Genomic DNA, 230,686 nt, shown 5'->3' with positions numbered 1-230,686 from the left:
CGAACCACGTACTCTTTCTCGTGGTTGTTACCCGCACGAAGAATCTTGTTTACGATGTCGCCATCATTGGTCAGGAAGATAAGTCCATCAGAAGGCTTATCTAGACGACCAATTGGGAAAATTCGCTTGTGGTGGCCGATAAAGTCGACGATGTTGCCAGGAATATCACGCTCAGTCGTACAGGTGATACCTGTTGGTTTATTAAGAGCAATGTAAATAGGCTTCTCTTTTGAGCGAACAGGCTTATTGTCGATCTCAACATCATCACCTGGCAAGACTTTAGTACCCATTTCAGGGATCTTACCGTTAATAGTAACTCGGCCTGCATCAATGAGTTTATCGGCTTCGCGACGTGAGCAAAAACCAGTTTCACTGATATATTTATTAAGGCGTTTAGCTTGGGATTCTTGTGACATGATATTCTCTTAGCGTTTCACAACGGAAATATAGATAAACAAAAAGCAACTTTTGGGTAGTTGCTTTGAGTTGGAATTCGTTAACTGAGGCAATTTTAGCACTTGGTGTGAGTCTAGGCACGAAATATCGGTGTTGATGCAAAATCGTTATTCGCCTATTTATCTATCTCAACCTATCAACTGGTACGCTTTTGATGGCGCTCTCTGTTCTCTAGTTTTTTCTCATTACTCTTTCTGAGCATGACATAGACTGCGCCAGTACCACCATGAAATTGCTGAGCAGAATGAACACATTGAACATCGTTGATTTGCGTTAGCCAATTTGCAACGTAGCTTTTCATCATTGCTGGTGGATTCGAACGTTCGCCCTTACCATGAACAATGATGACGGTACGAACATCCATTCTTAAACACTGACGCAAAAATGAAAGCACTTCGTTACGTGCGTCTTTCAGTGTTTTCCTATGAAGGTCTAGCTTGGCTTGAATCGGGTATTTGCCTAGGCGCAGCTTTTTGTATACGCCTTCTTGTACACCGTCTTTTTTATAAGCAATAACATCGTCTGGCCTTATCATTGGTGAGTAGTCTAATGATAAGTAGTCTTTCTCGTTATCAGATAGCCACATAGCGGCTTCACGCTTGGCAAGGTGAGATTCTGTGACTCGGTGTACTTTCTGGTGTTCGGCGGTGTCATGGTCGATACGTTTAACGTCGCCCATCATTTCTTGGAATAGATCTAAGTCGTCATCATGAGACATAGTGTGTATCTCAAGTTGGGGAAGGATTGGGTAAGTATACCTAAGTTGGGACGGGGTTTAAAAATGAAAAAACCGGAGGTGACAAGAGAAATCAGCTCCGGTGCAAAGCGTTTTAATATTTACCCGTAAGTAATGATGCTTGAGGTAAATGATTTAGGCTGAGCGATTCTAGTGAGGAGATTTTTCAGTCATAACTTTGTAGATGAAGAAGCCTCCATAAAACATCATGAGACCCAGAGCCCCGAAGATTACTATCATTGAAGATAGTCCCACCGCATTACCAAATAGGAGATCTAGCCAAAAGTCCATGTGTATACCTCAAAGTTATATGACATGGCTTAGTGTATTAAGTAGCATTATCAATTTACTGATCTGGATCAATCCTGTTGCATAAGTTAAATACTTGTTGGCAACTGTGTGTTTTTCGTCACATTGAGCGAGTTGTTGTATGTCTTTTGTTCGAACGATTCGAATTCACAATAAATATGAGAAAAAGCGCTTGCGGATAAATTCAGAATCCGTATTATACGCTCCATCGACAGGCAATCAGCCAGTTAGATATCTCGGTGAATAGCGCAGCTTGGTAGCGCATCTGGTTTGGGACCAGAGGGTCGGGGGTTCGAATCCCTCTTCACCGACCACATTAAAGAAAGCCGTAGCAGAAATGCTACGGCTTTTTTGCATTTTAATCTGGTTTAGAACATGGGGATGGGGGCTGGAATGCCAGTCCAATCGAATTCCTCTTCACCGACCACATTAAGAAAGCCTGCTCATTGAGCAGGCTTTCGTCGTTTCAGGGCATGAGAAATGGGATTTGAACCTAGGTGGGGTTCGCCTGATGTTCAAAATAAGCTCTTCACAGCCACATTGAAGAAAGCCGTAGCATTCTGAACTGACCCCCAATAGTTGGACACCAATTATTGGGGGTCTTTTTATGTCCAAATATAGCCGAGAGCTAAAATGTATCATTGCTAAGCAATACTTAGATGGCACGTCATCTCTCTACTTAGCAAAACAATATTCAATTTCTTCAAGACAGATACGGTATTGGGCTCAAGTCTTTGCCATCCATGGTACTGATTCATTTTTACCAACTAACCATGCGGCTACTGCTCAGACAAAACGAAAAGCATTGAATTTAATGTGGACGAATGAATGGTCTCTCACGCACACTAGCGCAGTATTAAACCTCTCATCCCCTGGGATACTCTCAGTCTGGCTCAAACGATTTAATGAGCTCGGTATCAAAGGGCTCAAAATGCGCCAGAAAGGAAGACCCTCAATGAAACAGCAACCTCAACGTACCACTAAGCCTGATAATGAAATGACGCTTGAGGAGCTAAAAGAGGAGTTGGTTTACTTACGAACCGAGAATGCCGTTCTAAAAAAGTTGGAAGAGTTGGAGCAGGAAAAAAACCGTCGAACAAAGAAAAAGCGGTCATAGCTCTAACTCTTAAAGGCAAGTACCCGTTGAAGCACCTACTGCACACTCTACAGCTGGCAAAAAGTGTCTTTTATTATCAGGCTCAAACGAGCAAGCGCCCAAATAGCTACGAACGTGAGCTGCGGTTGATAAAGTCAATTTATCATGAGCATAAGGGCCGATACGGCTACCGCCGTATTCACTTGGAATTAAAAAATCAGGGGTTCGTGCTTAACCACAAAACGGTTCAAAGGCTTATGGCTCAGCTCAACCTTAAATCGACGGTCAGGATTAAAAAGTATCGTTCATACCGAGGAGAGTCTGGAACAGCTGCTCCCAACGTGCTTGAAAGAGATTTTAGTGCGACTCAACCCGACGAAAAGTGGGTAACTGATGTCACGGAGTTCAAAGTCAAAGAGCAGAAAGTATACTTGTCTCCCGTTGTCGACTTGTTTACTCAGGAAGTGGTTGCTTATAGAGTGGCCAAAAGTGCCTGCTTGCCGCTAGTCACGGATATGCTGACGGAAGCCATATCAAAGCTTAAACTCAACTCAAAGCCAATTATACATAGCGATCAAGGTTGGCAATATCGCCATCGACAGTATCAAAAAAAGGTAGCGGAGAGTGGGTTAACACAAAGCATGTCGAGAAAAGGTAACTGCTTGGATAATGCGGTTGCTGAAAACTTTTTTGCTTTACTCAAAACAGAGATGTATCACAACCAAAGCTTTGAAGATGCAGATGCTCTGATAGAGCAAATTAAAGAATACATCGAGTACTACAATACCAAACGTATAAAAGTGAAACTAAAAGGCCTGACTCCGATAGAATATCGAACTCAGGCCTTGAAAGCCGCTTAACAGAAATGTCCAACTTTACGGGGTCACTTCATTCTCTGTAATAGAAGGGTCTACGGCTTTTTGTATTTTGGTATATGTGTAATTCCCTAGAGCGACGAAGGAGCGAGTCGGGAATCTCTTGTTGTTCTAAGCGTCCTGCATAGAGACAAGGATTGATCCAGTAGTCCCAAATCTATTTACTTAACATCACAGGTAATGTTCTTGATTGGCGTCTCTGAGGTAACAAAACAAACATAAGCGTCAACAGGGTGATTTGGACCAATTCGAATGTAACCCGCCTGTACTTCATCTTCGTTAAAAGTCACCGAGTGAGAATTACCCGTCTGACCATCGTAGAAGCTTGCTTCAAAATTACCATTCATTTGGCTTGCGATACGGTTGCGTGTCGTTGATGTCGTGAACGTAATATTCGCGCATCGCATTGGTGGCTTTTCAGTAATCAAGAACTGTCCGCTTTCTTTATCTAACACACCGCCTTTGGTGTCTGGCTGAATGTCTATCGGCTGGAATTGTTCGATCGTACAAGTTTCTTTGGCAGACGCTACCGTGGGCATCAGAATCGCTAGGGCTAAAGGGAAAGCAAAAAGTACTGGTTTCATGAGAACAACACCGTATGTAAAAAGAGCGAAAGATAATAGCACCGCTATGGGGCGATTAAATGTAATGATTCTGTTATTAGGTAATGGTTATATTAGGAGAAGGTCATGGCTTCGAATTGAGCTAGCTGCCGTCACTAAGCTCAAATTGACACTGAGCCTGTTGGCTTTGTGATTGTTGAGTGACATTTAAACCTTTCTCTTCTAATAACTGCAAAAGGTTACCTTCGCCAATCAGGTGTAAAGTACCGACGACCAGCACGTAGTGTCCCTTTGAATCGAGTTTCCAATCATTGGCGGAGAGCTTGTTTGCCCAATCGACGTTGCGATCGGTTAAAAATGCTTTCTCTAGTTCAGATGGCATTTCAGACAGCTTCGCAAACTCCTCAAGCTTCGCTACATCACCGGCTTTCCAACTTTCAATTAAGCAGTGAACCACCCCATCAGTTTGGTCAAATTCTTCAAGGCTACTGACTAACCATTCTTTACCGGAATCTTTTTGTCCTGCAATGAGATCTATCTGAAATTGTAGAGGCTCTAAACTGATCACCGGAACGTCTTGTATCGTCGCTTTATAGGCGAGTGTTGCGTCTACACCGCCCGCTGAGCCATAGCCAAGGTTCTTTAATTGCTGCATCTGTATTGAGAGAGATGTCGCCCAAGGTGGAGAGCTCAGTAGTTGTTGAGTCGGCATACCCAAAGACTTTGAAATACTGGCTAATAACTGTTTTTGTTCTTTGTTTAATACATCACTCGTGGTCACTGTGGTCGTGGGATACACAATGCCTTCTGACTTCCTGATGTCTGTCTCGACAATTAATCCGTCGCTCTCTTTTAGCGTGTCAGTGATCTGTACTGGAAGTGGGTACATGCTCTCGTCTCCTACGTGGACGGAACCCAAGATGGTGAGTGTCAGTTCATCCTTTTTGGCTTGCCAATAAAGAGGTTCGGCCGAAGCTTGTTTGGCTGAAAATGCGAGAACGAATAAAGTTACGTACCAAAATGTGCGCAAGGAAAGCTCCTATTAAAAGAGATGAACTCGTTAAAATTGATTTTGACGGCGTTTTTTAACGGTTTTTTTGAGAACGATGTCACGTTGTTTGTACGAAAAGTATAACAACACGAACAAACTCTTAAACCTTTCTCTCTATCAACAACACGATTTTATGAAATCCGTTAAAAAGATTGTGATTCATTTCTCAATTTTTACGTCAAAATAAAACTGACGGAAGTGCCGTCGATTCTAACTTTATGATTTTTATGTAATTAATTTTATCGCAAATTTTGAGATTTGAAGCTGATCACTTTATTAACTTGATTTAATTCACGGTAAAAAATAAGCCCATATAGTTTATCTAACTTTCGAAGCGCTCCACTTTGCTTCTGACTCAATTTTTTAATTTATGGGTGAATACGATGTTGAAGAGAAACTTACTATCTGTAGCGGTACTGGCTGGTTTGACGGGTTGTGCTATTACACAAGCACCAGAACAAAAGGTGGTTAATGCACTGGCTGATAACCTTGATGTGCAATATGAAATCTTGACTAACCACGGTGCAAACGAAGGCATGGCTTGTCAGGACTTAGGTGCTGAGTGGGCGTCATGTAATAAAGTGAACATGACCCTGACCAATGACGGTGAAGCGATTGATTCGAAAGATTGGACTATCTACTTCCATAGTATTCGCCTTATTTTAGATGTTGATAACGAACAATTTAAAATCACTCGTGTAACGGGTGACCTACACAAACTAGAACCTACAGATAAGTTCGATGGTTTTGCCGCTGGTGAAGAAGTGATTCTTCCGTTAACGAGTGAGTACTGGCAACTGTTTGAAACTGACTTTATGCCGGGTGCATTCGTAACTGCGCCAAACGCAGAACCTAAGATGATTGCTTCATTGAATACTGAAGATGTTGCATCGTTCGTAACCGGCCTTGAGGGTAATAACCTTAAGCGTACGCCTGATGATAATAACGTAATGGCGACAGCGGTGACGCGTTTTGAAAAGAATGCAGATCTAGCAACGCAAGATGTATCAACCACGCTATTGCCAACGCCAATGTCGGTAGAGGCGGGTGAAGGTTCAGTGAGTATTGCTGGTGGTATTGCCCTACCTAAAGACGCATTTGATGCTGAGCAATTCGCAGCAATTGAAGAACGTGCAGATGTGGTAAACGTAGATGTGAGTGGCGACCTACCTGTTAGCGTCGCTGTTGTTCCTACTCAGTTTACGGGTGATTTAGCGAAATCTGGTGCTTATGAACTAAGTATCTCGGAAGAGGGGATCGCGATTAAAGCGTTTGATAAAACAGGTGCTTTCTACGCAGTTCAGTCTATTTTTGGCCTAATAGACAGTCAGAACGCTGAATCATTACCACAACTGTCGATCAAAGATGCACCGCGCTTTGATTACCGCGGTGTGATGGTGGATGTTGCTCGAAACTTCCACTCAAAAGATGCCATCCTAGCAACGCTAGATCAAATGGCTGCATACAAGATGAATAAACTTCACCTTCACTTAACAGATGATGAAGGCTGGCGTTTAGAAATCCCAGGTTTACCAGAGCTAACGGATGTAGGGTCTAATCGTTGTTTTGATTTGGATGAGCAAAGCTGTTTATTGCCTCAGCTAGGTTCAGGTCCAACAACAGACAACTTTGGCTCTGGTTTCTTTAGTAAAGCGGATTACATCGAGATCTTAAGCTACGCAAAAGCGCGCAGCATCGAAGTAATTCCAGAAATTGATATGCCAGCACACGCTCGTTCTGCTGTGGTCTCAATGGAAGCACGTTACACTCGTCTAATGGCGGAAGGTAAAGAAGCAGAAGCGAATGAATACCGCTTGATGGATCCACAAGATACATCGAACGTAACGACGGTTCAGTTCTACGATAAGCAAAGCTTCATTAATCCATGTATGGAATCTTCTACTCACTTTGTAGATAAAGTTATCTCTGAAGTGGCGGCAATGCACAAAGAAGCAGGCGTTCCACTAACGACTTGGCACTTTGGCGGCGATGAAGCGAAAAACATCAAGTTAGGCGCTGGCTTACAAGATATTAATGCAGAAGATAAAGTGGCTTGGAAAGGCAACATCGACTTGTCTAAGCAAGATAAGCCATTCCAACAGTCTCCACAGTGTCAGTCTTTGATCGCTGATGGAACTGTAAGCGACTACGCTCATTTGCCAAGTCACTTTGCCGAGCAGGTATCTAAGATTGTTGCTGACAAAGGCATTCCTCATTTCCAAGCGTGGCAAGATGGCCTGAAATACAGCGAAGGTGAGAAAGCATTTGCAACAGAAAGCACTCGCGTGAACTTCTGGGACGTTCTTTACTGGGGCGGTACTTCATCAGTTTACGACTGGTCAGCGAAAGGTTATGACGTAATTGTTTCTAACCCAGACTACGTATACATGGATATGCCATACGAAGTTGATGCAGCAGAACGCGGTTACTACTGGGCAACGCGTGCAACCGATACTCGTAAGATGTTTGGCTTTGCTCCAGAGAACATGCCACAAAACGCAGAAACATCATTAGACCGTGACGGCAATGGTTTCTCTGGTAAAGGCGAGATTGAAGCAAAACCTTTTTACGGTTTATCAGCGCAACTTTGGTCTGAAACAGTACGTACTGACGAGCAATATGAATACATGGTGTTCCCACGCGTTCTTGCAGCAGCTGAGCGTGCATGGCATCGAGCAGATTGGGAAAACGACTACAAAGTGGGCGTTGAATACTCTCAAGAAACTAACCTAGTGAATAAGCAAGCTCTAAACAGCGACTTTAATCGCTTCGCGAATATTGTTGGTCAACGTGAACTGGCTAAGCTTGAGAAAGCAGGCATTGATTATCGACTACCAGTTCCAGGTGCAAAAGTGGTTGATGGCAAGCTGGCGATGAACGTTCAATTCCCAGGCGTCGAGCTGCAATACTCTGCTGATGGCGAAAACTGGCTAACGTATGATGAGCAACAACGTCCATCGGTTTCTGGTGAAACTTACATCCGTTCTATTTCAGAAAGTGGTGAGAAAGTAAGTCGAGTAACGTCAGTTAAATAATCGATAAGCACTGTTATTAGTAGAAGAGCTCCCGAATTTTATCTTATCCAAGATAAAACGGGAGCTCTTTTTGTTTGCTGCGAATTAGGCTCTCATCCAAAACGGGAACATATAGAAACCGTCTTGGTCTATAACGTCAACAATGCACATAAGGTGAGGTTCATCGTAAAAGTGACGCACTTCTCATTATTCTCTTCAAAAAATAAGTCCTTCATAAAAAACTCTAAATCAAATGTGATTCAACCTACTGAATCTAATTTCGCACCGTAAAATAATGTGATCCCGATCTGTACGTTTTTCCATCTTGAGTTTTTTATCAATTTTTATATTTTTAAATGCTTGATTTTAATGAGTTAAATAACTTGTTCTTTTTTGATGGTGAGAGAGATCACTCTGTCTGTTCTTTTATTTTGAAACGCAAATTAATTCGAGCAACATAGATTTCATGCCAGGGAGGCGACCAACTACTCAAGCGGTGAAGGTGAATGATGTACCGAAGATATGCCGCTGAAAAAATCAAACTAAGGCAGTTTACTATGAAAAAAATTATCGCTCTAAGTGCTCTTTCTCTTGCTTTCGCTTCTAGTGCTTTTGCTGGTTCTTCTTACGTTACAGGTAACGTTCAATTTCACTCTGATTTCCAACCAAACGCGACGTCAACTCTAGAAGCGGGCCACACGTTTGATTCAGGCACAACACTACTAACAGAGTTCGATGGTATCTCTCTTGGTAAGTACGACAATGACGCAATCCAAGACAGCGGTCTAGGTAACTCTCCATACATCACTCTAGGTGTTGAGCAGATGTACAACATCAATGACAACCTATGGGTTGCTGCGGGTTACCACCACCTACTAAACAACGGTGAAACGGTTCAGTACCGTCCATTGGTTAAGATCGGTTACAACTTCGATAACGGTATCTCTATTAGCAACCGTACTCGTTACCACGCTATGGAAGATAGCAAAGCTGACGATCAAACTCGTTTTGACAACCGTATCGGTTACGCAGTAAACGCTGAGCTAGCTCTAAGCTACAACAACGTATACGTAATCAGCGATGCTGATAACACAATGGACCACGAGCTTCGTGCGACATGGACTCGTCAAGGCGTTCAACCTTACTTTGAGTACCGTAACCAAGCTGACAACGCTAACAACGCATTCGTATTCGGTGCTTCTTACGGTTTCTAAGCTGATTCACTTGGCTGTTTAGTCGATTAGATTATTGGCTAAGTGAGCTTCTTTGCTAATTGGCTTTTTTGTTAACTAGCGACGAAAACATAGCGGTACCAACAGCCCGGTTGGTGCCGCGACAAGATTTGCTTTACTGTCCAAAAGCAAAGAGCCTAGCAAGTAAACCACAGTCTTGGGTTTACTTAATGCTAGGCTCTATTTTTATAACTTCTTAAATATTGCTTTGTGCCGGTTTCTTTACGCTCTAATTACCATCGTAATGACGGTATTCAAACACCTGACCTTTCTCATTAAACGCATACACAGAATACTCGTCTTTCTTATCGCCATACTCCATGCCCGGTGAGCCCATTGGCATACCTGGAACTGCTAAGCCAATTGCATTGCGTGGCGGGTTTTCTAAAAAGGCTTTAACATCATCAGCCGGAATGTGTCCTTCAAATACGTAACCATCGATCTCTGCAGTGTGGCAAGAGGCTAGTTTTTGCGTTACCCCTAACTTCTGCTTTATTGGATTCATATCATCGTGGAGCTTCTCTGTAACATCGAACCCAGCATCTCGCATATGTTCTGTCCATTCTGTGCAGCAGCCACAGTATGGAGACTTATGGTTTAGAACATCAGTCGCGAGAGCTTGTCCTGAAATTGCAGCGAGTGCAGTAAGAGTCATAATTTTACGAATCATGGTTAACCTCATGAATATGGTTTTTGTTGATATTAGAATGAGTGGGTTTGAATAATCTCAGCCTGTTGGCATTGCTTACTACTGTGATTGATGACATAGCCATCGCAGCGCCTGCAACGACAGGGCTAAGCAGAAATCCGAAAAATGGGTAGAGCACACCCGCGGCGATAGGAATGCCAAGCGAGTTATAGATGAAGGCGCCAAATAGGTTCTGCTTCATATTTTTCACTGTTGCTTGAGACAGCTCTATTGCATTACTCACGGATAGTGGTGACGAGTTGAGGAGGGTCATTTGCGCACTCTCGATGGCGACATCACTGCCACTGCCCATCGCGATACCGATATCGGCTTGAGCGAGTGCTGGAGCATCGTTAATGCCATCTCCAACCATGGCAACACTCTTATATTGCTGTTGAAGCTGAACAATATGCTGAGCTTTCTGCTCTGGAAGCACTTCCGAGATAACCTCGTCGATACCGACTCTTTTACCTATTGCTTGAGCCACAGAGTCGTTGTCACCAGTGAGTAGCACAGTGTGAATTCCGGCGGATTTTAGTTGAGCTATCGCCTGTTTGCTATCTATTTTTAACGCGTCTGAAATGCCCAATATGCCTTCTAGTTTTTGGTCAATCACGATGAAAATAGGCGTCCAGGCTTGCGAGCGGCAAAGCTCGATGAAATCTTCGCCAATCTCTGTATTGATGCCTAATTGGGTGAGGAACTTAAGCGAGCCGACTTGCACGTTCTTGCCGTTAATTGTTGCTTGAACCCCAAGCCCTCGTTGGTTTTCAAATTCGCTGTGTGGGAGAGCTGACACTTCCAAGCTCTCTGCATATTGGCAAACGGCTTTGGCGAGTGGGTGCTCAGATCCTACTTCTACTGAATAAGCGTAAGCCAGTAATTCTTGTTCTGATAGGTTGTGATGAAACGCTTGTTGCACGCTTGGTTTCCCTTGGGTTAGGGTGCCCGTTTTATCAAACACGACTGCATCGATTTTGCTGGCTGATTGCAACACATCGGCGTCTTTGATCAGAACGCCAAACTCAGCGGCTTTACCTACGCCGACAGTAATAGAGAGTGGAGTCGCTAGGCCTAAGGCACACGGACAAGCGATGATCAGCACAGTGGTCGATACAACAAGCATGTAACTGGCACTTGGTTGTGGGCCAACAAAAAACCAAACTAGGGCGGCAACAGCTGCGATTGCGACCACAACGGGCACGAACACGGCAGAAATAGAGTCGGCAAGTTTCGCTATCGCAGGTTTGCTGCTTTGTGCCTGGCGAACCATCTGAATGATTCGAGCTAACATGGTGCTTGAGCCAATCCCAGTCGCTTCAATAATTAAGCTACCATCGCCATTAATGGTGCCCGCAGAAACGCCATCACTCACCGATTTAACGTTGGGAAGTGGTTCACCGGTCAGCATCGATTCATCGATGTAAGACTCACCAGATACCACAACACCATCAACTGGCACTTTTTCTCCCGGTTTGACGCGTACTTGCATGCCGACTTGGATAGCTTCTACAGCAATGGTTTGTTCTTTGCCATCGACGATGACCACCGCTTTTTGAGGTTGTAAGTTAATCAGTGCCTGTAGCGATTTCGTGGTGCGAGCTTTGGCTTTGGCTTCAATGTAGTGACCCAAAGAAATAAGGCCAACGATCATCGCACTCGCCTCAAAGTAAACATGGCGAGAGGCTTCTGGGAACCATGATGGAATCAGCACAACCAACATTGAATAGAACCATGCTGCGCCTGTACCTAGAGCGACGAGTGTGTCCATGGTAGCGCGTTTGTGCATCAGTGATTGCCACGCGTTAGTGAAGAAGCTCCGCCCAGAGGTGGCTAGTAGCACTAGGCAGATCACACCAATGAAGCCCCAAGCCAGTTGGTCACTAAGTGTAGCAATGGTCATGCTGCCACCGAATATGCCCCATACCATCAGCGGAGCCCCAAGCAGTAGTGCGCTCACTGAGTTTTTCAGGAAGGCCTTTTGAGTGCGAAGTTGCTGTTCTTGCTGTTTTTGCTGTTGAGTCGCTGCATCGTCGACAAACTCGGCGCCATAACCTGCTGCTTTCACCGATTTGATTAGAGCGTTTTCAATGATGTCTCTTGTTTGAGAGGTGAAAACCAAGGCAGTCTGCTCTGCAAGGTTAATCTGTGCTTGGTCGACGAACTCATTCTTTTTCAATGCTTTTTCGACCGAAGAAACGCAACTCGCACACGTCATTCCCTCAAGAACAAGGTGATAGGTATATTGGCTGGCAACGGGTTCAGTTAAAGTTGCTTCTGTAGGCGCCAGTTTTTTATCTTCTTCTAAATCTGAACTCGATGAAAGGTCATTCGTTTCAGAGTAGGGAGCTGCGTGATAACCCAGGCTTTCGACCAGCTCAATAACCTCGGATTCAGAAAGCAGAGTAACCAGTGATAGCTCCTGTTTGCTGACTTCTAGGTTTGAGGTTTGCTCGGTTTGTTCAAGCGCTTGAGTCAGTTTGCTCACACACTTTCCGCAGCTGAGGCCGGATAGCGAAAGGTGCAGCTGATTACCCATAGAATAGCCAAGCGTTGCTAACTGTTCGTTGAGCTGAATGTAACTAGAAGGAGTCGAAATATCGATGTAGGTTGGCGATATGTCATTGATCGTCGTGTTGTTGAGATCGCCAAACAGTGTGCGGACTTTCTTTGCACAACCCATGCAATTTAGGCCGTTGAGCGCGGTTGCGTAGTGATTCATATCGATACTCCAATTCTCATCTACGCCTAACATAAACCTTCCCGTAAGGGTAAGGTCAAACATAAATTCAAGAATTTGATCTTAGTAGAATATGAATGAGTGAGTTACGTTTGTGGATACGCGGGGAACTAAAGTAAAGCGTGGTTTTTATTTATTGGTTACAGGCTGTAGATTTTCGACTTCGAAGCTGGATTTAGCCTTTCTACAATCGCTTTCGCACAAGATCAGCACATTAATCATTCACTACTGATTGTAGATTTAAGCGGTGGTGATAAAATAGCGCCCAAAATTTAGTGATATTTGTCTGCTGCAGGCTTTGTAATAGCGATCACTAAAAGAATCACCTACATAATCAAGGTATTTAAATGACGGTTAAAACTCGTTTTGCTCCTAGCCCAACTGGCTATCTTCACGTTGGTGGTGCACGTACTGCACTTTACTCTTGGCTATTCGCTAAGAATCAAGGTGGTGAATTCGTTCTACGTATCGAAGACACGGACCTTGAGCGTAACTCTCAAGAAGCGGTTGATGCAATTCTAGAAGGCATGCAATGGATGGGTATGGAATGGGACGAAGGTCCTTACTACCAATCTAAGCGTTTTGACCGTTACAACGAAATGGTTGATAAGCTACTTGCTGAAGACAAAGCATTCAAATGCTACGCGTCTAAAGAACTGCTTGATGAAATTCGTGCAGAGCAAGAAGAAAACAAAGAAATGGCTCGTTACGATGCGAACCACCCTAAAATTGTTGCAGCAAACGAAGCAGCAAAAGAAGGTGATGCATGTGTTATCCGTTTCCGTAACCCAAAAGAAGGCAGCGTAGTATTTGATGACCAAATCCGTGGTCGCATTGAAATCGCGAACAGCCAACTTGATGACCTAATCATTCGTCGTACAGACGGTGCACCAACATACAACTTCGTAGTGGTTGTGGATGACTGGGATATGGGGATTACACACGTTGTTCGTGGTGAAGATCACATCAACAACACACCTCGTCAAATCAACATCTATGAAGCACTAGGCGCGCCAGTTCCAACTTTCGCTCACTGTGCAATGATTCTTGGTGATGACGGTGCAAAACTTTCTAAGCGTCACGGTGCTGTTTCTGTAATGCAATACCGCGACGAAGGTTACCTACCAAATGCACTAAACAACTACCTAGTTCGTTTAGGTTGGTCTCACGGTGACCAAGAGATCTTCTCTCAAGAAGAGATGATTGAATTCTTCAGCCTGAACGCTATCAGCAAGTCTGCTTCTGCATTCAACACTGATAAGCTACTTTGGTTGAACAACCACTACATCAAGACTTCTGAGCCTGAGTACGTTGCTAAATACCTGCAATGGCACCTAGACGCACAGAAGATCGATACAACAAACGGCCCAGCTATCACTGAAGTGATCAAGCTAGTTGGCGAGCGTTGTAACACGCTTATCGAACTTGCTGAGCAATCTCGTTACTTCTATGAAGATTTCTCTGAGTTTGAAGCTGGCGCAGCGAAGAAGCACCTACGTGGTGTTGCTAAAGGCCCACTAGAGCTTGCTCTTGCTAAGGTTGAAGCACTTGAAGATTTCACTACTGCAAACATCAAAGATGGTGTGATTGCAGCAGTATGTGAAGAACTAGAGATTGGTATGGGTAAAATCGGCATGCCACTTCGCGTAGCAGTAACAGGCGGTGGTCAGTCTCCTTCTGTTGATGCAGTGATGGAGCTTGTTGGTAAAGATCGCGTAATCGCTCGTATCAAGATGGCTCTTGAGTTCATCGCTGAGCGTGAAGCTAACGCTTAATTGAGCGATTGCTAGAATCAAAAAAGGGTCAGTAACTTGGTTACTGACCCTTTTTATTTGTCTTGAGTTTTGTCTAATAAATAAACTTAAATCTTTTTGAAGATAATAGATGTGTTAATGCCACCAAAGGCAAAGTTGTTGCTCATCAGATATTCAATATCCAATGCGCGACCAGAACCTGTAATGTAATCGAGTTTGCCGCAGCGTTCGTCGATGTTCTCAAGGTTTAAGGTTGGGCTGAACCAGCCGGAATGCATCATCTCCAAGCTTAACCAAGCTTCAATTGCACCACATGCGCCAAGCGTATGGCCGAAGTAGCTTTTCAATGAACTGATTGGCACTTCTCCGAAAATATTCGCCGTCGCATTACTCTCTGCAATATCACCTTTTTCAGTCGCCGTTCCGTGCGCAGAAACATAGCCAATTTTCTCAGCAGGAAGCTGTGCATCTCTTAGTGCTTTCTCCATACATATTTGCATGGTTTCCATCTGAGGTTGGGTCACATGGGCTGCATCGCAGTTGCTGGCAAAACCGATGATCTCAGCGTAGATTTTTGCACCACGAGCGACTGCATGTTCATATTCTTCAAGAATAAGCGTGCCAGCACCTTCACCGATAACCAAGCCATCGCGCTCACTGTCGTAAGGGCTAGGGGATTTTTCTGGTGTGTCGTTTTTTAAACTGGTAGCAAAAAGGGTATCGAAAACGGCAGACTCAGTTGGACATAGTTCTTCACCACCACCGGCAACCATCACGGTTTGGTAGCCGTGCTTAATTGCTTCATAGGCGTAACCAATAGCTTGGCTTCCTGAAGTGCATGCACTGCTGGTGGGAATCACGCGGCCGCGCAGTCCAAAGAACAGACCTACGTTTACCGCAGCAGTGTGTGGCATCATTTGTACGTAGGTTGTCGCCGTGATCGCTCGTGTCGATTTCTCGTTCAGCATCACGCCAAACGCACCAACGGCGTCGGTACTGCCGGTTGAAGAACCGTAAGCGATTCCGGTTTCGCCATTGGTTAATACATCGTGACCAATTAAGCCAGCTTGTCCTAAAGCATTTTCTGTCGCAACGGTGGCTAGGCGCGATACACGACCCATGCCACGCACTTGCTTACGCTTATAGTGTTTTGGCAGTTGAAAGTCATCAATTGGTGCGGCAAGCTTAGTATTGAGTCCATCATATTGCTCAAAACTTGGCATATATTGAGTCGCATTTTCACACGCTTTCAGCTTTGGCTCGATTTGTTGCCAGTCGTTACCAAAGGCAGTAACACCTGACATACCAGTTACAACAACGCGGCGGGTCATACTAAGCCTCCATTGACTGAAATCACTTGGCGAGTAACGTAGCCTGCAATATCAGACATTAGGTAACTCACTAGTCCTGCTACTTCTTCTGGCTCACCCATTCGGCGCAGTGGTACTTGAGGAAGTGCATGATCTTTCACGTGCTCGTCAACCATACCGGTATCGATTAAGCCTGGAGCGACACAGTTTACTGTGATTTTGCGTTTTGCTAGCTCTAGAGCAAGGGACTTAGTTGCGCCAATCACACCAGCTTTCGCTGCAGCATAGTTAGTTTGTCCGCGGTTACCCATGATGCCTGATACAGACGCTAGAGTGACGATGCGACCGCCTTTGCGCTTTTGGACCATAGGCATTACACAAGGGTGAAGTACGTTGTAGAAGCTGTCTAGGTTGGTATGGATCACGCCATCCCACTCTTCTTCTGTCATGGCAGGGAATGCAGTGTCGCGAGTAATGCCTGCGTTGTTTACCACACCATAGTAAGCGCCATGTTCAGCAATATCAGACTCAAGCGTTTTGCGACATTCGCTGCGGTTGCTGATATCAAATTGGATAAGACGCCCAGCACCACCCAGTTCGGTGATCGACTGCAATGTCTCTTCAGCGCCTTGCTTGTCACCCATGTAATGAACGGCGATTTCAAATCCGTCTTTCGCGAGTTGAATAGCGATCGCTTTACCAATGCCTTTGCTGGCACCGGTGACTAAAACCTGACGGGTCATGATGGGCTCCTAGTTTTCATTTCTTGTAATTTTTGTTCGGTCGGCACGTAGACGTTGAGCTGGCATTGAGCCACCAACTCGCCTTGGTCTTCCACTCTGGCAGTAAACACGGCCATGCCACTGTCTTCCATAAGCTGTTCGGCATAGACGTCAAGGGTCTGACCTTGAGTAAACTCATCACACAGTGATTTGTAGCGACGAGAACCGAGCAGGAAGCCGATAGGGGGAGTGGTGCCGTTTTTGATTGCATGGTATCCAGACCACGCCGCTACAGACTGCGCCATAAACTCGATGCCAACATAAGCTGGGACCGTTTGAGATTCGGCATTAAAGAACAGATTATGGTCACCAATATCGACCTGACAGTGGATCGACAACGCCTCTACGCTGATAGCACGATCGATTAATATCATCGGATCATCGTGAGGAAGAAGTTGGTCTACAGAAGGGATATCAGTCATTTACTACACCAAAAATCAGGCTAATGTTGTTACCACCAAAAGCAAACGAGTTGCTTAAGATATTCTTTACTTTAAGTTTCTGGGAACAGTTTACCAAATCAATCTCAATATCTTCAGCTTTATCCTGACATTTTTGTAAGGGAAGCGGTAAGTCATATTTCAAAATATGCCAAGCAATTGCAGCCTCAATCGCACTTGCTGCGCCTAGAGTATGCCCGGTCAATGGCTTGGTAGAACTTACGGGAACCTTGTTTGCAAAAATACGATGGATGGCTTTACTTTCCATCGAGTCATTGAGTGGCGTTGCTGTACCATGCGCATTGATGTAACCGATGTCTTCTGCGGTTAACTGTGCAGAATATAAAGCTTTTTTCATTGCTTGTTCAGCGCCATTTCCTTCAGGGTGAGGCGCTGAAATGTGGTGTGCATCAGAGCTATCACCACAGCCTAATAAGGCAATTTGAGGTGTGTTTTGAGTAGAATGAACACGCTTGATCTTGGTTTTACTGAGCAACATAAATGCGGCTGCTTCACCAATATTGATGCCATCTCGAGATTCGCTAAATGGCTTACAATGTTTGGTTGAAAGGGCTTCAAGACCATGGAAACCATTGAGTGTCAGCTTACACAAGGTATCCACGCCACCGACTAACACGGCATCTGCCATTCCAGAATCTAACAAGCGCTGGGCGGTCAGAAACACGCGGCCGCTGGATGAGCAAGCCGTAGAGATGACGTAGTTTGGTCCTGTTAACGCGCAGTATTGGCTAATGAACTCAGAAGTGTCACCAAGCTCTTGTTTTGAGTAATGGTAATCTTCTGGAAACTCACCGTTTGTCAGTTTTTGTTTGAAGGCCGCTTCACCATCGGAGATACCAGAGGTGCTGGTGCCTATAACAACAGCAATACGGTCTGCGCCAAACTGTGCCTTGGCAAGTTCAATAGAATCTTTGATTTGGTTGAGAGCTGATAACGCCAGCTGATTGTTGCGAGTGGCATACTTCACGAGGGTGGATGGAACCTCTGGTAGCTCACCTGCGATTTTTCCAACGACAGTGTGTTTGCCGTCGTTCAGCATATCGCTCACTTCAACCATGTTTGGTTCACGTTCGTCTTTTAGGCAGGCATGAATGTCAGTAATACTTGAGCCTAGCGCTGAGTGGAAACCACAGTCTTGGATATAAATAGGCATAGTGTTTAGCTCTTACTTGGGTTATCGACAATCGTTGAATTCAACGTTTGTATAGTAATGGTGTAGCCTTGGATCAGATGCTTGAAAACAATCTCTCTAGAGATCTTTGGTTCGCCGACTTTTACTTGATATTCAATACGAATGATGGCTTGTTGGTTGTCGTCAAAAACGGTTCTTGTTTTGTCGGTATCGACTAGGTGCCAATCTATGCTTTGTAAAGGCTGAGCCCAGGCTTCAGCTGGCCATAGGGTCAACATTAAATTGAATAGCACCTGTTCGGGCTGTGGCAAAGTTGCGCCAAGCCCAGACAAAACCTGCGTATCAATCACTTGATTTTGGTATTGCAGTGATAAGATGCGAGTACCCCAAGAAGAAAAACCCGCCAAAACCACTTTATCCGCTGTCACTTCGACTTGAACAGGAAGTTGCTGCGTATCGTTTTGCCATGTTGCGCTGATTAGCTGACTGGCCGTGAGGGAGTATCCCAGTTCAGCTGGTAATGGTAGTGCTAGCTCGGTGTCATTGTTGATAGACACACTCGTGCCTGTAGGTTGCTGAGAAACCATCGAGCAGGCACTGAGCAGAATACCGACTAGCGTGACGAAGGTTACCTTTAATGTCTTGATCATCTAAAAGCCTCTCGAGAGGTTGGTCGTTCTACGCTTTTGCCACTGTTGATCGCGAGTGGAGAAAGTAGCCAAGCGACAAAAATCCCTGTCAGAACCGTCACCCCGAAGCTATGAATGGCGTGAGTCTGACTCAGCGACAGTAAGCCAAACGAAAGCAGCGTCGTGAGGCCGGATAAGCTAATAGCGAGCAAGGTACTGAGCGATTTTTTCTGTTCGGCAAAGAATAAGGTGTAGTCGATGCCAATCCCTAAAATCAGAATCAAGCCTAGTAGATTAAACAGGTTCAACGTTGAACCTAAAATGCCAGTGACCGCTAAACCTGCTACGCCTGCAATTAATGAAGGCAACAGCATTACTAGGCTTTGCTTCACACCATAACGCCAGCCTAAAACCATCCCAATAGCCGCCAACGCTATCAATAATAACTCTGTGATCTTGACTCTGTATTCCGTAAATAGAGCAGATATTTCATCGGCTTTATTGAGGTATTTAACACCTTGTTGCTGAGCAAAGCTTGAATCGAGCCATTGAGAGAACAGCTCTGAGTTTGTGACGTCTTTGATCAAAATGACCGATGCCGCTTGGCCGTCGATTGGGTTTAACCAAAGTGGTCGAACAGGCTCTGAGACTGGAGACCCCAAAAATCCAGATACCGTAATTGCTTCGAACTTCGGTAATTCTGGAAAGCTAGGCCAACCTAAAGTGTTTTGTAAGATATGGCTTTGTTGGTTATAGAGTTGTTCAACCAATTGGTAGTTATCATGTTGTTCTTGCTTGCTTAACAAGTGCTGATTGATGCTACGATATCCGGAGATACCTTGTCGATCGACTAGGGAATCTAAGCTCGTGGTAACTTCTGCCAGTTTTTTGAGTAGCTTTTGATCACTCTTTGCGGTCACCAGGAGCATATTTTGACCATTGCCTAGCCCTGATATCTCAGTGATGGCTTGCTCTTGCTGTTTTAGTTGCTCTGGCATCGCCTGAAGTTGGCGGATATCGTCGTCGTAACGAACTTGACTGAGTGATATCAAGCTAACGACAGTTACCGTTAATGGTAAGCCAATTCTAAATTTTTGGTTGTTCCAGATACTTAACCAAGCATGCCAAAGCTTCGACAGGGGAAGTGGGCGCTCTTGGCTTGGTTTTGCCGCTAAAACCGGATACCAACACACCACACTGGCGTAAGCTGCGATAAGTCCAATCGACGAAAAAAGAGCAAGTTGCTGTAAGCCTGGGAAAGGCGCCACCAACAGACCTAGGTAGCCAATCAAGCTGGTGATCAGACCCAAGGTGATCGCAACGAGAATATGTTTCAACCCTTTGTCGCTTTGCCATTGATTACCAGCCGCCAAACGATCGGTTAGGTAATGGAAAGAGTAGTCGATGGATACGCCAATCAAGCTGGCACCGAACACCAAACTAAATAGGTGAACTTTGCCGAAGATAGCGACGGTGCTTGCCAGCGCGACCAATAAGCCGGTACTGATTGAAAGTAAGGATAAGGCAAGTGGTAGGGCACTACGAAACGTCAACCACACCAATAAAATAACACCGGCTAATGAGCCCAAACCAATAGTACTGATTTCTGATTTCGCGCTTTCGGTACCGTAATTGGCGTAGAACACCACACCGGTATGCTGCACTTTGATGTCAAATTGTTTTTCGACTTCGCGCTCAATTGAATCAAGATCGGGAAGTTGCTCTTGAATCGCCAAGCTATAAGGCGAGCCAGCCAGTGTAGCCGTCACCAAAATATGAGTTTGCTCATTAGATTGAGCGGTGAGGTATCCCTCTTTCAGAACAAAGTTACTTGATTGAACGCCAACAGCACTGATGTAGTCGCGAAATAGTAGAAATGGATCCATCGACAGTTCGGCTGCAGTCACGCCTGAGAACGGATTGTACAGAGACTGAATGACGTATTGAGCTCGCGAATCCGGCGAGTGTGTCAGCGTCTCTTTTTGTTGCTGGGTCAGAAGTTGAGCTCGGTGACGAAAATAGAAATCGCTCCACTGGCTTTGAGTGCTGGCGTTGATTTTCCCTTGAACTTGCTTAAACAGAGTTGGCTGGCTTGAGAAGGTTCTTTGATTGAGTTTTTTTCAAAAGCGTCAGTCGCTGTCATGGCTTTTTCGATGTCGGGGGCGCTGATGATAAACACTACTTGCTCGCTCATCGAGCTGGATATCTGCTGAAAGGCTTGCTCTACCATTGGGTCTTGCTGGTTTTCTGGTAGTAACTTTAGAATGTTGCTTTCAATCGGTACCGACGAAGAAAAAGCGAATTGTTTTATTAACAATCCGCTAAATAGCACTACGATAACAAGCCAAACAAAGGCCAGACTAGAGTTGGAATTGTTGCGCTTCAGCATCTGATAATACTTCCGGTAGATGGCTTAATTGGCTAAATTCGATCACCGTGCTGTCTCCACGAATCTCTCTCAACTCAATACGTTCAATATCATTTTTACCTTGCAGCGTAATGGCTTCAAACACCGCGTTCATCGGAGCACTTTTCGGCTTTAGAGTGAGTGTCCATCGTGTGTCTTGTGAACTTGCGTTTGCACTTTCATCAGTGTTTGTAGTGGTTTCGGGCTCAAAATCGAGTGCGAACTGTTCTTGAAGTTTTTGCGTGTCTCCATGAAACACTGACAAGAAGATATGGCTGAAATAAAATGCCATTGGGTTTTCTTTATCGGTGATGATTTTCGCGGGTTGATCGGCAAATCTTTGGCTCAACTTATTATCAGTGAGCACTAAGCTCACAGGAAACGGCGTTGTTTGTGTCCAGAGTAGGCCACTTGATTTGTCTAACAGGAATGTACCTTGCGATGTCAAAGGTTGGGCGAACATTTCCATGTTGCGCGTTTGGGTGAACTCACCACGCACTATGTTGTTTGCGCTTAACACGGTTTGTAGCTCTGAAATAGAACAAACCGTAGATGTACTTTCATTAGCAATAACAAAACTACTCGCCATCATTGAGGCAAGCCCTAGTAGTGCGATGCTGATGTGTTTGCGACTGCGTTTAAACAGACTCATGTTTCACCTGCTGCTGTGTGTTAGATACTTGAGGTTGGTCTGATTGTTGGTCGCTTGGTTGTTGCTCAGTTGATTGGGGTAAGCAACCAAACTGGTGCCAGTGCTCGACTTTATCTGTAAACACTTTCGGTGAAGCGAAGCACATCTCTTGTTCTTCAATGGTCACCGCAACCTGCATTGTGTGGGCGCGTGTCATGCGAGCACCTGTGTTGGCATCGTGAATTTCGTAGTCAACACGTAGGCGGTTTTCCCATTCAGTCAACTTAGCCGATACCTTGATCTGATGATTGAACGGTATCGCCTTAATGTACTTTACACGCGTGTCGATGATCGGCCACATGTAGCCTGAGTCCTTCATCTCATGGTAGTTGTACTCAATCTTATCCATCATGATGCGCCTTACTTCTTCAAAAAATCGGAAGTAATTACCGTGATAGATCACGCCCATCGGGTCGGCATCTTGGAATGAGGTAATCAGAGTCACCTCAGATTGTAATGGATGAAGGATTTCAGACATAAATCGCTCTCAACATATTGCGTAAAGGGTTAGCTACTCTATGAGTAAAGTGACCAGTGCTGACTTTGAATACGAGCAATGAAGTGGCGTAGATCGCCTTCAAGTGGTCGGTCTTCAACGATAAATTCAAACTCTTTAAGCACTTCGTCGCGAATATGCTTTAGGTTCTCACTCATGTGGTGCTCATCAAGCTCATTGTGGCGTTTACGAAGCTCAAGCGCTTGTGTACCCGCTAGAAGTGACGCTGCCGCCACTTGTTCGGTTAGCTCTAGAACGCGTAAACAGTCACGAGCTGCGATGGTGCCCATGCTGACTTTGTCTTGGTTGTGACACTCTGTTGAACGAGAGAACACGCTTGCTGGCATGGTGTGTTTCAATGCCTCTGCTGTCCAAGCTGAAACGCCAATCTGTACCGCCTTGAAGCCGTGGTTGATTGGCTTACGTTCGCCTTCAGCCCCCGTTAGGTTGAATGGCAAACCGTTGTTGAACTTGTAGTCCATCAGCTGAGCCATTTGACGGTCAAGCAGGTCAGCAAGGTTTGCTACGGCAGTTTTTAACGTATCCATCGCCATAGCGATATGACCACCGTAGAAGTGTCCACCGTGCAGCACGCGCTCGTTGTCACCGTCGATAATCGGGTTGTCGTTAGCACTGTTTAGTTCGTTCTCGATCATTTGGCGTAGCCAAGGTAGAGAGTCTTGAACCACACCAATCACATGCGGAGCACAACGCAGAGAGTAACGATCTTGTAGGCGGTCACTGTTACGTGGTGGACGGTCGGCTTGCAGGTCATCACGTAGCCATGCCGCAACTTGCTGCTGGCCTGGATGTGGTTTAACAGCAAATAGCGCTTCATCGAAGTGGAAGTCGTTGCCATGCATGCCGACAGATACCATTGCGGTGATCTTAGTTGATAGCTGAGCTAGGTATTCTGCGCGTTTGTAGGCGATACAAGCCAGTGCCGTCATCACTGATGTACCATTCATCAATGCTAAGCCTTCTTTTGGCTTGAGTTTGATAGGGTTAATGCCTAGCTCTTTGTAGACATCACTGGTTGGGCGAACTTCACCCTTGTAGATAACATCGCGCTCGCCGATCAGGGCTGCAGCTAAGTAAGAGAGCGGCGTCAAGTCGCCACTAGCACCAACAGAACCTTCTTGCGGAATACGCGGTGAAATATCTTGGTTGATCAGGGTAACGATTTGATTGAGCAGATCGTGAGTCACACCTGATACACCTTGCGACAACGAACAAAGACGCGTTGCTAATACTGCACGAGCTTGCTCATGAGACAGTATTTCACCTAAGCCACAACCGTGGAAGCGCGTTAGATGCAATGGCAATTCATCAACAAGGTTTGGTGGAATTGCTACGGTACATGAATCTCCGTAACCCGTTGTCACGCCATAAATCACGCCTTCTTCTTTCAACAGGCGTTCTAAGAAAGCGACACCTCGGTCAATCTTAGATGTGAACTCGTTACTTGAGTTCATCGAGGCTTTTGCGCCCTGTGAAATAGCGACAACATCCTCAATCGTGAGGCATTCGGCACCAAAAGTGATGCTATTTGGATTCTTTTTCGTCATGGTGCTTGCTCAGTGTCCAAAAATTAAAAAAGTTGTACCACTGAAGCGGTGCTTGCAGTGTGTAGTGCTGAAGTCGGTTTGCGTATTTCTGCACGACTTGCTGTAAAGATTGTTCGCGAGTCTTTCTAGGTAATTCTATTTTGTCGCTAAAATGCTCGAAATAGACATTAAAGTGCGGCTTAGTTCGTGAGTCATCACGTAGGCCAAACAGTAAAAATACGGGTGCTTTTAGCACAGAGGCTAACATAAATGGACCTTGAGGGAAGGGTGCTTCCTTACCTAAGAACTCTGCCCATACCGAGCGGCTCTCTTTGCTGGTGGAGGTTCGATCGCCAACAATTACGATCCATTCTCCTTGCTCCAACTTCTGTTGTAATAAGATAGCCGTATCTGGTCCCATCGATGTCACTTGAATCAGGTTTAAATCAGACTGCGGGTTAACTGCTTTCATTACTGAATTAAAACGTTCAGCGTGCTCAGTGAAAACCAGAGCGTTGATTTTAATGTTCGAGTGTCGGCGGCCTAAAGCGCGACACAATTCGATGTTGCCTAGGTGAGAACCTAAAATCAGCACACCTTGCTTATTTTCCACCATGCTCTCAAATTGCTCTTGACCATGAATGGTCAGGTTATCGACCGAAAAGTCTCCTTTCCATGCCGCCAGCTTGTCTAACATAGTATGACCAAACGAGAGCAGATGGTTATAACTGTTCAATTCAGCGGGTAACTCTATATTTTGCTGTTCCGCATAGGCTTTCAATTGAAACAAGTATTGTTCAGAAGCGTTTCGCGCGCGCTTGCCTGTTAAGTGGTAGTAACGCATCACACCACGCAAAATCAGGTTAAATACACCACGACCTAATAGGGTATAAACCGCCAATAGCAGTTTGATGCCGATTACGGTGCCGCGTTCTTGAGTGCGAGACCAATGGGGTTGTTCTGACTCGTTGTTGTTTGATCCAGTCGATGAATCTTGTTTTTGACCATCTTCAGCAGACGTTGATTTGAAATGGCGAGCAATCAGCTTGGGTGCTCTTGGCAGCATGCCGAAGAACAGTCGCGTGTGCATCCAACTGATTTTGACGTTATCCCACAACGCATCGAAATGAGAGATGCCGTTTTCAGGATAGATGACTCGCGTTTCAACGAAGTCGATGTCACAACCTTCCCAATACAGGCGAACCAAAATCTCGATATCGAAGTCCATTCTCGAACCAACATCGTACTTATTCAACACTGTTTGAGTTTGGTGGATGGGATACGCTCTAAAGCCACACATGCTGTCTTTAATTGATAAAGAAAGGGTTTCTATCCATACCCAAATGTGTGTCGCGTAGCGCCCATAGAGCCTTGCCTTGGGCACGCTGTCATCGTAGATAGGCTGACCTGATATCAAGCGCTGAGGTTTGTCTTGCGAAGTTTGGATTAATGCGGGTAGTGCTTCTAGGTCGTGTTGCCCATCAGCATCAATCTGGATGGCATGACTAAAGCCGAGCTCTTGCGCTCGCTTGATGCCAGCCTTTACTGCGCCGCCTTTGCCTTGATTCTGTTCAAGCGTCACCAAAGTCACGCGTGAGTTTTCCGCTAGAGGAGTCAGAAACTGTTTGGTCGCGAGCTCACTGCCATCGTCAACGATGATGATCGGCAACTCAAAATGATGGAGTGACGACACCACTTCAGGCATGGTTACGCCATGGTTAAAGCACGGGATAAGGAAGCAAGCATTATAGCTGCTTTCTTTTGTTTGGTGCTGAGAAGTAGCCTCGACGGGAGTACTATTCACTTTTCTCTCCCAGCTTCATTTTGCCTGAAGAGTGGGTCTGTTCACCGCTGTTTGAGGTGTAACTAAAGCTCAGTTTGTCTTTGTCAGCGTCCCACTTTAATGACAACTGAATAGTCGAGTCTGGCAGGATCGGTTCTTGGAATTTGATGACTTCCATGCCTTTAAAGAAACCAGGGACACTCAGTTCTTGGACTGCGTAGTGAAGTGCCCAATCAATCTGTGTAACACCAGGAAGAATAGGAAAGCTCTTGAAGTGCCCCTTAAAATCGGTGATGTCTCCAGTAATATGGAGTGTCAGGGTCGATTCTTTCTCTGCAGTGTCAACAGCAATGACGTTTGGTTTTCTCTTATCCATGGCGTGTGCTTAGAATCCTTGGGCTGAAAATGGGTGTTCTGACAAAAATATAAAAAGATAATCTCAGTGTAAAATACGATCAGCGGTTTCTATGATTTTATTAGCTGTTCGATATGAGAGGTTAGTCGTTTGCCTTGGCTGTTGAGTGGAATCTCACCAACAATGCGATATTTTCTTGGGATAGCGATCGGTTCTAACCATTTTCTAAGTTCTGAACGCAGCATCAACCAGAATTTACCTTTACTCATGGTGGAGATAGTCGCTTGGCCTTCCTCTGATAATACCAAAACCGACGCCAAGATTAAGCGCTCCGGCTCTTCAAATGGAATCACCACGCATTCACTTATCCAAGGTAGTTGTTCAAGTCGCTTTTCGACTTCAACCAGTGATACTCGTTTTTCTTCTATCTTGATCACTCGGTCGGTTCGGCCTTTCAATATAAATTGATTCTCCGAGACCATTTCGCACTCATCGGCGGTTTGATACCAGTTATTGTTATCGATGTAGGGCGACAATAACTTAATGCAATTCTCACTGTTGAGATTAGCCTCAATACAGTCAAAAAGCTGCCAAGGTGTTTGAGCGCTTTCTTGCTGGCGAAATGCGATGCCACCAGTTTCTGTGCTGCCAAAAACCTCGATAGGTAAATGACCCAGCAGATTTTGTGATTGATGAGCCGATTCAGTGGGTAACGGTCCACCTGAAGAGAACACACCAGCAAGCTGCGCGGTATTGGTCTCATGCTTTAATCGTTTGAGTAGAGCAGGGCTGCTGATCAGCACACAGTTTTTATTGGCGTGAGATAGAATCTGTTCAGGGTACTCAAGATTGTTTTTCGCAAATGGAACGCCAGAACAGAGCGGCCAAAAGATTCGAAACAGCAAACCATAGATATGTTGATGTGAAACCGTGCTGTGAACTCGATTACCCTTGAGTAATTCGCCCCAGTTCTTATCTAGCTGAGCAGTTTCTATATCTAGATGTTCTAGTGTTTTATTGATTGCCTTCGGCGTGCCGCTTGAACCTGAAGTAAACAGGGTCAATTGGATTGCTGCCAAATCAATGTCTGGAAGATTATCAGTTAGAGGTTTTTGCGCTTCGGTGTCTGAATCCAATAAGGTTTGGAGATTGCGAACGTCACTCACTTCAACTTCGCCAATTGAGTCATCAACTAACAGACAGTCAAAATGTTCACTCAGCTCGGCAAGCGCACAAGGTTGATAGTTACCTGGCAAGATGATGTGTTTGTGACTGACTGCGCACGCTAAAAAGGCCACCGAAAATAGGTAGCTGTCTTGGGTACAAATCGCGACTCGTTGAAAAGGGGATAAAGACAAAAGTTGTACGAGTTGAGATAAGTTGTCGTTAAATGTTTGCCACGTAATCTCGCTGTTGTCGTCAAAGCAAACAATAGATTCAGGGGCTCTGTCCTGGCTGAGAAGCTCAGACAACGAGGTGTAAGATACGGTTTGGGTCATAACAATTTAACTCTGACGAATGCGCTGTCTTACTACCCACTCTCCTGCAAAGAGTAACCCTGCGAATAAATAGCTGAGTAAGCCATTGTATAGGGTCCATACTTCTAGCGGTTGGAAGCAGGTGTAAAGAGCAATAGAGCCATTGATAACAAAGAACAAACACCAAGCTTTGGTGACTTTTCGTGTGTAATCAACGCCACTTTGTGGAAGTTCAGGCTCTTGAAGGCGAGCAAGACGCTCGATAATCGTTTGTGGTTGCCAAAGGCTCGAAGCGAATACCACCAGCATACAAACGTTAACGATCACGGGGTAATAGGTTAGCCAGCCATGCTGCTTGAAGGTTAATCCTAATGCCAGCAGAACAATACCGGCACTTCCACTGATCCAAGCTAAGTGTTTTAGCTCTTTGATTTTAGCCTGACCGCCGGTGAAAATGCGGACAGCAAAGATAGCGGCCAAGGCAATTCCAACGGTTTGTAAGCCAAACTTGTTGAGCCCAAAGTAAACCGCTATTGGATAAGTAAAAAGTATGATTGCCGACAGTAAAGTCAGCAGAGGGCGCATTAGGCGTCCTTCAATAGTTCAACCACAGATTCGACAACGTCATTCACGGTGCGTACTGCTTTGAACTCTTCAGGTTTGATCTTCTTACCTGTTACGTTCTGTAGGTGAACGACCAAATCAACCGCATCAATGCTGTCTAGGTCTAGATCGAGATAAAGGTGTGCTTCAGGAGTAATATCTTCCGCATCAAGCTCGAACAGCTCAATAAGCGCATCTTTAACTTGGTTGTATACTTCTTGTTGGTTCGCTTGTGTCATAAAGATTTGTCTAGTTGTTCGTTTGAGAAGAGATGTAGTTCGCTAGATTTTCAACTGACGCAAAGTGCTGTCGAGTGTTTGAATCGTCGGCATCAATAACAATATTGTACTTTTTCTTGATAGCAAGGCCAAGCTCAAGGGCATCGATAGAATCTAGTCCAAGTCCATCACCAAATAGTGGAGCTTCCGTTTCAATCTCATCAATACTCATATCTTCAAGGTTCAATGCGTCGATGATTAGTTGTTTCAGTTCGTTGTGTAATGTTTCCACTTTGGCCTACTTAATGCTTTATTTGAATGCTGCTTTAAGGGGGCGATTCTACATTATATGAGGTATTTTCGAAATGCCGATATCGCCTGTTATGTTATTGATACGCTAAATGTTTTCTTCGGAAGGGAAAATTGTTTGTGCAAGATGATGATTAAGGCGCCTTGCTGCCGAAGTTAAATTATTTGAGCCTTCAATAAATGGTTCGACTTCTATTTTACCTTTCACCGCGACATGAAAAAAGGGCTTCGTCGCAGGAACTTGATACCATTTTTTCTCTTTCGTTAAGAATGTCGGAGAAACAGTAATATGGATCACGCGTAAATCGGTTTGTGTTCGAGTCGCGATTTGTGCCGCCCCACGCTGTAAGGATGGTTCAATTCCTGGCGTTGTGCGAGTTCCTTCGGGAAAAACAAGCAAGACATTACCGCGTGAGAAGCGCTCTTCACAGCGATCTAAAAGATCGTCAGGGGCTTGGTTGGGTATATAACCTGCTGCTTTGACAATCCTTTTCATAAAAGGGTTTTCCCAAATAGCGGCCTTAACGAGGCAATCACATTGAGGAAGTTGAGAGGCGATCAATACATAGTCAATCAAGCTAGGGTGATTGGCGACGATGATGCAGTTACGATCTTCACGTAATAGATCCGCACCATCAATTCGGTAATCAATTGCCCCGGTAAATTTCATGATCTGGCAAAAGGCGTTGAATGAGAAACGGATTAATCGCTGTGCTTTAAGCTCTCTTTTAATAGTATTGGGAGTCGTTAAAGCGATAGTCGGTAAGATTAAGAAGCTTAATATTAAGCCTCCGAGACCAAAGATGGTAAAGCAGAGCCCTGTCGCAAATACTCGCCAATATTGGTCGACTTTACTCATTATAGTGCCTCAGATCTTACGTTGTTTACCCACGACCATTGTTGCTGCTTGCCCGCAATAGTCCAGTTTGGTGTCTTCTGAAGAATATTATGCAGTGCTTTCAGAGCTTGTGGTAAGTCAGCAAGTGAGTCCTCAGCGTTCAACATTTTGGCATCTGTTACTCTAGATATAGAGTACTCACAACCAGCAGTAAGCACTATGCCCAGCGCATAATCAGCAAAGTTCTGTGTTTCGTACTCTTGGTAGAGTTCAGGCAGAGGTTGGTCGAAATCAACCACCAATACACGGTGTGACGGGTACTGGTGAAGGTAAAGATAGGCTTCAATCAGTGCGTTATGGAAAGTGTCTTGTCCTGCGGCAATTGAGGTCAGTGGAATAGGTGCTTTTGCGGCAATTGTTGTTAACCCCGCAGCTGTATTGTGTACTGACTGAGAAAAAGCCATTGGAGAGGCGTCGTCACCTTCTAATATTGATTGAATTAAAGTCGCGGTTCGGTGTAGCTCACCATGTCGGCTGGCAAACACTAGATAATCAATAGAGGTGTCTTTCAAAAGGGTTAATGCGGTTTGGACGGCCAATTTGCTTTGCATACTCATTCGGCGGCGCATCATTGGAGGGATGGCTTTAAATTCAGTTGAGCCATCTTGAGGCCAGTCTAAATTAGTGCTCCACGCTTGCCATTCTGCAACGGAATTGAGACCGGTCGAATTTGCAGACCATTTCTCAATATTAAACGACATTAATTGGGATTGATTTGACATAGAGTATTGATTTGCTTTGGCTCTAACTAAATACTATGCGTGCTTATAAACAAACACAGATAAGGAATTTAAATGAAATTACTAAAAATAGCCGTTTCAATGTTATTCATATTCGTTCTTGCTGGATGTGGACGTGTCCAACCTGTAATGAATGTTGAGGATACTCCAGTTGCACTGAATCTTCAAAGTAAACAGGTGAAATCAGCTATTTATGAGTCTGCTGAGAACCGAGGCTGGTTGGTTTCAGAAATAAAGCCTGGTTTGATCCGCGCTGAATTGTATGTTCGCTCGCACCATGCTGTGGTTGAAATTCCTTATAGTGATAAGTTTTACTCTATTCTTTACGTTGAGTCAGAGAATTTGAAGTACGACGATGGTGAAATACACCGTAATTACAATCGTTGGGTTAATAACTTAAACGTTGATATTAAACGTAAGCTTGCACAAATGGCAGCTGAGTAACCCTCTATTATTTAAAAGTTAGGTTTTTCGTGTCGGAATATAAATTAGATCCATTCAATGCATTAGAAGCAAAAACAGAAGCTCAAAAATTGTCTTTCGCTCCTATTGTTTTTCATACTGCTCGTACACTTCGTGATTTAGGTATTTTAAAAGCCTTAGATGATGCGGGCAACGAGGGTTTGCCAGCAGAGACGCTCTCTGAAATAACCGGTGTATCCGAGTACGGCGTGAAAGTTCTGCTCGATATGGCGTTAAGTGCCCATATTGTTACTTGGGACAAACCTAACTATAAAATGGCCAACCTTGGCTTTTACCTTCTGCACGATGGCATGACCAACGCGAACATGGATTTCACTGCTGATGTTTGCTACGCCGCGATGATGCATTTAACGGAAGCGATTGAAGAAGGTACACCTGCCGGCTTGAAAGAGTTGGGTGACTGGGAAACCATTTACCAAGGTTTGTCTCAATTGCCAGAAAAAGCAAAAGAGAGCTGGTTCAAGTTTGATCACTTCTATTCCGATCGTTCGTTCCCTGTTTTGCTTGAGAAAGTCTTTAGCAAGAAACCTAAATCACTAGTGGATATTGGCGGTAACACGGGTAAGTGGGCAATGCAGTGCTGCAACCACGACTCAGATGTTGAGATAACGATTGTCGACTTGCCACAGCAACTAGAAATGGCAATGACAAACGCGACACAACATGGCCATCAAGACCGAGTGACGCCATTCCCAGCCAACATGCTCGACAAACAACAAGCGTTGCCGACGGGTGCAGATGTGTGGTGGATGAGCCAGTTCCTTGATTGCTTCTCGCCAATGGAGATTCTGAGCATATTAAAGCGTGTTCGCTCTCATATGTCAGAAGAGGCAACAGTCTATATCCTTGAACTGTTTTGGGATGCACAGAAATACGATGCGGCTTCTTATAGCTTAAACGCGACTTCTCTTTACTTCACTTGTTTGGCCAACGGCAACAGTCGTTTTTACCGCAGTGAAGATTTCTTAGAGATCGTTGAAGAAGCTGGCTTTGAAGTGGTGGCCCGTACCGACGATATCGGTCTTGGTCATACACTGCTTGAATTGAAAGCTGGCGCGCAATAAAAAATAACAAACATGGCTTAAATTAATGAAAAAACTGTCAACTCAAGTAGTGATCATCGGAGCTGGGCCATCTGGGTCTATTGCCGCGTCTTTGCTTCATAAAAAAGGCATCGATGTTCGAGTGATTGAAAAGAGCCTTTTCCCGCGCTTTTCTATTGGTGAAAGTCTATTACCTGCTTGTATGGAAGTGATTGAACAAGCTGGCATGAGCGAAGCGGTGGCTGACGCTAACTTCCAATTTAAAGATGGTGCCGCTTTTCGTAAAAATGGCGTGTACACCGCGTTTAATTTTGAAGATAAGTTCTCTGCTGGGCCGGGAACCACGTTTCAGGTTCAACGAGGCGCCTTTGATAAGGTGTTAGCAGACACTGCCGAGGCGCAAGGTGTTGCCATTGATTATCAACATGAGTTGACGGGCATTAACTTCACTGAAGACAGCACCATTTTAGACGTACAAGTGCTTGATGGAGAACGCTATCAGCTAGAGGCTCAATATGTGCTGGATGGCAGTGGCTTTGGTCGCGTGTTACCGAAGATGCTTGATTTGGAAGAGCCATCATCGCTTCCCCCACGCAAAGCTATTTTTACGCACATCAACGATCATATTTCAGCGACGGAGACAGACCTTGAATATGATCGAAATAAAATCCTGATCTCGGTGCACCCAACCAACCCTGACGTTTGGTATTGGTTGATCCCGTTTAGCAATGGTGTCTCTTCGTTTGGTGTCGTAGGAGAGCCGAAGTTCTTTGAATCATACCCACAAGACAAGATTGCTGCTCTTAAACAACTGGCAATGGAAGAGCCGGGTTTAGCTGAGACTCTGGTTAATGCAGAATACCCTAACCCTGCGGGTGAAATCGGTGGTTATTCAGCTAACGTGAAGCACCTTGCGACAGACAAATACGCATTGCTTGGTAATGCGGGTGAGTTCCTTGATCCTGTATTCTCATCGGGCGTGACGATTGCGATGAAGTCGGCTCAGTTTGCGGTTGAGTGTGTGGAAAAACAGCTTAACGGCGAAGAGGTCGATTGGGAGCGCGATTATGCCGATCCGTTGATGGTTGGCGTAAACACCTTTAGAACATATGTTGAGGGGTGGTACTCTGGTACGCTGCAGGATGTGATTTTTTATCAAAATCCAAACCCGAAGATTAAGCAGATGGTGTGCTCAATTTTGGCTGGCTACGCATGGGATCAAACCAACCCTTATGTGAAAGAGTCAAAGCGTCGATTGGCGACACTGGCTGAGATATGCCGAAACTAGGTAATCGACTTTGTATGTAGCAATACTCTAAATTGTCACGATGGTTCGTCATAAACTAAAAACAGCCGCAATGTGCGGCTGTTTTTGTATCTGAAAAATATGGGTGGTCAACTTAATCGGATTTAAGCCTACTTCAGGTCGATGCTGTTCAATCGTCCCATAAATATAAGTAGTTCAATTACGTCTTTGTGAGCATCAAGCAGTGCACGTTTGGTTTGGCTATAAGCGGCAAGTCGGCCGTGCTTTCTGATTGAACATACCTTGGTTTTGTACTTGTAGTCACCATTCTCAGAGAAGACGCGCCACTTAGCTATGTAGCACTCGTCGCGGTGCTCAGGATCACTCTGAGTTGGGTTAGGCTTAAATACAATCTTAGGCTCTAAACTGTGAGGCAGACGCGTCATAAGATAGGGCTCTCTGAGAACCTTAGGCCAAAATTTGCCCCAAAGCTGTCTACCCAGTTCGTCTCTTAATTTGATGGTTTTCTTTAGTGCCTTGTCTTCACCCATACGAACAAAGCCGACCGAACGGTGTAGCACCTTATCTTCGGGAGTATGAATGTGGATTTTAAAAGCGGTTTTGCCTTTCGAGATAAAGCGGTAACCGGTAGCACCAATTAGATTATTCTGACTCATAGCTTGCTAAGTGATGATTATATTATTAATAAGATTACGACAAATACCGCGAAACCGAAACAAATCCCCATGAAAAAAATAAAGCCTTAGTACTTTTGCTAAGGCTTTATTAGAAACTATGAGACGAGAGTGTCGCTAACTACATGATTTTTTGCATTACATCACCAATTTGAATGCTTCCTGCAAGGCTTGGTTGGTCGATCGTAAGTTCTGCTTCGTTCTCGTAAACACGAGAAACCGTCAGCGTGATGTCGCTTTGCGACACTTTATTGCGCGGCAAGCCTCGTTGGTCGATAAACGAACCTGTGTGCCATAGCTGCAGTTTGTCACCCTGTTGTACACCGTGCATTCGACCTAAATCAATGGTCACCGTGTTACCAAATACCGCTGCAACCTCTGGAAGCGTGATCTTACATGACACTTCCGATTCCAAGTCCAACATAATATTGCGGCTAACACGCAGCATCATACTGCCGTAGGTTGATGCCCAGAAACGGGCACTGCGGGTGTCGACTTCACTAGTCTTAGCAAATGGCCACTTTGCCACTTCACGATAGCTACGGTTGTAAACCTGATGTCCTGTTTTGCCATCGAAGACTTGCATCTCTAAAGCAAACTGACGATTGATGATGTCGTCTTTCAAAAGTTTGGACTCGATGGTCGCGGTTAAATCGGTAATATCGCCACCAATGATGTACTGCGCGCCAGTGTCTTGGGCGATCATTTTGATCACCTCAGGTCGACGTTTGTCGATGTCGTAATTGGTCGTGCCAACGGAAACAAAGCTGCGAGACTCTTGTGCTAGCTGTCGATCCACGACATGGCCAAAATCATCGCCAATATTATAAATTCTGCCCATTACCGCTTGTTGTGGGGAGGTCACATCAATGTTGCCGACCAAAAATGTCTTTTTATATTGGCTCTCATGGCAAGCATTTGCCGAAGGATAGATATCGATCCTTGCAGTGATCATTATATTGCCACTACGCTTTTTCTCTTTTTCTACCAAGATGTAGCGCACTTCGTGGTTGGTAAATTGATATTCCTTTTTCTTCCCATCTAGATACGGCGTGAGGTTGGCAATGCTTCCGATGTCGGCTCCTGAGAACTGAATAGCCTTGTATACTGCGTCTTCTAGTGCATGGATTCTTGCCGTCTCTTCTGACGACACGATGGTTGCAGTACCGGTAACTTCATACCAGGAGGCATGAGCACTGAAGCTTATTGTTATCAGTGAACTTATTGAAAATAAGTAAGAAATTATTTTTTTCATCTATTCGTTACCAGTTGGGTATAAATATTGCTTAACAAATAACTATAAGCTTGAAGCTGACTTAAGTGCGATTTTCTTAATCTGAACCATTAATGAAAAGCAAAGACTGTTCCAACATTGTAATCCATTGAAAAGAATAATGGTGAGAACATATTGGAACAGGTAGCACTAAATATATCTGGAGATTAGAGAATGAAAAAATGGCTCGTAGTAATGAGTGTCATGTTACTGACATCATGCGCTTATTCGCCGATCTATAACGGCAAGTCTGAATATTCAGGCAGTCAGTTTATGTTGATGGACAGCCCTCGTCATACTATGGATTTTTTCGTGGAAAGTATGACTGAAGATTTGATCATTTCGAATACAAGTATTTCAGCTAGAACGCCGATAGCGATCACTTCGTTTGTTGATTTGCAACATATGGATACAACGAATTGGCTAGGAAACTCGGTATCAGAAGGCTTCATTCATCAGTTTCAGCGTCGTGGCTTCAAGGTTGTTGACTTCAAAACAACCGGTTCTATTCAAGTGACTCACCAAGGTGACTTTGCGTTAAGCCGCGATTGGAAAGACTTAGCTCAAGAGCAAGACGTTCAATACGTACTAACAGGCACCATGCTTCGACAAGAAGGCGGTGTGTTAGTAAATGCCCGTGTTGTTGGCATGCAAACTCGTATTGTTGTGGCGTCTGCACAGGGCTTCTTACCTGCGGATCGTATTGGCCGTGACCTAGATACTCTGAATAGTATTCGAACTCAAGATGGTGTAATTATTCGCTCTGATCCAACGATGACCCAGCCTTATACTGTCATTCTTCGCCCTTAGGAGTTCGAGATGAAGAAGTTAATATTTGTTGTTGCCGCTTTACTGCTTGTTGGCTGTCAACCACTGCAAAACATGAGGCCAGACGATTTCTTGGTTGCCGTTGGTTATGCCAGTATCAGTGAACAAAAAGGGCGCAACGACGAAGAGAAGCGCATCCGCGCAATGAGAGCTTCAAAAATTGATGCTTACCGTGAACTTGCTGAGCAAGTCTATGGTATGCGAGTGAGTGGTCGAGCAGAGCTTGAAGATCAACGCCTTGGTACAGAACGTACTTCTGGTGCGGTTGATGGTGTAATTCGTGGCGCAGAAGTAGTACGCAGTTACCCTGTAGGTGATAGTTATGTCACTGAGCTTCAGCTCGATATTCGTAAGATGGAACAACTACGTAATTACGGCGAAGTTCAGCCAGTACCTGAAAAGAGACAACAAACGCTGTTCTAGTTTCGGTGTTTGAATCGAATATTCAAAGATATTGGCTGTTACTCGCTTTCCAGATGGCGTATCGGCAACTAATAACGGTTATGAATAAGAAAGCGGCAAGTATGAAAATACTTGCCGCTTTTTTTGTTTATCGATTTTGTAAGAGCGTTCAAAGGCTGATTAGGTGTTTTGATAAAAGATAATGATGGGAATAGTCTGAGATACAGATACAGATACAGATACAGATACAGATACAGATACAGGCAGAAGGTTAATAATGGGTATTACTGAAGAGGGAGGCTTAACTAGGCTTTTACATTGGTTCCCAGCGTAGAAATGGTATGTGTTTGGCCACCTGCATTGTAGGTCATGCCAATTTTACCGTGGCTTTGTTGCATCATATTGCTGAGCTTTTTGAAGCTAAGGTGCGCTCGATTCAAGGCTTCGCCATTAACAAGGTTCGCTTGCTGGCAGTCGTGCACTATGGACTGGATCTTTGTGACTAACTGAGCAAGTTCAGGATTCTCGGTCAGTTCTGAGACGTTGGTATGGGCAGCGATTCGTTGATCGGTTGATCTTAGCTGTTCAACAAGAACCACTTTTTCTTTGGCGATTCGCTCAATATCATTGGATTGTCGGCTCGTGATCGCGGTTTTCTCTGAACTTAATAATTCAGATAAGGCTTTGGCATTTTGAAGTTGGAAATTAACTAAATCTGCTAGTGCCGCCATAACGTAAACCTATTCATAACCTCTTGTACTTTAAGACAATAACTTCAATGAAAAGTTAGTGTTTACTTAAAGGCCTTTTAATTCGTTTTCGAACTTGATCATGTTGTCAGCCAGTTTTTCTGGATCAACCGTGTATGAACCGTTCGCAATTGCTTCTTTGATCGCTGCCACTTTCACAGAATCAAAGCTTGGCTGTGCTGCCATGTCTTGATGGAGTTGACCAATCGCTTTGCCTTGTTGGCTTAGAGAAACCGCATCTTTGCTTGCTGGTGATTTAGTTGATACATCAGAGCGTGATGCCTCAGAACTAGAATCAGAGCGTACTGCTGATCGGTTAGTGGTCGTTAGGGATTGCCCTGAACGAATATTATCAATGCCTGCCATAGTTAAGCCTTTTTCTTCAAAAATGGGAACCTGTACAGTCAATATCGACCAAGGGTTCGAATACTTTAGCAATTTTTAGCTCAATAGTCGAAAAGGGACAAAACACCGCCGCCGTTATATTTGGCGTTAGAGTTGAGAGCAAAATAGCTAACGATACCGTCAATTTAGAAGTAGATAGTTAAAAGTAAACTGTGACTTCAGACATGCTGGTAACAATCCCCTCAATTATACGCTGTGATTTATCATTTTTCACTCTTACTTGATCGCCCATAGAGCCATCGGTAAGTGCTGTGCCTTTGGTGGTAATGGTCATGCCACCTTTTACTGCCTGTATGATAACCTTCTCGTTTCGGCATACGACACAGATATCGCCTCTTTCAACTACATCACCGGGTCTCAGGTTCTTTTTTACCTTAGCGCCGATGACTTGTTGTGGAGCGGTGAAACCTTGGCGACGAAATTTGTTAAGAGAAATCATAGCGGTGGTGACATCGTATTGACCGACGATTTCGCCTCTCGCGAGTGAGCGAGTGGTGGTAACAAGGGGCACTGACATCGAAAGACGCACGGGTACATAAACGCGCCATTCATCAGGAATACATTGCACTAAAACCGTAATGCTGCTGCGGGTATTGGTGGTGGTTGAGGCGCTGGTCTCTAAAGGTGCTGGACAGTCTGTCGCTTTGATTCTTGAGTCAACATTTGCTGAATTTACAAAGAGTTCACCGCCTTGTGGCTGCTCAACCGTATCAAGGATGTGTTGCTCTGCTGCTGACTGAATCATCTCAATTTGTTCTGGGGTCGCAGCTTGTACAAAAAAACTAAACAATATTGATAAAATGCCGATAAACTTAGCGACAGTTTTAAAAGTAGCTCTACACATTGCTATGGAAAGAGGTGGCAAATTTGTTTTATAATACGTCATTCCGTTTCTCTGGTGGTTCGTAGCCTGCAGTAGACTAACACTTTTTATACAAAAAAGTTTGATATGGAGATGAGCTCATGACGGGTATTCTTGATTCGGTGAATCAGCGTACGCAACTCGTCGGTCAAAACCGATTAGAATTACTAACCTTTCGCCTAATGGGGCGTCAGCGTTACGGCATTAATGTCTTTAAAGTAAAAGAAGTGCTTCAATGCCCTAAGCTGACAAAGATGCCAAACTTGAACCCACTGGTTAAAGGTGTAGCACATATTCGTGGCCAAACGATCTCTGTGATTGACTTGAGCTTAGCGATTGGTGGCCGTCCTACAACGGATGTTGAAAAGTGTTTTGTGGTTATCTCTGAATTTAACCGAACCATTCAAGGTTTCTTGGTAAGTTCAGTAGAGCGCATTATTAACATGCACTGGGAATCGATTCTTCCGCCGCCAGATGGCGCAGGTAGAGCGAACTACCTGACAGCGGTAACCAACATTGATAATGAATTGGTAGAAATTCTAGATGTTGAGAAGATTCTTGCAGAAATTTCTCCTGTTGATGAAACAATGGACAGTAAGATTGCTGAAGATATTGCGAAAGTCGAACAAGAGAAAGAACTGGTTCGCCGCATCTTGATTGCTGATGACTCGACTGTTGCTCGTAAGCAGGTTCAACGTGCTATTGAGTCGATTGGTTTTGAAGTTATTTCTGTGAAAGATGGTAAAGAGGCCTATGAGAAGCTGGTGCAGATGTCATCAGAAGGCAGTATTTACGATCAGATTTCATTAGTGATTTCAGATATCGAAATGCCAGAAATGGATGGATATACGTTAACTGCTGAGATTCGTCGTCACGCCGAACTTAAAGATCTATACGTAATTTTACACTCATCGTTGAGTGGTGTATTTAACCAAGCCATGGTTGAACGCGTAGGAGCTAACTCCTTCATCGCGAAGTTCAACCCTGATGAGCTTGGTGCAGCGGTAAAAGCTGCGTTAACTAACTAAAAGAGACATTAATGACTGCTATAACAATAAGTGATCAAGAGTATCGCGATTTCAGCCGTTTCTTAGAATCTCAATGTGGCATTGTATTAGGTGACAGCAAACAGTACTTGGTGCGCAGTCGTCTAAGCCCATTAGTAGCGAAGTTTAATTTAGCTTCTCTATCTGATCTATTGAGAGACGTAGTAACAGGTCGAAACCGTGAGCTGCGTGTGGCTGCTGTCGATGCCATGACGACGAACGAGACACTTTGGTTCCGAGATACTTACCCGTTTGCTGTGCTTGCGGATAAACTTCTACCGGAAATAGCGGCAAATAAGCGTCCTATTAAGATTTGGTCTGCGGCAAGCTCCTCAGGCCAAGAAGCATACTCAATGGCAATGACGATTCTTGAAACTCAAGCTCGTAAGCCGGGTATGTTGCCAAATGTATCGATTACTGCAACCGACATCTCAGCAAGTATGTTGGATATGTGCCGTACAGGCGCGTACGACAACCTTGCATTGGGACGTGGACTTTCTCCTGAGCGTCGTCGTACCTTCTTTGAAGATGCGGGCGATGGTCGTATGAAAGTGAAAGATAACGTTAAGCGCATGGTGAACTTCCGCCCTCAGAACCTGATGGACAGCTATGCCTTGTTAGGCAAGTTCGACATTATTTTCTGTCGTAATGTGCTGATTTACTTCTCACCTGATATGAAGTCAAAAGTACTTAACCAGATGGCAAACAGCCTGAACCCTGGTGGTTACCTATTATTGGGTGCGTCTGAATCATTAACAGGCTTAACGGATCGTTTTGAAATGGTTCGCTGTAATCCAGGCATCATCTACAAATTAAAGTAATGAGTAGCACCAGTATAAGGTGCGACGTTACTGTTTAAATTCAAAACCCAGCCAAGTGCTGGGTTTTCTTTTGCCCGCTTAAGCTATATCTTTAAGTCAGAGTGACATTCCAATTTACTCTATTTTTTGGCTTGTATATTGCAAGTTTACCCACGAGTAACCTGTAAAAGTATAGATAGACCGCTTTGTTTTAAAAGTTGGTATATATATTGCTTTGGTTATTTCATAACAGTCAGTTCTTGAGTTGAGGTTTACATGGCTATTTCTTTTGACAATGCTTTGGGTATTCACCAGCACACAGTTGGTGTACGTGAGCGTAACGCTGAGGTGCTTTCCACCAATATCGCGCAAGCAAACACGCCTGGGTATAAAGCAAAGGGATTAGACTTTAAGAAATCACTGCAAGCGGCAAGTTCTGGGGCAAGCATTGGTCTTAGCCGTACAGATGGTCGGCACATTTCTGCCTCAACAACGGTGAACGGGGAAACGAAGTATCGAATTCCTACACAACCTGATACAGGAGATGGCAACACGGTTGATTTGGATTTGGAAAGAAACCTTTTCATGCAAAACCAAATTAGGCATCAAGCCTCTCTCGACTTCCTAGGAAGTAAGTTCAAGAATTTAACTAAAGCGATTAAAGGGGAATAATTAGATGAGCTTATTTAATGTATTCAATGTGACTGGTTCTGCGATGAGTGCTGAATCTGTTCGTCTAAATACGACCTCGAGTAACCTTGCGAACGCGGACAGTGTAAGTAGTTCTGCTGAAGAAACTTACAAGGCTCGTCACGCAGTGTTCGGCGCTGAGTTAAATAAAGCACGCAACAGTGGTCACACTGTGCCTGTGAAAGTCTTAGGTATTGTAGAAAGCGATAAGCCGCTAAGCGCGGAGTACAACCCGGATCACCCATTAGCAAACAACGAAGGCTACATCTACAAGCCTAACGTGAACGTTATGGAAGAGATGGCAAACATGATTTCGGCATCACGTGCGTACCAAACGAACGTACAGGTTGCTGACTCGAGTAAACAAATGCTGCTGCGTACGCTGCAGATGGGTCAATAAGGATAAGGAGGTAGCACATGGCTGGAATCAACAACAATGTTGGTCAAAGCGGCTTGTCCTATGTTGACCAGCTGAAGAGTCTTCAAGATGGCGCTAAGAAGCCCGACGAAACAACAGGTAAGCAGGATCTTAAACAAGAAGACTTCTTATCTTTGTTGACTAAGCAACTAGCACAACAAGACCCTTTCAAGCCGGTTAGCAATGACCAGATGATTGCGCAAATGGCTTCATTTGCGACCGTAGATGGCATTGGCAAAATGAATACACAGTTTGAAAGCTTGAATTCATCAATGACCTCTAACCAAGCACTTCAGGCATCCTCTTTGGTTGGTCGTGACGTATTGGTTCCTGGTGCGGCAGGTGTAAAACCTGGTGATGGCGGTATGGCGGCAATGGTTAAGCTTCCTCAGGCAATGGACAATGTAATGGTCCGTGTTGAGAACGAAGTTGGCCAATTGGTTCGCACATTTGATATCGGCTCTAAACCATCTGGTGATACACGTGTTGAATGGGACGGAAAAGACGAAGACGGTAACCCATTGCCGGCCGGTAAATATAACGTGAAAGCGTCGGGTTTACTGGATGGCGAGAACACAGAGTTTCAAGTTTCCAGTTATGCGAACGTGAACAGTGTGCTTCTTGGTAAGGGTGATGGCAACGTACTACTCAATCTGGCTGGTTTCACATCGCCAGTACGACTTGCTGAAGTACTAGAAGTTGGTAAAGCGTAGCTCTTTATTGAGTGACTATGCTAGCTAGATAGATTAGGAGAATATTGGAATGTCATATGTAGCTTTAAGCGGCCTATCCGCTGCACAATTAGACCTGAATACAACCAGTAACAATATTGCGAACGCAAACACGTTTGGCTTTAAAGAGTCTCGTGCAGAGTTCGGTGATGTTTACTCAAACTCGTTGTTTACTAACGCAAAAACGACGTCAGGTGGTGGTGCGCAAGCTAGCCAAGTGGCGCAACAGTTCCACGAAGGTTCAAGTATTTATACGAACAACCCAATGGATTTGCGTGTAAGTGGTACAGGTTTCTTTGCAGTATCGAAAGATCGCATGGTGCCAGAGATTAACGAACTAACGCGTAATGGTGCATTTCACCTAAACAAAGACAACTATATGGTTACGGCTAATGATGAGTTTCTTTTAGGTTACGATGTTGATCCAAACTCGGGTGAAGTTCTTTCTTACGCGCCAAAGCCTCTCGACATTCCTGCTGAGTTTGGTAAGCCAAAACAGACAGAAAACATTGAAGTAGGGGTCAACCTTCCTGCAAATGGTGATCTTAAAGACCCGGCTGCATTTAACTACCAAGATGCTGATACTTATAACCGTGCAACGTCTTCGACGGTATACGATTCTATGGGTCAGTCTTACAAGTTAACGACTTACTACCTCAAAGATCAGACTCAACCAAACACTTGGCAAACGTACTACACTATGTCAGATGAGAATGGTGAGAAGCCATTGAACATTACTGGCGGTGATGCGACGAATGCAACTGGTCATGTTGGTCACACAATGAAGTTCAACAATGACGGTACGTTAGCAAGCCTAAACAGTGGTCAGCCAATTAACTCTGATCCTCTAGGTGCAGGTGCGAACCCAATTGACTTGAACGGTGCCGATCCAACACAGGTGCTTAAGTTTGGTCTGGATTCTTCAACTCAGTTTGCTGCTCCGTTTGAATTGACTAAGTTTGATGAAGATGGTGCGACAACAGGTTTCTTAACCAAAATCGATTTCGATGAGTACGGCAGTGTTCTGGGTACTTACTCAAATGGTGAAAACGTGATGCTTGGCCGTGTAGGCTTAGTTCGTGTACCAAACGAGCAAGGCCTGGATAAGAAAGGCGGTACTCAGTGGGATTCTACTAACGACTCTGGTGATAAAATCTGGGGTGAATCGAACAAAGGTTCATTTGGTAGCATCAACAACGGCTCACTAGAGCAATCGAACATCGATATGACTCAAGAATTGGTTGATTTGATTTCTGCTCAACGTAACTTCCAAGCGAACTCGCGTTCTCTAGAAGTACACAACCAACTGCAACAGAATATTCTTCAGATTCGTTAATCGTTTCGAGCGTTTGAATCATCTGCGAATACCCAATTCAATGTTATTGAATTGGGTATTGTTGTTTGTCTTCTTATTTGCCGCCCCTATTGCCGCACGGTAATGCCACTGGCAACAATTCTTCCTGAATGATCCTTTAATGATCACCCCTCCTTGTTCATTTTCTATTTAAATTATTGATAAATAACAGTTAAAAATATTGGCACAGTGTTTGCTTTATTAGCTCCAGAAGATGATTTTTTGGAGCAAAATTATGGATCGCGCACTGTTTCTTGCCATGAGTGGCGCTAAGCAAAATATGCAAGCTTTGCAGCTACGTGCAAACAACCTTGCCAACGTGAGTACAACGGGTTTCCGTGCTGATTTGGCACAAGCGCGTTCAATGCAAGCGTATGGTGAAGGCATGCCTACTCGTGTTTTCAGTATGACAGAGCGTCCGGGCCATAATTTCTCGCAAGGTAGTGTGGTTACCACTGGCCGAGATCTCGATGTTACCGTTCAAGGTGATGGTTGGATTTCAGTTATGGATAACACCGGCCGCGAAGGTTTAACACGTAACGGCAACCTTAAGGTTGACCAAAACGGTTTGCTAACTAATGCAAGTGGCCATTTGGTGCTAGGTGAAAACGATGCGCCAATCACACTGCCCATCCCAATCAGTAAAGTAGAAATTGGTACTGACGGTACGATTTCGGTGATTCCTCAAGGCGCTCCAGCTGAAGAATTGGCCGTAGTTGATCGTATTAAGCTTGTACGTCCAGACAATCAAACTTTGTTTAAAGATACGAATGGTCTGTTCCGTTCGAAAAACCCAGATCAGGCATACGAAGCAGATGCAGCAGTAACGTTGCTAAAAGGTGCTATCGAAGGCAGTAACGTAAATGCCGTAGGTGAAATGACCAGCTTAATTGACTTACAACGTCAGTTTGAAATGCAGGTCAAGATGATGAGCACAGCAGAGGAAATGGACAAGTCGTCTGATTCACTGCTTCGTATGAGCTAATAGAATTTAAAGGAAATTGCTATGCATCCAGCATTATGGGTAAGTAAAACAGGTTTAGACGCCCAACAAACCAATATCTCAACGATTTCGAACAACCTTGCCAACGCCTCGACCATTGGTTTTAAAAAGAGCCGCGCGGTATTTGAAGATCTGTTCTACCAGAACATCAACCAACCGGGTGGTCAATCGTCTCAGAACACTGAGCTGCCAAGTGGTTTGATGTTGGGTGCTGGTTCTAAGGTGGTCGCAACTCAAAAAGTGCACACCCACGGTAACGCACAAACGACATCTAACAGCTTAGACATGATGATTGAAGGCGACGGTTTCTTCCAAGTTGAGATGCCAGACGGCGAAACAGGTTACAGCCGCAATGGTCAGTTCACGTTGAACGGTGACGGCGCGATCGTAACGTCGGGTCAAGGTTACCCTCTACAACCAGAAATCGTGATTCCTGAAGACGCGATCTCGGTAACAGTAGGTAACGATGGTGAAGTGTCGGTTCGTCTACGTGGTGAGCAAAACAACGTCGTGGTTGGCCAAATCACTATTACTGACTTTGTAAACCCAGGTGGTTTAGAGCCAGTAGGTCAAAACCTTTACTTGCCAACTGGCGCGAGTGGTGACCCACAAGAGGGTGTTCCGGGCTTTGATGGCTTAGGTAATATCCGTCAGTCGATGCTAGAAACATCGAACGTGAACGTAACCGAAGAGCTGGTAAACATGATTGAAGCTCAGCGTGTATACGAAATGAATTCGAAAGTTATCTCGTCGGTAGACAAGATGATGAGCTTTGTTAACCAACAGCTGTAATTGGTTTTTTAGCCGTTTACTTTTTTAATTAATAGATCTATTTCTGCTGATTAATCCATTGACCACTGCCTGCTGAGAGTATATCGCCATGAAACGTATTTTTTGTTTAGCTCTATTTATGTCTATGACGGGTTGTGCTGTACTGGACCCGATTGAGACTCCGGCAGAAGAAAATGCAACCACAGTGGTTGATGCTGTGGAAGGTGATAAGTCGGCGCAAGAGAGCTCAGGCATTATCGACACGCTTCGTGGTCGCACCGATCCAATTGCTGGTGACCCTGCATGGGCGCCAATCAATCCCAAGCAGAAACCAGAGCATTACGCAGCGGCAACGGGCTCACTGTTCAATGTGAACCACATTGGCAGCATGTATGACGATTCAAAACCTCGCGGCATTGGTGACATCATTACTGTAGCGCTAGATGAGAATACTCGTGCGACCAAAAAAGCCAACGCGGACATGTCTAAGTCGAATGATGCATCGATGGAGCCATTGGCCGTTGGTGGTCAAGAGCTGACTATCGATAAGTACAACTTTTCTTACGATCTGAGCAACACTAATACCTTTGCTGGTGACGCATCAGCCAACCAAAGTAACAGTATCAGCGGCTACATTACCGTTGAAGTTATTGAAGTTTTAGCCAACGGCAACCTAGTGGTTCGTGGTGAAAAATGGATGACATTGAACACAGGCGATGAGTATATCCGCCTAAGTGGCACTATCCGTCCAGACGACATTGATTTCGAAAATACCATCGCTTCAAACCGTGTTTCTAACGCACGAATTCAGTACTCGGGCACGGGCGTGCAGAAAGATATGCAAGAGCCTGGATTCTTGGCACGATTCTTTAATGTATCTCTGTAGAGCTTGAGAGGGCGACGACATACTGACAGCCTCTATCACTTAGCCATATTTAGCTAAGCTATTATAAATTAAAGCAATACAGACAGGTTACTCAATGAAAAAACTAACACTCGTACTATTCGGCATGCTATTTCTTGCCACAAGTGCCCATGCTGCGCGTATCAAAGACGTGGCAAAAGTGGCGGGTGTTCGTAGTAACCAACTTGTTGGCTACGGTTTGGTGACTGGCTTGCCGGGTACTGGTGAGACAACTCCCTTTACCGATCAAACGTTTAACGCGATGCTGCAAAATTTTGGCATTCAATTGCCGCCCGGCACGAAGCCAAAAACGAAAAACGTAGCGGCGGTAATTGTTACCGCTGAACTTCCAGCCTTCTCTAAGCAAGGTCAGGAAGTTGACGTAACCGTTTCTTCTATCGGTTCAGCAAAAAGCCTTCGTGGTGGTACCTTGCTACAGACCTTTCTGAAAGGTCTAGACGGTCAGGTGTATGCTGTGGCGCAAGGTAACTTGGTAGTAAGTGGCTTTAGTGCTCAAGGTAATGACGGTTCGAAGATCGTTGGCAACAACCCAAACGTAGGTATCATCTCTAGCGGCGCGACGGTTGAACAAGAGATCCCAACCCCATTTGGTCGTGGTGACTACATCACCTTTAACCTAATCCAATCCGATTTCACAACGGCTCAGCGTTTGGCTGACGCAGTTAATAATTTCCTAGGCCCACAAATGGCGTCTGCGGTAGACGCGACGTCAGTAAAAGTTCGTGCTCCTCGAGAAATCAGCCAACGTGTCGCGTTCTTATCGGCTATCGAAAATATTGAATTTGACCCTGCAGAAGGTTCTGCAAAAATCATTGTTAATTCTCGTACCGGCACCATTGTGGTTGGTAAGCACGTACGCTTAAAAGCGGCGGCAGTAACACATGGTGGTATGACGGTTGCAATCAAAGAAAATCTAAATGTAAGCCAACCGAATGCATTCTCGGGTGGCCAAACGGTAGTGGTTCCTGATTCTGATATCGAAATCACGGAAGGTGATGGCAAGATGTTCAAGTTTGAACCTGGCCTAACGCTGGACGATTTGGTCCGCGCAGTTAACGAAGTGGGCGCGGCGCCTTCAGATTTAATGGCAATCCTTCAAGCACTGAAACAAGCGGGTGCGATTGAAGGCCAATTGATCATTATCTAGGGAATAAAGCATGATTAAGAATAATAATGATATTGGTTTTATCCACGACATCGGTAGCTTGGATCGTCTTCGTCAACAAGCAGTAAACGGTGAAGAAGGTAGCGAGAAAGAAGCATTAACCGCTGCTGCGAAACAGTTTGAATCGATTTTCACCTCGATGTTGTTTAAGTCGATGCGTGATGCGAATTCGAGCTTTAAGTCGGATATGCTGAATAGCCAGAACGAGCAGTTCTACCGTCAGATGCAAGATGACCAAATGGCGAGTGAGTTAAGTGCTTCAGGTTCGTTAGGTCTTGCGGATATGATTGTGGCTCAGCTAAGCGCTGGTCAAGCAAGCGATGCGTCTGAAGAGAAGGTTCGCAGTGAAGGCTTTGATGCTTCATTGCAAAGGCCGCAATACTCAGGCCGTTCGGAAGAGCGTGCGTCAGACGTTCAATCTGCGCAAGCAGCAAAACAGCCAGTATCCTTTGATTCTCCAGAATCGTTTGTGACCTCAATGAAGCCTTACGCTGAAAAAGCGGCAAGTGCGCTTGGTGTTGATTCATCACTCCTATTGGCACAAGCTGCGCTTGAAACAGGTTGGGGTTCTAAAATGATTAAGAACTCATTAGGTAACAGTAATAACCTATTCAACATCAAAGCCGATAGAAGTTGGAAGGGCGATAAGGTTGCAACTCAAACTCTCGAGTTTCACGGTAAAACTGCCGTTAAAGAGTCGGCTTCATTCCGTTCTTACTCAAACTTCGAAGACAGCTTTAACGACTATGTGAAGTTTTTGAATGAAAACCCAAGATACGAAACGGCATTGCAGCATCAAGGTAACTCAGAGAATTTCATCAAAGGTATTCACCAAGCTGGTTACGCAACTGACCCTAACTATGCAGACAAGGTTTTGCGAGTGAAAGCTAAGATTGACGAGATGAACTAGCGTTATTGAATGTACACGGGAGCTTGCCATTGGCAGGCTCTTTTCTTATCTATCACCTCAAATTTTGCTGCGAAGTCTGTAGTTATCTCCTTACACTTCAATAAATTATTGTCTTTTAGTTCTTCGCTGTGTCTATTGGCACATATATTGCTTTTTAAACTGGTAGTTAATCAGTTTATCCTGATTTTGTTAAGTTTTTTGGGGGCATTATGGCGTCGGATCTTCTGAATGTAGGGGCACAAAGTGTTCTTACTGCTCAGAGACAGCTAAACACCACAGGTCATAACATTTCTAACGCCAACACAGAGGGCTATAGCCGCCAATCTGTGATTCAAGGTGTGAATGACCCGCGTCAGTACGGTGGCCAAAGCTACGGTATGGGCGTGCATGTGGAAAATGTTCGCCGCTCTTGGGACCAATTTGCCGTCAACGAACTTAACTTATCGACAACCAATGCCGCCAATAAAGGCGACACCGAAGCTAACCTCGATATGCTGTCGAGTATGCTGTCATCTGTTGCTTCGAAGAAGATTCCAGAAAACCTTAATGAATGGTTTGATTCGGTTAAAACATTAGCCGATACACCGAATGATGTCGGCGCTCGAAAAGTTGTATTAGAAAAGGCTGGGCTACTTAGTAAAACGTTAAATGAATTCCATGAAACGGTTCGCCAACAGTCTGACTCTACCAATAAAAAATTAGATATGGGTATCGAGCGAGTTAATCAGCTTGCGTACGAGATCCGTGATGTTCAACGTTTAATGATGCGGACTCCTGGGCCTCATAATGACCTACGAGATCAGCACGAAAAGTTGATTAATGAACTTTCTGGTTACACCAAAGTAACGGTGACACCACGCTCAAATGCCGAAGGGTTTAATGTCCATATTGGCAATGGCCATACCTTAGTCTCTGGTAGTGAAGCAAGCCAATTAAAAATGGTTGATGGCTTACCCGATGCACATCAGCGTCGCCTAGCGATTGTTGAAGGTAAGTCTTTAAAACCGATCACCAGCAGTGATATCGACGGAAAAATCGGCGCCATGCTAGATATGCGTGACGAACACATCCCGGCAATCATGGATGAACTTGGTCGTTTAGCGACCGCGTTTTCATACGAGGTAAATGGTCTTCAAGAACAAGGTTTGGATCTCAACGGCAACGTAGGTAAGAACCTGTTTACTGATGTTAACTCTGAGCTGGTGGCTAAATCTCGTGTCACGGCTAGCGGGCAATCGAAAGCAGATGTTGCGGTATATATTGATGATACCTCTGCCTTAAAAGGCGGTGAGTATGGTCTGAAATACGATGGCAGCGATTACGTGGTGACTAAGCCGAACGGTGAGACCGTGAAGATGGCGACCGACTCTAGCGGCAACGCTTTTTATCTTGATGGCATGCGAGTGGAAATTCGTAACCCTCCTGAGCTAGGAGAGAAACTGTTACTGCGTCCAACGCGTAATTTTGCTGCTCAAATGCAGATGGAAACCAAAGATCCGAAAGACATTGCCGCGCAAAGCTATGAGGCATCGACCACTTTTGCCAAGGGCACTGCTGGGTTCAAAATTTTAGCGGCCGGTCAATTGCGTGAGTTTGAAGTGGTTGTATCACCAAAGGGTGAGCAGTTTGCGGTTACCGATCCTAAGGGCAACATCTTGATGCAGCCTCAACCGTATCCACCTGAAGGCCCTGTAACCATCAATGGAACAACGTTTGAACTAACACCAGGCGCTGTGGCAAATGATAAATTTACGGCAAACCTTGTCCCATCAGAAGGTGACAACGGTAATCTGCGTAAGCTGCAAGATCTTCAAACAGGAAAGCTTTTGAATGATGGTGAGTCTACGATTTTAGACCTTTACCACAACTTGAATACCAATACGGGCTTGAAATCTTCAACGGCAAATCGTTTGAGTGATATTGCGACGTTAGAAAAACAGTCGGCTCAAGAGCGTATTGCTTCTATCTCGGGAGTAAACCTCGATGAAGAAGCGGCAAATATGATGAAGTTTCAGCAAGCGTATATGGCTTCTTCACGCATCATGCAAGCAGCCAACGATACGTTTAACACTATTTTGGCTCTGAGATAGGAAGGTATAAATGTTGAATCGTATCTCTAGCTTCCATAATTATCAGTCAGTACAAAATGACTTGCGCCGCCAAGAGAACAAGGTGCATCACAACCAAGCGCAACTTGCTTCAGGTAAGAAGTTACAGTCGCCAAGTGATGATCCATTAGCGACGCACTATTTGCAGAACATAGGTCAGCAGTCAGAACAACTTAAACAGTATGTAGATGCGATTACTCTAGTAAGAAATCGTCTTGAACATCATGAAGTATTAGTTTCTAACACTGAAGGCTTTGCTGATGAAGCAAAACGAACCGTGATGGAAATGATCAACGGTGCGCTTTCTCCAGAAGACCGTTTAGCCAAGAAGCGTGAAATTCAAGAACTGGCGAATAACTTCCTTCATTTAGCCAACTCTCAAGATGAGTCGGGTAACTACACATTTGCGGGTACTAAACCAAAGAATCAGCCTTTCTTTCGAGACAATCAAGGAAACGTGACTTATCAAGGTGATGACTACCAACGCAAGATGCGTGTGGCAAGTAGCTTTGAAATGGCAATGAATGATCCAGGCAGCAAGATGTTTATGGAAATAGACAACCCATTTGGTGATTTTGAGCCTCAGTATGACCTTGAGCCCGCTTCAGAGCTATTGTTAGAGCGCGCAACGAACACAACTAAAGATTCATCAACGTACAAGGTGACGTTCGTTGATATGCAGACCGGAAACTATGCCTACCAACTTGAAAAAGATGGGACCGTCGTCGCCGCGGAAGATTTTGATCCTTCGACAGGTATTGTCTACGAAGGGCTGAATATCCAACTTAAAGGCCAGATCACGAAAGGTGATTCGATCACCTTAGAGCCGAGAAAGACATTCTCTATCTTTGATACGTTTAAAGAAGCCGCTGAACAGGCTGAAAACCCAGTATCGGATGCATCAGCTACGGCGAAATTGCACCAAGTAACCGAAGAGTTTCATGCCGCGTTTATTCATTTAACCAAGGCAAGAACCGATGTTGGTGCACGTTTAAGTACGCTGGATATTCAAGAGCAGCAACATGAAGATTTTAAGTTGTCTTTAGCGAAAGCAAAAAGCAACTTTGAAGACTTGGATTACTCGAAAGCGATCATTGAGTTCAATGAAAACTCTCGAGCACTACAAGCTTCTCAACAAGCGTTTGGCAAAACCAAAGACCTGACCTTGTTTAACTATATTTAATGATCAATCGGCATTTAATGGTGACTTGTCGATCACCATGGCGTTGATTCCTTGCCGTATGTGCTATGCCATACGTGCGAATGACGCCATAGTTTGCCGCTTTTTTGTACGAAGCATGATGTTTCTAGAATAGCGGCAAAAAACGGCAATAAGGAAGGTGAATGTTTTTACCTTCTAATCGTAGAAAATCATAATTGCGCAGAGTTGTTTGTAAGTTTTTGATTTTTAGATAATTAAAAAATTATTTATATGAGATTAAACTTGGCATACAACTTGTATCTGTGTTGGTTATAAATGATTAATACAGATCTTAAACCTTGTATAGGGTTTATCGAGTAATACACGGTCAGTGCTTATCCATATGAGAGTAAAGCTGGCCGCTTCGCAGAAAGCTTGCGAACTCATAAGGAGAGCAAAATGGCTATTAATGTAAGTACTAACGTATCTGCTATGACAGCACAGCGTTACCTGAATAAAGCGTCGAATGACTTAGCGACTTCAATGGAGCGTTTGTCATCGGGTCACAAGATCAACAGCGCAAAAGATGATGCTGCAGGTTTGCAAATTTCGAACCGCTTAACAGCTCAATCTCGTGGTCTTGATGTAGCAATGCGTAATGCCAATGACGGTATCTCAATTGCTCAAACCGCTGAAGGCGCGATGAACGAATCAACCAACGTATTACAACGTATGCGTGATCTAGCGATTCAATCATCAAACGGTACTAACTCTCCAGCAGAGCGTACGGCACTGAATGAAGAGTCTATGGCACTTCAAGATGAGCTTAACCGTATCGCAGAGACAACGTCTTTTGGTGGCCGTCGTCTATTGAATGGTTCATTTGGTGAAGCATCGTTCCAGATCGGTTCTAACTCTGGTGAAGCGATGATCATGGCTCTGACGAGCATTCGTGCCGATGATTTCCGCATGGGTGGTACAACGTTTGATTCTGAAAACGGCAAAGATAAGAGCTGGGAAGTGCCTGCACAAGCTCGTGATCTTAAGTTCGAATTCAAAACCAAAGCGGGTGAAGATATCGTTTTAGATATCAATACCAAAGCGGGTGACGATATCGAAGAGCTTGCTACTTACATCAATGGTCAATCTGATCTTGTGAACGCATCGGTTACTGATGATGGTCGCATCCAGCTATTCGTTGCTGAACCAGACCTTGACGGTGCAATGTCTATCTCTGGTGGCCTAGCGTCTGAGCTAGGTATTAAGAGTGAAGGCCGTGCTACCTCTGTTCAAGACGTTAGCTTAACCAGCGTTGCGGGTTCACAGAACGCAATTAGCGTGATTGATTCTGCAATGAAGTACGTGGATTCACAACGTGCTGATTTGGGTGCAAAACAGAACCGTCTAAGCCACAGTATTAATAACTTGGCAAACGTACAAGAGAACGTAGACGCTTCAAACAGCCGAATCAAAGATACGGACTTTGCGAAAGAGACGACGCAAATGACCAAATCACAAATTCTGCAACAAGCAGGTACTTCAATACTTGCTCAAGCAAAACAGTTGCCTAACTCTGCGATGTCATTATTGCAATAGTTATTGGTTGAACTTGCTGCTCGTGTTCAGACGTGAGCCATGCAGCAAGGGAAACTGGCAAGCATACTTACTATTGAGTGTTTAGCTCTCTCATCTCTCACCTGCTATCCATTTTTACAGTAAGAATGCAACGGCAAGTCGGAAATGTGTTCATTTCTCGATGATCTCCACACAGGCTCTGACGCGCCAACTAGCCCCGGTTCTCTCAAAGGAAAAGGGGCTTTTTCCTTTCTGACGTTTACCTTTCTGTTTCTTCGTTATCTACTTAGTTTTGCCTAGCCGCTTCTCAACTTCAGCTCTCAACCTTGAATTAACTTCACCTGCTACCGCGGGAAATAGCCCACCTCAATGTACTAAATCTGTCCGCATAGAGGATCTTTGATGATCGATCATTTCTATACGTTGACCAATTTCTACGGCGATCAGTCTGTTTTTTGAACAGTTCGAGATCTTATACTAATTGAAGCCTGCTGTTGTTATAGAAAATCATAAACCTTAAGTGTTTGAAAAATATTAAATTAATAAATTTTTTGTGGTTTTTTGAAAGTTTTTCTAAAGCTTCTGATTTTCGCGCCGTTATTAAAAGTAACTTTGAGAGAACTACTTGGTTTTCCGAGACGTCGGAAACCGCTATACCGGAAAATCAATTGGAGAAATCACCATGGCAGTGAATGTAAATACAAACGTTTCAGCGATGACAGCGCAACGTTACCTAAACAACGCAAACAGCGCACAACAAACATCAATGGAGCGTCTAGCTTCAGGCTCAAAAATCAACAGCGCAAAAGATGACGCTGCGGGCCTACAAATCTCTAACCGTTTGAACGTTCAGAGCCGCGGCCTTGATGTTGCAGTACGTAACGCGAACGACGGTATCTCGATTGCACAAACTGCTGAAGGTGCAATGAACGAGACGACTAACATCCTGCAACGTATGCGTGATTTGTCTCTACAATCTTCAAACGGCTCAAACTCAAAATCTGAGCGTGTAGCGATTCAAGAAGAAGTAACAGCACTGAACGACGAACTAAACCGTATCGCGGAAACCACGTCTTTTGGTGGTAACAAGCTGCTTAACGGTACTCACGGCACTAAATCATTCCAAATCGGTGCGGATAACGGTGAAGCGGTAATGCTTCAACTGAAAGACATGCGCTCTGATAATGCTCAGATGGGTGGTAAGAGCTACCAAACTGAGAACGCGAAAGACAAAGATTGGAACGTTCAAGCTGGCTCTAACGACCTAAAACTGTCGTTCACTGATAACTTCGGTCAAGCACAAGAAATCGACATCAACGCAAAAGCGGGTGACGATATCGAAGAGCTAGCAACGTACATCAACGGTCAACAAGACTCTGTGAAAGCGTCTGTAACTGAAGATGGTAAGCTACAAATGTTTACTGGTAACAACAAAGTTGAAGGCGAAGTGGCATTCTCTGGCAGCCTTGCTGGTGAACTAGGCATGCAACCTGGCAAAGACGTAACGGTTGATACTATCGACGTAACATCAGTTGGTGGCGCACAAGAGTCTGTAGCCGTTATCGATGCGGCACTTAAGTATGTAGACAGCCACCGTGCTGAGCTAGGTGCTTTCCAAAACCGTTTCGACCACGCTATCAGCAACTTAGACAACATTAACGAGAACGTTAACGCATCTAAGAGCCGTATTAAAGATACCGATTTCGCGAAAGAAACGACTCAGATGACTAAGTCTCAGATCCTTTCTCAAGCTTCAAGCTCGATTCTTGCTCAAGCGAAGCAAGCTCCGAACTCGGCACTTAGCCTACTAGGTTAATCGATTGAAAGGCCACGTTGACTATAAGCATGGTTGATCATAAGCGTTAACGTTAGGCTTCCACAAATTAGCTCGTGGTGAGAGATGAGCGCTAAACAGACCCAGCTTCGGCTGGGTTTTTTATTGCCTGCGATTTGGCGAAGGTGTATTTGGAAAAGTGCAATGTTGGAAAACAGAAGCAAAAACTAGATATCAGGGATCTGCTTTGGTTTTTATGTGCAAGGCGACACTTATAAATGAGCGAGGATACGAAACTTTAGCGAATGCTGACCTATTAATTGAAGGCCGATCACATTTTTCCTTGTTGTTGAAAAGAATACGAAAAAAATCGCATTTTTTATTAAAGCTTCTAATTAAGGGGCCGTTAAAGGGATTGAGAGAAATGATATGTACCAATGTAAGGTGAGAGAGACACTGGTACATAAACAAATTGACATGTATTTGTGTGAGGTGAGAGTCACATAAGTGCATTAAAAAATGCCTAAAGGAGATCAACTATGGCGATTAATGTAAGCACTAATGTGTCTGCAATGACGGCTCAGCGCTACCTGAATAGCGCGGCTGAAGGTACTCAAAAATCGATGGAGCGTTTGTCTTCTGGCTATAAAATTAATAGCGCAAAAGATGATGCTGCAGGCCTACAAATCTCTAACCGCTTAACGTCGCAAAGCCGTGGCCTAGATATGGCTGTGAAAAACGCGAATGACGGTATCTCTATTGCACAGACTGCTGAAGGTGCGATGAATGAGTCAACCAACATTCTGCAACGTATGCGTGACCTTTCTCTTCAATCTTCAAATGGTTCAAACAGCAAATCTGAACGTGTTGCGATCCAAGAAGAAGTCTCTGCTCTAAACACAGAACTTAACCGTATTGCTGAAACGACCTCTTTTGGTGGTAACAAGCTTCTTAACGGTACTTACGGTAGCCAATCTTTCCAAATCGGTGCAGATTCTGGTGAAGCAGTAATGCTGACTATGAATAACATGCGTACCGACACTCAAGACATGGGTGGTAAGAGCTACGGCGTAGAAGAAGGCAAAGATGCTTCTTGGCGCGTAGGTGCTGGCGCTGACTTAACGATCAAATACAACGATAAGTTTGGCGAAGCACAAGAGTTGTCTATTTCTGCGAAAGAAGGCAACGATATGGAAGAGCTAGCAACTTACATCAACGGTCAAAGCCAAGACGTTAAAGCGTCTGTTGGTGAAGGCGGCAAACTGCAACTTTTCGCTTCTAGCCAAAAAGTTGATGGTGATGTTGAGTTCGGCGGCAGCCTTGCGGGTGAACTTGGTATCGGTGCAGGCAAAGATGTTACTGTTAACGACATCGACGTGACCTCGGTTGCTGGTGCAAACGAAGCGGTATCTATCATTGATGGCGCACTAAAATCTGTTGATAGTAACCGTGCATCTCTTGGTGCTTTCCAAAACCGTTTTGACCATGCAATCAGCAACTTAGATAACATCAACGAAAACGTTAATGCGTCTAAGAGCCGTATCAAAGATACCGATTACGCGAAAGAAACAACGGCTATGACTAAGTCTCAAATCCTACAACAGGCGAGTACTTCTATCCTAGCTCAAGCAAAACAGTCACCATCAGCAGCTCTAAGCTTATTGGGCTAAACTTACCTCGGTAAGTAGCGGTAAACTCTACTTTGGGTAGAGTTTTACTGTTTGGCTCATAAAGGAGGGAGGGAGAGTGTTATGGAAATATCATCCAACGCATCGAACATCCAGCCTTATGGCTCACCTAATGGCATTAAAATTGCAAGCGATGAAGGTAGTAGTGCGTCGAGTATTTCGCGACTAAAAGAAGCAACATCTTATGGCAAGGTAGAGAAATCGAAAGAGGAAGCTACCGAAGCAGCGATTCAATTAGCTCAACATAGACAAGAGTTAAATGATGAAGAGCGAGTCAAAATGGTGGAGAAGGTAAATGAGTTTATCTCTTCTCTCAATAAAGGTGTGGCTTTTAAGGTCGATGAAGAATCGGGGAGGGATGTAGTGACCATCTATGAGACCACAACCGGTGATATTATTCGCCAGATCCCTGACGAAGAAATGCTTGAAATTCTAAGACGCCTAGCAGCCCAAAACTCGAATAGTCGAATATTTGAGGTGAAGGTTTAAGTCGTATTATTGAGGTGATTTAATGAGTTTTGGCCCAATGGGGATTTCGTCTGGCATGGATATTAATTCCATGGTCAGCAAAATTGTTGATTCGGAGCGTGTACCCAAACAGCAACGAATCGACAATGAACGAACGCGAATCGATACCAGCATTAGTGCCTATGGAAGACTCAGAGAATCCCTTGATTCGATGAAAAACCTGATGACAAACTTTCGTCAGGAAAAAGCTTTTGCTGTGCGAACAGTCGAAAGTACCGATGAAGGTCTTGTTTCTGCAACCGCGACTACCGAAGCGATCGCTGGCAAATATGCCATCGATGTGTTGCAGCTTGCCCAAAGCCATAAAGTGGCTTCTGATGTATTGTCAGAGGACATGAAATTTGGCCCAGGTAAGCTGCAGGTTTCGCTTGGTGATAACAGCTTTGATGTACAAGTTGGCGACAGATCGAAACTTATCGATGTTGTTCGCAGTATAAACGGTGCTGATAGCAACCCAGGCGTTCGTGCATCTATTATCAACGATGTCGAAGGTCCAAGACTTATTGTTGCTTCGAACCAGTCTGGTTTCGATCAGCAGATCAGCATCAACGTTGAGTCAGATGCTGCTAATCCCCTAAAAAAACTCGAATACAAAACTCTTGAAGAGCGTGTTAAAGCGTTAGAGAAAGCACGCGTTGCTGCTCAAGATATTTTAGCTCTAACCCCTGCTGGAAAAGCCGTCGAACTCATCGATGAAGCGATCGCTAACGATGACCCAAATGTGAGTGGAACACTCGACGAAGATGGCAATATCATTCCAGAAGCCCAAACCAATTCTATTTCAGATGTTGACGAAGACTCTCAAAGTCTTAGCTATGGTGAGCAAGCCGCAGCCGACGGCCAAGCTGCCCTAGACGCAGCTCAGGCGGCAAAGTCGGTGATGCCTGAAGACAATATCCCTGGTTGGACAGAAACAGCCTCAGGTACTCTTTTAGACTCTTACTACACACCCGAGCTTGAGCTTGATGAAAAAGCGATAGAGAAGGCACCCGATGTGCCAGGGTGGTCAAATTCTGCCTCAGGTACTCTGACTGATTCATACGTGACACCTAAAGAAGCCCAACAGAAGCTTGAGGCTGAGCAAGCGCGTATCGAAGAGAAAATCTCACAAGAAAAAGCCGATCTGGCTGAGAAAGTTCAAAAAGGCGAATTGACCGCTGAACAAGCCAAAAAGATTGAGCGTGCGAAATTAGAACCTGAAGAGCGAGAGCTTTTAGAAAAGGTCGATAAAGCGCAAGCTGACCTCGCGCAGGCACAACAATCTTTTGATACCTATAGCGGTATGACTGAAGTTCAGGCTGGCCAAGATTCTATGGTCGTCCTAGATGGTGTTGCTCAACTCTCTAGTAATAACAATGTGATTGAAGATGCCGTTGAAGGTATTGATATTACGGTGAAGGGAAAAACGCCAAAAGATAAGCCACCGGCAGAAATTGGTGTAGAGTACGACCGCAATAGTGTGCGTCAAGACATTGAAGCCTTCGTTAACTCTTACAATCAGTTTTACCAGGTGTCTAAGAGCTTGGCCGGTGTTGATCCAACGACCGGTCAAAAAGGGCCGCTTTCTGGAGACAGTACGGTTCGTAACGCCGATTCTCGATTGAAAGGGGTATTTTCATCAAGTATCGAAGGTGCGCCAGACAACCTCAAGTCCTTGACTGAATTTGGTATCACGACCACAAGGCAAGGCTCGCTAGAAATCAACTACGACATGCTTGACCGTCAACTCAACAATAACTTTGATAAGTTAGGTGAGTTCTTTGGCGGTAACAACGGCTTCGCCAAAAAAGTGGAAGATGCGATTCAAGGTATCACAGGTATCACGGGCTCAATTCGTACTCGAGAAAAGAGCTTAGTCGAGCAAAACTACCGTTTGGTTGATGACCAGAGCGCCCTTGATCGCCGTATGGATAGCCTTGAGAACCGTACACACTCTAAGTTCACGGCCATGCAAGATGCAACCAGTAAGATGCAATCTCAACTGGGCAGTATGATGAATGCGTTGGGCTAATAGATGAATAGTCAGCTACAAGAGCTTTGTGAACTCGATCAATTAATTATCTCTAAACTTGAATTTAGTGAAATTAATGCTGAAGAAATAACGCAGCTTGTCGATAACAGAGAACAGTTATTGCAAAACGTGCTTCAAATAATCGACTCACATCCCGACGTTAAGCAAAGTTCTGAATGGTTAGAAGCCATTACCAGAACCAGAAAATTAGTCGAATTGATGCAGTCTGAGACGAGTCGAGTAGGTAAGACCTTACACAAATACCGTCACGGCGCTAAATCAGTTCAACAATACAAAAAGTTTTTATAGAAGAGGTTTACTATGCGCGGTTCTTTACAGGCATATAAAAAGGTATCAGTGGATAGTCAGCTAACGGCTGCCTCACCGCATAAGATTGTACAAATGCTAATGGCTGGTGCTATCGAGCGTTTGATTCAAGGCAAAGCGGCAATGCAAGCAGGCAACATCCCAGTGAAAGGTGAGCGACTTGGTAAGGCTCTAGATATCATTATTAGCCTACGTAGTTGCCTATCTATGGACGATGGTGGCGATATTGCGAAAAACCTAGATCAACTTTATGAGTTCATGATCACGCAAATTTCTGCGGCAAATCACAAAAATGACCCACAGCCTATTGATGATGTTATCGATATTATCCGTGAAATTAAGAGCGCTTGGGACCAAATTCCGAACGAATATCACAACTTGACGTCCGCTGACGTAGGTATTTAAAGAAAAATTGCAGTTTTAACCAATCTCATATCCCTTAATTGGTTGGTTGCCTTATTTTTTTAATCAAATAAAATAGAAGCCATTAGATAGCCTAATGGCTTTTTTCGTTGCTGATTTCCTAAATTTGTCCACGTAGACCATAATCATTGATACTTTTCACTGTTTTATAGACTACGTCGCTCACTGTTTTTCCGCATCGCACCAAAATAAAGGCAATAATTCCTACTTATGCAAGGTTTGGCAAAACTGCTTGTCGTCGACGATAACGCTCAAGATCGTCACAATTTAAGCACAATATTAGAGTTTGTAGGAGAGAGCTGCGAAGTAATCAGCTCTGAACAAGCACGTAAAGTTGACTGGTCACTACAGTGGGCCGGCTGCATTATTGGTACCATTAAAGGTAAAGGCTTCAACGCATTACTGAGTGAGAAGCTTGTTCACGCCAATCACATCCCTTTACTGGTGATTGGCAAAAACAATCACCCGGTTGACGAGTTGACTAACTATGTTGGTGAGCTTGAACTTCCTCTTAACTACCCGCAATTAAGTGATGCATTAAGACACTGTAAAGACTTCTTAGGCCGTAAAGGTGTTCAAGTTGTGTCTTCTGCACGTAAGAACACACTGTTTCGCAGCCTAGTAGGCCAAAGTGCTGGCATTCAAGAAGTACGTCATTTAATTGAACAAGTCTCTTCTACGGAAGCAAACGTGCTGATTCTTGGTGAGTCAGGCACAGGCAAAGAAGTCGTCGCGCGTAACATTCATTACCACTCTAAACGTCGTTCAGGGCCTTTCGTACCAGTGAACTGTGGCGCGATTCCACCTGATTTGCTCGAAAGTGAATTATTTGGTCATGAGAAGGGCGCGTTTACTGGTGCAATTACCGCTCGTAAAGGCCGTTTTGAATTGGCTGAAGGTGGCACACTGTTTCTCGATGAAATTGGCGATATGCCAATGGCGATGCAAGTTAAGCTGCTACGAGTGCTTCAAGAGCGATGTTTTGAGCGCGTAGGTGGTAACAGCACCATACAAGCTGATGTTCGTGTGATTGCGGCAACCCACCGTAACCTTGAAGATATGATCGATGATGATTCGTTCCGTGAAGACCTTTATTATCGCTTGAATGTATTCCCGATTGAAATGCCGGCGCTTCAAGATCGTAAAGAAGATATTCCACTGTTGCTTCAAGAACTAATGACTCGAATGGAAGCGGAAGGCAGTATGCCTATCTGCTTCACGGCTCGTGCTATCAATTCTTTGATGGAGCACTACTGGCCAGGTAACGTTCGTGAGCTAGCGAACCTCGTTGAGCGAATGGTTATCCTGTATCCGAATAGCTTGGTTGATGTGAATCATCTACCCACTAAATATCGATACAGTGATATTCCTGAATTCCAGCCTGAGTTTAATAGCTTTGTCTCTGAAGAAGAGCAAGAGCGTGATGCACTTTCCGACTTGTTCGCAGAAGATTTTAGCTTTGATCAGCAAGATGAACTTGCCGACAACGCTAATGCGCCTCAAGAGTTACCGCCAGAAGGGGTTAACCTGAAAGAGCTACTCGCAGATATGGAAGTGAATATGATCAATCAAGCCTTGGAAGCACAGGGCGGTATTGTTGCTCGTGCTGCTGATATGCTTGGAATGCGCAGGACCACTCTGGTTGAAAAAATGCGTAAATATAACTTGCAGCGATAGTGTCCAGTTTTCGATGAAAACGAAAAACTAACACACACTTCTTAGCTATTTGGTAACTCTAGCTGACTGAATAGATAGACCATAGTCGAGTTGTTGCTTGCTTAACTATGTGATAAATATAGCAAATGGCCTGACTCGTGTTGTACGTCTCAGGCTGTTTTAGTATCTGAGGCAAATTTTTGACATGCATGTAGCTAACGAACCAGAAAATCAATCACACCTAGATTCTGTTGAGCAGCAGGTTGAACGCTATAAGCAAGTACTCGATGTAATGCCTGCAGGGGTAATCTTGTTAGATACTCATGGCGAAGTGAGAGAAGCGAACCCAGAAGCGCATCGTATCCTTGGGGTTGAGCTCGTAGGCGAGAAGTGGTTTTCAGTAATTCAAAGTGCCTTTGACCCAAAAGATGACGATGGCCATGAGATTTCATTGAAGAACGGGCGAAAAGTGCGTTTGGCGATTTCAGCTTCTACTACGGGTCAACTTATCTTGATTACCGATCTGACAGAAACTCGTCTTCTGCAGTCTCGCGTGAGTGATCTTCAACGTTTGTCGTCATTAGGCAGAATGGTAGCTTCGCTTGCCCATCAGGTTCGTACACCGCTTTCTAGTGCAATGTTGTATGCATCCAACCTTGCCGCGCCAAACCTGCCACCGGCAACAAAGACACGTTTTCAATCTAAGCTTATGGATAGATTGCATGACTTAGAGAAACAAGTGAACGACATGCTGTTGTTTGCCAAAGGTGGCGACAACAAGGTGGTTAAGCCATTTACTGTCGCTGAATTGATAACAGAATTTCACCCGATGGTGGAAGCGGCACTGAAATCCAACCAGATTGATTATTGTCAGGAAGTTGAAGGCGAACAGACTCAAATGTTTGGCAACGCCAACGCCATCGCATCAGCGTTAAGTAATCTGGTTTTGAACGCGGTTCAAATTGCTGGCAAGGAATCGCAGATTGATGTGTTCTTTAGGCCTGTAAACGGCGAGCTTAAAATATCAGTGCAAGACAGTGGCCCCGGCGTACCGAAAGAGCTTCAAGGTAAAATTATGGAACCCTTCTTTACCACTCGTTCGCAAGGTACAGGTCTAGGTTTAGCCGTTGTACAAATGGTCTGTCGAGCACATGAAGGCCGACTGGAATTGATATCAGAAGAGGGTGACGGCGCATGCTTTACTATGTGCCTACCGCTGGAAAGAAGCGCTTCTTCTGAAGACTAATAAGTTTTAACTGAATTTACACTGGAGAATCCTATGGCTCAAAGCAAAGTGTTAATCGTCGAAGATGATGAAGGTCTACGCGAAGCCCTTGTCGACACTCTCGCGCTTGCTGGCTATGAATGGCTGGAAGCGGATTGTGCGGAAGATGCTCTGGTAAAATTGAAATCTAACTCCGTTGATATTGTTGTCTCTGATGTGCAGATGGCAGGTATGGGCGGCTTAGCTCTGCTAAGAAATATCAAGCAGCATTGGCCAAATCTACCAGTATTGTTGATGACAGCGTATGCCAACATTGAAGACGCCGTTGCCGCAATGAAAGAGGGCGCTATAGACTATATGGCAAAGCCATTTGCGCCTGAAGTACTGCTCAATATGGTGAGCCGTTATGCTCCGGTAAAATCGGAAGATAATGGCGATGCCATCGTTGCCGATGAGAAAAGCATCAAGCTAATGATGTTGGCTGATAAGGTGGCTAAAACCGATGCTAACGTCATGGTGTTGGGGCCAAGTGGTTCTGGTAAAGAGGTCATGTCTCGCTATATTCACAATGCTTCGAGCCGTAAAGACGGTCCATTTGTTGCGATTAACTGTGCCGCGATTCCAGATAACATGTTGGAAGCAACCCTGTTTGGCTACGATAAAGGCGCATTTACTGGTGCTATTCAAGCTTGTCCAGGTAAATTTGAGCAAGCTCAAGGCGGTACCATTTTGTTGGATGAGATCAGTGAAATGGATCTTAGCCTACAAGCGAAACTATTGCGCGTCTTGCAAGAGCGTGAAGTTGAACGCTTGGGTAGTCGCAAGAGCATCAAATTAGACGTCCGTGTATTAGCGACCAGTAACCGAGATCTAAAACAGTATGTGTCAGAAGGTAATTTCCGTGAAGATTTGTACTATCGCCTGAATGTATTCCCAATTTCTTGGCCTCCTCTTTGCGAGCGTAAAGGTGATATTGAGCCTTTAGCCAAGCACTTAGTTGAGCGCCATTGCACCAAACTTGGTATGCCAGTGCCAGTGATGTCAGCACAAGCAATCAGCAAACTCGTCAACTATCCGTGGCCTGGCAATGTTCGCGAATTAGACAATGTGGTACAGCGTGCGTTAATATTGAGCGAGCAAGAGAACATCTCTGGTGAGCACATTCTTCTTGAAGGTGTTGACTGGCAAGACGCAAGCAGCCTACAACAAATCGTTGAAGGCAGTGATGTTGCGGCACCAGAAATTAAGCCAGTTGCAGAAGCAAACCCAATTAATAAAATAGTTGCTAGCAGTGAAGGGCTTGGTAATGAGCTTAGAGATCAAGAGTATGCGATCATTCTTGAAACCCTGATCGCATGTAATGGCCGACGTAAAGATATGGCGGAAAAACTGGGTATTAGCCCACGCACATTACGTTACAAGTTGGCGAAAATGCGTGATGCTGGAATAGATATCCCAAACTAAGGATAGATTAGTAGTGTCAGCTTTCTGACTAGTGTATTACGATATCTAGTCAATTTAATGTGTGGCACGCTAATTGCTCTGTCAATAATATAGCTAAATAGATGGTCATAATTTTGACTCCTGAGGTAGTAGATGAGAATAGATGGTTTACAAGGCGAAATGCAGGCAATGATGGTTGAAGCTGCCAGCGCGCGTCCCGCAGCAACGGGGCAAGCGGTCGGTGCAGATTTTGGCAACATGCTGACTAATGCCATCAATAATGTGAACTCATTACAAAAGACCTCAGGTGATCTTCAAGCTCGTTTTGATAGCGGCGACCAAAGCGTATCCCTTTCGGACGTGATGATTGCTCGTAATAAATCTAGTGTGGCTTTTGAGGCGACGATCCAAATTAGAAATAAATTGGTCGAATCGTACAAAGAGCTGATGAATATGCCGGTATAAGTTGGGTAGTTAAATAGTGGCAGATAATAGTCAAACAACAGATTTAACCGTAAGCGATAGCAATGACCACGCACTTATTGCAGGCTCTGAGCTAGACGGAGAAGGGCAAAATCCCGATCTAGGTGAACGCAGTTCATCGAAGTTCGATATGGCTGTCGGTGATCTCGATTTACTTCGTCAGGTCGTCTTAGTTCTTTCTATCTCTATCTGTGTAGCGCTGATCGTGATGCTGTTTTTCTGGGTGAAAGAGCCAGAAATGCGTCCACTAGGAGCTTACGAAACAGAAGAGTTGATTCCCGTTCTTGACTACTTGGATCTGCAAAAGATCGAGTACACGCTTGAAGGCAACACCATCTCAGTACCGGCTAGTGAGTACAATTCTCTGAAGCTCAATATGGTTCGAGCTGGTTTGAACCAAGAGCGAAACGCGGGTGATGACATCCTCATGCAAGACATGGGCTTTGGTGTATCACAACGTTTAGAACAAGAACGCCTTAAATTAAGCCGCGAAAGACAACTTGCCAAAGCCATTGAACAGATGAAACAGGTGCGTAAAGCTCAGGTTTTACTGGCGTTGCCAAAGCAGAGCGTGTTTGTGCGTCACAATCAAGAAGCTTCAGCTTCCGTATTCCTAACCCTTAAAACAGGTAACAATCTTAAGCAACAAGAAGTCGATTCTGTTGTGGATATGGTCGCTAGTGCGGTTCCGGGAATGAAAACCTCACGTATTACGGTGACTGATCAGCATGGTCGACTGTTGAGCTCAGGCTCTCAAGACCCTATGTCTGCAGCGCGTCGTAAAGAACACGAGTTAGAGCGCAACCAAGAACAAGCATTGCGTGAAAAAATTGACTCTATTCTGATTCCTATTCTTGGGTTTGGTAACTATACCGCTCAGGTTGATATTCAGCTCGACTTTAGTGCAGTGGAACAAACCAGAAAACGTTTTGATCCGAATACACCTGCGACTCGAAGTGAATACACCTTAGAAGATTACAACAACGGAAATACTGTTGCGGGCATTCCAGGTGCTTTGAGTAATCAGCCACCTGCTGATGCCTCAATCCCACAAGATGTTGCTCAGATGAAAGACGGCTCGATGACGGGGCAAGGCTCGGTTCATAAAGAAGCAACTCGAAACTTTGAGTTAGATACAACCATCAGCCATGAACGTAAACAGAGTGGCACGGTTAACCGCCAGACGGTATCGGTAGCGATCAAAGACCGTCAATCATTGAACCCAGATACGGGCGAAGTAGTTCATACTCCAATCCCTGCGAGCGAAATCAATGCGATTCGTCAGGTATTGATTGGTACTGTCGGTTTTGATGAAAGCCGTGGTGATTTACTCAACGTGTTAAGTATGCAGTTCGCACCACAAGTGACAGATGTTGTGGCAGATGTGCCTATCTGGGAGCATCCAAACTTTAATGATTGGGTGCGTTGGTTCGCGAGTGCCTTAGTTATTATTGTGGTGGTATTGGTACTTGTTCGCCCTGCAATGAAGAAACTGCTTAACCCAGCAGCTGATAATGATGATCAAATGTACGGCCCTGATGGCATGCCAATTGGTGTCGACGGCGAAACCAGCTTAATTGGTGGTGATATTGAAGGTGGTGAGCTGTTTGAATTTGGTTCAAGCATTGACTTGCCAAACCTTCATAAAGACGAGGATGTGCTGAAAGCAGTACGTGCACTTGTAGCGAATGAACCGGAGCTAGCAGCTCAAGTAGTTAAGAATTGGATGGTAGATGGCTAACGAAATAGTTCCACAACAAACTGAAGGCGGTGAAGTGCTTGATGTCTCTAGCGTGGATATCGACTCTATCTCAGGCGATGAGCGCGCTGCGATCTTGTTACTCAGTTTAAATGAAGAAGACGCTGCTGGTATTATTCGTCACCTAGAACCAAAGCAGGTTCAGCGTGTGGGTAGTGCGATGGCACGAGCTACGGATCTATCTCAAGAGAAAGTAGGCGCAGTGCACCGTGCTTTTTTAGATGATATTCAGAAGTACACCAACATTGGTATGGGTAGTGAAGACTTCATGCGTAACGCGTTGGTGGCTGCTCTGGGTGAAGACAAGGCGAATAACCTTGTTGACCAAATCCTTCTCGGTACAGGCTCGAAAGGTTTGGATTCGCTTAAGTGGATGGATCCTCGTCAAGTGGCGAGCATCATCATCAATGAGCACCCTCAAATTCAAACTATTGTTTTGTCGTACCTCGATGCTGATCAATCGGCTGAGATTCTGTCTCAATTCCCAGAGCGTGTTCGTCTGGATCTAATGATGCGTATTGCCAACCTTGAAGAAGTTCAACCTTCGGCGCTTGCTGAGTTGAACGAGATCATGGAGAAACAGTTTGCGGGTCAAGCTGGTGCTCAAGCTGCCAAAATTGGTGGCCTGAAAGCCGCGGCTGAGATCATGAACTACATGGACAACAACGTAGAAGGTGTCTTGATGGATCAAATTCGAGATCAAGACGAAGACATGGCAACTCAGATTCAAGATCTTATGTTTGTCTTTGAAAACCTTATTGAAGTGGATGACCAAGGTGTTCAGCGACTGCTACGTGATGTTCCACAAGACATTCTACAGAAAGCACTTAAAGGTGCTGATGATGGTCTACGTGAGAAGATCTTCAAGAACATGTCTAAACGTGCTTCCGATATGATGAGAGACGATATTGAGGCGATGCCGCCAGTGAAAGTCTCTGACGTGGAAGCGGCTCAGAAAGAGATATTGGGTATTGCGAGGAAGATGGCAGACAGTGGTGAGATTATGCTGTCTGGTGGCGCCGACGAGTTCCTTTAATACAGAAACCTCAAAAGCCCCACACTGTTGGGGCTTTTCTTTATCCAATTTCGAACCACAGATTAACTCTGTTTAACTGCTTGAATTGACAATGCAGTTGGACGTACTCATAGATAGGTACTGATATGTCAGGTGATAGAAAACGCGGCTTCCTTCGCCCTGAAGAAGATAATACGGTTGCCCAACCTCAGAAATGGGGGCTACCTGACTATACCTCTGATGTGAATAAACAAGCCAAAGAAACGGCGTTTAACTACGACCCTGGTTGGATGCCGACAGTTGAAGAGGCCATTGAAGATGAAGAGTTGGTTCTAACTGAAGAGCAGATCGAACTGATCAAACAAGGTGCTTATCAGGAAGGCCTTCATCAAGGGCAAGAGGCTGGTTTTAAACAAGGTTACGAAAAAGGCAAAGAAGAAGGGTTTGCCGCTGGCCACGAAGAAGGTAATCAAGCCGGTAAGCTTGAAGGCGTGGCTGCTGGCCAAGAGTACATTCAGCAACAAGTTGCCATCTTTATGGGGCTTGCCAACCAGTTTGCTCAGCCATTAGAGCTGATGAATGCTCAGGTTGAGAAGCAGCTGGTAGACATGGTACTGACCATGGTCAAAGAAGTGGTTCATGTTGAAGTACAAACCAATCCACAAATCATATTAGATACCGTGAAAGAGTCGGTAGAGTCCCTGCCAATTTCTGGTCATGCGATTACCTTGAAGCTTAACCCGGAAGATGTGGCGATCATTCGCTCTGCGTATGGCGAAACAGAATTGGATTGCCGTAATTGGACGCTAGTTGCGGAGCCTGCACTTAATCGTGGTGATGTACAAATCGAAGCGGGTGAATCAAGCGTTAACTACCGCATGGAAGATCGCGTGAAAAACGTCATTCAGAACTTCTGTGGTGCAAACCGTCACCAGGGTCATGAGTAATGCTTGAGTTAGCGAATCGTCTTAGCCAATACAAAGTCGAAGGGCTAAAATCGCGACCAATTGCATCAGGTAAGTTAGTCCGCGTTGTTGGCTTAACGCTTGAAGCTACTGGCTGTAAAGCTCCGATCGGCAGCCTGTGTCTAGTTGAAACTATGTCTGGTCAGATGGAAGCCGAAGTCGTCGGCTTTTCAGGCGATAACCTATTTTTGATGCCGAGTGAGCAAATCACTGGGATCTTACCTGGCGCTCGTGTGACACCGATGACCACTGAAAGTGGCATCCCTGTAGGTATGGAGCTGCTTGGTCGAGTGATCGACGGCGTAGGCAATCCACTCGACGGGCTAGGTCCAATCTATACTGAGCAACGCGCTTCATTTAATGCTGAGCCAATCAACCCTTTAGCTCGTAAACCGATTTCTGAACCACTCGATGTGGGTTTAAAGGCGATTAATGGCCTACTTACCGTAGGTAAAGGACAGCGTATCGGTCTGTTCGCTGGTTCTGGTGTCGGTAAGTCGGTTACGCTTGGTATGATGACTCGAGGCACAACCGCGCAGGTAGTGGTTGTAGGTCTAATTGGTGAGCGTGGACGAGAAGTTAAAGAATTTATTGAAGAGATTCTTGGTGAAGATGGTCGTAAGCGGTCGGTGGTGGTCGCGGCTCCTGCTGACTCATCGCCACTGATGCGATTAAAAGGTTGTCAAACTGCGTTGGCTGTAGCCGAGTATTTCCGCGACCAAGGTTTAGATGTTTTGTTGTTGATGGACTCATTGACCCGTTTTGCTCAGGCTCAGCGTGAAATTGCTCTGTCTGTTGGTGAGCCGCCAGCAACTAAAGGTTATCCGCCATCAGTATTCGCCAAGCTTCCAGCGCTGGTGGAACGTGCGGGTAACGGCAATGATGAACAAGGTTCGATTACGGCTTTCTTTACCGTGTTAACCGAAGGCGATGACTTACAAGACCCCATTGCTGATGCGTCGCGAGCGATCCTTGATGGACACGTTGTGTTGTCGCGTGAGATGGCGGATGCGGGTCATTACCCTGCGATCGATGTCGAGAAATCTGTCAGTCGTGTTATGCCGCAAATTACCACTGAAGAACATGTTTTGATGTCGAAAGCGGTAAGGCAAGTGCTGTCTATTTGTCGCAAAAACCAAGATTTGGTTTCGATTGGTGCTTACAAGCCAGGAACTGATCCTGCAATTGATAGTGCCTTCACTTTGAAGCCAAAACTGGATGAATACTTGCAGCAGAAGATGAAAGAAACTGTCCCATACGACATGTGTGTCAACATGTTAAAGCATGTATTGGGTGGCTAACGAGTGAATAAGGTTAGTCATGGATAACGCATTAGAATTTTTGCTCGATCAAGCCAAAGATCAAGAGAACCAAGCTGTACTCGCGCTCAACAAAGCGAACTCGGAGCTGCAAGGTTACTATGAGCAGGTTGCGCAGATTGAAAAGTACCGACTTGATTACTGCCAGCAGCTTGTCGACCGTGGCAAGGCTGGGTTAACGGCGAGTCAATATGGTCACTTAAACCGCTTCTTAACTCAATTAGATGAAACACTTTCTAAACAGAGAGAAGCGGAGCACCACTTTAAAAATCAAGTCGACAACTGTCAAAACTACTGGGTGGAGTTACGCAAAAAACGTAAATCCTATGAGTGGTTGATGGAAAAAAAGCAGAAAGAGAAAGCAAAACTGCAAGATCAAAGAGAACAAAAGCAAATGGATGAGTTCTCGACTTTGTTATACAGCCGAAAGAAGATGTGATCCTAAGCCATGAATAAGGTAGCCACTGCTCTTTAGGTTGAGAGAACAGAACTTATAGGCATGTTTCTTGCTCCGTTTTATATAAAATTGCGCGTCGTGTCCACCAAAGGCATGAAAAGCACCCGACTTTCTTTTTGTTGCATGATTCATCGCAGCAAAGCTAGTAGATAGAGCTTGTATATATGAATGTTAGTCTTTCCTCAAATTCAGCGACCAACAAAACGTCATCGTTGTTGGACACCGGTTCTACCTCTTCAAAGGTAGAAGAGACCGGCGACGCTAAAGGTTTCTTTGAGTCTTTTAAAGAAGCGCTCGGCTTTGAAGAAAGTGCCAGTAAAGCCGCAGTAAAAGACACTGAAAACGCGTCGAAATCTGACGAAAAGCACGCCGCTACTGAAGGTGAAGCGTCAGCTGAAGCGAAGAAAAGTGATTCAGCGAAATCAAAGGCGACTGACGAAGTGAGCGAAGCACAAAGTAAACAAGTGGCTTCAGAAGTAGAGGGCGACAAAGCCACAGATATAACATATGCAGAGGCTGTGTCTGGAACGGAGGCTCAGCTCAAAGCTAATACAAGCACTGATAGCACCATCGCTGATAACACTGTCTCTGATAACAATGTCGCAGATAAGGCGGCTGGTAAAGACGCGCAGGCTACGACTAACGATTCTAAAGAACAGGCTTCTCAAGCTCAGGATTTATCAGCTGTAGATGGTTCTACGCAGGCGTCGCAAGCCAGCGTAGCGATGAGTGAAGGCAATAAATTGCTTGGTCAGTTGGATGAGGCAAACAAAGCTCTAAATCAAGCGCCAAACGGCAAAGGCTTGCCTCAGCAAGGTCAGATAGATCAAGTCCAAGGTAATGTCGCGGGTGCTTCTGTTGCAGGAATTTCAATTGCGGGTAATGCGACACAACAAGCTAGTGCAGCAAATCAAGAGAAGAGCCTTGAGGTCGATTCTGAAATCGCTGTGCTTACCGGAGGTAAGGGAGTGTCTCAGTTATCAGATGATGAAATTCGACAGCTGATGGATAAAGGCGTTACCCCAGAACAAATTGAAGCAAGTATGAGTCGAGAGCTGAACCAAAAAAATGCGGCTAGCGCGGTTACTACCGATCAAAGCCAAGCACTCTCACCAGCTGAACTTGAGCTAGCGAAACAGGTTGATGCTCATACCAAAGCGTTGAACCAATTGAACGCTCAGATTGAATCAGAGCAGTCTGTAGTGGATGGTTTGCTTCAAAAACAACAAAGTGGTGCTAAGTTGACGGTCGATGAGCAAGCTGCACTGGCTCGAGCAACCTCGAACTTAGATGTATTGAATCAACAGCTAACCAATGTTCAGCAGCAAGCAACGGCTTTACTAAGCCAAGCTCCAGGCGTGAACAGTACGCCTGATGAACCCACCGCAATTGATTGGGATAATAGTGATTCAAATGAAGCCAAAGCCTTAGCTACGGTGGCATCAACAGCGGCGGTTACGGCTGCTGCTCAGCAAGCGACAGCACAAGCTTCGGTACAATCGGTAAGTAACGCTGCTGCCACTCATGCTGCAAATGATAAAGCGGCAATGCTACACGCTAATAATGTGCATGCAGCCCAACAGGCAGCGGCTCAACAAGCTAACCTTGCTTCACCTCAACAACAAGCTGCGTTAGACCCTGCTTTAACTGCGCAAGGGGTGGCGATGAATGCAGTACCTGCAGCGACCAAAGCCGGCTCAACGGACATGTTACTTAAAACTGGAGCCGGTGCAGCTGCACTGTCTGGTCTTGGAAAAGCGGGTGCTAAAGAAGATTCTAAAGATTCGGCCTTTGCTCAGCAGATCGCTGCTGCGGCCGGCGCACAAGGTACAGCAACGGTTGGTTCGGCACCTACGCGAGCTGAAATTCAAGCTGCTCAACAGGCTCCTTTACAGCTCACCAAAGAACTAGCCAATGAGCAGGTAGCTGAAAAAGTCCAAATGATGATGTCTAAAAACCTTAAGAACTTGGACATCCGACTCGACCCACCTGAATTGGGGCAGATGAAAATTCGAATGACCATGAATAATGACGTCGCGAATGTGCACTTTACTGTGAGCAATCAGCAGGCGAGAGATGTGATTGAGCAAACCTTACCTCGTCTGAGAGAGATGCTCGCTCAACAAGGGATGCAGCTTGCCGATTCGTCAGTTCAACAACAGAACTCTGGCCAGGGGCAAGATAGATACAACAATGGTGAACAACAATCCGGCGCTAACCGCACAAATGATGGTCAAGGTGATGAAAACCTTGATAGTGGCAGCAATCTTGAATTGAATGTCGCATCAAAGCGTGATGGAATTAGTTATTATGCCTAATATCAGGCTAAGTACACTTAGTTAATAGACAGAACCAGTTAATAGAAAGTACCGTCAGTTAATCGAAAGAACAGGAAGTTAGAGCAAAATATGGCAGAAGAACAAGATGCACCTAAAGGGAAGAGTAAGCTTCTCATCATCATTATAGCGGTAGTCGTTTTACTACTTGGCGTAGGTGGCGCACTGTTCTTTTTTTTAGGCTCTGATGATAGTGCCTCAGAATCTCAGTCTCAGCCGACTACTGCTGTGGTCGCAGCCGAGCCTGTTATGTATGTTAATATCCCTCAGCCCTTCTTGTTCAATGTGACAGGTGATAAAAAAGACCGCCTAGTTCAGATAAAAGCACAGTTAATGGTGCGTGGCAGCAAGAATGAAGACTTGGCTCGTTACCACTCTCCTCTTGTAGAGAGTACTTTATTAGCAACGTTCGCTTCAGCAACGGTTGATCAATTGCGCTCTCCAACTGGGCGAGTTGAACTGCGAAATAAGGCGACTGAAGATATTAAAGCAAGCCTGGCTCAAGCTGTTGGCCAGCCTGTGATTGAAAAAGTGTTATTCACTGACTTCGTAATTCAATAGGTAATTTGTGACCGATTTATTAAGCCAAGACGAAATTGATGCGCTATTACATGGCGTTGATGATGTTGAAGACGTAGAAGATGTCTTAGAAACCGACAATGATAGTGCAGTCAATTTCGACTTCTCATCTCAAGATCGAATCGTCCGTGGTCGAATGCCGACCCTTGAACTTATTAACGAGCGTTTCGCACGTCATATGCGGATTAGCTTGTTTAATATGTTACGTAAAACAGCTGAAGTGTCGATCAACGGCGTGCAGATGATGAAGTTTGGTGAGTACCAAAACACATTGTATGTACCCACTAGTTTAAACATGGTTCGTTTCCGCCCGCTGAAAGGCACGGCGCTTATCACCATGGAAGCTCGTCTTGTTTTTATTCTCGTAGAGAACTTTTTTGGTGGTGATGGACGTTTCCACGCCAAGATTGAAGGCCGTGAATTCACGCCAACCGAAAGACGAATTATTCAGTTACTGTTGAAAATTGTTTTTGAAGATTACAAAGAAGCTTGGTCTCCAGTGATGGGGGTTGAGTTTGAATACTTGGATTCTGAAGTGAACCCAAGTATGGCGAACATTGTGAGCCCAACAGAAGTGATTGTTGTAAGCTCATTCCACATTGAAGTGGATGGCGGTGGTGGTGACTTCCACGTCGTGATGCCTTACTCCATGGTAGAGCCGATTCGTGAGCTGCTGGATGCCGGTGTTCAATCAGACAAAATGGAAACCGATGTTCGTTGGAGTACCGCGCTGCGTGATGAAATTATGGATGTGCCGGTTAACTTCCGTGTGAACTTGCTAGAGCAAGATATTTCTCTGCGTGACTTGATGGAGTTGCGACCCGGTGACGTCATTCCAATGAACATGCCTGAGCATGCGACTATGTTCGTTGAAGAGCTGCCAACGTATCGTGTGAAAATGGGCCGTTCCGGTGAGAAGCTCGCAGTACAGATTTCTGAAAAAATTCAAAGACCACATGTGGTTAAAACTGATCTCGCTTTTCTAGGCAAGGACTTAATGTCTGAGCTGGAAAATAGCGACGATGACGAATAGCAAAATAGATAAAAGTATAGGAATTGGTAATGGAACCTAGTGAAGATCAAAAGCTAGCAGACGAGTGGGCTGCGGCACTTGGTGAAGATCCTTCAGCACCGTCAATTGATGTTGATGACGTGCTTGCGGCACCACTTGATGAGCTAACCGATTCATCGTCTCCGATTTCTGAAGATGAGCGTCGTAAACTGGATACCATCATGGATATCCCCGTGACTATCTCAATGGAAGTTGGCCGCTCTCAGATCAGTATCCGTAATTTACTTCAGTTGAACCAAGGTTCGGTTGTTGAGCTAGATAGAATTGCTGGTGAGTCACTGGATGTGATGGTAAACGGTACCTTGATTGCTCATGGTGAAGTGGTTGTGGTGAACGACAAGTTTGGTATTCGTTTGACTGACGTTATTAGTCAGACAGAACGAATTAAGAAGCTGCGTTAATGAGCTTTCTGTCTCCAAGATTGGCTAGGCTAATTACGGGGGAGCTTTGTTATCTTCTCCTTCTATTGCCTTTGCTGCAACGCCGCCATCTCTCGATTTAGCGACCACTTTTGGGTCGCTAATTTTCGTTATAGCCTTCATCTTATTTATTGCTTGGCTACTCAAGCGAATGCAAGTGCCTGCAATGTCGAATCAGCAAGGCTTGGCGATTGTTAGGCAAATTCCTGTAGGTACTAAAGAACGCATCGCTATTGTTCAAGCTGGTGATGATCAGTTCTTAGTCGGGATTACCACGCAATCTATCCAGCTAATTTCTAAGCTGGATAAACCTCTTACTCAGGAGATGCTGGAAAAAAGTACATTTTCAAGTCAGCTTTCCCAGCTAATAAAAAAAGATGCAAACAAGTAACGGACTTTTGAACTCATCTTACGTTTGCCAAAACGGAGCTTTCCGAATGGTTAAAATGTTGTTGGTTCAGCTCACTCTCCTCTGCTCACTCGTATTCAGTATGTCGGTATTTGCACAGGCTGAAGACGGCACCGTCATTCCTGCGAATACCGCTGGCTCAGAGTCGGTAACCATCAGCACGATGGAACAAGACCAAGCCAAATCGCAAACCATGACAACGGGTAGCTTAACCGGCAATGGTGGTGGCATACCTGCCTTTACCATGACAACCAATGCTAATGGTGGTGAAGACTACTCGATAAACCTACAGATCTTGGCTCTAATGACCATGCTTGGCTTCTTGCCGGCGATGGTGATTTTGATGACCTCGTTCACCCGTATTGTGGTGGTGATGTCTATCTTGCGTCAGGCAATGGGTCTACAACAAACACCGTCTAACCAAGTGATTATTGGTATCGCGATATTCTTGACCTTCTTCATCATGTCGCCAGTGATTAACCAAGTTAACGAACAAGCAGTTCAGCCTTATCTCAATGAACAGATATCGGCACGACAGGCATTCGATGTTGCCCAAGAACCGATTAAGTCCTTTATGCTTAAACAGACTCGAATCAAAGATCTAGAAACCTTTGTTGAGATCTCTGGTGCGGAAGTGAACAACCCTGAAGATGTTTCAATGGCGGTTCTGATTCCTGCATTTATCACGTCAGAGTTGAAAACGGCTTTCCAGATAGGCTTTATGTTGTTCTTGCCGTTCCTAATCATCGACTTGGTAGTGGCATCGGTATTAATGGCTATGGGTATGATGATGTTGTCACCAATGATTGTATCGCTGCCGTTTAAGTTGATGCTGTTTGTTCTTGTTGATGGTTGGAACTTGATACTCTCCACTCTCGCTGGCAGTTTTGCCTTGTAGCTGGGGGAATAATGAATCCTGAAATATTCGTAGAGTTGTTCCGAGATGCCCTTTGGATGGTACTCATTATGGTTTGCGCCATTATCATCCCGAGCCTGCTGATCGGTTTAGTCGTCGCTGTTTTCCAAGCTGCGACCTCTATCAACGAACAAACACTGAGTTTCTTGCCGCGTTTGATTGTGACTTTGTTGGCGTTGATGCTATTTGCACACTGGATGACTCAGATGATGATGGAGTTCTTTTTTGAACTCATCGAACGCTTGCCGCAAGTTCTGTATTAAATCGATATGGAATACCCGACGAGCCTTGTACTAGAGTGGTTAGCCAATTATTTTTGGCCATACACTCGCATCTCAGCCATGCTGATGGTGATGACGGTAACAGGGGCGCGCTTTGTGTCGCCTCGTATTCGTCTGTATTTAGGCTTGGCGATCACCTTTGCCGTAATGCCCGCGATTCCCGCGGTTCCAAAAGAGATTGAACTGCTCTCTTTCCAAGGTTTCCTAACCGTCTTTGAGCAAATTGTGATTGGTGTGGCGATGGGCTTTGTCACTCAGTTCATGATTCAAACCTTTGTTATGCTCGGTCAAATCCTTGGTATGCAATCTAGCTTGGGCTTCGCTTCTATGGTCGACCCAGCAAATGGACAGAACACGCCAGTATTGGGTCAGCTCTTCATGCTACTTGCCACTATGTTCTTCTTGGCAACCGACGGTCACTTGAAAATGCTGCAGTTGGTGGTGTTCAGCTTTAAGACTTTGCCGATTGGCAGTGGCTCTTTGACTTCGGTTGATTTTCGAGAACTCGCGTTGTGGCTTGGTATCATGTTCAAAACGGCATTGGCGATGTCCTTGTCGGGCATTATCGCACTGTTAACGATTAACCTTTCTTTTGGTGTAATGACGCGTGCTGCACCTCAGTTAAATATCTTTTCTTTGGGTTTTGCATTTGCGCTACTCGTGGGTCTGTTACTTTGTTGGTACATCCTTGGCGGCTTGTATAGTCACTATGAGCTATTCTGGATGCAAGGCGAACAACAGATATGTCGTCTAATCCGGTTAGATTGCTAGGAGACTGAAATGGCAGAGTCAGACGGTCAAGAACGCACAGAAGACGCCACGCCCAAACGCTTGCAACAGGCCAAAGAGAAAGGGCAGGTTGCAAGGTCAAAAGAGCTAGCTTCAGCGTCGGTACTGATAGTCGGTGCGATTGCATTAATGTGGTTTGGCGAATCGATGGCGAAGGCTTTGTTCGAGGCCATGCAACGTCTGTTTTCTCTGAGCCGCGACGAGATCTTTGACACCAACAAGCTCCTTGAAATCGCTGGTGGCGCACTGGTGAACTTACTGTTTCCACTGTTCTTAATCTTGATAACTTTGTTTGTTGCGGCTGTTATTGGTGCGGCAGGTGTTGGCGGGATTAACTTTTCGATGCAAGCTGCAATGCCAAAGGCGTCTAAGCTCAATCCACTCAGTGGTATCAAGCGTATGTTTGGCCTACAAAGCTGGGTTGAACTGCTGAAATCTATTTTGAAAGTGGCACTTGTATCAGGCATGGCTATTTACCTTATTCAGGCCTCTCAGCATGATTTAATGCAGCTGAGTATGGATGTGTATCCGCAGAATATCTTTCATGCTTTGGATATCTTGCTTAACTTCATTCTTTTAATCAGTTGCTCTTTGCTGATCGTGGTTGCCATTGATATCCCATTTCAGATCTGGCAACACGCTGATCAGCTGAAAATGACTAAACAAGAAGTTAAAGACGAATTCAAAGATACCGAAGGTAAGCCGGAAGTAAAAGGCCGAATTCGTATGCTACAAAGGGAAGCCGCTCAGCGTCGTATGATGGCAGACGTCCCTCAAGCGGATGTGATTGTGACCAACCCAGAGCACTTTTCCGTGGCACTGCGTTATAAGCAGAATCAAGATAAAGCGCCGATTGTGGTTGCCAAAGGTGTCGACCACATGGCGATGAAGATCCGAGAAATTGCACGCGAAAACGATATCTATATTGTTCCGGCACCGCCATTGGCGAGGGCGCTTTATCACACCACTGAACTAGAACAACAAATTCCTGACGGTCTGTTTACGGCTGTCGCGCAGGTGCTTGCATATGTTTTCCAGCTTAAGCAGTACCGAAAACGAGGTGGTGAGAGACCAAAACTGCAAGATTCTAATATGCCGATCCCACCTGATTTACGTCATTAGATCAATTGCTTGAGCTCTGCGTGATGAACCCTGATAATAGTGATCTAGCCAATCTTCCTTTTATTGAGGTGATGGCGATAATTTGACGTGAGATGTTGGTACAGTGTTTGCTGTAGTAAGCCTGAACATTATAAGCCCATAGCAAAACAGCCCTGACTAAGATCTAATCCACTTGTTCAGAGAGCTACAACATAGCGAAACTGTCTAGATTTATGAAATTCTCCCTGCCTTTTGCGGACAAGCTACCTAAAATCCCGAACCGTGCCATGCCTGCGGTTGGTGCACCTGTTATGGTACTTGCAACGCTTGCTATGGTGGTGTTGCCAATTCCAGCTTTCTTGTTGGATATGTTCTTCACCTTTAACATTGCATTGTCTATGGTTGTGCTATTGGTTTCGGTTTATACCCGCAGACCTTTAGACTTTGCTGCATTCCCGACCGTACTTCTGATTGCGACTCTACTTCGATTAGCCTTGAACGTTGCTTCAACACGTGTGGTCTTGCTTCATGGTCATGAAGGTGGCGACGCGGCTGGTAACGTGATTGAAGCCTTTGGTAACGTGGTTATCGGTGGTAACTATGCCGTAGGTCTAGTGGTGTTCTTGATTCTGATGATCATTAACTTCATGGTTGTAACCAAAGGTGCAGGCCGTATCTCGGAAGTAAGCGCGCGTTTCACTTTGGACGCCTTACCGGGTAAACAGATGGCAATCGATGCCGACTTGAACGCTGGTTTGATCGACCAAGATCAGGCTCGTCTGAGACGTTTTGAAGTAACCAAAGAAGCCGACTTCTACGGTTCGATGGACGGTGCGTCTAAGTTTGTTAAAGGCGATGCGATCGCTGGTATCTTAATCTTATTCATCAATATCATTGGTGGCTTGAGCATTGGTATGGCTCAGTTTGACCTTGGTTTTGGTGAAGCAATTGAAATCTACACACTACTGACTATCGGTGATGGTCTGGTTGCACAAATTCCATCTCTATTACTGTCTATTGCAGCCGCGATGATGGTAACGCGCCAAAACACTGATGAAGACATGGGGCAGCAGCTCGTCTTCCAGATGTTCGACAATCCAAAAGCCTTGATGATCACCGCTGCAATCCTTGGCATCATGGGTATTGTTCCAGGTATGCCACATTTCTCGTTCTTGAGCCTTGCAGTTGTTGCGGGTGCAGGGGCGTATTACATCGATAAAAAGAACAAGAAGAAGGCGGAAGAACCTAACCTTCCGGCGACCGTTGAAGCGAATGGAGAAGTAGGCTCTCAGAAAGAGCTTTCTTGGGATGATGTTCAACCTGTTGATATTATTGGCTTAGAAGTAGGTTACCGTTTGATTCCTTTGGTGGATAGAGACCAAGGAGGCGAACTGCTTGAACGCGTTAAAGGTGTGCGTAAGAAGCTGTCTCAAGATTTTGGTTTCTTGATCCCAGCGGTGCACATTCGCGATAATCTAGAACTGACACCAAACAGCTACCGAATCACCTTGATGGGTGTCGCGGTAGGTGAGGCTGAGATAAAACCAGACATGGAACTCGCGATTAACCCAGGTCAAGTCTACGGTATGATCGATGGTGAGCCGACGATTGACCCTGCCTTTGGCCTTGAAGCTGTATGGATACGTGAAGAGCAGCGTGAACATGCACAAGCTCTAGGTTATACCGTTGTCGATTCTTCTACTGTACTGGCGACACACCTTAGCCAACTGCTAACCAATAACGCATCACAGCTTATTGGTCACGAAGAAGTTCAGAACTTGCTTGAGATGCTCAGCCGCTCAACACCTAAGCTGGTGGAAGGTTTTGTACCGGATCAATTGCAGTTGGGTGTAGTCGTAAAAGTGCTACAGAACCTATTGAATGAAGCCATTCCAATTCGTGATATTCGAACCATAGTCCAAACTTTGTCGGAGTATTCTGGTAAAAGTCAAGAACCTGACATACTTACGGCGGCGGTTCGTATCTCATTGAAACGGTTAATTGTTCAGGAAATCAATGGTATAGAACCGGAATTGCCAGTGATAACCTTGATTCCTGAGCTGGAACAAATCTTGCATCAAACCATGCAGGCATCCGGCGGAGAATCTGCTGGTATTGAACCTGGTTTAGCCGAACGTTTACAGACATCCCTCAGTCACGCGACACAAGAGCAAGAGCTGAAAGGTGAGCCCGCGGTGCTACTGACCTCTGGTGTGTTACGTTCGACTCTGGCTAAGTTCGTGAAAAACACGATTCCAAGCTTGAGAGTCTTGTCTTACCAAGAAATACCGGACGAAAAGCAGATACGTATAGTACAAGCTGTTGGTAATTAAGCCGCCTAATTAGAACGGACGATCGAATTGAAAATTAAACGATTTTTTGCAAAAGATATGCGAACGGCCTTGCTCCAAGTTAAAGAAGAACTTGGTTCGGAAGCGGTGATCATGTCTAATAAAAAGGTCGCAGGTGGCGTGGAAATTGTTGCCGCTATTGATGGTGAATCCAGCCCGTCGACAGCGAGCCAGAGACCAAATAAACCTCAGCAGCCTGCACAAAGCCAATATACGCAAATGGCCGCGCCCGCACCTCCTGCAGGGCGACGTCAATTAGACGATGATAAGGTTAGCCTACAGTCGAATGCTGAAGGTGGACGCTCAATGACCAAGCGCTTTGCGAATATGCTAAAGCAATACAGTCATGGCGCCGATGATGAGCCACAACATCGTGCTGAAAATGAAGATTCATTGTCTGCATTGCTCAATCGCCAATCAAGCACGGGTCATAAGCCTCATAGTCATCAGACTCAAAGTAATTTGCAGTCTCGCGGTAACCAACAGTCTCACGGGAACCTAGATTCTGCATTTGCTCGTGAAACAGGTTTATCCCAATTGATTGCCGAAGACCGCAGAGTAGAGCGTCCAGCACCTCGTTTGGATCCTACCCGTTATGATCGTGGTCGTGAGAATACGCATTCCAAAGGTTCAGATACTGAAATGGAAACGATGCGCGAGGAGATGACCTCAATTCGTCGTCTGTTAGAGCATCAAGTATCTGGATTAATGTGGCAAGAAGTTGAGCGTCGTGAACCGCTTAGAGCCATGCTTATCAAACGCCTTGAACGTATGGGTGTATCTGCAGAGCTTGCCGACCAAATGGCGTGTTACATTCCTGAAGATACCAAACCTGCACGTGCGTGGAAGGCGTTGTTAGCCTTGGTTGCTGACCAAATCTCCGTTACACAAAAAGATATTTTAAAACGCGGCGGTATTGTGGCTCTACTTGGCCCAACTGGCGTGGGTAAAACAACGACTGTTGCAAAGCTAGCTGCACGTGCTGCCATGGAATATGGCGCAGATAACGTAGCACTAGTGACAACTGACACATATCGTATAGGTGCACATGAGCAGTTATCGATCTATGGTCGAATTATGGGTTGTCCTGTAAGAGTTGCTAAAGATTCTAGTGAATTGGCCGATGTAATATATCAGTTACGTAATCGTCGCCTAATTCTGGTCGATACTGCAGGCATGGGACAACGAGATGTTCGCCTATCTGAGCAGTTAGACACATTGATGCAAGAGAGTGGTTCCGTTATCAATAGCTACCTTGTGTTGCCTGCAACCGCGCAACGCAAAGTGCTGCAAGAAACAATTGAACACTTTAGAAGAATCCCGTTGTCGGGATGCATCATGACTAAGCTGGATGAATCCCTAAGTCTAGGTGAATTCATCAGTGTCGTAATACAAAATGCATTACCAGTTGCTTACATTGCAAATGGTCAACGAGTTCCTGAAGATATCGTTATAGCTCAGCCAAAGTACATGATTGCTAAGGCGAATGAGTTATTAGAAAAATCTACAGAGAATGAACCTCATTACTGGAATAGCGATTCTGAAGGGCTCTAGGCGGCGGATAAATATGAATGAAAATATGATACATGATCAAGCTAGCGGCCTCCGTCGCTTAACCAAGCCTTCACTCACAAAAGTTATCGCTGTAACCGGTGGTAAGGGAGGGGTTGGTAAATCTAATGTGACGTTAGGTATGGCTATTTGCATGGCGCGCCAAGGCAAAAAAGTTATGGTGCTAGATGCCGACTTAGGCCTCGCTAACGTCGATATCATGCTGGGTATTCGTTCTAAACGAAACCTTGGGCATGTGTTGGCAGGCGAATGTGAACTTAAGGATGCGATTGTCGAAGGGCCGCACGGAATTAAAATTATTCCTGCGACATCGGGCACACAAAGCATGACTGAACTTTCACACGCACAGCATGCAGGTTTGATTCGCGCATTCGGTTCGCTTGAAGACGAGATGGACATCTTGTTAGTTGATACCGCAGCCGGTATTTCGGACATGGTAATCAGCTTCTCAAGAGCGGCGCAAGACGTGGTTGTCGTGGTATGTGATGAACCTACCTCGATCACGGATGCATATGCTTTGATTAAGCTTTTGAGCAGAGAACACCAAGTTCAGCGGTTCAAAGTTGTTGCAAATATGGTCAGAAGCTACCGTGAAGGCCGAGAATTATTTGCAAAGTTGACTTTGGTCACAGAGCGCTTCTTGAATGTGAGCCTCGAACTCGTAGCATGTATTCCTTTAGATGATAAAGTACGTCAATCAGTCAAGAGACAGAAAATCGTAGTCGATGCGTATCCTCGCTCTCCAGCGGCATTGGCAATCAGCTCTTTGGCTAATAAAGCATTGACCTGGCCAATACCAAAAACACCAAGTGGGCACTTGGAGTTCTTTGTGGAAAGGCTGCTGAATCGTACTGAATTTATAGAGGAACCATTTGGTGAATAAAGCGCTTACTTACGACCAACATGCTAATCACAATAGCCAACAGGCTTTTTTTGAGAAGTATTCTGTGTTGGTTAAACGTATCGCTCATCACTTGTTGGGGCGATTACCGCCTAATGTATTAGTTGATGACTTAATTCAAGCTGGCATGATCGGCTTGATTGAAGCGCAACAAAACTATGATGGTACCAAAGGCGCAAGCTTTGAGACGTATGCCGGTATTCGAATTCGCGGGGCAATGTTAGATGACATTCGCCGTGGGGACTGGGTACCGAGATCGGTTCATAAAAACAATCGAGAAATCAGCAGTGCAATCGCGGAGTTAGAGGGTATCCTCAACCGTGACCCGAGTGATGCCGAAGTGGCAAAGCACATGGGACTCAGTTTAGAGCAGTATCACAGTGCTTTAACTGACATTAATTGTTCAAGACTGGTTGGAATCGAAGATTTAGGCGTCTCAGATGATGTAATATCTCCGAATGAAGACTCTCAAGATAATACGCCTTTTCAAGGGGTTGCTGATGAGTCATTCCGCCAAGCTTTGATCGATTCGATAAAACAACTTCCGGAAAGGGAAGGCCTTGTGCTTTCGCTTTATTACGACGAAGAACTCAATTTAAAAGAGATTGGGGAAGTGTTAGGTGTCAGCGAATCTCGTGTCAGCCAAATACTGAGCCAATCTATGCAGCGTTTACGCACTAAGTTAAGTGCTTGGACACAGAACGACTAACAACACTGATCCTATTCAGTGGAGGCTAATTTGAACAAAAACATGAAAATTCTCATTGTTGATGACTTTTCAACGATGCGCCGAATTGTTAAAAACCTACTTCGCGACTTAGGTTTCAACAACACTCAAGAAGCAGACGATGGCTTGACCGCGTTACCTATGCTGAAAAAAGGCGAATTTGATTTCGTGGTAACTGACTGGAACATGCCGGGCATGCAAGGGATTGACCTGCTTAAACACATTCGCGCAGACGCAGAACTTAAGCACCTTCCCGTGCTTATGATCACGGCAGAAGCGAAGCGTGAGCAGATCATCGAAGCAGCGCAAGCGGGTGTTAATGGTTACATTGTGAAGCCTTTCACTGCTGCAACGCTGAAAGAGAAACTTGATAAGATTTTTGATCGCTTATAAGCATCAATAAATTTAGGCATTTCTAGGTAAACATTAGCTGATAAGTTCTCTGTTTATCTCGATAGCCTAAGCGCACAAAGTATGCGGAGTAAGGCCGAATTCAGGATGATTTCATTAGAACAAGCAAAAAAATTAGTAGAGCTGCTTGAGAACGATGAGCAGCAGAATGCTGATTCTCTTGTTAGAAGCATTTATGAAGATAATTTTAGTCTTCAAGACAATCCAATGCTTCAAGAAATAGGAAGTCTGACTCGCGACCTCCATGATTCTTTGACTCAATTTAATTTCGATGAGCGCATCAGCGTTATCGCAAATGACGAAATCCCTGACGCAAGGGATCGCCTTCAGTATGTCATTGATAAAACGGAAGTGGCGGCAAATAAGACGATGGACGCTGTCGATCGCTGTATGCCAATTGCAGACAACCTACACGAGTGTTTACTTCAAGTAAGGCCTCAATGGAATGAACTGATGCATGGCCGCATTGAGCTGGCACAATTTAAAGCTTTATGTCACCGCATTGATGGATTGCTTGTCCAAGTAGAAGGCGACAGCACTGAACTACGCGGACAATTGACTGAAATCTTGATGGCTCAGGATTTCCAAGATTTAACTGGGCAGATAATTAGCAAAGTTATTACCTTGGTGAATGAGGTAGAAGGACGTTTGGTCGAGATTCTCACGGTATTCGGTGCGAATCAAATAGAGCCAACTCCAGAGTCAGAGAGGAAAGCATCGATTGCGCCTGAGGGTCCAATTATGAACCCAGAAGAGCGCGAAGACGCTGTTGCATCTCAGGATGAAGTCGACGATTTGTTATCCAGTCTTGGATTTTAAAGGTAACGTATGAGCTACGATTTAGACGAAGATATTCTTCAGGACTTTTTAGTTGAAGCAGGAGAGATCCTTGAACTTCTATCAGAGCAACTGGTAGAGCTTGAGAATAATCCTGACGACAAAGACCTATTAAATGCTATTTTCCGTGGTTTCCATACAGTAAAAGGTGGTGCTGGTTTCCTAGCATTAACTGAGCTGGTGGATACTTGTCATGGTGCCGAGAATGTGTTCGACATTCTACGAAACGGCCAACGCAGCGTAACATCAGGTTTGATGGATACTATGCTGCAGGCGTTAGATACTGTTAATACACAGTTTCAAGCCGTGCAAGATCAGGAACCTTTAGTGCCAGCAGACCAAGCTTTATTGGATGAACTTCACCGCCTCTGTAAGCCAGAATCAGTTGATGAAGTTACACCAGAAGAAGCGTTAACACCTGTTATCCCTGAGCCGATCGTTGCAGCCCCTGAACCGGTTGTCGAAAGTTCAAGCATCAGTGCCTCTTCAGTGGATGATATCTCTGAAGATGAGTTTGAGCGCCTGCTTGATGAACTTCACGGTAAAGGTGGTTCGCCAACAGCATCTTCTGTACCAACACCGCCGCCAGCACCTGTTACACCTCAGCCAGTTGCTGACAGCGGTGATATTACTGACGATGAATTTGAAAAGTTACTAGATGAACTGCATGGTGCGGGTAACAGCCCGACGGCTGCGAGTTCAACGCCTCCTCCACCGCCAGCACCTTCTGCAGCACCTGTTTCGGCGATGTCTGAAGGCGATGATCTGATGACTGACGAAGAGTTCGAGAAGTTACTGGACCAGTTACACGGATCAGGCAATGGACCTTCGATTGAAGAACTGGATGCAGCGACTAAGCCTGCAGAAGTTAAGGCAGTTGCACCGCAAGCAACGTCTAAACCGCAACCAGCAGCACCAGTTGCCGTTAAAGCCGAGCCGAAACCGAGCGTTCCAGCAAAAGCTGAAGTTAAAGCGCCGGCTAAGAAGCAGCAAGCTGAAGCGACAGTTCGCGTTGATACATCAACACTGGATACCATCATGAACATGGTGGGTGAACTGGTATTGGTGCGTAACCGACTTGTCAGCCTAGGCCTCAACAGCAACGACGAAGAAATGTCGAAAGCTGTCTCTAACTTAGATGTTGTTACTGCAGACCTACAAGGTGCGGTAATGAAGACTCGTATGCAGCCGATCAAGAAAGTATTTGGTCGCTTCCCACGAGTTGTCCGCGATCTTGCGCGTAGCTTGAAGAAAGACATCGTTCTTGAAATGCGTGGCGAAGAAACGGACCTTGATAAAAACTTAGTAGAAGCGCTTGCAGATCCCCTGATTCACTTGGTGAGAAACTCTGTCGACCATGGTATCGAAATGCCGAACGACCGTGTTGCTGCGGGTAAATCACAAACGGGTAAAGTGATTTTGTCTGCCTCTCAAGAAGGTGATCATATTGAGCTGGCTATCGTTGATGACGGCGGCGGTATGGACCCTGATAAGCTTCGTGCTATTGCGGTCAAACGTGGCCTGATGGATGAAGATGCAGCGTCTCGCTTATCAAATAAAGAGTGTTTCAACCTGATTTTTGCTCCTGGCTTCTCAAGCAAAGAGCAGATCTCGGATATCTCTGGTCGTGGTGTAGGTATGGACGTTGTGAAAACGGCGATCAACACACTGAACGGCTCTATTGATATTGATTCAGAAATGGGACAAGGCACCAAGATCACCATCAAGGTTCCACTAACCCTAGCGATTCTACCAACCTTGATGGTCGGTGTTGCGGGTCACCCATTTGCATTGCCATTGGCATCGGTTAACGAGATCTTCCACCTAGACTTAAGCCGCACAAACGTGGTTGATGGTCAGCTAACGATCATCGTTCGCGATAAGTCTATTCCGTTGTTCTACTTGCAAAACTGGCTTGCTCCTAAAGCGGGTATTGTTGAACTGCGTAAAGGGCACGGCCATGTTGTTATCGTACAGCTGGGTAGCCAACGAGTTGGTTTTGTTGTCGATACGCTTATCGGTCAAGAAGAAGTCGTGATCAAGCCACTTGATAAGCTTCTGCAAGGCACGCCAGGAATGGCAGGCGCGACAATTACAAGTGACGGACACATTGCATTGATTCTAGATGTGCCGGACTTGTTGAAGCAGTACGCAGCTGCGTCAAGAATTTAATTTAAGGATAAATATGGCGATTAAAGTATTAGTCGTTGATGATTCGAGTTTTTTTCGTCGTCGCGTTAGCGAGATCATCAACTCAGAGGCTCGCCTAGAAGTCATTGATGTAGCAGTAAACGGTAAAGAAGCCGTTGAGAAAGCGAAACAGCTAAGACCTGACGTAATCACGATGGACATTGAAATGCCTGTCATGGACGGCATCACAGCTGTTCGTGAAATCATGGCCGCGTCTCCAACGCCTATTTTGATGTTTTCATCGTTAACGCATGATGGAGCGAGAGCAACGTTAGATGCGCTAGATGCAGGTGCTCTAGATTTCTTACCTAAGAAGTTTGAAGACATCGCACGTAACCGCGACGATGCGGTTGCATTGCTTCAACAGCGTGTGATTCAGATTGCTGCAAAGCGTGCGTTTATGCGTCGTGCTCCTATTGCACCGAGAGCGACAGCAACGACTTCAACATCTACGCCATTGCGTCAACCGGTTTCTAATGCTGCTCCAGCCGCTAGACCTGCTGCAGCAACCGCTGCGAAGTTCAGAGCCTCGGGCAAAAAGTATCAATTAACTGCCATTGGCACATCGACTGGCGGTCCTGTTGCGCTACAGAAGATTTTGACGCGCATCCCTGCTAACTACCCACATCCCATTGTGTTAGTTCAGCATATGCCAGCCACATTCACCGCTGCTTTTGCTAGTCGATTGAACACCTTGTGTAAGATTGAAGTTCGTGAAGCGCAAGACGGTGATGTGTTGAAACCCGGAGTGGCGTATCTTGCTCCCGGTGGTAAACAGATGATGGTAGATGGCCGTGCAGGGTCTGCACGTCTAAGAATTATCGATGGCGGCGACCGAATGAACTACAAGCCTTGTGTGGATGTCACATTTGGCTCTGCAGCGAAGATCTACGGCGACAAAGTGTTGTCTATGATACTGACCGGTATGGGCGCAGATGGTCGAGAAGGTTCGCGTATGTTGAAAACTGCGGGCTCGACGATTTGGGCACAAGACGAAGATAGTTGTGTTGTATATGGTATGCCTCAAGCTGTAGCAAAAGCTGGCATTTCTACTGAAGACCTACCTCTAGACCGCATCGCGGAAAGGATCTTGGTTGAAGTTGGGTTAGCTTAGGTAAATCGAAATGATTGTTTGGAGTGTTGCAAACCAAAAAGGTGGTGTTGGTAAAACGACCACGACCGTGACTCTAGCAGGTTTACTTGCTTTGAAGGGGCACCGTGTTCTGTTGGTTGATACTGACCCACATGCATCACTGACCACCTATCTGGGTTACGACTCAGATACGGTGGAATCGAGCCTGTTTGATCTGTTTCAGTTGCGTGAGTTTAATGCGCAGACAGTAAGACCTTTGCTTTTACAAACAGAAGTTGAAGGTATCGATATTATTCCTGCCCATATGTCTTTGGCTACATTAGACCGCGTAATGGGAAATCGAAGCGGCATGGGGTTGATCTTGAAGCGCGCTTTGGCCGCTTTGAAAGATGACTACGACTATGTGTTAATCGATTGTCCGCCAATTCTGGGTGTGATGATGGTGAATGCATTGGCTGCCAGTGATCGTATTTTGATTCCGGTACAGACGGAATTTTTGGCGATGAAGGGCTTAGAGCGCATGATTCGCACTTTGACCATCATGCAGAAATCTCGCAAAACACCGTTTAAGGTGACGATTGTCCCGACCATGTACGACAAGCGAACCAAAGCCTCACTGCAAACATTAACGCAGCTCAAAGATGATTATCCTAACCAAGTTTGGACATCTGCTGTGCCGATAGATACTAAGTTTCGAGATGCAAGTCTAAAACGCTTGCCAGCATCTCATTTTGCATCAGGTAGCCGTGGTGTATTTGCTTATAAACAGTTGCTTATTTATCTCGAAAGGTTGGCGATAAATGAGCGCGAATAAAGAATCAACATTGGCACAGCCAAGTCTCTCGAGTGAACAAGCACTGGATGATTACTTTACTGCGCTGTTAGGCGATGAAAGCTTTGAATCTGACGATTTTTTTGTTGACGAGTCTACCGACGAATCACAACCTGAAGAGCCAGAGCCAGAGCCAGAGCCAGAGCCAGAGCCAGAGCCAGAGCCAGAGCCAGAGCCAGAGCCAGAGCCAGAGCGCCAATTTTCGAGCCACCACTCAAGCTACGCAGAAATACGCGCGGCTGAGTTTGAGGTTCCTAACCTTGAGGATGTTCAGAAGCTACTAAGTCGTTTAGAGGCGACCAATGTTGTTGACGAGCTAAATCTTGATGAATTGATGGATCTGAACACCCAGAAAATCGCCCAGCAAGCAGACATGCAAATGTTTGAGGCCGCGGTTGAGTCTGTTCAAGTGTTTGAAGAGCCAGAGATTCAAGATTGGAATCTTCCAGAACCCGATTTATCAATTGCTGCAGAGCCACCTGTTGAAACGCAGCAAATTGAAGAGTTACAAGCTGAACCGCAGGAGACGGAACAAGTAGAAGTTAAGGCTGTTGAGTTTGAACTTGATGCTCCTGAGGTCGAGACAGTTATTGGACTTGAAACTCAAGCCGGAGGTGCTAACCAGTTTACCTCTTGGGAAAATACGGTTCGCACAGAAGACTTTCAAGTTTTGTATTTTGATGTAAACGGCGTGACCTTTGCGGTACCACTTGATGAGCTTGGCGGTATCCATCGCCTTGAAGAGTTAAGTCATATCATTGGTAAGCCAGCTTGGTATTTGGGTTTACAAACCAACCGTGATAGTCAGCTAGATGTGGTCGACACCGCAAAATGGGTGATGTCTGAGAAACTATCAGGTGACGAGTACAAAGAAAACTATCAATATATAGTCATGCTTGGAGAGAGCTTGTGGGGCCTTGCGGGCACCGAGCTAAAAGGCACCGAGCTACTTAATACAGATAAAGTACGTTGGCGAGAAATGGCAGGGAAACGCCCATGGCTCGCTGGTATGGTAAAAGAAAAAATGTGTGCTTTGATCCATGTTGAAGCATTAATCGCCATGCTAAACGCAGGGCTAGATGTAAAAGCATTAAGCTAGTAAACGCATCAAGTTAATAATAGTGGTCGGTAACGACGGCAAGAGGATTATCTATGTCTCATATGAGTGAAGTTGAAGTAAGAAAAGAGCAAACCAATGATGAAGTACTTCAATGGGTGACTTTCCAGCTAGAAGAAGAAACTTACGGCATCAACGTAATGCAAGTGCGTGAAGTACTGCGTTACAGCGAAATTGCTCCAGTACCGGGTGCTCCAGATTACGTTCTAGGTATTATTAACCTACGTGGTAACGTTGTTACTGTTATCGACACTCGTTCTCGCTTTGGCTTGATGCAAGGTGAAATCACAGATAACACTCGTATTATCGTTATTGAATCTGAGCGTCAAGTAATTGGCATTCTAGTCGATAGCGTTGCTGAAGTGGTTTACCTGCGTTCTTCTGAAATCGACACAACGCCAAGTGTTGGTACTGATGAAAGTGCTAAGTTTATCCAAGGTGTAAGTAACCGTGATGGCAAGCTGCTTATTCTAGTAGATTTAAACAAACTACTAAGCGAAGACGAATGGGATGAGATGGCTCACCTGTAATGTTTGAAGCGCTTCCTTTAAGCCCTGTCGTTCTGATATCAGGTGTTGGGGTTTTTACGTTATTCATCGTGATTTTGATTAGCAAAGTAAAACGTGCAATTCAAAAGCAGCTCGATCAATCACGTCTGCAAGTTCGTAACTTGGATAAAGAGCTTCAAAAATCGAGTAAGCAATTACTTGAAGTTCGCTCTGTTGTGGTTGGCCTTGGCCAGAAAGTGACGGAACAGCAAGATCTAATAAAGCACTTGAATGAACGTATTGTTGAGTTGGAACATGCTGACACCGATGGACGCTTATATACGCGTGCAACAAAAATGGTTCAGCTTGGTGCCGGGATAAACGAACTGATCGAAGAGTGTGAATTACCTAAAGCGGAAGCTGAGCTAATGATGTCTCTACAGAATAAGCTCGCGGGTAAGGAAAAAATCCCTTCGTTGAGAAGCAACCCTTCATCGTACGATGATCAACCCGATGCCTCTCGCGATCGCAGAGATCTGCCTCGACGTCGTTAAATTGAGTGCTTACTGCGTATTGAGCAATTGATGTTTATCACGTACACCTCTTAAAAGAAGCTTCGGCTTCTTTTTTTATGCTTGCTATATCTATATAGAACGATGTTTATAAGTACTTGTATCTACGGCAATATCTAGTTTGTTGGTGAAAATGTGTAAATTGTGATGCGGTGGTAACAGTTTCTTACGGACTTTGTCTTATCGAAAACGCCTAGTCCTGTTTTGTCACCATGTTGGTGTGCTACTATAGCCCTCTCATTACTCGACTAAATTTACCTATGCTAGAAGTCTCAAATTTAACTGCTATTCGTGACGACAGGGTTCTGTTTGAATCGTTGTCTTTTCAATTGAAACCTGGCGAGTTGGTTCAAGTTGAAGGTCGTAACGGTACTGGGAAAACGACACTCCTTAGGATTATCACCGGGCTAGGCGATCGTGATGAAGGCACTATTTGTTGGGATGGTGAGTCCATTGAAACGAGTCGAGATGTGTATCATCAAAATTTACTTTTTCTTGGTCATCAAACTGGCGTGAAGCGCGAGCTCAGTGCCTATGAGAACTTGAGTTTCTATCAATCGATTCACAGTGGTGGAACGAGCAAGGAAGAGCTTTACCATGCGTTGGCCCAGGTTGGTCTTGCTGGTAGGGAAGACGTGCCCGCGGGGCAACTTTCAGCTGGTCAACAGCGCCGTGTGGCGTTGGCTCGTCTTTGGTTGAGTAAACAAATGTTGTGGATTCTAGATGAACCGTTGACTGCAATCGATAAGCAGGGCGTTAAAGTTTTAGAGTCTCTTTTTTCTGAGCATGCAGATAACGGTGGCATTGTGTTACTAACCACACACCAAGATATGTTTGCTGATAGCCCGAAACTAAGAAAAATAAAGTTGGGTGAGTAATATGATCTCTTCAATGACAACGATCATTCGACGTGAGCTGCTGATCGCATTTCGTCGCCAAGCCGATATCTTTAACCCTCTGTGGTTTTTTATTATTGTCATCACCCTTTTTCCACTGAGTATTGGGCCTGAGCCGAACCTGCTTGCGCGCATCGCTGCGGGTATTGTTTGGGTTGCTGCTTTACTTTCTGCATTGCTCTCTTTGGAACGACTATTCCGAGATGATTTTCAAGACGGTGCCCTTGAGCAGATGATGCTGATGCCCATCCCGTTGCAGTTGGTAGTATTGTCCAAGGTCATAGCGCACTGGTTATTGACAGGGTTACCATTAATATTGATCAGTCCGTTGTTAGCGGTGCTGCTGTCCTTGAATTTCGATACTTGGTTATCGGTGGTCTTGACCTTGTTGGTTGGTACGCCTGCATTAAGTTTTATTGGTGCTATTGGTGTGGCTTTGACGGTTGGATTACAAAAAGGCGGCGTGCTGTTGAGTCTGCTTATTTTGCCGCTGTATATCCCAATTCTTATATTTGCTACATCAGCGATTGATGCGGCAGCACTAGGTGTTGCGTATAACGGACAACTAGCCGTGTTAGGGGCAATGCTAATGGGCGCAATGACGCTCACCCCATTTGCTATCAGTGCAGCACTAAGAGTGAGTGTTAACTAGCTATTAGAGTATTAACTAAGCACTCACCATCACTTTGATTGTTCAGAGTGAACTAATTGGAACTTTCAAACTCATAGAGTCACTGGAAGAGGCAGTAAGCCAAATAAATTATAATAATTATAGCTGTGATAGCTGTAAGCAATATGAAGTAAGAGTGAGATTACAACATGTGGAAATGGCTCCATCCCTATGCCAAAGCAGAAACTTCCTATCAGCTTGCTGGTAAACTTCTGCCATGGTTCTCTATCCTAGCGCTATTGTGTCTATCTGCCGGTACTGTGTGGGGACTAGCATTTGCACCTTCTGATTACCAACAAGGTGATAGCTTCCGAATCATTTACATCCACGTACCTTCTGCGATTTGGTCCATGGGCGTGTATATGTCGATGGCGATTGCAGCGTTTATCGGCTTGGTATGGCAGGTAAGACTATCAGACATGGCCGCGTTGGCTATGGCACCTATCGGTGCGGTATTTACCTTCATCGCGCTGCTAACTGGTGCTGTTTGGGGTAAACCAATGTGGGGCGCTTGGTGGGTTTGGGATGCGCGTTTGACCTCAGAGCTGATTCTTCTATTCCTATATTTAGGTGTGATTGCACTACACCACGCGTTTGACGACCAAAAAACTGCAGCCAAAGCGGCAGGCATTTTGGCTATTGTTGGTGTCATCAACCTACCTATCATTCACTTTTCAGTAGAGTGGTGGAACACACTTCACCAGGGCGCGACGATCACTAAGTTCGATAAGCCTTCTATTTCAAGTGACATGTTATGGCCGCTTCTTCTTAATATTTTCGGCTTCGCCTTTTTCTTTGGTGCTGTGACTATGGTTCGTTTTAGAAACGAAATCATCAGTAAAGAGAGTCACCGTCCATGGGTTCGCAAGCTTGCGGCTGAAAAAGCGTAGTAGGGTAGGTAATTATGTATTTTGAATCTTTGAGTGATTTCTTTGCCATGGGAGGCTACGCCTCTTATGTATGGAGTGCATTTGGAATCACATTCCTCGCGATGATCATTTTACTGGTGGTAAGTGTTCGTCGTGGTAAGCAATTACTAAATGAAGTACAAGCTAAGGTTGATCGTCAAGCTCGTATCGATGCAGCAAAAAATATGGAGAACACTCTATGAACCCAAGACGTAAAAAGAGGCTGGGCATTGTCTTAGCAATCTTTTTTGGTATCAGTGCGACTATTGGATTGATGGTTTATGCACTTAACCAGAACATGGATCTGTTCTACACACCAACTGAACTGGTCAACGGCAAAGATGGTAAAAAACCTGAAGTTGGTCAACGCCTACGCATTGGTGGCATGGTTGTAGTCGGCTCTGTAAGCCGTGACAGCGAATCACTACGTGTAAGCTTCGATTTGGCGGATGTAGGCCCTAAAGTAACGATTTTATATGATGGCATCCTTCCTGATCTTTTCCGTGAAGGCCAAGGTATTGTTGCTCAGGGTGTCCTTAAAGATGCGACGACAATTGAAGCGTTCGAGGTGTTGGCAAAGCACGATGAAGAGTACATGCCTTCTGAAGTTGCAGAAGCAATGAAGAAGACTCATGAGCCTTTGCAATACACAACTGAACAAAAAGAAGGAAATGCTCAATGATAGCCGAGATCGGCCATTTTGCGATGATCCTGTCTTTGGGACTTGCATTGCTGCTAAGCGTGCTCCCATTGTATGGAGCCGCTCGAAATAACACATTATTGATGAACAGTGCACGACCGTTGTCGTGGGGAATGTTCGGATTCCTAGCGATTTCGTTTTTTATCCTGTGTTACGCGTTCTACACCAATGATTTTACGATTCAATACGTAGCAAGCAATTCGAATAGCCAACTGCCTTGGTACTACCGAATCACGGCGGTTTGGGGCGCTCACGAAGGTTCATTACTGCTTTGGGTTCTTATCCAAGCAGGTTGGACGGTTGCAGTAGCGACGTTCAGCCGTGGTATGCCTCAAGAGTCTGTGGCTCGCGTACTGGCTATCATGGGTTTGATTACTGTCGGCTTCTTGCTGTTCATTATCGTAACCTCTAACCCGTTCCTACGTACATTGCCTTTCTTCCCTGTAGATGGCCGTGACTTGAACCCACTACTGCAAGACCCGGGTTTGATTATTCACCCGCCAATGCTTTACATGGGCTATGTAGGTTTCTCTGTTGCGTTCTCTTTCGCAATCGCTTCTCTAATGAGTGGTCGTCTTGATACGGCATGGGCTCGTTGGTCGCGTCCTTGGACAATCGCAGCTTGGTTATTCCTAACAGTAGGTATCGCATTAGGTTCATGGTGGGCTTACTACGAACTTGGCTGGGGTGGCTGGTGGTTCTGGGATCCAGTAGAAAACGCTTCATTCATGCCTTGGTTGGCTGGTACTGCACTGATGCACTCACTAGCGGTAACCGAAAAGCGTGGCACATTTAAAGCTTGGACAGTATTACTGGCTATCTCTGCATTCTCGCTAAGCTTACTAGGTACATTCTTAGTTCGTTCGGGCATCTTGGTATCGGTTCACGCATTTGCGTCGGATCCTGCTCGCGGTATGTTTATTCTAGGTTTCCTAGTCTTTGTTATTGGTGGTTCACTACTGTTGTTTGCGGTTAAAGGCGCATCGGTTCGTGTTCGCGGTAATTTTGATTTGGTTTCTCGTGAAAACGCACTGCTTGGTAACAACATATTATTGATTGCAGCGCTTGTCGTTGTGTTAGTAGGTACGCTACTACCATTAGTTCACAAACAGTTAGGCTTGGGCTCAGTATCAATCGGTGCTCCATTCTTTGATATGTTGTTCTTCTGGTTAATGATTCCGTTCTCGTTCCTACTTGGTATCGGTCCACTGATCCGTTGGAAACGTGACAACCTGTCTAAGCTCGTTAAACCAATGCTGATTTCAGGTGCATTCTCACTTGGCTTGAGTGCGCTAATGGTTGCTCTACTGGCTGACCGCTTCAGCGGTACTGCTTTTGCTGGTTGGGTAATGGCGTTTTGGATCATCTTCATGCATGGCTTTGAGCTGCATGAGCGTGCGACTCACCGTCATACATTCCTGAAAGGTCTAACCAAGCTGCCTCGTAGCCACTGGGCAATGATGTGTGGTCACATTGGTTTAGCCGTGACAGTGATTGGTATTGCAATGGTGCAAAACTACAGCATCGAACGCGATGTACGTTTGGCGCCAGGTGAAAGCTACCAGCTTGAAGAATACAGCTTCCTGTTTACAGGAGTTCGTGACAAAGATGGCCCTAACTATGATGGTTATATTGCTGACTTTGAAATTACCAAAGAAGGCAAATACATCAACACGCTTCACGCTGAAAAACGTTTCTACACCACAGCTAAGTCTATGATGACAGAAGCAGCGATTGACCGTGGCGTAACGCGCGACCTTTATATCGCAATGGGTGAACGTTTAGACGACAACAAATCTTGGGCTGTACGTATCTACTACAAACCATTTGTACGTTGGATCTGGGCTGGTTCTTTGATCATGTCGATTGGTGGTGCTATTGCTATTAGTGACCGTCGTTACCGTTTCCGTAAGCCAACAAAAAAGTCGGCTGAAGAGCAGGGGGCTTAATTCGAATGAACAAGAAGATTTTATTCATTCCATTGATTGCTTTTATGATTCTAGCTGGAGTCTTTGCAACTCAATTAGTTCGTAATCAGTCGGGTGATGACCCGACTAAACTTGAGTCAGTATTGATTGGTAAGCCTGTGCCTGAGTTCGGTCTAGAAGACTTAGAACAACCAGGTAAGTTTCATGATCAAGCGATCTTCAAAGGCGAACCTCTGCTGCTTAATGTGTGGGCTACTTGGTGTCCTACCTGTTATGCAGAGCACTCTTATCTGAATAAATTGGCCGCTCAAGGCGTTAAGATCATTGGTATGAACTACAAAGATGATCGCAACAAAGCTGTTGGTTGGCTAAAAGAACTAGGTAACCCGTACTTAATCAGCTTATTTGATGGCGATGGTATGCTAGGTCTAGATCTTGGCGTGTATGGTGCTCCTGAGACGTTCTTAATTGATGCTAACGGTGTGGTTCGTTACCGCCATGTTGGTGACGTGAATCCAACCAACTGGGCATCGACGCTTGAGCCGATGTATCAAGAGTTGCTGGAGGAAGCGAAATGATTAAAAAGGTCCTGATCACTCTGTTCGCTACGTTTGCTATTTCAGCGACTGTTTCTGCCGCGCCTATCGAGTTTCATGAATTTGATACCGTTGATCAAGAACAGCAGTTCAAAGAGCTGAGTAACACGTTGCGTTGCCCTAAATGTCAGAACAACACGATTGGCGATTCGAACGCTGAGCTAGCAGTCGACTTGCGCCAGAAAGTGTACGAGATGACAAAAGACGGTAAGTCGAAGCAAGATATCATTGATTACATGATCGCTCGCTACGGTAACTTTGTTACTTACAACCCTCCACTGACACTAGCAACGTCAATCCTTTGGGTTGGTCCTTTTGCAGTAGTTGTGTTTGGTTTCGGTTTGATCATTTTACGAAGCAGAAAATCAAAGTCGAAAGCAGTTGAGTCAGATAAAGGCTGGGATGCAGACAAAGAAGCTCGCTTAAAAGCGTTACTCGATGAAGAGAACGACGGAGATAAGAAGTAATGACTCTATTTTGGATTTCTACCATTATCCTTTCGCTAGCGGCAATTTTCTTAATTGTTCTGCCCTTCATTAATAAAAAGGCAAACAACGATGATGTGCTGCGCGATGAGTTGAACAAAGCATTCTACAAAGATCGTCTAGATGAGCTAGAAGTAGAAGCAGAAGAAGGTCTTGTTGATAACCAGCAGGAGCTGATCGCTGATTTGAAACAATCCCTGCTTGATGATGTTCCAGCTAAGCAAGAGATGAAGAAGACTAAAATCTCAACGCTTGGTGTGGTTGTACCGTCGATTATCCTTGTTGTGGCTGTGACGTACGGTATGTACTTCAAGTTCGGTGCGTTGGATAAAGTTCAACACTGGCAAGAAGTGAGTTCGAACCTTCCTGAGTTATCTAAAAAGCTAATGTCTTCGGAAGGTGGCGCGCTAACAGACGATGAACTAGAAGATCTGACTCTGGCACTTCGTACTCGTCTGCACTACCAGCCAAAAGATTCTACAGGTTGGTTGCTGCTTGGTCGTATTGCTTTGGCTAACCGCGACGCTGAAACAGCAAAAGATTCTATGGAACGAGCGTACAAGCTTGAGCCTAAGAACGAAGATGTTCAGTTAGGCTTCGCACAAGCATTGATGCTTTCACCTGATGAAGCTGATCAGAACCAAGCACGTTTGATTTTGAGCCGTTTGATTCAAAACGATTACGTCGACCTTCGTGTGTTCTCACTGCTAGCATTTGATGCATTTGAACGTCAAGACTACCCAGGTGCGGTGAAGTACTGGAGCATCATGCAGCAGATGATTGGCCCACAAGACAGCCGTTACGAAATGTTGTCGCGCAGTATTGAAAGTGCTCAGAAGAAAATGGGTGACGCTATGGGTGTCGACCAAGGTAAGAGCGTTGCTGTAACACTTGATCTGTCTGGTGATGTTAATGCTGCTCCTAACTCAGTGTTGATCGTGTCAGTACACAGAGCTGATGGTTCGCCAATGCCTATCGCAGCAGCTCGTTACCCACTAGGAACTTTTCCTCGTACAGTTGTGCTTGATGATGGCAACAGCATGATGGAAGGACAGAAGTTGTCTAGTCTTGAAACTCTGATGGTTAGAGCTAGGCTTGATACAGATGGTAACGTTTCAACTCGCGATGGTGATTGGTACGGTGAGAGCGAAGTGGTTGAACTGGGTGCTCCAGTAACTATCGATATCAATAAGCAATATTAATCATCATTTTGCATAGGCGTTAGCTATTCCGATTTTGCAATAAACGGTATAGACTTACGCAACCAATTGAGGCCAGCGATTGCTGGCCTTTTTTATTATTTGAATTCCTTATGGAAAAGGTGATATGTCTGCCAGTATTTTAAGACTCTCGAGTTTACTTTTTATCGCAAGTTTAACGGTGGGCTGTTCTAGTGCTCCGGAAGAGAGTCGTGTCGATGATAATTTCGAAACCTCAGAATACGTAGAAGAATCCCACCCCAATGATCCTTTTGAAGGCTTCAACCGAGCGATGTGGGATATCAACTACGAATATCTAGATCCTTATTTGGTTCGCCCTGTTTCCCTCGCTTATGTTGACTACACTCCTGTACCAGTGCGATCTGGTATTTCCAATTTTCTAGCCAACTTAGACGAACCATCAAGCATGGTGAACAACCTCCTTATGGGAAATGGTGAAAAAGCACTCGACCATTTCAATCGTTTTTGGATTAACTCAACTTTTGGTCTGTTAGGCTTAATCGATATTGCCAGCGAAGCAGGGATCACCAAGTACGACGACAAGTCGTTCTCTGATGCGATTGGTCATTACGGAGTAGGGAATGGACCGTACTTTATGGTGCCAGGTTACGGCCCGGTAACGACGCGTGAAGTGACTGAAACCGTCGATGGTTTGTATGTGCCTCTATCGTTCTTGAACTTTTGGGCAAGCTTAGGCAAGTGGGCTTTCGAAGGTATGGAAACACGTGCTCAGTTGGTGTCACAAGAAGCGCTGTTGGATAATTCTCCTGATCCATATGCATTGACGCGTGATGTTTACATTCAACGTCGTGATTTCAAAGCCGAGATTGAACCTGAAGAGGTCGACCTTGAAGAAGAAGACTTCATCGATGGTTATCTAGAAGATTACTAGAAATAAGATTTAGACTATCGATAAAAGAAAGGCTCGATGTTGATAACAACATCGAGCCTTTTTAATGCTTATGACTTTAGATTAAGTCAAATAGATTAGAAACGGTAGTTAGCTTGGATACCCACTAACCAAATGCTACCAGTTACTTCACCTTCGAAGTCACCACCAAATGGAGCAGAACTTGCGTCATCTTCAACCATTTTTGCGTCTTTCGCTAGGATGTAAGTGAAACCGGCGTCTAGTGTTAGTTGCTCAGACCATTGGTAGCCAGCACCAATACTTAACCAAGTGCGGTCTGTTTCTGGAATAGTCGCAGTACGGTGTTCTTCGCTTACCGCTGAAGTGTCGTAGGCGATACCAGAACGTAGAGCCAGTTTAGGTGTCATTTGATAAGTTGTACCGATCGCAAAGCGGTAGTTGTCTTCCCAGTTCTCTTGCTTGATATCTTGAGTTCGAGCAGGACCGAATTCAGGGATGTCAGCTACTAGTTCTTTAAAGCTGCTCCAGTTAGTCCAGTTAACGCTCGCATGTACAGCGACCTTATCTGATAGTTGATGGAAGCTTGCAAGCTCGGCGGTAGCTGGCAATGCAAGTTGCATTGAACCGTTGTATTTTGACTTGACTGGAGTACCCAAAGCGCCAGCAACAGCATCAAAAGCGACACCATTTGCGTGACCTTCAAGCGTTAGATCTACTTCTGACTTGTAGGTAAAACCAAGGCGGTTGTTTTCATTGATCTGCCAAGCTGTACCCACTTGCCAACCCCATGCTGTGTCATCACCTTCCATGTATTTTAAAGCTGTACCTTGAGGCATAGGAACTAGAGAGTTAGCTGTAGATACCGCACCAAAGCTACCTTCAGCCATAATGTAACGAATACCACCACCAATAGATACGCTTTCAAGTACTTGGTATGCAGCGTTTAGGTTTAGCTCCATTGTCGTAACACTTGCTTCGTTACCATGGTTAGCGCCACCAAAGTCTTTACCTAGGTCTGTTTCCATCCCGTAGTTAGTACCCGCAGCGAAACCTAAAGCAAACTTTTCGTTGTACTTATGAGAAACATAAAAGTTTGGGATCACTGCACTGTGTGCAAAATCACTAGAATTTGATGAAGTCGTTTTGCCCATCATAGACGTAGAAGTACCGTCGATATCAATGTTTGGGTCAACATAGATAGCGCCAACAGAAACCTGGGTACCTTCTAGGTAAGTCAGCATTGCTGGGTTACGCCATTGTGCATCAGCACCGTCAGCCATTGCTGCTTCACCAGCGTATGCACGGCCTAGGCCTGTTGCTGAGTATTCTGCTAGTTGAAAACCTGCCGCTTGAGTCACGGTAGAAGTCGAAAGTAGTCCAACTGCCACTGCAGCAGATAGAAGAGTCTTATTCATTTTCATTATTATGTTCGCTGAATCATAAGTATTTAGTGGCGTGATTCTACTTTTAGAGTCATTACTTTAAAAATGAAATTCGAATAAAACAGTGTTTTAGGGATTTAATGAGTAAATGTGTTTAATTATTAGAGAAATAATCTAAATGTTTCGGCTGTGTTGCGAAGTTTGAGCGTACACTTGTAGTCATATATTGACCTTGCAGGCTACAGTTGTAAGCTTAAATTGAAGTAGGTCAGTGGTTTAGGCAATAAAAAAGGGTCGCGTAATGCGACCCTTTGGGATTAATAACTTAGCTTATATTAGAAGCTAGAAGCTGCGGCTGTATTGCAGGCCTAGTAGGATTGCATCAGCATGCGTTGTTGCGCTAACAGAAGTTGCGCCTAAGCTTTCTTCAACTTTAGTATCATCACCTAGTAGGTAAGTGAAACCAAAGTCTACGTTAGAATCGGTATTAATGTGGTATGTGAAACCAGCAGAGAACCACTGACGATCTGAATCTGGTACAGAGATAGAAGTTAGTGAATCTTGTGCACTTGTGTCGTACATGTAACCAGCACGAAGCGTCCAATCAGTGTTCAGGTAGTATGTACCACCAATAGCGTAGTGCCAACCATCTTGCCATTTGTAATCTTTCTGGTACGCACCTGTGCCGCCGCTCAATGCGTAAGCCAGTGTCGATTGAGTAGGATCTAGCTTCTCAAAATCAATTGAGTCGAATGCACTCCAACCAATCCATTGAACAGAGTAGTGAACAGCGAATTTAGTGTCTTCAATTTTGTGGAAACCAGAGAACTCTGCCATATCTGGTAGAGGCAGTGTGATTTCTTGACCGTTGTCATCTTCCGCGGTGAACTCAGGGCTGTAACGGTAAGATAGACCAAAACGGTTGTTTTCATCTAGCTCGTAAACTGTACCTACGTTAAAGCCAACAGCCCAACCAGTTGCACCATCTACGTCAAGTAGTTTTTGTCCTGCGGCTGGGCCAAAGCCGACACCAGCAGTACGCTTCATTGTGCCTTCACCGTAGATCAGGTCAAGACCAGCACCAAAGCTCCATTGATCGTTTAGACGGTAAGAGCCTGCAAGACCGAAGTTGATGCTCATTACATCTGTTAAACCGCCATATTCACTAGCTAGGTAATCATCTGAAAACTCAGTTTTAGTACCGAAGTTAGAGTAAGCGTTCACACCCCAAGCAAACTTTTCATTAACAGGAACAATGAGGTGAATGTTTGGAGCTACAGAAGTATCACCAACATCATCAACGTTATCGACTGGCATTGCGCCACCAAGCGTATTGTAGCTAGTATCTTTCACTTCAATCATTGAAGTGATTGTTTCAAAACCAAGAGAAAGCTCAGTTTTGTCAAACAGTGCCATTGCTGCAGGGTTACGTGCCATTACTGACGCGTTATCTGCGATTACTGCATCACCAGCGAAAGCACGGCCGATGCCGGTAGCTGATTGTGCGTTAAGTTGGAAACCTGCTGCCATCGCTTGCGAAGACGCCAGTGTAATTGTTACTGCTAAAAGAGACTTTTTAAACAGACGCGTGTTGTTGGTAGTCATTCATTTATTCCTTTATATATCCGCCTCTACAGGGCGATTAATTTGAGCAATTGCTCAATGGTGGCTGATCCTATTCGCAAGTATACGATATACAAATCCGACCATTGGAAATTTTGAGTAGAAAATTATGGAAATGACGCCTATCTGGCACGAAAATGGTGCGAAATGCTGTTTTTTAGAGTTTTAACTCTAGAGGTATTGGTGGTGTGAATGGTTTTTCGGTTTATTTATAAATAAAGCCCAGCAATATCAGTGATATACTTGCTGGGCCTTTTATGACGGGGCTTTAAGAGCGAACTAGCTCATCGGTTTAATCATTTTTGTCAGTTTTTCGGCGATTTTAGAAACATCCTCACCATTTTCACCAACAAGGATTAAGCTGCTGCCATCTACGGGTGTTACCGAACCGGACATGCCTTTTTCATCAAAGTCGATAGGTTTGTCTGTTGGAATACCGGTTAAAAACAGTGTTACTTTGCCTTTTGCGCCTTGGAAGACCATATGTACCGCGTTGGATTTACCAAAGCCACAGTGGTTTAGGTAATAGACGTGGTAAGGGAAAGTATCATCAAACTGAAAAGCAAATGGATTCATTTTTGCGTTGATTTGCTGCGATGTGACCTGTTCATCGATGTTACTAACAAAACTCTTTTCATCAACAACATGCTTCATCGCTGTATCAACCAAGCTTGCTTGCGCGGGTGAAACAAATGCATTGCCCCAATTCACTTGGCCAACTAATAAACCAGCAACAAACGCCACCGAGGCGGCCATTGCCATTGCTCGTCTCGCAAACGTAGGCCTGACTACTTTGCTTTCTTCGCTTGAGGTCTGATTGAACAGAATACGATCAGCAAGATCGTCTGGTACATCTACATTCATTGCAGAGTGGATCTGTTTATCAAGCGCTAGTACATCGTCTAAGAAGTTACTATTGGCTTCACTATTCGCGGCCGCATCAACAATATCTTGTGTACGTTGTTTAGGTTCCGACAATACACGACGACGAAATTCCAAATCATCCATTATGTTGCCCCCTCTCTGCCTCTTCTGTATCCAATAGCTCTTTCAACTGATTTCGAGCTCTGAATAAACGTGTCATCACCGTGTTTTTGTTGAGATCGAGAATATCGGCAATCTCATCACCACTAAAACCACCAATCACTTGCAAGAAGAGGGGCTCACGGTAATCGATTTCAAGTTTCATGATCTGCGCTTGCAACCACTGGTGTTGATGGTGTGGGTCATCACTGACACTAGCATCATTACCATGGTCGTCGATATCAACCAGATCAAACTGTTTGCGTTCAAAACGTCGAGCATTCTCGCGGCGCAAGATGGTAATCAGCCAAGACTTCGCGGCTTTTTCATCTTGTAGACTATCGAGTGACTTCCATGCGCGAAGGCAAGTTTCTTGAACTAAGTCTTCGGCAATGCTTTTGTCTTTGCATAACCAATAGGCGTAGCGAAAGAGGTCACGATGATAGGCACGTACGAGTGCTTCGTATTTTCTTTGTTTGTCCATATCAGAGTTGACCGGACGCTTGGCTGTTTTCTTTCCAAACATTTTTATTATTGACACACGAGCCTCCATAATTGCTCTGCGTATAGCTGTCCTCTATACGTTGTGCTTTGTTTTTATATTCTGTTTCGCTTTTAGAGCTAACGATCGGCTGGAAATCGTAAAATCACATTAAAATTGATCTACTTCAAAATCTAAGACTTCGAACAAGTTATAGTACACCTTGTCGTCTAGTTAGTCATTCGTGGCTAGCATGTTGAGCAAGGCGACACTTCCTTTTGAAGGCTGACTTTACTTTCTCCTAATCAGGAAACTGATTATTTCAATTGGCGTTAAGTTAATTGCTTTATATACATTCCGACCACACAGTCTTGTGTGGTTTTTTTTTACCTAAAGAAAACCATTCCCTACAAAGCGATAACAGTCTTTGCTTACAATAGTTTAGTCTCTTAGGACAACCTTTCACCCTAAAAGGTTCGCCTGAATTTGCAGTTATATTTTCAAACAGTGAGATACTCGTATCACGTTTATTTAAACGCTCGTTTGATTTAATTAACAACTTCTTTACAATGCTTCAGGTCAGACCTCTTAACTTTAAGGAGAAACCATGGGCAAACAGGAAGTCAAAACGCGTTCCGGAGAACGTGTTGCCGTTGTCGCTGGATTACGAACCCCATTCGCTCGTCAGAGCACAGAATTTAGCCAAGTGCCTGCGGTTGACCTAGGCAAAATGGTTGTGAGCGAAATGCTTGCAAGAACTGATGTTGATCCTGCGCTTATCGAACAAGTCGTGTTCGGCCAAGTAGTGCAAATGCCAGAAGCGCCGAACATCGCGCGTGAAATCGTGTTAGGCACAGGCATGGACATCAATACCGATGCCTACAGTGTCACCCGAGCATGTGCGACCAGCTTTCAAGCCGCAGTCAACGTGACCGAAAGCATTATGGCTGGCACGATTGATGTCGGTATTGCGGGCGGTGCGGACTCTTCTTCTGTATTGCCGATTGGAGTTTCCAAAAAACTTGCTGCTAATTTGTTAGCGTTGAGCAAAACCAAAACCATGGGTCAAAAACTGAAAATTCTCAAAGCACTTTCAGTAAAAGACTTGATGCCAGTACCGCCTGCCGTTGCCGAATATTCGACCGGCTTATCTATGGGACAAACTGCCGAGCAGATGGCTAAGACACATGGTATTACTCGCGAAGCTCAAGATGCACTTGCCCACCGTTCTCACTCTTTGGCTTCTCAAGCATGGAAAGAAGGCAAGATTAAAGATGAAGTCATGACGGCATTTCCGGCACCGTACAAAAAGTACCTAGCGGAAGATAACAACATTCGTCATGACTCTACAGTTGAAGGTTACGCCAAACTTCGTCCTGCGTTCGATAGAAAGTACGGCAGTGTAACGGCAGCCAATGCGACGCCTCTTACAGATGGCGGCGCAGCTGTGATGTTGATGCGTGAAGGCAAAGCCAAAGAGCTAGGCTTAGAAGTGCTTGGTTATATTCGTGGCTATGCGTTCTCAGCGATTGGTGTTGAAACGGATATGCTGATGGGTCCAACGTACGCGACCTCGCAAGTCTTGAAAAACACAGGTCTAGAGTTATCAGATCTAACACTGATTGAGATGCACGAAGCATTTGCAGCCCAAGTGTTGGCTAACGTTAAAATGTTTGCAAGTGATGAATTTGCTCAGAAAAATCTTGGCCGTGATAAAGCGATTGGTGAGATTGATATGGAGAAGTTCAACGTGCTGGGTAGCTCAATTGCTTACGGACACCCGTTTGCAGCGACTGGCGCGCGCATGATGACTCAAACATTACGTGAACTGAAACGTCGCGGTGGCGGCTTGGCACTGAACACAGCTTGTGCGGCTGGCGGTTTAGGTGCAGCAATGATCTTGGAGGTAGAATAATGTCTACGACTCTTGATGCAACAACAGAAAAAGAAACAGTCGCTCAACCAGATGCAACGTCTGCGACTGAATCAACCAAAAAGAAAGCGACAGCATTTACTCTTAATATCGACGAGCAAGATATAGCTTGGTTAGCGATCGATGTGCCAAACGAGAAAATGAACACACTGCAAGCGGCTTTTGCGGAAGAAATGAAAGCCATCTTCGAGCAACTCAAAGAAAAACAGAGTCGAGTTAAGGGTTTAATCGTTCATTCATTGAAGCCAGATAACTTTATTGCTGGCGCTGATGTAAGAATGCTTGATGCGTGTAAAACGGCTGATGAAGCGCAATCTCTGGCTCGCCAAGGGCAGGAGATGTTCCAAACTTTGTCTGAACTACCGTACCCAGTGGTCGCAGCGATTCATGGCCCATGTTTAGGTGGTGGATTAGAGCTCGCACTGGCATGTGATTACCGCGTATGTACCGATTCAGATAAGACTCGTCTTGGTCTGCCAGAAGTGCAGTTAGGCTTATTGCCGGGCTCTGGTGGTACACAGCGTCTGCCTCGCCTTATCGGTTTGTTGTCATCTCTCGACCTTATTCTTACGGGGAAACAACTGCGCGCTAAGAAAGCAAAATCGCTCGGTGTCGTGGATGCTTGTGTGCCTGAAACTATCTTGCTTGAAGTAGCGAAAAGTTTTGTTGAAAAGAATACGGGTAGCAAAAAAGGTAAGCGTCTGGCGTCTAAAAGCCAAGCTTCTACCAAAGAGAAACTTATTTCACGCACGGGTCTTGGTCGCAAGGTGATTTTTGAGCAAGCTTCCAAGAAGGCCAATCAGAAAACGCGTGGTAATTACCCTGCAGCTGATGCGATTCTTGATGTGATTCGTTATGGCCTAGAGAACGGCTTTGAAAAAGGTCTTCAGTACGAAGCGAAGCGTTTCTCTGAGTTAGTAATGACTTCTGAGTCAAAAGCACTTCGTTCTATCTTCTTTGCTACTACTGAAATGAAGAAAGAACACGGTGCAGATGCAGAACCAAAAGCGGTTAAGCGTGTTGGTGTGTTAGGCGGCGGACTTATGGGCGCAGGTATTAGCCATGTGAGTGTAGCTAAAGCAAAAGTACCGGTTCGCATCAAAGACGTATCAAATGAAGGTGTGCTGAACGCGCTTAACTACAACTTCAAGTTGTTCGATAAGCAGCGTAAGCGTCGTATTCTGAGCCGAGCAGGCCTTGAAAGTAAGATGCTTCAACTGTCTGGTGGCATCGACTTTACCAGTTTTAACCATACCGATGTGGTGATTGAAGCGGTATTTGAAGATCTCGACCTTAAGCAATCAATGGTTTCGGACATCGAAGCCAATGCCAAGCCAGAGACTATCTTCGCGACCAATACGTCTTCATTACCAATTCATAAGATTGCGGAGAAGGCGCAGCGACCAGAAAATGTAGTCGGCCTTCACTACTTTAGCCCTGCAGAGAAAATGCCGCTAGTTGAGGTTATCCCTCATGAAACAACTTCAGAAGAGACTATCTCGACGGTAGTAGCATTGGCGAAGAAGCAAGGAAAAACGCCGATTGTTGTCAAAGACACGGCAGGTTTTTATGTTAACCGCATTCTTGCCCCGTACATGAATGAAGCTGCACATCTGCTATTGGCAAATGAGCCGATTGAAAAGCTCGACAGCACGTTATTGGACTTCGGTTTCCCGGTTGGCCCAATTACCTTGTTAGATGAGGTTGGCGTGGATATCGGCGCGAAGATTATTCCGATTCTGGTTAATGAGCTAGGTGACCGCTTCCAAGGCCCTGATGTGTTCGATATTCTGTTGAATGACAACCGTAAAGGCCGTAAGAGCGGTAAAGGTTTCTACACTTACAAAGGTAAGAAGAAAGAAGTCGATAAGTCAGTTTATAAGCTGCTTAAGCTACAACCTGAGCCTAAGCTAAGTGATAATGACATTGCGATGCGTTGTGTATTGCCTATGTTGAACGAAGCGGTTCGTTGTCTAGATGACGGCATTATCCGCAGCCCTCGTGATGGCGATATTGGTGCGATTTTTGGTATCGGTTTCCCTCCATTCCTTGGTGGCCCGTTCCGTTACATGGATCAAATCGGCATCAAATCATTGGTTGAGATGATGAACGATTTCGCTAAGAAGTACGGTGATCGTTTTGCGCCATGTGATGGCCTACTAACACGTGCTGGTCTGGATGAGTCTTTTTACAAGTAACTCTCTAGTACGTTGACTATAAAGCCCGCTTCAAGCAATTGATGCGGGCTTTATTTTTTATGGGAACATGCGAAAGGAAGGAGATTCCCGATTCAGTCGTCCCTCATTCTCGGGAATGACGGGAGAGAGTAGTGTGCTTCACCTAATAAAAAAGGTTGATGCTTTTACATCAACCTTATGATTTCTATAATACTCTGGCTAGCCTAGTTCACAGTCTTTCGGGCGCAACTGAAACTCATCAATAGAGCCAATTTCCACACATGCCGACAACTTTTCTTCCTCATCATGGGCATTACCGTGCGCATGCATAATCAGACGATTTGCGGTGCGTGGTTTTAATTGACTCACCACAAAGCGCATCATGTCAGAGCGGGTTAGACCTTTAAGATCTTCCAACACACGCTCTCTCTGATTGAATTCCAGGTCCTTATTGCCTATTGCAACCCATAAGCGTTGAGCACGTCCTCGCAAAGTCGTATCTGGTGTCGAAATCTGATTCCAGAGGCCGCGTTTACTGCTGTGCCATTGGTAGTCGTTAAGCTCTAACAACACCATATAAAAGGCGTTGAGAAACTCGTCTATCGAGGTTAATAAGTCTGCTGGAGCAGCATTAGGTGATTGTACATACAACACAATACCTGGGTGTCGGTTGAGCGGCATGTTGCCTGTGCCTACCATGTAACCTAGCTGCTGCTTGGTTCGTATCTCATGGAAGAAAGTGGCTGACATTAAGTGGTTTGCCAGTGAATACAGCGCAATGTTTTTAGGCGAGATATCCGGGCACTGGTAATAAACAACGATTGCCGAATCATCTTGGTTGCACACCACCTCACGTTGGAAGCTGCCGTTTTCACCCAGCATAATTAGCGGACGCAGCGACTCTTCGTAAGCCTGATCTTGAACGCGCAGTGCATCTTTTAGCGTTTCTGCCATTTTGTGTGCATCGGCTTTCTTCCAGTCGCCATACACAAACATCTCAACATGCAGTTCCGCTAAGATTGCTTGAACGAAAGAAGAGAGCTCATCGACTTCTATCGTTTCCAGAGCTTCAATTAACACCGAATAGGGCGGATTATTTGGCTGAAGTATCCCAGTCATCGCATTAAACAGCTGTGAAATAGGGCGATCTTGCGACGCGTTATTCCAGTTTCTGAGTAATTGATGCTTAATCGTTTCGAAGCGTGCTGGACTAAAGTCGCGAGCTTGGAAGCGTTCAAGAATCATATTGAGTAGTTGTGGCTGTTTCTCGCTAAATCCAGACAGAGTGAGAGTTACCCCGCCTTGATGGGTATACATGTTGTAACCCATACCGGCGATTTCAGCCTGATAGGTATCTTTTTCCAGAGAGTCTAGGAACATCTCTACACACAAGCGTGTTTTTACGATATTTCTCGGGCTGGCGACTGAGTGCGGGCTGTCGATAGCGACATATACCACACCTTTAGGTACTCGAAATTGATGGTCTTGCAGGTGCCATAGCTTAAAGCCGTCGAGCTCTTCTAAAAGTTGTGGGTATTTAGCATCACCTTCGAGCTCAGTTGGGTCTAGATCGTAGCAAATAAATGGGTTCTTACTTGGGAGCTCAAACTGCCAACCGGGGTTAATGCACGTAAAGCATTGAACTTGTTCTGCGCTAAAAGGCGTGACTGAGTAGGGCGTAAAATACCATTTTGCTTCTCTGTCATACTCGAAACCTTGAGCAACAATGGTTGCACGCATATTGTCGACGTTTAAATAAGGAAGCAAAGAACGTTGTAATTCGTCATCGAAATGCGACATTTTGTAATCGCCATACACTACATCTTGTTCTTGGTAGTGTTGCATGTTGATAACAAGGTGGCTGACGACATCAAGCGGCTTTGCTGGCTCTTGAAAGCGGAAAGCTGACTCTAAAACGGCACGTTTTTCTAGGTAACGCCACTCTTCTATGCCTTGTTGTTCTACTAATTTGATGTACTGAAATATCGCTTGGATGATGTTATCGGTTTTGGTTAAACCTTCGATGGTCAATGAGCAGCTGACCGTGAAATCACGGTAGTTACTGCCGCTCGCCCCACCACCCGCAGAGAGGGATGTTATCCAACCTTTCTCTTTGAGTTGCATCATCAAGCTACCTTCTCCTTCGTAACCCAATAGGTGTGCGAAGAATGACAGTGGTTTAACACCGTAGTGTTCGTCCATGCTTGGCATCGGGAAGGTTAAGATAAGTTTTCGCACTTCTTTAATCGGCTCAACACGGACTTGAACGCCCGTGCTTAACTCGCCGATAATCGGTACTTCAACCTTCTTGCCTTGCAGGTTGTGATTGGTAATCGAGCTAAAGCGATCCTCAACCCAGCCTTGCATCTCATCTAAGGATTGATTGCCAGACAGAGTCAGCGTCATCAGGTCTGCAGAATATTGTTGCTGGTGGAACGATAAGATCTCTTGTCGAATCGTCTCGCCGTTTCTGTCGCCCAACGTATCGATATTACCGACAGAAAACTTCGAGAATGGGTGATTGTGGTTCACCAGTTCTTTGGTAACTTGGTACAAGCGTCGCGAATCGTCGTTGAGTTTCATCTTATATTCGGAATCAACGGCTTGGCGTTCTTTATCTAATGCTTCTTCGTTGAACAGGGGAGCGGTGAAAAATTGGCTGAAGCGATCGAGTGCGGTTTCAAACGCATTCAATTCAACATCAAAAAAGAAGCAGGTGTGCTCTGTTCCTGTCCAAGCATTGTTACTACCACCATGTTGGCTGATAAAACTTTGGAACTCTCCGACCTTTGGATACTTTTCAGTTCCCAAAAATAGCATATGCTCTAAGTAATGAGCTAAACCCTCTCGGTCTGTAGGGTCATCAAAGTGCCCCACATTAACGGCTAATGCGGCTGCTGCTTTTTGAGCATTTTGGTCCTGAACTAACAGTACGCGTAACCCGTTATTTAAGGTTATGTAACGGTATTGATGTTCATCATTTGGGCTTAAGTGCACAGGAGCATCTCCAGAGAAGGTGGTTTTTAAATTATGTACCCGATGATTCGGCGTGCAAACCTTGTAATCATATTTTGGGATATGAAGTGCTTTTTGGCGATTTCTAAATCACTTTTATCGATTTTTATCAGTAATTTATTTTCTTTTAACAAGATTGTTAAGAAAGTCGAACTCTTTGGCAAGTGACTTGATATAATTATTTATATTGACTGCGGTTTCTCTGGATTGAGAGCCAAACCTAAGTAGCGTTTCGCTGATATATGGGATATATCGACTTTCGACATGTTACGAAGACAGGATTGAACATGAAAATATTCATTATGCGCCACGGTGAAGCAGAACATTTTGCGGATTCGGATGCAGAACGAGCGTTGACCAAGCGCGGGAAAATGGCTTCTCTTGCAGTGGCACAAGCTGCAAATGAGCAGGGGATTAGTCAATTCGATAAAGTGCTGGTGAGTCCATATTTAAGGGCTCAAGAGACGTGGTTAGAGATATCTCAGGCGTTTTCTGGTACGAAAGTAGAAACCTGTGATGATATTACGCCTTATGGAATGTCCGACGATGTGTTTGATTTGACCTTGGCAATGGCTGAAGTAGAAAAACTAGAGACCATTTTATTTGTTTCTCATTTACCTCTAGTGGGCTACCTAACAGCAGAGTTTGCAACGGGCATGGCTCCGCCGATGTTCCCAACGTCAGGCCTAGCCTGCATCGACTTTAACCTTGAAACACAGAAAGGTGAGTTACTTTGGAACATCAATCCATAGTGAAAGTGAAGACAACCTTTCAATTGGAAGACTAAAGTGAAAAGGGCACCTCAATGATTTGAGGTGCCCTTTTTGTTTTTGGTGATGGAGCGATTCGCAAACCAGCATTACTTCTCAGGAATCGAAAGCAGTACCAACAACGCACCGTTACCGCCAAATTCTAATGGCGCTTGGTGAAAAGCCATCACGTCTGGGTGTTGTGCTAGCCACAACGGCACTTTCTGTTTAAGGATGTGTTTACCGATACCGTGTTGAACGCAGGCACACGCCACGCTCTCTTTTACGCAGTGCGCAATCATCGCGCCAAGTTCACGTTTGGCTTCTTGTTGAGTCATACCATGCATATCGAGATACACGTCTGGTACGTAGACACCACGACGCAGGCGCTTTACCTCATATTTAGATACATCATCACGCGCATAACGTGTTGGGCCGTCTTCGCTAAGGTGCGGAATGAACTCATCCGAGAAATAAAACTCGCTATCACTGGCTTGTCTTGCCGTTCGAGTAATTTCTTTTTGCTTGGCATTTCTTTTTGGCTGCTGGACTATGGTATCCTGTTGCAACTTTTTAACGCCCTTTACTGCATCGTTGAACAGGGCGAAATCGTCATCGAAGTCGGTGTCTTTTTTGCTCATCAGGTTATGAATTCTAATTAGAAACGTAATTAGCAGTATTGTAGCGCTTTTCGGAGACAATTTTGGATAAGATTTTTGTAGAAGAAGCGGTATCAGAACTACACACGCTTCAAGATGTGATTCGTTGGACTGTTAGCCGCTTTAACGCAGCTGGCCTATTTTATGGTCACGGCACTGATAACGCGTGGGATGAGGCAGTACAACTTATCTTACCTACTCTTTATCTGCCGATTGATGTTCCTTCGCATGTAATGAACTCTCGTCTAACGAGCAGCGAGCGTCTGCGTATTGTTGAGCGCGTAATTAAGCGTATTAATGATCGTACACCAACGGCCTACCTAACCAACAAAGCTTGGTTCTGTGGTCTTGAGTTCTTCGTTGATGAGCGTGTTCTTGTGCCTCGTTCTCCAATTGGTGAGCTGATCGAAGCTCAATTCCAACCTTGGTTAACTGAAGAGCCAACTCGCATCATGGATATGTGTACGGGTAGTGGTTGTATTGCTATTGCTTGCGCTCACGCATTCCCAGATGCTGAAGTAGACGCAATTGATATCTCTACTGATGCACTTCAAGTTGCTGAGCAGAACGTTCAAGATCACGGCATGGAGCAGCAAGTGTTCCCAATCCGTTCAGATCTTTTCCGTGACCTGCCAAAAGAGAAATACAACCTGATCGTATCGAACCCACCTTACGTGGACGAAGAAGATATGAACAGCCTGCCAGATGAGTTTACTCATGAGCCAGAACTTGGCCTAGCAGCAGGTACTGACGGCCTGAAATTGGTTCGCCGTATCCTAGCTAACGCACCAGACTATCTAACTGATGACGGTATTCTTATCTGTGAAGTGGGTAACTCAATGGTTCACATGATGGATCAGTACCCAGAGATTCCATTCACTTGGATTGAATTCTCTAACGGTGGCCATGGTGTATTCATGATCACTCGCGAGCAGCTCGTAGCTTGCGCTGATGAGTTCTCTATCTACAAAGACTAAGTAATGATGGCTAGTTTTTAGCTTAGTACTTGGTAAGACGTTCTATTTGAAACGTTTTAATTTAAACGCCATGTAGCAATGCATGGCGTTTTTTATTGCCGTTATTTTGGGATTAAGTAATCAACGCAGAATAAATAATGTTCAATATTTAGTTGCCTAATATGCATAGCTATTACATATTGGTGACTAATGTTTAGCCGATTTAGTGAGTTAAGGAGAATTCGCGATGAGCTTTGATACATGGATTTATTATTTGTTGGCAGTACTGATTTTAACGGCATCGCCAGGCCCAAGTTCTTTATTGTGCATGACCAAAGGTGTGCAATCGGGTTTTAAATTATCAATATTTACCGCGTTGGGTAGCTTAACGGCAATCACCGGAATTTTAACGTTATCGTTCACCGGCTTAGGGGTGATCATAGCTTCATCGGAAGTGGTGTTTAATGTCATTAAATGGACAGGCGCTGCGTATCTTATCTACCTTGGTTGGAAGTCTTTACGTTCTAACCAGCAAGATTACGACAAGCTATCCAGTCAACAAACCGATTCTCAGCTTGTTAAAGAAAGCGCGGTGCAACACTACTTAAGTGGTTTTATTGTTGGCGCGAGTAACCCGAAAGCGATTCTATTTTTTACCGCACTTTTCCCTCAATTTATTGATCCATCGATTGCTCTGCTTCCCCAGTTTGCTGTGTTTGCTTTAACCTTTGCTGTGATGGAGTTGTCTTGGCTATTGGTGTACGCGTATTTAGGTGCGAAGTCGTCAAACTGGCTGTTTGCGAAAGGCAGAGCCAAGATTTTTAATCGTGTCACTGGCGGTGTCTTTATCGGTGCAGGCGCGCTGCTTTCGACGACCAGTCGAGCATAATTTTCTGTTTTATCAGAGGGGTGAATGATTACAGAATATTCTTGATGCTGTCATAAAAGGTTAATATTAATGTGCTTGCTGGTTTTGGCGAAAAGCCGATATATTGTAGTTACACCATCACGTTCTCAAGGAGAGACATATGCAGCATCAAGAAATGATTCAACACAGTAATTTTGGCGTAATCAGTCGTACTTGGCTTTTCTCTACCCTGTCTCTAGTGGGTATTCTTGCTCTAATGTAGTCAGCTTTATGGCTCTATATTTTTAGTTTTTATTATGAACACACTTGTTAAAAAGTCTTCAAAGTTAGAACTCTTTATCTTATAAATGTGGCTTTTCTCATCAGGCTAGCCACTTAGCTTTTTCTCTTCGTAAACAGCTAAGCAATTTTCTCTCATAAGTTCATCACGCAACCTCATCTGAAGTTGTTATCAAACTGTGATAATCTTTAATCATCTTTTATCTACAGTGTGCCTCTCATGTCTGTCTGGGATTCTATTTCATTTAACAATCGATTTACTGCATTACCTCGACTGTTCTATACCCCAATTCAACCTACACCGCTCAGCAATGTTCAATGGCTCGCATGGAACCATAACCTTGCGGATGAACTGGGCTTTCCGTCATTTGATGATGCCTCAGAGGAATTGCTTGAGACGTTGTCGGGCAATGTTGAACCTGATCAATTCTCGCCAGTAGCAATGAAATACGCAGGCCATCAGTTTGGCTCTTATAACCCTGATTTAGGTGATGGAAGAGGGTTGCTTTTGGCGCAAGTTGTCGCTAAAAGCGGTGAAACGTTCGACTTACACCTTAAAGGTGCGGGCAAAACACCCTATTCGCGTATGGGCGATGGCCGTGCGGTTATTCGTTCAACTGTGCGTGAGTATCTGTGTAGCGAAGCAATGGCAGGGCTTAATATCCCAACCACACGTGCATTAGCCATGATGACAAGTGACACGCCTGTTTACCGAGAGAAACAAGAGTGGGGCGCATTACTGGTGCGTGCTGCAGAATCTCACATTCGATTTGGCCACTTTGAACATCTTTTTTATACCAATCAATTAGCTGAGCATAAGTTACTGGCTGATAAAGTTATTGAGTGGCATTTCCCTGAATGTCTCGATGAAGAAAAACCCTACGCAGCCATGTTTAATGAGATTGTTGATCGCACTGCAGAGATGGTCGCATTGTGGCAAGCGAATGGCTTTGCTCACGGAGTAATGAACACCGATAACATGTCGATCATCGGCCAAACCTTCGATTATGGCCCGTTCGCCTTCTTAGATGAATATGATCCAAGATTGATCTGTAATCACTCCGACTACCAAGGTCGTTATGCCTTTAATCAACAGCCTAGAATTGGATTATGGAATTTATCGGCACTGGCTCATTCTCTTTCGCCGCTGGTGGATAAAGCCGATTTAGAGGCTGCGTTAGAACAGTACGAGCCGCAAATGAATGGTTACTTCAGCCAGTTGATGCGTCGTAAGTTAGGATTGCTTTCGAAACACGAAGGTGACAGTCGCTTGTTTGAATCGTTGTTCGAGCTGATGTCGCAAAACAAAGTCGATTACCCAAGGTTCTTTAGAACACTGTCGAACCTAGATACATTGCCGCCGCAAGACGTAATTGATTTGATTATCGACCGAGATGCAGCAAAGCTATGGTTGGATAACTACTTGCAACGCTGTGAATTGGAAGAGAGTTCAGTTGCCGAGCGTTGTGAAAAGATGAGACAAGTAAACCCGAAATACATCCTCAGAAACTACCTAGCCCAGCTTGCGATAGATAAAGCTGAGCGCGGTGATAGCAGCGATATTGATGCACTTATGGTGGTGCTGGCAGACCCTTATGCGGAACATCCTGACTACGAACATCTTGCTGCCTTGCCGCCTGAGTGGGGCAAAGCCATGGAAATCAGCTGTTCTTCTTAACCCCCTCATGATTCTTTGAGTCGCTAAGTACAGGTAGAGGTCACTAAGATGTGATCTTTATCTGTTTGTTCGTCTAACTTTACAAACATGTCAATAATCAAATAATCGGCCAGCCTATACACTATGTGAATAAGTTGTAAATTTAATAGGTTTGGGCGATGCCAACAAATACTCGAATTCTCGTGGTGGATGATGATCAAGAAATCCGCGAGCTGCTGGAAGAGTACCTCACAAAATCGGGTTTCGATGTCTCCTCAGTTGGAGACGGTGTTGAACTCGAAACTCACCTGCAAAGCCAAGGCTATCCTGACCTGATTCTTCTTGATGTGATGCTGCCCGGTGATGACGGTTTTACCTTGTGTCAACGCGTCCGCAAACAATCGAATGTGCCTATTATCATGCTGACTGCGGTATCGGATGAAACCGACCAGATCATCGGCTTAGAAATTGGTGCAGATGACTACATCGCCAAGCCATTTAGCCCTCGTCAGCTAATGGCGCGTATCAAAGCCTTGTTACGCCGTGTTCAAGTCGTCGATGACAAACCCAATGATGCACTGCCAAAGCAGATCATTTTTGGTGATTGGACGCTCGATACGCTCGCGCATCGAATTTCCCACAATGAAAGCTCAGAAGAGATGGACTTGTCGGGCAGTGATTTCTCACTGTTAATGCTATTTCTAACTCGCCCTAATGAAGTGTTAGACCGAGATACCATCTCTTTCGCCACCAGAGGCCGTGAAGCATTGCCTTTTGAACGTGGCATTGATGTGCAGCTTAGCCGCCTGAGAAGTCGATTGGGTGACAGTGGTAAATATCCTCACTACATCAAAACCATGCGCGGCAACGGCTACATTCTGGCTGTGCCTGTGCATTATGAGCACTGAGTAAGAAGTCCGTATGAAGTGGTTGAGAAGTTTAAAGCCAAATTCCTTGGTTGCTCGAACCTTATTATTAACCTTGTTGGCGGTGGTAATAGCTCAGGGCATCGCAACGTCTATATGGTATAGCGAATCAAAACACAAAGAGCTGGAAGGGATTCGTTCTGCCTCATCGAGTATGGCGAACATGTTTGCTTCAACGGTGACTTTCTTCCAGTCTCTGCCCGTTAAATATCGTCATATCGTATTAGACCAAATTCGAAATATGGGCGGGACGCGTTTCTTCGTCTCTTTTAATAAAGAGGCTTTGATTGTTGAACCGATCCCCGATACCCGCTTGAAAACGGCCTCGATAGAAGCCATAGAAAGTGTGTTGAGTAGCAAGCTCAATAAAGTGGAATCGGTACGCGTCGATTTTTCTCGTCCAGAGCACCTTCGATTACTTAAAAACGACATCTACTTAAGTGATCTCCCTCGATCGTGGGCCCATCACACATTAACCTTAGAACCTCTTAATCCGCCTATTCTGGTTGTGCAGATTGAATTAGCCAGTCATGAATGGGTGTACATTGCCGCACTGTTGCCTGCACCTTACGTAAAACTGGATGACACTATTCTTGGCCGTGAACAGGTGATCTTCTTGCTCTCTTCAACACTCATTCTATTGGTGTTGACCTACTTAATGATTCGCCGCCAAGTACGCCCACTTAAAAAGTTAGCAAGAGCTGCTAATGAGATGAGCATGGATATTCAGCAGCCTCCGCTTAACGAAGAAGGGGCAACTGAACTGGTCACAGCGACTCGGGCTTTTAATCGGATGCAGCAGCGCATCCGTCGCTATGTGGCCGATAGAGAACACCTCTTCTCAGCTATTTCTCATGACTTAAAGACACCAATAACACGTCTTAGATTGCGGGCTGAATTGTTGGAGAGTGAAGTAAAGAAAGATAAGTTCAATAAAGACTTGGACGAGCTAGAAATGATGGTCAAAGGTGCGTTACAAGCCGTAAGAGACACCGACCTACACGAGAATAATGCCATTATTGACCTCAATGAAATGGTGCTCTCTGTGATTGAATCTCATAATCAATATCAGACAAAGGTAGAGTTCGAGCCGGTCGTCATTGAGCCATTGGTTGCGAAACCACTGGCGATTAAGCGTGTACTGACCAACTTAATCGACAACGCAGTGAAATATGGTTCATCTGCCGTAGTGGAAGTTAGTGGTGATGAACTTTGGGTGGTCGTGACTATTCAAGACCGTGGTAATGGCATTCCAGAAGACAAACTAGAGATGGTCTTTGAACCTTACTTTAGGCTTGCAACCGATGACCAAGGACACGGACTTGGCCTCGGGATCTGCCGAAATATCCTGCACGGACACGGCGGAGATCTCATTATTCGCAACTCCTCTCAAGGCGGCTTAGAAGCCAAAGTCTATATCCCCACAGGCCTAGAAGTGTAATGTAACAATTGTGTTACATGGGGCTTACCTTTTGTTTCAATCTTATCAATCAGAATAAGTAGACTCTTTATTGAACCGGACGTCGAGTCCGCTAAAACATGGAAGATAATAATGAAAATCAATAAAACCCTACTTACTCTATCTCTTCTTGCTGCCTCAACATTTTCTCAAGCTGGTGAAGTGGAAGTGCTTCACTGGTGGACTGCCGGTGGCGAAGCGAAATCCGCAGCGGTACTGAAAGAGATGATTGAAGAGCAAGGCCATACTTGGAAAGATTTTGCTGTTGCTGGTGGCGGCGGTGAAAGTGCGATGACTGTTTTGAAAACGCGAGCAGTATCGGGCAATCCTCCATCTGCGGCACAGATTAAAGGTCATGATATTCAAGAGTGGGGTGGTTTAGGTTTTCTAACGTCTCTCGATGCGACTGCTAAACAAGAACAATGGGATGAGTTACTGCCAGAGGTGGTGACCAAAGTCATGAAGTGGGACGGCGAATATGTGGCGGTTCCTGTCAACGTTCACCGTGTTAACTGGCTATGGGCGAACCCTGTTGTTTTAGAAAAATCAGGCGTGACGGTTCCAACTACGTTAGATGAGTTCTTCGTTGCTGCAGACAAGATTAAAGCGGCTGGCTTCATTCCACTGGCTCACGGTGGTCAACCTTGGCAAGACGCAACCGTATTCGAAGCGGTGGCTCTCGATGTACTAGGCAGTGAAGATTACAACAAAGCGTTCGTTGATCTTGATATGGACGTATTATCGGGCGACAAGATGGTGGAAGTGTTCACCAAGTTCAAAAAGATGCGTGACTACATCGACAGCAATTCGCCAGGTCGTGATTGGAACGTCGCAACTTCAATGGTTATCAATGGCGAAGCCGCGATGCAAATCATGGGTGACTGGGCGAAAGGTGAGTTTACTGCGGCAGGTAAAGTGCCGGGTAAAGATTACATCTGTGCCCCAGCTCCGGGTACTGACGGCCAATTTACCTTCAACATCGATAGCTTTGCGTTCTTTGAGTTAAGCGATAAAGAGAACCAAAAAGCGCAGCAAGATCTAGCGAAAACCATTCTTACTAAAGATTTCCAAGAAGTCTTCAACCTTAACAAAGGTTCTATCCCTGTACGTCTAGATATGGACATGTCTAAGTTTGACCAATGTGCGTTGGACTCAATGGCAACCTTCAAAGCGAGTGCTGAATCTGGCGATCTTGTTCCGAGTATGGCTCACGGCCTAGCGACAACAAGCTACGCTCAAGGCGCGATCTATGACGTAGTGACCAACTTCTTCAATGAGAAAGATGCCGATCCGAAACAAGCGGCAGCTAAGTTAGCAAAAGCAGTGAAAGCGGCTATCTAATCTCAATTGGTTTAACACCAAACCCCCAGGGTGGGTAGGCTCGTAGGGAGCCTATCTGCTCTTCACTCCCAATTCTGATATGCGTGATGCTGATGTGGTGCCGAGAGGTAAGCCATTGGCTCGATTGTGCAACAAGGATAAGTTATGGAGCATGTTTTGACTGAGTCGACTCCAAAACCGACAAGGAGCCAGCCTGCACCGAAACCGAGTTTTGCTGACAGGTTGCAACATTGGTTACCTAAAATTGTACTGGCGCCGACCGCGTTAGTGACCGTGGTGTGTATCTACGGCTACATTTTTTGGACGGCAGCGTTGTCGTTCACTAACTCTCGATTTCTGCCGAGCTTTAACTTCGTTGGGTTAACCCAATATGAAAAGCTGATGGATAACGATCGCTGGATCACCTCAATCACCAACCTCGGTGTGTTTGGCTTTCTATTCATGGTTATTGCCATCTTGCTTGGTGTTGGTTTAGCTGTATTGCTTGACCAGAATATCCGCCAAGAAGGGGCAATTCGTACTATCTATCTCTACCCAATGGCGTTGTCATTTATCGTGACAGGTACGGCGTGGAAATGGATTCTTAATCCGGGTCTTGGCATTGAAAAGTTGATGCAAGATTGGGGATTTACTGACTTCAAATTTGATTGGTTAGTCGACTCGGAAATGTCGGTGTATACCTTAGTTATCGCGGCACTGTGGCAGTCTTCAGGCTTCGTGATGGCGATGTTCTTAGCGGGTCTGCGTGGTATCGATTCATCAATCATCAAAGCAGCTCAAATTGACGGTGCAAGCTTACCTACCATCTATCTCAAAATCATTCTACCTTGCTTGCGCCCTGTGGTTTTCAGCGCGGTGATCATCACGTCACACATTGCGATTAAGAGCTTTGACCTTGTGACCGCAATGACAGCGGGTGGCCCGGGTTATTCATCGGATCTTCCTGCGCTATTCATGTACGCACACTCATTTACACGTGGGCAAATTGGTCTTGGTGCTGCCAGTGCCATGATGATGCTTGCCGGTATTTTAGCGATTCTCGTGCCTTACCTTTACTCTGAACTTAGGGAGAAAAAGTCATGATGAATAACATCAATTTTGCTCGAATGTTTATCTATTCAGCACTGCTTTTCTTCTGTTTAGTTTACCTAATGCCACTGTTCGTAATGGTACTGACCTCATTCAAAACTCTGCCTGATATCAAGGCGGGTAACCTGATGAGTTTGCCGAAAGAGTGGGTGTTTGATGCTTGGTATAAAGCGTGGGACACCGCTTGTACTGGTGTGAAGTGCGAAGGCATTAAAGGCTACTTCTGGAACTCGTTCCAAATGGTGATTCCTGCGGTAGCGATTTCAACATTGTTGGGTGCATTCAATGGCTATGTGGTAACGAAATGGCAATTTAGAGGCTCAAACCTGTTCTTTAGCTTGTTGCTCTTTGGCTGCTTCATTCCATTCCAAGTAGTGCTGCTGCCAATGGCAACCATGCTTGGCAAGATGGGGTTAGCGAACACCACGATTGGCTTGGTGATTGTGCACGTTATCTATGGCATGGCGTTTACCACTCTGTTTTTCCGTAACTTCTATATCTCGATTCCTGATGAATTGATCAAAGCGGCAAAACTTGATGGTGCAGGTTTCTTTACCATCTTCTTCAAGATCTTATTACCGATCTCAACGCCAATTATCATGGTGACGGTGATCTGGCAGTTCACCGCAATCTGGAATGATTTCTTGTTCGGGGTGGTTTACTCAGGTTCAGAAACTCAGCCGATCACCGTGGCATTAAACAATCTAGTCAACACCAGCACAGGCGTTAAAGAATATAACGTCGACATGGCTGCCGCGATTATCGCCGCACTACCAACACTGTTGGTGTACGTCTTCGCAGGAAAATATTTTGTTCGTGGCCTAACGGCAGGATCAGTAAAAGGATAATTACCCATGGCAACATTAGATTTAAAACAGATCCGTAAAACCTATCGCAACGCGGACAACGAAACGTTAAAGGGCATCGACATCAGTATCGATTCGGGGGAATTTTTGATACTTGTCGGCCCTTCGGGGTGTGGAAAATCCACCCTAATGAACACCATCGCTGGGCTAGAGAATATTAGCTCAGGTGAGATTGTGATTGATGGTGTTGACGTGGCGCAGGTTGAACCTAAAGACCGCGACATCGCGATGGTATTCCAATCATACGCACTTTATCCAAACATGACGGTACGCGGCAATATCGCTTTCGGTTTGAAGATTCGTAAGATGCCTCAGGAAGAGATCGATGCTGAAGTCAATCGAGTTGCTGAAATGCTGCAAATCGAACAGTTACTTGATCGTAAACCATCGCAGCTTTCTGGTGGCCAGCGTCAACGTGTCGCGATGGGCCGCGCTCTGGCTCGTCGTCCGAAGCTGTATCTGTTTGATGAGCCGCTTTCTAACTTGGATGCCAAGCTACGTGTTGAGATGCGTCATCAGATTAAACGTCTGCACCAGAAGCTCAACACCACGATTGTTTATGTAACCCATGATCAGATCGAAGCAATGACACTAGCGGATCGCATCGCAGTAATGAAAGATGGTGAACTGCAGCAACTTGGCACACCACAAGAGATCTACACTAAGCCAAATAACATGTTTGTGGCTGGCTTTATGGGGTCACCGTCAATGAACTTCATTAAAACCATGGTGGATTTGGATGAGGAACAGAATCCGATTATCAAGGTGGTTGGCACGGCAGATCAAGAACACCACATTCGTTTGCCACAGAGTATGCGCGACCAAGATGGCAAAGAGTTGGTGATTGGGTTGCGTCCAGAACACATTACTGAGCAAGAAGGTGATGATGTGTCGGCAACCACGAAGCTAGACTTACAACTGGAGGTATTGGAACCGACAGGGCCAGATACTATTGCAATGGTCAAAGTGAATGACCAAGAAGTCGCGTGTCGTTTGTCACCGGAATTTGAGGTATCGGTTGGTCAAATGGCACCACTGCATTTTGACTTATCAAAGGCGGTATTCTTTGATGCTCAGACAGAAGCGAGAATTGATTTCTAAGTGTTGCTAGCAAGTTAGTTTTACCAAACACCTCATCGTTGGATGGGGTGTTTTTGTATCAGGACAGACTAATTGTCATGTTGATGATAAAAAGCTCAGTAACGACTATGCTTTATGAGGTATTAATTTTTGGAAGAAGGATATCTGTAATGAGAGTCCAAATGTTTGCAGGAGCAATGTTACTTGCTCTTCTTTCCTTTCCTGTATCTGCTGTTGTTAATCATGATTTGAGAGACAGTTATATTGTTGTTCTTAAAGAGAGTACATCGGAGTCTCGGGCGAGTGATATCGCGCGTGAAGTTGCCAAAGGACACGGTGTGGTGGGGCATCAATATAGCCACGCCTTGAAAGGATTTTCTCTTAAGGTCCCAGAGCAAGCTCTCAAAGGCCTTAAAAATAAGTTCCCCGAGATTGATTATATTGAGCCTGATATCGTCATGCACGCTTTACCTCGAGGGGGCAAACCTGATCGAGGCGGAGATAGTGTTGAGCGAGACCCACAACAGATCCCTTGGGGGATCACCAGAGTTAACGGTGGTACTGGTGATATGAGTGGTGCCTCCGTCGTTGCTTGGGTGATAGACTCGGGTATTGACAGCGACCACCCAGATTTAAATGTAAATAAATCCCGAGGGGCAAATTTTACTCGCGGTAAGAAAAATAACACTAATGATGGTAATGGGCACGGTACGCATGTAGCAGGTACCATTGGGGCTTATGATGACGGTTTTGATGTCGTTGGCGTTGCCCCCGGTGTACAGGTCATTCCCGTACGAGTGTTAGATAACAGTGGTAGTGGTTCAATGTCGGGCGTGATTGCAGGTGTTGATCATGTTGCACGCTATGGCGCCTCTGGTGACTGTGCCAATATGAGCTTGGGAGGCTCGGGATATTCGGCAGCCTTGGATAGTGCAATTAAAACAGCGGCAGCAAAAGGGATATTTTTCTCAATTGCAGCGGGTAATTCAGGCCAGGATGCCAGTGGTTTTACGCCTGCTAGCACCAACGGCACGAATATATTTACTATCTCCGCATTTGGTGAAACTAGCGATAACTTCGCTTACTTTTCCAATTATGGTTCTGATGTAGATTACGCTCAACCGGGAGTTGATGTGTTATCGACCAAAGCCGGAGGAGGAACAGTTTCTTACAATGGTACCTCAATGGCGGCTCCTCACTTTTGTGGAGTACTATTAGCCACCGGAGGCTCATTCTCTTTGGATGGAGCCGTGAATAATGATCCCGATGGATCTCCTGACCCTATTGCAGTGAGTAATTAATTCGTTTGACAGTGTTGATAGTTTAAGTAGGTGTAACAAATGCCGTTGTAGGCAATAAAAAGCGACCTGATGGGTCGTTTTTTATTGTGAATAATCATCGAGTAGACAGTTAATTATCATCAAAGCTGATATTTAGTGTGATGTGGCTATATAAAGCTGACGTAGAAACGCGTAGGATCAACTCAACTTTAGATCAAATACTAGGTTGCACTTTGGTGCATAAACAGAAGAATACATGAAACTAACAGCAAAACCCTCAGCTAGTAACGCTTTACTTATTTCTATTACGACACCGGACTTCAAAGGTGACGAAGCAAAAGAGTCTCTTGCCGAACTTGCTCGCTTAGTAACAACCCTAGGGTTTAAAGTGGTCGGTACTCAATCGCAGCACCACAGTTCAACTCAACGACAAAACGTGTTGGGTGCTGGTAAGCTTGCGGAAATTGCACACCTAACCGGCTACCAAGGTTCGATTGAAGAAGCAGAAGATGAAGACTTCCTTGATGAATCTGGTCTGTTTGATTCAGAAATCGACGAGCTAGATTTTGATGATCTTCCAACGGGCGACTTTCAATACGGCGCTGCTGATGTTGTGGTATTCGACTGTGATTTGAGCCCGTCTCAACTGCGTAATGTCGAATCTCACCTAGGTGTCGAAGTTTTTGACCGTACAGGCATCATCATTGAGATCTTCAGTCGCCACGCTCGTACTCGTACTGCTCGTCTGCAAGTTGATATCGCTCGTCTAAACTATTTAGTGCCACGACTTCGTGAAACGGCTGAGGGTGACAAAGAGCGCCAGATGGGTCAGGGCGCTGGTGAAACTTCACTAGAGCTAGACCGTCGTAACGTACGTGACCAAATTGCTGCGCTTAAGCGTGAGCTAGTAAGCGTACAAGATGAAATGAAGACCCGACGCACAAGGCGCGCGGAGCTTTTCACTGTTGCTTTAGTTGGCTACACCAATGCCGGTAAGTCTTCGATGATGCGTGCAATGACCTCAACCGAAGTGGTGGGTGAAGATAAACTGTTCGCAACGCTAGACACCACGGTTCGTGCGCTTCAACCAATTACTCAGCCGCGTATTCTGGTTTCAGATACAGTAGGTTTCATCAAGAAACTGCCACACGATTTGGTTGCTTCGTTCCACTCTACACTAGCAGAAGCGCATGATGCTTCATTGCTGCTTTATGTCGTTGATGCTTCTGACGTTTCATTCCGCGCACAACTTGATGTGGTACACGACGTATTGGCACAAGTGGGCGTTGAAGGTAGCGAAAAACTATTGGTGCTGAATAAGTGCGATAGATTGACGGAAGAACAGCAGTTAGAGCTGATCGAAGAATTCCCAGATGCGATGCTAACGTCGACTCGTGATCCGTTAGATATCACTAAACTACACAAGTACATCGTTGGTGTTGCTGAAGAAGGCATGATCGAAGAAGAGATCACTATCCCTTATTCTGGACAAGGCATCATCGGTGAGATTCGCTCAAACATGAGTGTGGTTAAAGAAGAGTACGACTACGAACATATTAAATTAACGGTTCGTTCAAGCGCGATTGATTTAGCGCGTTTGAAAAAGCGTATGCAGAAGTCTTAATTGTCTATCTAGTTGAGATAAGAACGTCCAAAGAAAAAGCGACCTAAGTGGTCGCTTTTTTTATTTGTTGAGCCTAGCTAATCTAAGTTATGAGTTACCTACGCCATTCTCTGAGTCGGCTTCCAGCGTGCAAGTTCTGGATCAAGCTTGATACCTTGCGAAGTCAGCAGGTTAACACGTGCTAAGTAAGCCGCACCGTGCATCAGGTGCTTGGCTAGGTCTACTGCATTACGTTGTTGGTAATCATCTAGGTAGCTGTCTTTTGCCCATGCGTTGAATGCGCCAAGTGCAGGGCCAGCCCATACTTGATAATCCATTTCACGGCCTTGTTCACCTGTGTTTGACCAACGGCTAGAAAGACCCAAGTACCAGCGGAAAATCAACGCCATTTTACGTTTCGGGTTGCCTTCAGCACGTTCGATCTGTTTCGGGTCGCGTTCGTTAAAGTGAGCCACAGTGCCAGCCCAAATATCATCCAGTGTTGAACGGAATACTTGCTTCTCTAACTTCAGACGCTCTTCTACTGGAATCGCTTCAATTGAGTCGTAGCGAGTGTATAGCTCATAAAGCTTGTTGGCACGCATTGGGAACAAGGTGCCGCGCTTAACCACTTGCAGTTTCACGCCCATTTCGAACATGTCGGCCGCCGGAGCCATCGTCACGTCAGCCATTTCGGTTGTCGAAAGTAGCTTACGTGTGTGTTCGCTCGCGCCAGCCTCAACACACGCTTGGTTGATTGAACCGGTAACAATGTAAGCCGCGCCCATGTTAAACGTCGCTAGAGCAGCGTCAGGCGTACCTACGCCACCACCACAACCGACACGCAGCGGTGTTTTGAATTGGTACTGAGCTTGGATTTGCTCTTTCAGTGCAAGAATCGTTGGCAGTAGGGTTACTAGCGGACGATTATCGGTGTGACCACCAGAATCGGCCTCTGCGGTAATGTCATCAGCCATAGGAACCAGCTGTGCTAGTTCCATCTGTTCTGCTGTGATTCGGCCTTCATTAAGTAAAGCTTGCAGCATTTTAGCTGGAGCTGGTTGCATGAACTTACTTGCTACTTCAGTACGGCTTACCTTAGCAATAACCTTGTTGCCAATCTGAATCTCACCTTGTGCATCGCGGCTAAGGCCCGCTGCACGGTAGTGAACGATTTGCGGTGTTAGACCTAAGAAAGCAGAAGCCTCAACCGTTTTCACTTTGTGCTTCAAAAACAGATCTACACTGCCGCGCTCTAGCGCTGGTTCGCTTGGGCTGTGAATCAAGTTAAACGCGTAAGGACCGTTTGGTAGTGCAGCTTGAATGCGGTTGATCGCTTGCTCAACGCGAGACGGGATTAAGCCCGCCGCGCCAAATGAACAAAGAATGCCAGCTTGACCAAGAGCAATCACCAACTCTTCAGATGAAATGCCATTTGCCATTGCGCCAGCATAGTAAGCGTATTTCACGCCATGACAGCGACGAAAATCTTCGTCGCCTAGGCTTTGTGTACCAAGAGCTGGAGCAAAGGCGCTGACAGGTTGGCTGTTCGCAGAGCTTGCTGAATCGCCCGATGCAATCTCAGCTTGTTGGCTTACACCTAAGCCTTTTTCTGGGTGGTTCACTACGTAACAAGCAAGGCTTAAGTCTTTTAATATTGTCGACATTGCTGCGTTATCGAAATGGGTAGTGCTCCCTTCAATCTGCCAAGGCCACGGAGATAGCTTTTCGTTATTAATTGTAGTTTGAGTTGTCATGCTAAATTCTTTCCTAATTCTTTGTCTCTAATGGCGGCTTATGCTTTATCGTTAGCAGGGGCTTCTTCGATACAAATCGCGATGTCTTTCACTTCGTAAATACGCAGACCATCTTTGCTCAGGTTTGCGTCGCCAACGATGATGCGTTTGCCGTCTTCGTCTTTAACCGCAGTGATATGTACATCCAGAGACATCTGTTTGTTCAGAGGGTTAATCTGACCACGGTATTTCCATTTCACTTCAGATTGGATTTGACCAAACTTCGGATTACGGAAGCCAGCGCCAAGATCTTTGTTTAGGGCGTAGGTTTGCATCAGTTCGATGATCGCTTCGACACCTAGAGAGCCCGGCATTACAGGATCTTGATGGAAGTGGAATTGGAAGAACCAATCGCTTGGGTCAATCGTACGCTCAGCGTATAGGTAACCAAGACCGTCTTTACCACCATCGCTGGTGATCTGCACAGTATCGATAAAGTTCAAACGACCGCCAGCCAGTTTGTAGTGCTCTTGCATTTCACCAGTAGCAGAAACAGGTGCATTGAAGTAACGCGTTGTTTTGTCTAGCAAGTTGATGTTTACATCCGGCGTGCGGTTGTTATCAACGTGCCAAGGGTGAGTCACTTTACCGTTGTCCAAACCAAGCTGATCTTTCAGTGCTGCGCCTTTGAAGTAACCAAATACCGCCGTACCTTGGTAGAACGGTACACCGTCAGTGCTCAGTTCGAAGCTGAAACTCTGTACGATGTTGGTGCCCATCATGACGGTTGAAAGAAGACGAGAATCATTGGTGATGGTTTTGCCACGTAAGTCGACGTTACGCAGCATTTTGCCGCTACCATCTAGGTTACGGAAAAACAGCTCTTCACCTGGGAAGCCCAATGTCGTGCCCATATAGCCAGAGATGAAGCCGTTTGGCTGCAGTGAAATCTCCATCAATACCGAGTAAGGCATCAAGGTGTGATGGCTGTTTTCATCAAAGTACCATGCATTTTCTGGCACTTCGTATTCTGCGATACACGATGACGGTTTCTTGAAGTCGCCACGCTTACCGTCGATTTCAACAACACGAGTGGTTAACTGCAAGTCGCCACACGGAGTACGTGGTGGAATCATTCCACGGTAGATAGAGAAGTCAGGGCCGAAACATTTTTCGATATCGCCAGTCGCGAATTCGAACATGTGATATGGAGTGAACGGAACCGTATCTGGAGTGCGGTTCGGGTAATCTGGCGTTACTGGAGCTTCAACGTGTTGAAGAGGGATTACGCCTTTGTTTGGCGCAGTTTCTAGGTCTTCAATTTGCGCCATTAGTGGTGCATTTGCTGAAGCCTGCTGATTAACGGCGGGTGTATGACCCAAGTTTTCGATAACAGGGGTCGCGACAGCTGTTTCTAAAGAAGGCAGGTAACGAGTACATTCGTCATCTTCTTTGATCATTACACCCAAGTTTTGGAAATCAACAATCACTTTGCCGTTCAGTAAGATATCGATGTTAGCCTTCGCGTATGGGCGAGGGCTTAGACCAATTTCAGTCACTTCCATGCGGTAAGTCAGTTCTGCCGATTGTGGCAGCACTTGTCCACGACAACGCACTTGTTGAGGGGCATTTTCAAGCGGTTGGAAACGACCATTTTGAACAAGCGTGTGCATGCCAAGGTGCATCATGAAAAACTGAAGCAGTTGACCACAACCTTCTGCCATCAAAGAACCTGCCATTACTGAGTCATCTTTGAAGTGACAAGGGAAGTACCAGTGCTCAGGCTCTAGCTGTTTGTGACCTTCGATCAAGCCAAGTCCCCATGTGCCGCCTTGCGGTTCAACACGGCTGACTTTTTCGATCATCATGAACTTCTCAGAGCTGAAGCACAAAGAAGGCTGGTGGCGATCAGATTGGTGAGTTGGGCCAAAACACTCTGCAATGTTCGCAGTTAGTAGGTGGCGTAATTCTTGGTGGTTAAACTGGGTTTTAGGGCAGTGCAACATTGGGTCGAAACTTTGCTTAGTTGCAAGCTTACGAGCCTTGATTTCGTCTTCTGTGTGAATCACACCCTTGCCGTCAGCCAGCTCTTCGTCTGTGAAGAAGCCAGCACAGCCGTTATCCATTTTCAGGATCATCTTGTCGCCAACGAAACACTCGTACGAGAAGAAGAACAGCAACGTGTCGCCATTGCGAGCAAAGCTGTTGATTGAGATATCGTAACGCAGCGTATCGCCACCACGAGGTAAGTCGCCAAGGAAGGTCAGCGTACAATCAAGTAGGCGATAAACACGCTCGCCTTTGTTTTCGAAATCAATACCCAAGTAGCTGATCAGCATTAGGTCACACTGACCAGATTCTACCGCAACAGCCCAAGGGATCTGGCCATCTACAAGATACGGCGCATCAACTGGGATGTCGTATTCGGTGGTCATTGTGCTTGGCTTGTACTCGTTGACTGTCGCGTTGAGCTTAGTCACACGAGATACCAATAGGTAATCGGTGGTTGGCAAGCGAACGCGGCGCGAGTAGTTATCGATGATCGCGTAATCAGGGCCAAATACGTTTGCAATATCGCCTTCAGCGTATTCAACCAGATCATCGTAATCCCAGATACATGGTTTACGGATAGGTTTTACTGGTGCTGGCGTTGCAAGTACGTTGACTGGCACTGACTGAACCGGAGCCGGTTGAGCTTGAACAGGCTGAGCTGATGTTTGCTGACCAGTCGTTTGTTGACCATTCGTTTGTTGAGAAAGGGCATTGCTATCTAAACCAGACGTCACTGCGTTTAGCTGCGCTTTTAATAGTGCATCAGCCATCTGCATGCCTTGGGCACGTGTGTGCAGGAATGCTTTGTGTACCTGTTGAGCCGCTTGCTGGTTTTGAGCAAAAGCTTGGCTTTGGCTTACCTGATCTTGGCTTACTTGACGTTGATTGAAGCTTTGCGGCTGCTGTGAAGCTGCGTCGATTTGAGACGCGCCATTTTTAGCGGATAGGACATGAGTCATATTGCTGTGGTTACCTGTTAGCTGACTGTGGCGAGTTGGCGCCAGAGTAGGGGATACTGATGTAGGAGTTTCGATGACTGGCTCTACCGCGTTTTGCGCTAATGCTTTCTTCTCTAACTCTTTTTGCGCAATCGCTGCTTGAATGCTTGCTGTCGTTGGAATCGACGTCACTCTTGCTGCTTGTTTGCCAGAAGCTTTCTGTTGAATGTGCGCTAGGTTAGCGATTGGTGCCTCTGCGATGTGTTGATAAATATCGCGACCACCAAGAGTCACTTGTTTAACCAACTGACGCTTAGCATCACTTGCCAGTTCACTGCTTAAACGAACCGAAAGTGATTGAGATTCGACACTCGATTGGCTTAGTAGCAGCTGTGAACATTGTCCTTCGCTGATGTTGGCAACAATCGCGTTCTTAGAGCTGATATTTGGATTCAGAGGTGCAAGGTTCAGGTTGAGCAGACCGTGTAGCAGGCTTGCCATGCCAGAAGCTGCAGAGCAATGACCAACACGTTGGCTCGCTTGAGTCCTCTTTGTGTTCCCTAGGCTGAGAGGCGAGGGTTCATGTGATAAACACTCTGGTGCCTGGTTAAGCTCAAGCAGAGAAACGTCATTCGAGCTCATGTCGACTTGCGTCAGCAATTCATCGGTAACGGCGTTGTTACGCTCGCTTGAACCAAAGGCCAATGCATTGATGCTGCCGTAAGCCGTATCTTGGCTGCTTGTTACTCGACTCTCTTCAACAAGAACGATTGCACCAGCGCCTTCGCCCACATTCCAACAGCCGTCTTGCGGTTGTCCGAATTTTGGAGCAAGTAATACAGGGCTGACGCTGTTCTTCAGAATCACATGCTCTGCACTGCCGCTAAGGTCAACGGCTGCAATCACGACTGCGTCCATTGATTCTTGCGACATCACGTTTTGTGCAACATCGATACAACGAGCAACCGACTGTTCAGCGGCTGAAATCGTAAAGGCAGGGCCGTTAAAGTCCCACAGTGAAGAGATACGCGAAGCCATGATGTTGCCGATGAAACTGGTGTATTGGTTCAGCTTGGCTGCGTCCATCACACTGTCCATGGCGATGGTTTCTAGCGATTGGTATTCGTCTTGTGTTAGCTCAATACCCATGTTGGCAAAGCTGTCAGCCAATTGGCTATGCAGGTTTACGCGTCCACGGAATTGGTGCATCTCAAGCTCTGTTTCCATCGCAACGAGTACTGCAACTTTTTGGCCTGCTACAAGCTTGGCGTCTTTGATAGCTTCGTCTGCAACTTTCATCAGTAGCAACTGCTGAGAGATCAAACGGTCATCTTCATTAGGCGGCACTTTGAAGCGTAGGAAATCGAGATCGAATTGATCGATGTACGCTCCGTTTGGAATGCCGCGTAAACCAAACTGATTCAGTAGTTCTGGATGTTGGTCTAAGCCTTTCCAGCGTTTCTTAGGCAAAGCAATGAAAGCATCGCTGTTGGTCTCAATCGCAGTGCTTAGCGCATTGATGCTTTGCAGAGAACCGAAGTGAGACGCTAGACCAGTAATGCTTAAATTAGACGGTTGTAGGCTTGGAGAAGTCGACTCTTGAGTCTGGTCTACATGACGAGTGTCTGAATACGCTTCAAGCAGTAAGTGAGCGTTACAACCACCGAAGCCAAATACAGAAACACCCGCACAGCGCTCTGGGTTGCCCGCTTTACTTGGCCAAGGTTGAACCTGCGTTGGTAGGTTCTGTGAACCAAATAAACCTTCTGGTGAAGACAGTGGCTTGTCCAAGTTAATACTTGGCGGAAGCACACCTTCTTTCATCGCAAAGATCATCTTCATGATCCCTGGCATACCTGCTGCAGTCAGTAAGTGGCCGAGGTTTGACTTCGCAGAGCCAATCAATGGCGGGTTAGAACCATTCAATTTGTCAGCAAAAAAACGCTCCATTGAGGTTAACTCAACCTTGTCACCTAATGGCGTGCCGGTTGCGTGACACTCAATCACTTCAATGCTGTCTGGGGTTAGGTTTGATGCCTCGTAAGCGCGTTCAAAGGCTTGTACTTGTCCTTTGCTATTTGGGCTTAATACGAACTGGCCACGGCCATCGTTCGATAAGCCAATACCGCTGACGACTGCGTAAATATTGTCGCCATCACGCTCTGCATCAGCTAAGCGTTTTAGGACTAAAACACCCGCACCTTCGCCAGCAAACAGACCTTTACTGTTGCTATCAAACGGAACCGAAACACCGTGGTCAGGGTAAGCGTGGAAGATGGAAAAACCCATGTTGATAAAGAATGGGTCAGCACCTGATACCGCGCCTGCCAACATCATGTCGGCTTTGCCCGTGTTCAAGTAATCACACGCTAACTTCAATGAATACACTGAACTTGCACATGCCGCATCTAGGCTAAGTTGCACGTTGCCTAGACCCAACGCATCAGCCACTAACTTCGAGGCGTTGTGTGCTGCCGCACCGTTGATCGGGTTGAGGTCTTGAGCAGTTTCATTGGTTGGCAGCAGTGAAAACTGGTCATTAGCCAATTTTGCTTGTAGTGCTTTCTCTACCACCGAGTGATACATCGGCAGAAACAGATCGTTCGAACGTGTTGTTGGGAACGAAAGGGCACCCATGATCACGCCTGTGCGATCTAAAACATCGGCATTCAGATCAATGCCGGCGTCGACTAAAGCCTTACGACTGGTATCCAAAGCCCAAAGGAAACTCTGGTCGACACCTTTGAATGACTCTGCTTTTAAGCGGTAGCCATTGCTATCGAAATTGAAGTTTTCGATGTAGCCGCCTTTGTCACAGTAAAAGCGGTCTGATTCGCCTTGCACGCCCTGATAGCTTTCAGGCTTAGCACCTAATTTTTCAGCGCTTAATGTGGTTCGAGAATCTTTTTTGTCCAGCAAGTTTTGCCAAAAGTCTTTTGGCGTATCAGCTTCTGGGTATTGGTTAGCAATACCGACAATCGCGATCTTATTGCACTTCACTTGCTGCTTAGTCTTGGCTTGAGCCTGATATTGAGAACTCATACTAGCTCTCCTTGATGATTCACTGCGCTGCCTTGAGACACGCCACTGAATTGCTTAGCGGTGGTGATCTGTTGTTCTAGCCCTTGAATAAGTGGCTCGACAGACAGTGGAATTTGATGAGTAATGAGCTGACCAATGCATTTGATGAGCGTGACAACATCGTCACCGCCTTTGGCATTGGAAGCGATTGTGCAGTATTGGTCGGCTACGTTGTCGCTACGATTGATCTTGTCGATCAATGTGCTGGTTTGACGATCGGCACCTACTTCGACAAACAGACGAGCACCTTGCTGACGAGCACTCTGGATCAACGCAGTGAAATCTAACGTTGAACAGAAAGTATCAGCGATTGAAAGGGCGATGCTGTCACTGTCGATATTGATTGGGGCGCCCGTCGGTAGACCTGCTGCGCTGATAAAGCGGATATGCTTTGGCAACTCGTCGAACAGTGGTTGCGTGTAAAACTCTCGCACTTGGCTATGTTGGCTCAATGCTGGTGTAGTGTGCATTGCGGTAACACGATTCGCGGCAATACCACGTTTACCTAGTTTTTTGAGTAGTGCACGACATGTGCTTTCACAACCAGCCAGTACGCAGGTGTCACCTTGGACGATAGCGAGATAAGCGCGTGGGAATTCTGGTAACAGAGCCTCAATCGCTTGCGCATCACTGCGAACCACAAAGCTATTCCATTGGATGCTTTCGTCGCCGTTCAGCTGCCAATCTTGACGCACTGCGGTGAGTTCACCAGAAATAGCCGTCGTGAAAATAGGGCTAGTTTGAGTCATCTCAATCAACGCATGCGGATTTTTCCAAACATTCAAACTGGCCCACATTGAAGCTTCACCCTTGGAGTAACCCAAAGCGAAGTCTGGCTGTACTTTGAATTCATCACACAGCAGTTGTGTTAACAGATAACTACTGCCGACACCTGCAATTGCCAATTCACTGAGTGACATTTCTTGCGAGTCTTCAGCGTAGGTTTTATCAGCCTGCAGCATCTCTTTCAGGTTACCTTCACGTTCTAAACGAGCAAATAACTGTGGGAAATGGTGGTGAAACTCACGCAACATGCCGGGATAAACCGTGCCAACACCTGGGTAAACAAATGCAACGCCACCTTTGCTTTGAGGCATCGGTGAGAAACAACTGCCCGCTGGCGTTTTGTATTGGCTATTGTCAGCCATTACTTTTGGCAACGCATTTTCTAGCGCTGTGATCTCTTGTATTGCAGCCTTAATTGAAGCCGCCTGAATCACTATGTTCGAGTTAAGGCCAGCATTGTGCTGAACGTTTTGGAAGTGACTTAGGTTTGAATGCATTAAGGTGGCGATAGAAATTTCGCTGTCCGCTGACTCGCTAACGCATTTAAGCTCAGCTCTTAGTGAGGTCAACTGAGAAACTAATTCAGCTTGGTCATTGCCAGAAACCACAAACATCAAACGCTCGCTAGATAGCAAGGGTTTTGGTTCGTGCAAACCGGTCGCTTGAGTCAATATCAGGCTGGTGGCTTTGTGGCTATCGTCACTGAAAGTTAACGCAGCAACACGTGCTTTGTTCGGCTCAGTGAACCAGTAATGGTTAGGTAATGAATGGTTCGGCAATGAACGGCTCGATATCGCATTAACCATATTCAACAACTCATTAAACTGCTGCGAAGCAGATAGGGTTGAGTATTGTTGTTGATGGCTTAAATCTGAAGCGGGGCGGCGTGACATCTCTAGAGCAAGCTGAACGCTATCTCCATTATCTAGATCGAGAGTTTCGGCAAAGCCCGCTAAATTCGCGTGTGGGTGAATCTTATTCTGAGCAGCATTCAGCGCACTTAACATCAACAATGATGGTGAGTGAGAATCCAAACAGAGTTTAACAGCAGTACCTCGATTTACAGTCTCAATCGCACGGCTAAGTGCTTGATTAAAATTGCCATCAACCACAACAGTTATCATGCCTGGGAACGAGGGGAATAAGTCGGCAGAAAGCTCAGCCGCGTTTGCTGGCTGAGCTAAAAGAGCGATGCGCAATGGCATCGCTTTATTAGTAGGAACAGTCACTATGACAATTGCTCCTTTTCTGCGTTCTTAGTAGTCTCTTTCTTCGACACTGCTGAGCTAGATTTCGGTAAGAATGCGTCATTTAAGCTCTTGCTGATGGTGACTTTGGCACCTTTCATTACTGCGCTTAAACGACCATCTTGGTGGTAAAGCGAGATATCAGCTTGCAGTGAACGAGCCGTGCTTTTTATTACGCTCAGCTCTAGCCAACCTTGGTCACCATTGTGCATCGGTGCGTAACAAATAAACTCACCAATTGCAGACGGTAGGCTTGCCGCGCCGTATTTCAATCGAGCCCATACCAACATGGCTTGCAACAGATAATCTTCAGCAAATGGCTGGCTATCGCCAAAACCTTGCTTAGGAATAAATGCTCCGCAGTCGCTGTTTTCAATCTGAGGCAACTGGCACTGAGCCAGTAAGCCTAAGTCGTCAAAGCGTTCAACTGAGGTAATACCTTGCAGTCTTGGTCCGTGAAACAGAGTGCCGTCGCTGTATAGAGCTTGTGCCGTTGTTACAGGTGCTGAAGTGTTGGCTTCAAAGCGCTTTTCTGACGCTTGTTGAACATCTTCAGACTCTTGCACAGAGGCAACTTGCAACTGAGCTTGATACTGTGGTCGCCCTTGGCAACTGATCACTGCTTTTAGCTGCTCTTTTGATTTAGCATCAGAAGAAAGAACCAGTTTTAGCTCTTGCACTTCATCAGTATCAAAAATCACACCCTTAAGCAGTTTGTAGTTGTGAACGCTAACGTTCACCCCTAACAGTTGCTCTGCCACCTCACGCATCCATTGGATGGCACACACTGTCGGTAACACTGGGTTACCGGCAATGCAGTGATCTTGAATGAAAGGCAAAGCCTTAGGATCAAGATGACGTGTCACAGTGATGCTTGTATTCAGCGGACTCTTTGCAAGATGCACAGACTCCGCATTAAGCTTTTTTACAGCAGCTTCCTTGTTGTCAGAACCTTGCATGCTCGTACCAACCAGCAGTTGAATGCCAGTTTCGTTCAGTAGTTGAGAACTAAACAACTCTGCACCTGCCTGAAGAGGAATTACGTACACACCGCGCTCGGTGAACATACGTTTTAGTGCTGCGTTGACCATGCCACCGTCCCACGGTCCCCAGTTGAAGCTCATCACTTTCGCTTGAGGGTTACGCGCAGACAGTTGTAGAGCCGCTTTGTTTAGGATCTCGTTAGACATCGAGTAGTCACTTTGGCCTGTGTTCCCGTAGAAACCCGCCGCCGAAGAGAACATCGCAATCAATTTTAGTTTGCTGCTATCAAGACCACCAAGAACCGCTTCTAGCCCGCCCACTTTCGTGCCGTAAACCATGTTCAGCTCATCAAGTGTTTTGTCTTGAATGTGTTTGTCAGCCAGTACGCCTGCACCGTGGATAAGACCTGTGATGCCATCAAAATTCGCCAGCGTTTTCGCTACTGACTCATGGTTCGACACATCTAAGCTTAGGTATTCAGCGCTTGCGCCAATCTCGTTGAAAGCGGCAAGTGCTGCGTTGATTTCAAGGCTGCTCAATACCGGTTTTAGCAAGGCATCAACTTTTTTTGGCGTTGGTTTGTCACCTGTTGCTTGTAGGTGAGCGATAGCCGCTGGTTTTAGCTCTTTCTCTTGCGTGCCCTGTGCCCACTGTGGTAGCTCTTGTGACGTAATGTGTTTGCTACGACCTGCAAGAATGAAGTGAGACTTACATTGCCTAGCAAGCGTTAGTGCACATTCAAACGTCACGCCTTTAGCGCCACCCGTTACCAGAACTTTGTCGCTCTTGGTGAGCTGAGCGCCTGCGTTTTTGGTTTGTGCTGCACCTGGTGTTGCAGCAATCAATGTTGCACGCCCCAATTCACCGTTTTCCGCATGGCTAAGGCCGATTTCAACCGTGTTGGTATCGATATCGAACAGTTCGCCTGTAATAGCTTCAGCTAGGTGACGAGCATCAATAGAAGCGTCAGCATCCAATGCACGGCAGAACACGTTTGACCATTCATGGCTCAGTGTCTTAGTTAAACCAGATAGAGCCGCTTGGTTAAGTTCTGCGTTCGCTAGTTGCTTAGTATCTAGGTAACCAAAGCCACCATCGATACGGCTTAGCGTGAAGAACACGCTGCGACCAGAAACGGTATTCAGCTGACCATTTAGGTGCTTCGCGAATAAGAACGCTGTGGTTAGCGAAGCTCTTGAGTCTGTATTCAAGTTAACCGCTTGCTCGTTGCTTTGTTTAACATCAACGATAGCTTGTAGGTGAATGAAGCCAGCAATCACTTTGTTCGACGTTTTAAGGTCTGCTTCGATGTCGTTAATAACCGCAGTGACACCAGCATCATCAACGCTGTTGAGTGTGTAGCTTGCGATTTCACTGTTTAAAGGTGACGCGGCAGAAAGAGCACTACGCACTACAGCAACTTGAATGCCGTTAGCGGTCAACTTTTCTGCTAGAACACCGGCGTTGTGACCATCATCGGTGATCACGACACAAGCGTCTTTTGAGAAACAATCGACGAGTTTATCTGCCGCTGGTAGCTTTTTTAGCGCTACCTCATTGTGTGGAGGAAGTTCTGTTGTCGCTGCTTCTGCGATAGGCGTTACAGGCTGAGCTTGAGGAGTCGCTACTGGTGCAACTGCCGATAGCTTGCTTTGCATGTAGGTAACGATTTCACCAAGAGTACGACACTCAGCTAAGTCTTCAGGGTTTAGCTCTGGCAGCGTTGGTAGTTGGTCTTGAACCGTACCTAGAATCTCAACACGTTTGATTGAGTCGATACCAAGGTCTGCTTCCATGTCCATTGCTAGATCGAGCATTTCTGCTGGGTAGCCCGTTTTGTCGGCAACCACTTCCATCATTGTTGATTGAACATGAGCAGGTTTTAGGTCGTTGCTTACGCTTTCTGCTGCGGTTGAAGCTGCTTCTGCATTAGGAACTTCATTAGCGCCTAGCTTGCTGTTCATGTAAGCAACGATTTCACCCAGAGTACGACACTCAGCGAGATCTTCAGGATTTAGCTCTGGCAATGTTGGTAGTTGGTCTTGAACCGTACCAAGGATCTCAACACGTTTGATTGAGTCGATGCCAAGGTCTGCTTCCATGTCCATTGCTAGGTCTAGCATCTCTGTTGGGTAGCCGGTTTTATCAGCCACTACGCTCAACATTGTGCTTTGAACTTGTTCTGTGTTTAAACCTTTTGATACTGCTTGCGCTGGTGCAGATACTTGAGCCGCTACCGGAGCAGAAGCTGGAAGCTTACTGTTCATGTAGTCTACGATTTCGCCTAGAGTACGACACTCAGCGAGGTCTTCAGGGTTTAGCTCTGGAAGAGTCGGTAACTCGTCTTGAACCGTACCTAGGATTTCAACACGTTTGATTGAATCGATACCAAGGTCAGCTTCCATATCCATTGCTAGGTCTAGCATTTCAGTCGGGTAGCCCGTTTTCTCTGCGACCACTTCTAACATCGTCTTATGAACAACAGCTGCATCTAGGCCGCTAGTTGCTTGAACTGAAGTTGTTGCAGTTTGAGCGACTACAGGAGCCGAAGCTGGAAGCTTGCTGTTCATGTAGTTAACGATTTCGCCAAGAGTGCGACACTCAGCTAAGTCTTCAGGGTTTAGCTCTGGAAGAGTCGGCAGTTCATCTTGAACCGTACCAAGAATCTCAACACGCTTGATTGAATCGATACCAAGGTCAGCTTCCATATCCATTTCTAGATCAAGCATTTCCGTTGGGTAACCTGTCTTCTCAGCCACCACTTCTAGCATGGTTTGTTGAACGACTTTCGCATCAAGACCGTTAGCGGCTTGAACAGGAGCAGCTGCGCTTGGCTGTGCTGCCACAGGCGCTGATGCTGGCATCTTGCTGTTCATGTAGGTAACGATTTCACCAAGAGTACGACACTCAGCCAAATCTTCAGGGTTCAGCTCAGGTAGGTTTGGCATTTCGTCTTGAACGGTACCAAGGATCTCTACGCGCTTGATTGAGTCGATACCAAGGTCTGCTTCCATGTCCATTTCTAGATCAAGCATTTCCGTTGGGTAACCCGTTTTCTCAGCAACCACTTCTAGCATCACTTTTTCAGCATCTGCTGATTGTACTGCTACTGGTGCAGCCACAGGAGCTGGTTGTGCTTTAACTGGCACAGGTTGAGCAGCAACAGGCGCTGCCGCTTGAGCTGCTACTTGTGATGCAGGAGCGGCTTTCTGGACTGGAGCTTGCTGAGCTACTATTGTTGGAGCTGGCGTAGCTTGAACAGGAGTCGCTTGTACTTGAGCTACAGGCTGTTGGACGATAGCTGCTGGAGTAGTTTGAGTAGCTGGAGCTTGAATCGTTGGCTGAGCATTTACTGGCGCAGCGAAGGTTGGTTGTGCGGTTTGCACTGAACCTTGCGTCAGCATATTAAGTGCAGAGTTGTTGCTGTGCGCTTGCATCTCTAGGTAATGAGCGTGCGCTTTTAGCGTTTCAGCTTGGTGCTGGTGGAACATCTCCATAGAACGCTGTAGGTTCTCAGGAATTGCTACGCCTGCTGTTGCCATTTTCGCTTGCTCAGACATTAGGGTGTTGAACGTGTCACCGTATTGCTGAGGAATCGCAAGGAACTGCTGATGTACTTCTGCTGCTTGTTGTTGAGCATTGAAGAACGACTGCAATGAAGACTCATCTACCGTTACTTGAGCTGTTGGCTGACTAGTCGCTGGGGCAGTTTGAACCACTTGTGATTGCGGAGCTGCTGTTGCTACTTGTGCACTTGGTGCTGGGGCAGCTGACTGTTGTACATTTGAAGCTTGAGGAGTAGCCACAGGTACTTCAACGATTTCTGTTTTAATCACTTCTTTTTCCACGATTTTCTCGACTTCAACTTTCACTTCAACAATCTCAGTCTTTTCGGTGACGTTGCCCGAAGCCAATGATTGATCCATTTTCTTACGAGTAGCTGGGCTGATGTAGTTGGTTGCATTCAGCTTGATGTTCATTGGTGATGCCTTTGCAGGTTCAGCAACGTCAGCTTGGTAAGGGTCAATGTTGTCTAATGAAACACCTGCCACGCAAAGTTGAACTGCAGCTAAACGAAGCTGTTGGTCACTGTCGCCTTTAGGGCTTGGGTTGATACTGATTGCGTAAAGTTCTTCGTTCTTATCAGCCAATGTTTTCTCAACCAGCTTTTGAAGAATGTTCTTAGGACCGAACTCAACGAATACGCGCGCGCCTGCTTCATACATCGCTTCAATTTGCTCGCTGAAACGAACCGATTGCAGCATGTGCTGTTTGAATGCTTTCTTGATCGCTTTCGCGTCTTTGCTGTGCAGTTTGCCCGTTGCGTTTGAGTAAAGCGGCAGCGTTGGAGCGCTGAATGAAGCTTTATCGATTGCAGCAGCAAATGGTTTTTGAGCGTGAGCAACAAGCGGTGTGTGGAAAGCGCCAGAAACTGGCAGAGCAATTGCTTTGAAGCCTTGTTCTGTTAGCGCTTGTGCTGCTTGTTGAACCGTCGCGGTTGGACCTGCAATAACCAGTTGAGTCGGAGCGTTGTAGTTGGCAATGCTCACGCCTTCGAATTGGCTGATGCAGCTTTCAACGGCTGGAAGTTTGTCTGCGTCTAGGATGACTGCAAACATAGTACCGCTGTCACCTTGTTCAGGTGTCGCAGCCATCGCATCGCCACGAGCGAAAGCTAACTGGTAGTAATCGTCTTGCGAGATAACACCCGATGCACATAGTGCACTTAACTCACCAAAGCTGTGGCCTGCGACCATGTCTGCTTTGAAGCCAGCCTGAGTCATGATGTCGAACTGACCCATAGACACAGTACCAATCGCACTTTGCGCGTTGGCCGTGTTGGTTAGTACCGCTTCTTGAGCTCTAGTTGCTTCAGGTGTGAAGGTTGGAATTGGGAACAGAATTTGCGACAGAGCTGTTTTCTTGTGCTGACCAAATACTTGATCCGCTTGAGCAAGCTGTTGACGCATTTCAGGGTAATGACAAGCAAGCTCGCGACCCATGTTTAGGTATTGCGACCCTTGACCTGCAAATAGCGCTGCCACTTTACCTGCGCCGTTTTCTGCAATCAGAGCCGACTCACGGTAGCTAGTACCGTTTGGCATCTGCCAATGTGCTTTGGTTTGGCTCTCAAGCATAGAAACCGCTTGAGTCAGTTGCGCTTGAAGGTCTGCTTGGTCAGTCACGACTAAACCAATACGAGCATGCTTAGCGTCAACTTCACGCAAACTATGTTGTTCAGCAAGCGCTTCCAGTTTGAACGCAGCGTCTGCCGCTTGAGTTGAAATCTGCTTGAGCTCATTGATCAGTGCTTGACGAGATTCCGCGCTGAATAACAGAGTTTTCGGTACTTGGCGCTGACGGTATTTGTCACCGCGAGCGTGTTCTGGCGTGTACTCTTCCAATACAACGTGGAAGTTAGTGCCACCAAAACCGAATGAGCTGATACCTGCACGGCGCGGTGTGCCGTCGACACGTTTCATCCAAGGACGTGTTTGTGTGTTTAGGTAGAACGGTGAGTTCTCGATATCCAACTTAGGATTCGGAGCCGATACGTTAATCGTTGGCGGCAGTACTTTGTGGTGCAGTGCTAACGCAGCTTTGATTAAACCGGCAGTACCCGCGGTTGATTTGGTGTGACCAATTTGAGATTTTACAGAGCCTAACGCAATGTGTTGCTTCTCTTCATTGTTCTCACTGAATACCGAGTTTAAGCCGCCAAATTCAGCAACGTCACCCGCTGCTGTACCTGTGCCGTGCGCTTCTAAAAGGCCAAGCGTGTGCGGTGCGAAACCAGCATCATCGTAAGCACGTTTCAGTGCTTTTGCTTGTCCTTCAGGGCGAGGCGCGTAAATGCTTTTGAACTTACCATCCGAAGAAGAACCGACACCTTTAATCACTGAGTAGATTCTGTCGCCGTCGCGCTCTGCATCTTCAAGACGCTTAAGAGCAACCATGCCGATACCTTCACCAATCATCATGCCTTTTGAGTCGATGTCGAAAGGTTGAATGGTTTCATTGGTGGTAAATGCTGGCGTTTTAGAGAAGCTCATGTACATGGTTGGTGAGTTATCAGTACACACACCACCTGTGATCATCATTTCACTGCGGCCTTCAACTAGCTCACTAAGAGCCATGCGCATTGCGGCTAGAGAACCTGCACATGCAGCGTCTACTACACAGTTAATGCCACCAAGGTCAAAGCGGTTAGCAATACGACCTGAAATCACGTTACCCAATGAGCCAGGGAATGAGTTCTCTTCCCAGTGGATGTATTGGTCTTGGAATTTTTTGATCAGCATTTCGCTGTCGTCGTCGCTGATACCACTGCTCTTGAAGACTTTTTTCAAAACCGGGTATTGAAGACGAGCGTTTAGGCTTTGAGCGATCTTCTGACCACCACCAACACCGAGCGTAATACCGATCTTATCGCGGTCGTATCCTTCAGGCAGCTTGGCATCTTCAAGTACTTCTTTTGCCACGATCAGAGAAAGCAGCTGTGACGTATCCGTCAGTTCGAGGATATTTGGCGGAAGGCCGAATTCCATAGGGTTGAAGTCTACTTCAGGGATGAAACCACCACGCTTACAGTAAGACTTGTCTGGCGTAGTACGATCTGAATCGTAGTAATCTTCTGGACGCCAGTGCGTATCTGGCACTTCAGTAATGGCATCGATCTTTTCGCTGATCAAATCCCAGAATTTGTTTAGGTAACGAGAGTTCGCAAACATGCTTGCCATACCAACGATAGCAATTGGCATGTCTTTAAGGCGTTTATTAAGTCGAGTGTCGTCGACTGATTCCGGTGTATTTTTTTCGGGTTGGCTCATTATGAGTCTCCACTTGAAATCACTGAGGGCGATGTCGTTTTTTGAGGCTGCGCTTTTAAATAAATCGAAAATAAACCTGAGACAGATTTGGGCAAACGCAGCTGAAGAGTAAGGCTACCGAAATTCGGCGGCCAGACTGAAATAAGGGGTGCGAAGCACGTAGACTTGCAGGGGGTGGTTACGTGTTTCATGCGAGAAGAGGGCATTCGAATGTAAGGGTGATGTCCATTTAAATCCTGTCCAAAGTACTGCCTTATGCAAAGCAGGTATCCGCAAAGAAAACGTGTGAATTTGTTTAATGGTTGAGCAGGCTACCCGAGGTGAGTTACCGATACAATGCTCCCAGAGGCCACTATGATCTGTTCAGACCAGATGATTTTTCTGAACTTTTGTTTTTTGTATTTTTGATGAAATTAACTTATTGATAATTAATGGGTATGTGTGGTTTTTTAGTGTTTATACTCTATATTTTAACTTTGTGAGATCTATGTCAGATTTTTGTAAGTAACATTTAATAGGTACCTATTCCATAAGGTGGAATGTGATCCGTGTTTTAATTTGTTATTATTTGAAAAGTTATTTTTAAGCCCGTATATGAAGGGTGTTTCCTGTACGAATTCTCTATGTTTATCTCAAATCATAGGTGAGTTAAATTTGTCCGTTTTGATGGTTTTTTGATGAGTGGTTTGAAGAAGTGAACGTGAGTAAAATGGAAAACCCAATCGTCGATTTATGGTTATGTTCTTTGAGTGATTTGTGTGACGATATCGATATCAAATCACACCTCAAAGAGACACTCACGGCCGATGAAATTGAGAAAGTTGAACGCTATAGAGTGCCCTCGTCTCAAGTTCAAGCCATGTATGTTCGCAACTACTTGAGAGGAGTACTGTCTTGTTATTCGGATTTAACGCCTAAAGCATGGCGGTTTGAATATGGTGAGAAAGGAAAGCCAAGCCTGATTGCGGATCAACAGATTCAAACCGGACTGAATTTCAATATCAGTCATAGCAAAGAACATTTGTTGATTGCAGTTTGCCAGCGAGAAGGGAAGCCAGTTCAATTAGGTGTCGACATCGAACATGCAAGAAGCTCGACTAATATCGATTCGATCATGAAGCACTATTTTTCAGATAAAGAATTGGCGGATTTACTTGAACTCAGCAAAGAAAATAAGAGAGAACGGTTTTTTGATTTATGGGCGCTGAAGGAGTCGTATATCAAAGCGACGGGCAGGGGGCTAGCCACATCGTTGCGAAGTTTTTCGTTCGATTTTTCCAATCTAACTCAACAAACACTGCCAGTTTATTCGTCGGGTTTACGACCAGAGTTATGTGGCGAAATCATTGTACATAACGGAGTTGGGTTGGATGCTGCTGAACAAGGCGATGCTTCTGCTCATTGGCAATGCAGTTTAGGAAGGCTGGATAACCAGTTTCGATTTGCCGTGACGCTTGGTGGTGCAACGCTTCCTATGCAATTAGAGATGAAGTGTTTCCCCAAATCGAAGCTACTTGGCTGAGTTTACGCTCGTTACACTAGAACCTTGAGCTTCTAATCTTGAACACGGCGTACTCTCAACCACTTGCACTTTCAGCCACTCGGGCTCTCAGCCACTAACAATCTTAGTTAACTCGTTTCGCCAAGCATCGCTTTTAATACTTCAGCGGGTACAGGTTGCAGTTGTTTGTCTTTATCTAGGCAAACCATCTCGATATCCCCAATCACGGCAGGTTTAGTCGCATCTTTACGCCATACTTCTTGTCGCCATAAGGTTTTGTATTTGCCATCGAGTTCAAAAGAGGTTCGGATATCGCAGATCTCTGCGAATTCGACCCCGTCTTGAAAGGTCATATTGGCTTTATACACCGCAAACCCCAGTCCATGCTCATTCCACAACTCTGCCAGTTTATCGCTACCCAATACATGCTCGCGCGCACGCTCAAAGTATTTAAGAAAGTTAGGGTGATAAACCACACCTGAGTGATCGGTATCTTCGTAGTAAATCTGTACTGGGTGATGGTAGATCTGACTCATGGGTAGCAACTCTTGGTAAGTAGTGGATCAGTAAATCTGACTAAGTTGTGCAGCACTCTACAGGATAGGTTGAAATTACTTCAAGGCATCATCGTGAAAGGAGCTTTTGGTCAGACCTCATTTATCACTGATGCTTTGGTCAACTCCCACCCATTTATAAATATTCTATGTGTCATTTTCCACCCATTAAATTTTGCAAAGAGTGGACGACTCATGTTGGCAACTATGATGAAGCCTTGTGGTTAAAGGCTTGTTAATGTTTTGTATCAACATGGCGCGCTAATTGCCTTAGTGAAAGCACGCAGTTCCCATTGAAGGGCTGCTTTGTTTACTAAGGAGAATAATAATGTTTAAGCCTCTTACCCTGTTATCTGTATCTGCTCTGGCACTCACAAGTTTTAATGCTGCTGCAAACTGTGACCCTGGTGAAATCGTGATTAAATTCAGTCACGTAACTAATACCGATAAGCACCCGAAAGGCATTGCCGCTTCTCTACTAGAAGAGCGAGTAAACACTGAAATGAATGGTAAAGCTTGTATGCAAGTTTTCCCTAACTCGACGCTTTACGATGATAATAAGGTACTGGAAGCCCTGTTAAATGGTGATGTTCAAATGGCGGCACCTTCGCTGTCTAAATTTGAGAAGTTCACTAAGAAATACCGCATTTTTGACCTTCCGTTCCTATTTGAAGATGTAGACGCCGTTGACCGTTTCCAAAACTCAGAATCTGGTGAAAAACTGAAGAATGCAATGAAGCGTCGTGGCCTACAGGGTCTAGCGTTTTGGCACAATGGCATGAAACAGATGTCGGCGAACAAACCTCTTATCAACCCTGAAGATGCGGAAGGTTTGAAATTCCGTGTGCAAGCATCAGATGTATTGGTTGCTCAGTTTGAGCAGTTAGGTGCTAACCCTCAGAAGATGTCTTTCAAAGAGGTATACGGTGGCCTACAAACTAAGGTTATCGATGGTCAAGAGAACACATGGTCAAACATCTACGGCAAGAAGTTCTTTGAAGTACAAGATGGCGTGACAGAAACCAATCACGGTATATTGGATTATCTAGTTGTAACGTCAAACGACTTTTGGAAAGACCTTCCTGAAGATGTACGCGCGCAGCTTGGCACTATCGTTCAAGAAGTCTCGGAAACGCGTAATGCGGAATCTTCAAAAGTTAACCTAGCGAACAAAAACAACATCATCGAAGCGGGTGGTGAGGTTCGTACGTTGACGCCTGAACAGCGTCAAGCTTGGGTAACGGCACTTCAACCAGTATGGAAGAAGTTTGAAAAAGACATCGGTTCAGATCTTATCGATGCAGCATTAGCTTCAAACCAATAACACCGCTATTAGGGTGGCGGATCCCTACCGCTGCCCTTTATTAAAACAATTATAAGCGGAGTCAATTATGGAAAAGCCTCAAATGGAACAACCAAATTCTAGCGAATCAGCATTGGAAACCTCTCTTTTTTCCAAAGTCGGAAGAGTTACGGATGTGATTGAAGAGTCATTAATCGCATTTTTTCTTGGCGCAATGACGCTACTTACTTTTGCCAATGTGGTATTTCGATACGCATTCAATGACAACATCTTATGGGCACTGGAGCTGACGGTGTTCATGTTTGCTTGGATGGTGTTAGTGGGCGCATCTTATGGCGTTAAAAAACACTTCCACATTGGTGTTGATGTCATCATCAACCTTGCCCCAGAAAAGCTAAGCAAAGTGTATGCGCTAATCGCCGTGACCAGTTGCCTAGCATTTTCAATCTTACTTCTTATCGGCTCTTGGAATTATTGGTACCCATTCGCGACCGATCGCGCATGGTATGAGACCGATGATATCCCAATGCCAGAGATGCTTCAGTTTCTTGCTGACTGGCTAAATGAAGGCGAGCGATACGAGAAACTGCCACGTTTTATTCCTTATATGGCGCTGCCGATTGGCATGGCAATGCTGACGTTCCGTTTTGCTCAAGTTGCTTACCAAGTAGTAACAGGCAAGCTTGACCGCATGATTGCAGGACACGAAGCGGAAGAAGAGTTGGATGCGTTGAAAGCGGACGTGCTAGCGGGCTCTGACGAAGATGCGACAGCGGTATTGAATTCGACTCCGCAGAACAAAGCGAATGAGTCGAGTACCAAATCTAACGGTAAGGAAGACTAATCATGGCAATGTTATTTCTATTTTTAATGGTAATTGCTTTCATGTTGGTCGGTGTACCAATTGCAATTTCACTAGGTTTATCGAGCGTAATATTCTTGTTGATGCATTCAGATGCGTCATTAGCTTCAGTCGCACAAACGCTGTTTAATGCATTTGCAGGCCACTACACACTCTTAGCGATTCCTTTCTTTATCTTGGCCTCTAGCTTCATGTCTACTGGCGGCGTGGCTAAACGTATTATTCGTTTCGCTATCGCGATGGTGGGGTGGTTCCGTGGCGGCTTGGCGATGGCGTCGGTTGTGGCATGTATGATGTTCGCAGCCCTTTCTGGTTCATCTCCTGCAACGGTAGTAGCGATCGGTAGTATTGTTATCGCAGGTATGATCAAAAACGGCTACACAAAAGAATTCGCGGCAGGGGTTATCTGTAACGCAGGTACCTTGGGTATCTTGATTCCACCGTCAATCGTGATGGTCGTTTACGCTGCGGCGACGGATGTATCGGTAGGCCGTATGTTCCTAGGCGGTGTGATTCCTGGTCTGCTGGCGGGTGTGATGTTGATGATTGCTATCTACATTGCGGCACGTATTAAGAAGATTCCAGCACAGCCTTTTGTGGGCTGGGGCGAGATGTTTGCAGCAGCGAAGGATGCGAGTTGGGGTCTACTGTTAATTGTCATCATTCTAGGTGGTATCTACGGTGGTATCTTTACTCCGACAGAAGCGGCGGCAGTTGCTGCGGTTTACGCGTTCTTTATTGCTAACTTTATCTACAAAGATATGGGGCCTTTCGCTGACAAGAACAATACAAAGCCTGCTTTGGTAAAAGTGTTCCAAACCTTTTTCCATAAAGACACCAAAGATACGCTCTATGATGCAGGTAAGCTGACGATCATGCTGCTCTTTATCATTGCCAATGCTCTGATTCTGAAGCATGTACTGACAGAAGAACGTATCCCTCAAATGATCACTGAATCGATGCTGTCTGCCGGCTTAGGTCCGATCACCTTCTTGATTGTGGTGAACGTACTGCTGTTGATTGGTGGTCAGTTCATGGAGCCATCAGGTTTGTTGATCATTGTTGCTCCGTTGGTGTTCCCAATCGCAATCGCACTGGGTATTGACCCAATTCACCTTGGTATCATGATGGTGGTGAACATGGAGATAGGGATGATAACCCCGCCGGTGGGGCTCAACTTGTTTGTGACCGCTGGGGTCGCCAAGATGTCGATGATGAACGTAGTCAAAGCGGCACTGCCTTGGGTGGGCGTGATGTTCTTGTTCCTAATCATCGTGACTTACGTGCCATGGGTTTCAACGTGGTTACCAACTACTCTAATGGGGCCGGAGATTATAACCAAGTAGTGAATGGTTTTATTCTCAATGTAATAAATAGCAGCGATAGATGAAGAGTTACACCTTTTCATCTATCGCTTTCTTATTTCCGCGCCTTATTGTGCCGCTTAAGCGTCTGTCGTAGCCTTTCCATCGTACTCTTTTCTTTCTTCGCTCGCGCCCAGACCTTCTTTCTACTTCATAGTGGTCATCAACCAGCACTGTATCTACAATGACCGGAATGGTCGTTTTTTCATTCATATGCAACTTATCCTTAAAGTCGATATATGAATTATGGGAGAGGAACCTCATCTCTGCCAGTTTCGATAAACATTCAGATCAAGCGGGAGTTTGTGCTTTGTTTCGTGGCTTGTTTCTTTTACTTCGCAGCTTAATTCTTTACTTCGACATCTATTGTTTTACTTAAAGTTCTCTTTGTCGATTTGATAACGCTGCATTTTGTCGTAAAGCGTTTTTCTTGGGACATTTAGTTGAGACATGGTTAATTTTATGCTCCCTTCATTCTCAATCAGCGCACGCTCGATCACTGCTTTTTCGAACTCTGCTACTTGGTCCGATAGACTAATGCTGGCATCTGAGTGGCTATCTGAGCTCACACCATCCCCCAGTTGAGCTAATTTTCCGAGTAAGATGAAGCGTTCAGCGCTGTTACGTAGTTCACGAACATTCCCTGGCCAATCATGAGCCAAAAGCGCGTGCAGTTCCTTTTGTGGAAGTGCAGGGGCTGTCTTGCCATAACGCGCTGCAGCGACCAGTAAAAAGTGGTGGAAGAGTGCTGGGATATCTTCTTGGCGGCTTCTTAGCGGCGGTAAATCTAGTGTCACGACATTGAGGCGATAATAGAGATCTTGGCGGAAAGTACCTTCTTCAGCAGCTTTCTTTAGGTCGACTTTAGTTGCCGCAATCACTCGGATATCTAGAGGAACTAAACCATTGGAACCAACTCTTTCAATGACGCGTTCTTGCAAGACGCGCAACAGGCGAATTTGTGCCTGCATCGGCATGGATTCAATTTCATCTAAGAATAGGGTACCGCCCTGAGCAAATTCAAATTTACCGACTCGCTTACTTTCTGCACCAGTAAACGCACCTTTCTCGTGACCATAGAGTTCACTTTCAATCAGGTTTTCAGGTACCGCCCCACAGTTGACCGCGACAAAGTTTTGCTCTCGGCGGCTGCTTTGTTCATGCAGAGAACGTGCAACTAACTCTTTACCTGTGCCGGTTTCACCAAATAACAAGATATCGGCATTGGTGTCTGCAACATGGGTGATGATGGAACGAAGCTCAGTCATCGATTGTGTGTCACCAATGATTCTCGGGCCGAGTGCTTTGCTGGCTTTGAGCGAACGCTTGAGTTCGAGGTTTTCTAAGGTCAGTTGACGCTTCTCGATGGCGCGTTTGGTGGTTTCGATAAGACGCTCATTGGCAAACGGCTTTTCAATGAAATCATAGGCACCGTCTTGAATTGCTTGCACGGCCATGGAGATGTCGCCGTGACCAGTGATCATAATCACGGGAATCTCTGTGTCTTTATGCATCACGGTATTGAGCAGGTCATGCCCCGAGATACCCGGTAAGCAGATATCTGTGATGATCACGTGAGGCAATCCATTATCTTGAATCGCGAGCAGGGCTGACTCCGCATCGGGGAAAAATTCGGCATCAATGTCGGCGAGCTCGAAGCTCTGTTCAATGGCCATTCTTAGATCGGATTCGTCATCAATGAAATAGACGTGACACATAGTGATTCCTTTACTCTTTTATACTAATTATCGCCGAGTTTGTTAGTTAAGCCGTATTTGAACGGGCTCATCTCAGTCTGTTATTTTTGCTTCGTGTGCTGGGTTTTATTCTTTTTGTCTTTGCTGCTCTTGCTCTTTCTGTTGCTCAACAAGGGGCAACTCAATGCTAAATCGAGCACCGCCTTGTGGGCTAGTTCCTGTTGTGAGCTTGCCGTTAATTCCGCTGATTATCTGTTGAGATATCGATAGCCCTAATCCAAGTCCGTTCTTCTTGGTGGTATGGAAGGGTTCGAAAAAGTTTCCCCTCGAGGAGGAAGTAAAACCAGGGCCGTTATCATCGACGTGGATCAGTAGCGTGTTGGCTTCAGCCGTTTCTCTAACTTCTAATAGGACAGCCAACTGCTTGTCGTCTTGGTTTTCCATTGCCTGAATCGCGTTGGTCAGCAGGTTAATAATGACCTGTTCGAGCTGGATGGCATTGGCGAGTATGCATGCGTCAAATGTTTCAGGTAGTTCATTGGTCTTGACTCGCTCACTCTTGAGTTGTGGCTTCATTAACTCCTTAGATGAATGCAATACAGGGAGGATCTGTATTATGTGTAGTTCTTCTGCGGTCGACTTTTTAGCAAAGGAGCGAAGCTGATGGCTAATTTTCGCCATACGGTCGGTGAGCGATGAAATACGCGATAAGTTGTCATCGACACGATCTGTTTTCTCTTTGGCTAGAAACAGTCGGCCATTGTCAGCATAACTACGAATCGCAGCGAGTGGATTATTCAATTCATGACTAATACTTGCTGACATCTGGCCCAATACCGCCAGTTTTGCCGCTTGGATGAGCTCGTCTTGGGTGTGTCTGAGTACCCGCTCGGTTTCGATACGTTGCTTGATCTCTACGTGTAGCTCAGAGGTTCTTTCGAGTACTTGAAATTCTAGCTTTTGGTTAGCTTCTGACTGCAACCTATCGATCTGGGCGCGTCGGTGTTGACGGTGCAGATTAAGTTGAATGACCAGATAAATGATTGCAAAGACCAAGCTCAGTACCACCATATAGGCGATCAAGTCCCACCAAACCAAGTGGGTGGGAGAGAATACCCTGACCGTTAATCCAGGATCAGGTAGAAAGCGTGAAGAGGTGAAAAACTTCTCTTTAACTAACGGGTGAGATGAACGAATGCTGCTGGTTGCGCCCTCTAGATCTCCAGAGAAGTGGAGGCTTTCAATGTGGGTATCGAGGTATTGCTGATTTTCGCGAATGCGAGCTTGTTGTGTATCATCGAGAGGCTGAAGACTTTTGAATAGCCATTCAGGATTGCTAGACATAAAAATAATCTGGTCTTTATCATCCGCGACAAAAAAACTCTGTTTACCTTGCCAGCTTGCTTCAATCGAAGATAAATCCATTTTTACCACAATTACGCCAATGATTTCAGCAGCATAAGAGACCGGGTAAGAGTAATAGTAGCCTCTCTTTCCTGAAGTTGAACCTAAAGCGAAGTACTGCTTTTCATGTCCTTGAATAGCTTGTTGGTAATAAGGACGGAAGGCAAAATTGCGTCCGACAAAAGAATGTTTTAGGTTCCAGTTACTGGCTGCGATAGTGGTACCGATGCTATCCAATAAATAGGTGTCGGACGCCTGAATCACAGTGTTGACGTGCTCTAGGTAGCGATTGGTTAGCTCTATCTGAGCAGTGTTGCTTGGTGAGTGCAGGGCATCAACTAGCTCTTTATCCTTCGAAAGAAGCTCAGGGATATGGGCAAACTTATCCAATTGGCTGGCAATGTGGACGGAAAAGCGGTCTAAGTTAGATTGGTGATCATTTAACAAACTTTCATGACTTGTGCTCCATACCCAATGACCGCCAAACACCATCAGTGAACTGTATGTGACCATTAATAATATGGGGATTCTAAAAGCTTGAAACATGAAGGCTCTCCGCTAATTTCTTTGGTAAACAATCAAGCCTGTCTTCTCTCGTTTATGGTAGCAAATAGCGGTAGTTTTTGCTGAAAGCAGAGAGTGGACAGGTGGGGGTAGGTTAAGGGTTTGTAACGGGGATTGTTGAAAAAGTTATCGACTCTGAGGGGTAAAACAAGAGCAAGATCTCTTTTTAAGGTTTTTAGCAAAAAAAGCCCTCGATTCCCTTGAAAAAGTCGCTATTGTCCCCATTTCTGTTGTGCTAAGTGATGATTTGATCGTTTTTGTATCACTTAGTTGGACGAATTTAGAGCATTCATCATCATGCAGAGGTGAACGGCTCGACAGAGATTAAACAGATCGCTAGAATGTCGCGTCTAAAATTTCTGTCCTGAGGCTAATCGGAGATACCTTTCTTGTTTCTGAAAACAAGCTTTATTACGTTTTAATCGACGTGTGAAGAACGAAGATATCGCTGATTAGTCTGGTGTTTGGTTGAATAATCAATTCAGACATCAATGCTCGATTTTAAATTAGGTGTTCGGATAGAGCACTACACAAGGATGCAGCCAACAACGTCGGCTTTTGAATTAAAGCTAAGTTACGGCTCATATGCTCAGATTACTGAGCCAGTTTTGAGGTTTATATAATGCAAGTTACTGTTGAAACGCTAGAAGGCCTAGAGCGCCGTCTTAATATTACTGTTCCTGCTGCTAACATCGAAGATGCAGTTACAGCTGAACTACGCAACATCGCGAAAAACCGTCGTTTCGATGGTTTCCGTAAAGGCAAAGTGCCAATGAAGATGGTTGCTAAAATGTACGGCAAAGCAGTACGTCAAGACGTGATGGGCGAAGTAATGCAACGTCACTTCATCGAAGCGATCGTTAAAGAGAAAATCAACCCAGCTGGCGCACCTACTTTCGCACCAGTTGAAAACAACGAAGGCGCTGATCTAGTATTCAACGCAACTTTTGAAGTTTACCCAGAAGTTGAGCTGAAAGGTCTAGAAAACATCACTGTTGAGAAACCAGCAGTAGAAGTTAAAGAAGCTGACGTTGAAGAAATGATCGAAACTCTACGTAAGCAACAAGCAACTTGGACTGAAGTTGAAGCTGCTGCTGACGCTGGTTCTCGTGCAACTATCGACTTCGTTGGTTCTATCGACGGTGAAGAATTCGAAGGCGGCAAAGCTGAGAACTTCCCACTAGAGATGGGCGCTGGTCGCATGATCCCTGGCTTCGAAGACGGTATCGTTGGTAAAACAGCAGGTATGGAATTCGAAATCGACGTAAACTTCCCAGAAGATTACCACGCTGAAAACCTAAAAGGTAAAGCAGCTAAGTTCTCTATCAAGCTGAACAAAGTTGAAGCTCGTGAACTTCCTGAACTAAACGAAGAATTCGTTTCTAAGTTCGGCGCTGCTGACGGTGTTGAAGGTCTTAAAGCTGAAGTTCGTAAGAACATGGAGCGTGAGCTTAAGCAAGCTGTTAAGAACCGCATCAAAGAGCAAGCTATCGACGGTCTAGTTAACGAAAACAACATCGACGTACCTTCTGCTCTAATCGATCAAGAAATCGGTGTTCTACGTCAACAAGCTGCTCAACGTTTCGGTGGCAACACTGAAGCTGCTGACCAACTTCCACGTGAGCTGTTCGAAGAGCAAGCTAAACGTCGCGTAGTTGTAGGTCTTCTTCTTGGTGAAGTAATCAAGACTGAAGAGCTAAAAGCTGACGACGAGAAAGTTAAAGCTATCATCGAAGAGATGGCTACAGCATACGAAGATCCAACAGAAGTTATTGCTTACTACGAGCAAAACGAGCAAATGATGAACAACATGCGCAATGTTGCTCTAGAAGAGCAAGCTATTGATGCAATCATCGCTAAAGCTCAAGTTTCTGATAAAGAAGTTAGCTTCAACGAGCTAATGAATCAGCAACCTGCTTAATATAGTAATATCTGACGTAGAAGGTTGACGTACGGTCAACAATTCTGCTAACAATGGTCCGTATGATTTAATCATTCGGGCCATTTATTTTAGGGACATAAGAATATGAGCTACCAAGAAAAAAACACAATGCCATCGATTATGGACGCACTAGTTCCTATGGTGGTTGAACAGACTTCCCGTGGTGAACGTTCTTACGATATTTATTCTCGTCTATTAAAAGAACGTATCATTTTCTTAACAGGTCAAGTGGAAGACCACATGGCAAATCTTGTCGTGGCTCAACTGCTTTTCTTGGAATCAGAAAACCCAGACAAAGATATCTATCTTTACATCAACTCACCTGGCGGTAGCGTAACAGCGGGCATGTCTATCTACGACACAATGCAGTTCATCAAGCCAAACGTGAGCACAGTATGTATGGGTCAAGCTTGCTCTATGGGTGCATTCTTACTAGCGGGTGGTACTCCAGGTAAGCGTCACGTGCTTCCAAACTCACGTGTAATGATTCACCAGCCACTTGGCGGCTTCCAAGGCCAAGCGTCTGATATTCAAATTCATGCGCAAGAGATCCTAACGATCAAGCAAAAGCTAAACAAACTATTGGCAGAGCACACGGGTCAGCCTCTAGAAGTTGTTGAGCGTGATACAGATCGTGACAATTTCATGTCTGCTGATCAAGCAGTAGAATACGGCTTGGTGGATTCAGTTCTTAATCACCGCGGTCAATAATTGCAGGGCAATTGTTTAACGCAAAGTGATTCAAATTGATATACACTCAAGCATAGAGAGTAAAGGCTAAGAGGTTAGCGAATGACAGATAAAAGCAAAGAGGGTGGTAGCGGTAAACTGCTTTACTGCTCTTTCTGTGGCAAAAGCCAACACGAAGTTCGCAAGTTAATCGCAGGTCCTTCTGTTTACATTTGTGATGAATGTGTCGATCTTTGTAACGACATTATTCGTGAAGAAATTAAAGATGTTCTTCCTAAGAAAGAATCGGAATCGCTGCCAACGCCGCGTGAGATTCGTGAGCATCTTGACGACTATGTAATCGGTCAAGAATACGCGAAGAAAGTGCTAGCAGTTGCAGTTTATAACCACTACAAGCGTTTACGTAATGGTGATACGACAGCTGAAGGCGTAGAGCTAGGTAAGAGTAACATTCTTCTTATCGGTCCTACTGGTAGTGGTAAAACACTATTGGCTGAAACACTGGCTCGTTTCCTAGACGTTCCATTCACAATGGCAGACGCAACAACACTAACCGAAGCGGGTTACGTGGGCGAAGATGTTGAAAACATCATCCAGAAGTTGCTTCAGAAATGTGATTACGACGTAGCGAAAGCGGAACGTGGCATTGTTTACATCGATGAAATCGACAAGATTTCTCGTAAAGCTGAAAACCCATCAATCACGCGTGACGTGTCTGGTGAAGGTGTACAGCAAGCTCTACTAAAACTTGTTGAAGGTACAGTGGCTTCAGTTCCACCTCAAGGTGGTCGTAAGCATCCGCAGCAAGAGTTCTTGCAAGTGGATACATCTAAGATCCTATTTATCTGTGGTGGTGCGTTTGCCGGCCTAGATAAAGTGATTGAGCAACGTGTAGAAACTGGTTCAGGTATCGGCTTCGGCGCAGAAGTGCGTTCAAAAGATGAAACCAAAACTATCGGTGAATTGTTCACTCAAGTAGAACCTGAAGATCTAGTGAAGTACGGTCTGATTCCAGAATTCATTGGTCGTCTACCTGTTACAACAACACTGACAGAGCTTGATGAAGAAGCGCTAATCCAAATCCTTTGTGAGCCAAAGAATGCACTGACAAAACAGTACGCAGCATTATTTGAGCTTGAGGATACAGAGTTAGAATTCCGTGAAGACGCCCTACGCGCAATTGCTAAGAAAGCAATGAATCGTAAAACCGGTGCTCGTGGTCTACGCTCTATTTTGGAGGGTGTTCTGCTAGAAACTATGTATGAACTGCCATCTTCAACTGATGTAAGCAAGGTTGTGATTGATGAGTCGGTAATTAATGGTGAGTCAGAACCACTATTGATTTACAGCAACTCAGATAACCAAGCAGCTGTTGCAGAGTAGGTCTTTTTTAGACAAGTCGCTCAAATTGAAAAAGGAGGTAAGCAATTACCTCCTTTTTTTATTCTTCCATTGAATCCAGTCGTTTAAGCCCCATATACTGCTTTATAAGTTAAAGCGGAAGAGAGAAATATATGAACTTGGAACGTTCCGAGCGTATCGAAATCCCCGTGCTACCTCTACGTGATGTAGTGGTTTACCCACACATGGTTATTCCATTGTTTGTTGGTCGTGAAAAATCGATTACATGCCTTGAATCGGCAATGGAAGCTAACAAACAAGTACTACTTGTAGCGCAGAAAGAAGCGGACACTGATGAGCCTTCAATCGACGATCTATTTAACGTAGGTACAGTCGCTACCATTCTTCAGTTACTAAAGCTCCCTGATGGTACTGTCAAAGTACTTGTTGAAGGTCAGCAGCGTGCAAAAATTCACCAATTCAAAGAAAGTGAGTTCTTCTTAGCGGATGCCGAATACGTTGTTACCTCAGAACTTGACGAAAAAGAACAAGAAGTGGTTGTTCGCAGTGCGATTAATCAATTCGAAGGCTTTATTAAGCTAAACAAAAAAATTCCACCAGAGGTTCTAACATCTCTTAACGGTATTGATGAGGCGGCTCGCCTAGCTGATACTATTGCTGCGCACATGCCACTTAAGCTGGTAGACAAGCAGCACGTTCTAGAAATCTTAGATGTGACTGAACGTCTGGAGTTCTTGATGGGCCAAATGGAGTCAGAAATTGACATCCTGCAAGTTGAAAAACGCATCCGTGGCCGCGTTAAGAAGCAGATGGAAAAATCTCAGCGCGAGTACTACCTGAATGAGCAAATGAAAGCGATTCAGAAAGAACTTGGCGAGATGGACGATGCACCTGATGAATTCGAGACTCTGAAGAAGAAGATCGAAGAGTCAAAAATGCCTCAAGAAGCTCGTGAAAAAACCGAGCAAGAACTGCAAAAACTGAAAATGATGTCGCCAATGTCTGCTGAAGCAACAGTAGTACGTAGCTACATTGATTGGATGGTGGGCGTTCCTTGGGCTAAGCGTTCAAAAGTTAAAAAGAATCTAGCGAAAGCGGAAGAGATCTTAAACGAAGATCACTACGGCTTAGAGCGTGTTAAAGAACGTATTCTTGAATACTTGGCAGTACAAAACCGTATCAACAAGCTAAAAGGCCCGATCCTTTGTCTTGTTGGTCCTCCTGGTGTAGGTAAAACCTCGCTAGGTCGTTCGATTGCTGCGGCAACGGGTCGTAAGTACACACGTATGGCGCTAGGCGGCGTTCGTGATGAAGCTGAAATTCGTGGTCACCGTCGTACGTACATCGGTTCACTTCCGGGTAAATTAATCCAGAAGATGTCTAAAGTTGGCGTTAAGAACCCACTGTTTCTATTAGATGAAATCGATAAGATGTCTTCTGATATGCGTGGCGACCCATCTTCAGCACTTCTAGAAGTACTCGACCCTGAGCAGAACAATGCATTTAACGATCACTATCTAGAAGTCGATTACGATCTATCTGATGTGATGTTTGTTGCAACATCTAACTCGATGGACATTCCTGGCCCACTATTGGACCGTATGGAAGTGATTCGCCTGTCTGGTTACACAGAAGATGAAAAGCTGAACATCGCTAAGAGCCACCTATTGGACAAGCAAGTTCAACGCAACGGTCTTAAGCCTCACGAAATTGAGATTGAAGACTCTGCAATCATCGGCATCATTCGTTACTACACGCGTGAAGCGGGTGTACGTAGCCTAGAGCGTGAAATCTCTAAGATCTGTCGTAAAGCAGTGAAGAACATCTTGCTAGACAGCGACCTTAAGTCTGTAACGGTTAATATTGATAACCTGAAAGAGTACTTAGGCGTTCAACGTCATGACTTCGGTAAAGCGGATGAAAGTAACCGTATTGGTCAAGTGACTGGTTTAGCTTGGACTCAAGTTGGTGGTGATCTACTGACTATCGAAACTGAAGCAATGCCGGGTAAAGGTAAGCTAACGCAAACCGGTTCACTTGGCGATGTGATGAAAGAATCGATTCAAGCGGCAATGACCGTGGTTCGTTCTCGTGCAGAAAAACTGGGTATTAACTCAGATTTCTACGAAAAGCGCGATATTCACGTTCACGTACCGGAAGGGGCTACACCGAAAGATGGCCCGAGTGCGGGTATCGCAATGTGTACTGCATTAGTGTCTAGCTTGACGGGTAACCCTGTTAAAGCAGAGGTCGGTATGACAGGTGAAATTACCCTTCGTGGTGAAGTTTTACCTATCGGTGGTTTGAAAGAAAAACTGCTTGCAGCACACCGTGGCGGTATCAAAACTGTACTGATTCCTAAAGACAACGAGCGTGATTTGGAAGAGATTCCAGACAACGTAATCGCTGACTTGAAGGTGATCCCGGTTCAGTGGATTGATGAAGTACTCAAAGTAGCGCTAGAACGAGATCCGTCAGGGGTCGAGTTTGATGTGAAAAAATAGTGATGCATAGCAAAAATAAGTAAAGAATTACGCTGATAGGCCCGAAAAGGCTTGTCAGCGTTTTTTTTGGACGCTAAGTTATTGATCAAAGCGGCAGCCCTTTTGCAATAAGGCTTGCGGCTAAATTAAAACCAAAATGGAACGTACAGTCATCAAGAAGTAGTCACAGATGACACATAGGGGAAAAACAGTGAATAAAACACAACTAGTAGAATCAATCGCAGAAAACGCAGACATCTCTAAAGCTTCAGCTGGCCGCGCTCTAGACGCATTCATCGAAGCAGTTGGCACAACGCTACAATCAGGCGACCAAGTTGCACTTGTTGGCTTTGGTACTTTCAGTGTTCGTACTCGTGCTGCTCGTACAGGTCGTAACCCAAAAACTGGTGAAGAGATCCAAATCGCAGAAGCTAAAGTACCTGGCTTCAAGGCGGGTAAAGCACTTAAAGACGCATGTAACTAATTTCTACGGCTGAAACCTCGGTTTTGCGAGGGGAAGGCTGTAAAATGCGTTTACTGTTTGAAAAATGATGTTTCATTCTTAAACAGTATGTGTACAAAGCACATTGAACTTATTTAAATTATGCGCATCCTACTGATGCGCATTTCTTTTTCTGATAATATCGCGTGAATAGATTTTTATTTTGAAGCCAATGCTTCATATCCGGAGAGCACTTAAATTATGATGGATCGATTACGCGAAGGCGTGAATAGCATCGCGGTAAAAATTATCCTTGGGTTGATTATCCTGTCATTCGTATTCGCAGGTGTAGGCAGCTACATCACCGGTGGCGGTAACAACGCAGCAGCTAAAGTTGGCAACACAGAAATTGCTCGTGGTGAGTTCGAACAGGCTTACCAAAACGAACGTAATCGCATGCAGTCTCAACTTGGCGATTACTTCGCTCAAATGCTTGCAGACCCTGCATACGTAGAGTCTTTCCGTAAATCAGTACTTGATCGCATGATCAACGATGTACTGCTTGAGCAGCAAGCTGAGTCTTTAGGCCTACGAATCAGTGATTCTCAAATCCGTACCATGATTCTAGAAATGCCTCAGTTCCAAACAGCTGGTCAATTCGACCAAGAAGTTTACCAATCGGCACTACGTCGTGCAGGTTTTAGCGCAGAGAGCTTCGCTGAATACATGCGTCGTGACCTAATGCGCAACCAGCTTGTGACTGCACTTCAAGGCAGTGAATTCGTTCTTCAAGGCGAAATCGATACTCAGAGCAAGCTTATCGCACAAACTCGTGACATTCGCACGGTGACACTGTCTGTTGCTGACCTAGCAAAAGGCATCGAGTTAACTGACGAGCAAATCGAACAGTACTACCAAGAGAACCCTGCGGCTTATACTCGTCCAGAGCAAGCTAAGGTGTCTTACATTGAGCTTTCTGCTGAAGCGCTTAAGTCTCAGCTTGAAGTAAGCGATGAAGAAGCACAGAAATACTACCAAGAGCACCTAGACAAATACTCAACTGAAGAGCAACGTAAAGTTAGCCACATCCTAGTTCAAGGCGATGACGAAGCGAAAGCTCAGTCAATCCTAGACGAGCTAAATGCAGGCGCTGATTTTGCTACGCTAGCGGAAGAGAAATCTGACGACTTCGGTAGTGCAGACGTTGGCGGTGACCTAGGTTGGATTGAGCGCGATGTGATGGACCCAGCATTCGAAGACGCGGCTTTCGCTCTTGAGAATATTGGTGACACGACTGGCCTAGTTAAATCTGATTTCGGCTACCACATCATCAAGCTAGACGAACTAAAAGCGTCTCAAGCTCAGCCTTACACTGAAGTAGCGGCAGAGATTAAGCAAGAGCTTCTAGACCAGCACGCTGTAGACCAGTTCTACGAGCAACAAACTGAGCTAGAAAAAGTAGCGTTTGAATTCCCAGATTCTCTAGATGATTCTGCAGAAGCTATCAATGCGAAGATCACAACAACAGATTTCATCTCTCAAATTGACGCTCCAGAAGTTCTGATGACGCCTGCAGTTATGCAAGCTATCTTGAGCCCTGAAGTGAAAGAAGACGGTCTAAACTCTGAAGTCATCGAAGTGGCTCCTGAGCACGTGATTGTTGTTCGTGTAGAAGAGACTCGCGACGAGACAGTTCTTCCTCTTGAAGAAGTTAAAGATCAAGTTGTGGCTGCATTATCTGCTGTAAAAGCAGAAGAGCAAGCTGTTGAGCTAGGTGTTTCTCTAGTTAACGACCTTAAAGCTGGTAACGAAGCAGTGCTAGCGGACAACAACCTTGAGTTCACAGAGCTTGAAACTATTGACCGTAACTCTCCATTAGCAGCATCTGTATTCGCTCTAGCGAAACCAGAAGCAGGCCAAGCTGTGTTCGGTCAATCTAAAGACCAAGACGGTAACATCGTTGTTGTTGAGCTTTCTAAAGTAACGGCTGAAATTAACCCAGCTTACAGCACTCAAATTGGTGCACAATTGGAGCGAGTTGGCAACCAACAAGATCTGACTAATGTACTAAACGTACTTCGTAAAAACGCAGACGTTGAATATTACGTAGTGGGTCAAGGTCAGTAAGCTCAGGTTAGCTTGAGTTAGCTTAGCTCGGTAGTTAAGCCTGTTTGGTGACTGACTACCGAGAGTCAACATGCGATGGTTGTTGTTTTTGCAAATTAGTTTTATTCGATAAATCAGATTTGTGAGCTAACAAACGAACTGATGAAAACAAGATGTATAACAAAGCGGGTCACTTAGGTGGCCCGCTTTATTTTTGTCTGGTGATTGTGTTATCTAGCGCGGCAAATGCATAAGTTACCTTTTTTGAACAAAGGAACCGATTTATGCGCACGATATACTCAACATTACTTCTTTCATTTCTGATGCTTTTAAGCCCTGCCGTGTTTGCAGACAGCCCAACCAAGGCTGAGCTTTACGATGGCATTGAGATTACGGTTAACATCAACACAGCGACAGCAGAGGAGCTATCAGCACTACTGGTTGGTGTGGGTGACAAAAAAGCCCAAGAGATTGTCGTCTATAGAGAGCAGAACGGTGCGTTTACAACTGCTGATGACTTGGCGAGTGTGAAAGGGATAGGTGAAGCGACAGTTAAAAAGAACCGCGAAAGAATTCAACTTTGATCCGTTTCTTTATTGGTTAGGTATAAAACGATAGCTATGAAGCCCCCGGCCAGTGCTCCTGCTAGGTGGGCTTCAATCGCGACACGAGCGTTAATCAGCTCACCAGTCGTACTAGAAGGGCCAATCAGCTGCTCCCAAGCGACTTTAGTGACTAATCCCAATACTAATAGCCAACTAGATTTCCTGCCGTTTAAAGCCTCTTTGAGCGCGAATAAGCCAAACAACCCATGCAAAGTGCCAGATAGGCCAACATAGATCTGAATACTCGAAAATAACAGAGCGACGCCAGTCGCTAAACTAATCACAAGCAAAGCAGCAACAAGCTGTTTTTTACTCGGTTGAAACAGATAGCTGATGATCCACAAGCCTGCTAGATTCATCAGAAGGTGTGAGTAGTTGGTATGTGAAAAGTTTCCTGTTAGGATTCGCCACCATTGCCCCTCGGCAATCGCATTGCTATCCCAAACGACCCAAGCTTGTATTGGCTCAAGTTGGAATAAGACGCATAAAAGTGAAGTGAAAATTAAAACAGGGTACACATTAAATCCATGTCTCGTTATTGCCCCCAATGTAGCAAGGCTTTGAAAGCTTGTATTTGTCAGTGGATTACACCACTCGAATCGAATGTTGAGCTTATCATTCTTCAGCACCCATCAGAAGAGCATCGTCCGATGGGAACTGCACGTATTCTCTCGTTATCTTTAAGTAATAGCGTGACGTTTGTCGGTGAAGACTTTTCAGACAATGAACAACTCAACGCATTGCTGGCCGATGAACAGTACCAACATGTGATCTTATACCCAAGTGAAAACTCTGTGTCTGTTGAGTCGGCAACATACCCAAGCAAGAAGCTACGTGTGATTTTATTGGATGGGACGTGGAAGAAAGCATTCAAGATGTGGCAAGTGTCGAGTAACTTGCATGCGTTGAACACGGTCCACTTACCAAAAGATCTCAAGGGTAATTATCGAATTCGCAAAGCACCCAGTGAAAACAGCCTTTCAACAGTTGAAGCTGGCTATCATTTGCTTAGCTTGTTAGAGCGTGATGGCGACTTTAGCCCGTTGCTTACGGCATTTGACCAAATGATTCAGTTTCAAATCAATCAAATGCCGCCGGGCGTGTTTGAGAAAAACTACTTAGATTAAAGCGTCTGAGTAGAGTGAGCCAGGAGTTAAAACTCGGTATGAGCCGAGAACAGTTGCTGATGCATTTTCTGCGCAAGATCATCAGTCATTGATGAAATGTAATCCGCTATCACGCGCATCTTTCTTGATTCATCTTGATGCTGTAGCCATTGCTTCTTGATTGGCAGTGGCAACAAGCGTTCAGGATCCGCACTTAATGCTTCAAACATATCCATGATGATCTGCTGGCCTTTGTATTCGATGACTTGAACCTGAGGCACTTGAATCACGAACTCGCTGACAAAGTTTTTCAATTTATCGAGCGTGCCGTCCATGCTAGGTTCAAGCACCGCATTGTAAGCCAACAGCACACTCTCAAAGCTAGCATCTACTCGCTTGATAGAGATACTGGTCAACAGTGCGTTGACGATTCCACCAATCGCATCTTTTCGACGATACTGTTCACCAGAGAACAGCATCTCTGTAATTGAATCTAGATGTTCACAAATCCAAGGGTCGGCCATCTCTTTCAATTGAGGGTAAGCCGATTCGACCCACTGAGCTTTGGTCACAGACCCAAGCACAATCGCATCTTCTAAATCGTGCACGCCATACGCGATGTCATCAGCAAGCTCCATGATCGAACAATCAAGCGACTTATATTTGGTCTTATTGTGTTCAAGTGGCTCGGTATGCGTTTTTCTTTTCTGTTTTAGAAGCTGTTGGTCGCTGCTTGAAAGCGGCTCCAGTACCCAGTTAAACAGTTCTTCATCATGATCGTAGATGCCTTTTGCTGGCATCCAATCTTTGGCTCGGAGTTGTCGCTGATGCTTAACGGGCTCAGACTGCAATTTAGCTTGAACCTCACTAAGCAGAGAAGGGTACTTAATCAGACCTAACAAAGTGCGTCGAGATAGGTTCATTCCGTGATGTTCAGTGTAAGGCTCTAGCTGTGTGACAATACGAAACGTTTGAGCGTTGCCTTCAAAGCCACCGTGGCCGCGCATCATGTAGTTGAGTGCGACTTCGCCGCCATGTCCGTATGGCGGATGACCTATGTCGTGAGCCAAACACAGTGAATCAATCAAACTGTCTGAGGGTAATAGATCTCGAAACTCGGGTTGCTTTTTCTTCAGTTGAGCAACGATACCTGTGCCAAGCTGAGCGGCCTCAAGAGAGTGAGTAAGGCGTGTTCGATGAAAGTCATTCACCATGGTGCCATGAATCTGGGTTTTCGCTTGTAAGCGACGAAAAGCAGCAGAGTGAAGCACGCGCGCACGGTCACGTTGATATGGGCTACGGTGATCATCACGTCTTATTTTATGTTCATCGTCATTTCGATGCTGCCATTCTTGTTCGAGTACAAAGGGTGGTTCGAGTAGAGAATTCAAAATAGCACCTATCAAATTGATTTTATTTAGCTAATTAAAAACAACTTATACCCAGCTAGCTTATCTCGTCTAGTGATAATTCAAAGCTTGGCGCAAATGTGGTGAGAAAGTAGTCCATTTCTGGGCTTTTGCGTTGTTCGAGTGTCTCTTCCAGTCGGCGCTTGGCTTGCTCGTATTCATGATTGCCCGCACTGAGCTCTTCCAAGCATTTCAGGTAAGCACAGATGGTGTCGGCCTGCTTGACGATGCTTTGCTCTTCTTTACTCGCTGTTCCAGATATTAAAAATGGGGCGAAGTCATCTCGGAACTCATCTGGCAGCATCGAAAGCAGTCTCTGCTCTGCGGCGGCTTCTATCTTCTTATACTCTTGGGCGATGTCTGGGTTGTAGTATTTGACGGGGGTAGGCAGATCTCCAGTCAGTACCTCACTGGTATCGTGGTACATGCCGAGCAGAGCAATGTGTTCAGGGTTGAGCTGGCCATCAAACTTCTTGTTTTTGATAAGTGCCAAGGCATGGGCCACGAAAGCAACCTGTAGGCTATGTTCTGAGATGTTCTCGCTTGAGACAGATCGCATCAGAGGCCAGCGTTGAATTAGCTTCATACGTGCGAGATGGGCAAAGAAATGGCTCTGTTTCATAATCGTCCTTTCTAAACAATACTCCACTCGTACCTTGTGTTTGCCACAAATTGCACGAGACAGCGGATACAAAAAAGGCTCCTAAATAGGAGCCTTTTAAGCATAGAAGTGAATGAATACAAGTTAAAGTCTTTTAAAACAGCAAATTGTAGCCATCTCTCGTTGTGTTTATTTAGCGTCGACGAGATCGTCTTGGTTGTAAGTTTGCAAGAAGCGCTCTAGGCGACCAATCGCCACTTCAAGGTCTTCAATGTGTGGCAAAGTCACGATGCGGAAGTGATCCGGTTTCGGCCAGTTGAAGCCCGTACCTTGAACCAACAGCACCTTCTCTTGCTTAAGGAAATCGAGCACAAATTTTTGATCGTCTTTGATGTTATACATCTTGGTGTCGATCTTAGGGAACAGGTACATTGCGCCTTTCGGTTTCACACAAGAAACGCCAGGGATCTTGTTGATTAGTTCCCATGCACGGTCACGCTGCTCAAGCAGTCGACCGCCTGGAAGAATCAGCTCATTGATACTCTGATAGCCACCGAGTGCGGTTTGGATAGCGTGTTGCATCGGAACGTTGGCGCACAAACGCATTGAGGCCAGCATTTCTAGCCCTTCAACGTAGCCTTTTGCTAGGTGTTTAGGGCCTGTTAAGAACATCCAACCACCACGGAAACCACATACGCGATAAGCTTTAGATAGGCCGTTGAACGTGACCATTAGTACGTCTTCAGCAAGCGTTGCCACTGAAGTGTGTACCGCACCGTCGTACAGTACTTTGTCGTAGATTTCATCGGCGAAGATGATCAAACCGTGCTCACGAGCAATCTCAACCACTTGCAGCAGGAAATCACGGCTGTATACCGCGCCCGTTGGGTTGTTCGGGTTGATAAGAACGATGCCGCGCGTCTTTGGTGAGATCTTCGCACGCATGTCATCTAGATCTGGATACCAATCAGCATCTTCATCACACATGTAGTGAACCGGTGTACCCCCAGAAAGCGCAACAGACGCTGTCCATAGTGGGTAGTCCGGAGCGGGAACTAAGATTTCATCACCATTATCCAGTAGCGCCTGCATAGACATAACGATAAGCTCTGATGCGCCGTTACCAATGTAAACGTCTTCTACATCAAGATTACGTAGGCCTTTTTTCTGGTAGTGCTGAACAACCGCTTTACGGGCTGAATAGATGCCTTTTGAGTCGCAGTAACCTTGAGATGTCGGTAGGTTACGGATTACGTCAACAAGGATTTCATCAGGGGCGTCAAAACCAAATGGGGCGGGGTTACCAATATTAAGCTTCAGTATTTTATGCCCTTCTTCTTCCATGCGCTTAGCATGTTTGAGTACAGGCCCCCTGATTTCGTAGCATACGCTGTTGAGTTTTGACGACATCCCGATATTTTGCATTGCCGATTTCCTGAAATTAATTTAAATACTTTATTAAAGTACCGCAAAATGGCGTTTGATAGAATAAAAATCTGATGAATGTCGCATTTCAGTGTCACGTTTAGCCTTTTTGTTGTCACTCTTTTCTAAATTTTAATTAATAGCTTTGTTGGTTATTGGCTAAGATGAATAAAGGGGCGGGATCGCTTAAAATCACAGGAATGTTGAAAAGATATAGTACATTCTTGATCTAAGTGGGTACTGCCCATAAAGTATCAAACTAATATAATAATAATTTAGATGTGAACGAGGTCGATTTGTCACATTTCCAACAAACTATCTCCGCTTTGATTGAGCGAGTACAAAATGCCCAAGCAAGTGAAGTTCGTTGTGTTGAAGTTCTAACGCAAAAACCATCGTTTGCATTTATTGAATGGCTTCATGCTCAACCGCTCTTTCCTAAGTTCTACTGGCAGTCACGCGACACTCGTGAAGAGGTGGTTGCGCTCGGACAGTTACATACGTTTTCAGATCCTGCACCCGCTTACGCGATTCTTGGTGAAGACCAACGAATCTGGGGTGGACGCTCGTTTGACGGGCACACCGCAAAGAACCGTCGTTGCATGGAGTCGTTTTTCTTCCTTCCTCAGGTTGAATTGATCCGCTTTGACAATACTTGGTCGCTGGCAGTTAACTTGTCCCCTGATCGCGTTTCTTCTATTAATGCTCTGAATAAGCTTTCTGTGGAAGCGGCGATACTGGCTCCCTTGTCTGCTCATATTGAACAGATTAACCACGTTCCAGAAAGAGAACAGTGGGGCGGTTTGGTCGAGAAGGTACTCAAAGGCATCAGTGACGAAGAATATAAGAAAGTGGTTTTAGCGCGTAAAACCACGCTGCAACTTGATGCTCCTATATGTGCTGCTCAACTACTTAAAGCGAGCTATCTGCAAAATCACCACAGCTTCCACTTTATGTTGGTGCTGGATTCTAAACACAGCTTTATTGGTTCAACGCCTGAGCGCTTATATAGCCGACATGGCACTGAGCTCGATACAGAAGCACTGGCTGGGACCATTGGTCGTGGCGAGAACGCGACCGAAGATATGGAGCTAGCAAACTGGCTTTCACAAGACAGCAAAAACCTCAACGAGAACCAGTATGTGGTCGACGACATCATTGAGCGTCTCACTCCTCATTCTCAAACGGTCCATGTTGAAAAGGATGCCCGTCTAGTGCGCTTGCGTAAGGTGCAGCATTTGAAGCGCAATATCCATGCTCAGCTTAATAATGGTGTTAATGGTGTGCAGTTACTTGCTGCATTACAGCCAACTGCTGCTGTAGCGGGTTTGCCGCGTAAAGAAGCGATGGATTTTATTCTTGAGCACGAACCGTTTGCCCGAGGTTGGTATGCAGGTTCTGTGGGCTATATCAGCCATCAGCGAGCTGAATTCTGCGTAGCGATTCGAAGCGCCTTGATTGTAAATGATCAAGTACAGCTGTTTGCTGGCGCGGGGATCGTGCCGGGATCGGTTGCCGAACATGAGTGGCAAGAATTGAACAAGAAGATGTCTACTTTACTCAGCCTAATTTCTGATCACCCACCACTGGGTGTGGCGTCATGATTCACGACCAAGCCGTATTAAATAGAGTTTGGTGTCACACGTTACTAGAAGAGTTAGCCCGCAGTGGTGTTGAACATGTTTGTGTTGCACCGGGATCTCGCTCAACGCCGTTAACTCTCGAAGCTGAAGCCAACCCCAAGTTAACCTTACACACGCACTTTGATGAGCGTGGTCTTGGATTTTTAGCTTTAGGCTTAGCAAAAGCAAGTGATAAACCCGTTGCGGTGATTGTGACATCAGGAACCGCTGTTGCGAATTTGCTTCCTGCGACGGCTGAATCTGGTTTGACACGAGAGAAACTGATCCTACTGACTTCTGATCGACCAATCGATTTAGTGGATTGCGGCGCTAATCAAGCGATTCAACAACAGGGTATCTTTTCTTCCCATGTTGCAAGTGCTTTAAATCTACCAAGCCCAACCACACAGGTTTCTTTGAATTGGCTCCTAACATCGGTTGATAGCGCGCTTGCGAAACAACGCAATGTTGGCGGTGCGATTCATATTAATTGCCCGTTCCCAGAGCCGCTCTATTCAAAGAACAGTGCTGACATGTATGCTGATTACACTAACAGTGTGGCAAGGTGGATCTCGTCAACAAGCCCGTATTCTAATACTTGTTTACCCAATCATTTGACTGTACAGCCATTAGCGCCGGGCGATTATCTAGCGCGTAAAGGTGCGGTGATTATTGGTTCGATTGATAAAAAAGCGGCGACAAAAGCGCAGCAGTTTGCTTCTGCTTTGGGTTGGCCGATTTTCTGTGATCCTCAATCGGGCGTGAACAGTGATTGGAAGCATTATGATCTGTGGTTACAGAGTGACTCCGTTAAACAGCAACTCAACCAGTGTGATTTCATTCTTCAGTTTGGTGAGCGTATTGTTTCTAAGCGATTAAACCAATGGGTTAAGTCACAAGCGGCTTTGTTCGATAGCACTCAATATGTTGTCGTTTCACCTGATGCGCACCGTATAAACCAAGACCATCTGCCGCAAACTCATATTGTTGCTAATATCGAGTTATGGATCACCGATCAACACCTGCCAACTTTGTTAGGTAAATATTCGGGTTGGGCGACGCCATTAATCAAGGTTGCAAATACCGTTCAGCAACTCGCACTCGCACAAATATCCAATAATGACCAACTGACAGAGTTGAGTGTTGCAGTTGACTTGTCGTCTAGACTTAAAGACAGAGAGTTGTTTGTGGGAAACAGCTTGATGGTAAGGCTGGTGGATATGCTGTCGTCAATATCTGCGAATCAAGTTTATAGTAATCGTGGTGCATCGGGCATTGATGGCTTGGTGGCAACGGCTGCGGGTGTAGTGAAAGTTAACCAGAACCCTCTGTTGATGTTGATTGGTGATACTTCTCTGCTTTACGACCTCAACTCACTGGCTTTGCTGACTCATAATTTAACGCCGATGGTTATTGTTGTGACTAACAATGATGGTGGTGCGATCTTTGATTTGTTGCCGGTACCTGAGCAACAGAAACAGTCACTTTATCAAATGCCTCATGGTTTCAGTTTTGAATACGCTGCTGCGCAATTCCAGCTTGGATACGCTGCGCCAGAAACCTTGAATGGCTACCAAACCATTATCGAACAACATTTCGAACAGGGTCAGGGTACCTTGATCGTGGAAGTTAAGACACCTCCCGAACAAGCGTCTACTTTGCTGAAACAATTCAGCTCAATGCTCACCGAGGCATTAGCCTAAGGACTTTACATGCTTTACTCCAATTATTACCCAGCTGTACAAGATTCTTCTGACAAACCTTTGCTTGTTTTTTTACATGGTTTACTCGGAAGCGGGGATGATTGGAGTGCATGTCATCCATTCCTCGAGGACTTTCCTCTCCTTTGCATAGATTTACCCGGACATGGACAAAGTCGCTTTATCGATCCAGTAGGGTTTGATCATTGCTGCAAGAAAATTGTCCAGTGCATCACATCTCAACTGGCGCTCAACGATCTTCCTGCCGATTACCCTATCGTAGTGATTGGGTACTCTATGGGCGGAAGGCTTGCAATGTATGGGGTGACAAGCCCTTGCTTTGAGACGCTCAATCTAGAGAAAGTCATCATTGAAGGTGGCAACTTTGGCTTGGAATGTGATGAAGAAAGAGCACAAAGGTTAGTACATGATACGCAGTGGGCTGTTCGCTTTGCACAGCAGTCGATTGAAGATGTTTTAGACGATTGGTATCAACAAAGCGTCTTTTCTTCACTAAATCATGAGCAAAGACAAACTTTGGTCATAAAGCGTAGTGGTAACCTTGGTGTATCCGTAGCAAATATGTTGTTATCTACTTCGTTAGCTAAGCAACCGGATTTACGTGCCACATTGAAATCTCATGAGCATTTATTGCATTATGTATGTGGAGAAAAAGATCGTAAATTCATGGAGCTAGCTGAGAATAGTGGCTTTGAATATAGTCAGGTGGATTACGCGGGTCATAATGTTCATTTTGAGCAACCCGAGCTGTTTTCTAACCTGATAATCCAATGTATCGCCAGTCGTCGTTAATCTGACTGAGCGGTTCTCTCGTATCAAGCACTATCAAAAGCAGAGCAACACCGTCACGACTACTCGTTAGTCGTGGTCTCTAATAGAACAATGGGAATCACCATGGCTAAAACAGTAGGCATCACAGAAGAAGAACTTTACGCGGCAGTTAACTGGAGCGATGAAAGCAGTCAATATGAAGATATTCAGTACCACAAGTCTGACGATGGTATTGCGAAAATCACGATTGCGCGTCCTCAAGTCCACAATGCGTTTCGTCCACAAACCGTAAAAGAGATGATTAATGCACTGGCTGACGCTCGTTACGACGAGAAAGTAGGCGTGATCATTTTGACGGGTCTTGGTGAGAAGGCATTCTGTTCTGGTGGTGACCAAAGTATTCGTGGTGACTACGGCGGCTATCAAGATGACTCAGGTACACACCACCTGAACGTACTTGATTTCCAACGTCAAATTCGTACTTGTCCAAAACCAGTTATCGCAGCGGTCTCGGGTTGGGCAGTAGGCGGCGGTCATGTACTTCACATGATGGCAGACCTTACTATTGCAGCTGAAAACGCCCAGTTCGGTCAGACGGGTCCTAAAGTGGGTTCATTCGATGGCGGTTGGGGTGCTTCTTACATGGCTCGCATTGTTGGCCAGAAGAAAGCGCGCGAAATCTGGTTCCTATGTCGTTTCTACGATGCTCAAGAAGCATTGGATATGGGCCTAGTGAACACCGTTGTTCCTGTCGCTGACCTAGAAAAAGAAACCGTTCGTTGGTGTCGTGAAGTTCTTCAACATAGCCCAATGGCACTGCGTTGCCTGAAAGCTGCACTGAACGCAGACTGTGACGGCCAAGCTGGTCTACAAGAGTTGGCTGGTAACGCAACCATGATGTTCTACATGACAGAGGAAGGCCAAGAAGGCCGCAACGCATTTAACGAAAAACGTCGACCGGACTTCGACAAGTTCCCGCGTAATCCATAGTCTTTCTCCTCTTAAAAATGAGTCGCTAATAGCGGCTCGTTTTGTTTTGATGTTCCCCGTTTTTTAGGAAACTTTATGAACTCAGTGAATTCTCAGCGTCACGCTAAACTCTACCGTTATCAATTACCTATGGATAGTGGAGTGGTTCTTCGTGATAATAAGTTGAACGAACGTGTTGGCTATATCATCCAACTTGAGTGTGACGGTAAAACTGGTTTTGGCGAAGTTGCACCTTTGCCGGGCTTCAGTCAAGAAGATGCCGAACAAGCCGGTATTCAGCTCCAACATGAATTAGAGCTTTGGAGTCACAACAACCCTCAAACGCCTTTTAATGAGCTATATCCTTCTGTTGCCTTCGGTTTTTCGATGGCGATGATGGAATTACGAGGCGAACTCAACACTGAAGGTAACTACCAAGCGGCACCTTTGTGTACCGGAGATCCAGATGAACTGATTCCGGTGCTGAATGAGATGGAAGGTGAGAAAGTCGCGAAAGTGAAAGTCGGCCTGTATGAAGCGATTCGTGATGGCATGCTTGTTAGTTTATTTCTTGAATCGATTCCGGATTTGACTCTAAGGCTTGATGCCAACCGTGCGTGGAAGCCAGAAAAAGCGAAGCAGTTCATTAAGTACATTTCGCCGTCACTGCGTCAGCGTATTAGCTTTATTGAAGAACCTTGCCAAAAGCCAGAAGACAGCTTAGCTTTTGCTATTGACCACGGTGTGGCGATTGCTTGGGACGAAACTCTGCAAGAAGCGGTGCGTAACCCTGAATTTGATTTAAGCGACTTAACGGGTGTTAAGGCTGTGGTGATCAAGCCAACCTTGATTGGTTCAGTAGAGCGTTGTGTTGCAATCATTGAGCGTGCGGAGCAGCTTGGTATTAAGCCGGTTCTAAGCTCAAGCATTGAGTCTAGCCTTGGCTTAATTCAGATTGCGCGATTAGCACAGCAGTACTTGCCTAATGAAGTACCGGGACTTGATACGATTGGTTTGTATCAGCAACAGTTAGAAGTTTCATGGCCGGGTTGCCAGCTTCCTGTTGCTACTCTTGAACAGCAGCAACTGATTTGGTCTTCTTAGGCTGATCGTTCGATTGGCTTAGACCGTTTTCAAACTATAACTTGGTTATCTTATGATGCGCCCACAATCTAATCATCACCCGCTTTGGGTACAGTGGGCGCAGCAGAACCCACATCAAACAGCATTCGTTACTCCCAACTGCGCTTATACTTGGCTGCAAGTTGTGGCGTTAGTGAGTGATTACCAACAACAGCTATCAGAACAAGGCCTCTCGGAAGGCGACGTGTTGACCATTGTTGGTAAGAACCAAGCAGAAGTACTCCCCGTTTATCTAGCGGCACTGAACCTAGGCGTGCTTTGCGCGTTCACTATGCCTCAGCCATCACTTCGCTTGGTACAAAAGCTTGAATCGCTTTATAGGCCGTCGGCTAGGCGTTATCTATGGTTGTTAGAAAGTAGTGGTTTAAATCAATCAGACATTACTGAACCAAACACTCAGTTACTTACATTGCCTTGCTTGAGTGACTTGAATGTTGATGACAAACCAGCAGCAACGTCAGAACTTTCCTGTTTCAGTCCTCAAAACCTCGCGAGTATCGTATTTACTTCGGGCTCTACTGGAAACCCGAAAGCGGTGGCTCACACACTTGAGCAGCACCTATGTTCTGCTGCCGGGTTATTGGATGTTTTCCAATTTAAAGGCAGTGATACGTGGCTGCTGAGTTTACCTATGTACCATGTATCTGGTCTGGCGGTTGTTCATCGTTGGCTCGTTGCTGGTGGCTGTATAAAAATAGGTTCTGGTAAGCTTGAATCAGACATTGAAGGTTGTAGCCATGCTTCGTTAGTTGCTACGCAACTGCATAGGTTATTAAAGGGTAAGCAAGCACTTACTTTAACTCATGTGCTTTTAGGTGGTAGTCATATTCCAGAAGCGCTAGGGCTTGAGGCTCAACAAATGGGTATCGAAACATGGCTTGGCTACGGCATGACAGAAGCGGCCTCAACGGTGACGGCAAAGCCTGTTGATGCGAGCAGCACTGCCGGTTTTGTGCTGAATCATCGTCAATTGAAAATTGAAAACCAACGTATCTATATTGGAGGCAATACCCTCGCTTCTGGTTACTACTATCAAGGCACTTTAACTCCATTGGTGGATGATGATGGCTGGTTTGATAGTAAAGATCTTGGTCAATGGAATGGAGAGCAAGTGTCGATTATTGGCAGAGCCGACAATCAGTTTATTTCTGGCGGTGAGAATATTCACTGTGAAGAAATTGAGCGATCACTCAGTCAACTGCCTGAGGTTAAGCAAGCCTTTATCATACCCGTTGAAGACAGTGAATTTGGCTTTAGACCCGTTGCGATTGTTGACTGTGATGAAATGCCAACCAGAGAGTGGTTTGCAGAGCAACTACAAGTAAGCCTAGAGCGGTTTAAATGCCCGATCGAGTATTACCGTATGCCAGAGCAAGAACAACTAGGCATCAAGGTATCGAGAGCGGGATTAGCACAGTGGTTACAAGAGGTTCGTTCTAAATAAAACGAAGCGCAATACACGGTGACTAGTCGTAATTGCGCTTCAGGGGATTGTGATGGTGGTGAAGCCATCACAAATTCTTACTGTTTTATCTTGTCATCAAAGCTGCCGAGTTAAGCGAGTGCCTTCTTCATTTGTTCTGCGACCTTATCCACTTTTCCTAAGCCAATGATAACTTGCAGTCCACCTTTACCCACCGGAACCACACCTGCCGCTCCCAGTTTCTTCAGTTTGTCACTGTCGGCGATTGATGAGTCTTTTACTGTTAGGCGTAGGCGAGTAATACAGTTATCGACTTCAAGGATATTGTCAGCACCACCAATCGCTTCAATGTAGTTGTTGGTTAGGTTAACTAATGCTTCAGGAGATGCAGTCTCGCTTTCTGCTTCCATTTCCTCACCACGACCCGGAGTGCGTAGGTTGAACTTGATGATAGCGAAGCGGAAAATGCAGTAATAAAGTGCGAAGAACACTACACCTTGAACCAGTAGCATGTACCAGTTAACCGCTAGTGGGTTTTGGCTTGATAGTACTAGGTCAACGAAGCCAGCAGAGAATCCGAAGCCTGCCATCCACTCCATGCTTGCCGCAATGTAAAGCGACAAACCTGTTAACACAGCGTGTAGTAGGAACAGTACCGGAGCAAGGAACATGAAGCTGAACTCAAGCGGCTCTGTGATACCTGTGAAGAATGAAGCCATCGCCGCCGCAAGCATGATAGCGAATACTTGGTTCTTATTTTTCGCATCAGAACAGTGGTACATCGCCAATGCTGCTGCTGGTAGGCCAAACATCATGATAGGGAAGAAGCCCGCTTGGTACATGCCTGTTTTACCCGGAATACCCGTACCGTTAGCGATAGATTGTGCACCGCCTAGGAAGTTTGGAATGTCGTTAATGCCTACAACGTCGAACCAGAACACAGGGTAAAGTGCGTGGTGCATACCAACTGATAGGAACAAACGGTTGAAGAAACCAAACAGACCGGCACCAACTGCGCCCATGCTTTCTAGCTTTATACCTAGAACGATCAGAGCGTCATAAACAGCTGGCCAGATGTATAGTTGAGCAAAAGAGAGAGCCATACCTGCGATTGAAGTCAGGATAGGAACCAAACGCTTACCACTGAAAAACGCCAAAGCCTGAGGAAGTTCAACGGTTGAGTAGCGGTTGTAGATCTCAGCTGAGATGATACCTACTATGATACCCACAAATTGGTTGCTGATTTTGCCAAATGCTGCTGGCACTTCACTTAGTTCAACATCCATTAATTGAGCGACAGAGCCTGGAGCAAGTAGTGTGGTGACGACGAGGAACATCACAAAACCAGACAATGCGGCTGAGCCGTTTTTATCTCGGCTCAAACCAAATGCGACACCCACCGCGAACAGAACTGCCATGTTGTCGATGATCGCACCACCAGATTTGATCAAGAATGCGGCTAAGATGCTTTCTGAACCCCAACCAACAGGATCCAGCCAATAGCCGATCCCCATAAGGATTGCTGCAGCTGGCAGTGTGGCTACGGGAACCATTAATGCCTTACCTACTTTTTGCATATACCCGAGTATATTCATATGTGCCCCTAAGTTTGTAATTAATTTTTTAATGTTTCTGCTCGTCAACGTATGGAGTCAAAGATTGATCGAGGCAGGGTTTTAAGTAACTTCGGCTATTAAAAACTTATTTCTTAATGCAAACAAACGAAACGGGTAGTAGTATGAATTAAAATTTTTAATGCATGAGTTCGTATGGCTAACCATCAATCTTTACTTAGAAATCTTCATACTTTTAATGTTGCTGCAGAGAAAATGAGCTTTACGCTAGCGGCGAAAAAGTTGCATCTGACTCAGGGAGCCGTTAGCCATCGAATCAAAGTGTTAGAAGGTGAACTCGGATTTAACTTGTTTGTGCGAGGGACTCGTAAACTGGAACTGACTGAAGAAGGCCAGCGTTTTCAACGAACGTTATCCAAGTCGTTAAGCTCTATTTTTGGTGAGATCGAAGACATTACCAACACAGACTTGTATGGACAGATCAATATCGGTACTAGTCCTGCATTTGCCAACAGTTGGTTACTGCCAAGATTGGCTGATTTTAAACAGCGATACCCAAAGTTTAATCTCAACATCTTCTCGCAAGAAGAGCAGGATTTTCATCAAAATCATCTCGATGTCGCCATTTACTATGGTGCTGAAGCTCTCAAAGACATGCATCGACAGCGCCTGTTTGGTGAAAAGTATATTCCGGTGTGTACACCGAGTTACGCGGCTGAGCACGACATCTTTGATGATGGCTTAGAATCGCTGCACCGGATTAATTTCATTCATGCACTAGGATCAGATGTATGGCAGCGTTGGATTAAACACCATGGCTTGGATGTGAACTTGTTTGAGCAATTTTACAGCGTGAGCCACCGGGATATGGGCGTAAGAAGTGCCCTCAGCAATATCGGTGTCGCGATGGGGCGCTATCATTTTGTTAAGCAGTACATTGAGACTGGTGAGCTCATAACGCCTTATCCGAGTATGGATACTGACAAAGGGTATGACTTAATCTGCCCATTAGGCACGGAAAAACGTCCTAAGGTAAGAACCTTTATTAAGTGGTTAGAGGGGCAGTTACGCTAGGTTAGTTAATTTAGCAATTAGATAGTTCAAAACAGAATTTATTATCTTTATAACCATCCATCATAATAAGCCATACAAATAACGGATTATAGAATAAGGTCTTATTATGAAAATTGCCCTCATCATTGCGGTTTTACTGCAGATAGGCCAAGCGGTCACTTCGTCAGGGTTGACTCGCTCGTTGGCTGAACTCACCGCATTTGTGTTGGTTGTGGTACTTGTTTTAATGAAAAGAGAGAGCAATAAGAGTGATAAGCCCCTGTTTGAATAGTAGTTTGGTCAATATAGATGACAAATGATAAAGGCAAAGCCCATATGAGCTTTGCCTTTTTTTTGTGCTTCGTGATGTTGTTAGAGATTTAACTCCCTAGAGGTTATGCGAGGGTCAACCAAGCTAACGAACCTGTAGAAATCATCACCCACATCGAAATACCAAACATCAATGGCTTCGGCCCAGCCGCTTTCAGTTTCTCTACTGAGATGCCGCAGCCAATCAAGAACAGACACACAACCAACGCACGCTTAGACACGTCAAAGATCCCTTGATACACCATCTCAAACTGTGGCAATAAGTCACTTACCGCGATAGCCGCACAGTAGAAGAAAATGAAGTAGGGAACGGTAATCTTCTTTTGATCGCTTTTGAAGATCATAGCGCTAACCAAAGCAATTGGAATGATCCAAAGTGCACGAGCGAGCTTCAATGTTGTCGCGGTAGTCAGTGCTTCCTCACCATAAGCTGATGCTGCACCAACAACTGAAGAAGTATCATGAATCGCGATTGCTGCCCAGGTACCGAAAGTCTGTTGGCTTAATTCAAGCGCATGGCCAATCATCGGGAACAAGAATAGAGCTACCGAGTTCAACACAAATACAGTGGCTAACGCCAAGCCAATCTGTTCATCGTCTGCTTTGATCGCGGGTGCCACAGCTGCTATCGCACTACCACCACAAATCGCGGTACCAGAAGATATAAGGTAGCCTGTTGTGCGGTCTAGCCCCATTCGTTTAGCCAAGAACCAACCAATGACTAATGTACCAATAATCGTCGTTACAATGAGTCCAATACCATCGCCTGTTACCGCTAATGCTTTTTCAAACTGAATGCCAAACCCCAAGCCAACAATCGAGTAGGCCAGTAACTTCTTGGTGAGTTTACCGACTTCCAAGTGTTCAGGAACTAAACCTAAACTAGCCAGTAGGAAACCGATAACGAGGGCTGTCGGGGAACTGACCCAGGGCGTTAAGCAAAATAGTGCAGCAAGATAAAACGGAACGGACTTTTTTAGGTTCATTGTATTTAGAGTCTTGTTTTGTAGTGACGTTATTGTAATGAGACCACTATACGTTCAATAAAATGATAAGTAAGTCTAAATGAATTGAACAAACGTTAAGGAAAACTTAACGCTTGTTCAGTTGATATGAATACGGTAAAGGTTATTTAGCGTAAGGTGCCGCGAAGATTGGACACCGACTGTCGAAGAGTTTCACAAGAGGCTTCTTTAGGTGAAATAGGCTCGCCAGCTTCTATCTCTAGTTTAGTCCAGAAGCGAGTGGGTAATCCTTTGCAGGCACGGCCTTTGTAACGGCTAAAGTAACTGCCCCATAATCCTTTGAGAGCCATTGGAATCACAGGGACAGGAGAACGTTTGATGATCAGCTCCATACCACGCATGAACTCAGCCACTTCGCCATCAGAGGTTAGCTTTCCTTCTGGAAAAATACACACGATGTGGCCTTCATGCAGGGCGAGTTCTACTTCTTTAAAAGCATTTCGAATAGAGCTACGGTTGGTTGCGGAGATTGGAATCACCCCAGCTCTTTTCAAGAAACGTCGAATAGGCGGCAACTTGGTGTAATCTTCTTCCATCACAAAGCGGATCAAGCGAGGGCAAACGGCGCTCAGCAATAATGCATCCATATAACTCACATGGTTGCAGATAATCAATGCGCCACCTTTTTCTGGCAGGTGATGTAAGTTCTTATGCTTCACTCGATACATGGTGTGAGTGACTACCCATGTAAAGAAACGGAAAGCGTATATAGGCACCTGGTGAAACAGGTACAGCATAACCAAAGTGTTTCCCAACGCGAGCAACACAAACAGCTGTGGAATTGAAAGCTCTAGAACACTAAGGCAAACAATACCTAAAACTGCGCTTCCCACCATGAACAGTGAATTGTAAATATTGAGCCCTGCAATCACTTGGGCACGCTCATTTGGTTTCGCACGTAATTGCATCAGTGAATACAAAGGAACAATAAAGATACCGCCAGAGATCCCCAGTAGTAGAAGATAAGCAAACAGCGGCCACAGCTCTGAATACATCACGAACTGATGGAAAGAGTTAAAGTTAGGCAAAGACTCTGGAATGGATATCGCCATTAAAAGGCCAAAGATAGAGATACCTAAGCTGCCCATTGGCACGATACCAATTTCAATTCGATGATTAGACAACTTATCGCAAGCCAAAGAGCCAATCGCAATGCCTACCGAGAACAGTGCCAGTAAAAATGCGACTGAGCTTTCTGTGCCGTTTAGGTGCAGTTTGGTGAAGTTTGGAAACTGAGTTAGGTAAGCCGCACCAAGGAACCAAAACCAGCTGATCGACATCAGAGCTTGAAAGGTTGGGCGGTCTTTTTTGGCAATCGCCAGTGTTGCGCGGGTGAGCTTTATAGGTTGCCACTTCACTGTAAGGTCTGGTGCATTGCTTGGCGCTTGTGGGATAAAGCAGCTCGATAGATAGCCAAGCACAGCGAATGAAACAATACACACCGCAGCAATGAGCTTCGCCTCTTCTTCAGACGCAATAATACCGGCACCTAGAGTTCCAATTAGAATCGCTAAGAATGTACCTGTCTCGACGAGCGCATTGCCAGATACCAGTTCTTTCGTTTCTAGTTGCTGTGGAAGCAGGGCGTACTTAACTGGGCCAAAGAAGGCACTTTGTGTTCCCATTAGAAACAGAAGCAGTAGCAGTATTCCGTAACTTTCGTAGATGAAGCCGATCGCCCCCAGTGACATGATCACCACTTCAAGGAGTTTAACTTTGCGAATGAACCAAGATTTTTCGTATTTATCGGCCAAGACTCCGGCCAAAGCAGAAAATAGGAAGAAGGGCAGAATAAAAAGGCCAGCGGCCAAATTTATGAATAAATTACTGGAAATAGGCAGCGTGTCTACGCTAGCGAAAGCAACAAACAGTAACAGGACATTTTTGAATATGTTGTCATTAAAGGCTCCTAGAAATTGAGTAATAAAGTAGGGTAGGAACCTTTTTTGCATTAACAGCGAAGATTGGCTGCTGTTGTTCATTGTCTTTCCTTGGATGATTACCAGTTGGTTAAGTAGTTTGAGACTAGGTTATTGATCAACTCTTTACCATCAATTGGCTCAGCGGCGAAAAACTTATCATCAACGCTAAGTAGAGTAATTCCATGTACTCCAGACCATAATACACGGCTGGCTTTAACGACTTCGCTTTTAGTATGTTCAGGGCCAATCGCTACTAGCAGCTGCTCTAGCATGCCTGTCATTCTATCGATGCGGTTTGATTGCCATTCAGGAAGGTTTTCACCGTTCATGTTGTGCTCAAAGATAAGCTGCCAACGGTGAGGGTGTTTTTGTGCAAAATCGTGGTAGCAGTATGCAAGGTTGAATAGAGCTTGTTGGGGGTTGCTCGATTGTTCAACCGCTGCAGCGGACTCTGACGTCAGTTCATCTAATGTTTGAGCTACAACGTGCAAAAGTAGTAAGTTGTAGTTACCAAATACATTCACCAAGGTGCTTGGTACATAACCAATCATATTGGCAATTTTTCGTAAACTTAACTCGTGATAGGAGTGCTCTTCTAAGAAGTCGGTCACCGTCTTTAAGGTTAGTTGCACTAATTGTTCTCGAGTATGATCGTTTCGTCTTGCCATGAGTAGTTTCTATTAAATGAACATCGTTCAATATTTTAATGCTGCCCCTGAGTGCCGTCAATCCCTTCGCTAGTTTCGTAATCAATTAATAGCCGCAATATTATGATACATGTGTAAACGCCGTGAATATTTCATTGTTCTTTGTTAACGAGTATGATTAAGGTGTCGAAAGATAAAGAACCCTATAAAGGATAATAATGAAACGATTTTTCTCACTAGTCGCGATCCTGTTGGTAACAGTCGCGGTGACGCCAATCGCGGAAGCGAAAAAGTTTGGTGGTGGTAAGTCATTTGGCAAAAGCTTTAAAACGGCTCCAGCACCAAAACAACAAAACACGAATTCGATCCGACAAGATCAAACGGGTAAGAACACAGCAGCTAACTCAAGCAAAAAAGGCCTTATGGGCGGTTTGCTAGGTGGTTTACTTGCTGGTGGTCTTTTAGCTGCATTCTTTGGTGGCGCATTTGAAGGTATCCAGTTTATGGATATTCTGATCATGGGTCTGATTGCTTTCCTAGCGTTTAAATTCCTACGCGGTATGTTGGGTGCGAAGCAGGGCTCAATGAATCAGCAGAATGCACGTGGCCAACAGCCAGCATTCGGCGGCATGGGTCAGAACAAGTTTGAACAACCTAAGCAACAACCAAATGTTCATAACTTCGAGCAAGCACAACCTCAATCACAAGGCACTGCTGGTGGTTTCGGTTTTGGTGCACAAAGCGATGTTCCACATAACTACCCACCGGGCTTTGATCAAGCGGCATTCATCAATGGTTCTCGTGAGCACTACCGTACACTGCAAGGTGCATGGAACCACAACGAGCTAAACACGATTGAAGAATACGTATCTCCAAGCCTATTTGAAGACCTAAAAGCTGAGCGTAATAAGCTAGACGGTGATCAGCACACAGACGTAATGTACGTTGATGCTGAAATCGTTCGTGCAGACCACGATGGCAGCAAAGCACAGCTAAGCCTTCAGTTTAGTGGTCGTTACCGTGACACTGCGGATGGCGTTGAAGAAGATATCACAGATATCTGGCACCTAGAGCGTGACCTAACAACTGACAATGCACCTTGGTTAATTGTTGGTATTCAAGGCTAATTCCAAGATTTAACTCAACATCAATATGATGTAGTTATTCGGAATGACACCAAATAATTGAAAGCCCCTGCTGAGAAATCAGCAGGGGCTTTTTTGTGTGCTAAGGATAGTAAGCCAGTCATAACTAGGTTCTTATAACGGCTATTTTCTCTGTTTTGATAGAGAGATTCAAATTTGAGAGGCAGTACTTTGAAAGCGGACATTTGTCCTCAATGCTTTGTGCCATTGCTCCTTATGATTGCGTCAACAAAACAAATAAGGAAACATTATGACTGCACATATTGCTGGTACTGCTGAGGATTTCGCATCTACGGTAATTATGCCGGGTGATCCACTACGAGCGAAATACATTGCTGAAACCTACTTAGAAGACGCAAAGCTCGTGACCGATATTCGCAACATGTTTGGATACACTGGCTATTACAAAGGGCAGCGTATCTCAGTTATGGGGCATGGCATGGGTGTACCATCAATGGTTCTCTACGGCCATGAACTGATTAATGACTTTGGTGTGAAGCGCATTATTCGTATCGGTAGTGTTGGGGCAACGCAGAAAAATGTGATGATGCGCGATGTGATTCTGGCGCAAGCAGCTGGGACAGACTCTCCAACTAATGCCAAGCGCAGCAGTGGCTATCACATGGCGACATCGGCAACGTTTGAGCTTTTACATAATGCTTACCTTTCAGCAAAAGAGAAGAATATAGACGTAAAAGTTGGCAACGTGTTCACTGGCGACCTTTATTACGATCCTGATGAAGACCTTATCCCTGCCTTGGAGCGTTTTGGAGTGCTTGGTATCGATATGGAAGTTGCAGGCTTATACGGGCTAGCACAACAATTTGGTATTGAGTCATTAGCGATCCTGACGGTGTCTGATCATTGTATCACGGGTGAGGAGACGACAGCAGAAGAGCGTCAGCTTTCATTCAACAACATGATTGAAATTGCTTTAGAAACGGCAATCAAAGCTTAAGCCTGTGTGGAGGGCTTAACGTTAAGCTCTCCCAAATTAAAACATCTAACCTACGAGCCCTTGGAGTGAACAATGAAAAATAAAATGACACTCACTGCTATCAGTTTCCTCGCTAATTTTGTTATGGCGGGCTTTGCGACACAATTTGGTATGTTGGTCGAGCCAATAGCCAATGCATTTAACGCGAATGTAAATGAAGTAGCATCAATATTTTCTTTATTAAATGGCGGAGCACTTGCCGGAACTATTGCGGCTTTCTTCTTAATTGAAAAAGTCGGTATTAAACGCATGACGGTACTGTGCTACGGCATTATCGCGCTGTCCTCATTAGGCCTTTACATAGCACCTTCGTTATCTATCGTGATGCTATGCATGACTATCATTGGTTTTTGTGGCGGTGTTGGTCTGTGTATCGCTGGTACTATTGTCGTTTCACTATGGAAAGACAAAATTCAGAGCACAATGTTAGTAGTACAAGACGCGACATTTAACATTGCAGGTGTTGTGTTCCCTCTGATTACCACTTACGCACTTACTAATGCTATGAATTGGAGCATCAGTTACTTGAGTGTTGGCGTAGTTGCTTTGGCAACAATGTTTATCGCTTTGCTGACTAACTTCAGCCAGTGTGGTGGTGAAGGCGCAACACAAACTGAATCAAAGTCTGAATGGAACTTTGGCATTATCAGTGGTGGTATCGGATTATTCTTAGGAATGCTTGCCCTTTATACTTTCTTAACTTGGGCTCCAATGTTTGTGAAAGAGAAGTTTGATATTCCATTTGAACAAGCGGGTAACATTATTACTCAGTATTGGTCAGCAGCGTTGGTTGGTGCTTTAGTTTCGACTGTCATTGTGTCGCGCATGAAGATTCAGTATTTCTTATTGACGATTATTACGCTGGCAATGGTGATAACGAGCGTCATTGTAACGACAAACAAACTAGAATGGCTCTCTTACCTGACTTATGGTTACGGGTTTGCTTGCGCCGCACTTTATAATGCTTTCATTGCTTATGGTGTGTCATTTGTTCGCAATGCATCAAGTAAGAATGTTTCTTATATATTGGTTAGTGGCAGTGCTGGTGCAATGTTTAGCCCTGCGATTAGCTCTATGATGGAAAGTATTGTTGGCTTACAAACGGTTATGTATGCCATCCCTGCTATCTATGCTGTTGTGTTGGTGATGCTTATTGCATCTACAAAGTACAAAGCAAGCCAAGCCAATCAAACTCAAACTGCATAAATAGTTATCGGTTTAAGTGACCCCGAAAAGGTCTGCATTTGCGCAGGCCTTTATTGTTCCGCAAACTTTCTAAGCCCTTCTAGATCAAGAATCCTTAAGCCTTTCTTTTCTTTCGCTATAAAACCTTTGCTCTCAAGCTCTTTCACTGCGCGGCGGTAGACTCTATCAGTTGTAGCAAAACGTTCTGCTTCAAGGTAGTTTTTTTGAAAGCCATCGACGGGTAAGTCATTCAAATATTGATGATAAATGTCGTAGGCAACATTGTAAGTGATCGGATACAGAAGACGCCTTGTTAGGATCTCGACGGTGTCTTGATAGTCAATAGCGATAGCACTGGCGAAATAAAGAGAGAGCTTAGGTTGCTCTAACAAATATTTCTTTAGTTTTTGTGCATCAATGATAGATACGCTGACAGGCTCGATTGGCATAATATCCATCTGGCAGCGGTATCCGGTAAAGAACTCCATCTCTCCGAAAACTTGTTGCTCACACTCGAGGGTACCTAGCAAAAATGTTTTACCGTTTCGAGCCGTCATCCCCATAGAAACCCTTCCTGAATCGACAAGGTATAGGTTCTCTACATGCTCTCCTTGAGTTAATAACTTCTCATTTTCCTGAAATATTCTGCTCGTACAAATACAATCACGAATGGTTTGTTCGATTAGTTGCTTGTCTTCGGTCCACTCAGTTTCGAAGCGACCTTTTCCTAGGGTTTGTAGCTGCATATTTGGTTTTAATTCAGTTGTTGAGATAAGTTTCTTAACTTGGATGATAGATTATCAAGAGCGTTGAGCGAGAAAGGTAACGGGTACAGTGAAATATTATACACAGAAACGAAAAAAGCCAACTCAATGAGTTGGCTTTTCGATTTTCCAATTAAGGAGAATATGGTGGAGGGAGACGGATTCGAACCATCGAAGGCAGTGCCGGCAGATTTACAGTCTGCTCCCTTTGGCCACTCGGGAACCCCTCCAGGGTGTGTCTTACTCTTCACAAAGTAAGCCTAAATTGATGTTTTCCCATAAGCCCATCAATCAGGTTGTTCTCTTAACTCTTAAAAGAGGTAAGAAGAATATGGTGGAGGGAGACGGATTCGAACCATCGAAGGCAGTGCCGGCAGATTTACAGTCTGCTCCCTTTGGCCACTCGGGAACCCCTCCAGGGTGTGTCTTACTCTTCACAAAGTAAGCCTAAATTGATGTTTTCCCATAAGCCCATCAATTAGGTTTTTCTCTTAACTCTTTAAAAGAGGTAAGAAGAATATGGTGGAGGGAGACGGATTCGAACCATCGAAGGCAGTGCCGGCAGATTTACAGTCTGCTCCCTTTGGCCACTCGGGAACCCCTCCAGGGTGTGTCTTACTTTTCACAAAGTAAGCCTAAATTGATGTTTTCCCATAAGCCCATCAATCAGGTTGTTCTCTTAACTCTTTAAAAGAGGTAAGAAGAATATGGTGGAGGGAGACGGATTCGAACCATCGAAGGCAGTGCCGGCAGATTTACAGTCTGCTCCCTTTGGCCACTCGGGAACCCCTCCAGGGTGTGTCTTACTCTTCACAAAGTAAGCCTAAATTGATGTTTTCCCATAAGCCCATCAATCAGGTTTTTCTCTTAACTCTTTAAAAGAGGTAAGAAGAATATGGTGGAGGGAGACGGATTCGAACCATCGAAGGCAGTGCCGGCAGATTTACAGTCTGCTCCCTTTGGCCACTCGGGAACCCCTCCAGGGTGTGTCTTACTCTTCACAAAGTAAGCCTAAATTGATGTTTTCCCATAAGCCCATCAATCAGGTTTTTCTCTTAACTCTTTAAAAGAGGTAAGAAGAATATGGTGGAGGGAGACGGATTCGAACCATCGAAGGCAGTGCCGGCAGATTTACAGTCTGCTCCCTTTGGCCACTCGGGAACCCCTCCAGGGTGTGTCTTACTTTTCACAAAGTAAGCCTAAATTGATGTTTTCCCATAAGCCCATCAATCAGGTTGTTCTCTTAACTCTTTAAAAGAGGTAAGAAGAATATGGTGGAGGGAGACGGATTCGAACCATCGAAGGCAGTGCCGGCAGATTTACAGTCTGCTCCCTTTGGCCACTCGGGAACCCCTCCAGGGTGTTTTTCCTAACTCATAATGGATAGGCTAAAGAGATGTTTTTCCCAACGCATCTCTCAAGTGCGGAGCGCATCATAGCAAACACGTTAAACCTGTAAAGAGTTTTTCTTATGGTTTTGTGTTGAATGCTGCCTTTTTGGGCAAAGATGGCGAAAAGTACGCATATTGCTCGGGAAGTGAACATCTGTACTAAGGTTTACGTATTAATAGGTAACACCTTGAGGTAACTGGCTTTCTGTACGGTGTCTGATTTGTGTAATTCGCTAAGAAACGTAAATGGAATTTAATCTAGATTTACACTTCTTGACGTTACAGCATTCATCAGTTGATAGAATACGGTTAATTTCATTTATAGATAATAATACCAATCGTAGTAAATAACATGTCATCCTAGCTTGTTAAAAAGCTCGATAACGGCGTTAGAATTTTTGATTGTAGAATAACTACTTATCGAAAACTCTTCCTTGTTCTCAAGCCTTTTTCCTGCGCTATTTCTGACCGTTTACTTACTGTGATTGGTATAAACTTACTTGCAGACCATTATTATGAAGCGTAAATCTGTTTTAACCCTGCTTAGCTTGTCTATTCTTATGGCGTCTCCAGCCGCACTAGCTAAACGCATGGGCCCTAGCACTGTCACTGTTGTTACTGAGCAAGTTGATATTCACCAAGTTAGCCAATCTCTTTCGTTGGTCGGTAAGTTAGAAGCAGAACAATCTGTGATCATTACCTCTGAAGTAGCGGGCAGAGTTGACTCTATCAACATCAAAGCCAATCAAGATGTCACCAAAGGGCAGATGTTGGTTCAATTAGATGACGACAAAGCAAAAGCTGCAGTTGCAGAAGCGCAAGCGTACCTAAAAGACGAGAAACGTAAGCTAGCGGAATTCCAACGACTAGTGAAACGCAACGCGATCACGCAAACTGAAATTGACGCTCAGAAAACCAATGTAGAGATCGCTAACGCTCGTTTAGCCGCTGCAAATGCCAACCTGAAAGATCTGCACATCAGCGCGCCATTCTCGGGTACTGTTGGTTTTATCGACTTTAGCCGCGGTAAAATGGTGACAGCAGGTACTGAACTCGTGACCCTTGATGACCTGTCAGTAATGCAGTTAGACCTTCAGATCCCGGAGCGCTACCTTTCTAAACTATCTAAAGGTATGAAAGTAACGGCTCGCACCAGCGCATGGGGCGACACTCAGTTTACTGGCACAGTGGTCGGTATTGATTCTCGTATTAACGCTGAAACCTTGAACCTTCGAGTTCGAATCCACTTTGATAACAATAATGATTATCTAAAGCCAGGCATGTTAGTGGCAGCGAATATGGACTTCCCACCAGTGGAAGCGCCAATCATTCCCGTTCAAGCGCTTGAGTATTCAGGTACGAAGCGTTTCGTTTATATTATCGGCGAAGATAACAAAGCGACTCGTACCGAAGTTTTCTTAGGTGCTCGTATCGACAACGAAGTCGTGATCGACAAAGGCATCGAAATTGGTCAGAAGATCGTGGTGCAAGGTATCGTGAACATGCGTGACGGCGTCTTGGTTCAAGAGCTTGCCGTCAATCGCCCAGTTGATGCAGCGAGTAATAAAAAAGTACAAGAAGGCGCTAACTAATGTTGTTATCTGATGTTTCTGTAAAGAGACCAGTCGCGGCCGTCGTATTGAGCCTACTATTGGTTGTGTTTGGTATTGTCTCTTTCAACAAGCTCGCAGTTCGTGAGATGCCAGATATTGAAAGCCCGGTGGTATCGATCAGTACCCGTTATGAGGGGGCTTCTGCCACTATCATTGAAAGCCAAATAACCTCCAATCTTGAAGATCAGTTATCCGGCATCAGTGGTATCGATGAGATCGAATCCACAACGCGTAACGGCATGTCGCGTATCACGATTACCTTTGAGCTTGGTTACGACCTCAATACCGGTGTTAGTGATGTTCGTGATGCCGTAGCTCGTGCGCAGCGTTCATTGCCCGATGAAGCCGACGACCCCATTGTTTATAAGAACAACGGTAGTGGTGAAGCTTCGGTCTACATCAACTTAAGCTCGACGGAGATGGACCGAACGCAGTTAACCGATTACACCGAGCGTGTATTGATTGACCGCTTTAGTTTGATCTCTGGTGTGAGCTCGGTGGATATTTCTGGCGGCTTGTACAAAGTAATGTACGTCAAGCTGAAACCTGCGCAGATGGCGGGTCGTGGTGTTACTACCTCGGATATCACTTCTGCACTAAAAAGTGAGAACATTGAAAGCCCCGGTGGTGAAGTACGTAACGATGCGATTGTGATGTCGGTTCGTACCGCTCGTTCTTACACTGAAGCGGAAGACTTCGAATACCTAGTCGTTAAACGCGCTTCAGACAATACACCTATTTACCTTAAAGATGTCGCTGATGTTTACATTGGTGCAGAGAACGAAAACTCGACCTTTAAGAGTGACGGCGTTGTTAACGTAAGTATGGGTATTGTGCCTCAGTCAGATGCGAACCCACTTGAGGTGGCTGACTTAGTCCATAAAGAAGTCGAAGCAATTCAAAAGTTCTTGCCAGATGGTACTCGTTTGGCTGTCGACTATGACTCAACAGTCTTTATCGACCGTTCGATCTCTGAGGTTTACAGCACGCTCTTTATCACGGGTGGCTTGGTTATCCTTGTGCTTTACATCTTTATTGGTCAAGCACGTGCGACACTTATTCCTGCGGTAACCGTACCTGTATCTCTGATCTCGTCGTTTATTGCGGCGTACTACTTTGGCTTCTCTATTAACCTGATCACTTTGATGGCACTTATCTTGTCGATTGGTTTGGTGGTTGATGATGCGATCGTGGTAGTTGAGAATATTTTCCACCATATTGAACGTGGTGAATCACCCTTGCTTGCAGCTTATAAAGGTACGCGTGAAGTAGGATTTGCGGTAATCGCAACAACGCTGGTATTGGTGATGGTATTCCTGCCAATCTCGTTCATGGACGGCATGGTTGGCCTATTGTTTACCGAGTTCTCTGTATTGCTCGCTATGTCGGTGATCTTCTCGTCTCTGGTCGCATTAACGTTAACGCCTGTGCTAGGCAGTAAAATCCTAAAAGCGAACGTTAAACCAAATCGTTTCAACCTGTTTGTCGAGCGTGTATTTGGCAAACTTGAGTCTGGATACCGCGCGGTATTGCGCCGTGCTCTAAACTGGCGTTGGGCTGCTCCAATCATCATTATCGCGTGTATGGGTGGTAGCTATGGTTTGATGCAGCAAGTGCCGTCACAATTGACGCCACAAGAAGACCGTGGTGTTATTTTTGCGTTTGTTCGTGGTGCTGATGCAACCAGTTATAACCGTATGTCTGCCAACATGGACATCGTTGAAGAACGCCTAATGCCGCTGCTTGGTCAAGGCTTCTTGAAGTCATTCAGTATTCAATCACCAGCGTTTGGTGGTAATGCGGGCGACCAAACGGGCTTCGTAATCATGATCCTAGAAGATTGGGACGAACGTGACGTTACAGCACAAGAAGCGTTGAACGAAGTTCGTAAATCTTTAAATGGCATTCCTGATGTACGTGTATTCCCGTTCATGCCGGGCTTCAAAGGTGGTTCAAGTGAGCCTGTTCAATTCGTACTGGGTGGTTCTGATTACACTGAACTTCAGAAGTGGGCAGAGATCTTAAAACAAGCCGCTGAAGACTCTCCAATGATGGAAGGTGCGGATATCGATTACTCTGAGAAAACACCAGAGCTATTGGTAACCGTAGACAAACAGCGTGCAGCTGAGTTAGGTGTGAGCGTTTCGGATATTTCGGATACGTTAGAAATTATGCTGGGGGGGCGTAGTGAAACCACCTTCGTTGATCGTGGTGAAGAGTACGACGTGTACCTGCGTGGTGATGAGAACAGCTTTAATAACGCGAACGACTTAAGCCAAATCTACATGCGAACTCAGTCTGGTGAGTTGGTTACACTCGATACGCTGACGCACATTGAAGAAGTCGCTTCATCGATTCGTTTGTCGCACTACAACAAGCAGAAATCGGTGACCATTAAAGCGAACCTAATGGAAGGTTACACGCTGGGTGATGCACTCGACTTCCTTGATGAACAAGCGATTGAGCAGCTACCGGGTGATATTTCAGTGAGCTACTCAGGCGAGTCAAAAGACTTCAAAGAGAACCAATCGAGTATCTTAGTGGTGTTTGCGCTAGCGATGTTGGTCGCGTACTTGGTACTGGCCGCGCAGTTTGAAAGCTTCATTAACCCACTGGTGGTAATGTTCACCGTACCTATGGGTATCTTCGGTGGCTTCTTAGGTTTGGTGTTGATGAGTCAAGGGCTCAACGTCTACAGCCAAATTGGTATGATCATGTTGATCGGCATGGTTACCAAAAACGGTATCTTGATCGTGGAGTTTGCCAACCAACTTCGTGACCGTGGTATTGAGTTTGAAAAGGCGATCATTGATGCTTCGGCTCGACGCTTACGTCCAATCATGATGACAGCTTTCACGACATTAGCAGGTGCAATCCCATTGATTACCTCAACAGGCGCAGGCTATGAAAGCCGAGTGGCTGTGGGTACGGTTATCTTCTTCGGTATGGGCTTCGCGACACTGGTAACTCTGTTCGTAATCCCTGCGATGTATCGATTGATTTCTGGCTCAACACGCTCTCCGGGTCACGTGGAAGCGGAGCTTAATAAAGAGCTTAGCCATGACAACGTGGGAAGAACCAGTCACGGTTAATGAGCACGGAATAGTGTAACAATATTGAAAAGCCTGCGTTTGCTCCTAGCGAATTGCAGGCTTTTTTTGTATAACACACAGAGCTCAACGAATTAATACAAGAAAACAAATACCAAAGGAAAGTAAAGTGACTGAATTTAAATACAAAGATCTTTCTCAAGAAGAACAAGATAAGCTGGATGCAGCAACCTTTCGTCGCCTGTTAGCACACCTAGATAATAATAAAGATGTTCAGAACATCGATCTGATGATCTTGGCTGGTTTCTGCCGTAACTGTTTCAGCAAATGGTACAAAGCGGAAGCTGAGCAACAAGGCTTGGACTTGGATATCGATGACGCTCGTGAACGCGTATATGGCATGACTTACGATGAGTGGAAACAAAACCATCAGCCTAAAGCGACGCCTGAACAACTAGCAGCATTTGAAGCGAAGCAAAAACCAGAATAGAACTGGCTAATTTGGTTATCAAAGATATAAAAAAGAGCCCATCAAGGGTAATGCCGATCAGTTAAGAAATTTGTGAGATCATTTGACCGATCCTCAAAAGGCTTCAAAATCCGATATTAGGAAACTAATATCGGATTTTTTATGTCTTTAGAAAGCCAACTTGCTAATACTTTTCGGTCATGTAATACCTTCCATCACTTTGACAAATACTCTGACATTCTTAGTCCAGAGCTTATCCAGCAAGGCTTTGAGCAAGCTGGCGTAGCAACCGTTAGAAGAAGACGGTTACCTTTGGAAGCAGTACTTTGGTCCGTTGTTGGAATGAGTCTCTTTCGTCAACAATCTGTTTGGGATATCGCTAACCAACTCGATATTGTCCTGCCAGACAAACAACGCTTTGTTGCACCAAGTGCTGTTGTTCAAGCGAGGCAGAGATTAGGTGAAGAAGGTGTAAAGCAAGTCTTTAAGAAGATGGCAGCGCATAGCTATCAAGCGTCTAACTTCGAAACTTGGTGTGGATTAAACCTTCTCTCCGTCGATGGTGTCGTTTGGAGAACAACAGATACACCTGAAAATCATCAAGAATTTAAAGCGCAGCGTAATCAATCATCTGAAAATATTTACCCTAAGGTACGTATGGTTTGCTTGATGGAGCTTACAAGTCATCAACTAATCGATAGTGCATTCTCTGACTATCGCACCAGCGAAATGCGGCTCGCAGAAGAGCTCATCGAGCAAACACCAAATCATTCTCTGACTATTTTTGATAAAGGATATTACTCTTTAGGGCTGCTTAATCGTTGGAACAAAGTAGGTCAAGAAAGGCATTGGATGCTCCCTGTGAGAAAGGACTTTCAGTATGAAGTCGTCCATAAATACAGCCGGAGTGACGCTATCGTTGCCATAAAAACAACACCTCAGGCAAGAAAGAAGTTCAGTGATCTCCCTGAGACAATAGAAGCAAGGTTAGTATCGAAAATTATCAAGGGTAAGGAATATCAGGTACTTACATCAATGTGTGATGGGTTGCGCTTTCCTGGTGAAGACATCGTAGAGCTCTATCGCTATCGTTGGGAGATCGAATTAGGCTATCGGGAAATGAAGCAAACCTTGCTGGATAGTGAGTATACATTGCGAAGTAAGCGGCCAGATATGGTCAAACAGGAGCTCTGGGGAATTTTGTTAGCCTATAACCTTATAAGGCAGGTTATGACAAAAGCAGCGAGTAAGTTAGATAGCATCTGGCCGAATCAATTAAGCTTTACGAGTAGTGCCATGGCTGTGACTCAATACTTCGCTGCTTTACCTTTAACGAGCCCGGGAAAACTACCTAAACACTATGAAGTGTTATTACAGCAAGTATCTATGTTTATCCTACCACCCCGAAGAGAAGATAGAAGCTATCCTCGCTGGGTAAAACTGAAACCCAAGAAATATGCAACAAACAGAAAAAATGCCAGTCAGCTTAACTGACTGGCATTACCCATCAAGGGCTCTTTTCTACTTCGAACTATCGGCTGATATGAACTTAAGCCAGTTCACCCGTCTGCGAGAAAGCTTCTAGCTTTGCCGCGTACGGTTGTAGGTCACCGATATTCAGATTTACCCACTCGTCATTGAAGTAAGTGTCTAGGTAACGCTCACCGCTGTCACACAGTAAAGTCACGATCGACCCTTTCTCGCCACGCGCTTTCATTTCACTGGCTAGTTGAAGCACACCGTACATGTTAGTACCGGTTGATGCGCCAACCTTGCGGCCAAGAATGTCAGATAACCAATGTGTCGTTGCGATACTTGCGGCATCTGGGATTTTACGCATTTCGTCAACCACACCAGGAATGAAGCTTGGCTCTGCTCGTGGGCGACCAATGCCTTCAATCTTGCTGAATGTACTGCCTTTCACGTTCGCATTGCCGGTTTGGAAGTATTCGTGGAATACAGAGTTCTCAGGGTCGACAACACAAAGCTTAGTTTCATGCTGTTGGTAGCGAATGAAGCGGCCGATAGTTGCAGAAGTACCGCCAGTACCTGGGCTCATTACTACCCAAGCTGGAACTGGGTGATCTTCCATCTGCATTTGATTGAAAATCGAGTTAGCGATGTTGTTGTTACCACGCCAGTCGGTTGCGCGCTCAGCGTAGGTAAATTGGTCCATGTAGTGACCATTCAGCTCTTCTGCTAAACGGCGAGACTCATCGTAAATTTCATCTGATCGGTCAACAAGGTGCGCTTGGCCGCCGTAGAATTCAATCTGCTCAATTTTCTTCTTCGCTGTGCACTTTGGCATTACTGCAATAAATGGCAGGCCAAGTAGGCGAGCAAAGTACGCTTCAGATACCGCAGTGCTGCCTGATGAAGATTCGATGATTGTTGTTTCTGGGCCAACCCAACCGTTACAGATAGCGTATAAGAACAGAGAACGCGCTAAGCGGTGCTTTAAAGAGCCTGTAGGGTGTGTGCTTTCATCTTTAAGGTAAACATCAATGCCTTCGATACTTGGTAGATCGAGCTTGATAAGGTGCGTATCCGCTGAGCGTTGGTAATCCGCTTCAATTTTACGAATCGCGTTGTTAATCTATTGATGGTCAGTGCACATAAGCGTTCTCCTGATCGAGTGTAGGAATTCTTTGTAATTGGTATGGTTCTAATTTATCTATAATTCGAGAGAAATACTTTGCCATATTTGCTTTGTTTTGCTTAAATTGTAGAAAATTATTCTCTTTAAATTCGATTTGGTGAAAGTGTGATTGATGCTGTAGACAAAAAAATATTAGGGTTACTGCAAGAAGACAGCACGTTGTCATTGAACGATATTTCTGAAGCGGTCAATCTCACCACAACGCCCTGTTGGAAAAGGCTTAAGCGCCTTGAAGAGAACGGCATTATTGAGAAAAGAGTCGCGTTACTGAACCCGGAAAAATTGGACCTTTCCTTTACCGCGTTCGTGTTGGTGAAAACCAGTGATCATTCTCATGAGTGGTATGGGCGTTTTGTGAATACCGTGTCGGAATTTCCAGAAGTGATGGAGTTCTATCGCATGGCTGGCGAATATGATTATATGATGAAGGTTCAGGTTAAAGACATGAAGTGCTTTGATGATTTCTACAAGCGCTTGGTGAATAGTATTGATGGTATCTCTAATGTGACCTCGACATTTGCGATGGAACCATTGAAGTACACGACAGCATTGCCGCTTTAAGCTACGCCTAGTTACTCATTAACTATCATGTCAGTTTAGATATCGCCCCTGCGATAAAGAAAAGGATTATTCATGTTTGCAAAAGTATCTACCGCTATCCAACTAGTATTGGCGATCGCCATTTTTTACCTTGGCTACACCATTTACTCATTCACCAATAAAGTCGGTGATATTGTCGATACCTATCCGCAGGTTATTGAGGATTTATCGGTATTGACTAAAGGTCTTAAAGTTGAAGAGTGGCTAGAGTTTGCATCTCATGTCGACGAGCTAGCCCCTCGAGTTTTAGATACTGTCGAAGAGGTGAGAAAGACCATCGATGACGTGAATCAAACCGTAGCGTCGGTCGACAACAAAATCCCTGCGATATTAGATGAAGTTAAAAATGTTCGAACGGAAGTTGAGCAGGTAAGAACTGATGTTATTCCACCAACATTAACTGAGTTAAAACGATATCGCGTCGACGTAATGCCACCAATGCTTGCGGAAAGTAAGTCTTACCGTGAACAGACTATTCCTGTCATTGTCACTGAATCTGAAATGCTACGAGCGGAAGTTCCGGGTATTTTGGCACAAGCTAATTTGTTAGCTGATAAGAGTAAAGAGCTCGCTCAGGGAGCCGCAGAAGGGGCGGTGAAAGGCGTAGTGTTATCACCATTTAACTTATTGCGAGATGCGGGGGATGGTATAAAAACTCGCGTACAAGGCGAGTTTGAACCCGCAGAATAGGGGAGTTAGGGCTTGGTTTTCTAGTTTGGTGAGTTGTCATATTTAATAGAAAGAGGCTAGGTGTGACACCTAGCCTTTTTCTATTTTGATGTGGCTTGTTTATTCAATTTAGAAGTAATTATTCGTCACTTAGTAAAACGCATCACACCTTCTTGTACTGCCGTCGCTACTAGCTCACCTTTTTGGTTAAAGATCTCGCCGCGCACTAGGCCACGAGTGTTAGCTGCCGTTGGACTTTCAATCGCGTAAAGCAGCCATTCATCCATCTTGAATGGGCGGTGGAACCAGATGGAGTGGTCAATCGTCGCCACTTGGAAGTTTGGTGTCATGATAGAGACTTCGTGAGGGTGAAGTGCCGTAACCAAGAACCCCCAATCGGATGCGTAAGCAAGCAGGTATTGATGAATCAATTGATTGTCTGGCATCGCGCCATTTGCTCTTACCCAAAGATATTGTTTCGCTTCCGTCTTTTTAGGATTGAGTGGATTCACGACCGTCACCGGGCGCATCTCAATCGGCTTTTCGCCACAGAAGGTTTTGCGTAGTTTCTCTGGTAAGAATTCCGCAATGTGGCTCGCTAATTCAGTTTCAGATGCAAAGTTCTCTGGTCCAGGAATATCTGGCATAGCAATTTGGTGTTCAAAGCCTGGCGCATCGCCATGATAAGAAGCCGTGAGATAGAAAATAGGGCGACCATTCTGAATCGCTTTAACACGGCGGGTACTGAAGCTGCGTCCATCTCTTAGGTTCTCAACATCGTAAATAATGGGTTTTTCAGGGTCGCCGGGAAATAGAAAGTAACTGTGAAACGAGTGCACACTGCGGTCGTCTTGAACAGTGTAACGAGCAGCAGACAGCGCTTGCCCTAATACTTGACCGCCGTATACCTGTGGCAGACCTAGGTTCTCACTTTGCCCGCGGAACAGACCTTCTTCTAGTTTCTCTAGCTGAAGTAAATTGAGTAATTCTTTTAAAGGTTGACTCATCGCCAGCATGCCTCTTGGTAAAATAGGTGTCAGATTATGGTGTTAATCATTTAGCTTAGTCAGATATCTGTCAATAAATCATAGGGTTTCGAGACAGAATATGAAAGCTCTCTTATAATTGCTGAGTAGATTTGCCGAGTCCGGCAAACATGTTGAGAGAAATTGAATATGAAAAAGGCTCTAATTCTTATTACGTCTTTAGTATCGTTTGGCCTACTTGTTGGTTGCCAAGCAACATCAGAAACAAACGCTTCTCAAGAAGTGGTTGCAGAGAACACTCAAGTGATTTCAGGAACAGTAAGCTACCGTGAAAGAATTGCATTGCCAGAGAATGCAGTGGTTACTGTGACGTTAGAAGACATCTCACTGGCTGACGCACCATCGACGGTTATCGCAACTCAAGAGTTCACCACTGATGGTAAGCAAGTACCGTTCGCATTCGAACTGAGCTACGACAACAACAAGATTAAAGCTAACCACCGTTACAACATGCGCGCGACAATTCATGTTGATGGAAAACTGCGTTTCACTACTGACACTATTAAGTCGGTAATTACTGATGTAGAAAATACACAGCAAGCAGACCTACGTTTGGTTGGTGTTCGTTAATTCAAAGTCGATGCCAACGTTAAGGCATCTTGATTGGCTTAAATTAGTCAGTTGAATTAGCGATTAGTGGCAGCTTTAGGGCTGCCATTTGTATATTCTGAGTTTGATCTTTCCTGCATCACTCACTTCAACTCCTTCTTTGACCAAATGCTGCTTTTGTCGGTCGAACGAATCACCCTTTAAAGAGATCTCTCCCTTGCTGTTTATCACTCGATACCAAGGCAGTTTGCTACCTTCTGGTAGGTTACCAAGCGCTTTACCAACATGCCGCGCATAGCCCGGAAATCCTGAAAAACGTGCTATGTCTCCATAAGTTGTTACTTTTCCATATGGAATTTGGTGAATCACAGCAAAGATTTGGCTCAAAAATTGGTCCATACTAAATGTTCCTAGTTCATAAATACCAATCACAGTAAGTAAGTGTTCAAAAATAGCGCAGGGAAAAAGCTTGAGAACAAGACAGATTTTTCGATAAGTAGTTATTCTACAATCAAAAAATCTAACGAGGTTATCGAGCTTTTTAACAAGCTAGGGGGACCAGTTAATTACTACGATTGGTATGGTACCACGGATCGGTAGAAGGAGAGGGCTATGGTATTTTCAACGTTTCAGTTCTTGATAACCACATTATTAGCGGTTGTTTGCGCGAGAGCAATCAGTTTAAGTGAGGGAGACATCCCTGTGCTTGCAATGGTAATTCCTGCTTTATGGATTTTACCGCAGGGGGGCATAGCAGGATTAGCTTTGCTTATTTCCATGACTACTTATGGTCTAACCCTTCCTTTGCAGCCCATTACGCTGTCTGTCAGTGCATGGGTACTATTTCCGCTATTGATGGTGGTCTTCTCAAGACGCAGTAGTTTGTCGGTCGTAATTATTTCAGGCTTGATTGTGACTACTTTGCAGGTCGGGATTATGGTCACGCAATCAGCAGGCAAGCTTGAAGGCGTCCCGTGGGTTACCACACTTCAGACCTTATCTATCATCGTAATTTGGTGGGCAGCCAATCATCTTAAGCCAGCCAGCCGACACAGCTGGTGGTCATTAGGCTTAATACTTCCATTATGGATAGCCGATTTACCTTATGCTGCTTTGGTGGCCTTGTGTATAACGGGCATCATGGCATCAATGGAAACGCTGACGCGCTTGAAAACGTTCCGCTGGAATAAGCTACTGTGTTGGACACTGCCAACGGTCGGTTTTGCGGCTTTGGTGATAACCCCAAGCATTGAAGTACCAAGCCCTGTCTTTGTGGTGTGGTTGTGTCTATTAGGCACCGCGTGGATGACAGACTACATCATTCGTACAGAAGATAACGAAGACATCGATGTCTAGTTCTTCAGAAATCCAAACCTTCCAAATGCAGGTAAATGGTGAATTTACCTGCGATTTTCTAGTGGTTTGAATAAAGGATAAGCACTTAGACGGCAATTGTTCAAAAATAGGGTGGAAGGGCTTGCAATGGTTGCTGTGATGCTTAATAATCCAATCACTCTTTGAGGCAAGCCTCTAAGAAAACGAATCTATGGGGGCCTGGTCCTCCCGCAACAATAGCTCGTGAACTCGGTCAGGCCTGGAAGGGAGCAGCCGCAGCGAGTGACTTGTGTGCCGGGATGTGGCTGGGTTCCCACCCCTTAAAAAAGCCGCTCTTTATGAGCGGCTTTTTGCTATCTGAAGCTTTCCAAAAATTAAACAACAATTTTCATCAGTGAAGCTCATTCATTCTGTGCGCTAGGCTATTCATAAATACTGTATGAGAAGTACTTGCTAGCAATCTTTTGGTGTTGACCGTTGTCGATCAGTCTTTGTATTCCACTATCGATAAGATTTTTGAGTTCATTGTCTTGTTTTCGTACCGCTACACCAATACCACGTCCGAACCATTTCTCTTCGGTGAATTTAGGGCCTGTAAAGTGATAGTCTTTACCTTGTTCTGTTTCAAGAAAACCCGCATTGAGCCCCATAGAGCCACCAAATACGGTATCGAGACGACCGTTGAGTAAATCGGTAAAGGCTTCGTCGAATGAGCTGTAACGCTTAATGTCTACATCTGGGTAAATCTCAGAAAGGTACTTATCGCCAATAGTTGCTCGCTGAACCCCAATAGTTAGGTCATTCAAGCTTTCGTCGCTCATATTGATCTCTCGATCTTTCTTCATCACAAAACGAGTAGGAACTTTGGCGTAGGGGATAGTGAAGTTAACTTTCTTTTCACGTTCTTCGGTAATTGTCATAGCCGCTATAATTGCATCGTTTTTACGGCTTAAAAGTGATGGGATAATACCGTCCCAATCAGTTTTTGAGATGATACATTTTACTTCTAATTCGATACACAAGGCGTTGGCTAAATCGACTTCAAACCCCTCTAATTCACCATCTTGCGTTGTCCAACTGAACGGTGGGTAAGCTCCTTCAACAGTAAAGCGAATTTGTTTCCAATCTTTTGCGTATGTGAACACAGAGAAAATACTGACGAATGCAACAAGTATCCATTTCATTGGTTATTTCCTTATAGTAATAAAGGATACCGATGATTAACTAATTGTTAACATTTATCAATGCGAATGCATATTGATGTGAGCAAAGGCATGCAGATCAATAAGTTTGCTCTGGTTTTATTTTTAGAAGCACTGCTAGCGTATTCAATGAGGATAAATTACGTATCTTTCTCAATTCGCAGGTAGCACAGTAGCAGGTGCCTCTTCCTCAGAAGCTTCTTTGTCTTCGACTTGTTCAGCTACCCAATCAATCGTCTTTGTTAAATAAAGCTTGTTGGTTTCGGTATCACACCAACTCTTTGATAATCCTCTTCGATTAAACTCACTACCAATTGCAGCCAGTGTTTGGTTACTTGGTCTACCGTAATACAAGGTGTCGCACAGTTGTAGGTTCGACATTGATTGTGGGTATGTATTAACGGGGGAGGAATTCATACTTAGTGCTTTCGACTGGTTGTGAGTACACCCAGTTAGGCTGAAGAAAAAGAGAAGGATTAGCGTGTTTTTCATAGTGTATCAGGTCTATTGCCGATGATTAGAAGACAGTATTGCCATGACTTCTTTACTAATTTGTCAATTTATTGCCAACTCGGGGCATACCTAGACTTTCCTCTCAGTTAGAAAGCAATATCGCGAGGGCCTAAAGCAACGATAAGAGCAGTATTAACAAACAAAAGCGCAATTTTGTACAAAAGTTGAAAGAGCCTATAGAGTAGACTGATAAGTCGCTCGATAATTAACAGGCTTGGGAATCGTTATGGAGAACAAGAAACGCTCTAAAGAAAAGGCCGAATATAAGATCACAGAAGAGTTCGGTGGCCTTGAAATCCTTAATGCTGAATACGAGAAGCAGAACTTCTCGCGCCATAGCCATGAGGGCTACACGCTTGGGGTTATTGAGCAAGGCGCTCAGCGTTTCTATCGAACGGGCGGACATCATATTGCACCACAAGATGCGATTATTCTCGTGAATGCCGATGAAGTTCATAGCGGGCACTCTGCCACAGAAGGCGGTTGGGCGTATCGAGCGATGTATCCACTCCCAGAGCAACTTGCCAAGATCACTCAAGAGTTAAACTTACCTAACTACGGTGCACCATACTTCCCAAGAGCGGTTGTAGAAGACCCTGAGCTCGCCAATCAATTGAGATTAGTCTTCAACATGATTGATGAGTCTGATAACCGCTTATTAAGAGAAACATTGATGTATGGGATGTTGGTTAAACTGATTAGCCGACACGGAAAATCGCCGCTTAACCCTCAACTCGACGGGAAAACTCAGCGCCAGCTTGTCTTGGTGAAAGAGTTCTTAGATGATTTTCCACAAGCCGATGTGTCCCTGGAGGAGCTATCTAAGCTAGCGGCTTTGAGCCCGTTTCATTTAGTGCGCTCCTTTCAAAAAGAGTTTGGTCTTCCGCCGCATGCGTATCAGATCCAATCTCGGTTAAGACTTTCTCGTAAGTTATTGAAACAAGGACATACTATTTCAGATACCGCTCAAGAGTGTGGCTTTCATGATCAAAGCCATTTTCATCGACACTTCAAAAAGGCTAATGGCTACACGCCGGGACAATACATCAAAATGCTCTAAACTTGCGTGGCTAAGGCATGGCTAACTTGTGTTAAGTGCGGCTAAGGTACGGTGAATTGGGGCATGAAATTGAGCAAGTTTGTACAATCGAACCGACTCAACTCCTCTTACATTGAATAGCCAATGTGAGAGAAAAAAGAATTATATGGATAGTGAAACAATGGATAGACGAACACAGTTATGGAAGGGCGTTTTAGCGGGAATGCCTTTGAGTATTGCGGTAATCCCTTGGGGAATTCTAGCCGGTTCATATGCGATAGATGCCGGATTGAATCAACTTCAAGCGCAAGCGATGTCGGCTATTTTGTTCGCAGGGTCGGCACAACTTGTTGCTGCAGGCATGTTCAAAGCGGGTATTGGCTTAGGTACTATGCTTCTGACCACACTGTTCATTACCTCAAGGCACTTTTTATACAGTGTATCGATGCGCGACAAAATCAGTCACCTTCCTGTGCGCTGGCGTCTATTACTTGGATTTTGGCTTACCGATGAGCTGTTTGCGATTTGCAGTGGGCAATCTCAGCAGGAATTTAATCGTTGGTACGCAGTTGGTGTCGGTGGGGTATTTTACTTTGTTTGGAATATTGCGAGCTTTGTTGGCATTGTCGCCGGTAGTCAAATTCCGTCACTCAACGAAATTGGGCTCGACTTCGCGGTTGCAGCAACCTTTATCGCTTTGGTTTTTCCATTAATCCGCACTCTACCCGTCGTGGTATGTGTGGTTGTTTCTCTGGTCACTTCGGTTGCCATGTCGGTTAACAATATTGAGGGTGGACTAATGATTGCAGCGATTGCCGGTATGTTAGCGGGCTTTTTCAGCGAATCGTTCCAAGAGCGAAGCAACGGTAACAAGACAATCGTAGAGGGGAAATAGAGATGATTTGGTTAACGATATTACTCATGACTGCGATTGTTTTCTTTAGTCGGTATCTGTTTTTAGAGCCTGCAATCCCGCTTCGGCTCAATCAAACCGCAAGACGCCTATTACGCTATTCAAGCCCAGCGGTACTGACAGCGATTTGGGGGCCCATTGTATTTGCTCCTGAACAAACATTTTGGCCAAGCCTTGAAAACCCATACTTGATAGGTGCGGTGGTGACTGGCTTCCTGATTTGGAAAACAGGCAATGTGCTGCTAACGATCGGCGTCAGCATGGCGGTGTTTTTGTTCTATAACCTCGTTGCGGTTGATTACCTTTTCTCTTGAGCTTCAATTTAGGTTTTATGTTTCTCCCATGATTTAAAGGCTATATAAATATGATTACTTGTTATGTTCGATATGTGATTGATCCTAAGAAGGTAAATGAGTTTGAGGCATACGCAAAAATGTGGATTCCTTTGGTCGCTAAATTTGGAGGCCAACACAATGGTTATTTCTTACCGTCGGAAGGGGCGAACAATATTGCCTTGGCGCTGTTTACCTTTGAAAGTTTGGCTGCTTATGAAGAGTATCGAATTAAGTCGCTGAGCGATGCTGAGTGTATTAAAGCGTTTGAATTTGCAGACGAAGTGGATTGCATCGTGAGTTATGAACGCAGTTTTTTTAGACCTGTTTTAGAGTGATAGACCTTGCAACGTATAGCGTGGTGGCATCTAATGTACTGATTCACTGTTTGTGTGTTTAGGTTTTGGTAAGGAGTTAGTTTGGCTAAGAAATATTATGTGGTTTGGAACGGTCGCACACCGGGTATTTTTACCACTTGGAACGAGTGTAAAGCGCAAGTTGATGGCTTTGCTGGTGCGAGATATAAATCGTTTCCAACACTAGGCGAGGCTGAGTCTGCTTTCGGTGGTAAAACGTCGTCTGCGTCAGGGTCTACGGCTACAAAGCCAAGCTCTACGGGTAAGTCGACGAAAGCAAAGGTGCCGCCTCTTTCAGAGCAGCAAATCACTGATATGCCTTTTGATATCAAGATCTTTACCGATGGTGCTTGTGAGCCAAACCCTGGTGAAGCAGGGACGGGGTTGGCGGTTTACCAAAACAACCAATTAACAGAATTGTGGTATGGCTTGTATCAGCCTGTTGGTACCAACAATACCGCCGAGTTACATGGCCTTAAACAGGCGTTTTTACTCGCAAAAGAGAAGTTAAACTCAGGTTTGTCTGTTGCGATTTATTGTGACTCTAAGTACTCGATAGATTGTATTACTAAGTGGGCAACTGGTTGGGAGAAAAAGGGCTGGACGAAGTCGGGCGGCGAGATCAAAAACCTCGATATTATTAAACCTGCCTATGCGCTCTACCAAGAACTGGCTTCAAAAATTACCATCTACCATGTGAATGGGCACGTTGGTATTGAAGGTAACGAATTGGCCGACAGAATGTCGATTGTGGCTATTTCATCGCAAGAGCAACAACTGACTCAATATCGTGATATCGAAGATATTGAATCTATTTTGGCACTGCGAGCTGGCTAGCTAGGCTTCTTAATGAAAAGCTAATAAAAGTTACTGAAAACCGAAGATCTCATAATTAGGTAGAAGATGCTAAATTGAGCGTTACATTTGAAGTTGATGTAGCGCTTTGCTTTTCTTGTGGAAGCTGGTGGTGCTTAGTTTCTTAAGTGTTAATTAGTTGCCTTAGTAGTAATTAGCTACTTTAGTTAGCTACTATTGAGCCGGGTCTTCTATCCAGCGAGATAATTGCTGAGCTTGTTTTATCGAATTAAAACTGTCCTTTACTCTTTGACGTGCCTTTAATCCCATTGACGTTTTATCATTGCTGCTCAACTGTGCAAAACGCTCAATCGCTTCTCTTAATTCCTCAACGTTCTTTTCGTTAACCACAAAACCGGTTTCAGGTGAGACGATCTCTTTGCATCCCATGATGTTGGTCGTAATGACGGGTGTGCCTACGGCCATCGCTTCTTTTAAAACGAGTGGTCCGGTATCCACACATCCTGTTTCAGAAAAGCAGAATGGTGCGATTAGGCTCTCATAGTTCGACAGTTTCTCTTTCACCCACTCGTTAGGTTTGGCGCCAAGAAAGGTCACGTTTCGAGTGAGCCCTTGCTCTTTTACCTGCAGTTTTAATTGTTGCTCTAAATCACCAGTACCGATGATATCAAGATGAATGTCAAGAGGTTGGGCTATCGGTGCTAATGCATCAATAAGGTGGTGGAGACCTTTTTGTTCAACTAACCGGCCAAGGAAAACAAAGCGAAGTTGTTTCGTTTCAGTTTTTGGATTGAGTTGGAATTGTTTGGTATTTACTCCGCAGTGTAGGAGCTTAACGTTTCCTTTCGCCATAGTATTGAAGTCCGCGAGCATGTCTTTGCAGACAGCGACCACAAAATCACTCGAAGAGATTTTCTGTTCAATATCATAAGCAAACTCGTAAACATCGTGGCCATGAGCGACAAACGAGCAAGTAATATTGAGAAGCTTTGCTGCTACGATAGCGTGAGCTGTGGTGTGCTGACAGAAATGTGCATGAACGTGTTCTACGTCTTTTTCTGCGAGTTGCAGTGCTAATTTGAATCCATAAGCGAACAGTGACTTTTTAGGCATACTGGTTTGCTTAGAAATAAATGAGATAGCTTTGAACAACCCTAGCCAGTTAATGTGGGTCACTTTACCCATCTGAACGTCTTTGCCAATTTCGACAATGTCGTAGTCAAATTGTTTTTCGCTGTTTTCAATTTTGAAGGTCATGACACAGACATCGTGTCCACAATCTTTCAAGGAGTCGACTTCTGTTTGAATGAAGGTCTCACTGAGTACAGGGTAGGTTGGCGCCACAAATGCTACTTTCTTCATTCCTTACTCCTCAAATCCATATGATTAAAGCGATTAAAGCGATCAAGCCAATGTAATAACCAATAAAGCAAGATACGAACCAAGATCTAATCGTAGCTTTGGCGGGCATTTCAATGGTTTTTTGAAGGCTACCCACCTAGAAGTGTCCCGTTTTCTCAAATTGATAGTCAAATTGAAGTTGTAGGTTTTTCGACCTGATGCGTTTTGTCGTCATTTTGGGAATGGACGCGTAGGTGGCTGATCTAGAAATGATTTTGTAGCTAGAAACTCTCGGCATAGAACATGCAACGTCAGCCATATAACGTATAAATCTGAGGGTGTCATTATGGCTAAAGTAAGTGTTGTTATTCCTACCTACAACTGCTTGGATTACCTGCCGAAAGCAATTGGCAGCGTACTAAAGCAGACTCATCAAGATGTTGAGCTCATTGTCATTGACGATAACAGTAACGATGGAACGTCTACGTATCTCGCGTCGATAGACGATGAACGCATTATTACCTTATCCACTTTGGGTGTTGGCGCACCTCAAGCAAGAAACCTTGGAATAGCGAAAGCAACGGGTAAATACATTGCTTTTCTAGATGCTGATGACTTCTGGCTACCCGAAAAACTCGAACACCAACTCGAATTTCACCAACGATCCCCAGGTCTTGCGATGAGCTTTACTAACTACGAACACCTTACTGAAGACTATCAAGTGATAGTTGATTGCTTTAGTTATTGGTCACAATTTCAAGATCAAGATGAAGCGTTTATCAATATTGAAAACCCGTTGGAGTTCATCATTGAAAACAATGTGATTGGAACATCGACGGTCATGGTGAAAGCAGATGTGTTTTCTCAAACAGACAGTTTCAATGCTGACATTAAGTATGGGGAAGATTGGGAACTGTGGCTTCGAATGAGTGAAAATCATCAGATTGGTGTATTGAACTCAGTGCAAGTAGGCTACTTGATGAGATCGAGTTCCGTTACCCAAACGGAAAGCCTTAAATTGAGAAATTTGCAGTCTATAGAAGCTATTCTCCAGCGTTACCAAAATGACAGTCAACGATGGGACCTACCAACTTCGAGTTTCAAAATCGCAAAAGCAAGAATTCTGGAAGGTTACGCTGACTATTATCGAGGCTTACAAAAAAACCGACTGGCCATCTCATACAGTATCCGTTCTTTAGTTTTGGCTCCTCAAAAACGAACGTTACGACATCTTCTTGGGGACTGTAAGAGTTTCCTAACTCCTGCATGGTAGGGAATAGGTGTCTCCTATGGGTTCACTAAAACAGTCCGCCTATTACGCCATCGGTATTGTGATGATGAAAGGGATCTCACTTGTGATGATCCCCTATATCACCCATAAAATGACGTTGGCTGAATACGGTTCATTAGAGGCCATCGTCTTGCTGGCTGATATAGGGACGATCCTATTTAGTTTCGGTATTGTTGAGGCAATGTATCGATATGTGGGGGTGGCTGAGGGTGAAGAAAAGAGAAAGCTTGTCTCCAACTGTTTCACTTTGAGTGTTTTAGTCTGCGTGTTAGGAGGTGCCTTAATAGCTCTTAGTATGCCGCTGTTGTTATTGATGTTGCCAGTCGAGTTCCAGCCTTATCAAATCCTACTGCTATTGATCCCTACCATGCTAGATGGTGCGATTTCTATCCCGCTAACATTGATGCGAATGAATGCGATGGCCAAACGTTTTTGCATGCTCAATGTATTGAAGGCGAGTGTGCAAGCAGCAATGACCTTTATCCTACTGGAAGCAGGCTATGGCATTGATGGTGTTCTGATATCTTCCGCGGTGTCGAGTGTGTTGTTGATGCTGTGTTTATTACGTTATCAATGGCAAGAGATGGGTACATTTGGCAGCCTCAAGTACTCTGCTAAGATTCTAAAATTTGGGTTACCCACGTTAGTCGGTGGTGCTTCGATATACATGATTACAGGGCTAGACCGTTGGGTGATGGCGAGTTTCGTCGGCGTTGAAGAGCTTGCGATTTATGCGGTCAGCGGTAAGTTTGCGTTGATTCTAGGCTTACTGTTGCAGCCTTATGCACTTTGGTGGTTTCCAAATCGTGTTGCTATGCTTCAACAATCCGGTGGTCATAAAGTGTGTGCGGAGAGAGCGTTAGTAGGCGTTAATCTGGCCATTGTTTTGGGCTGTTTGATGATCCTCACTGTACCTGGATTTATTGATTTGATTCTACCAAGTAGTTATCAGTACGCGGGGACTATCGTCGTGGCACTCTTGGCTATTGGTGTAATAAAGAGTGCAGGGGATTACCTTAATCTAGGCTGCTTTAGTGGTGACTCAAGTCAATCGCAAATGTGGATACAGGGTGGGTGTGCAGCCTTAGCAGCCATTGGTTATTTTGTTGTGACACCTATCTATGAAGTATGGGGAGTTGTGATGGTGCTCTGTGGCACTTACGCCGTGAGATTGTTACTGCTCTATATCGTGAGCCAAAAGATGGAATATTTACCTTATGATCACCGTAAATGGATGGTCGCGGTGAGCATCGGTCTACTTGCGATTATCAGTGACAGGCTCCTTGGTTGGGTGCTGGTTGATGTGCATGATTTTGTTTTAGGCAGTTTTGTTGCGATAGTGACGTTAGTTGCCTTCATTCGATACTCTATTATCCCTGTACCACAGGCGCTACTCGATAAGTTTATGTTAGGTAAGCATTCGCATGTGGGTTGAATTCGTGTCACCCAAAGTACAGCGGGTAATCGGCAATTAGACACACAATCATCCGCGATAATAAAACGCTGTTCATAATCGGTCGAATTAGATAGTATTTATAAATTCAGTGAATGCTAGCGATGGGAAGATATATGAATAAGTGGATGCTGCTCCTTTCTCTGTTTTCAGCTACCTCATACAGCTCCTTTGATTTTTCAAGTGAGGGTATTACTGCTCCTGACTTCAATTCTCCGGATTTCAAGCCGCCTGAAGTTTCTCAACAGGAACAGCACAATATCGTTTGTGAAAGCGTGGTCTGCAATTCAACGTCTGCACGCCAGTCGGTTTCTGTTGTTGGTGAAGTGCCTGATAGAGAGCTTAACCAAACCATTGAAACTCTTGCGAGTGCTATCTATATCATCGGTGAAATTGGTGTCGCGGAAAACTTGTCTACGCCAGAATATGAGAAGTTTTTTGAGAATTAGTTGAAAGGATACGACAGTAGGATTGGTACTGGTTTTAATAGCTGCTATAAAAGGTCGTATCTCATTTAATGATACGACAACCTTGGCGTATTGAGACTAGGAAATACCAATGGAAATATGGAAGTTGCTGCTGTTTATCCCCGCTTGTTTTGCGCTCAACATGACTCCGGGCCCTAACAATTTGTTATCAATGAACAACGCCCGTTGTTATGGATTTAAGGCCGCCTTTGTCGCTGGGTTAGGAAGAATCCTCGCTTTTTCTGGCATGATTGCTTTGGCTGCATCTGGCTTAGCGGTTGTGCTTTATACCTCTGAAACTCTGTTCTTCCTTATCAAACTATTTGGTGCGATGTATCTGTTGTGGATCGCGTTCAACCTATGGCGCTCACAAGCGAGCCCGGTCGAGGAAATCGAACGAAATAAGAATTGGTTTGGTCTGGTTAAACAAGAATTGGCACTTGCCGCTGGCAACCCTAAAGCGATACTTATCTTCACCGCATTTCTTCCTCAATTTGTTGATGTTTCTGCGAACGTAAATACTCAATTCTTTGCTTTAGGTAGTACGTTCCTTGTGTTAGAAATGTTCGCGATTTCCATCTATGCGGCATTTGGCTTATATCTACGAAATTGGTTTTCAAAACCTCAAATGGCCAAGCGCTTCAATAAAGCATGTTCTGTGTTTCTTGCCTTGTCTGGTGCGAATTTGTTGGTGAGCCGTCAGTAGCTCTCATTTTGTTTGTTTAGTTTATCGTTAATCTTTTAAGGCCTATGTATGAATGTTGTCTGTGCGGAAAAACAAGAACTGGCTGATATCTACCAGCTTGAACACGCTTTGTTTGGCGAGCACGCCTATCCGCTGTTTTTCTTTCGTCAGGCGTTTGATTGCTGGGGGAAGGGCTTGTTGGTGGCGAAACAAGCTTCGCAGGTTGCGGGCTATGTGTTAATGACACCAACCGATAAACAACAGGAGTATTGGGTTTTGTCATTGGCTGTTGATACGGCTTACCGAGGCATGGGGATTGGCAGAAAGCTAATGCAGCAGGCGATAGAAACCTTGCCACAAAAATCCAAGCTGTTGCTTACCGTTGACCCAAATAACAACTCGGCTTGTGAACTGTATTTGTCGATGGGTTTCGTGACTATCAAGGAAGAGAGTAATTATTTCGGTGACGATGAGCCTCGTCAGGTCATGCAGCTCATCGTCTAGTTCCCGCTTCATGTATCTGTTTAGATGTAAGCATCGCATGCTTAAGTTAGCATCACGATACCGTGCATCAGCACCACGCTGGACGTTAATCGGGTTCGCATATCAAAATAGCCATCGGGGCCTTCACTTTGGTTCTCTTCTCTCATAGACCTTTCCGCTCGCCAAACCGCAATGTAGCCAATGATAAGAAGGATAATGGTGAGAAACTCTTGCTGCTCACCTAGCAACACCGACAGCCAAGCTGTCAACACAATAACATTGCTTAGAATCAGAGCCTTGTTGCTGGATGGGCTTTCGAAATTTTCGATGCCATTTCCCCACAAAATACCTGACAAAAAACTCAATATGACCACGCTGTAGGTGATGAAGAGTGTTTCGCCGCTCAAGCTAAATAATTGGCTGTCGGTGAGTGATAACAGTAGGCCGAATAAAAAGGGGATTAAACCCAAATAACCAAGCTTGGCCATGGTGTTGCGTGTTTGAGTTGTCGCCATATAGTCCGCCCTCATAACTGTTGCTCTATTGCATTTTTGAGGGTACTACTGGTTGGCGATGTAGAACTCGGGAAAGTTGCAATCACTTTACCTTCTTTGCTGACCAAGAACTTGTAGAAATTCCATTTCGGTTTGATACCGGCTTGTTGTTGGATTTCGGAAAAGACTGGGTTTGCGTCAGGTCCAGACAGTGAAGCGCGCGCCATCATTGGAAAGGTGACGCCATAATCTAGGTAGCAGATTTTAGCGGATTGCTCCTCGCTTCCTCTGTCTTGGCGGAAATCATTACTTGGGAACCCAACAACCGTGAACCCTTGATCTTTATACGTTTGGTGAAGCTGCTCAAGTTGCTCAAATTGTGGTGTGAAGCCACATTGGCTGGCTGTGTTCACAACCAAAAGGGTTTTGCCTTGAAACTCTTCACACAGTTCTATCTCTTCGTTCGAATTCAACAAACGTTGTTTGCCGTTGAGTATCTCAGGGCAACTGGCTGCAAAAGCGATAGAGCTCGTTAGGCTTGTAATCAGGGCGGTGGAGCAAAGCAGTGAAGGTTTCATAGGTTTGGCTCATTTTAGTTGGCGTAACTGTTAGTACTCTTGCGCAGCGCGAAATGATCACTCTAATCATTAACCGTCACTATTTATGAACGAATCAAGTGTCATCGCAGATGAGATATGGAGCGACCAAACGACTTATGTTCACCCTTGCACCAAGGCGAGCGGCTAACAGATACATGCCACCGATTTTACGATGGAGGAATAGGGCATCTGTGGGTGGTGTGTGCCAATACTCTTGCTCCATGCTGAGTATGGTGCCAGCTTCACGAAGACGTTGTGCTAAACCACTTGCTTTGAAGTCGTAATCTTCGTCAACCAACATCGGCTCACAAGCCATTTTCACCAGGTTTAGAATCGCTTGGCGTTGTTCGGGGAGAATCGTCTCGCTAAAGAACCCTATTTGCTCTAACGCTTGGTTGAGTCCTTGCTCATCGTTGTTAATCACTGAAGAAAAGGCTAAGCGATAACCTTCGCTGAATCGGTCGCTGTATTCTCGAGTTGCTCCGAAATCTAATAAGCCAATTTGTCGGGTGTTTTCAACGTAAAGGTAGTTGGCGAAATTGGGATCGGTTTGCACCATCTTAAAGTCGAATAACTCTCTAAATAGGAGATCAAGCAAGCTGTGCATCACAAAGTCACGGGTGCTTTGGTCGTAACTTTCTATCTGTTCTATTGAGACGCCCTCAATGAAGTCCATGGCGAGCACGGATTCTGAAGAGACTTGCGGATGGATCTTAGGTACGACGAAGTGTGAGTGTTCTTTTAATGCATTGTGATAACGATTCGCATAGTCCGCCTCACGAGCATAGTCTGCTTCATCGTGGAGCTGTTTCTTTGCCTCTTCTAATAAGCCTTTGTAGTCGACCGATTTGGGTATCAACCCAACAATATTAAGCAATGTGCCCACGTTGTCCACATCACTGTCGATGCTTTTTCGAATGCCTGGATATTGGACTTTGATGGCAAGTTTGTCTCCAGAGTCGCTATACGCTTGGTGAACCTGACCGATGGACGCACTGGCGATAGGCTTAAAGTTGAAGGAGATAAACTCCACCTTCCAGTTCATTCCGAGCGAATTTTCTAACACTTGATTGAGCTGTTTGGCTGGCAGAGGGTCAGCGTCTGAACGTAGGCGAGCAAGAATGTTGGCTAACTCTGGTTCAAGAATATCACCCGCATCCATCGACAGCATTTGACCGAGTTTCATCGCTGCTCCACGCAGGTGCGCGAGCTGGTCGGTCAGGCGAGCAATGTTCTGTGGCGTTAACAGCAAGTCTTTTGCCTTGGGTCTGTTGCCTTGTGCGATTTGCTTGGTGCCTTCTGTTAGTACGTTACCTGCGACTCTTGTCGCCAACGAGGCGAACTTACTAAATCTAGAAAGTCGATGAGTGGGAAGATTTCTCTCTTTTGCCGACATAAAGTCTCTCTCTGGGAATCTGGGTTCACTACAAAGTTCTATCAATCATTACACAACGTTATGTTTTGTTGTGATAACTTGTCGCGTGGAACAGTAAACAGAATTAAAAGGACAAAGCATGAAATTTATTTGGTTGAAAGTGGCCGTTACTGTATTGGTGTTCGCAGCACTGTTTGGCATCGTTTACTACAAAGTCGCCAGCGGCATATCTTAACTCAATACTATTTGATGCAGCTGTTTCCGTTGCAACGCGACTTTCCGGTTAGCCAGAACGAAATTTTATATCGATTCTTGGCAAACCGTAGATAGCACCAATCTGCCACTGGCTTGAACATCGTCCAACGTAATGGGGCATACAGCCAACCTTTTCCTACTAGCTTCCACGCTTGGTAAGTCACGTCTAGACCGAGCAGCAGCTTTCCGTTTTCGTCCAGTGCATGCAAAATTGTATTGGCTGCCTCGGCATCTATTTGTGGGTAGTTTGAAAACGCTTCACTGTAGATATCGATGGTCTGGATCTGATTTTTGGAATCAGACTTAGTCAGCGCTGCCATCTCTTTTGCGCAAAGTGGGCAGGTTCCATCGTAAAATATCGTCAGTTGTGTCATTGTTTTTCCGCCTGTGGCTTAGTTAGAAGAACCTTCAGTTGCCCGCTAAATCGGCACCCTTCACACGCTTGTTATTCGATAAGCTTAAAGTGGCTACGCTATTGTACCTTTTAAAGATCACTCTCCTCGTATCAAAGCTCTAAATATGTCTGACTTAGACACTTTGTTCACCCTTTCAAGTTCTTGATTATTTGGTTAAATCTCGACTTTATGGACAAATGATAACAAAGCGTCCAATAAAGGTGTGCCTTCAATATATAAACATCAACCAAATCAATTAGTTGAACTTGGCTTGGAATATGCTCTATCGAACCTACGAATTGCTAAAGGATTTTCTCCAATTTGGGCAAGGCAGAAAACCCTAACAGCATAAGTATGAACAAATGGAGAGAGAACATGAAGGTTATAAATTATTTACTTAGTGTGCTTTTGTTGTTTAGTAGCCCCCAGTTGGCGTGGGCTACTGTTGATGTGATGGAACTTGATGGTAATGCGACCAGTGATAATAGTGGTATTGATTGGGACGATGTAAATGATCCCAATAGCATGGTTGGGATTGCAGAATTTTTCCAAAAAGACCGTAACGGTATCGACCAAATTTTTTGGAAGGGGGGATCAAAAGATGATTCCGACATTACGGATTGGGCGTTCCGTACTGCGTCACCACAACCAAAAGATGACTTTACTAATGCGTATGCTGCTGCCTTTGAAAGCGAAGGCGATTTGCTGATTTACTTTGGTGCAGACCGATATGCCAACAATGGTGATATGTACATTGGTTTCTGGTTCTTACAAGACCAAGTAGGATTACCAGATGGACAAACTAAGGGCGACTTTGTTGGGCAGCATGTCAATGGGGACATCCTTGTGCTGATTTCATTCCCACAAGCGAGCGGTGGTAACCCCTACATTGAAGTATTCCAATGGGATTTGAATAATGGTGATGTGACTGACAACATGACGAGAATTTTCCAAACTGACGGAGATCCTAAATCGAATGATTTTGTTGGTGCACGATGTGGCAGTGGCGCTGTCGGTGTCGAGAAGATATGTGCGATTTCAAATGATGATTCTATCGGGGCAATTGCTTTACCCAATGTACAAGGTTGGGATTATCTAGCTAAAACGGGTGAAACTACAACGATTCCAACAGAGAGCTTTGTGGAAGGTCGATTAAACTTGTCAGCTCTGTTAAGTGATGAGTTTGGTATTGAGGATATTCCTTGTTTCAGTAGCTTCTTAGTGGAGTCACGAGCTTCCCGTTCGATTGATGCATCTTTGGCTGACTTCGTTGTCGGCTCATTCAGTTTATGTAGTATCAGCATAGCGGCGACTTGTAACACAACCAGTTTTACGGTTGATGGCATGTTCAATATAGATTATACCGTGACGGTGACCAACACTGGTCCTGGTTCGTTAGGCACCAATGGTGATTATGACGTGGCCTTTTTATCGGAGTCACCAATCTTAGGTGCGCTTCCTGTGGTTGGGAACGGTGATGAAGTGTGGAGCGTCGGTGAGTCATTCTCATTCATGGGTAATTACTTGTCTGTAAATAACGGTGCCGTCGGCGTGATAGATGGTTCAGTGGATCTTGATGGGCTTATCGTGAATGCTCAAGCTCCTGTGGCTTACAATTGTCCGCCAATCGACTTGAGTCCAATGGTTGAGATTTCTAAGGTATGTAATAGCTTCTTAGAGGTTGATAGTGGTCAAGTTGTGCTTAAGAAAACCTATGATGTTGAAATATGTAATACCGGTGATATCCCATTGGCCATTGAATCGCTGGTGGATTCTAAGGATGACTCTTTGAGCCGTTCTGACTTACCTACCGAAGTCGTCAACAGCAGTTATTACCTCGACTTCGCTTTACCTTGTGATGATCTTGAGGATGTGACCACATGTGGTGCTGGTAATATGTGTAGTGCATTAAGTGCCGACCCTGAGCTGTTTGCTTGTAAGACGGGTGAAGGAGAGTGGATACCGAACTTTGGTGATGCGATTGGTCAAGTGTGTACGCAAGTAAGCAAAACCTATGCGCCAAATGTGTTACCAACTGGAGTAGACGGAATGCTATCTAATCAAGTTACAGCAACGTTTGACTCGCTGTTCTTGCAAGAAGCATTTATGGAAACATCGAACATTGCAACCTGTGATGTTTGTCCATTTACTGTTCCAGAGCCATAAGCACTTTCATTAATTGAGTACAACTAAACTTTAAAGCAGCCTAGTTCGTTAGGCTGCTTTATTAGTTATTTAGTTATTTAGTTATTTAGTTATTTAGTTATTTAGTTATTTAGTTATTTAGTTATTTAGTTATTTAGTTAGCTAGTTAGGCGACTTAAATTACTATCTGATGTTTTTTGATTAGCTTGTACAAGGTTGTCCGAGAAATAGACAACGCTTTAGCAGATTGGGAAATATTGTAGTGGTGTTGCTGAATCACTCGACGAACATTTTTTGAAGAAAGTCGAGTGTCACTCTCAGTGTCGGGTGACTCGTCTTTCAATTGAATCCCCATATGACGAGTAGAGAGGGCACTTGAATTAGAAAGAACAATCGCTCTTTTTATGCAGTTGAATAATTCTCGGACATTGCCCGGCCAATGGTACTGTTTCATTTGCTCAAGGGTGTCACTAGGCAGTTTGGTTTTGGATGCATATTTGTGCTTCAGCTCAAATCGAACCAAATCTTCTATGTCTTCTTTGTGATCATTGAGTGGCACTAAATCCAATGGAAGTACATTGATCCGGTGAAAGAGATCCTTTCGAAATTTACCCGCAGCAACGGCTTGTTCGATGTTGACGTTGGTGGCGAAAATCACACGGCAATCTACGGGCAATTGGTTGTTACTGCCTAATCGCTCTATCAAGTTATTTTCTAGAAAATGGAGTAAGTAGGTTTGCAGCGATAGTTCAAGGTCGCCGATCTCATCTAAAAATAGTGTGCCACCATTCGCTCTTTCTACATGTCCGACGTAGCGTTTGTTTGCTCCAGTGAACGAGCCTTTTTCAAAACCAAATAACTCGGAGTGAATCAGTGACTGTGGAATTGCGCCACAATTTACTGCGATAAAAGGTTTCTGGCTACGAGCTGAGGCTTCATGTATTAAACGTGCACATAGGCTTTTTCCTGTTCCTGTTTCCCCTTGAATCAGTACTGGAAAATCGTTGTTAGCGATCTTAGTTATTTTCTTTTTAAGTTGTTGGATGGTGCTGGATTGCCCCACCAATTGATATTCATGGCACGAGGAAGGCTTAGGTTTGTTTTGCTTGGTGTCTACCATGCCATATGCATGCCCTAAATTTCGACAAAGCCATTCTGTATCAATAGGTAGATGGTAATAATCCCAATAGGTTTGCTTAATGAGTGGTAAGTCGTGACTTGGTGGCAGGCTACAGATAGCGATTGCTTTTAAACTTGGAGAATGAGCCTTCAGTACTGAAATTTGCTCACATTGTTTGTCGATTGAAGATGATGTTAGACAGGAAACGACAATTGGTGCGCAGCAGTGGCTGCGGGAATTGAGCAAGTGAATGGCCTGCTCGCTAGTTTCTGCAATTTGAGCTTCCCATTTATGGAGACGCAGTTCCTCTACCCACTGTTTATGATGCAGGCATGCGGTGTTGCATAATAGAATCACAGAACGAGTTTTAGGCTCAGGTGATACTCTTTTTGATGACATTGTGCTCACTCTTCATGCTTCGACTCCATGATGAAACCTACAGTAAGCCCCCTAAATATCCCATAAGCTTAGAAGCAAAATTCAATTAATTCGAGTACACAAATCTGATGGCGTTTGGCTGACATGTGTCATTCTCTCAAGCGGGAAATCCAATCTGGTGCTTTACTTACTGATATTTATGCTTATTAATAAAGGTATTCACGAATATCGTGTTTTTACTGTTTTGTTTATTGATGATCACACAGTAAACTCCGCGCTAGTCACTAACGATAAAGAGCTGATATTGATGATAATTAACGTAGCAAAAAAGTTCATTTTGGCAGCGTCTGCGCTGGTGCTAAGTGGTTGTGTGAGCTATAGCGTGACTGAACAAGAAATGACGAACTACCTACAAGATTCTGTGATGTTAGAGCAAGAAGTCGGTGTGCAAAACGTTATGTATGCGCAAGTGGCGGTTGATGACTTAGCGGTGCAAATTGGTCGATCTGATGCCGAGCGTGTGTCTGTTCTGGCGAATACCAATGCAAAGGTTCAAGTGTTTAACATGCCAAACATGGGGTTGGATTTAGACTTAGAGTTCAGCGCGATTCCTGAATACGACAAGGAAAGTGGCGAGGTGTATCTAAAGTCGTTGCGACTAGAACGCTTTGAGGAGAAGGGCAAACAACTTTCGCCAGAAATAGAGACACTACTCAAACCTGCGGTATCGATGATAGGTTTTGCTTTGTCTCAGTCTCCTGTTTACAAACTCGACAGCAATAAGGTTCAAGAGTCGTTGATTAAGTCATCGGAACCGAATCTAGTGATCAGAGACAACAAGTTGGTTATCGAACTGTTCGATTAACCCTACGTGCATTAGCTTTGACTAAGCTCCAACACATAATGGCTGCCTACTAGGTAGCCATTTTTGTTTGTGTTGAGTCGGTCATGACTGTTTTTAGTCGGTTTACTTACCTTGTCTATCAGTCTCATTTATTGAATTAGCCGCGTATCTCACCTTTACTTTACTCTTGTGAGCAAGTCATCGCTTCAGTCATCAAATCATAAAAAAGAAAAGGTGAACGAACTATGAAGAGTCCAGTAATCGCGGATAACAAACCCGTCAAAGTAGAGCTGACGAAGGGAGAGGAGTATTACTTCTGTACCTGTGGGAAATCGAAAAGCCAACCGTTTTGTGACGGTTCTCATGCAGGAACCGGCTTCAAACCGAAAAGCTTTGTCGCCGAAGAGAGTGGTGATGCGTACCTGTGCCGCTGTAAGTATTCTAACAACCTTCCTTTTTGCGATGGCACTCATAAACAGTTCACTGCGGAGCAAGTTGGGCAAGAGGGCCCTGAAGTTCATGTTCAAGCTGCTGCGCCAGATTTGTCTCCTGCTGCGAGCGCAACCAAAGAAGAACCGACCGTCGAGTTTATTCATCAGCTAGCGCGTGATGGTTTATCCAAGGTCGGGCATCATGGGCCAATGACCTCTATGGGCGTGCCAAGACACCTATTGCCTCACTGGGATGATATTCAAGTGATGGTTGCACAAATGGCGACCAAACCGTTATTGGAAAATGTGCCCGTCGGAACTGAGCTTATTATTGGGCCAAAAGCGAAAAAGCCGCTCAAATTGAACATCTCCTTGTTTGTTTCTGATATGAGTTTTGGGTCTTTGTCTGAAGAAGCGAAAATATCTTTAGCGACAGGCGCAGAGCTTGCAGGAACTGGGATTTGCTCCGGAGAGGGCGGAATGTTGCCTGAAGAGCAAGCGGCGAACTCACGTTACTTTTATGAATTAGCCAGCGCGCAATTTGGTTACGATGAAGCTAAGCTCAAAAATGTCCAAGCCTTCCATTTTAAAGGTGGGCAGGGTGCTAAAACCGGAACCGGCGGCCACCTACCGGGTGCGAAGAACATCGGCAAGATAGCTGAGGTTCGTGGTATTGAAGCAGGTACCGCCGCGATTTCCCCACCCACCTTTGTTAATCTAAAAACTGTCGAGGATTTCAAAAATTTTGCCGACCGAGTTCGAGAAGTGACGGGCGGTATCCCAATAGGCTTCAAGCTAAGTGCTAACCATATCGAAGAAGACATTCAGTTCGCATTAGATGCCAGTGCCGATTACATCATTCTAGACGGTCGAGGCGGCGGTACTGGGGCTGCGCCAGAAATGTTCCGAGACCATATCAGTGTGCCAACGATTCCAGCTTTGGCTCGCGCTAGAGCTTACCTTGATAAACAAGGCGTCAGTGACCGAGTTACATTGATCATCACGGGTGGTTTACGCGTTCCGATGGACTTTGTGAAAGCGATGGCGCTTGGTGCTGATGGCGTCGCTATCTCAAACAGCGCTATGCAGTCGATAGGGTGTGTGGCGGCGAGAATGTGTAACACTAATAATTGCCCGGCGGGTATTGCGACTCAAAAGGCCGACTTACGTCAGCGTTTAAATGTCGAGAAAGCATCGAATCAGCTTAAAAATTTCTTCGAGGCGTCGACAGAATTAATGCAAGTGATGGCGAGAGCGTGTGGGCATGATCATCTGAATCAGTTTAACCCTCACGATCTGGCAACATGGAATCGCGAAATGGCGGAGCTATCGGGTGTTGCCTATTCGGGTGTCAGTCCATTAAATCAATCTGAGTAAATAACACCTCAATAAAGCACACCCACTGCATTCTGGGTGTGCTTCTTTTTGTCTATGCAATACAAGTTCGTATTTTGCCTGCGGTAATTCCCTGTTTTATAGTCATTTTTAAATTATTTCCTACTTATTGAAAATATCACTTTACCTCAAGTTAACTTGAAGTTTTATCATCTCTCTCGAACTTAAGAAATCACCTGTTTTGTTGTGAGTTAATCACGAGAAGGCAATAAAATGAGAATAGGTTGGGATATGGAACAGAGAAATATTAACGAATACTTTTCGAGAATCGGTTTGCCAGAAACAACGGGTGCAACCATCGAAAACCTAAAAGCCATTCATCAACATCAACACCGAAGTATCCCTTTTGAAAACTTTGATGTGATTAATGGTCAACCTATTCTGCTTTCTCAAGAGGCGCTTCATGAAAAGCTGGTGGTTAATCAACGAGGTGGTTACTGCCAAGAGTTGAATGGACTGTTGCTGAATGTGTTAAGCCACTTGGGCTTTGAAGCCAGAAGCTTACTTGGTCGTGTTCATTTAGCGGGCGAGCCGACAGGGCGTAGCCACCGAGTGACCTTAGTGACCATTGATGGCAAACAATGGCTGGTGGATGCAGGCTTTGGCACTTTTACCCCTCGTGCTCCATTATTGCTAGAAGCCAACCTTGAGCAGAACTCTGGTTTACAAAATACCGACTTACAAACCTTCCGCTTCATCGAAGACGAACTGTATGGCTTGCTACTGCAGATAAAGCAGGGTGAAGAGTGGATGAATGTATACAGCCTAGACATGACGTATGTGTGCGCCAACGATTTAGAGTCGAGTAACTTCTTCACATCAACCAGCCCGAAATCGATTTTTACGTCGAACTGTATTGCGGCACTGCCAATTGAAGATGGGATCGTCACGCTACTTAATCAAAAGATCAAAGTGACGAAAAACGGCTCAACAGAAGAGTGGTTGCTCGAAGATGAAGCGTCTTACTTTGCTGCCCTACAAACCTACTTTGGGCTGACGCCTAATGTACCTTTTTCAACTTTAAAGAAATGTTTTTAACCGAATTCGAGGATAAATAATGAAAGTATTAGCGATTGGCGCGACCAACAGTACAACATCAATAAACCAACAACTTGCCGCATACACCGCAAGCTTAGTTGAGGGGGCTCAAGTCGAAGTACTTGATCTCAATGATTTCGAGATGCCAATTTACAGCGAGAAAAGGGAGCAAGAATCAGGTGTTCATCAACACGCTCAACGCTTCTTTGACAAGATCGGAGAATCAGATGCGGTTGTGATCTCCTTTGCTGAATACAACGGCTCATACACAGCCGCCTTTAAAAACGTATTTGATTGGGCATCGCGTATTGATATGAAGGTGTATCAAGGCAAACCTGTGGTCATGCTCGCGACATCTCCAGGGCCTGGGGGCGCGACCTCGGTGTTGTCTTCTGCGGTCAATTCAGCACCGTACTTTGATGCTGATGTGAAAGGCTCGATGTCAGTACCAAGCTTCTACGATAATTTCGATATGGAATCGGGAGAGATGACTAACCCAGAAATGATTGAACACCTCAAGATGATCATGAACAAAGTCGTTCGATAGACTTCTACTCAGTGAATCAATCAAAGGTGAGTGGATAGAACGCAAATTGAAAAGACAGCCACCATTCAATGGTTGTCTTAATGTGGGTTCTAGTTTGATAACTCAGCAGCAGTATCGGCGAAGATACCTGGCATATCTTTAGCTTCACGCTCAGTTTGGCCGCCATGTTTTAGAAATGCACCGATGATAGCCGCGGTTTTTTGCTCTTTTGCACGCTCTAGGAAGTATCTTAGTTCTAGCTCTGCGCCCGCTTGCTCATCTTTGATTGAGGTGGCGATGATCTCTTTGTACATCACGATGTCACGTATTTCTAATTGGCTGATCACGCCTAGTGTAGCCGCTAAGAAACTGTCTAGTTCCGCTTTTGGTACAAACTGCGTAATGATGTTACGGCTCTCTGCTTGTTGAGCTGTAAAATCGTTGCCTAGTAGCAATGCTTGTAGCGCTTTGTTTTTGCCCATGCGTCTTGCAAATTGCACTGCGCCTTGGCCACCGGTCGGGATGTTTACATGAATTTCTGGTTGTGCGAACGCTGAGTTTTCAGTGCCGTAAGCAAGGTCACACGCCATCACAAATTCATTACCGCCCCCGCGAGCGACACCATCAACCGCAGCAACAGACACTTGTTTCATCGCTTTAATGTTCTCGATCATGTGGTTGAATTCAATTGAACCTGCTTGTCCACCTTGAGTTCCGTTGATCACTTTGAGATCTAAGTGAGCCAAAAAGAAGCTCTCGTTCAATGATTTAAATACAACCACTTTGGTATCACGATCATCTTTTAATGAAAGAACAAATGCGTTGATCTCATTGATCAAATCGAAAGTCAGCACGTTCACTGGTGGGTTGTTGATTGATACCGTTGCAATGCCATTTGAGTTAGTCACAGATAGTAATGTCATGGGGTTTTCCTCTAATAATTTGGGACTGAATGTTGTCTCCGTTATGTGCAGCTACTATAAATCTGTAATAAGATGAGAAAAATAGTCATATTGGCACTTAATTGGTGCTCTGAATGCAACAAAGGTCGTTATGGATATCTCTAGTCGTTTATTATTGTTACTTGAAGTGGTTGAGCTGGGTTCGTTTGTCAAAGTTGCTGAGCAAAGAAATGTCGACCGTTCTGTTATCTCAAAGCAGATCAGTCGTCTTGAAGAAGAACTCGATGTTCGCTTGTTGAATCGCACAACACGTTCTCTATCTTTGACGGCGGCTGGCAATGAAATGGTCAATCAAGCGCATCAGCTTCGTGCACTGTTGAACGATACTCGACGCTTGGCGCAAAACTATCATGCAGAGCCTCGAGGATTATTAAGAATCACCAGCTCTACCATGTTTGGTCGGCAATATGTTCAGCAGGCGATATCGGTTTTTCAGAAGCAATATCCGGACGTAGACTTCGAATTACGACTCGAAGATCGAGTTGTTGATATGGTCAAAGAAGGGTTTGATATTGGCTTTCGAATTGGCAAGCCAAAGAATTCAAGCTTGATCAGTCGTAAGGTTGCTCGAAGCAGACTCTTGATCGTGGCTTCGCCTGAGTTCATTGCTCAGCATGGAGAGATCAATACGATTGAGAAGTTAGAATCATTACCTGCAACGATCTATGCCGCGCCAGGTTTACTGATTGATCAGTTCTCGTATGTCGACCAACAGGGTAAGGCACAGCACTTTCAACTAAATGCGACCTACAAAGTGAATGATGTTGAGATGATTCCTAAAAGCGTGGTGGCAGGAAGTACACTTGCTGTGGTGACCGCGCAAATGTTGACCGATGAAATCACCAGTGGGCAGTTAGTCCCGATCATGACTCACCTTCAACTGGATGATTTTGGTACTTTCTACGCGGTGTATCCACATCGAGATGCCCCAATTAAAACCAAGCTGTTCCTCGACACATTGAAGTCGATAGTGGGAGAAGATATGCCTATTTGGGAACAGAACATTCCAGGGTTTGAGTCCATGTACGGCAATACCTTAGCCAAAATCTAAGTGAGGTCACAAGGGCTGAACTTAAACTTAAGATTAACTTTAGCTATACTTAATTTCATGGATTGGAATGGCTAGATAACCGAACAAGGGAAGTGAACGAAGATGAAAAACGTCGTGTATTTAACGATTGGTCAACTTTCGGAGCGAAGCGGTGTCGCTCCTTCAGCGCTGCGCTTTTATGAAACCAAAGGGCTGATTGCTTCGATTCGCACTAATGGCAATCAACGTCGCTATCAATCCGCGATGTTACGACGAATCGCCCTGATTCAAGTCGCTCAGTCGATTGGTTTTACGCTTGAAGAGATCACAGAAGAGCTGTCTACCTTACCAATGAACCAGACCGCGACTAAGCGTGATTGGGAGCGAGTCGCGAAGAAATGGCAAGGACAACTCGACAGCAAGATGGCACAAATCCGCTCGCTACAAGAGAACCTAACCGGCTGTATCGGCTGCGGTTGTTTGAGTATGCAGAAGTGCCATTTATTGAACCCTGAAGATATCCTGCACGACCAAGGGCAGGGCGCTCAACGCATCGTTGATTAGCCCTAAATTAAGGTTCCCTATCTGAGAGCGTTGAATCCAATACATTCTATTTGATTGTCGTTAAGCCACTGCTTGAGTTCCGAGCTGGTGAGAAGTTGATGCTCTTCCACTCGTTTTTCGCTGTAGCTAGACAGTGACTTTAGCTCCTCGCTCGCAGAAAGCGCGGGGTGACACATCAACTCGACGGTGCCGTTGGGCATTGCGGTTTGGTAGCTCATTAGCAAGTCTTGTAAGCCTGCTAGCGAAACTCCCTCGTCAAAAAATCGCATGTCGAAAGCGTCAGGTGTTGCTACCGAAAGCGACACTTGCCCGCTCAAAATGTTGTCGATACGTCTTACTGGTAAGCCAATTTGATTGACGGTTCGAGTAAATGCCGCCTTGAGTGGCTTAAACACACCCCCGAAGTGATGGCTATCGATGTGGTTGATCTTCAAACCTGCCGTAATGGCGGCCTGATATTGTGCGTTGAGTTCAAGTCTCACTTCTTCTTCGACGACATCCGTTTTGTTGAACAACGTCGCTTTATCTAAAAAGTAACCTTGGTTATCCACCAAGCTTGGTATTAATTCTGGTGCGCTAAGAGGTTTCCCTGCGGTGACCGTAAAGTGCAAGCCTAGTTCCGGCACTAAACTTTGGTGATAGAGCTCAATCGCGTGTTGTGTTCCCGGTTGGTTCATCATGATGGTGGTCGACTTCACTATGCCCGCTTTGAAGCAATCGACGATGCCATGGTTCACGCTTTCAGTGAGGCCGAAATCATCGGCGTTGAGTATCAATTTCATCATGACCTCTTATTAAAAAATTTGGATTCAATATCTTGAATGAGCTCAACTGTCACTGAGCTTATTAGCTGCTATTACCGAGCTTATTAGCTTCTAACAAAATGCCACACTAAGCGAGTCGATGAGCAAACGCAGGCATGAAGTCTAAGTTCTCACTAATCGTTTCTAGTAAAGCCTCATCGATGTGCGAGCCACTATCGATGATTAGGTTAGGCTGCAATTATGACCGAATAGCGTGCCTAGACAAACGCAAATTATAGGTCTAGTTTAGGGTGTTCTTTCAATAAAAGAAGAGGTTAGTTATGTTCAGCCATGTTTTTCTCGGTACCGAAGATATTGAACGCGCGAAGGCTTTTTATGACCCAATCATGAAAGTGCTTGGTTATAGCGAAGGCTCGGTTGACCCTAAAGGGCGCTGTGTTTACGTTAGCCAAACGGGCGTATTAGGTTTAACCAAACCGATTGATGGTCAGCCAGCGACGCACGGCAATGGCATGACGGTGGGTTTTCTAGCGTCTTCTCCTGAAGCTGTGGATGAGTGGCACCGTGTCGGCGTCGAAAATGGTGGCACAAGCATTGAAAACGGCCCCGGAGCGAGAGGTTCTGACGAGCGTCGCTTGTACATGGCTTATTTGCGAGATCCTGATGGGAACAAGATCTGTGCAACTCACTTTATGCCATAGTTTACGTTATGCCATAGTGGCGTATACTTAGATCATGTTGATGGTTCGGAGTTGGCGAAGTCGCGGCTCTGAACTTGTTAGCGTCCTGAAGACTCAAAATTTTGCAAAGGGTCAGCTAGATGACATCGAACGAACTGTTTTATGAAAGCTTTGAGCGCTGCCGGATTGACCAAGAATTTCTTGAAACGTTTTTGGCGGATTTCTGCAAACATAACCCTAGATTTTCGGAGAGATTCGAAAGTATAGGCTTAGAACAACAAACCAAGATGCTCAAGGCCTCGATCATCCTTATCTACAACTCTGCTGGTCTGCCGAGCGTACGAAACTCGGTGAGAAAGCTTGGAAAGCGGCATAAAGATTTAGGGTTGGATATTTCTGAGCAAGAGCTCAACGAGTGGTTCAACTCGTTACTCAATACGGTTAAAAAATACGATCCTCACTATGATGAAAGCGTCGAACTAGCTTGGACAGAAACTCTCGAAGCAGGCTTAACTATCATGAAGAAAGAGTGCGTAGTCTGAATCAAAATGTGTACAAAGTAAGCCTCGCATAACAAGAGGCTTACTCATTTTATCTATTCAATTAAAAGGTAAAGCCTGCTTGGATACTTAGTACCGACTCAGGGGTATACCAATCAGTACTTCCTCCGAACTGATACCAATCAAATCCAGGTTGAAGAAAAACACTATTTCATTTTCAACGTGGTGTTTCGTTCAATAAATTTCACTGGCACCATCAGCTTAATTAAGCTCGTGTCTTGCTCTTGAATCTGGCTAACAACAATTTTTACTGACTCGCGGGCAAGGCGTCTGAAATCTTGCTTGAAGGTAGTGAGTTGGTAGTTCAACCACTGAGTTTGCGGAATATCATCAAAACCAATCACTTGAAGATCTTCTGGAATACGCAGGTTGAACTCTAAGCGCGCCACATCCATTACCGCCATCGCTAGGTTATCTGTCGCGCAGAAAATCGCTTGAGGATGTGTGGGTTCTGAGAATAGGGTTCGAATGGTATCGAGTGCATCAAGGTAGTCGTAGTCAGCTTCAATAACACGAGCTTGCTTGCCAGTGAGGTCTTCGAATTCTGAACAAAAGCCCGATTCACGCTCGCCGTTGGTGTAGGTTGGTACGTTACCTGTCAGGTAAACTGCTGATTTCGTTCCCACGCTATGAAAGTGTTGAGCGGCAACTTGGCCTGCGGCGTAGTTGTCACTCACTACATGGCTACTCTTAGTCCCTTCAACCACTCGTGCATATTGAACGATCGGGATATCGAACTCTTCACACTCTTCATAAAGCGACTTATTAAAGGTCGCAGAAGCGGCAATCACGCCATCAACTCGGTATTGGAAGATATTAGGAATAGAGTGGTTATCGTTTCCATCAACTTGCCAAGGAATCAATACCGCAGAGTAACCCTGTTTTTGTAGCTCAGTGGAGATAAGCTGTAGGGTTTTCATGTGGATAGGGTAGTCAGCGTCAGGAAAAACTAGGCCAATCAATTTGGATTCATTTGTCGTCAGACTGCGGGCAAAGGCATTGGGACGATAATTCAACGATTTTGCTGCATCGAACACTTTCTGCTTGGTCTTTTCAGACACCGAACTGCCCGGTACAAATACGCGAGATACCGTTGATTGAGAAACGCCAGCGAGCTTAGCGACATCTTTTGAAGTAACGGTTGGCTTTGACGCCGTGGAGTGTTTTGGAGAGTTCATAGACCATACTTTTGAACCTAATTAACTGCGCACAGGATACCATAATTAGGTACGTACTCATAAAGCAATAACAAGGAATGATATGAAAAATAAGGAATAATGACTATTTTGAATTTGATGTTGGGTATAACCCATTCTCTGTGTTGGAAAAAAGTATGATTACAGAGATAGTGACTAAAAAGCTCTGCGTGAGAGCAGAGCTTTAGATTACGAGTTTACCCACAAATTGAGTGACATATTACTAAGCCATAAGCCATAAGCCATAAGCCACTAGCCATTAGAAGTAGTAACGAATACCAGCCGCGAATTGATCATCGCTATTCTCGTAATGGTTACCAACAGACTTGTCGTTGCCATTATCAAACTGGTATTCCGTCCACACTAAGAACTTGTTCTTCTTAAAGTGGTACTCAAGGCCAGGGATAATTAGCTGACGCTCGTAGCCATTTGCGTTGTCGTCTGTGTCCGTTAAGTAGTTAACGTTAAAGGTTGGACGTAGACCATTTTCAAAGTGGTAGTAGGTGAAGAATTCAGCACCACGGTGGTCGTAGAATTCAGCTTGGCTGGTGGTTTCCCAGTTTGAACCTTGGCTGTAGGTGAAACCAACGAATAGACCATCATTGGTATAGTTAACGCCTAATAGACCAATGCGTTGTGTATCGCCATCTTTGATGTTTTGAACGCCCGCATCGACATCATCAAACTCATTCTGGTGGTAAGCTAAACCAATGGTTAGGCCATCCATAATAGTGTACAGCGTTGATGCGCCCATACCGTTTTTCAGGGTTGCTGTTAAGCCGTCTGCTAGGCCAACATCTTCGCGAGTGGTTTGGTAAGTGAAGCCGTATTTCCAGTTGTCATTGATGTTGTTGCGGTAAGTAATTGAGTTTTCAGCACGGCCTGTACCAGAAGCAATACCCCAGTCAGATAGGTTGTAGTAACCAGAACCACGTGAACCAAATACCCGGCCCATATCGGTAAACCAAGCCACGTCGTAGAAGGTAGACCATTGTTTTGTGCCGGCAGCAATCTTACCGTATTTCTCGTGCTCAACGCCTGCGTATAGAAGTCGGTCGTAAATGTTATTGCCGTTAGCGCCTGAGTTATAACCCCATTCGGCATGGCCAAAGCCAGTCCAGTCGTTGTCTAGTCCCATTTGACCCTTAAGGCCGAAACGCGAACTACCGCTGTTCCATTCGCCGTTGTGATCGCCACCTTTATCTTGGTAACGAACGTCGAAACGACCATCTAGTGTTAGGCTATCGCCCGCGTCATTGGTAAAAGTGTGTGCAGCAAAAGCAGAACCCGAGGTAAGTGCTGTCAGGATCACTGCTGAAAGAATCGACTTATTCATTGTTATTCTCTTTATTCAGGCCGCAGAAAGCCACCGTGCTTTCGAGCCCGTTATATTGGTAATGGTTTGGCAGGGTGTACCCCATCCATGAGGTACTAGTGGATTCAATTATTAGTGGAGCAATAATGAATTGGTTGGAGCACTTACTAGGAGCGAGAAGGATCTCCCAGTAAGCGTAGCAACCCAAATCAGATGCCTATTTAGGTTGCCACTGTTTCGTTTCAATCTTTTGGATTAAAGCGTTTGGATTAAAGCGTTGGGTTCATGATGGTTGAAGTACGTTCGAACACGTCTAGACCTTGCTGTTGTAGCCAGTAAGGAAGGTCGATAAGAACCCAGTTTTCAGACAGCTTGTCACCATCACGGTAGTACACGTCAACCACTTGCATGTTTGCACGGACTTCACCGCCAGTCATACCTAGGAAGCCACCTGTTGGTGTGTTTGATAGGTTTGGCCAACCGAAGAAGCAAGAGAAGTTACCTTCAGCGAAGCGACAAACGTGGCCGTTGAACTTCTTGTCTTTCAGGTTGTTACGGAAAGGCAGTTGGTGCTGCTGTTGGTAGCGAGGAATTGTGTAAGACGCGCCGATACCACATGGACCGTACCAAATCATGTCTTTTGACCAGCTCTTCGCTAGTACTTCTGGTGGGCAACCCATCGCGCCGCTGTCGTTAAGAGCAGAAAGGTCATCAACCATTTTGTTTACTAGCGCTAGTGTTGCAACGCCTTCTTCTGGATCTGCATCTTCAAATAACAGACCATCGTGGTTACGTGGACCAGGGTAAACGAAGTGCTTACCAGTTGAAGGTGGAAGTGGGTAGCAACCCGCTTGGTCCATCATGCCTAGTAGATCTAGGAACAGGCCAGTCTTTGTGATTTTGCCATCAACAACACAGTTAAATTCTGCGTAGCGAACGTTCATGATTTTGCCGGTAGGGCGCATGCCTAGGTATTCAGCATCGAACAGACCCATGAAGTGACCCATGCTCATTACCCAAATCTCATCTGGGTTAACTTCGTTGTTACCGCCGATGAAGATGTCTTGACGACGCTGCATGCGAGTCATTGATTTCATCATAGGAGCCCAGAATACGTCAGCCGCAGCTTGTGCGCCTTCTTGCTCACGGAATGGGTAAACACCGCGCCACAAGTAATCTTCAGAAGTGTGTGCTTTTAAAACTTCAGCAACGTTCTCGTGAGTTGCGTTTTCCATTGCATCAAAGTATTCGCGAACAATGCGTTTAGCTTCTTGATATTTAGACATAATTCATTCTCTTTTTGTTGTCGAGTCAACATTCGGAACAGGACTCGATTTGGATTTTGTTACCGGCTGACTAATCAGCCGGATTGATGTTTGTTTCGCGTCTTTAGAGGCGTTCAACTTTTTGAGGTTTCAACTAAAGGGGATTAAGCTTTTGCTGTTTCCGCTTTTTTGCTCTTGTCGAAGATGCCGCCTTTCAATGTTTCTGGTAGTGATAGCCACAGTAGACCAGCCACAATCCATACGATTGGTGAGCCCCACATTGTTGTCGCAAGGTCGCTGCGCTCTTGAATGAATACCAACACCATTGGTGCCCACATGCCGATGATACGACCGCCGTGGAACAGTGCAGCACCGAAGCTACGTAGGTGAGCTGGGAACAGTTCTGAGAAGTAACCACCCCATACTGCAGAAGCTGACAGACCGAAGTTGTAGATAAGACCTAGAATAGCCAGCATGTTTAGGCTGCCGATCATCACGTCGCTTGGTGCGACAAAGAATACTGAAGCCATAACACCCGCAAGGATGAAGCCAAACGCATTCACTTTACGGCCGTATTTATCGGCGATTGCACCCCATACCCAAGCACCGAATAGAGAACCGAATGCCGAGATAGAGAAGATGATGCCGATGGTCGCACCGTCAAATTGACGAACATCTTTTAGGTACGTTGTCACAAAGCCAGAGAAGAATTGGTAGCCGTAGAAGTTAAGGCCGGCCAGTAATAGACAAGTGATCGTTAGCTTGCGGTATGGTGCGCTTAGCATTTCACCCCAAGAACCTTTCTTCGCTGGTTTATTCGATGCTTCAGCCGCGGCTTGATCTTCTTCACCGTAGGCGATCACTTTCTTGTCGCTAGGCAGGATGAAGATCATCAGTGCAGCAGCAACTAGAGGAGGAATACCACCCACCCACATTAGGCTCTGCCAAGGTGCATCGATGCTAGAAATGAATGCCGCGTATGCGCCCATTGCCATTAGAGCAACCGAGAACATAGAAGAAGCGAATGCCGTCAACTTACCGCGAACCGTTGGTGTGAATAGGCCGATCATCAGGCTTACTGCTACGGTGAAGTAACCACCCAAAGAAATACCGATGATGAAACGCATCGCTGCCCACATCGCGTAGTCGGTAAACATCATGTTGATGATGGTTGCGCCGCCGTTCAGTGCTGTGATGACAATAAGAGTCGATTTCTTACCAAAGTTTGATGCCACCCATGCACAGCTTAGGGCACCAATAAGTGCGCCAACCGACTGCCATGTATAGAACTGAGCGGTATCCGCCAAGTTAATACCATCATACGCATCAACGATGTATGGGCGTACGTAGTCAATAATTACAAAGTTATAACAATAGAAAAAGTAGCCCACTAGAATTGCAAGATAAGCAGCTACCCTTTGAATCATAGGAACTTCGCTCATGTGTTTTTTAGTAGTCATGACCGATAAACCTTTATTTTATATAGGGTGGTTGTAGTTTTGATTATTGTGCAGTGGTTATTGATATTCACCACACCGTCGTCGTTTCGGGAGAGATAATAGAGTTTTTGTGGTTATTAGATCCGTGATCAAAGTCAACTTTAAAATGAGTGCGTACCCATTTTGTGTATTTTAGTGATCTGGATCCTGTTAGATCGTGTGTTTGGGCTTTTCTGGGCGTTTTGAGCGTTTATTCGTCTATATTAGTGACAATACTCACACTTACTGTGGGTTTTTGAGGGAAAATATCCAATTTTGAGTAATATTGGCGACGAATGATTAGAAGAATACAATAAACGGAATCTCAAAATGGTTACGTACTCAAGTTTTGTGGTTATTGCTATTTATGTGTTAACTACTTTATTTATCAGCTACTTAGTAAATAAACGCTATAGCGTTGGTGGCGACTTTTCGACTGGTGGAAAACAATTTGGTTGGTTTACGGCGGGTGTGTCGA

At 45.1% G+C, this 230,686-nt stretch carries 204 protein-coding genes, 8 tRNA genes, 1 other RNA gene and 3 pseudogenes (2 of these 216 cut by a window edge); 140 read left to right on the top strand and 76 right to left on the bottom strand.

Features of this window, described 5'->3' with window-relative positions:
* The 3 genes from rluF to AB8613_RS04625 form a co-directional block, all read right to left on the bottom strand.
* Positions 1–416: the 5' portion of a 23S rRNA pseudouridine(2604) synthase RluF gene (gene rluF / locus AB8613_RS04635; RefSeq protein ID WP_372384568.1), read on the bottom strand. Its footprint begins 718 nt before the window's first position; 416 of the gene's 1,134 nt are visible here — the first part of the coding sequence; it begins with the start codon at positions 414–416; its stop codon lies beyond the left edge, outside the window.
* Positions 417–592: 176 nt separating this feature from the next.
* Positions 593–1,174: a DNA endonuclease SmrA gene (gene smrA, locus AB8613_RS04630; protein WP_372384567.1), complete on the bottom strand. Its 582-nt coding sequence runs from the start codon at positions 1,172–1,174 to the stop codon at positions 593–595.
* A gap of 168 nt (positions 1,175–1,342) precedes the next feature.
* Positions 1,343–1,483, bottom strand: coding sequence for a DUF3149 domain-containing protein (locus tag AB8613_RS04625; RefSeq protein ID WP_017062321.1), 141 nt, complete (start codon positions 1,481–1,483; stop codon positions 1,343–1,345).
* A 255-nt stretch (positions 1,484–1,738) separates the two neighbouring features.
* Here AB8613_RS04625 and AB8613_RS04620 point away from each other — a divergent pair.
* From AB8613_RS04620 to AB8613_RS04610, 3 genes are all read left to right on the top strand, one after another.
* Positions 1,739–1,815, top strand: a tRNA-Pro gene (locus AB8613_RS04620).
* A gap of 293 nt (positions 1,816–2,108) precedes the next feature.
* Positions 2,109–2,618, top strand: coding sequence for a helix-turn-helix domain-containing protein (locus AB8613_RS04615; RefSeq protein ID WP_146492455.1), 510 nt, complete (start codon positions 2,109–2,111; stop codon positions 2,616–2,618).
* Complete coding sequence (locus tag AB8613_RS04610; protein ID WP_372384798.1) at positions 2,615–3,457, top strand: IS3 family transposase; 843 nt, start codon at positions 2,615–2,617, stop codon at positions 3,455–3,457. Before AB8613_RS04615 ends, AB8613_RS04610 begins: the two co-directional genes overlap by 4 nt.
* Before the next feature lie 176 nt (positions 3,458–3,633).
* Here AB8613_RS04610 and AB8613_RS04605 read toward each other — a convergent pair whose 3' ends face one another.
* Together AB8613_RS04605 and AB8613_RS04600 are read right to left on the bottom strand one after the other, a co-directional pair.
* The gene (locus AB8613_RS04605; RefSeq protein WP_285952994.1) at positions 3,634–4,056 is read right to left on the bottom strand and encodes a hypothetical protein; all 423 of its coding nucleotides are present in this window, start codon (positions 4,054–4,056) and stop codon (positions 3,634–3,636) included.
* A 121-nt stretch (positions 4,057–4,177) separates the two neighbouring features.
* Positions 4,178–5,065, bottom strand: a complete 888-nt coding sequence (locus AB8613_RS04600) for a TraB/GumN family protein (RefSeq protein ID WP_372384566.1) — start codon at positions 5,063–5,065, stop codon at positions 4,178–4,180.
* Between the two features lie 404 nt (positions 5,066–5,469).
* Between AB8613_RS04600 and AB8613_RS04595 the strand changes: the two genes are divergently transcribed.
* The gene (locus tag AB8613_RS04595; protein WP_372384565.1) at positions 5,470–8,121 is read left to right on the top strand and encodes a beta-N-acetylhexosaminidase; all 2,652 of its coding nucleotides are present in this window, start codon (positions 5,470–5,472) and stop codon (positions 8,119–8,121) included.
* Positions 8,122–8,657: 536 nt separating this feature from the next.
* On the top strand, positions 8,658–9,314 hold the full coding sequence (locus AB8613_RS04590) for an oligogalacturonate-specific porin KdgM family protein (RefSeq protein WP_019824160.1): 657 nt from the start codon (positions 8,658–8,660) through the stop codon (positions 9,312–9,314).
* Between the two features lie 247 nt (positions 9,315–9,561).
* On the opposite strand, the gene AB8613_RS04585 is transcribed toward AB8613_RS04590, so the two are convergent.
* Positions 9,562–10,002: a DUF411 domain-containing protein gene (locus tag AB8613_RS04585; RefSeq protein ID WP_285952991.1), complete on the bottom strand. Its 441-nt coding sequence runs from the start codon at positions 10,000–10,002 to the stop codon at positions 9,562–9,564.
* Positions 9,992–12,805 carry a copper-translocating P-type ATPase gene (locus AB8613_RS04580; protein ID WP_372384564.1) on the bottom strand — a complete coding sequence of 938 codons (2,814 nt, stop codon included), beginning with the start codon at positions 12,803–12,805 and terminating at the stop codon, positions 9,992–9,994. Before AB8613_RS04580 ends, AB8613_RS04585 begins: the two co-directional genes overlap by 11 nt.
* Before the next feature lie 302 nt (positions 12,806–13,107).
* Between AB8613_RS04580 and gltX the strand changes: the two genes are divergently transcribed.
* The gene (gltX, locus tag AB8613_RS04575) at positions 13,108–14,535 is read left to right on the top strand and encodes a glutamate--tRNA ligase (protein ID WP_136994714.1); all 1,428 of its coding nucleotides are present in this window, start codon (positions 13,108–13,110) and stop codon (positions 14,533–14,535) included.
* 86 nt (positions 14,536–14,621) lie between these two features.
* Here the strand turns inward: gltX and AB8613_RS04570 are convergent, their stop codons facing one another.
* The 17 genes and pseudogenes from AB8613_RS04570 to AB8613_RS04490 form a co-directional block, all read right to left on the bottom strand.
* Complete coding sequence (locus tag AB8613_RS04570) at positions 14,622–15,845, bottom strand: beta-ketoacyl-ACP synthase (RefSeq protein WP_372384563.1); 1,224 nt, start codon at positions 15,843–15,845, stop codon at positions 14,622–14,624.
* Positions 15,842–16,567 (bottom strand): 3-ketoacyl-ACP reductase FabG2, encoded by a 726-nt coding sequence (locus AB8613_RS04565; RefSeq protein WP_048659793.1) that lies wholly within the window; start codon positions 16,565–16,567, stop codon positions 15,842–15,844. The genes AB8613_RS04570 and AB8613_RS04565 overlap by 4 nt, the downstream gene beginning before the upstream one ends.
* On the bottom strand, positions 16,564–17,028 hold the full coding sequence (locus AB8613_RS04560; RefSeq protein WP_146492341.1) for a hotdog family protein: 465 nt from the start codon (positions 17,026–17,028) through the stop codon (positions 16,564–16,566). The genes AB8613_RS04565 and AB8613_RS04560 overlap by 4 nt, the downstream gene beginning before the upstream one ends.
* Positions 17,021–18,220 carry a beta-ketoacyl-[acyl-carrier-protein] synthase family protein gene (locus AB8613_RS04555; protein WP_372384562.1) on the bottom strand — a complete coding sequence of 400 codons (1,200 nt, stop codon included), beginning with the start codon at positions 18,218–18,220 and terminating at the stop codon, positions 17,021–17,023. Before AB8613_RS04555 ends, AB8613_RS04560 begins: the two co-directional genes overlap by 8 nt.
* A gap of 5 nt (positions 18,221–18,225) precedes the next feature.
* Complete coding sequence (locus AB8613_RS04550) at positions 18,226–18,849, bottom strand: DUF3261 domain-containing protein (protein WP_372384561.1); 624 nt, start codon at positions 18,847–18,849, stop codon at positions 18,226–18,228.
* Positions 18,846–21,217: pseudogene (locus AB8613_RS04545) on the bottom strand (MMPL family transporter). Before AB8613_RS04545 ends, AB8613_RS04550 begins: the two are co-directional and overlap by 4 nt.
* Entirely contained in the window at positions 21,189–21,887 is a 699-nt protein-coding gene (locus AB8613_RS04540; RefSeq protein ID WP_372384560.1) for an outer membrane lipoprotein carrier protein LolA, read from the bottom strand. The pseudogene AB8613_RS04545 and the gene AB8613_RS04540 overlap by 29 nt, the downstream one beginning before the upstream one ends.
* Positions 21,874–22,404: a thioesterase family protein gene (locus AB8613_RS04535; RefSeq protein ID WP_017093402.1), complete on the bottom strand. Its 531-nt coding sequence runs from the start codon at positions 22,402–22,404 to the stop codon at positions 21,874–21,876. The genes AB8613_RS04540 and AB8613_RS04535 overlap by 14 nt, the downstream gene beginning before the upstream one ends.
* Before the next feature lie 38 nt (positions 22,405–22,442).
* Positions 22,443–23,990 (bottom strand): histidine ammonia-lyase, encoded by a 1,548-nt coding sequence (gene hutH / locus AB8613_RS04530; protein WP_372384559.1) that lies wholly within the window; start codon positions 23,988–23,990, stop codon positions 22,443–22,445.
* Positions 23,968–25,773 (bottom strand): glycosyltransferase, encoded by a 1,806-nt coding sequence (locus tag AB8613_RS04525; protein WP_146492335.1) that lies wholly within the window; start codon positions 25,771–25,773, stop codon positions 23,968–23,970. Before AB8613_RS04525 ends, hutH begins: the two co-directional genes overlap by 23 nt.
* Complete coding sequence (locus AB8613_RS04520) at positions 25,766–26,128, bottom strand: 3-hydroxyacyl-ACP dehydratase (RefSeq protein ID WP_372384558.1); 363 nt, start codon at positions 26,126–26,128, stop codon at positions 25,766–25,768. Before AB8613_RS04520 ends, AB8613_RS04525 begins: the two co-directional genes overlap by 8 nt.
* Positions 26,129–26,217: 89 nt before the next feature.
* Positions 26,218–27,606, bottom strand: coding sequence for an AMP-binding protein (locus AB8613_RS04515; RefSeq protein WP_372384557.1), 1,389 nt, complete (start codon positions 27,604–27,606; stop codon positions 26,218–26,220).
* A gap of 6 nt (positions 27,607–27,612) precedes the next feature.
* Entirely contained in the window at positions 27,613–28,170 is a 558-nt protein-coding gene (locus AB8613_RS04510) for a septation protein IspZ (protein ID WP_146492332.1), read from the bottom strand.
* A complete protein-coding gene (locus tag AB8613_RS04505; RefSeq protein WP_004739745.1) occupies positions 28,170–28,427 on the bottom strand; it encodes an acyl carrier protein in 258 nt (85 codons plus the stop codon). The genes AB8613_RS04510 and AB8613_RS04505 overlap by 1 nt, the downstream gene beginning before the upstream one ends.
* 10 nt (positions 28,428–28,437) lie before the next feature.
* Positions 28,438–28,698, bottom strand: coding sequence for a phosphopantetheine-binding protein (locus tag AB8613_RS04500; protein ID WP_004736154.1), 261 nt, complete (start codon positions 28,696–28,698; stop codon positions 28,438–28,440).
* A gap of 105 nt (positions 28,699–28,803) precedes the next feature.
* Entirely contained in the window at positions 28,804–29,574 is a 771-nt protein-coding gene (locus tag AB8613_RS04495; RefSeq protein ID WP_146492331.1) for a 1-acyl-sn-glycerol-3-phosphate acyltransferase, read from the bottom strand.
* Positions 29,574–30,335 carry a beta-ketoacyl synthase chain length factor gene (locus AB8613_RS04490; RefSeq protein WP_372384556.1) on the bottom strand — a complete coding sequence of 254 codons (762 nt, stop codon included), beginning with the start codon at positions 30,333–30,335 and terminating at the stop codon, positions 29,574–29,576. Before AB8613_RS04490 ends, AB8613_RS04495 begins: the two co-directional genes overlap by 1 nt.
* Positions 30,336–30,407: 72 nt before the next feature.
* Here AB8613_RS04490 and AB8613_RS04485 point away from each other — a divergent pair, with 72 nt between their 5' ends.
* From AB8613_RS04485 to AB8613_RS04475, 3 genes are read left to right on the top strand one after another with little or no spacing between them, the layout of a single operon-like run.
* Positions 30,408–30,797: a hypothetical protein gene (locus AB8613_RS04485; protein ID WP_019824137.1), complete on the top strand. Its 390-nt coding sequence runs from the start codon at positions 30,408–30,410 to the stop codon at positions 30,795–30,797.
* Positions 30,798–30,826: 29 nt separating this feature from the next.
* A complete protein-coding gene (locus tag AB8613_RS04480; protein WP_146492329.1) occupies positions 30,827–31,900 on the top strand; it encodes a methyltransferase in 1,074 nt (357 codons plus the stop codon).
* Between the two features lie 25 nt (positions 31,901–31,925).
* Entirely contained in the window at positions 31,926–33,167 is a 1,242-nt protein-coding gene (locus tag AB8613_RS04475) for an NAD(P)/FAD-dependent oxidoreductase (RefSeq protein ID WP_372384555.1), read from the top strand.
* A 128-nt stretch (positions 33,168–33,295) separates the two neighbouring features.
* On the opposite strand, the gene AB8613_RS04470 is transcribed toward AB8613_RS04475, so the two are convergent.
* Positions 33,296–33,802: a hypothetical protein gene (locus tag AB8613_RS04470; protein WP_061019773.1), complete on the bottom strand. Its 507-nt coding sequence runs from the start codon at positions 33,800–33,802 to the stop codon at positions 33,296–33,298.
* 139 nt (positions 33,803–33,941) lie between these two features.
* Positions 33,942–35,075, bottom strand: a complete 1,134-nt coding sequence (locus AB8613_RS04465) for a flagellar assembly protein FlgT (RefSeq protein ID WP_146492327.1) — start codon at positions 35,073–35,075, stop codon at positions 33,942–33,944.
* 192 nt (positions 35,076–35,267) lie between these two features.
* Between AB8613_RS04465 and AB8613_RS04460 the strand changes: the two genes are divergently transcribed.
* Together AB8613_RS04460 and flgP are read left to right on the top strand one after the other, a co-directional pair.
* Entirely contained in the window at positions 35,268–35,903 is a 636-nt protein-coding gene (locus AB8613_RS04460) for a FlgO family outer membrane protein (protein ID WP_004736167.1), read from the top strand.
* Between the two features lie 9 nt (positions 35,904–35,912).
* Positions 35,913–36,344 (top strand): flagellar assembly lipoprotein FlgP, encoded by a 432-nt coding sequence (flgP, locus tag AB8613_RS04455; RefSeq protein ID WP_060983616.1) that lies wholly within the window; start codon positions 35,913–35,915, stop codon positions 36,342–36,344.
* 284 nt (positions 36,345–36,628) lie between these two features.
* On the opposite strand, the gene AB8613_RS04450 is transcribed toward flgP, so the two are convergent.
* The 3 genes from AB8613_RS04450 to flgA form a co-directional block, all read right to left on the bottom strand.
* Complete coding sequence (locus AB8613_RS04450) at positions 36,629–37,054, bottom strand: flagella synthesis protein FlgN (RefSeq protein ID WP_372384554.1); 426 nt, start codon at positions 37,052–37,054, stop codon at positions 36,629–36,631.
* A gap of 66 nt (positions 37,055–37,120) precedes the next feature.
* Positions 37,121–37,438 carry a flagellar biosynthesis anti-sigma factor FlgM gene (gene flgM, locus AB8613_RS04445; protein WP_146492325.1) on the bottom strand — a complete coding sequence of 106 codons (318 nt, stop codon included), beginning with the start codon at positions 37,436–37,438 and terminating at the stop codon, positions 37,121–37,123.
* Positions 37,439–37,616: 178 nt separating this feature from the next.
* Positions 37,617–38,363: a flagellar basal body P-ring formation chaperone FlgA gene (gene flgA / locus AB8613_RS04440; RefSeq protein WP_372384553.1), complete on the bottom strand. Its 747-nt coding sequence runs from the start codon at positions 38,361–38,363 to the stop codon at positions 37,617–37,619.
* A 77-nt stretch (positions 38,364–38,440) separates the two neighbouring features.
* Here flgA and AB8613_RS04435 point away from each other — a divergent pair, with 77 nt between their 5' ends.
* The 60 genes from AB8613_RS04435 to AB8613_RS04140 all read left to right on the top strand — a co-directional run bounded on the left by AB8613_RS04435 (position 38,441) and on the right by AB8613_RS04140 (position 99,337).
* Positions 38,441–39,367: a chemotaxis protein CheV gene (locus tag AB8613_RS04435; RefSeq protein ID WP_048609568.1), complete on the top strand. Its 927-nt coding sequence runs from the start codon at positions 38,441–38,443 to the stop codon at positions 39,365–39,367.
* An 11-nt stretch (positions 39,368–39,378) separates the two neighbouring features.
* The gene (locus AB8613_RS04430; RefSeq protein WP_060983619.1) at positions 39,379–40,206 is read left to right on the top strand and encodes a protein-glutamate O-methyltransferase; all 828 of its coding nucleotides are present in this window, start codon (positions 39,379–39,381) and stop codon (positions 40,204–40,206) included.
* Between the two features lie 255 nt (positions 40,207–40,461).
* On the top strand, positions 40,462–40,857 hold the full coding sequence (gene flgB / locus AB8613_RS04425; RefSeq protein WP_004736175.1) for a flagellar basal body rod protein FlgB: 396 nt from the start codon (positions 40,462–40,464) through the stop codon (positions 40,855–40,857).
* A 4-nt stretch (positions 40,858–40,861) separates the two neighbouring features.
* Positions 40,862–41,275: a flagellar basal body rod protein FlgC gene (gene flgC / locus AB8613_RS04420; protein WP_004736176.1), complete on the top strand. Its 414-nt coding sequence runs from the start codon at positions 40,862–40,864 to the stop codon at positions 41,273–41,275.
* Between the two features lie 17 nt (positions 41,276–41,292).
* Positions 41,293–42,006 carry a flagellar hook assembly protein FlgD gene (gene flgD / locus AB8613_RS04415; protein ID WP_010439286.1) on the top strand — a complete coding sequence of 238 codons (714 nt, stop codon included), beginning with the start codon at positions 41,293–41,295 and terminating at the stop codon, positions 42,004–42,006.
* Positions 42,007–42,055: 49 nt separating this feature from the next.
* Positions 42,056–43,360, top strand: a complete 1,305-nt coding sequence (gene flgE / locus AB8613_RS04410) for a flagellar hook protein FlgE (protein ID WP_048609567.1) — start codon at positions 42,056–42,058, stop codon at positions 43,358–43,360.
* Positions 43,361–43,613: 253 nt separating this feature from the next.
* A complete protein-coding gene (flgF, locus tag AB8613_RS04405) occupies positions 43,614–44,363 on the top strand; it encodes a flagellar basal-body rod protein FlgF (RefSeq protein ID WP_060983620.1) in 750 nt (249 codons plus the stop codon).
* A gap of 21 nt (positions 44,364–44,384) precedes the next feature.
* Positions 44,385–45,173 carry a flagellar basal-body rod protein FlgG gene (flgG, locus tag AB8613_RS04400; RefSeq protein ID WP_004739713.1) on the top strand — a complete coding sequence of 263 codons (789 nt, stop codon included), beginning with the start codon at positions 44,385–44,387 and terminating at the stop codon, positions 45,171–45,173.
* An 88-nt stretch (positions 45,174–45,261) separates the two neighbouring features.
* A complete protein-coding gene (gene flgH / locus AB8613_RS04395; protein WP_146492323.1) occupies positions 45,262–46,038 on the top strand; it encodes a flagellar basal body L-ring protein FlgH in 777 nt (258 codons plus the stop codon).
* Between the two features lie 94 nt (positions 46,039–46,132).
* Positions 46,133–47,224 (top strand): flagellar basal body P-ring protein FlgI, encoded by a 1,092-nt coding sequence (locus AB8613_RS04390; RefSeq protein ID WP_017085296.1) that lies wholly within the window; start codon positions 46,133–46,135, stop codon positions 47,222–47,224.
* 10 nt (positions 47,225–47,234) lie between these two features.
* On the top strand, positions 47,235–48,152 hold the full coding sequence (gene flgJ / locus AB8613_RS04385; RefSeq protein WP_061019775.1) for a flagellar assembly peptidoglycan hydrolase FlgJ: 918 nt from the start codon (positions 47,235–47,237) through the stop codon (positions 48,150–48,152).
* A 209-nt stretch (positions 48,153–48,361) separates the two neighbouring features.
* Positions 48,362–50,242 carry a flagellar hook-associated protein FlgK gene (gene flgK / locus AB8613_RS04380; RefSeq protein ID WP_146492322.1) on the top strand — a complete coding sequence of 627 codons (1,881 nt, stop codon included), beginning with the start codon at positions 48,362–48,364 and terminating at the stop codon, positions 50,240–50,242.
* Positions 50,243–50,252: 10 nt separating this feature from the next.
* Positions 50,253–51,443: a flagellar hook-associated protein FlgL gene (gene flgL, locus AB8613_RS04375; protein WP_146492321.1), complete on the top strand. Its 1,191-nt coding sequence runs from the start codon at positions 50,253–50,255 to the stop codon at positions 51,441–51,443.
* Between the two features lie 417 nt (positions 51,444–51,860).
* Positions 51,861–52,997: a flagellin gene (locus AB8613_RS04370; RefSeq protein WP_146492320.1), complete on the top strand. Its 1,137-nt coding sequence runs from the start codon at positions 51,861–51,863 to the stop codon at positions 52,995–52,997.
* A 661-nt stretch (positions 52,998–53,658) separates the two neighbouring features.
* Positions 53,659–54,792: a flagellin gene (locus AB8613_RS04365; RefSeq protein WP_010436625.1), complete on the top strand. Its 1,134-nt coding sequence runs from the start codon at positions 53,659–53,661 to the stop codon at positions 54,790–54,792.
* Positions 54,793–55,289: 497 nt separating this feature from the next.
* Positions 55,290–56,420: a flagellin gene (locus tag AB8613_RS04360; RefSeq protein WP_019820748.1), complete on the top strand. Its 1,131-nt coding sequence runs from the start codon at positions 55,290–55,292 to the stop codon at positions 56,418–56,420.
* A gap of 81 nt (positions 56,421–56,501) precedes the next feature.
* Positions 56,502–56,927 (top strand): flagellar protein FlaG, encoded by a 426-nt coding sequence (gene flaG, locus AB8613_RS04355; protein WP_048661526.1) that lies wholly within the window; start codon positions 56,502–56,504, stop codon positions 56,925–56,927.
* Positions 56,928–56,949: 22 nt separating this feature from the next.
* Positions 56,950–58,977, top strand: coding sequence for a flagellar filament capping protein FliD (fliD, locus tag AB8613_RS04350; RefSeq protein WP_372384552.1), 2,028 nt, complete (start codon positions 56,950–56,952; stop codon positions 58,975–58,977).
* A 3-nt stretch (positions 58,978–58,980) separates the two neighbouring features.
* Positions 58,981–59,286: a flagellar protein FliT gene (locus AB8613_RS04345; protein WP_146492308.1), complete on the top strand. Its 306-nt coding sequence runs from the start codon at positions 58,981–58,983 to the stop codon at positions 59,284–59,286.
* A 12-nt stretch (positions 59,287–59,298) separates the two neighbouring features.
* The gene (gene fliS / locus AB8613_RS04340; RefSeq protein WP_004736194.1) at positions 59,299–59,709 is read left to right on the top strand and encodes a flagellar export chaperone FliS; all 411 of its coding nucleotides are present in this window, start codon (positions 59,299–59,301) and stop codon (positions 59,707–59,709) included.
* 228 nt (positions 59,710–59,937) lie between these two features.
* The gene (locus AB8613_RS04335; protein ID WP_285953370.1) at positions 59,938–61,404 is read left to right on the top strand and encodes a sigma-54 dependent transcriptional regulator; all 1,467 of its coding nucleotides are present in this window, start codon (positions 59,938–59,940) and stop codon (positions 61,402–61,404) included.
* Positions 61,405–61,588: 184 nt separating this feature from the next.
* Positions 61,589–62,629 (top strand): PAS domain-containing sensor histidine kinase, encoded by a 1,041-nt coding sequence (locus AB8613_RS04330; RefSeq protein WP_146492309.1) that lies wholly within the window; start codon positions 61,589–61,591, stop codon positions 62,627–62,629.
* Positions 62,630–62,662: 33 nt separating this feature from the next.
* The gene (locus tag AB8613_RS04325; RefSeq protein WP_285953368.1) at positions 62,663–64,072 is read left to right on the top strand and encodes a sigma-54 dependent transcriptional regulator; all 1,410 of its coding nucleotides are present in this window, start codon (positions 62,663–62,665) and stop codon (positions 64,070–64,072) included.
* A gap of 132 nt (positions 64,073–64,204) precedes the next feature.
* Positions 64,205–64,516, top strand: a complete 312-nt coding sequence (gene fliE / locus AB8613_RS04320) for a flagellar hook-basal body complex protein FliE (RefSeq protein WP_017060684.1) — start codon at positions 64,205–64,207, stop codon at positions 64,514–64,516.
* 16 nt (positions 64,517–64,532) lie between these two features.
* Entirely contained in the window at positions 64,533–66,275 is a 1,743-nt protein-coding gene (gene fliF / locus AB8613_RS04315; protein ID WP_060983694.1) for a flagellar basal-body MS-ring/collar protein FliF, read from the top strand.
* Positions 66,268–67,329: a flagellar motor switch protein FliG gene (gene fliG, locus AB8613_RS04310; RefSeq protein WP_060983693.1), complete on the top strand. Its 1,062-nt coding sequence runs from the start codon at positions 66,268–66,270 to the stop codon at positions 67,327–67,329. The genes fliF and fliG overlap by 8 nt, the downstream gene beginning before the upstream one ends.
* A 125-nt stretch (positions 67,330–67,454) precedes the next feature.
* Entirely contained in the window at positions 67,455–68,255 is an 801-nt protein-coding gene (gene fliH / locus AB8613_RS04305) for a flagellar assembly protein FliH (RefSeq protein WP_372384551.1), read from the top strand.
* The gene (gene fliI, locus AB8613_RS04300; protein WP_017060680.1) at positions 68,255–69,574 is read left to right on the top strand and encodes a flagellar protein export ATPase FliI; all 1,320 of its coding nucleotides are present in this window, start codon (positions 68,255–68,257) and stop codon (positions 69,572–69,574) included. The genes fliH and fliI overlap by 1 nt, the downstream gene beginning before the upstream one ends.
* Positions 69,575–69,593: 19 nt before the next feature.
* A complete protein-coding gene (gene fliJ, locus AB8613_RS04295) occupies positions 69,594–70,031 on the top strand; it encodes a flagellar export protein FliJ (RefSeq protein ID WP_372384550.1) in 438 nt (145 codons plus the stop codon).
* A 182-nt stretch (positions 70,032–70,213) separates the two neighbouring features.
* Positions 70,214–72,367 (top strand): flagellar hook-length control protein FliK, encoded by a 2,154-nt coding sequence (locus AB8613_RS04290; protein ID WP_372384549.1) that lies wholly within the window; start codon positions 70,214–70,216, stop codon positions 72,365–72,367.
* Positions 72,368–72,457: 90 nt separating this feature from the next.
* On the top strand, positions 72,458–72,946 hold the full coding sequence (fliL, locus tag AB8613_RS04285) for a flagellar basal body-associated protein FliL (protein WP_285953365.1): 489 nt from the start codon (positions 72,458–72,460) through the stop codon (positions 72,944–72,946).
* 7 nt (positions 72,947–72,953) lie between these two features.
* Positions 72,954–73,997: a flagellar motor switch protein FliM gene (fliM, locus tag AB8613_RS04280; RefSeq protein WP_060983689.1), complete on the top strand. Its 1,044-nt coding sequence runs from the start codon at positions 72,954–72,956 to the stop codon at positions 73,995–73,997.
* Positions 73,998–74,026: 29 nt separating this feature from the next.
* Positions 74,027–74,437 carry a flagellar motor switch protein FliN gene (gene fliN, locus AB8613_RS04275; protein WP_004739851.1) on the top strand — a complete coding sequence of 137 codons (411 nt, stop codon included), beginning with the start codon at positions 74,027–74,029 and terminating at the stop codon, positions 74,435–74,437.
* A gap of 46 nt (positions 74,438–74,483) precedes the next feature.
* Positions 74,484–74,846 carry a flagellar biosynthetic protein FliO gene (gene fliO / locus AB8613_RS04270; protein WP_372384548.1) on the top strand — a complete coding sequence of 121 codons (363 nt, stop codon included), beginning with the start codon at positions 74,484–74,486 and terminating at the stop codon, positions 74,844–74,846.
* Positions 74,833–75,762 (top strand): flagellar type III secretion system pore protein FliP, encoded by a 930-nt coding sequence (gene fliP / locus AB8613_RS04265; RefSeq protein ID WP_285953363.1) that lies wholly within the window; start codon positions 74,833–74,835, stop codon positions 75,760–75,762. The genes fliO and fliP overlap by 14 nt, the downstream gene beginning before the upstream one ends.
* A gap of 11 nt (positions 75,763–75,773) precedes the next feature.
* Positions 75,774–76,043 carry a flagellar biosynthesis protein FliQ gene (gene fliQ / locus AB8613_RS04260; RefSeq protein ID WP_029235191.1) on the top strand — a complete coding sequence of 90 codons (270 nt, stop codon included), beginning with the start codon at positions 75,774–75,776 and terminating at the stop codon, positions 76,041–76,043.
* 6 nt (positions 76,044–76,049) lie between these two features.
* Positions 76,050–76,832 carry a flagellar biosynthetic protein FliR gene (gene fliR / locus AB8613_RS04255; protein WP_017060672.1) on the top strand — a complete coding sequence of 261 codons (783 nt, stop codon included), beginning with the start codon at positions 76,050–76,052 and terminating at the stop codon, positions 76,830–76,832.
* 9 nt (positions 76,833–76,841) lie between these two features.
* Positions 76,842–77,972, top strand: a complete 1,131-nt coding sequence (flhB, locus tag AB8613_RS04250; RefSeq protein ID WP_017064116.1) for a flagellar biosynthesis protein FlhB — start codon at positions 76,842–76,844, stop codon at positions 77,970–77,972.
* 212 nt (positions 77,973–78,184) lie between these two features.
* A complete protein-coding gene (flhA, locus tag AB8613_RS04245; protein ID WP_285953362.1) occupies positions 78,185–80,284 on the top strand; it encodes a flagellar biosynthesis protein FlhA in 2,100 nt (699 codons plus the stop codon).
* A gap of 27 nt (positions 80,285–80,311) precedes the next feature.
* The gene (gene flhF / locus AB8613_RS04240) at positions 80,312–81,856 is read left to right on the top strand and encodes a flagellar biosynthesis protein FlhF (RefSeq protein ID WP_372384547.1); all 1,545 of its coding nucleotides are present in this window, start codon (positions 80,312–80,314) and stop codon (positions 81,854–81,856) included.
* Positions 81,857–81,869: 13 nt separating this feature from the next.
* The gene (locus tag AB8613_RS04235; RefSeq protein WP_048661509.1) at positions 81,870–82,757 is read left to right on the top strand and encodes a MinD/ParA family protein; all 888 of its coding nucleotides are present in this window, start codon (positions 81,870–81,872) and stop codon (positions 82,755–82,757) included.
* Positions 82,750–83,484, top strand: a complete 735-nt coding sequence (locus tag AB8613_RS04230; protein ID WP_017060667.1) for an RNA polymerase sigma factor FliA — start codon at positions 82,750–82,752, stop codon at positions 83,482–83,484. The genes AB8613_RS04235 and AB8613_RS04230 overlap by 8 nt, the downstream gene beginning before the upstream one ends.
* Before the next feature lie 42 nt (positions 83,485–83,526).
* Positions 83,527–83,895, top strand: a complete 369-nt coding sequence (gene cheY / locus AB8613_RS04225; protein ID WP_016767062.1) for a chemotaxis response regulator CheY — start codon at positions 83,527–83,529, stop codon at positions 83,893–83,895.
* A 105-nt stretch (positions 83,896–84,000) separates the two neighbouring features.
* Positions 84,001–84,732, top strand: a complete 732-nt coding sequence (locus tag AB8613_RS04220) for a protein phosphatase CheZ (protein ID WP_146492316.1) — start codon at positions 84,001–84,003, stop codon at positions 84,730–84,732.
* 9 nt (positions 84,733–84,741) lie between these two features.
* Positions 84,742–86,922 (top strand): chemotaxis protein CheW, encoded by a 2,181-nt coding sequence (locus tag AB8613_RS04215; RefSeq protein ID WP_372384546.1) that lies wholly within the window; start codon positions 84,742–84,744, stop codon positions 86,920–86,922.
* Between the two features lie 13 nt (positions 86,923–86,935).
* The gene (locus tag AB8613_RS04210) at positions 86,936–88,054 is read left to right on the top strand and encodes a chemotaxis response regulator protein-glutamate methylesterase (RefSeq protein ID WP_285953359.1); all 1,119 of its coding nucleotides are present in this window, start codon (positions 86,936–86,938) and stop codon (positions 88,052–88,054) included.
* Between the two features lie 10 nt (positions 88,055–88,064).
* Positions 88,065–88,847 (top strand): ParA family protein, encoded by a 783-nt coding sequence (locus tag AB8613_RS04205; protein ID WP_017064111.1) that lies wholly within the window; start codon positions 88,065–88,067, stop codon positions 88,845–88,847.
* Positions 88,834–89,964, top strand: a complete 1,131-nt coding sequence (locus AB8613_RS04200) for a chemotaxis protein CheW (protein ID WP_372384545.1) — start codon at positions 88,834–88,836, stop codon at positions 89,962–89,964. Before AB8613_RS04205 ends, AB8613_RS04200 begins: the two co-directional genes overlap by 14 nt.
* Positions 89,965–90,017: 53 nt before the next feature.
* Positions 90,018–90,512 carry a chemotaxis protein CheW gene (locus AB8613_RS04195; protein ID WP_017064109.1) on the top strand — a complete coding sequence of 165 codons (495 nt, stop codon included), beginning with the start codon at positions 90,018–90,020 and terminating at the stop codon, positions 90,510–90,512.
* Entirely contained in the window at positions 90,512–91,024 is a 513-nt protein-coding gene (locus AB8613_RS04190) for a DUF2802 domain-containing protein (protein WP_285953357.1), read from the top strand. Before AB8613_RS04195 ends, AB8613_RS04190 begins: the two co-directional genes overlap by 1 nt.
* Positions 91,025–91,302: 278 nt before the next feature.
* Complete coding sequence (ccmA, locus tag AB8613_RS04185; protein ID WP_060983699.1) at positions 91,303–91,920, top strand: cytochrome c biogenesis heme-transporting ATPase CcmA; 618 nt, start codon at positions 91,303–91,305, stop codon at positions 91,918–91,920.
* 1 nt (position 91,921) lies between these two features.
* Entirely contained in the window at positions 91,922–92,590 is a 669-nt protein-coding gene (gene ccmB, locus AB8613_RS04180; RefSeq protein WP_060983678.1) for a heme exporter protein CcmB, read from the top strand.
* Positions 92,591–92,757: 167 nt separating this feature from the next.
* Positions 92,758–93,498, top strand: coding sequence for a heme ABC transporter permease (locus tag AB8613_RS04175; protein WP_060983677.1), 741 nt, complete (start codon positions 92,758–92,760; stop codon positions 93,496–93,498).
* Positions 93,499–93,512: 14 nt separating this feature from the next.
* Positions 93,513–93,719, top strand: a complete 207-nt coding sequence (gene ccmD / locus AB8613_RS04170; protein ID WP_060983676.1) for a heme exporter protein CcmD — start codon at positions 93,513–93,515, stop codon at positions 93,717–93,719.
* On the top strand, positions 93,716–94,198 hold the full coding sequence (gene ccmE / locus AB8613_RS04165) for a cytochrome c maturation protein CcmE (RefSeq protein ID WP_061019578.1): 483 nt from the start codon (positions 93,716–93,718) through the stop codon (positions 94,196–94,198). Before ccmD ends, ccmE begins: the two co-directional genes overlap by 4 nt.
* Positions 94,195–96,165 (top strand): heme lyase CcmF/NrfE family subunit, encoded by a 1,971-nt coding sequence (locus tag AB8613_RS04160; protein WP_146491684.1) that lies wholly within the window; start codon positions 94,195–94,197, stop codon positions 96,163–96,165. Before ccmE ends, AB8613_RS04160 begins: the two co-directional genes overlap by 4 nt.
* Before the next feature lie 5 nt (positions 96,166–96,170).
* Positions 96,171–96,722 carry a DsbE family thiol:disulfide interchange protein gene (locus tag AB8613_RS04155; protein ID WP_086712360.1) on the top strand — a complete coding sequence of 184 codons (552 nt, stop codon included), beginning with the start codon at positions 96,171–96,173 and terminating at the stop codon, positions 96,720–96,722.
* Positions 96,719–97,207, top strand: a complete 489-nt coding sequence (locus AB8613_RS04150) for a cytochrome c-type biogenesis protein (RefSeq protein WP_086712359.1) — start codon at positions 96,719–96,721, stop codon at positions 97,205–97,207. Before AB8613_RS04155 ends, AB8613_RS04150 begins: the two co-directional genes overlap by 4 nt.
* Entirely contained in the window at positions 97,207–98,427 is a 1,221-nt protein-coding gene (ccmI, locus tag AB8613_RS04145; protein ID WP_372384544.1) for a c-type cytochrome biogenesis protein CcmI, read from the top strand. The genes AB8613_RS04150 and ccmI overlap by 1 nt, the downstream gene beginning before the upstream one ends.
* Before the next feature lie 124 nt (positions 98,428–98,551).
* Complete coding sequence (locus tag AB8613_RS04140; RefSeq protein WP_372384543.1) at positions 98,552–99,337, top strand: VacJ family lipoprotein; 786 nt, start codon at positions 98,552–98,554, stop codon at positions 99,335–99,337.
* Positions 99,338–99,432: 95 nt separating this feature from the next.
* Here AB8613_RS04140 and AB8613_RS04135 read toward each other — a convergent pair whose 3' ends face one another.
* The 4 genes from AB8613_RS04135 to AB8613_RS04120 form a co-directional block, all read right to left on the bottom strand.
* Positions 99,433–100,737 (bottom strand): outer membrane protein transport protein, encoded by a 1,305-nt coding sequence (locus tag AB8613_RS04135; RefSeq protein ID WP_372384542.1) that lies wholly within the window; start codon positions 100,735–100,737, stop codon positions 99,433–99,435.
* A gap of 303 nt (positions 100,738–101,040) precedes the next feature.
* Positions 101,041–102,303, bottom strand: a complete 1,263-nt coding sequence (locus AB8613_RS04130; RefSeq protein WP_019824837.1) for an outer membrane protein transport protein — start codon at positions 102,301–102,303, stop codon at positions 101,041–101,043.
* 297 nt (positions 102,304–102,600) lie between these two features.
* On the bottom strand, positions 102,601–103,329 hold the full coding sequence (locus tag AB8613_RS04125; protein WP_146491689.1) for a DUF3379 domain-containing protein: 729 nt from the start codon (positions 103,327–103,329) through the stop codon (positions 102,601–102,603).
* Positions 103,322–103,870, bottom strand: coding sequence for a sigma-70 family RNA polymerase sigma factor (locus AB8613_RS04120; protein WP_017060646.1), 549 nt, complete (start codon positions 103,868–103,870; stop codon positions 103,322–103,324). The genes AB8613_RS04125 and AB8613_RS04120 overlap by 8 nt, the downstream gene beginning before the upstream one ends.
* 562 nt (positions 103,871–104,432) lie before the next feature.
* Here AB8613_RS04120 and fadI point away from each other — a divergent pair.
* Positions 104,433–105,740 carry an acetyl-CoA C-acyltransferase FadI gene (fadI, locus tag AB8613_RS04115; RefSeq protein WP_146491691.1) on the top strand — a complete coding sequence of 436 codons (1,308 nt, stop codon included), beginning with the start codon at positions 104,433–104,435 and terminating at the stop codon, positions 105,738–105,740.
* A complete protein-coding gene (gene fadJ, locus AB8613_RS04110; protein WP_372384541.1) occupies positions 105,740–107,956 on the top strand; it encodes a fatty acid oxidation complex subunit alpha FadJ in 2,217 nt (738 codons plus the stop codon). The genes fadI and fadJ overlap by 1 nt, the downstream gene beginning before the upstream one ends.
* Positions 107,957–108,154: 198 nt before the next feature.
* Here fadJ and AB8613_RS04105 read toward each other — a convergent pair whose 3' ends face one another.
* The gene (locus tag AB8613_RS04105) at positions 108,155–110,932 is read right to left on the bottom strand and encodes an insulinase family protein (RefSeq protein ID WP_372384540.1); all 2,778 of its coding nucleotides are present in this window, start codon (positions 110,930–110,932) and stop codon (positions 108,155–108,157) included.
* Positions 110,933–111,237: 305 nt separating this feature from the next.
* Here AB8613_RS04105 and sixA point away from each other — a divergent pair, with 305 nt between their 5' ends.
* Positions 111,238–111,702 (top strand): phosphohistidine phosphatase SixA, encoded by a 465-nt coding sequence (gene sixA, locus AB8613_RS04100; protein WP_017633129.1) that lies wholly within the window; start codon positions 111,238–111,240, stop codon positions 111,700–111,702.
* A gap of 107 nt (positions 111,703–111,809) precedes the next feature.
* Here sixA and smrB read toward each other — a convergent pair whose 3' ends face one another.
* Complete coding sequence (smrB, locus tag AB8613_RS04095; RefSeq protein ID WP_017633130.1) at positions 111,810–112,340, bottom strand: endonuclease SmrB; 531 nt, start codon at positions 112,338–112,340, stop codon at positions 111,810–111,812.
* Positions 112,341–112,402: 62 nt separating this feature from the next.
* Between smrB and prmB the strand changes: the two genes are divergently transcribed.
* From prmB to hflX, 11 genes are all read left to right on the top strand, one after another.
* Positions 112,403–113,335 carry a 50S ribosomal protein L3 N(5)-glutamine methyltransferase gene (gene prmB / locus AB8613_RS04090; RefSeq protein ID WP_017060640.1) on the top strand — a complete coding sequence of 311 codons (933 nt, stop codon included), beginning with the start codon at positions 112,403–112,405 and terminating at the stop codon, positions 113,333–113,335.
* Between the two features lie 226 nt (positions 113,336–113,561).
* A complete protein-coding gene (locus tag AB8613_RS04085) occupies positions 113,562–114,203 on the top strand; it encodes a LysE family translocator (protein WP_285953347.1) in 642 nt (213 codons plus the stop codon).
* Between the two features lie 478 nt (positions 114,204–114,681).
* Positions 114,682–116,139, top strand: coding sequence for a protein adenylyltransferase SelO (locus AB8613_RS04080; RefSeq protein WP_372384539.1), 1,458 nt, complete (start codon positions 114,682–114,684; stop codon positions 116,137–116,139).
* A 158-nt stretch (positions 116,140–116,297) separates the two neighbouring features.
* The gene (locus AB8613_RS04075) at positions 116,298–117,026 is read left to right on the top strand and encodes a response regulator (RefSeq protein ID WP_060468185.1); all 729 of its coding nucleotides are present in this window, start codon (positions 116,298–116,300) and stop codon (positions 117,024–117,026) included.
* 13 nt (positions 117,027–117,039) lie between these two features.
* Positions 117,040–118,485, top strand: a complete 1,446-nt coding sequence (locus tag AB8613_RS04070) for an ATP-binding protein (protein WP_146491699.1) — start codon at positions 117,040–117,042, stop codon at positions 118,483–118,485.
* A gap of 111 nt (positions 118,486–118,596) precedes the next feature.
* A complete protein-coding gene (locus AB8613_RS04065; RefSeq protein ID WP_004736057.1) occupies positions 118,597–119,844 on the top strand; it encodes an ABC transporter substrate-binding protein in 1,248 nt (415 codons plus the stop codon).
* Between the two features lie 144 nt (positions 119,845–119,988).
* On the top strand, positions 119,989–120,927 hold the full coding sequence (locus AB8613_RS04060) for a carbohydrate ABC transporter permease (protein ID WP_285953343.1): 939 nt from the start codon (positions 119,989–119,991) through the stop codon (positions 120,925–120,927).
* Positions 120,924–121,781, top strand: a complete 858-nt coding sequence (locus tag AB8613_RS04055; protein WP_048661487.1) for a carbohydrate ABC transporter permease — start codon at positions 120,924–120,926, stop codon at positions 121,779–121,781. Before AB8613_RS04060 ends, AB8613_RS04055 begins: the two co-directional genes overlap by 4 nt.
* A gap of 6 nt (positions 121,782–121,787) precedes the next feature.
* Positions 121,788–122,900 (top strand): ABC transporter ATP-binding protein, encoded by a 1,113-nt coding sequence (locus tag AB8613_RS04050; RefSeq protein WP_060983551.1) that lies wholly within the window; start codon positions 121,788–121,790, stop codon positions 122,898–122,900.
* Between the two features lie 140 nt (positions 122,901–123,040).
* Positions 123,041–124,180 carry a S8 family serine peptidase gene (locus AB8613_RS04045; protein ID WP_372384797.1) on the top strand — a complete coding sequence of 380 codons (1,140 nt, stop codon included), beginning with the start codon at positions 123,041–123,043 and terminating at the stop codon, positions 124,178–124,180.
* 235 nt (positions 124,181–124,415) lie between these two features.
* Positions 124,416–125,783 (top strand): GTPase HflX, encoded by a 1,368-nt coding sequence (hflX, locus tag AB8613_RS04040; RefSeq protein ID WP_372384538.1) that lies wholly within the window; start codon positions 124,416–124,418, stop codon positions 125,781–125,783.
* A 98-nt stretch (positions 125,784–125,881) separates the two neighbouring features.
* On the opposite strand, the gene pfaD is transcribed toward hflX, so the two are convergent.
* Genes pfaD through AB8613_RS04020 form a run of 4 tightly spaced genes read right to left on the bottom strand, consistent with a single transcriptional unit; the run spans position 125,882 to position 143,416 of the window.
* Positions 125,882–127,519 carry an eicosapentaenoate synthase subunit PfaD gene (pfaD, locus tag AB8613_RS04035; protein ID WP_372384537.1) on the bottom strand — a complete coding sequence of 546 codons (1,638 nt, stop codon included), beginning with the start codon at positions 127,517–127,519 and terminating at the stop codon, positions 125,882–125,884.
* A 38-nt stretch (positions 127,520–127,557) separates the two neighbouring features.
* Positions 127,558–133,530, bottom strand: a complete 5,973-nt coding sequence (locus AB8613_RS04030) for a beta-ketoacyl synthase N-terminal-like domain-containing protein (RefSeq protein WP_372384536.1) — start codon at positions 133,528–133,530, stop codon at positions 127,558–127,560.
* A complete protein-coding gene (locus AB8613_RS04025; RefSeq protein ID WP_372384535.1) occupies positions 133,527–135,584 on the bottom strand; it encodes a PfaB family protein in 2,058 nt (685 codons plus the stop codon). The genes AB8613_RS04030 and AB8613_RS04025 overlap by 4 nt, the downstream gene beginning before the upstream one ends.
* Positions 135,584–143,416 (bottom strand): phosphopantetheine-binding protein, encoded by a 7,833-nt coding sequence (locus AB8613_RS04020; RefSeq protein WP_372384534.1) that lies wholly within the window; start codon positions 143,414–143,416, stop codon positions 135,584–135,586. Before AB8613_RS04020 ends, AB8613_RS04025 begins: the two co-directional genes overlap by 1 nt.
* Before the next feature lie 709 nt (positions 143,417–144,125).
* On the opposite strand from AB8613_RS04020, the gene AB8613_RS04015 reads away from it, so the two are divergent.
* Positions 144,126–144,938 carry a 4'-phosphopantetheinyl transferase superfamily protein gene (locus AB8613_RS04015; protein ID WP_372384796.1) on the top strand — a complete coding sequence of 271 codons (813 nt, stop codon included), beginning with the start codon at positions 144,126–144,128 and terminating at the stop codon, positions 144,936–144,938.
* Positions 144,939–145,045: 107 nt separating this feature from the next.
* Here AB8613_RS04015 and AB8613_RS04010 read toward each other — a convergent pair whose 3' ends face one another.
* Positions 145,046–145,453, bottom strand: coding sequence for a thioesterase family protein (locus tag AB8613_RS04010; RefSeq protein ID WP_004736070.1), 408 nt, complete (start codon positions 145,451–145,453; stop codon positions 145,046–145,048).
* 346 nt (positions 145,454–145,799) lie between these two features.
* Between AB8613_RS04010 and AB8613_RS04005 the strand changes: the two genes are divergently transcribed.
* The 3 genes from AB8613_RS04005 to AB8613_RS03995 all read left to right on the top strand — a co-directional run bounded on the left by AB8613_RS04005 (position 145,800) and on the right by AB8613_RS03995 (position 148,982).
* Positions 145,800–146,795 carry a TRAP transporter substrate-binding protein gene (locus tag AB8613_RS04005; protein WP_372384533.1) on the top strand — a complete coding sequence of 332 codons (996 nt, stop codon included), beginning with the start codon at positions 145,800–145,802 and terminating at the stop codon, positions 146,793–146,795.
* Between the two features lie 67 nt (positions 146,796–146,862).
* Entirely contained in the window at positions 146,863–147,618 is a 756-nt protein-coding gene (locus AB8613_RS04000; protein WP_372384532.1) for a TRAP transporter small permease, read from the top strand.
* A 2-nt stretch (positions 147,619–147,620) separates the two neighbouring features.
* Positions 147,621–148,982, top strand: a complete 1,362-nt coding sequence (locus AB8613_RS03995; RefSeq protein WP_048616045.1) for a TRAP transporter large permease — start codon at positions 147,621–147,623, stop codon at positions 148,980–148,982.
* Positions 148,983–149,030: 48 nt separating this feature from the next.
* Here AB8613_RS03995 and AB8613_RS03990 read toward each other — a convergent pair whose 3' ends face one another.
* The 3 genes from AB8613_RS03990 to AB8613_RS03980 form a co-directional block, all read right to left on the bottom strand.
* On the bottom strand, positions 149,031–149,213 hold the full coding sequence (locus AB8613_RS03990) for a hypothetical protein (protein WP_086712335.1): 183 nt from the start codon (positions 149,211–149,213) through the stop codon (positions 149,031–149,033).
* A gap of 158 nt (positions 149,214–149,371) precedes the next feature.
* The gene (locus AB8613_RS03985) at positions 149,372–150,718 is read right to left on the bottom strand and encodes a sigma-54-dependent transcriptional regulator (protein ID WP_372384531.1); all 1,347 of its coding nucleotides are present in this window, start codon (positions 150,716–150,718) and stop codon (positions 149,372–149,374) included.
* 105 nt (positions 150,719–150,823) lie between these two features.
* On the bottom strand, positions 150,824–152,647 hold the full coding sequence (locus tag AB8613_RS03980; RefSeq protein WP_372384530.1) for an ATP-binding protein: 1,824 nt from the start codon (positions 152,645–152,647) through the stop codon (positions 150,824–150,826).
* 163 nt (positions 152,648–152,810) lie between these two features.
* Here AB8613_RS03980 and AB8613_RS03975 point away from each other — a divergent pair.
* From AB8613_RS03975 to AB8613_RS03940, 8 genes and pseudogenes are all read left to right on the top strand, one after another.
* A pseudogene (locus AB8613_RS03975) lies at positions 152,811–152,993 on the top strand (hypothetical protein); the annotation flags it as partial.
* A 294-nt stretch (positions 152,994–153,287) separates the two neighbouring features.
* Positions 153,288–154,586, top strand: a complete 1,299-nt coding sequence (gene tig / locus AB8613_RS03970; RefSeq protein WP_017106221.1) for a trigger factor — start codon at positions 153,288–153,290, stop codon at positions 154,584–154,586.
* Between the two features lie 105 nt (positions 154,587–154,691).
* The gene (gene clpP, locus AB8613_RS03965; protein WP_004736080.1) at positions 154,692–155,318 is read left to right on the top strand and encodes an ATP-dependent Clp endopeptidase proteolytic subunit ClpP; all 627 of its coding nucleotides are present in this window, start codon (positions 154,692–154,694) and stop codon (positions 155,316–155,318) included.
* Between the two features lie 81 nt (positions 155,319–155,399).
* Positions 155,400–156,680 carry an ATP-dependent protease ATP-binding subunit ClpX gene (gene clpX / locus AB8613_RS03960; protein WP_009847283.1) on the top strand — a complete coding sequence of 427 codons (1,281 nt, stop codon included), beginning with the start codon at positions 155,400–155,402 and terminating at the stop codon, positions 156,678–156,680.
* Between the two features lie 131 nt (positions 156,681–156,811).
* Positions 156,812–159,163 (top strand): endopeptidase La, encoded by a 2,352-nt coding sequence (gene lon / locus AB8613_RS03955; RefSeq protein ID WP_146491714.1) that lies wholly within the window; start codon positions 156,812–156,814, stop codon positions 159,161–159,163.
* A gap of 190 nt (positions 159,164–159,353) precedes the next feature.
* Positions 159,354–159,626: an HU family DNA-binding protein gene (locus AB8613_RS03950; protein ID WP_004736083.1), complete on the top strand. Its 273-nt coding sequence runs from the start codon at positions 159,354–159,356 to the stop codon at positions 159,624–159,626.
* Between the two features lie 219 nt (positions 159,627–159,845).
* Positions 159,846–161,711, top strand: a complete 1,866-nt coding sequence (ppiD, locus tag AB8613_RS03945; RefSeq protein WP_372384529.1) for a peptidylprolyl isomerase — start codon at positions 159,846–159,848, stop codon at positions 161,709–161,711.
* Between the two features lie 263 nt (positions 161,712–161,974).
* The gene (locus AB8613_RS03940) at positions 161,975–162,274 is read left to right on the top strand and encodes a ComEA family DNA-binding protein (RefSeq protein WP_372384528.1); all 300 of its coding nucleotides are present in this window, start codon (positions 161,975–161,977) and stop codon (positions 162,272–162,274) included.
* On the opposite strand, the gene rrtA is transcribed toward AB8613_RS03940, so the two are convergent.
* Positions 162,265–162,813: a rhombosortase gene (gene rrtA, locus AB8613_RS03935; protein WP_146491717.1), complete on the bottom strand. Its 549-nt coding sequence runs from the start codon at positions 162,811–162,813 to the stop codon at positions 162,265–162,267. The two genes, AB8613_RS03940 and rrtA, sit on opposite strands and share 10 nt — an antisense overlap.
* 9 nt (positions 162,814–162,822) lie before the next feature.
* Between rrtA and AB8613_RS03930 the strand changes: the two genes are divergently transcribed.
* The gene (locus tag AB8613_RS03930; RefSeq protein ID WP_372384527.1) at positions 162,823–163,422 is read left to right on the top strand and encodes a tRNA-uridine aminocarboxypropyltransferase; all 600 of its coding nucleotides are present in this window, start codon (positions 162,823–162,825) and stop codon (positions 163,420–163,422) included.
* Between the two features lie 26 nt (positions 163,423–163,448).
* Here AB8613_RS03930 and AB8613_RS03925 read toward each other — a convergent pair whose 3' ends face one another.
* The 3 genes from AB8613_RS03925 to AB8613_RS03915 all read right to left on the bottom strand — a co-directional run bounded on the left by AB8613_RS03925 (position 163,449) and on the right by AB8613_RS03915 (position 166,836).
* Positions 163,449–164,792, bottom strand: a complete 1,344-nt coding sequence (locus AB8613_RS03925; protein ID WP_372384526.1) for an anti-phage deoxyguanosine triphosphatase — start codon at positions 164,790–164,792, stop codon at positions 163,449–163,451.
* Between the two features lie 55 nt (positions 164,793–164,847).
* On the bottom strand, positions 164,848–165,432 hold the full coding sequence (gene yfbR / locus AB8613_RS03920) for a 5'-deoxynucleotidase (RefSeq protein ID WP_285953329.1): 585 nt from the start codon (positions 165,430–165,432) through the stop codon (positions 164,848–164,850).
* A gap of 168 nt (positions 165,433–165,600) precedes the next feature.
* A complete protein-coding gene (locus AB8613_RS03915; RefSeq protein ID WP_285953328.1) occupies positions 165,601–166,836 on the bottom strand; it encodes a pyridoxal phosphate-dependent aminotransferase in 1,236 nt (411 codons plus the stop codon).
* 296 nt (positions 166,837–167,132) lie between these two features.
* Between AB8613_RS03915 and AB8613_RS03910 the strand changes: the two genes are divergently transcribed.
* The 6 genes from AB8613_RS03910 to menE all read left to right on the top strand — a co-directional run bounded on the left by AB8613_RS03910 (position 167,133) and on the right by menE (position 174,506).
* Positions 167,133–168,440, top strand: a complete 1,308-nt coding sequence (locus AB8613_RS03910) for an isochorismate synthase MenF (RefSeq protein WP_146491721.1) — start codon at positions 167,133–167,135, stop codon at positions 168,438–168,440.
* Positions 168,437–170,161, top strand: coding sequence for a 2-succinyl-5-enolpyruvyl-6-hydroxy-3-cyclohexene-1-carboxylic-acid synthase (gene menD, locus AB8613_RS03905; RefSeq protein WP_372384525.1), 1,725 nt, complete (start codon positions 168,437–168,439; stop codon positions 170,159–170,161). The genes AB8613_RS03910 and menD overlap by 4 nt, the downstream gene beginning before the upstream one ends.
* A gap of 9 nt (positions 170,162–170,170) precedes the next feature.
* Positions 170,171–170,971: a 2-succinyl-6-hydroxy-2,4-cyclohexadiene-1-carboxylate synthase gene (gene menH / locus AB8613_RS03900; protein WP_371713624.1), complete on the top strand. Its 801-nt coding sequence runs from the start codon at positions 170,171–170,173 to the stop codon at positions 170,969–170,971.
* Between the two features lie 102 nt (positions 170,972–171,073).
* A complete protein-coding gene (menB, locus tag AB8613_RS03895; RefSeq protein ID WP_017060170.1) occupies positions 171,074–171,940 on the top strand; it encodes a 1,4-dihydroxy-2-naphthoyl-CoA synthase in 867 nt (288 codons plus the stop codon).
* A gap of 75 nt (positions 171,941–172,015) precedes the next feature.
* Complete coding sequence (gene menC / locus AB8613_RS03890; RefSeq protein WP_372384524.1) at positions 172,016–173,023, top strand: o-succinylbenzoate synthase; 1,008 nt, start codon at positions 172,016–172,018, stop codon at positions 173,021–173,023.
* 52 nt (positions 173,024–173,075) lie between these two features.
* Complete coding sequence (menE, locus tag AB8613_RS03885; RefSeq protein ID WP_372384523.1) at positions 173,076–174,506, top strand: o-succinylbenzoate--CoA ligase; 1,431 nt, start codon at positions 173,076–173,078, stop codon at positions 174,504–174,506.
* A 110-nt stretch (positions 174,507–174,616) separates the two neighbouring features.
* Here the strand turns inward: menE and nagE are convergent, their stop codons facing one another.
* Positions 174,617–176,062, bottom strand: a complete 1,446-nt coding sequence (nagE, locus tag AB8613_RS03880; protein WP_372384795.1) for an N-acetylglucosamine-specific PTS transporter subunit IIBC — start codon at positions 176,060–176,062, stop codon at positions 174,617–174,619.
* Positions 176,063–176,254: 192 nt separating this feature from the next.
* Between nagE and AB8613_RS03875 the strand changes: the two genes are divergently transcribed.
* Both AB8613_RS03875 and AB8613_RS03870 read left to right on the top strand, forming a co-directional pair.
* Positions 176,255–177,133: a LysR substrate-binding domain-containing protein gene (locus tag AB8613_RS03875; RefSeq protein WP_372384522.1), complete on the top strand. Its 879-nt coding sequence runs from the start codon at positions 176,255–176,257 to the stop codon at positions 177,131–177,133.
* 106 nt (positions 177,134–177,239) lie between these two features.
* Positions 177,240–177,404, top strand: coding sequence for a hypothetical protein (locus tag AB8613_RS03870; RefSeq protein ID WP_186728075.1), 165 nt, complete (start codon positions 177,240–177,242; stop codon positions 177,402–177,404).
* A gap of 103 nt (positions 177,405–177,507) precedes the next feature.
* Here AB8613_RS03870 and AB8613_RS03865 read toward each other — a convergent pair whose 3' ends face one another.
* The 3 genes from AB8613_RS03865 to AB8613_RS03855 all read right to left on the bottom strand — a co-directional run bounded on the left by AB8613_RS03865 (position 177,508) and on the right by AB8613_RS03855 (position 181,057).
* On the bottom strand, positions 177,508–178,428 hold the full coding sequence (locus AB8613_RS03865) for a YeiH family protein (RefSeq protein ID WP_285953324.1): 921 nt from the start codon (positions 178,426–178,428) through the stop codon (positions 177,508–177,510).
* A gap of 146 nt (positions 178,429–178,574) precedes the next feature.
* Positions 178,575–180,449 (bottom strand): MFS transporter, encoded by a 1,875-nt coding sequence (locus AB8613_RS03860; protein ID WP_372384521.1) that lies wholly within the window; start codon positions 180,447–180,449, stop codon positions 178,575–178,577.
* A 17-nt stretch (positions 180,450–180,466) separates the two neighbouring features.
* On the bottom strand, positions 180,467–181,057 hold the full coding sequence (locus AB8613_RS03855; RefSeq protein ID WP_146491729.1) for a TetR/AcrR family transcriptional regulator: 591 nt from the start codon (positions 181,055–181,057) through the stop codon (positions 180,467–180,469).
* A 197-nt stretch (positions 181,058–181,254) separates the two neighbouring features.
* On the opposite strand from AB8613_RS03855, the gene AB8613_RS03850 reads away from it, so the two are divergent.
* The 3 genes from AB8613_RS03850 to tsgA all read left to right on the top strand — a co-directional run bounded on the left by AB8613_RS03850 (position 181,255) and on the right by tsgA (position 184,384).
* Positions 181,255–182,163, top strand: coding sequence for a Tim44 domain-containing protein (locus tag AB8613_RS03850; RefSeq protein WP_054548202.1), 909 nt, complete (start codon positions 181,255–181,257; stop codon positions 182,161–182,163).
* A 265-nt stretch (positions 182,164–182,428) separates the two neighbouring features.
* Positions 182,429–183,139 carry a purine-nucleoside phosphorylase gene (deoD, locus tag AB8613_RS03845; RefSeq protein ID WP_372384794.1) on the top strand — a complete coding sequence of 237 codons (711 nt, stop codon included), beginning with the start codon at positions 182,429–182,431 and terminating at the stop codon, positions 183,137–183,139.
* A gap of 72 nt (positions 183,140–183,211) precedes the next feature.
* Positions 183,212–184,384: an MFS transporter TsgA gene (tsgA, locus tag AB8613_RS03840; RefSeq protein WP_327784085.1), complete on the top strand. Its 1,173-nt coding sequence runs from the start codon at positions 183,212–183,214 to the stop codon at positions 184,382–184,384.
* A 50-nt stretch (positions 184,385–184,434) separates the two neighbouring features.
* Here tsgA and AB8613_RS03835 read toward each other — a convergent pair whose 3' ends face one another.
* The 8 genes from AB8613_RS03835 to AB8613_RS03800 form a co-directional block, all read right to left on the bottom strand.
* On the bottom strand, positions 184,435–185,109 hold the full coding sequence (locus AB8613_RS03835; protein WP_123305447.1) for a Crp/Fnr family transcriptional regulator: 675 nt from the start codon (positions 185,107–185,109) through the stop codon (positions 184,435–184,437).
* A 163-nt stretch (positions 185,110–185,272) separates the two neighbouring features.
* A tRNA-Tyr gene (locus tag AB8613_RS03830) sits at positions 185,273–185,357 on the bottom strand.
* A gap of 102 nt (positions 185,358–185,459) precedes the next feature.
* Positions 185,460–185,544, bottom strand: a tRNA-Tyr gene (locus tag AB8613_RS03825).
* Between the two features lie 103 nt (positions 185,545–185,647).
* Positions 185,648–185,732: transfer RNA gene (locus tag AB8613_RS03820), tRNA-Tyr, on the bottom strand.
* Between the two features lie 103 nt (positions 185,733–185,835).
* Positions 185,836–185,920 (bottom strand) — tRNA-Tyr (locus AB8613_RS03815).
* A 103-nt stretch (positions 185,921–186,023) separates the two neighbouring features.
* Positions 186,024–186,108: transfer RNA gene (locus AB8613_RS03810), tRNA-Tyr, on the bottom strand.
* 103 nt (positions 186,109–186,211) lie between these two features.
* A tRNA-Tyr gene (locus AB8613_RS03805) sits at positions 186,212–186,296 on the bottom strand.
* 103 nt (positions 186,297–186,399) lie between these two features.
* Positions 186,400–186,484, bottom strand: a tRNA-Tyr gene (locus tag AB8613_RS03800).
* Between the two features lie 549 nt (positions 186,485–187,033).
* Here AB8613_RS03800 and AB8613_RS03795 point away from each other — a divergent pair.
* The 4 genes from AB8613_RS03795 to AB8613_RS03780 all read left to right on the top strand — a co-directional run bounded on the left by AB8613_RS03795 (position 187,034) and on the right by AB8613_RS03780 (position 193,144).
* Positions 187,034–188,110: an efflux RND transporter periplasmic adaptor subunit gene (locus AB8613_RS03795; RefSeq protein ID WP_372384520.1), complete on the top strand. Its 1,077-nt coding sequence runs from the start codon at positions 187,034–187,036 to the stop codon at positions 188,108–188,110.
* The gene (gene vexH, locus AB8613_RS03790) at positions 188,110–191,223 is read left to right on the top strand and encodes a vibriobactin export RND transporter permease subunit VexH (protein ID WP_372384519.1); all 3,114 of its coding nucleotides are present in this window, start codon (positions 188,110–188,112) and stop codon (positions 191,221–191,223) included. The genes AB8613_RS03795 and vexH overlap by 1 nt, the downstream gene beginning before the upstream one ends.
* A gap of 127 nt (positions 191,224–191,350) precedes the next feature.
* Entirely contained in the window at positions 191,351–191,671 is a 321-nt protein-coding gene (locus tag AB8613_RS03785; RefSeq protein ID WP_372384518.1) for a DUF1244 domain-containing protein, read from the top strand.
* A gap of 141 nt (positions 191,672–191,812) precedes the next feature.
* Positions 191,813–193,144, top strand: coding sequence for an IS4 family transposase (locus tag AB8613_RS03780; RefSeq protein ID WP_372383695.1), 1,332 nt, complete (start codon positions 191,813–191,815; stop codon positions 193,142–193,144).
* 55 nt (positions 193,145–193,199) lie between these two features.
* On the opposite strand, the gene AB8613_RS03775 is transcribed toward AB8613_RS03780, so the two are convergent.
* On the bottom strand, positions 193,200–194,246 hold the full coding sequence (locus tag AB8613_RS03775) for a PLP-dependent cysteine synthase family protein (RefSeq protein WP_372384793.1): 1,047 nt from the start codon (positions 194,244–194,246) through the stop codon (positions 193,200–193,202).
* A gap of 168 nt (positions 194,247–194,414) precedes the next feature.
* On the opposite strand from AB8613_RS03775, the gene AB8613_RS03770 reads away from it, so the two are divergent.
* Together AB8613_RS03770 and AB8613_RS03765 are read left to right on the top strand one after the other, a co-directional pair.
* A complete protein-coding gene (locus tag AB8613_RS03770) occupies positions 194,415–194,870 on the top strand; it encodes an Lrp/AsnC family transcriptional regulator (RefSeq protein WP_017056968.1) in 456 nt (151 codons plus the stop codon).
* A 72-nt stretch (positions 194,871–194,942) separates the two neighbouring features.
* Entirely contained in the window at positions 194,943–195,599 is a 657-nt protein-coding gene (locus AB8613_RS03765; protein ID WP_285952840.1) for a hypothetical protein, read from the top strand.
* A 125-nt stretch (positions 195,600–195,724) separates the two neighbouring features.
* Here AB8613_RS03765 and tesB read toward each other — a convergent pair whose 3' ends face one another.
* On the bottom strand, positions 195,725–196,585 hold the full coding sequence (gene tesB / locus AB8613_RS03760) for an acyl-CoA thioesterase II (protein ID WP_048664245.1): 861 nt from the start codon (positions 196,583–196,585) through the stop codon (positions 195,725–195,727).
* Between the two features lie 168 nt (positions 196,586–196,753).
* Here tesB and AB8613_RS03755 point away from each other — a divergent pair, with 168 nt between their 5' ends.
* On the top strand, positions 196,754–197,194 hold the full coding sequence (locus tag AB8613_RS03755; RefSeq protein WP_029222253.1) for a YbaY family lipoprotein: 441 nt from the start codon (positions 196,754–196,756) through the stop codon (positions 197,192–197,194).
* Positions 197,195–197,269: 75 nt separating this feature from the next.
* On the opposite strand, the gene AB8613_RS03750 is transcribed toward AB8613_RS03755, so the two are convergent.
* Positions 197,270–197,572: an MGMT family protein gene (locus AB8613_RS03750; RefSeq protein WP_060982945.1), complete on the bottom strand. Its 303-nt coding sequence runs from the start codon at positions 197,570–197,572 to the stop codon at positions 197,270–197,272.
* A 213-nt stretch (positions 197,573–197,785) separates the two neighbouring features.
* On the opposite strand from AB8613_RS03750, the gene AB8613_RS03745 reads away from it, so the two are divergent.
* A complete protein-coding gene (locus AB8613_RS03745; protein WP_285952841.1) occupies positions 197,786–198,529 on the top strand; it encodes a hypothetical protein in 744 nt (247 codons plus the stop codon).
* Between the two features lie 196 nt (positions 198,530–198,725).
* An RNA gene (gene ffs / locus AB8613_RS03740) (signal recognition particle sRNA small type) lies at positions 198,726–198,822 on the top strand.
* Positions 198,823–198,930: 108 nt separating this feature from the next.
* Here ffs and AB8613_RS03735 read toward each other — a convergent pair.
* Entirely contained in the window at positions 198,931–199,692 is a 762-nt protein-coding gene (locus tag AB8613_RS03735) for a transporter substrate-binding domain-containing protein (RefSeq protein WP_048664198.1), read from the bottom strand.
* 171 nt (positions 199,693–199,863) lie between these two features.
* Positions 199,864–200,202, bottom strand: a complete 339-nt coding sequence (locus tag AB8613_RS03730; protein WP_285952843.1) for a hypothetical protein — start codon at positions 200,200–200,202, stop codon at positions 199,864–199,866.
* Positions 200,203–200,449: 247 nt separating this feature from the next.
* Between AB8613_RS03730 and AB8613_RS03725 the strand changes: the two genes are divergently transcribed.
* The 5 genes from AB8613_RS03725 (at position 200,450) to AB8613_RS03705 (ending at position 203,700) form a co-directional block, all read left to right on the top strand.
* The gene (locus tag AB8613_RS03725; protein ID WP_372384517.1) at positions 200,450–201,283 is read left to right on the top strand and encodes an AraC family transcriptional regulator; all 834 of its coding nucleotides are present in this window, start codon (positions 200,450–200,452) and stop codon (positions 201,281–201,283) included.
* Positions 201,284–201,428: 145 nt separating this feature from the next.
* Positions 201,429–202,157: an AzlC family ABC transporter permease gene (locus AB8613_RS03720; protein WP_285952844.1), complete on the top strand. Its 729-nt coding sequence runs from the start codon at positions 201,429–201,431 to the stop codon at positions 202,155–202,157.
* Between the two features lie 2 nt (positions 202,158–202,159).
* Positions 202,160–202,489 carry an AzlD domain-containing protein gene (locus AB8613_RS03715; protein ID WP_372384516.1) on the top strand — a complete coding sequence of 110 codons (330 nt, stop codon included), beginning with the start codon at positions 202,160–202,162 and terminating at the stop codon, positions 202,487–202,489.
* Between the two features lie 50 nt (positions 202,490–202,539).
* Positions 202,540–202,845, top strand: a complete 306-nt coding sequence (locus tag AB8613_RS03710) for an NIPSNAP family protein (protein WP_146491757.1) — start codon at positions 202,540–202,542, stop codon at positions 202,843–202,845.
* Between the two features lie 81 nt (positions 202,846–202,926).
* Positions 202,927–203,700 (top strand): viroplasmin family protein, encoded by a 774-nt coding sequence (locus AB8613_RS03705; RefSeq protein WP_146491758.1) that lies wholly within the window; start codon positions 202,927–202,929, stop codon positions 203,698–203,700.
* 192 nt (positions 203,701–203,892) lie between these two features.
* Here the strand turns inward: AB8613_RS03705 and AB8613_RS03700 are convergent, their stop codons facing one another.
* Positions 203,893–205,041 (bottom strand): glycosyltransferase, encoded by a 1,149-nt coding sequence (locus AB8613_RS03700; RefSeq protein ID WP_146491759.1) that lies wholly within the window; start codon positions 205,039–205,041, stop codon positions 203,893–203,895.
* A gap of 325 nt (positions 205,042–205,366) precedes the next feature.
* On the opposite strand from AB8613_RS03700, the gene AB8613_RS03695 reads away from it, so the two are divergent.
* From AB8613_RS03695 to AB8613_RS03675, 5 genes are all read left to right on the top strand, one after another.
* On the top strand, positions 205,367–206,293 hold the full coding sequence (locus tag AB8613_RS03695) for a glycosyltransferase family 2 protein (RefSeq protein ID WP_372384515.1): 927 nt from the start codon (positions 205,367–205,369) through the stop codon (positions 206,291–206,293).
* 16 nt (positions 206,294–206,309) lie between these two features.
* Entirely contained in the window at positions 206,310–207,746 is a 1,437-nt protein-coding gene (locus AB8613_RS03690) for a lipopolysaccharide biosynthesis protein (RefSeq protein ID WP_285952846.1), read from the top strand.
* A 113-nt stretch (positions 207,747–207,859) separates the two neighbouring features.
* Positions 207,860–208,213 carry a hypothetical protein gene (locus tag AB8613_RS03685; protein WP_372384514.1) on the top strand — a complete coding sequence of 118 codons (354 nt, stop codon included), beginning with the start codon at positions 207,860–207,862 and terminating at the stop codon, positions 208,211–208,213.
* A gap of 109 nt (positions 208,214–208,322) precedes the next feature.
* The gene (locus AB8613_RS03680; protein ID WP_285952847.1) at positions 208,323–208,937 is read left to right on the top strand and encodes a LysE family translocator; all 615 of its coding nucleotides are present in this window, start codon (positions 208,323–208,325) and stop codon (positions 208,935–208,937) included.
* Between the two features lie 48 nt (positions 208,938–208,985).
* Entirely contained in the window at positions 208,986–209,420 is a 435-nt protein-coding gene (locus AB8613_RS03675) for an N-acetyltransferase (RefSeq protein WP_146491764.1), read from the top strand.
* A 41-nt stretch (positions 209,421–209,461) separates the two neighbouring features.
* Here AB8613_RS03675 and AB8613_RS03670 read toward each other — a convergent pair whose 3' ends face one another.
* The 4 genes from AB8613_RS03670 to AB8613_RS03655 all read right to left on the bottom strand — a co-directional run bounded on the left by AB8613_RS03670 (position 209,462) and on the right by AB8613_RS03655 (position 212,496).
* Positions 209,462–209,929, bottom strand: coding sequence for a DUF3429 domain-containing protein (locus AB8613_RS03670; RefSeq protein WP_372384513.1), 468 nt, complete (start codon positions 209,927–209,929; stop codon positions 209,462–209,464).
* Positions 209,926–210,471, bottom strand: coding sequence for a glutathione peroxidase (locus tag AB8613_RS03665; RefSeq protein ID WP_372384512.1), 546 nt, complete (start codon positions 210,469–210,471; stop codon positions 209,926–209,928). Before AB8613_RS03665 ends, AB8613_RS03670 begins: the two co-directional genes overlap by 4 nt.
* 94 nt (positions 210,472–210,565) lie before the next feature.
* Positions 210,566–211,888, bottom strand: a complete 1,323-nt coding sequence (locus tag AB8613_RS03660) for an ABC1 kinase family protein (protein ID WP_372384511.1) — start codon at positions 211,886–211,888, stop codon at positions 210,566–210,568.
* A 221-nt stretch (positions 211,889–212,109) separates the two neighbouring features.
* Positions 212,110–212,496 carry a thiol-disulfide oxidoreductase DCC family protein gene (locus AB8613_RS03655; RefSeq protein ID WP_146491768.1) on the bottom strand — a complete coding sequence of 129 codons (387 nt, stop codon included), beginning with the start codon at positions 212,494–212,496 and terminating at the stop codon, positions 212,110–212,112.
* Positions 212,497–212,892: 396 nt separating this feature from the next.
* Between AB8613_RS03655 and AB8613_RS03650 the strand changes: the two genes are divergently transcribed.
* A complete protein-coding gene (locus tag AB8613_RS03650) occupies positions 212,893–214,683 on the top strand; it encodes a hypothetical protein (RefSeq protein WP_372384510.1) in 1,791 nt (596 codons plus the stop codon).
* Between the two features lie 154 nt (positions 214,684–214,837).
* Here the strand turns inward: AB8613_RS03650 and AB8613_RS03645 are convergent, their stop codons facing one another.
* Positions 214,838–216,181, bottom strand: a complete 1,344-nt coding sequence (locus AB8613_RS03645) for a sigma-54 interaction domain-containing protein (RefSeq protein ID WP_372384509.1) — start codon at positions 216,179–216,181, stop codon at positions 214,838–214,840.
* 286 nt (positions 216,182–216,467) lie between these two features.
* On the opposite strand from AB8613_RS03645, the gene AB8613_RS03640 reads away from it, so the two are divergent.
* The 6 genes and pseudogenes from AB8613_RS03640 to AB8613_RS03615 all read left to right on the top strand — a co-directional run bounded on the left by AB8613_RS03640 (position 216,468) and on the right by AB8613_RS03615 (position 220,415).
* Entirely contained in the window at positions 216,468–217,025 is a 558-nt protein-coding gene (locus AB8613_RS03640) for a DUF1439 domain-containing protein (protein WP_146491933.1), read from the top strand.
* A 224-nt stretch (positions 217,026–217,249) separates the two neighbouring features.
* A pseudogene (locus tag AB8613_RS03635) lies at positions 217,250–217,453 on the top strand (CDGSH iron-sulfur domain-containing protein); the annotation flags it as partial.
* A 286-nt stretch (positions 217,454–217,739) separates the two neighbouring features.
* The gene (locus AB8613_RS03630) at positions 217,740–217,799 is read left to right on the top strand and encodes a hypothetical protein (protein ID WP_366669659.1); all 60 of its coding nucleotides are present in this window, start codon (positions 217,740–217,742) and stop codon (positions 217,797–217,799) included.
* A 23-nt stretch (positions 217,800–217,822) separates the two neighbouring features.
* Positions 217,823–218,812, top strand: a complete 990-nt coding sequence (locus AB8613_RS03625; RefSeq protein ID WP_372384792.1) for an FMN-binding glutamate synthase family protein — start codon at positions 217,823–217,825, stop codon at positions 218,810–218,812.
* A 249-nt stretch (positions 218,813–219,061) separates the two neighbouring features.
* Complete coding sequence (locus tag AB8613_RS03620; protein WP_372384508.1) at positions 219,062–219,868, top strand: arylamine N-acetyltransferase; 807 nt, start codon at positions 219,062–219,064, stop codon at positions 219,866–219,868.
* 19 nt (positions 219,869–219,887) lie between these two features.
* Positions 219,888–220,415: an NADPH-dependent FMN reductase gene (locus AB8613_RS03615; RefSeq protein ID WP_372384507.1), complete on the top strand. Its 528-nt coding sequence runs from the start codon at positions 219,888–219,890 to the stop codon at positions 220,413–220,415.
* 89 nt (positions 220,416–220,504) lie between these two features.
* Here AB8613_RS03615 and AB8613_RS03610 read toward each other — a convergent pair whose 3' ends face one another.
* Positions 220,505–221,317, bottom strand: coding sequence for an enoyl-CoA hydratase/isomerase family protein (locus tag AB8613_RS03610; protein WP_372384506.1), 813 nt, complete (start codon positions 221,315–221,317; stop codon positions 220,505–220,507).
* A gap of 130 nt (positions 221,318–221,447) precedes the next feature.
* Here AB8613_RS03610 and AB8613_RS03605 point away from each other — a divergent pair, with 130 nt between their 5' ends.
* Positions 221,448–222,407, top strand: a complete 960-nt coding sequence (locus tag AB8613_RS03605; RefSeq protein ID WP_372384505.1) for a LysR family transcriptional regulator — start codon at positions 221,448–221,450, stop codon at positions 222,405–222,407.
* A gap of 102 nt (positions 222,408–222,509) precedes the next feature.
* The gene (gene soxR, locus AB8613_RS03600) at positions 222,510–222,950 is read left to right on the top strand and encodes a redox-sensitive transcriptional activator SoxR (RefSeq protein WP_048658223.1); all 441 of its coding nucleotides are present in this window, start codon (positions 222,510–222,512) and stop codon (positions 222,948–222,950) included.
* 17 nt (positions 222,951–222,967) lie between these two features.
* Here the strand turns inward: soxR and AB8613_RS03595 are convergent, their stop codons facing one another.
* On the bottom strand, positions 222,968–223,732 hold the full coding sequence (locus tag AB8613_RS03595; RefSeq protein WP_372384791.1) for a carbohydrate deacetylase: 765 nt from the start codon (positions 223,730–223,732) through the stop codon (positions 222,968–222,970).
* Between the two features lie 302 nt (positions 223,733–224,034).
* Between AB8613_RS03595 and AB8613_RS03590 the strand changes: the two genes are divergently transcribed.
* Both AB8613_RS03590 and AB8613_RS03585 read left to right on the top strand, forming a co-directional pair.
* Positions 224,035–224,415, top strand: coding sequence for a VOC family protein (locus tag AB8613_RS03590; protein WP_139684457.1), 381 nt, complete (start codon positions 224,035–224,037; stop codon positions 224,413–224,415).
* 119 nt (positions 224,416–224,534) lie between these two features.
* Positions 224,535–224,936 carry a globin gene (locus AB8613_RS03585; RefSeq protein ID WP_372384504.1) on the top strand — a complete coding sequence of 134 codons (402 nt, stop codon included), beginning with the start codon at positions 224,535–224,537 and terminating at the stop codon, positions 224,934–224,936.
* A 164-nt stretch (positions 224,937–225,100) separates the two neighbouring features.
* On the opposite strand, the gene AB8613_RS03580 is transcribed toward AB8613_RS03585, so the two are convergent.
* From AB8613_RS03580 to AB8613_RS03565, 4 genes are all read right to left on the bottom strand, one after another.
* Positions 225,101–226,132, bottom strand: coding sequence for a LacI family DNA-binding transcriptional regulator (locus AB8613_RS03580; protein ID WP_372384503.1), 1,032 nt, complete (start codon positions 226,130–226,132; stop codon positions 225,101–225,103).
* 277 nt (positions 226,133–226,409) lie between these two features.
* On the bottom strand, positions 226,410–227,486 hold the full coding sequence (locus AB8613_RS03575; RefSeq protein WP_146491784.1) for a porin: 1,077 nt from the start codon (positions 227,484–227,486) through the stop codon (positions 226,410–226,412).
* 248 nt (positions 227,487–227,734) lie between these two features.
* Complete coding sequence (locus tag AB8613_RS03570) at positions 227,735–228,751, bottom strand: nuclear transport factor 2 family protein (protein ID WP_017629761.1); 1,017 nt, start codon at positions 228,749–228,751, stop codon at positions 227,735–227,737.
* Positions 228,752–228,894: 143 nt separating this feature from the next.
* The gene (locus AB8613_RS03565; RefSeq protein ID WP_372384502.1) at positions 228,895–230,190 is read right to left on the bottom strand and encodes an MFS transporter; all 1,296 of its coding nucleotides are present in this window, start codon (positions 230,188–230,190) and stop codon (positions 228,895–228,897) included.
* A gap of 348 nt (positions 230,191–230,538) precedes the next feature.
* Here AB8613_RS03565 and AB8613_RS03560 point away from each other — a divergent pair, with 348 nt between their 5' ends.
* Positions 230,539–230,686: the beginning of a sodium/solute symporter gene (locus tag AB8613_RS03560; protein WP_285952864.1), read on the top strand. It continues 1,394 nt past the right edge of the window; the window shows 148 of its 1,542 coding nt (coding positions 1–148); its start codon is at positions 230,539–230,541; the stop codon falls past the right edge of the window.

This window comes from Vibrio sp. BS-M-Sm-2 (genome assembly GCF_041504345.1).
Taxonomy (GTDB): Bacteria; Pseudomonadota; Gammaproteobacteria; order Enterobacterales; family Vibrionaceae; genus Vibrio; species Vibrio satsumensis.
Note: the sequence above shows the minus strand (reverse complement) of the source record. Positions and strands in the feature narration are given on the sequence as shown.

Bases quoted from the DNA above. Each gene is read 5' to 3' on its own strand.
- AB8613_RS04015 (WP_372384796.1), top strand. From the start codon at position 144,126: ATGGAAAACCCAATCGTCGATTTATGGTTATGTTCTTTGAGTGATTTG.
- AB8613_RS03700 (WP_146491759.1), bottom strand. From the start codon at position 205,041: ATGAAGAAAGTAGCATTTGTGGCGCCAACCTACCCTGTACTCAGTGAG.
- yfbR (WP_285953329.1), bottom strand. From the start codon at position 165,432: ATGAAACAGAGCCATTTCTTTGCCCATCTCGCACGTATGAAGCTAATT.
- AB8613_RS04550 (WP_372384561.1), bottom strand. From the start codon at position 18,849: ATGATCAAGACATTAAAGGTAACCTTCGTCACGCTAGTCGGTATTCTG.
- ccmE (WP_061019578.1), top strand. From the start codon at position 93,716: ATGAACCCAAGACGTAAAAAGAGGCTGGGCATTGTCTTAGCAATCTTT.
- sixA (WP_017633129.1), top strand. From the start codon at position 111,238: ATGAAAATATTCATTATGCGCCACGGTGAAGCAGAACATTTTGCGGAT.
- AB8613_RS03675 (WP_146491764.1), top strand. From the start codon at position 208,986: ATGAATGTTGTCTGTGCGGAAAAACAAGAACTGGCTGATATCTACCAG.
- ccmD (WP_060983676.1), top strand. From the start codon at position 93,513: ATGTATTTTGAATCTTTGAGTGATTTCTTTGCCATGGGAGGCTACGCC.
- AB8613_RS04200 (WP_372384545.1), top strand. From the start codon at position 88,834: ATGAGCGCGAATAAAGAATCAACATTGGCACAGCCAAGTCTCTCGAGT.
- AB8613_RS03715 (WP_372384516.1), top strand. From the start codon at position 202,160: ATGATTTGGTTAACGATATTACTCATGACTGCGATTGTTTTCTTTAGT.
- AB8613_RS04335 (WP_285953370.1), top strand. From the start codon at position 59,938: ATGCAAGGTTTGGCAAAACTGCTTGTCGTCGACGATAACGCTCAAGAT.
- AB8613_RS04325 (WP_285953368.1), top strand. From the start codon at position 62,663: ATGGCTCAAAGCAAAGTGTTAATCGTCGAAGATGATGAAGGTCTACGC.
- ccmI (WP_372384544.1), top strand. From the start codon at position 97,207: ATGACTCTATTTTGGATTTCTACCATTATCCTTTCGCTAGCGGCAATT.
- AB8613_RS03580 (WP_372384503.1), bottom strand. From the start codon at position 226,132: ATGAACTCTCCAAAACACTCCACGGCGTCAAAGCCAACCGTTACTTCA.
- AB8613_RS04580 (WP_372384564.1), bottom strand. From the start codon at position 12,805: ATGTTTGACCTTACCCTTACGGGAAGGTTTATGTTAGGCGTAGATGAG.
- AB8613_RS03685 (WP_372384514.1), top strand. From the start codon at position 207,860: ATGCTAGCGATGGGAAGATATATGAATAAGTGGATGCTGCTCCTTTCT.
- AB8613_RS03985 (WP_372384531.1), bottom strand. From the start codon at position 150,718: ATGTGTCACGTCTATTTCATTGATGACGAATCCGATCTAAGAATGGCC.
- flhB (WP_017064116.1), top strand. From the start codon at position 76,842: ATGGCAGAGTCAGACGGTCAAGAACGCACAGAAGACGCCACGCCCAAA.
- ccmA (WP_060983699.1), top strand. From the start codon at position 91,303: ATGCTAGAAGTCTCAAATTTAACTGCTATTCGTGACGACAGGGTTCTG.
- AB8613_RS04390 (WP_017085296.1), top strand. From the start codon at position 46,133: ATGAAAAAACTAACACTCGTACTATTCGGCATGCTATTTCTTGCCACA.
- AB8613_RS03835 (WP_123305447.1), bottom strand. From the start codon at position 185,109: ATGCAGCTACAAACCCTAGGAAAAGGTCGCTTCGAAACTGAGTGGACC.
- flgF (WP_060983620.1), top strand. From the start codon at position 43,614: ATGGATCGCGCACTGTTTCTTGCCATGAGTGGCGCTAAGCAAAATATG.
- fliG (WP_060983693.1), top strand. From the start codon at position 66,268: ATGGCTAACGAAATAGTTCCACAACAAACTGAAGGCGGTGAAGTGCTT.
- fliH (WP_372384551.1), top strand. From the start codon at position 67,455: ATGTCAGGTGATAGAAAACGCGGCTTCCTTCGCCCTGAAGAAGATAAT.
- AB8613_RS03670 (WP_372384513.1), bottom strand. From the start codon at position 209,929: ATGAGGGCGGACTATATGGCGACAACTCAAACACGCAACACCATGGCC.
- AB8613_RS04515 (WP_372384557.1), bottom strand. From the start codon at position 27,606: ATGACCCAAACCGTATCTTACACCTCGTTGTCTGAGCTTCTCAGCCAG.
- AB8613_RS04590 (WP_019824160.1), top strand. From the start codon at position 8,658: ATGAAAAAAATTATCGCTCTAAGTGCTCTTTCTCTTGCTTTCGCTTCT.
- AB8613_RS04000 (WP_372384532.1), top strand. From the start codon at position 146,863: ATGGAAAAGCCTCAAATGGAACAACCAAATTCTAGCGAATCAGCATTG.
- AB8613_RS03765 (WP_285952840.1), top strand. From the start codon at position 194,943: ATGTTTGCAAAAGTATCTACCGCTATCCAACTAGTATTGGCGATCGCC.
- smrA (WP_372384567.1), bottom strand. From the start codon at position 1,174: ATGTCTCATGATGACGACTTAGATCTATTCCAAGAAATGATGGGCGAC.
- flgP (WP_060983616.1), top strand. From the start codon at position 35,913: ATGAAGAAGTTAATATTTGTTGTTGCCGCTTTACTGCTTGTTGGCTGT.
- AB8613_RS04555 (WP_372384562.1), bottom strand. From the start codon at position 18,220: ATGCCTATTTATATCCAAGACTGTGGTTTCCACTCAGCGCTAGGCTCA.
- fliQ (WP_029235191.1), top strand. From the start codon at position 75,774: ATGAATCCTGAAATATTCGTAGAGTTGTTCCGAGATGCCCTTTGGATG.
- AB8613_RS04235 (WP_048661509.1), top strand. From the start codon at position 81,870: ATGAATGAAAATATGATACATGATCAAGCTAGCGGCCTCCGTCGCTTA.
- AB8613_RS04475 (WP_372384555.1), top strand. From the start codon at position 31,926: ATGAAAAAACTGTCAACTCAAGTAGTGATCATCGGAGCTGGGCCATCT.
- flgJ (WP_061019775.1), top strand. From the start codon at position 47,235: ATGATTAAGAATAATAATGATATTGGTTTTATCCACGACATCGGTAGC.
- AB8613_RS03780 (WP_372383695.1), top strand. From the start codon at position 191,813: ATGTCTTTAGAAAGCCAACTTGCTAATACTTTTCGGTCATGTAATACC.
- AB8613_RS03645 (WP_372384509.1), bottom strand. From the start codon at position 216,181: ATGTCATCAAAAAGAGTATCACCTGAGCCTAAAACTCGTTCTGTGATT.
- AB8613_RS04080 (WP_372384539.1), top strand. From the start codon at position 114,682: ATGTCTGTCTGGGATTCTATTTCATTTAACAATCGATTTACTGCATTA.
- AB8613_RS03745 (WP_285952841.1), top strand. From the start codon at position 197,786: ATGGTATTTTCAACGTTTCAGTTCTTGATAACCACATTATTAGCGGTT.
- AB8613_RS04370 (WP_146492320.1), top strand. From the start codon at position 51,861: ATGGCTATTAATGTAAGTACTAACGTATCTGCTATGACAGCACAGCGT.
- AB8613_RS03875 (WP_372384522.1), top strand. From the start codon at position 176,255: ATGGCTAACCATCAATCTTTACTTAGAAATCTTCATACTTTTAATGTT.
- AB8613_RS03695 (WP_372384515.1), top strand. From the start codon at position 205,367: ATGGCTAAAGTAAGTGTTGTTATTCCTACCTACAACTGCTTGGATTAC.
- AB8613_RS04070 (WP_146491699.1), top strand. From the start codon at position 117,040: ATGAAGTGGTTGAGAAGTTTAAAGCCAAATTCCTTGGTTGCTCGAACC.
- clpX (WP_009847283.1), top strand. From the start codon at position 155,400: ATGACAGATAAAAGCAAAGAGGGTGGTAGCGGTAAACTGCTTTACTGC.
- fliR (WP_017060672.1), top strand. From the start codon at position 76,050: ATGGAATACCCGACGAGCCTTGTACTAGAGTGGTTAGCCAATTATTTT.
- AB8613_RS03850 (WP_054548202.1), top strand. From the start codon at position 181,255: ATGAAACGATTTTTCTCACTAGTCGCGATCCTGTTGGTAACAGTCGCG.
- tig (WP_017106221.1), top strand. From the start codon at position 153,288: ATGCAAGTTACTGTTGAAACGCTAGAAGGCCTAGAGCGCCGTCTTAAT.
- AB8613_RS03655 (WP_146491768.1), bottom strand. From the start codon at position 212,496: ATGACACAACTGACGATATTTTACGATGGAACCTGCCCACTTTGCGCA.
- cheY (WP_016767062.1), top strand. From the start codon at position 83,527: ATGAAAATTCTCATTGTTGATGACTTTTCAACGATGCGCCGAATTGTT.
- gltX (WP_136994714.1), top strand. From the start codon at position 13,108: ATGACGGTTAAAACTCGTTTTGCTCCTAGCCCAACTGGCTATCTTCAC.
- AB8613_RS03565 (WP_372384502.1), bottom strand. From the start codon at position 230,190: ATGACTACTAAAAAACACATGAGCGAAGTTCCTATGATTCAAAGGGTA.
- nagE (WP_372384795.1), bottom strand. From the start codon at position 176,062: ATGCAAAAAGTAGGTAAGGCATTAATGGTTCCCGTAGCCACACTGCCA.
- AB8613_RS04570 (WP_372384563.1), bottom strand. From the start codon at position 15,845: ATGACCCGCCGCGTTGTTGTAACTGGTATGTCAGGTGTTACTGCCTTT.
- hflX (WP_372384538.1), top strand. From the start codon at position 124,416: ATGAAACTAACAGCAAAACCCTCAGCTAGTAACGCTTTACTTATTTCT.
- AB8613_RS04615 (WP_146492455.1), top strand. From the start codon at position 2,109: ATGTCCAAATATAGCCGAGAGCTAAAATGTATCATTGCTAAGCAATAC.
- AB8613_RS03795 (WP_372384520.1), top strand. From the start codon at position 187,034: ATGAAGCGTAAATCTGTTTTAACCCTGCTTAGCTTGTCTATTCTTATG.
- AB8613_RS04020 (WP_372384534.1), bottom strand. From the start codon at position 143,416: ATGAGCCAACCCGAAAAAAATACACCGGAATCAGTCGACGACACTCGA.
- AB8613_RS03865 (WP_285953324.1), bottom strand. From the start codon at position 178,428: ATGAACCTAAAAAAGTCCGTTCCGTTTTATCTTGCTGCACTATTTTGC.
- fliJ (WP_372384550.1), top strand. From the start codon at position 69,594: ATGGATAACGCATTAGAATTTTTGCTCGATCAAGCCAAAGATCAAGAG.
- AB8613_RS03915 (WP_285953328.1), bottom strand. From the start codon at position 166,836: ATGCAAAATATCGGGATGTCGTCAAAACTCAACAGCGTATGCTACGAA.
- AB8613_RS04055 (WP_048661487.1), top strand. From the start codon at position 120,924: ATGATGAATAACATCAATTTTGCTCGAATGTTTATCTATTCAGCACTG.
- AB8613_RS04345 (WP_146492308.1), top strand. From the start codon at position 58,981: ATGAATAGTCAGCTACAAGAGCTTTGTGAACTCGATCAATTAATTATC.
- AB8613_RS04585 (WP_285952991.1), bottom strand. From the start codon at position 10,002: ATGATTCGTAAAATTATGACTCTTACTGCACTCGCTGCAATTTCAGGA.
- AB8613_RS04435 (WP_048609568.1), top strand. From the start codon at position 38,441: ATGACGGGTATTCTTGATTCGGTGAATCAGCGTACGCAACTCGTCGGT.
- AB8613_RS04535 (WP_017093402.1), bottom strand. From the start codon at position 22,404: ATGTCTGAAATCCTTCATCCATTACAATCTGAGGTGACTCTGATTACC.
- fliI (WP_017060680.1), top strand. From the start codon at position 68,255: ATGCTTGAGTTAGCGAATCGTCTTAGCCAATACAAAGTCGAAGGGCTA.
- AB8613_RS04125 (WP_146491689.1), bottom strand. From the start codon at position 103,329: ATGGATGATTTGGAATTTCGTCGTCGTGTATTGTCGGAACCTAAACAA.
- tsgA (WP_327784085.1), top strand. From the start codon at position 183,212: ATGAAAAATAAAATGACACTCACTGCTATCAGTTTCCTCGCTAATTTT.
- AB8613_RS03725 (WP_372384517.1), top strand. From the start codon at position 200,450: ATGGAGAACAAGAAACGCTCTAAAGAAAAGGCCGAATATAAGATCACA.
- fadJ (WP_372384541.1), top strand. From the start codon at position 105,740: ATGTCTACGACTCTTGATGCAACAACAGAAAAAGAAACAGTCGCTCAA.
- flgE (WP_048609567.1), top strand. From the start codon at position 42,056: ATGTCATATGTAGCTTTAAGCGGCCTATCCGCTGCACAATTAGACCTG.
- AB8613_RS03735 (WP_048664198.1), bottom strand. From the start codon at position 199,692: ATGAAATGGATACTTGTTGCATTCGTCAGTATTTTCTCTGTGTTCACA.
- AB8613_RS03620 (WP_372384508.1), top strand. From the start codon at position 219,062: ATGGAACAGAGAAATATTAACGAATACTTTTCGAGAATCGGTTTGCCA.
- AB8613_RS04450 (WP_372384554.1), bottom strand. From the start codon at position 37,054: ATGGCGGCACTAGCAGATTTAGTTAATTTCCAACTTCAAAATGCCAAA.
- fliN (WP_004739851.1), top strand. From the start codon at position 74,027: ATGGAACCTAGTGAAGATCAAAAGCTAGCAGACGAGTGGGCTGCGGCA.
- menE (WP_372384523.1), top strand. From the start codon at position 173,076: ATGATGCGCCCACAATCTAATCATCACCCGCTTTGGGTACAGTGGGCG.
- AB8613_RS04505 (WP_004739745.1), bottom strand. From the start codon at position 28,427: ATGACACAAGCGAACCAACAAGAAGTATACAACCAAGTTAAAGATGCG.
- AB8613_RS04495 (WP_146492331.1), bottom strand. From the start codon at position 29,574: ATGAGTAAAGTCGACCAATATTGGCGAGTATTTGCGACAGGGCTCTGC.
- tesB (WP_048664245.1), bottom strand. From the start codon at position 196,585: ATGAGTCAACCTTTAAAAGAATTACTCAATTTACTTCAGCTAGAGAAA.
- smrB (WP_017633130.1), bottom strand. From the start codon at position 112,340: ATGAGCAAAAAAGACACCGACTTCGATGACGATTTCGCCCTGTTCAAC.
- AB8613_RS04485 (WP_019824137.1), top strand. From the start codon at position 30,408: ATGAAATTACTAAAAATAGCCGTTTCAATGTTATTCATATTCGTTCTT.
- AB8613_RS04050 (WP_060983551.1), top strand. From the start codon at position 121,788: ATGGCAACATTAGATTTAAAACAGATCCGTAAAACCTATCGCAACGCG.
- AB8613_RS04120 (WP_017060646.1), bottom strand. From the start codon at position 103,870: ATGTTTGGAAAGAAAACAGCCAAGCGTCCGGTCAACTCTGATATGGAC.
- AB8613_RS04160 (WP_146491684.1), top strand. From the start codon at position 94,195: ATGATAGCCGAGATCGGCCATTTTGCGATGATCCTGTCTTTGGGACTT.
- AB8613_RS04595 (WP_372384565.1), top strand. From the start codon at position 5,470: ATGTTGAAGAGAAACTTACTATCTGTAGCGGTACTGGCTGGTTTGACG.
- AB8613_RS04430 (WP_060983619.1), top strand. From the start codon at position 39,379: ATGACTGCTATAACAATAAGTGATCAAGAGTATCGCGATTTCAGCCGT.
- AB8613_RS03625 (WP_372384792.1), top strand. From the start codon at position 217,823: ATGAGTTTTGGGTCTTTGTCTGAAGAAGCGAAAATATCTTTAGCGACA.
- AB8613_RS03990 (WP_086712335.1), bottom strand. From the start codon at position 149,213: ATGAATGAAAAAACGACCATTCCGGTCATTGTAGATACAGTGCTGGTT.
- lon (WP_146491714.1), top strand. From the start codon at position 156,812: ATGAACTTGGAACGTTCCGAGCGTATCGAAATCCCCGTGCTACCTCTA.
- flgG (WP_004739713.1), top strand. From the start codon at position 44,385: ATGCATCCAGCATTATGGGTAAGTAAAACAGGTTTAGACGCCCAACAA.
- AB8613_RS04290 (WP_372384549.1), top strand. From the start codon at position 70,214: ATGAATGTTAGTCTTTCCTCAAATTCAGCGACCAACAAAACGTCATCG.
- AB8613_RS03750 (WP_060982945.1), bottom strand. From the start codon at position 197,572: ATGGACCAATTTTTGAGCCAAATCTTTGCTGTGATTCACCAAATTCCA.
- AB8613_RS04220 (WP_146492316.1), top strand. From the start codon at position 84,001: ATGATTTCATTAGAACAAGCAAAAAAATTAGTAGAGCTGCTTGAGAAC.
- AB8613_RS03980 (WP_372384530.1), bottom strand. From the start codon at position 152,647: ATGTTTCAAGCTTTTAGAATCCCCATATTATTAATGGTCACATACAGT.
- flgA (WP_372384553.1), bottom strand. From the start codon at position 38,363: ATGACGTATTATAAAACAAATTTGCCACCTCTTTCCATAGCAATGTGT.
- AB8613_RS03595 (WP_372384791.1), bottom strand. From the start codon at position 223,732: ATGAAATTGATACTCAACGCCGATGATTTCGGCCTCACTGAAAGCGTG.
- AB8613_RS04075 (WP_060468185.1), top strand. From the start codon at position 116,298: ATGCCAACAAATACTCGAATTCTCGTGGTGGATGATGATCAAGAAATC.
- AB8613_RS03730 (WP_285952843.1), bottom strand. From the start codon at position 200,202: ATGAAAAACACGCTAATCCTTCTCTTTTTCTTCAGCCTAACTGGGTGT.
- menD (WP_372384525.1), top strand. From the start codon at position 168,437: ATGATTCACGACCAAGCCGTATTAAATAGAGTTTGGTGTCACACGTTA.
- menH (WP_371713624.1), top strand. From the start codon at position 170,171: ATGCTTTACTCCAATTATTACCCAGCTGTACAAGATTCTTCTGACAAA.
- AB8613_RS04540 (WP_372384560.1), bottom strand. From the start codon at position 21,887: ATGAGTCTGTTTAAACGCAGTCGCAAACACATCAGCATCGCACTACTA.
- menB (WP_017060170.1), top strand. From the start codon at position 171,074: ATGGCTAAAACAGTAGGCATCACAGAAGAAGAACTTTACGCGGCAGTT.
- AB8613_RS03690 (WP_285952846.1), top strand. From the start codon at position 206,310: ATGGGTTCACTAAAACAGTCCGCCTATTACGCCATCGGTATTGTGATG.
- AB8613_RS04135 (WP_372384542.1), bottom strand. From the start codon at position 100,737: ATGAAAATGAATAAGACTCTTCTATCTGCTGCAGTGGCAGTTGGACTA.
- AB8613_RS03570 (WP_017629761.1), bottom strand. From the start codon at position 228,751: ATGTCTAAATATCAAGAAGCTAAACGCATTGTTCGCGAATACTTTGAT.
- AB8613_RS03870 (WP_186728075.1), top strand. From the start codon at position 177,240: ATGAAAATTGCCCTCATCATTGCGGTTTTACTGCAGATAGGCCAAGCG.
- AB8613_RS03995 (WP_048616045.1), top strand. From the start codon at position 147,621: ATGGCAATGTTATTTCTATTTTTAATGGTAATTGCTTTCATGTTGGTC.
- ppiD (WP_372384529.1), top strand. From the start codon at position 159,846: ATGATGGATCGATTACGCGAAGGCGTGAATAGCATCGCGGTAAAAATT.
- AB8613_RS04175 (WP_060983677.1), top strand. From the start codon at position 92,758: ATGTGGAAATGGCTCCATCCCTATGCCAAAGCAGAAACTTCCTATCAG.
- AB8613_RS04150 (WP_086712359.1), top strand. From the start codon at position 96,719: ATGATTAAAAAGGTCCTGATCACTCTGTTCGCTACGTTTGCTATTTCA.
- AB8613_RS04085 (WP_285953347.1), top strand. From the start codon at position 113,562: ATGAGCTTTGATACATGGATTTATTATTTGTTGGCAGTACTGATTTTA.
- AB8613_RS03610 (WP_372384506.1), bottom strand. From the start codon at position 221,317: ATGACATTACTATCTGTGACTAACTCAAATGGCATTGCAACGGTATCA.
- flgM (WP_146492325.1), bottom strand. From the start codon at position 37,438: ATGGCAGGCATTGATAATATTCGTTCAGGGCAATCCCTAACGACCACT.
- AB8613_RS03855 (WP_146491729.1), bottom strand. From the start codon at position 181,057: ATGGCAAGACGAAACGATCATACTCGAGAACAATTAGTGCAACTAACC.
- fliS (WP_004736194.1), top strand. From the start codon at position 59,299: ATGCGCGGTTCTTTACAGGCATATAAAAAGGTATCAGTGGATAGTCAG.
- AB8613_RS04365 (WP_010436625.1), top strand. From the start codon at position 53,659: ATGGCAGTGAATGTAAATACAAACGTTTCAGCGATGACAGCGCAACGT.
- AB8613_RS03860 (WP_372384521.1), bottom strand. From the start codon at position 180,449: ATGAACAACAGCAGCCAATCTTCGCTGTTAATGCAAAAAAGGTTCCTA.
- AB8613_RS04470 (WP_061019773.1), bottom strand. From the start codon at position 33,802: ATGAGTCAGAATAATCTAATTGGTGCTACCGGTTACCGCTTTATCTCG.
- AB8613_RS04490 (WP_372384556.1), bottom strand. From the start codon at position 30,335: ATGTCAAATCAATCCCAATTAATGTCGTTTAATATTGAGAAATGGTCT.
- AB8613_RS04030 (WP_372384536.1), bottom strand. From the start codon at position 133,530: ATGAGTTCTCAATATCAGGCTCAAGCCAAGACTAAGCAGCAAGTGAAG.
- flgK (WP_146492322.1), top strand. From the start codon at position 48,362: ATGGCGTCGGATCTTCTGAATGTAGGGGCACAAAGTGTTCTTACTGCT.
- AB8613_RS04330 (WP_146492309.1), top strand. From the start codon at position 61,589: ATGCATGTAGCTAACGAACCAGAAAATCAATCACACCTAGATTCTGTT.
- AB8613_RS04065 (WP_004736057.1), top strand. From the start codon at position 118,597: ATGAAAATCAATAAAACCCTACTTACTCTATCTCTTCTTGCTGCCTCA.
- AB8613_RS03720 (WP_285952844.1), top strand. From the start codon at position 201,429: ATGGATAGTGAAACAATGGATAGACGAACACAGTTATGGAAGGGCGTT.
- flgD (WP_010439286.1), top strand. From the start codon at position 41,293: ATGGCTGGAATCAACAACAATGTTGGTCAAAGCGGCTTGTCCTATGTT.
- AB8613_RS03650 (WP_372384510.1), top strand. From the start codon at position 212,893: ATGAAGGTTATAAATTATTTACTTAGTGTGCTTTTGTTGTTTAGTAGC.
- AB8613_RS04360 (WP_019820748.1), top strand. From the start codon at position 55,290: ATGGCGATTAATGTAAGCACTAATGTGTCTGCAATGACGGCTCAGCGC.
- menC (WP_372384524.1), top strand. From the start codon at position 172,016: ATGAACTCAGTGAATTCTCAGCGTCACGCTAAACTCTACCGTTATCAA.
- AB8613_RS03755 (WP_029222253.1), top strand. From the start codon at position 196,754: ATGAAAAAGGCTCTAATTCTTATTACGTCTTTAGTATCGTTTGGCCTA.
- AB8613_RS04130 (WP_019824837.1), bottom strand. From the start codon at position 102,303: ATGACTACCAACAACACGCGTCTGTTTAAAAAGTCTCTTTTAGCAGTA.
- AB8613_RS04560 (WP_146492341.1), bottom strand. From the start codon at position 17,028: ATGACTGATATCCCTTCTGTAGACCAACTTCTTCCTCACGATGATCCG.
- AB8613_RS04460 (WP_004736167.1), top strand. From the start codon at position 35,268: ATGAAAAAATGGCTCGTAGTAATGAGTGTCATGTTACTGACATCATGC.
- AB8613_RS03930 (WP_372384527.1), top strand. From the start codon at position 162,823: ATGTCTCGTTATTGCCCCCAATGTAGCAAGGCTTTGAAAGCTTGTATT.
- AB8613_RS03940 (WP_372384528.1), top strand. From the start codon at position 161,975: ATGCGCACGATATACTCAACATTACTTCTTTCATTTCTGATGCTTTTA.
- ccmB (WP_060983678.1), top strand. From the start codon at position 91,922: ATGATCTCTTCAATGACAACGATCATTCGACGTGAGCTGCTGATCGCA.
- AB8613_RS04205 (WP_017064111.1), top strand. From the start codon at position 88,065: ATGATTGTTTGGAGTGTTGCAAACCAAAAAGGTGGTGTTGGTAAAACG.
- AB8613_RS04465 (WP_146492327.1), bottom strand. From the start codon at position 35,075: ATGAAAAAAATAATTTCTTACTTATTTTCAATAAGTTCACTGATAACA.
- flgH (WP_146492323.1), top strand. From the start codon at position 45,262: ATGAAACGTATTTTTTGTTTAGCTCTATTTATGTCTATGACGGGTTGT.
- AB8613_RS04605 (WP_285952994.1), bottom strand. From the start codon at position 4,056: ATGAAACCAGTACTTTTTGCTTTCCCTTTAGCCCTAGCGATTCTGATG.
- flaG (WP_048661526.1), top strand. From the start codon at position 56,502: ATGGAAATATCATCCAACGCATCGAACATCCAGCCTTATGGCTCACCT.
- AB8613_RS04010 (WP_004736070.1), bottom strand. From the start codon at position 145,453: ATGAGTCAGATCTACCATCACCCAGTACAGATTTACTACGAAGATACC.
- AB8613_RS03585 (WP_372384504.1), top strand. From the start codon at position 224,535: ATGACATCGAACGAACTGTTTTATGAAAGCTTTGAGCGCTGCCGGATT.
- AB8613_RS03665 (WP_372384512.1), bottom strand. From the start codon at position 210,471: ATGAAACCTTCACTGCTTTGCTCCACCGCCCTGATTACAAGCCTAACG.
- AB8613_RS04060 (WP_285953343.1), top strand. From the start codon at position 119,989: ATGGAGCATGTTTTGACTGAGTCGACTCCAAAACCGACAAGGAGCCAG.
- AB8613_RS04195 (WP_017064109.1), top strand. From the start codon at position 90,018: ATGTCTCATATGAGTGAAGTTGAAGTAAGAAAAGAGCAAACCAATGAT.
- AB8613_RS03660 (WP_372384511.1), bottom strand. From the start codon at position 211,888: ATGTCGGCAAAAGAGAGAAATCTTCCCACTCATCGACTTTCTAGATTT.
- fliL (WP_285953365.1), top strand. From the start codon at position 72,458: ATGGCAGAAGAACAAGATGCACCTAAAGGGAAGAGTAAGCTTCTCATC.
- AB8613_RS04520 (WP_372384558.1), bottom strand. From the start codon at position 26,128: ATGGATAAGAGAAAACCAAACGTCATTGCTGTTGACACTGCAGAGAAA.
- soxR (WP_048658223.1), top strand. From the start codon at position 222,510: ATGAAAAACGTCGTGTATTTAACGATTGGTCAACTTTCGGAGCGAAGC.
- flgC (WP_004736176.1), top strand. From the start codon at position 40,862: ATGAGCTTATTTAATGTATTCAATGTGACTGGTTCTGCGATGAGTGCT.
- AB8613_RS03710 (WP_146491757.1), top strand. From the start codon at position 202,540: ATGATTACTTGTTATGTTCGATATGTGATTGATCCTAAGAAGGTAAAT.
- pfaD (WP_372384537.1), bottom strand. From the start codon at position 127,519: ATGACAACTCAAACTACAATTAATAACGAAAAGCTATCTCCGTGGCCT.
- fliP (WP_285953363.1), top strand. From the start codon at position 74,833: ATGCAAACAAGTAACGGACTTTTGAACTCATCTTACGTTTGCCAAAAC.
- flhA (WP_285953362.1), top strand. From the start codon at position 78,185: ATGAAATTCTCCCTGCCTTTTGCGGACAAGCTACCTAAAATCCCGAAC.
- AB8613_RS04005 (WP_372384533.1), top strand. From the start codon at position 145,800: ATGTTTAAGCCTCTTACCCTGTTATCTGTATCTGCTCTGGCACTCACA.
- AB8613_RS04140 (WP_372384543.1), top strand. From the start codon at position 98,552: ATGTCTGCCAGTATTTTAAGACTCTCGAGTTTACTTTTTATCGCAAGT.
- fliE (WP_017060684.1), top strand. From the start codon at position 64,205: ATGAGAATAGATGGTTTACAAGGCGAAATGCAGGCAATGATGGTTGAA.
- fliD (WP_372384552.1), top strand. From the start codon at position 56,950: ATGAGTTTTGGCCCAATGGGGATTTCGTCTGGCATGGATATTAATTCC.
- AB8613_RS04215 (WP_372384546.1), top strand. From the start codon at position 84,742: ATGAGCTACGATTTAGACGAAGATATTCTTCAGGACTTTTTAGTTGAA.
- AB8613_RS03680 (WP_285952847.1), top strand. From the start codon at position 208,323: ATGGAAATATGGAAGTTGCTGCTGTTTATCCCCGCTTGTTTTGCGCTC.
- AB8613_RS03575 (WP_146491784.1), bottom strand. From the start codon at position 227,486: ATGAATAAGTCGATTCTTTCAGCAGTGATCCTGACAGCACTTACCTCG.
- AB8613_RS04155 (WP_086712360.1), top strand. From the start codon at position 96,171: ATGAACAAGAAGATTTTATTCATTCCATTGATTGCTTTTATGATTCTA.
- AB8613_RS03615 (WP_372384507.1), top strand. From the start codon at position 219,888: ATGAAAGTATTAGCGATTGGCGCGACCAACAGTACAACATCAATAAAC.
- flgL (WP_146492321.1), top strand. From the start codon at position 50,253: ATGTTGAATCGTATCTCTAGCTTCCATAATTATCAGTCAGTACAAAAT.
- flgB (WP_004736175.1), top strand. From the start codon at position 40,462: ATGGCTATTTCTTTTGACAATGCTTTGGGTATTCACCAGCACACAGTT.
- AB8613_RS04565 (WP_048659793.1), bottom strand. From the start codon at position 16,567: ATGACCCGTCAGGTTTTAGTCACCGGTGCCAGCAAAGGCATTGGTAAA.
- AB8613_RS03605 (WP_372384505.1), top strand. From the start codon at position 221,448: ATGGATATCTCTAGTCGTTTATTATTGTTACTTGAAGTGGTTGAGCTG.
- AB8613_RS04625 (WP_017062321.1), bottom strand. From the start codon at position 1,483: ATGGACTTTTGGCTAGATCTCCTATTTGGTAATGCGGTGGGACTATCT.
- vexH (WP_372384519.1), top strand. From the start codon at position 188,110: ATGTTGTTATCTGATGTTTCTGTAAAGAGACCAGTCGCGGCCGTCGTA.
- fadI (WP_146491691.1), top strand. From the start codon at position 104,433: ATGGGCAAACAGGAAGTCAAAACGCGTTCCGGAGAACGTGTTGCCGTT.
- AB8613_RS04210 (WP_285953359.1), top strand. From the start codon at position 86,936: ATGGCGATTAAAGTATTAGTCGTTGATGATTCGAGTTTTTTTCGTCGT.
- AB8613_RS04190 (WP_285953357.1), top strand. From the start codon at position 90,512: ATGTTTGAAGCGCTTCCTTTAAGCCCTGTCGTTCTGATATCAGGTGTT.
- AB8613_RS03590 (WP_139684457.1), top strand. From the start codon at position 224,035: ATGTTCAGCCATGTTTTTCTCGGTACCGAAGATATTGAACGCGCGAAG.
- hutH (WP_372384559.1), bottom strand. From the start codon at position 23,990: ATGACGAAAAAGAATCCAAATAGCATCACTTTTGGTGCCGAATGCCTC.
- AB8613_RS04510 (WP_146492332.1), bottom strand. From the start codon at position 28,170: ATGCGCCCTCTGCTGACTTTACTGTCGGCAATCATACTTTTTACTTAT.
- clpP (WP_004736080.1), top strand. From the start codon at position 154,692: ATGAGCTACCAAGAAAAAAACACAATGCCATCGATTATGGACGCACTA.
- AB8613_RS03640 (WP_146491933.1), top strand. From the start codon at position 216,468: ATGATAATTAACGTAGCAAAAAAGTTCATTTTGGCAGCGTCTGCGCTG.